The sequence below is a fragment of the Oceanobacillus sp. FSL K6-2867 genome (genome assembly GCF_037963145.1).
Classification (GTDB): Bacteria; Bacillota; Bacilli; order Bacillales; family Amphibacillaceae; genus Oceanobacillus.
This window is the reverse complement of record NZ_CP150144.1, coordinates 4,092,770-4,323,455: the sequence shown is the minus strand read 5'-3', so window position 1 is coordinate 4,323,455 and position 230,686 is coordinate 4,092,770. Positions and strand designations below refer to the sequence as shown.

At 36.1% G+C, this 230,686-nt stretch carries 246 protein-coding genes, 1 other RNA gene, 2 pseudogenes and 1 riboswitch (1 of these 250 only partly in view); of the genes and pseudogenes, 44 read left to right on the top strand and 205 right to left on the bottom strand.

Annotation, left to right across the window (positions count from 1 at the left end):
- Positions 1-264: 264 nt before the first annotated feature.
- On the bottom strand, positions 265-963 hold the full coding sequence (locus NSQ77_RS21025; RefSeq protein ID WP_339228051.1) for a Crp/Fnr family transcriptional regulator: 699 nt from the start codon (positions 961-963) through the stop codon (positions 265-267).
- 87 nt (positions 964-1,050) lie between these two features.
- On the opposite strand from NSQ77_RS21025, the gene NSQ77_RS21020 reads away from it, so the two are divergent.
- Complete coding sequence (locus tag NSQ77_RS21020; protein WP_339228049.1) at positions 1,051-1,845, top strand: HAD-IIB family hydrolase; 795 nt, start codon at positions 1,051-1,053, stop codon at positions 1,843-1,845.
- A gap of 58 nt (positions 1,846-1,903) precedes the next feature.
- Here NSQ77_RS21020 and blaI read toward each other — a convergent pair whose 3' ends face one another.
- Both blaI and NSQ77_RS21010 read right to left on the bottom strand, forming a co-directional pair.
- The gene (gene blaI / locus NSQ77_RS21015; RefSeq protein WP_339228048.1) at positions 1,904-2,284 is read right to left on the bottom strand and encodes a penicillinase repressor BlaI; all 381 of its coding nucleotides are present in this window, start codon (positions 2,282-2,284) and stop codon (positions 1,904-1,906) included.
- Positions 2,285-2,349: 65 nt separating this feature from the next.
- Positions 2,350-4,119 carry a BlaR1 family beta-lactam sensor/signal transducer gene (locus tag NSQ77_RS21010; protein ID WP_339228047.1) on the bottom strand — a complete coding sequence of 590 codons (1,770 nt, stop codon included), beginning with the start codon at positions 4,117-4,119 and terminating at the stop codon, positions 2,350-2,352.
- 295 nt (positions 4,120-4,414) lie between these two features.
- Here NSQ77_RS21010 and bla point away from each other — a divergent pair, with 295 nt between their 5' ends.
- The 3 genes from bla to NSQ77_RS20995 all read left to right on the top strand — a co-directional run bounded on the left by bla (position 4,415) and on the right by NSQ77_RS20995 (position 8,740).
- Positions 4,415-5,350, top strand: coding sequence for a class A beta-lactamase (bla, locus tag NSQ77_RS21005; protein WP_339228046.1), 936 nt, complete (start codon positions 4,415-4,417; stop codon positions 5,348-5,350).
- Positions 5,351-5,387: 37 nt separating this feature from the next.
- On the top strand, positions 5,388-7,409 hold the full coding sequence (locus tag NSQ77_RS21000) for a penicillin-binding transpeptidase domain-containing protein (protein WP_339228045.1): 2,022 nt from the start codon (positions 5,388-5,390) through the stop codon (positions 7,407-7,409).
- A gap of 482 nt (positions 7,410-7,891) precedes the next feature.
- Positions 7,892-8,740 carry a penicillin-binding transpeptidase domain-containing protein gene (locus NSQ77_RS20995; protein WP_339228044.1) on the top strand — a complete coding sequence of 283 codons (849 nt, stop codon included), beginning with the start codon at positions 7,892-7,894 and terminating at the stop codon, positions 8,738-8,740.
- Between the two features lie 73 nt (positions 8,741-8,813).
- On the opposite strand, the gene NSQ77_RS20990 is transcribed toward NSQ77_RS20995, so the two are convergent.
- The 3 genes from NSQ77_RS20990 to NSQ77_RS20980 form a co-directional block, all read right to left on the bottom strand.
- Positions 8,814-9,686, bottom strand: a complete 873-nt coding sequence (locus NSQ77_RS20990; RefSeq protein ID WP_339228043.1) for a DUF3307 domain-containing protein — start codon at positions 9,684-9,686, stop codon at positions 8,814-8,816.
- Positions 9,686-10,459 carry a hypothetical protein gene (locus NSQ77_RS20985; RefSeq protein ID WP_339228042.1) on the bottom strand — a complete coding sequence of 258 codons (774 nt, stop codon included), beginning with the start codon at positions 10,457-10,459 and terminating at the stop codon, positions 9,686-9,688. The genes NSQ77_RS20990 and NSQ77_RS20985 overlap by 1 nt, the downstream gene beginning before the upstream one ends.
- A 1,008-nt stretch (positions 10,460-11,467) precedes the next feature.
- Positions 11,468-12,205, bottom strand: coding sequence for an FCD domain-containing protein (locus tag NSQ77_RS20980; protein ID WP_339228041.1), 738 nt, complete (start codon positions 12,203-12,205; stop codon positions 11,468-11,470).
- A 437-nt stretch (positions 12,206-12,642) separates the two neighbouring features.
- Here NSQ77_RS20980 and NSQ77_RS20975 point away from each other — a divergent pair, with 437 nt between their 5' ends.
- The 6 genes from NSQ77_RS20975 to NSQ77_RS20950 all read left to right on the top strand — a co-directional run bounded on the left by NSQ77_RS20975 (position 12,643) and on the right by NSQ77_RS20950 (position 19,643).
- A complete protein-coding gene (locus NSQ77_RS20975) occupies positions 12,643-13,794 on the top strand; it encodes a M20/M25/M40 family metallo-hydrolase (protein WP_339228040.1) in 1,152 nt (383 codons plus the stop codon).
- Positions 13,795-13,960: 166 nt separating this feature from the next.
- A complete protein-coding gene (locus NSQ77_RS20970; RefSeq protein ID WP_339228039.1) occupies positions 13,961-14,812 on the top strand; it encodes a polysaccharide deacetylase in 852 nt (283 codons plus the stop codon).
- Between the two features lie 116 nt (positions 14,813-14,928).
- A complete protein-coding gene (locus NSQ77_RS20965) occupies positions 14,929-15,828 on the top strand; it encodes a carbon-nitrogen hydrolase family protein (RefSeq protein ID WP_339228038.1) in 900 nt (299 codons plus the stop codon).
- 273 nt (positions 15,829-16,101) lie between these two features.
- Entirely contained in the window at positions 16,102-17,385 is a 1,284-nt protein-coding gene (locus tag NSQ77_RS20960; protein WP_339228037.1) for an ArgE/DapE family deacylase, read from the top strand.
- 175 nt (positions 17,386-17,560) lie between these two features.
- Positions 17,561-18,844, top strand: coding sequence for an MFS transporter (locus NSQ77_RS20955; protein WP_339228036.1), 1,284 nt, complete (start codon positions 17,561-17,563; stop codon positions 18,842-18,844).
- Between the two features lie 76 nt (positions 18,845-18,920).
- Entirely contained in the window at positions 18,921-19,643 is a 723-nt protein-coding gene (locus NSQ77_RS20950) for a glucose 1-dehydrogenase (protein ID WP_339228035.1), read from the top strand.
- Between the two features lie 233 nt (positions 19,644-19,876).
- Here the strand turns inward: NSQ77_RS20950 and NSQ77_RS20945 are convergent, their stop codons facing one another.
- The 3 genes from NSQ77_RS20945 to NSQ77_RS20935 all read right to left on the bottom strand — a co-directional run bounded on the left by NSQ77_RS20945 (position 19,877) and on the right by NSQ77_RS20935 (position 22,754).
- Positions 19,877-21,046 (bottom strand): MFS transporter, encoded by a 1,170-nt coding sequence (locus NSQ77_RS20945; protein ID WP_339228034.1) that lies wholly within the window; start codon positions 21,044-21,046, stop codon positions 19,877-19,879.
- 62 nt (positions 21,047-21,108) lie between these two features.
- Positions 21,109-21,663, bottom strand: coding sequence for a TetR/AcrR family transcriptional regulator (locus tag NSQ77_RS20940; protein ID WP_339228033.1), 555 nt, complete (start codon positions 21,661-21,663; stop codon positions 21,109-21,111).
- Positions 21,664-21,899: 236 nt separating this feature from the next.
- Entirely contained in the window at positions 21,900-22,754 is an 855-nt protein-coding gene (locus tag NSQ77_RS20935) for a LysR family transcriptional regulator (protein ID WP_339228032.1), read from the bottom strand.
- A 259-nt stretch (positions 22,755-23,013) separates the two neighbouring features.
- On the opposite strand from NSQ77_RS20935, the gene NSQ77_RS20930 reads away from it, so the two are divergent.
- Positions 23,014-23,661 (top strand): DsbA family oxidoreductase, encoded by a 648-nt coding sequence (locus NSQ77_RS20930; protein WP_339228031.1) that lies wholly within the window; start codon positions 23,014-23,016, stop codon positions 23,659-23,661.
- A gap of 48 nt (positions 23,662-23,709) precedes the next feature.
- On the top strand, positions 23,710-24,840 hold the full coding sequence (locus NSQ77_RS20925; RefSeq protein ID WP_339228030.1) for an NADH:flavin oxidoreductase: 1,131 nt from the start codon (positions 23,710-23,712) through the stop codon (positions 24,838-24,840).
- Between the two features lie 1,025 nt (positions 24,841-25,865).
- Here the strand turns inward: NSQ77_RS20925 and NSQ77_RS20920 are convergent.
- Positions 25,866-26,930, bottom strand: a complete 1,065-nt coding sequence (locus NSQ77_RS20920) for a citrate/2-methylcitrate synthase (RefSeq protein WP_339228029.1) — start codon at positions 26,928-26,930, stop codon at positions 25,866-25,868.
- Positions 26,931-27,026: 96 nt separating this feature from the next.
- Here NSQ77_RS20920 and NSQ77_RS20915 point away from each other — a divergent pair, with 96 nt between their 5' ends.
- Positions 27,027-27,914 carry a LysR family transcriptional regulator gene (locus tag NSQ77_RS20915; protein ID WP_339228028.1) on the top strand — a complete coding sequence of 296 codons (888 nt, stop codon included), beginning with the start codon at positions 27,027-27,029 and terminating at the stop codon, positions 27,912-27,914.
- A gap of 62 nt (positions 27,915-27,976) precedes the next feature.
- Here NSQ77_RS20915 and NSQ77_RS20910 read toward each other — a convergent pair whose 3' ends face one another.
- Together NSQ77_RS20910 and NSQ77_RS20905 are read right to left on the bottom strand one after the other, a co-directional pair.
- Positions 27,977-29,503 (bottom strand): FAD-dependent oxidoreductase, encoded by a 1,527-nt coding sequence (locus NSQ77_RS20910; RefSeq protein WP_339228027.1) that lies wholly within the window; start codon positions 29,501-29,503, stop codon positions 27,977-27,979.
- Between the two features lie 156 nt (positions 29,504-29,659).
- Entirely contained in the window at positions 29,660-29,899 is a 240-nt protein-coding gene (locus tag NSQ77_RS20905; protein WP_339228026.1) for a ferredoxin family protein, read from the bottom strand.
- Positions 29,900-30,041: 142 nt separating this feature from the next.
- Between NSQ77_RS20905 and NSQ77_RS20900 the strand changes: the two genes are divergently transcribed.
- Positions 30,042-31,232: a M14 family metallopeptidase gene (locus NSQ77_RS20900; protein WP_339228025.1), complete on the top strand. Its 1,191-nt coding sequence runs from the start codon at positions 30,042-30,044 to the stop codon at positions 31,230-31,232.
- Here NSQ77_RS20900 and NSQ77_RS20895 read toward each other — a convergent pair.
- From NSQ77_RS20895 to NSQ77_RS20840, 12 genes are all read right to left on the bottom strand, one after another.
- On the bottom strand, positions 31,227-31,787 hold the full coding sequence (locus tag NSQ77_RS20895; RefSeq protein WP_339228024.1) for a histidine phosphatase family protein: 561 nt from the start codon (positions 31,785-31,787) through the stop codon (positions 31,227-31,229). The two genes, NSQ77_RS20900 and NSQ77_RS20895, sit on opposite strands and share 6 nt — an antisense overlap.
- Positions 31,788-31,961: 174 nt before the next feature.
- Positions 31,962-32,171 (bottom strand): DUF6501 family protein, encoded by a 210-nt coding sequence (locus NSQ77_RS20890; RefSeq protein ID WP_339228023.1) that lies wholly within the window; start codon positions 32,169-32,171, stop codon positions 31,962-31,964.
- Between the two features lie 40 nt (positions 32,172-32,211).
- Positions 32,212-33,171, bottom strand: coding sequence for a peptide-methionine (S)-S-oxide reductase MsrA (msrA, locus tag NSQ77_RS20885; RefSeq protein WP_339228022.1), 960 nt, complete (start codon positions 33,169-33,171; stop codon positions 32,212-32,214).
- A 147-nt stretch (positions 33,172-33,318) separates the two neighbouring features.
- Positions 33,319-33,735, bottom strand: a complete 417-nt coding sequence (gene vrrA, locus NSQ77_RS20880; RefSeq protein ID WP_339228021.1) for a VrrA/YqfQ family protein — start codon at positions 33,733-33,735, stop codon at positions 33,319-33,321.
- 299 nt (positions 33,736-34,034) lie between these two features.
- The gene (locus NSQ77_RS20875) at positions 34,035-34,250 is read right to left on the bottom strand and encodes a YozE family protein (protein ID WP_339228020.1); all 216 of its coding nucleotides are present in this window, start codon (positions 34,248-34,250) and stop codon (positions 34,035-34,037) included.
- A gap of 11 nt (positions 34,251-34,261) precedes the next feature.
- Positions 34,262-35,029, bottom strand: a complete 768-nt coding sequence (gene tatC / locus NSQ77_RS20870; RefSeq protein ID WP_339228019.1) for a twin-arginine translocase subunit TatC — start codon at positions 35,027-35,029, stop codon at positions 34,262-34,264.
- A gap of 74 nt (positions 35,030-35,103) precedes the next feature.
- The gene (tatA, locus tag NSQ77_RS20865) at positions 35,104-35,286 is read right to left on the bottom strand and encodes a twin-arginine translocase TatA/TatE family subunit (RefSeq protein WP_339228018.1); all 183 of its coding nucleotides are present in this window, start codon (positions 35,284-35,286) and stop codon (positions 35,104-35,106) included.
- A gap of 18 nt (positions 35,287-35,304) precedes the next feature.
- A complete protein-coding gene (tatA, locus tag NSQ77_RS20860; protein WP_339228017.1) occupies positions 35,305-35,517 on the bottom strand; it encodes a twin-arginine translocase TatA/TatE family subunit in 213 nt (70 codons plus the stop codon).
- A gap of 108 nt (positions 35,518-35,625) precedes the next feature.
- Entirely contained in the window at positions 35,626-36,114 is a 489-nt protein-coding gene (locus NSQ77_RS20855) for a dihydrofolate reductase (protein ID WP_339228016.1), read from the bottom strand.
- 17 nt (positions 36,115-36,131) lie between these two features.
- Positions 36,132-37,088: a thymidylate synthase gene (locus NSQ77_RS20850; RefSeq protein ID WP_339228015.1), complete on the bottom strand. Its 957-nt coding sequence runs from the start codon at positions 37,086-37,088 to the stop codon at positions 36,132-36,134.
- Between the two features lie 134 nt (positions 37,089-37,222).
- Positions 37,223-37,813 carry an HD domain-containing protein gene (locus NSQ77_RS20845; RefSeq protein ID WP_339228014.1) on the bottom strand — a complete coding sequence of 197 codons (591 nt, stop codon included), beginning with the start codon at positions 37,811-37,813 and terminating at the stop codon, positions 37,223-37,225.
- Positions 37,813-39,483 (bottom strand): formate--tetrahydrofolate ligase, encoded by a 1,671-nt coding sequence (locus NSQ77_RS20840; RefSeq protein ID WP_339228013.1) that lies wholly within the window; start codon positions 39,481-39,483, stop codon positions 37,813-37,815. The genes NSQ77_RS20845 and NSQ77_RS20840 overlap by 1 nt, the downstream gene beginning before the upstream one ends.
- A gap of 320 nt (positions 39,484-39,803) precedes the next feature.
- Between NSQ77_RS20840 and NSQ77_RS20835 the strand changes: the two genes are divergently transcribed.
- The 4 genes from NSQ77_RS20835 to NSQ77_RS20820 all read left to right on the top strand — a co-directional run bounded on the left by NSQ77_RS20835 (position 39,804) and on the right by NSQ77_RS20820 (position 42,653).
- On the top strand, positions 39,804-40,004 hold the full coding sequence (locus NSQ77_RS20835) for a cold-shock protein (protein ID WP_095309061.1): 201 nt from the start codon (positions 39,804-39,806) through the stop codon (positions 40,002-40,004).
- Positions 40,005-40,291: 287 nt separating this feature from the next.
- Positions 40,292-40,429 carry a cytochrome c oxidase subunit 2A gene (locus NSQ77_RS20830; protein WP_339228012.1) on the top strand — a complete coding sequence of 46 codons (138 nt, stop codon included), beginning with the start codon at positions 40,292-40,294 and terminating at the stop codon, positions 40,427-40,429.
- A gap of 29 nt (positions 40,430-40,458) precedes the next feature.
- Positions 40,459-40,962 (top strand): cytochrome B5, encoded by a 504-nt coding sequence (locus tag NSQ77_RS20825; protein ID WP_339228010.1) that lies wholly within the window; start codon positions 40,459-40,461, stop codon positions 40,960-40,962.
- Positions 40,962-42,653, top strand: a complete 1,692-nt coding sequence (locus NSQ77_RS20820) for a b(o/a)3-type cytochrome-c oxidase subunit 1 (protein WP_339228009.1) — start codon at positions 40,962-40,964, stop codon at positions 42,651-42,653. Before NSQ77_RS20825 ends, NSQ77_RS20820 begins: the two co-directional genes overlap by 1 nt.
- A 54-nt stretch (positions 42,654-42,707) precedes the next feature.
- Here the strand turns inward: NSQ77_RS20820 and NSQ77_RS20815 are convergent, their stop codons facing one another.
- The 6 genes from NSQ77_RS20815 to NSQ77_RS20790 all read right to left on the bottom strand — a co-directional run bounded on the left by NSQ77_RS20815 (position 42,708) and on the right by NSQ77_RS20790 (position 46,030).
- The gene (locus NSQ77_RS20815) at positions 42,708-43,832 is read right to left on the bottom strand and encodes a class I SAM-dependent RNA methyltransferase (RefSeq protein ID WP_339228007.1); all 1,125 of its coding nucleotides are present in this window, start codon (positions 43,830-43,832) and stop codon (positions 42,708-42,710) included.
- A gap of 122 nt (positions 43,833-43,954) precedes the next feature.
- Positions 43,955-44,326, bottom strand: an RNA gene (rnpB, locus tag NSQ77_RS20810) — RNase P RNA component class B.
- A gap of 92 nt (positions 44,327-44,418) precedes the next feature.
- A complete protein-coding gene (gene gpsB, locus NSQ77_RS20805) occupies positions 44,419-44,727 on the bottom strand; it encodes a cell division regulator GpsB (protein WP_339228005.1) in 309 nt (102 codons plus the stop codon).
- Positions 44,728-44,924: 197 nt separating this feature from the next.
- Positions 44,925-45,326 carry a cytidine deaminase gene (locus NSQ77_RS20800; protein ID WP_339228004.1) on the bottom strand — a complete coding sequence of 134 codons (402 nt, stop codon included), beginning with the start codon at positions 45,324-45,326 and terminating at the stop codon, positions 44,925-44,927.
- A gap of 75 nt (positions 45,327-45,401) precedes the next feature.
- Positions 45,402-45,752 (bottom strand): DUF1798 family protein, encoded by a 351-nt coding sequence (locus NSQ77_RS20795; protein ID WP_339228003.1) that lies wholly within the window; start codon positions 45,750-45,752, stop codon positions 45,402-45,404.
- An 80-nt stretch (positions 45,753-45,832) separates the two neighbouring features.
- Positions 45,833-46,030: a hypothetical protein gene (locus NSQ77_RS20790; RefSeq protein ID WP_339228002.1), complete on the bottom strand. Its 198-nt coding sequence runs from the start codon at positions 46,028-46,030 to the stop codon at positions 45,833-45,835.
- Between the two features lie 658 nt (positions 46,031-46,688).
- On the opposite strand from NSQ77_RS20790, the gene recU reads away from it, so the two are divergent.
- On the top strand, positions 46,689-47,273 hold the full coding sequence (recU, locus tag NSQ77_RS20785) for a Holliday junction resolvase RecU (RefSeq protein WP_339228001.1): 585 nt from the start codon (positions 46,689-46,691) through the stop codon (positions 47,271-47,273).
- Positions 47,274-47,291: 18 nt separating this feature from the next.
- Positions 47,292-50,072, top strand: a complete 2,781-nt coding sequence (locus tag NSQ77_RS20780) for a PBP1A family penicillin-binding protein (protein WP_339228000.1) — start codon at positions 47,292-47,294, stop codon at positions 50,070-50,072.
- A 97-nt stretch (positions 50,073-50,169) separates the two neighbouring features.
- Here the strand turns inward: NSQ77_RS20780 and nth are convergent, their stop codons facing one another.
- The 10 genes from nth to NSQ77_RS20730 form a co-directional block, all read right to left on the bottom strand.
- On the bottom strand, positions 50,170-50,823 hold the full coding sequence (gene nth / locus NSQ77_RS20775) for an endonuclease III (protein ID WP_339227999.1): 654 nt from the start codon (positions 50,821-50,823) through the stop codon (positions 50,170-50,172).
- 4 nt (positions 50,824-50,827) lie between these two features.
- The gene (locus NSQ77_RS20770) at positions 50,828-51,508 is read right to left on the bottom strand and encodes a DnaD domain-containing protein (protein ID WP_339227998.1); all 681 of its coding nucleotides are present in this window, start codon (positions 51,506-51,508) and stop codon (positions 50,828-50,830) included.
- Positions 51,509-51,772: 264 nt separating this feature from the next.
- Positions 51,773-53,065, bottom strand: a complete 1,293-nt coding sequence (asnS, locus tag NSQ77_RS20765; protein ID WP_339227997.1) for an asparagine--tRNA ligase — start codon at positions 53,063-53,065, stop codon at positions 51,773-51,775.
- Between the two features lie 57 nt (positions 53,066-53,122).
- Entirely contained in the window at positions 53,123-53,632 is a 510-nt protein-coding gene (locus tag NSQ77_RS20760) for a DUF5590 domain-containing protein (protein WP_339227996.1), read from the bottom strand.
- 351 nt (positions 53,633-53,983) lie between these two features.
- Positions 53,984-56,788 (bottom strand): ATP-dependent DNA helicase DinG, encoded by a 2,805-nt coding sequence (gene dinG, locus NSQ77_RS20755; protein WP_339227995.1) that lies wholly within the window; start codon positions 56,786-56,788, stop codon positions 53,984-53,986.
- 240 nt (positions 56,789-57,028) lie between these two features.
- Positions 57,029-58,021: a biotin--[acetyl-CoA-carboxylase] ligase gene (locus tag NSQ77_RS20750; protein WP_339227994.1), complete on the bottom strand. Its 993-nt coding sequence runs from the start codon at positions 58,019-58,021 to the stop codon at positions 57,029-57,031.
- Positions 57,988-59,196: a CCA tRNA nucleotidyltransferase gene (locus NSQ77_RS20745; RefSeq protein WP_339227993.1), complete on the bottom strand. Its 1,209-nt coding sequence runs from the start codon at positions 59,194-59,196 to the stop codon at positions 57,988-57,990. The genes NSQ77_RS20750 and NSQ77_RS20745 overlap by 34 nt, the downstream gene beginning before the upstream one ends.
- Positions 59,189-60,331 (bottom strand): N-acetyl-alpha-D-glucosaminyl L-malate synthase BshA, encoded by a 1,143-nt coding sequence (gene bshA / locus NSQ77_RS20740; protein ID WP_339227992.1) that lies wholly within the window; start codon positions 60,329-60,331, stop codon positions 59,189-59,191. The genes NSQ77_RS20745 and bshA overlap by 8 nt, the downstream gene beginning before the upstream one ends.
- 143 nt (positions 60,332-60,474) lie before the next feature.
- Positions 60,475-61,269: a 4-hydroxy-tetrahydrodipicolinate reductase gene (dapB, locus tag NSQ77_RS20735; protein WP_339227990.1), complete on the bottom strand. Its 795-nt coding sequence runs from the start codon at positions 61,267-61,269 to the stop codon at positions 60,475-60,477.
- Positions 61,270-61,284: 15 nt separating this feature from the next.
- Entirely contained in the window at positions 61,285-61,632 is a 348-nt protein-coding gene (locus NSQ77_RS20730) for a nucleotide pyrophosphohydrolase (protein WP_339231117.1), read from the bottom strand.
- 164 nt (positions 61,633-61,796) lie between these two features.
- On the opposite strand from NSQ77_RS20730, the gene NSQ77_RS20725 reads away from it, so the two are divergent.
- Positions 61,797-62,669, top strand: coding sequence for a YitT family protein (locus tag NSQ77_RS20725; protein ID WP_339227989.1), 873 nt, complete (start codon positions 61,797-61,799; stop codon positions 62,667-62,669).
- A gap of 67 nt (positions 62,670-62,736) precedes the next feature.
- Here the strand turns inward: NSQ77_RS20725 and NSQ77_RS20720 are convergent, their stop codons facing one another.
- The 37 genes and pseudogenes from NSQ77_RS20720 to prsW all read right to left on the bottom strand — a co-directional run bounded on the left by NSQ77_RS20720 (position 62,737) and on the right by prsW (position 95,008).
- On the bottom strand, positions 62,737-63,417 hold the full coding sequence (locus tag NSQ77_RS20720; protein WP_339227988.1) for a zinc metallopeptidase: 681 nt from the start codon (positions 63,415-63,417) through the stop codon (positions 62,737-62,739).
- A 63-nt stretch (positions 63,418-63,480) separates the two neighbouring features.
- Positions 63,481-63,753, bottom strand: a complete 273-nt coding sequence (locus NSQ77_RS20715) for a sporulation protein YpjB (RefSeq protein ID WP_339227987.1) — start codon at positions 63,751-63,753, stop codon at positions 63,481-63,483.
- 69 nt (positions 63,754-63,822) lie between these two features.
- Positions 63,823-64,395, bottom strand: coding sequence for a DUF1405 domain-containing protein (locus NSQ77_RS20710; RefSeq protein WP_339227986.1), 573 nt, complete (start codon positions 64,393-64,395; stop codon positions 63,823-63,825).
- A 77-nt stretch (positions 64,396-64,472) separates the two neighbouring features.
- A complete protein-coding gene (locus NSQ77_RS20705) occupies positions 64,473-65,246 on the bottom strand; it encodes a c-type cytochrome (RefSeq protein WP_339227985.1) in 774 nt (257 codons plus the stop codon).
- A gap of 15 nt (positions 65,247-65,261) precedes the next feature.
- The gene (locus NSQ77_RS20700) at positions 65,262-65,936 is read right to left on the bottom strand and encodes a cytochrome b6 (protein WP_095309001.1); all 675 of its coding nucleotides are present in this window, start codon (positions 65,934-65,936) and stop codon (positions 65,262-65,264) included.
- A 6-nt stretch (positions 65,937-65,942) separates the two neighbouring features.
- Positions 65,943-66,455: a ubiquinol-cytochrome c reductase iron-sulfur subunit gene (locus NSQ77_RS20695; RefSeq protein WP_339227984.1), complete on the bottom strand. Its 513-nt coding sequence runs from the start codon at positions 66,453-66,455 to the stop codon at positions 65,943-65,945.
- Between the two features lie 193 nt (positions 66,456-66,648).
- Positions 66,649-67,110 carry a YpiF family protein gene (locus NSQ77_RS20690; protein WP_339227983.1) on the bottom strand — a complete coding sequence of 154 codons (462 nt, stop codon included), beginning with the start codon at positions 67,108-67,110 and terminating at the stop codon, positions 66,649-66,651.
- 75 nt (positions 67,111-67,185) lie between these two features.
- Entirely contained in the window at positions 67,186-67,740 is a 555-nt protein-coding gene (locus tag NSQ77_RS20685) for a ReoY family proteolytic degradation factor (protein WP_339227982.1), read from the bottom strand.
- Positions 67,741-67,807: 67 nt separating this feature from the next.
- Positions 67,808-69,073, bottom strand: coding sequence for a tetratricopeptide repeat protein (locus tag NSQ77_RS20680; RefSeq protein ID WP_339227981.1), 1,266 nt, complete (start codon positions 69,071-69,073; stop codon positions 67,808-67,810).
- Positions 69,074-69,279: 206 nt separating this feature from the next.
- Positions 69,280-70,566: a 3-phosphoshikimate 1-carboxyvinyltransferase gene (aroA, locus tag NSQ77_RS20675; protein WP_339227980.1), complete on the bottom strand. Its 1,287-nt coding sequence runs from the start codon at positions 70,564-70,566 to the stop codon at positions 69,280-69,282.
- 30 nt (positions 70,567-70,596) lie between these two features.
- Positions 70,597-71,697: a prephenate dehydrogenase gene (locus NSQ77_RS20670; RefSeq protein ID WP_339227979.1), complete on the bottom strand. Its 1,101-nt coding sequence runs from the start codon at positions 71,695-71,697 to the stop codon at positions 70,597-70,599.
- A 9-nt stretch (positions 71,698-71,706) separates the two neighbouring features.
- The gene (gene hisC, locus NSQ77_RS20665; RefSeq protein WP_339227978.1) at positions 71,707-72,807 is read right to left on the bottom strand and encodes a histidinol-phosphate transaminase; all 1,101 of its coding nucleotides are present in this window, start codon (positions 72,805-72,807) and stop codon (positions 71,707-71,709) included.
- Entirely contained in the window at positions 72,807-73,181 is a 375-nt protein-coding gene (aroH, locus tag NSQ77_RS20660) for a chorismate mutase (RefSeq protein WP_339227977.1), read from the bottom strand. Before aroH ends, hisC begins: the two co-directional genes overlap by 1 nt.
- Entirely contained in the window at positions 73,174-74,250 is a 1,077-nt protein-coding gene (gene aroB, locus NSQ77_RS20655; RefSeq protein WP_339227976.1) for a 3-dehydroquinate synthase, read from the bottom strand. The genes aroH and aroB overlap by 8 nt, the downstream gene beginning before the upstream one ends.
- Positions 74,250-75,419: a chorismate synthase gene (gene aroC, locus NSQ77_RS20650; RefSeq protein ID WP_339227975.1), complete on the bottom strand. Its 1,170-nt coding sequence runs from the start codon at positions 75,417-75,419 to the stop codon at positions 74,250-74,252. Before aroC ends, aroB begins: the two co-directional genes overlap by 1 nt.
- Positions 75,420-75,578: 159 nt before the next feature.
- Positions 75,579-76,382 (bottom strand): protein-glutamate O-methyltransferase CheR, encoded by an 804-nt coding sequence (locus NSQ77_RS20645; RefSeq protein ID WP_339231114.1) that lies wholly within the window; start codon positions 76,380-76,382, stop codon positions 75,579-75,581.
- 67 nt (positions 76,383-76,449) lie between these two features.
- The gene (ndk, locus tag NSQ77_RS20640) at positions 76,450-76,896 is read right to left on the bottom strand and encodes a nucleoside-diphosphate kinase (protein ID WP_339227974.1); all 447 of its coding nucleotides are present in this window, start codon (positions 76,894-76,896) and stop codon (positions 76,450-76,452) included.
- 74 nt (positions 76,897-76,970) lie between these two features.
- Positions 76,971-77,942 carry a heptaprenyl diphosphate synthase component II gene (gene hepT, locus NSQ77_RS20635; RefSeq protein ID WP_339227973.1) on the bottom strand — a complete coding sequence of 324 codons (972 nt, stop codon included), beginning with the start codon at positions 77,940-77,942 and terminating at the stop codon, positions 76,971-76,973.
- A gap of 78 nt (positions 77,943-78,020) precedes the next feature.
- Positions 78,021-78,728 (bottom strand): demethylmenaquinone methyltransferase, encoded by a 708-nt coding sequence (gene menG / locus NSQ77_RS20630; RefSeq protein ID WP_339227972.1) that lies wholly within the window; start codon positions 78,726-78,728, stop codon positions 78,021-78,023.
- Positions 78,729-78,731: 3 nt separating this feature from the next.
- Positions 78,732-79,538, bottom strand: a complete 807-nt coding sequence (locus NSQ77_RS20625; protein WP_339227970.1) for a heptaprenyl diphosphate synthase component 1 — start codon at positions 79,536-79,538, stop codon at positions 78,732-78,734.
- Positions 79,539-79,647: 109 nt separating this feature from the next.
- Positions 79,648-79,872: a trp RNA-binding attenuation protein MtrB gene (gene mtrB / locus NSQ77_RS20620; protein ID WP_339227969.1), complete on the bottom strand. Its 225-nt coding sequence runs from the start codon at positions 79,870-79,872 to the stop codon at positions 79,648-79,650.
- Positions 79,873-80,090: 218 nt separating this feature from the next.
- The gene (locus NSQ77_RS20615; protein ID WP_010650679.1) at positions 80,091-80,363 is read right to left on the bottom strand and encodes an HU family DNA-binding protein; all 273 of its coding nucleotides are present in this window, start codon (positions 80,361-80,363) and stop codon (positions 80,091-80,093) included.
- Between the two features lie 907 nt (positions 80,364-81,270).
- Entirely contained in the window at positions 81,271-82,749 is a 1,479-nt protein-coding gene (gene spoIVA, locus NSQ77_RS20610; protein WP_339227968.1) for a stage IV sporulation protein A, read from the bottom strand.
- 246 nt (positions 82,750-82,995) lie between these two features.
- On the bottom strand, positions 82,996-83,724 hold the full coding sequence (locus NSQ77_RS20605) for a hypothetical protein (protein WP_339227967.1): 729 nt from the start codon (positions 83,722-83,724) through the stop codon (positions 82,996-82,998).
- Between the two features lie 20 nt (positions 83,725-83,744).
- Positions 83,745-83,942 carry a DUF2768 domain-containing protein gene (locus NSQ77_RS20600; RefSeq protein ID WP_339227966.1) on the bottom strand — a complete coding sequence of 66 codons (198 nt, stop codon included), beginning with the start codon at positions 83,940-83,942 and terminating at the stop codon, positions 83,745-83,747.
- A 230-nt stretch (positions 83,943-84,172) separates the two neighbouring features.
- A complete protein-coding gene (locus NSQ77_RS20595) occupies positions 84,173-84,433 on the bottom strand; it encodes a stage VI sporulation protein F (protein ID WP_339227965.1) in 261 nt (86 codons plus the stop codon).
- A gap of 62 nt (positions 84,434-84,495) precedes the next feature.
- Positions 84,496-85,530, bottom strand: coding sequence for an NAD(P)H-dependent glycerol-3-phosphate dehydrogenase (locus NSQ77_RS20590; RefSeq protein WP_339227964.1), 1,035 nt, complete (start codon positions 85,528-85,530; stop codon positions 84,496-84,498).
- Between the two features lie 113 nt (positions 85,531-85,643).
- Positions 85,644-86,954 (bottom strand): ribosome biogenesis GTPase Der, encoded by a 1,311-nt coding sequence (gene der, locus NSQ77_RS20585; protein ID WP_339227963.1) that lies wholly within the window; start codon positions 86,952-86,954, stop codon positions 85,644-85,646.
- 151 nt (positions 86,955-87,105) lie between these two features.
- Entirely contained in the window at positions 87,106-87,291 is a 186-nt protein-coding gene (locus NSQ77_RS20580) for a hypothetical protein (protein WP_339227962.1), read from the bottom strand.
- Positions 87,288-88,184, bottom strand: coding sequence for a YIEGIA family protein (locus tag NSQ77_RS20575; RefSeq protein WP_339227960.1), 897 nt, complete (start codon positions 88,182-88,184; stop codon positions 87,288-87,290). The genes NSQ77_RS20580 and NSQ77_RS20575 overlap by 4 nt, the downstream gene beginning before the upstream one ends.
- Positions 88,185-88,586: 402 nt before the next feature.
- Complete coding sequence (gene rpsA, locus NSQ77_RS20570) at positions 88,587-89,720, bottom strand: 30S ribosomal protein S1 (RefSeq protein WP_339227959.1); 1,134 nt, start codon at positions 89,718-89,720, stop codon at positions 88,587-88,589.
- Positions 89,721-89,833: 113 nt separating this feature from the next.
- Positions 89,834-90,393 (bottom strand): annotated as a pseudogene (locus NSQ77_RS20565) (lysophospholipid acyltransferase family protein).
- Positions 90,394-90,423: 30 nt separating this feature from the next.
- A complete protein-coding gene (gene cmk, locus NSQ77_RS20560; RefSeq protein WP_339227958.1) occupies positions 90,424-91,095 on the bottom strand; it encodes a (d)CMP kinase in 672 nt (223 codons plus the stop codon).
- Between the two features lie 204 nt (positions 91,096-91,299).
- On the bottom strand, positions 91,300-91,953 hold the full coding sequence (locus NSQ77_RS20555; RefSeq protein ID WP_339227957.1) for a flagellar brake domain-containing protein: 654 nt from the start codon (positions 91,951-91,953) through the stop codon (positions 91,300-91,302).
- A gap of 98 nt (positions 91,954-92,051) precedes the next feature.
- Complete coding sequence (gene ypeB, locus NSQ77_RS20550) at positions 92,052-93,395, bottom strand: germination protein YpeB (protein ID WP_339227956.1); 1,344 nt, start codon at positions 93,393-93,395, stop codon at positions 92,052-92,054.
- A 14-nt stretch (positions 93,396-93,409) separates the two neighbouring features.
- Positions 93,410-94,216 (bottom strand): spore cortex-lytic enzyme, encoded by an 807-nt coding sequence (gene sleB, locus NSQ77_RS20545; RefSeq protein ID WP_339227955.1) that lies wholly within the window; start codon positions 94,214-94,216, stop codon positions 93,410-93,412.
- 111 nt (positions 94,217-94,327) lie between these two features.
- Entirely contained in the window at positions 94,328-95,008 is a 681-nt protein-coding gene (gene prsW / locus NSQ77_RS20540; protein ID WP_339227954.1) for a glutamic-type intramembrane protease PrsW, read from the bottom strand.
- Positions 95,009-95,097: 89 nt separating this feature from the next.
- On the opposite strand from prsW, the gene NSQ77_RS20535 reads away from it, so the two are divergent.
- Positions 95,098-96,066 (top strand): asparaginase, encoded by a 969-nt coding sequence (locus tag NSQ77_RS20535; RefSeq protein ID WP_339227953.1) that lies wholly within the window; start codon positions 95,098-95,100, stop codon positions 96,064-96,066.
- A gap of 102 nt (positions 96,067-96,168) precedes the next feature.
- On the opposite strand, the gene NSQ77_RS20530 is transcribed toward NSQ77_RS20535, so the two are convergent.
- From NSQ77_RS20530 to NSQ77_RS20495, 8 genes are all read right to left on the bottom strand, one after another.
- Entirely contained in the window at positions 96,169-97,143 is a 975-nt protein-coding gene (locus NSQ77_RS20530; RefSeq protein WP_339227952.1) for a YpdA family putative bacillithiol disulfide reductase, read from the bottom strand.
- A gap of 166 nt (positions 97,144-97,309) precedes the next feature.
- A complete protein-coding gene (locus NSQ77_RS20525; RefSeq protein WP_339227951.1) occupies positions 97,310-98,590 on the bottom strand; it encodes a Glu/Leu/Phe/Val dehydrogenase in 1,281 nt (426 codons plus the stop codon).
- Positions 98,591-98,707: 117 nt separating this feature from the next.
- Positions 98,708-99,637 (bottom strand): D-alanine--D-alanine ligase, encoded by a 930-nt coding sequence (locus NSQ77_RS20520; RefSeq protein ID WP_339227950.1) that lies wholly within the window; start codon positions 99,635-99,637, stop codon positions 98,708-98,710.
- Positions 99,638-99,683: 46 nt separating this feature from the next.
- Complete coding sequence (locus tag NSQ77_RS20515) at positions 99,684-100,262, bottom strand: genetic competence negative regulator (protein WP_339227949.1); 579 nt, start codon at positions 100,260-100,262, stop codon at positions 99,684-99,686.
- 303 nt (positions 100,263-100,565) lie between these two features.
- Positions 100,566-100,886: a hypothetical protein gene (locus tag NSQ77_RS20510; RefSeq protein ID WP_339227948.1), complete on the bottom strand. Its 321-nt coding sequence runs from the start codon at positions 100,884-100,886 to the stop codon at positions 100,566-100,568.
- 11 nt (positions 100,887-100,897) lie between these two features.
- Positions 100,898-101,464 carry a CPBP family intramembrane glutamic endopeptidase gene (locus NSQ77_RS20505; RefSeq protein WP_339227947.1) on the bottom strand — a complete coding sequence of 189 codons (567 nt, stop codon included), beginning with the start codon at positions 101,462-101,464 and terminating at the stop codon, positions 100,898-100,900.
- Entirely contained in the window at positions 101,451-103,001 is a 1,551-nt protein-coding gene (locus NSQ77_RS20500; RefSeq protein WP_339227946.1) for an ATP-dependent DNA helicase RecQ, read from the bottom strand. Before NSQ77_RS20500 ends, NSQ77_RS20505 begins: the two co-directional genes overlap by 14 nt.
- Positions 103,002-103,015: 14 nt before the next feature.
- Positions 103,016-104,092 carry a helix-turn-helix domain-containing protein gene (locus NSQ77_RS20495; protein ID WP_339227945.1) on the bottom strand — a complete coding sequence of 359 codons (1,077 nt, stop codon included), beginning with the start codon at positions 104,090-104,092 and terminating at the stop codon, positions 103,016-103,018.
- Between the two features lie 106 nt (positions 104,093-104,198).
- On the opposite strand from NSQ77_RS20495, the gene NSQ77_RS20490 reads away from it, so the two are divergent.
- Positions 104,199-104,450 (top strand): ferredoxin, encoded by a 252-nt coding sequence (locus NSQ77_RS20490; protein ID WP_339227944.1) that lies wholly within the window; start codon positions 104,199-104,201, stop codon positions 104,448-104,450.
- Positions 104,451-104,567: 117 nt separating this feature from the next.
- Here NSQ77_RS20490 and NSQ77_RS20485 read toward each other — a convergent pair whose 3' ends face one another.
- The 15 genes from NSQ77_RS20485 to NSQ77_RS20415 form a co-directional block, all read right to left on the bottom strand.
- Positions 104,568-105,761, bottom strand: a complete 1,194-nt coding sequence (locus tag NSQ77_RS20485; protein ID WP_339227943.1) for a hypothetical protein — start codon at positions 105,759-105,761, stop codon at positions 104,568-104,570.
- Positions 105,751-106,293 carry an RNA polymerase sigma factor SigX gene (locus tag NSQ77_RS20480; RefSeq protein WP_339227942.1) on the bottom strand — a complete coding sequence of 181 codons (543 nt, stop codon included), beginning with the start codon at positions 106,291-106,293 and terminating at the stop codon, positions 105,751-105,753. The genes NSQ77_RS20485 and NSQ77_RS20480 overlap by 11 nt, the downstream gene beginning before the upstream one ends.
- 92 nt (positions 106,294-106,385) lie before the next feature.
- Positions 106,386-106,901, bottom strand: coding sequence for an ECF transporter S component (locus tag NSQ77_RS20475; RefSeq protein ID WP_339227941.1), 516 nt, complete (start codon positions 106,899-106,901; stop codon positions 106,386-106,388).
- Between the two features lie 4 nt (positions 106,902-106,905).
- Entirely contained in the window at positions 106,906-107,340 is a 435-nt protein-coding gene (locus tag NSQ77_RS20470) for a DUF4430 domain-containing protein (protein WP_339227940.1), read from the bottom strand.
- Between the two features lie 150 nt (positions 107,341-107,490).
- A riboswitch (cobalamin riboswitch) is annotated at positions 107,491-107,680 on the bottom strand.
- Positions 107,681-107,753: 73 nt separating this feature from the next.
- Complete coding sequence (locus NSQ77_RS20465) at positions 107,754-109,520, bottom strand: ATP-binding protein (RefSeq protein WP_339227939.1); 1,767 nt, start codon at positions 109,518-109,520, stop codon at positions 107,754-107,756.
- Positions 109,520-110,236 (bottom strand): response regulator transcription factor, encoded by a 717-nt coding sequence (locus NSQ77_RS20460; protein WP_339227938.1) that lies wholly within the window; start codon positions 110,234-110,236, stop codon positions 109,520-109,522. Before NSQ77_RS20460 ends, NSQ77_RS20465 begins: the two co-directional genes overlap by 1 nt.
- Positions 110,237-110,340: 104 nt before the next feature.
- Positions 110,341-111,531 (bottom strand): c-type cytochrome biogenesis protein CcsB, encoded by a 1,191-nt coding sequence (ccsB, locus tag NSQ77_RS20455; RefSeq protein WP_339227937.1) that lies wholly within the window; start codon positions 111,529-111,531, stop codon positions 110,341-110,343.
- A 57-nt stretch (positions 111,532-111,588) separates the two neighbouring features.
- On the bottom strand, positions 111,589-113,226 hold the full coding sequence (locus tag NSQ77_RS20450) for a cytochrome c biogenesis protein ResB (RefSeq protein ID WP_339227936.1): 1,638 nt from the start codon (positions 113,224-113,226) through the stop codon (positions 111,589-111,591).
- 186 nt (positions 113,227-113,412) lie between these two features.
- Entirely contained in the window at positions 113,413-113,991 is a 579-nt protein-coding gene (resA, locus tag NSQ77_RS20445; RefSeq protein WP_339227934.1) for a thiol-disulfide oxidoreductase ResA, read from the bottom strand.
- A 52-nt stretch (positions 113,992-114,043) separates the two neighbouring features.
- Positions 114,044-114,787 carry a pseudouridine synthase gene (locus NSQ77_RS20440; protein WP_339227932.1) on the bottom strand — a complete coding sequence of 248 codons (744 nt, stop codon included), beginning with the start codon at positions 114,785-114,787 and terminating at the stop codon, positions 114,044-114,046.
- Positions 114,788-114,858: 71 nt separating this feature from the next.
- Complete coding sequence (locus tag NSQ77_RS20435; protein WP_339227931.1) at positions 114,859-115,389, bottom strand: spore maturation protein; 531 nt, start codon at positions 115,387-115,389, stop codon at positions 114,859-114,861.
- A 1-nt stretch (position 115,390) separates the two neighbouring features.
- The gene (locus tag NSQ77_RS20430) at positions 115,391-115,975 is read right to left on the bottom strand and encodes a nucleoside recognition domain-containing protein (RefSeq protein WP_339227930.1); all 585 of its coding nucleotides are present in this window, start codon (positions 115,973-115,975) and stop codon (positions 115,391-115,393) included.
- A gap of 1 nt (position 115,976) precedes the next feature.
- Complete coding sequence (locus NSQ77_RS20425; RefSeq protein ID WP_339227929.1) at positions 115,977-117,077, bottom strand: D-alanyl-D-alanine carboxypeptidase family protein; 1,101 nt, start codon at positions 117,075-117,077, stop codon at positions 115,977-115,979.
- A gap of 165 nt (positions 117,078-117,242) precedes the next feature.
- Positions 117,243-117,842, bottom strand: a complete 600-nt coding sequence (scpB, locus tag NSQ77_RS20420) for an SMC-Scp complex subunit ScpB (RefSeq protein ID WP_339227928.1) — start codon at positions 117,840-117,842, stop codon at positions 117,243-117,245.
- A gap of 3 nt (positions 117,843-117,845) precedes the next feature.
- On the bottom strand, positions 117,846-118,592 hold the full coding sequence (locus tag NSQ77_RS20415; protein ID WP_339227927.1) for a segregation/condensation protein A: 747 nt from the start codon (positions 118,590-118,592) through the stop codon (positions 117,846-117,848).
- A 285-nt stretch (positions 118,593-118,877) separates the two neighbouring features.
- On the opposite strand from NSQ77_RS20415, the gene NSQ77_RS20410 reads away from it, so the two are divergent.
- Complete coding sequence (locus tag NSQ77_RS20410; RefSeq protein WP_339227926.1) at positions 118,878-118,970, top strand: YjcZ family sporulation protein; 93 nt, start codon at positions 118,878-118,880, stop codon at positions 118,968-118,970.
- Between the two features lie 294 nt (positions 118,971-119,264).
- Here the strand turns inward: NSQ77_RS20410 and NSQ77_RS20405 are convergent, their stop codons facing one another.
- From NSQ77_RS20405 to NSQ77_RS20310, 20 genes are all read right to left on the bottom strand, one after another.
- Positions 119,265-119,648: a GNAT family N-acetyltransferase gene (locus NSQ77_RS20405; RefSeq protein ID WP_339227925.1), complete on the bottom strand. Its 384-nt coding sequence runs from the start codon at positions 119,646-119,648 to the stop codon at positions 119,265-119,267.
- Between the two features lie 188 nt (positions 119,649-119,836).
- Entirely contained in the window at positions 119,837-120,286 is a 450-nt protein-coding gene (locus NSQ77_RS20400; RefSeq protein ID WP_339227924.1) for a site-2 protease family protein, read from the bottom strand.
- A gap of 33 nt (positions 120,287-120,319) precedes the next feature.
- Positions 120,320-120,757, bottom strand: a complete 438-nt coding sequence (locus tag NSQ77_RS20395; protein ID WP_339227922.1) for a peptidylprolyl isomerase — start codon at positions 120,755-120,757, stop codon at positions 120,320-120,322.
- An 83-nt stretch (positions 120,758-120,840) separates the two neighbouring features.
- Positions 120,841-122,148 (bottom strand): diaminopimelate decarboxylase, encoded by a 1,308-nt coding sequence (lysA, locus tag NSQ77_RS20390; protein ID WP_339227921.1) that lies wholly within the window; start codon positions 122,146-122,148, stop codon positions 120,841-120,843.
- A 97-nt stretch (positions 122,149-122,245) separates the two neighbouring features.
- Positions 122,246-123,709, bottom strand: coding sequence for a spore germination protein (locus tag NSQ77_RS20385; protein ID WP_339231112.1), 1,464 nt, complete (start codon positions 123,707-123,709; stop codon positions 122,246-122,248).
- A gap of 30 nt (positions 123,710-123,739) precedes the next feature.
- Positions 123,740-124,168, bottom strand: coding sequence for a stage V sporulation protein AB (locus tag NSQ77_RS20380; RefSeq protein ID WP_339227920.1), 429 nt, complete (start codon positions 124,166-124,168; stop codon positions 123,740-123,742).
- Entirely contained in the window at positions 124,146-124,763 is a 618-nt protein-coding gene (locus NSQ77_RS20375; protein WP_339227919.1) for a stage V sporulation protein AA, read from the bottom strand. The genes NSQ77_RS20380 and NSQ77_RS20375 overlap by 23 nt, the downstream gene beginning before the upstream one ends.
- Before the next feature lie 538 nt (positions 124,764-125,301).
- Positions 125,302-126,060 (bottom strand): RNA polymerase sporulation sigma factor SigF, encoded by a 759-nt coding sequence (gene sigF / locus NSQ77_RS20370; RefSeq protein WP_339227918.1) that lies wholly within the window; start codon positions 126,058-126,060, stop codon positions 125,302-125,304.
- Between the two features lie 10 nt (positions 126,061-126,070).
- Positions 126,071-126,511, bottom strand: coding sequence for an anti-sigma F factor (gene spoIIAB, locus NSQ77_RS20365; protein WP_339227917.1), 441 nt, complete (start codon positions 126,509-126,511; stop codon positions 126,071-126,073).
- Positions 126,508-126,861 carry an anti-sigma F factor antagonist gene (gene spoIIAA / locus NSQ77_RS20360; RefSeq protein ID WP_339227916.1) on the bottom strand — a complete coding sequence of 118 codons (354 nt, stop codon included), beginning with the start codon at positions 126,859-126,861 and terminating at the stop codon, positions 126,508-126,510. The genes spoIIAB and spoIIAA overlap by 4 nt, the downstream gene beginning before the upstream one ends.
- Positions 126,862-126,966: 105 nt before the next feature.
- Entirely contained in the window at positions 126,967-128,151 is a 1,185-nt protein-coding gene (locus NSQ77_RS20355; protein WP_339227915.1) for a D-alanyl-D-alanine carboxypeptidase family protein, read from the bottom strand.
- 218 nt (positions 128,152-128,369) lie between these two features.
- Positions 128,370-129,674: a pyrimidine-nucleoside phosphorylase gene (locus NSQ77_RS20350; protein WP_339227914.1), complete on the bottom strand. Its 1,305-nt coding sequence runs from the start codon at positions 129,672-129,674 to the stop codon at positions 128,370-128,372.
- A gap of 35 nt (positions 129,675-129,709) precedes the next feature.
- Positions 129,710-130,531, bottom strand: a complete 822-nt coding sequence (locus NSQ77_RS20345; RefSeq protein ID WP_339227913.1) for a purine-nucleoside phosphorylase — start codon at positions 130,529-130,531, stop codon at positions 129,710-129,712.
- 15 nt (positions 130,532-130,546) lie between these two features.
- A complete protein-coding gene (deoB, locus tag NSQ77_RS20340; protein WP_339227912.1) occupies positions 130,547-131,725 on the bottom strand; it encodes a phosphopentomutase in 1,179 nt (392 codons plus the stop codon).
- A gap of 96 nt (positions 131,726-131,821) precedes the next feature.
- Positions 131,822-132,718, bottom strand: a complete 897-nt coding sequence (xerD, locus tag NSQ77_RS20335; RefSeq protein ID WP_339227911.1) for a site-specific tyrosine recombinase XerD — start codon at positions 132,716-132,718, stop codon at positions 131,822-131,824.
- 5 nt (positions 132,719-132,723) lie between these two features.
- Positions 132,724-132,930 carry a YqzK family protein gene (locus NSQ77_RS20330; RefSeq protein ID WP_339227910.1) on the bottom strand — a complete coding sequence of 69 codons (207 nt, stop codon included), beginning with the start codon at positions 132,928-132,930 and terminating at the stop codon, positions 132,724-132,726.
- A 700-nt stretch (positions 132,931-133,630) separates the two neighbouring features.
- Positions 133,631-134,086, bottom strand: a complete 456-nt coding sequence (locus NSQ77_RS20325; protein WP_339227909.1) for a Fur family transcriptional regulator — start codon at positions 134,084-134,086, stop codon at positions 133,631-133,633.
- A 104-nt stretch (positions 134,087-134,190) separates the two neighbouring features.
- Positions 134,191-134,829, bottom strand: coding sequence for a stage II sporulation protein M (spoIIM, locus tag NSQ77_RS20320; protein WP_339227908.1), 639 nt, complete (start codon positions 134,827-134,829; stop codon positions 134,191-134,193).
- 163 nt (positions 134,830-134,992) lie between these two features.
- A complete protein-coding gene (locus NSQ77_RS20315) occupies positions 134,993-136,159 on the bottom strand; it encodes an endonuclease Q family protein (RefSeq protein WP_339227907.1) in 1,167 nt (388 codons plus the stop codon).
- 2 nt (positions 136,160-136,161) lie between these two features.
- The gene (locus NSQ77_RS20310) at positions 136,162-136,707 is read right to left on the bottom strand and encodes an NUDIX hydrolase (RefSeq protein ID WP_339227906.1); all 546 of its coding nucleotides are present in this window, start codon (positions 136,705-136,707) and stop codon (positions 136,162-136,164) included.
- A gap of 139 nt (positions 136,708-136,846) precedes the next feature.
- On the opposite strand from NSQ77_RS20310, the gene NSQ77_RS20305 reads away from it, so the two are divergent.
- Positions 136,847-137,767: an aldo/keto reductase gene (locus tag NSQ77_RS20305; RefSeq protein ID WP_339227905.1), complete on the top strand. Its 921-nt coding sequence runs from the start codon at positions 136,847-136,849 to the stop codon at positions 137,765-137,767.
- A 77-nt stretch (positions 137,768-137,844) separates the two neighbouring features.
- Here NSQ77_RS20305 and NSQ77_RS20300 read toward each other — a convergent pair whose 3' ends face one another.
- Positions 137,845-138,168 carry an iron-sulfur cluster biosynthesis family protein gene (locus NSQ77_RS20300; RefSeq protein WP_339227904.1) on the bottom strand — a complete coding sequence of 108 codons (324 nt, stop codon included), beginning with the start codon at positions 138,166-138,168 and terminating at the stop codon, positions 137,845-137,847.
- A 36-nt stretch (positions 138,169-138,204) separates the two neighbouring features.
- The gene (locus NSQ77_RS20295; RefSeq protein WP_339227903.1) at positions 138,205-139,002 is read right to left on the bottom strand and encodes an SDR family oxidoreductase; all 798 of its coding nucleotides are present in this window, start codon (positions 139,000-139,002) and stop codon (positions 138,205-138,207) included.
- A 193-nt stretch (positions 139,003-139,195) separates the two neighbouring features.
- On the opposite strand from NSQ77_RS20295, the gene NSQ77_RS20290 reads away from it, so the two are divergent.
- The 3 genes from NSQ77_RS20290 to NSQ77_RS20280 are packed head-to-tail and all read left to right on the top strand — an operon-like array spanning position 139,196 to position 142,263.
- Positions 139,196-139,921: a glycerophosphodiester phosphodiesterase gene (locus NSQ77_RS20290; protein ID WP_339227902.1), complete on the top strand. Its 726-nt coding sequence runs from the start codon at positions 139,196-139,198 to the stop codon at positions 139,919-139,921.
- A 31-nt stretch (positions 139,922-139,952) separates the two neighbouring features.
- Positions 139,953-140,879: a ribonuclease Z gene (gene rnz / locus NSQ77_RS20285; protein WP_339227900.1), complete on the top strand. Its 927-nt coding sequence runs from the start codon at positions 139,953-139,955 to the stop codon at positions 140,877-140,879.
- A 13-nt stretch (positions 140,880-140,892) separates the two neighbouring features.
- Positions 140,893-142,263: an aldehyde dehydrogenase gene (locus NSQ77_RS20280; protein ID WP_339227899.1), complete on the top strand. Its 1,371-nt coding sequence runs from the start codon at positions 140,893-140,895 to the stop codon at positions 142,261-142,263.
- 37 nt (positions 142,264-142,300) lie between these two features.
- Here the strand turns inward: NSQ77_RS20280 and NSQ77_RS20275 are convergent, their stop codons facing one another.
- Both NSQ77_RS20275 and NSQ77_RS20270 read right to left on the bottom strand, forming a co-directional pair.
- On the bottom strand, positions 142,301-143,554 hold the full coding sequence (locus tag NSQ77_RS20275; protein ID WP_339227898.1) for a DNA polymerase IV: 1,254 nt from the start codon (positions 143,552-143,554) through the stop codon (positions 142,301-142,303).
- A gap of 92 nt (positions 143,555-143,646) precedes the next feature.
- A complete protein-coding gene (locus NSQ77_RS20270; RefSeq protein ID WP_339227897.1) occupies positions 143,647-144,774 on the bottom strand; it encodes a M20/M25/M40 family metallo-hydrolase in 1,128 nt (375 codons plus the stop codon).
- A gap of 169 nt (positions 144,775-144,943) precedes the next feature.
- On the opposite strand from NSQ77_RS20270, the gene prli42 reads away from it, so the two are divergent.
- Positions 144,944-145,081, top strand: a complete 138-nt coding sequence (prli42, locus tag NSQ77_RS20265; protein ID WP_339227896.1) for a stressosome-associated protein Prli42 — start codon at positions 144,944-144,946, stop codon at positions 145,079-145,081.
- 122 nt (positions 145,082-145,203) lie between these two features.
- Here the strand turns inward: prli42 and NSQ77_RS20260 are convergent, their stop codons facing one another.
- From NSQ77_RS20260 to NSQ77_RS20150, 23 genes are all read right to left on the bottom strand, one after another.
- Positions 145,204-145,914, bottom strand: coding sequence for a hypothetical protein (locus NSQ77_RS20260; RefSeq protein ID WP_339227895.1), 711 nt, complete (start codon positions 145,912-145,914; stop codon positions 145,204-145,206).
- Between the two features lie 180 nt (positions 145,915-146,094).
- Positions 146,095-147,213, bottom strand: coding sequence for a putative lipid II flippase FtsW (ftsW, locus tag NSQ77_RS20255; protein WP_339227894.1), 1,119 nt, complete (start codon positions 147,211-147,213; stop codon positions 146,095-146,097).
- Positions 147,214-147,265: 52 nt separating this feature from the next.
- Positions 147,266-147,904, bottom strand: coding sequence for a helix-turn-helix domain-containing protein (locus NSQ77_RS20250; protein ID WP_339227892.1), 639 nt, complete (start codon positions 147,902-147,904; stop codon positions 147,266-147,268).
- A gap of 175 nt (positions 147,905-148,079) precedes the next feature.
- Positions 148,080-149,003, bottom strand: a complete 924-nt coding sequence (gene cysK, locus NSQ77_RS20245) for a cysteine synthase A (RefSeq protein ID WP_339227890.1) — start codon at positions 149,001-149,003, stop codon at positions 148,080-148,082.
- Between the two features lie 19 nt (positions 149,004-149,022).
- Positions 149,023-149,442 (bottom strand): PH domain-containing protein, encoded by a 420-nt coding sequence (locus NSQ77_RS20240; RefSeq protein WP_339227889.1) that lies wholly within the window; start codon positions 149,440-149,442, stop codon positions 149,023-149,025.
- Positions 149,443-149,812: 370 nt separating this feature from the next.
- The gene (locus tag NSQ77_RS20235) at positions 149,813-150,676 is read right to left on the bottom strand and encodes a 5'-3' exonuclease H3TH domain-containing protein (protein WP_339227888.1); all 864 of its coding nucleotides are present in this window, start codon (positions 150,674-150,676) and stop codon (positions 149,813-149,815) included.
- A 15-nt stretch (positions 150,677-150,691) separates the two neighbouring features.
- Positions 150,692-154,312, bottom strand: coding sequence for a dynamin family protein (locus tag NSQ77_RS20230; protein ID WP_339227887.1), 3,621 nt, complete (start codon positions 154,310-154,312; stop codon positions 150,692-150,694).
- 253 nt (positions 154,313-154,565) lie between these two features.
- Positions 154,566-156,095 (bottom strand): acyl-CoA carboxylase subunit beta, encoded by a 1,530-nt coding sequence (locus NSQ77_RS20225; protein ID WP_339227886.1) that lies wholly within the window; start codon positions 156,093-156,095, stop codon positions 154,566-154,568.
- Positions 156,096-156,110: 15 nt separating this feature from the next.
- Entirely contained in the window at positions 156,111-156,893 is a 783-nt protein-coding gene (locus tag NSQ77_RS20220) for an enoyl-CoA hydratase (RefSeq protein ID WP_339227885.1), read from the bottom strand.
- Positions 156,894-157,139: 246 nt separating this feature from the next.
- Positions 157,140-157,352, bottom strand: coding sequence for an acetyl-CoA carboxylase biotin carboxyl carrier protein subunit (locus NSQ77_RS20215; protein WP_339227884.1), 213 nt, complete (start codon positions 157,350-157,352; stop codon positions 157,140-157,142).
- A 22-nt stretch (positions 157,353-157,374) separates the two neighbouring features.
- Positions 157,375-158,715 (bottom strand): acetyl-CoA carboxylase biotin carboxylase subunit, encoded by a 1,341-nt coding sequence (locus tag NSQ77_RS20210; RefSeq protein WP_339227883.1) that lies wholly within the window; start codon positions 158,713-158,715, stop codon positions 157,375-157,377.
- A gap of 10 nt (positions 158,716-158,725) precedes the next feature.
- Positions 158,726-160,360 carry an AMP-binding protein gene (locus NSQ77_RS20205; protein WP_339227881.1) on the bottom strand — a complete coding sequence of 545 codons (1,635 nt, stop codon included), beginning with the start codon at positions 160,358-160,360 and terminating at the stop codon, positions 158,726-158,728.
- A gap of 24 nt (positions 160,361-160,384) precedes the next feature.
- Positions 160,385-161,527 (bottom strand): acyl-CoA dehydrogenase family protein, encoded by a 1,143-nt coding sequence (locus tag NSQ77_RS20200; protein ID WP_339227880.1) that lies wholly within the window; start codon positions 161,525-161,527, stop codon positions 160,385-160,387.
- A gap of 44 nt (positions 161,528-161,571) precedes the next feature.
- Positions 161,572-162,198 (bottom strand): TetR/AcrR family transcriptional regulator, encoded by a 627-nt coding sequence (locus NSQ77_RS20195; protein ID WP_339231109.1) that lies wholly within the window; start codon positions 162,196-162,198, stop codon positions 161,572-161,574.
- A 722-nt stretch (positions 162,199-162,920) separates the two neighbouring features.
- Entirely contained in the window at positions 162,921-164,690 is a 1,770-nt protein-coding gene (locus NSQ77_RS20190; protein WP_339227879.1) for a hydantoinase B/oxoprolinase family protein, read from the bottom strand.
- Positions 164,683-166,827 carry a hydantoinase/oxoprolinase family protein gene (locus tag NSQ77_RS20185; protein ID WP_339227878.1) on the bottom strand — a complete coding sequence of 715 codons (2,145 nt, stop codon included), beginning with the start codon at positions 166,825-166,827 and terminating at the stop codon, positions 164,683-164,685. Before NSQ77_RS20185 ends, NSQ77_RS20190 begins: the two co-directional genes overlap by 8 nt.
- Before the next feature lie 68 nt (positions 166,828-166,895).
- Positions 166,896-167,639, bottom strand: coding sequence for an isochorismatase family protein (locus tag NSQ77_RS20180; protein ID WP_339227877.1), 744 nt, complete (start codon positions 167,637-167,639; stop codon positions 166,896-166,898).
- Between the two features lie 230 nt (positions 167,640-167,869).
- The gene (locus NSQ77_RS20175) at positions 167,870-169,282 is read right to left on the bottom strand and encodes a sigma 54-interacting transcriptional regulator (RefSeq protein ID WP_339227876.1); all 1,413 of its coding nucleotides are present in this window, start codon (positions 169,280-169,282) and stop codon (positions 167,870-167,872) included.
- A 248-nt stretch (positions 169,283-169,530) separates the two neighbouring features.
- Positions 169,531-171,984, bottom strand: coding sequence for a DNA topoisomerase IV subunit A (gene parC, locus NSQ77_RS20170; protein WP_339227875.1), 2,454 nt, complete (start codon positions 171,982-171,984; stop codon positions 169,531-169,533).
- Between the two features lie 168 nt (positions 171,985-172,152).
- Positions 172,153-174,108 (bottom strand): DNA topoisomerase IV subunit B, encoded by a 1,956-nt coding sequence (gene parE, locus NSQ77_RS20165; protein ID WP_339227874.1) that lies wholly within the window; start codon positions 174,106-174,108, stop codon positions 172,153-172,155.
- Between the two features lie 865 nt (positions 174,109-174,973).
- Positions 174,974-175,393, bottom strand: coding sequence for a CoA-binding protein (locus NSQ77_RS20160; protein ID WP_339227873.1), 420 nt, complete (start codon positions 175,391-175,393; stop codon positions 174,974-174,976).
- A gap of 13 nt (positions 175,394-175,406) precedes the next feature.
- Positions 175,407-176,933 (bottom strand): ABC transporter permease/substrate-binding protein, encoded by a 1,527-nt coding sequence (locus tag NSQ77_RS20155; RefSeq protein WP_339227872.1) that lies wholly within the window; start codon positions 176,931-176,933, stop codon positions 175,407-175,409.
- On the bottom strand, positions 176,926-177,996 hold the full coding sequence (locus tag NSQ77_RS20150) for an ABC transporter ATP-binding protein (protein ID WP_339227871.1): 1,071 nt from the start codon (positions 177,994-177,996) through the stop codon (positions 176,926-176,928). The genes NSQ77_RS20155 and NSQ77_RS20150 overlap by 8 nt, the downstream gene beginning before the upstream one ends.
- A gap of 202 nt (positions 177,997-178,198) precedes the next feature.
- On the opposite strand from NSQ77_RS20150, the gene plsY reads away from it, so the two are divergent.
- The 4 genes from plsY to NSQ77_RS20130 all read left to right on the top strand — a co-directional run bounded on the left by plsY (position 178,199) and on the right by NSQ77_RS20130 (position 180,363).
- Positions 178,199-178,780, top strand: coding sequence for a glycerol-3-phosphate 1-O-acyltransferase PlsY (gene plsY, locus NSQ77_RS20145; RefSeq protein ID WP_339227870.1), 582 nt, complete (start codon positions 178,199-178,201; stop codon positions 178,778-178,780).
- A gap of 91 nt (positions 178,781-178,871) precedes the next feature.
- Complete coding sequence (folE2, locus tag NSQ77_RS20140; RefSeq protein ID WP_339227869.1) at positions 178,872-179,807, top strand: GTP cyclohydrolase FolE2; 936 nt, start codon at positions 178,872-178,874, stop codon at positions 179,805-179,807.
- A gap of 6 nt (positions 179,808-179,813) precedes the next feature.
- Positions 179,814-180,047: a membrane protein insertion efficiency factor YidD gene (yidD, locus tag NSQ77_RS20135; RefSeq protein WP_339227868.1), complete on the top strand. Its 234-nt coding sequence runs from the start codon at positions 179,814-179,816 to the stop codon at positions 180,045-180,047.
- A gap of 28 nt (positions 180,048-180,075) precedes the next feature.
- Positions 180,076-180,363 carry a HesB/YadR/YfhF family protein gene (locus NSQ77_RS20130; RefSeq protein ID WP_339227867.1) on the top strand — a complete coding sequence of 96 codons (288 nt, stop codon included), beginning with the start codon at positions 180,076-180,078 and terminating at the stop codon, positions 180,361-180,363.
- 91 nt (positions 180,364-180,454) lie between these two features.
- Here the strand turns inward: NSQ77_RS20130 and NSQ77_RS20125 are convergent, their stop codons facing one another.
- The 7 genes from NSQ77_RS20125 to NSQ77_RS20095 all read right to left on the bottom strand — a co-directional run bounded on the left by NSQ77_RS20125 (position 180,455) and on the right by NSQ77_RS20095 (position 187,160).
- Positions 180,455-180,754 carry a hypothetical protein gene (locus NSQ77_RS20125; RefSeq protein WP_339227866.1) on the bottom strand — a complete coding sequence of 100 codons (300 nt, stop codon included), beginning with the start codon at positions 180,752-180,754 and terminating at the stop codon, positions 180,455-180,457.
- Positions 180,754-181,179 (bottom strand): thioesterase family protein, encoded by a 426-nt coding sequence (locus tag NSQ77_RS20120; protein ID WP_339227865.1) that lies wholly within the window; start codon positions 181,177-181,179, stop codon positions 180,754-180,756. Before NSQ77_RS20120 ends, NSQ77_RS20125 begins: the two co-directional genes overlap by 1 nt.
- 126 nt (positions 181,180-181,305) lie before the next feature.
- Positions 181,306-181,530, bottom strand: coding sequence for a small acid-soluble spore protein Tlp (gene tlp, locus NSQ77_RS20115; RefSeq protein WP_339227864.1), 225 nt, complete (start codon positions 181,528-181,530; stop codon positions 181,306-181,308).
- Between the two features lie 101 nt (positions 181,531-181,631).
- Positions 181,632-181,802 carry an FbpB family small basic protein gene (locus NSQ77_RS20110; protein ID WP_339227863.1) on the bottom strand — a complete coding sequence of 57 codons (171 nt, stop codon included), beginning with the start codon at positions 181,800-181,802 and terminating at the stop codon, positions 181,632-181,634.
- Positions 181,803-181,851: 49 nt separating this feature from the next.
- Positions 181,852-182,454: a TlpA disulfide reductase family protein gene (locus NSQ77_RS20105; RefSeq protein ID WP_339227862.1), complete on the bottom strand. Its 603-nt coding sequence runs from the start codon at positions 182,452-182,454 to the stop codon at positions 181,852-181,854.
- A gap of 634 nt (positions 182,455-183,088) precedes the next feature.
- The gene (gene acnA, locus NSQ77_RS20100) at positions 183,089-185,800 is read right to left on the bottom strand and encodes an aconitate hydratase AcnA (RefSeq protein WP_339227861.1); all 2,712 of its coding nucleotides are present in this window, start codon (positions 185,798-185,800) and stop codon (positions 183,089-183,091) included.
- Between the two features lie 253 nt (positions 185,801-186,053).
- On the bottom strand, positions 186,054-187,160 hold the full coding sequence (locus NSQ77_RS20095; protein ID WP_339227860.1) for an ATP-binding protein: 1,107 nt from the start codon (positions 187,158-187,160) through the stop codon (positions 186,054-186,056).
- Positions 187,161-187,397: 237 nt separating this feature from the next.
- Between NSQ77_RS20095 and NSQ77_RS20090 the strand changes: the two genes are divergently transcribed.
- A complete protein-coding gene (locus NSQ77_RS20090) occupies positions 187,398-187,856 on the top strand; it encodes a DUF2621 family protein (protein ID WP_339227859.1) in 459 nt (152 codons plus the stop codon).
- Positions 187,857-187,899: 43 nt separating this feature from the next.
- Here the strand turns inward: NSQ77_RS20090 and NSQ77_RS20085 are convergent, their stop codons facing one another.
- The 8 genes and pseudogenes from NSQ77_RS20085 to NSQ77_RS20050 form a co-directional block, all read right to left on the bottom strand.
- Entirely contained in the window at positions 187,900-188,373 is a 474-nt protein-coding gene (locus NSQ77_RS20085; protein ID WP_339227857.1) for a cytochrome c biogenesis protein CcdC, read from the bottom strand.
- A gap of 156 nt (positions 188,374-188,529) precedes the next feature.
- Entirely contained in the window at positions 188,530-189,234 is a 705-nt protein-coding gene (locus NSQ77_RS20080) for a cytochrome c biogenesis protein CcdA (protein ID WP_339227855.1), read from the bottom strand.
- Positions 189,235-189,537: 303 nt separating this feature from the next.
- Positions 189,538-189,618: pseudogene (locus tag NSQ77_RS20075) on the bottom strand (YneF family protein); the annotation flags it as partial.
- 133 nt (positions 189,619-189,751) lie between these two features.
- Complete coding sequence (locus NSQ77_RS20070) at positions 189,752-190,408, bottom strand: hypothetical protein (protein ID WP_339227854.1); 657 nt, start codon at positions 190,406-190,408, stop codon at positions 189,752-189,754.
- Between the two features lie 11 nt (positions 190,409-190,419).
- Positions 190,420-191,106, bottom strand: coding sequence for an HIRAN domain-containing protein (locus NSQ77_RS20065; protein WP_339227853.1), 687 nt, complete (start codon positions 191,104-191,106; stop codon positions 190,420-190,422).
- A 102-nt stretch (positions 191,107-191,208) separates the two neighbouring features.
- Positions 191,209-191,844, bottom strand: a complete 636-nt coding sequence (locus tag NSQ77_RS20060) for a replication-relaxation family protein (protein WP_339227852.1) — start codon at positions 191,842-191,844, stop codon at positions 191,209-191,211.
- Entirely contained in the window at positions 191,786-192,943 is a 1,158-nt protein-coding gene (locus tag NSQ77_RS20055; RefSeq protein WP_339227851.1) for an FtsK/SpoIIIE domain-containing protein, read from the bottom strand. Before NSQ77_RS20055 ends, NSQ77_RS20060 begins: the two co-directional genes overlap by 59 nt.
- A 185-nt stretch (positions 192,944-193,128) precedes the next feature.
- A complete protein-coding gene (locus tag NSQ77_RS20050; RefSeq protein ID WP_339227850.1) occupies positions 193,129-193,293 on the bottom strand; it encodes a hypothetical protein in 165 nt (54 codons plus the stop codon).
- Between the two features lie 134 nt (positions 193,294-193,427).
- On the opposite strand from NSQ77_RS20050, the gene NSQ77_RS20045 reads away from it, so the two are divergent.
- The 4 genes from NSQ77_RS20045 to NSQ77_RS20030 all read left to right on the top strand — a co-directional run bounded on the left by NSQ77_RS20045 (position 193,428) and on the right by NSQ77_RS20030 (position 194,807).
- Complete coding sequence (locus NSQ77_RS20045; RefSeq protein ID WP_339227849.1) at positions 193,428-193,640, top strand: helix-turn-helix transcriptional regulator; 213 nt, start codon at positions 193,428-193,430, stop codon at positions 193,638-193,640.
- 80 nt (positions 193,641-193,720) lie between these two features.
- A complete protein-coding gene (locus NSQ77_RS20040; RefSeq protein ID WP_339227848.1) occupies positions 193,721-194,044 on the top strand; it encodes a hypothetical protein in 324 nt (107 codons plus the stop codon).
- 51 nt (positions 194,045-194,095) lie between these two features.
- The gene (locus NSQ77_RS20035) at positions 194,096-194,515 is read left to right on the top strand and encodes a DUF559 domain-containing protein (protein WP_339227847.1); all 420 of its coding nucleotides are present in this window, start codon (positions 194,096-194,098) and stop codon (positions 194,513-194,515) included.
- Between the two features lie 70 nt (positions 194,516-194,585).
- Positions 194,586-194,807 (top strand): hypothetical protein, encoded by a 222-nt coding sequence (locus NSQ77_RS20030; RefSeq protein ID WP_339227846.1) that lies wholly within the window; start codon positions 194,586-194,588, stop codon positions 194,805-194,807.
- 55 nt (positions 194,808-194,862) lie between these two features.
- Here the strand turns inward: NSQ77_RS20030 and NSQ77_RS20025 are convergent, their stop codons facing one another.
- The 20 genes from NSQ77_RS20025 to NSQ77_RS19930 all read right to left on the bottom strand — a co-directional run bounded on the left by NSQ77_RS20025 (position 194,863) and on the right by NSQ77_RS19930 (position 210,175).
- Positions 194,863-197,757, bottom strand: coding sequence for a hypothetical protein (locus NSQ77_RS20025; RefSeq protein ID WP_339227845.1), 2,895 nt, complete (start codon positions 197,755-197,757; stop codon positions 194,863-194,865).
- Between the two features lie 94 nt (positions 197,758-197,851).
- On the bottom strand, positions 197,852-198,148 hold the full coding sequence (locus NSQ77_RS20020; RefSeq protein WP_339227844.1) for a hypothetical protein: 297 nt from the start codon (positions 198,146-198,148) through the stop codon (positions 197,852-197,854).
- 47 nt (positions 198,149-198,195) lie between these two features.
- Positions 198,196-198,567: a hypothetical protein gene (locus NSQ77_RS20015; RefSeq protein WP_339227843.1), complete on the bottom strand. Its 372-nt coding sequence runs from the start codon at positions 198,565-198,567 to the stop codon at positions 198,196-198,198.
- Between the two features lie 34 nt (positions 198,568-198,601).
- Positions 198,602-199,108, bottom strand: a complete 507-nt coding sequence (locus NSQ77_RS20010; RefSeq protein ID WP_339227842.1) for a hypothetical protein — start codon at positions 199,106-199,108, stop codon at positions 198,602-198,604.
- 23 nt (positions 199,109-199,131) lie between these two features.
- A complete protein-coding gene (locus NSQ77_RS20005; RefSeq protein ID WP_339227841.1) occupies positions 199,132-199,518 on the bottom strand; it encodes a minor capsid protein in 387 nt (128 codons plus the stop codon).
- Complete coding sequence (locus NSQ77_RS20000) at positions 199,511-200,020, bottom strand: hypothetical protein (protein ID WP_339227840.1); 510 nt, start codon at positions 200,018-200,020, stop codon at positions 199,511-199,513. The genes NSQ77_RS20005 and NSQ77_RS20000 overlap by 8 nt, the downstream gene beginning before the upstream one ends.
- A complete protein-coding gene (locus NSQ77_RS19995; RefSeq protein ID WP_339227839.1) occupies positions 200,013-200,387 on the bottom strand; it encodes an HK97 gp10 family phage protein in 375 nt (124 codons plus the stop codon). Before NSQ77_RS19995 ends, NSQ77_RS20000 begins: the two co-directional genes overlap by 8 nt.
- Positions 200,387-200,698 (bottom strand): hypothetical protein, encoded by a 312-nt coding sequence (locus NSQ77_RS19990; RefSeq protein WP_339227838.1) that lies wholly within the window; start codon positions 200,696-200,698, stop codon positions 200,387-200,389. The genes NSQ77_RS19995 and NSQ77_RS19990 overlap by 1 nt, the downstream gene beginning before the upstream one ends.
- A complete protein-coding gene (locus NSQ77_RS19985; RefSeq protein ID WP_339227837.1) occupies positions 200,695-201,051 on the bottom strand; it encodes a hypothetical protein in 357 nt (118 codons plus the stop codon). Before NSQ77_RS19985 ends, NSQ77_RS19990 begins: the two co-directional genes overlap by 4 nt.
- The gene (locus tag NSQ77_RS19980) at positions 201,035-201,220 is read right to left on the bottom strand and encodes a hypothetical protein (protein WP_339227836.1); all 186 of its coding nucleotides are present in this window, start codon (positions 201,218-201,220) and stop codon (positions 201,035-201,037) included. The genes NSQ77_RS19985 and NSQ77_RS19980 overlap by 17 nt, the downstream gene beginning before the upstream one ends.
- Positions 201,221-201,288: 68 nt before the next feature.
- Entirely contained in the window at positions 201,289-202,152 is an 864-nt protein-coding gene (locus NSQ77_RS19975; protein WP_339227834.1) for a phage major capsid protein, read from the bottom strand.
- A 77-nt stretch (positions 202,153-202,229) separates the two neighbouring features.
- Complete coding sequence (locus NSQ77_RS19970) at positions 202,230-202,784, bottom strand: hypothetical protein (RefSeq protein ID WP_339227833.1); 555 nt, start codon at positions 202,782-202,784, stop codon at positions 202,230-202,232.
- Between the two features lie 104 nt (positions 202,785-202,888).
- Positions 202,889-203,806 carry a phage minor capsid protein gene (locus tag NSQ77_RS19965; protein ID WP_339227832.1) on the bottom strand — a complete coding sequence of 306 codons (918 nt, stop codon included), beginning with the start codon at positions 203,804-203,806 and terminating at the stop codon, positions 202,889-202,891.
- The gene (locus NSQ77_RS19960; RefSeq protein WP_339227831.1) at positions 203,793-205,196 is read right to left on the bottom strand and encodes a phage portal protein; all 1,404 of its coding nucleotides are present in this window, start codon (positions 205,194-205,196) and stop codon (positions 203,793-203,795) included. The genes NSQ77_RS19965 and NSQ77_RS19960 overlap by 14 nt, the downstream gene beginning before the upstream one ends.
- Positions 205,197-205,212: 16 nt before the next feature.
- A complete protein-coding gene (terL, locus tag NSQ77_RS19955; RefSeq protein WP_339227830.1) occupies positions 205,213-206,814 on the bottom strand; it encodes a phage terminase large subunit in 1,602 nt (533 codons plus the stop codon).
- Between the two features lie 391 nt (positions 206,815-207,205).
- On the bottom strand, positions 207,206-207,772 hold the full coding sequence (locus NSQ77_RS19950; protein WP_339227829.1) for a site-specific integrase: 567 nt from the start codon (positions 207,770-207,772) through the stop codon (positions 207,206-207,208).
- A 333-nt stretch (positions 207,773-208,105) separates the two neighbouring features.
- Positions 208,106-208,537 carry a phBC6A51 family helix-turn-helix protein gene (locus tag NSQ77_RS19945; RefSeq protein WP_339227828.1) on the bottom strand — a complete coding sequence of 144 codons (432 nt, stop codon included), beginning with the start codon at positions 208,535-208,537 and terminating at the stop codon, positions 208,106-208,108.
- A gap of 121 nt (positions 208,538-208,658) precedes the next feature.
- The gene (locus tag NSQ77_RS19940; RefSeq protein ID WP_339227827.1) at positions 208,659-209,420 is read right to left on the bottom strand and encodes a hypothetical protein; all 762 of its coding nucleotides are present in this window, start codon (positions 209,418-209,420) and stop codon (positions 208,659-208,661) included.
- Positions 209,421-209,617: 197 nt separating this feature from the next.
- Positions 209,618-209,848, bottom strand: coding sequence for a hypothetical protein (locus tag NSQ77_RS19935; protein WP_339227826.1), 231 nt, complete (start codon positions 209,846-209,848; stop codon positions 209,618-209,620).
- 105 nt (positions 209,849-209,953) lie between these two features.
- The gene (locus tag NSQ77_RS19930) at positions 209,954-210,175 is read right to left on the bottom strand and encodes a hypothetical protein (protein WP_339227825.1); all 222 of its coding nucleotides are present in this window, start codon (positions 210,173-210,175) and stop codon (positions 209,954-209,956) included.
- A gap of 176 nt (positions 210,176-210,351) precedes the next feature.
- Between NSQ77_RS19930 and NSQ77_RS19925 the strand changes: the two genes are divergently transcribed.
- Complete coding sequence (locus NSQ77_RS19925; RefSeq protein WP_339227824.1) at positions 210,352-211,026, top strand: hypothetical protein; 675 nt, start codon at positions 210,352-210,354, stop codon at positions 211,024-211,026.
- A gap of 89 nt (positions 211,027-211,115) precedes the next feature.
- Here the strand turns inward: NSQ77_RS19925 and NSQ77_RS19920 are convergent, their stop codons facing one another.
- The 12 genes from NSQ77_RS19920 to NSQ77_RS19865 form a co-directional block, all read right to left on the bottom strand.
- A complete protein-coding gene (locus tag NSQ77_RS19920; protein WP_339227823.1) occupies positions 211,116-212,375 on the bottom strand; it encodes a hypothetical protein in 1,260 nt (419 codons plus the stop codon).
- A 5-nt stretch (positions 212,376-212,380) separates the two neighbouring features.
- On the bottom strand, positions 212,381-212,797 hold the full coding sequence (locus NSQ77_RS19915; protein ID WP_339227822.1) for a hypothetical protein: 417 nt from the start codon (positions 212,795-212,797) through the stop codon (positions 212,381-212,383).
- Positions 212,798-213,036: 239 nt separating this feature from the next.
- Positions 213,037-213,342 carry a hypothetical protein gene (locus NSQ77_RS19910; protein ID WP_339227821.1) on the bottom strand — a complete coding sequence of 102 codons (306 nt, stop codon included), beginning with the start codon at positions 213,340-213,342 and terminating at the stop codon, positions 213,037-213,039.
- Positions 213,343-213,965: 623 nt separating this feature from the next.
- Positions 213,966-214,979 (bottom strand): hypothetical protein, encoded by a 1,014-nt coding sequence (locus NSQ77_RS19905; protein WP_339227820.1) that lies wholly within the window; start codon positions 214,977-214,979, stop codon positions 213,966-213,968.
- 62 nt (positions 214,980-215,041) lie between these two features.
- Entirely contained in the window at positions 215,042-215,209 is a 168-nt protein-coding gene (locus tag NSQ77_RS19900; RefSeq protein WP_339227819.1) for a hypothetical protein, read from the bottom strand.
- 820 nt (positions 215,210-216,029) lie between these two features.
- Positions 216,030-216,551, bottom strand: coding sequence for a hypothetical protein (locus NSQ77_RS19895; RefSeq protein WP_339227818.1), 522 nt, complete (start codon positions 216,549-216,551; stop codon positions 216,030-216,032).
- Between the two features lie 156 nt (positions 216,552-216,707).
- On the bottom strand, positions 216,708-216,839 hold the full coding sequence (locus NSQ77_RS19890; protein WP_339227817.1) for a hypothetical protein: 132 nt from the start codon (positions 216,837-216,839) through the stop codon (positions 216,708-216,710).
- A gap of 54 nt (positions 216,840-216,893) precedes the next feature.
- On the bottom strand, positions 216,894-217,073 hold the full coding sequence (locus NSQ77_RS19885; RefSeq protein WP_339227816.1) for a hypothetical protein: 180 nt from the start codon (positions 217,071-217,073) through the stop codon (positions 216,894-216,896).
- A gap of 179 nt (positions 217,074-217,252) precedes the next feature.
- On the bottom strand, positions 217,253-217,420 hold the full coding sequence (locus NSQ77_RS19880) for a hypothetical protein (protein ID WP_339227815.1): 168 nt from the start codon (positions 217,418-217,420) through the stop codon (positions 217,253-217,255).
- A 2-nt stretch (positions 217,421-217,422) separates the two neighbouring features.
- Positions 217,423-218,340, bottom strand: coding sequence for a tyrosine-type recombinase/integrase (locus NSQ77_RS19875; protein ID WP_339227814.1), 918 nt, complete (start codon positions 218,338-218,340; stop codon positions 217,423-217,425).
- Positions 218,341-218,579: 239 nt separating this feature from the next.
- On the bottom strand, positions 218,580-218,801 hold the full coding sequence (locus NSQ77_RS19870) for a YneF family protein (protein WP_339227813.1): 222 nt from the start codon (positions 218,799-218,801) through the stop codon (positions 218,580-218,582).
- Positions 218,802-219,246: 445 nt separating this feature from the next.
- On the bottom strand, positions 219,247-219,522 hold the full coding sequence (locus NSQ77_RS19865; protein ID WP_339227812.1) for a YrhK family protein: 276 nt from the start codon (positions 219,520-219,522) through the stop codon (positions 219,247-219,249).
- 112 nt (positions 219,523-219,634) lie between these two features.
- On the opposite strand from NSQ77_RS19865, the gene NSQ77_RS19860 reads away from it, so the two are divergent.
- Positions 219,635-219,817 carry a YjzC family protein gene (locus NSQ77_RS19860; protein WP_339227811.1) on the top strand — a complete coding sequence of 61 codons (183 nt, stop codon included), beginning with the start codon at positions 219,635-219,637 and terminating at the stop codon, positions 219,815-219,817.
- Between the two features lie 116 nt (positions 219,818-219,933).
- On the opposite strand, the gene sirA is transcribed toward NSQ77_RS19860, so the two are convergent.
- From sirA to NSQ77_RS19840, 4 genes are all read right to left on the bottom strand, one after another.
- Positions 219,934-220,389: a sporulation inhibitor of replication protein SirA gene (gene sirA / locus NSQ77_RS19855; protein ID WP_339231106.1), complete on the bottom strand. Its 456-nt coding sequence runs from the start codon at positions 220,387-220,389 to the stop codon at positions 219,934-219,936.
- Between the two features lie 241 nt (positions 220,390-220,630).
- Complete coding sequence (gene tkt / locus NSQ77_RS19850; RefSeq protein ID WP_339227810.1) at positions 220,631-222,634, bottom strand: transketolase; 2,004 nt, start codon at positions 222,632-222,634, stop codon at positions 220,631-220,633.
- 210 nt (positions 222,635-222,844) lie between these two features.
- Positions 222,845-223,078, bottom strand: a complete 234-nt coding sequence (locus tag NSQ77_RS19845; protein ID WP_339227809.1) for a DUF896 domain-containing protein — start codon at positions 223,076-223,078, stop codon at positions 222,845-222,847.
- Positions 223,079-223,174: 96 nt separating this feature from the next.
- Positions 223,175-223,813, bottom strand: a complete 639-nt coding sequence (locus tag NSQ77_RS19840; RefSeq protein ID WP_339227808.1) for a recombinase family protein — start codon at positions 223,811-223,813, stop codon at positions 223,175-223,177.
- A 281-nt stretch (positions 223,814-224,094) separates the two neighbouring features.
- Here NSQ77_RS19840 and lexA point away from each other — a divergent pair, with 281 nt between their 5' ends.
- Positions 224,095-224,718 (top strand): transcriptional repressor LexA, encoded by a 624-nt coding sequence (lexA, locus tag NSQ77_RS19835; RefSeq protein WP_339227807.1) that lies wholly within the window; start codon positions 224,095-224,097, stop codon positions 224,716-224,718.
- A gap of 910 nt (positions 224,719-225,628) precedes the next feature.
- Here the strand turns inward: lexA and NSQ77_RS19830 are convergent.
- From NSQ77_RS19830 to NSQ77_RS19820, 3 genes are all read right to left on the bottom strand, one after another.
- On the bottom strand, positions 225,629-226,090 hold the full coding sequence (locus tag NSQ77_RS19830) for a hypothetical protein (RefSeq protein WP_339227806.1): 462 nt from the start codon (positions 226,088-226,090) through the stop codon (positions 225,629-225,631).
- A gap of 262 nt (positions 226,091-226,352) precedes the next feature.
- A complete protein-coding gene (locus NSQ77_RS19825) occupies positions 226,353-226,706 on the bottom strand; it encodes a VOC family protein (RefSeq protein ID WP_339227805.1) in 354 nt (117 codons plus the stop codon).
- A gap of 152 nt (positions 226,707-226,858) precedes the next feature.
- On the bottom strand, positions 226,859-227,005 hold the full coding sequence (locus NSQ77_RS19820; RefSeq protein ID WP_339227804.1) for a hypothetical protein: 147 nt from the start codon (positions 227,003-227,005) through the stop codon (positions 226,859-226,861).
- Positions 227,006-227,183: 178 nt separating this feature from the next.
- Between NSQ77_RS19820 and NSQ77_RS19815 the strand changes: the two genes are divergently transcribed.
- Positions 227,184-227,600, top strand: coding sequence for a DUF1259 domain-containing protein (locus NSQ77_RS19815; protein ID WP_339227803.1), 417 nt, complete (start codon positions 227,184-227,186; stop codon positions 227,598-227,600).
- 256 nt (positions 227,601-227,856) lie between these two features.
- Positions 227,857-228,000 carry a hypothetical protein gene (locus NSQ77_RS19810; protein ID WP_339227802.1) on the top strand — a complete coding sequence of 48 codons (144 nt, stop codon included), beginning with the start codon at positions 227,857-227,859 and terminating at the stop codon, positions 227,998-228,000.
- A 361-nt stretch (positions 228,001-228,361) separates the two neighbouring features.
- Here the strand turns inward: NSQ77_RS19810 and NSQ77_RS19805 are convergent, their stop codons facing one another.
- From NSQ77_RS19805 to NSQ77_RS19795, 3 genes are all read right to left on the bottom strand, one after another.
- Positions 228,362-228,721 carry an IS3 family transposase gene (locus NSQ77_RS19805; RefSeq protein ID WP_339227801.1) on the bottom strand — a complete coding sequence of 120 codons (360 nt, stop codon included), beginning with the start codon at positions 228,719-228,721 and terminating at the stop codon, positions 228,362-228,364.
- 214 nt (positions 228,722-228,935) lie between these two features.
- Positions 228,936-229,223 carry an IS3 family transposase gene (locus tag NSQ77_RS19800; RefSeq protein ID WP_339227800.1) on the bottom strand — a complete coding sequence of 96 codons (288 nt, stop codon included), beginning with the start codon at positions 229,221-229,223 and terminating at the stop codon, positions 228,936-228,938.
- Positions 229,187-229,750, bottom strand: a complete 564-nt coding sequence (locus NSQ77_RS19795) for a transposase (protein ID WP_339227799.1) — start codon at positions 229,748-229,750, stop codon at positions 229,187-229,189. Before NSQ77_RS19795 ends, NSQ77_RS19800 begins: the two co-directional genes overlap by 37 nt.
- Before the next feature lie 150 nt (positions 229,751-229,900).
- Here NSQ77_RS19795 and NSQ77_RS19790 point away from each other — a divergent pair, with 150 nt between their 5' ends.
- Positions 229,901-230,194, top strand: a complete 294-nt coding sequence (locus tag NSQ77_RS19790) for a hypothetical protein (protein ID WP_339227798.1) — start codon at positions 229,901-229,903, stop codon at positions 230,192-230,194.
- Positions 230,195-230,657: 463 nt separating this feature from the next.
- On the opposite strand, the gene NSQ77_RS19785 is transcribed toward NSQ77_RS19790, so the two are convergent.
- A protein-coding gene (locus NSQ77_RS19785; RefSeq protein WP_339227797.1) for a LysM peptidoglycan-binding domain-containing protein crosses the window boundary here: on the bottom strand, positions 230,658-230,686 show its 3' end. 97 nt of this gene lie beyond the right edge of the window; the window shows 29 of its 126 coding nt (coding positions 98-126); its start codon lies beyond the right edge, outside the window; its stop codon occupies positions 230,658-230,660.

The following is a 230,686-nucleotide window of genomic DNA, read 5'->3' as shown; positions in this document are numbered from 1 at the left end:
TCAAGGCTAACTATGAATGGCTGCATAATAATACAGCCTGAATAAATAACAGAAGCGAAGATTATCGAGTTAACACCGTATGTTATATATGAATATATATAACAAGACTTAGATGAAGTTTCAAGCCACTGATGCTATGCAAGCTATTTATTATGTACCATATGAGACCCGGGAGATTAAACCTTATAAACGTATAAATAGTATAGCTGAAAAATAGAATAAAATAGAGACACGAAGTTTAATAAAAATGGATACTCTCGTTGTCTATTTATACCGAATTCCATTCGATGCTTTTTCTAATCTTTCCCAATTTAAAATGCGTATCGAATTATTGTTTTTTTCAATAATACCCTGTTGCGTTAAAGAAAGAATTATCCGGTTGAGATGACGATAGGTTGTCCCTAGCAAATTTGCGATTTCTTTAATGTTTGAAGTCTGTAACTCGATTCCGAATTGGTTATCCTTATCAGGAGACAGGGTGGACAGAAGATAACTCGCAAATTTATTTTCTACAGATGCTAATAAATTTACACGAGAAGCTGTTGTGCATGTTTGAAGTTTGAAACTAACATGTTCTAAAAGTGTATGTAAAAGTTTTGGATTCTCCATTTCATATCGTTTAATGTATGTAAATGGAATTCCGATCAATAGACACTCAGTTACTGCTTGGACCTGTGATTGAACAGGTTCAACTCGGATTAATTCAATATCACCAATAATTGAAAGCGGGTGAACAAAACGTAACAATAATGATTTTCCAGTTGCAATACTGGATGTTATTCTCGCTTTACCGTGTACTAAAAACAGCAATGATTGCATTTCGGCACCTTCTAAAAGAATGATCTCTTTCGATGCAAATTGCTGTAATGTAAATGGGACATCTTTATTTTGCTGAAACATTTCTCCTATATAATATTCCGATAAATATTTTTTCAATAACGTTTCATCTTGAATATATTTCATAAAAAAACTCCCTTTAGGACATATGTCCTTTTCATTATAAAGGAAAATGGTAGTATGGACAATATAGGAAGGGAGGAGCGGTGCAGAATGAAATTTGTATTTGATTTAGACGGGACAATTTGCTTTAAAGGACAGCCAGTATCCCAGAAATTACTCAGGTCATTAGAGAATTTAACAGCAAGAGAACACGAAGTCATTTTTGCTTCTGCCAGGCCAATACGGGATTTATTGCCTGTCTTACATGAACGTTTACATCCATATACAATGATTGGTGGGAATGGATCGATAATTGCGGTAAATGGGAAAATCATTTCAACCATGAGTTTTCGTAAAGAAACATTAGCGGAAATTGTTCCGTTATTAGAAATGTTTCATATTTCTTATTTAATCGATAGTGAATGGGATTATGCTTATACAGGACCAGCCGATCATCCTATATTAAATAATCTCGATCCACTTAAGCTAGCCGACAATATCGAACTGCATAAGTTAACAACCGTTATTAAGATTCTGATACTTACATCCAGTAATATGGACGAAGTATTACAGCGATTAAATAAGATGGATATAGTAATTCATACGCATGGTGAAGAGGGAATTTTAGATATCAGCCCACAAGGGGTAGATAAATGGAGCGGGTTACAAAAGCTAGGGATAAAAAAGGGTGAGTATATTGCATTTGGCAATGATGCAAACGATATTACGATGTTCCAGCATGCCAATTATTCCATCATGATAGGCGAAAATACGCAACTTAAACCATTTGCGACAGAACAATTACTTTTAAATGAAAATATTGAAACTACTCTCGTGAATAAATTGAATGAGTTAGGCAGCCTTGATACATTATATGACTTGCGGACTTTACAAGAAATCAAGTAAGTTTTTTAGTGACTTCATTCTGCGAAGGGAAGTCATCACAGAATGAAGTTTTTCAACATTATTTTTTCTGGTTTTTATTTAGAATCGTACGTAATTCTTTAATGTCCTCTTCAGACAAAGAATCTTCTTCCATAAACTGTACGAGCATTGATTTAACCGTTCCTCCATAAATCCGCTTAATAAAGGATTGTGCCTCAGCACGCTGGCATTCTTCCTGAGAGTATAAAGGATAAAAAGTATAGCTCTTTTGATTTTTATTAATACCTACCACTTCTTTTTGAGCAAGACGGTCGAGAAGCGTGCGTACAGTTTTCGGCTTCCAGTCCGTTTTTTCCTGCAAAGAGGATATCACTTCATTAGCTGTTTGCGGAGCTCTTTCCCAAAGAACGTTCATGACTTCCCATTCCGCTTCTGAGATATTTGGTATATGTTTAGACACTGTCTACTGACCTCCCGATTATATTCATTGAAAGTATTTCGCCTGAAGGCATTTTTATTTGGTACTTAATAGATTCCTTTATCGTTTAAAATAGATGATGTAATGTCTGCAGCTTTACTTCCAGACGCATCCGTATCATTTTGTATATTCGTAGCAAAGAAGTAGATATTTTCTTCATTTTCTACATAACCAATAAACCAGCCGTTAATATTTTTGTTATTCACCGTACCGGTACCGGTTTTCCCGGATAAATAGAAATTGTCTAATTCCTCTATTCGCAGCGCATCTTTTACAGCTTGCACATTCTTCTCCTTAAAACCAAATTCATTGAAGTAAAATGCTTTTAATAATTGTACCTGTTCAACTGGAGATATTTTTAAGGAAGACTCAATCCAAAACTGCTCTTTACCACCAGAAACATCGTTATTACCATAATGGATTTCTTTTAAATTTTCTTGGATTTCATCAAGTAACATTGTTTTATCTAATTCATTAAAATACCAATTTACTGAGTTTGACATGGCTGTAGATAAATTTTGATCCTTATTCCAAGAATCAAAAGGGTAATCCTCGCCATCCCATTTGATGGTAGAATTTTCAGTTGTTATGGCATTTGTCTCCAAACCAAACAGTGCACTATAAATTTTGTAAGTGGAATTTGGAGGAAATCTTAATGTACTTTGCTTTTCATTATAAATACTGTATTTATCAGCCTGTGCATCATATAATACAAAACTTCCTTCATAATCCGCAAAATACGCACTAAGATCCTCGTAAGTTACATGCTCATGATTAAATTGATATTGATCATCGCTGCTTGTCATAGCGGAAACAAATGGCAGCTGACAAGACAAGATTATTCCAACCATTAGAAAAATGAGTACACTTTTTAGTTTCAGCAGTTTAGACTCTTTCGTAAATGCAGCAATTTTGATGATACGCTTTTTAATTTGCTTCTTTGATCCATTCAAATTATTTGCCAAAGCTAGATTTTTTAAGTGTGAAGTTTTCTCGGCAAAATTTAAAATTGTATTTCCGTAATTTACGGAATAGTCTTCACCCATTGAATTTAACACAGCAATATCACATGCAATCTCGCGATCCAATCTCATTTCTTTAAAAGCAAACCATACTAGTGGATGGTACCAATATAAGATTTGGAAAAATATAACGAAATAATTGGTCAAGACATCTTTGTTTTTAAAATGATTTAATTCGTGCAGCAAAATGTATTTTATATCTTCCGTAGAGAGCCATTTATCTAAATCGGCTGGTAATACAATATAGGACTTAAACAAACCAAAAGCCATCGGAGATTTGATTAATGAAGATTCTCTGAGAGAAAAAGGCTTAGATATATTTAAATGCTGCTTACATTGTTCAAATAGCGTTAGAAGTTCTTTATTTTTAATCGACTGTGTTGTGTTTTTAATAGTCTTTAGCTTATACCAGGATTTTATGGTTAAGATGCCCATGAATAGTATTCCTGCAATCCATAAACAAGTGAAGATTACGTTCAAGAAATCAGGGCTTGAGCGATTGACGGATACAGAAAAATCCTTCATCCAGTTTCCACTTTGAATTTCCGCTTCTCCAAGATCAGTACCGTGATTAGTAGCATTACCTTGAATGGAATCCAGCGAAATAAAATGACTATCAAAAGTAATGAGATTTTGCGGTAAAAATGGAATAGCTAACGCGAATAATAACAAAAACCATAGATTATAATGCCATTTTGCTGATAACTGTTTTTGGAAAACCTTTTTAATCAGCATAATTACTGAAATTGTAAAGGTAGATAGGATAAAACTTATTACTAAATTAGTATAAAACATAGCTTTTGACCTCAATTCTGGCGTATGCCAGTAAGTTATCAAGCATTAGGGACTAAACATATAAGGTAGTTTAACACTCAGCTAAGAAGGAGATTCCCCAGAATGACTTTATCAACGATTCAGCGCACTCCCTCCAAGTTAATATTACAAATGTAATATTATGATTCTAACATTTCAAATTTGCTTTATCAATGTAAAAAAATGGATTAAAAAATTAATTGACAACAGGTAGACTACAAATGTAGTATTGTATTACACTTGTAGTCTACAGGTTGAATTTTTAGGAGGGTTTATTTTGAAGAAGAGATTCAGTATGGTTTTCAGCATGGGGAAGAGCAAATTCATGCTAGCAACTTGTTTAATGGCAATGGTTGCACTGATTGGATGTGCAAAAGAAACGGATTCAAGCGAGTCAATGTCTCAATCCAATAACGAAGAAACCAATCAGACAACAGACAATGATTTCGCCCAATTAGAAAAGGAGTTTGATGCGAAGCTCGGTGTTTACGCGCTTGACACTGGTTCAGAAAAAATTATTGATTATCAAGCCAATGAACGGTTTGCCTATACATCTACATTTAAACCATTAGCTGCTGGAGCGGTGCTAAAGCAGAACTCCTTGGAGGAATTAAACGAAACGGTTACTTATACGGAAGATGACTTGGTAACATATTCACCAATCACAGAGAAACATGTTGATACTGGTATGAACTTATTGGAAATAAGTGAAGCGGCTATTCGTTACAGCGATAATACTGCTGGTAATTTATTATTTAATGAATTAGGTGGTCCTGATGGTCTTGAGAAAGCAATGAGGGAAATAGGGGATAACGTCATAAATTCGGATCGGACAGAGACAGATTTAAACGAAGCAAAACCAGGAGATGTTCATGATACAAGTACTCCTAAGGCACTTGCTACTAGCCTGCAAGCTTTCGCACTTGATGATCAGTTACTATCTGAGTCTAAGCAAGATATGCTACTGGAATGGCTCAAAACGAATACTACGGGTGATACTTTAATCCGTGCTGGGGTTCCTGAAGATTGGACAGTTGGTGATAAAAGCGGCGCAGGAGGATATGGAACTCGAAATGATATTGGGATTGTATGGCCTCCTGATCGAGAACCCATTGTTATTGCAATTCTTTCAAACCGTGACACAGAAGACGCAGAATATAATGATGATTTGATTAAGCAAGCAACTGAAATTACAATAAATGCACTTAAATAACCTTTTTAACAAAGAGTTATGGAAGGAGTTGAAAGGGTTGAAACGTTTATGGAAGGGATTGACGATGATTTTTGCAATCATCGTCTTTATGACAGGCTGTTCCAATGAGGATACATCGGAAGATATTTTTAATGCCTATCTTGCTAACTGGCAGGAAATGAATTTTGAAGCAATGTATCAAAGTCTTTCTAAGGAAGCAAAAGCAGAAATCAGCCAGAAGGAGTTTGTGAAAAGGTATGAAAATATTTATGAAGGAATGGAAACGAAAAAGTTGCAAGTTGATGCAAAAATCGATTCAAACAGCAAAAAAAAGCAACAAGACAAAGGCTTTGTTAGCTATGAATATAAGGTGAAAATGGAAACATTCGTTGGCCCTATTGAATTTACACATCAAGCGACTTTAACTAAAGAAAAAGGGGACTCCAATCAAGAATGGTTTGTTGATTGGAATCCATCTCTTATTTTTCCTTCACTTGAAGACGGCGATAAAGTGGGAGTTCAAACGTTGAAAGCTGCTAGAGGGGAAATTCGCGATCGTAATGGCAGCGGCCTGGCTATCAATGACCATGCTGATGTGATCGGTATTGTCCCTAGTAAACTTGGTGATGAACCTAAAACATCCAAGACCAAAATAGCAGAGCTGCTAGGGATGTCGATTGATGAGATTGAGCACAAACTAGAGGCAAAATGGGTTGATCCTGATATATTTGTGCCACTAGCTACGCTGCCGATGGGAGAAACAAATCTGGATGCATTTTTAGAAATTCCTGGAGTAAAAACACAAGAAAAAACAGTTCGCACGTATCCTTTTGGAGCATCAGCAGCCCACGTAACAGGATATGTTCGAGAAATTACCGGAGATCAACTTAGTGAATTAAAACAAGAAGGATATGCTTCAGGGGACGTTGTTGGGAATACTGGATTGGAAAAAGATTTTGAAGATAGATTGAGAGGACAAGATGGAGGACATATCTATATCAAGCGTTCGGATGGAAGTTTTAAAGAAAAACTTGCGAAAGCAGAGCCAATTCCTGGGGAAAATATTGAATTAACAATTGATGCAGCCCTTCAGTTTGAAATTTTTGAACAGTTGAAGGAAGACGCAGGCGCCGCTGTAGGACTGGATCCTCAAACAGGGGCAATACTATCCTTAGTCAGCACCCCTTCATTTGATCCGAACGCTTTTGTTAGAGGATTATCAGATGAACAATGGAAGCAATGGAGCGAGGATCCCAACAAGCCATTTCTGAATCGTTTTACGAATCGATATTCTCCTGGATCTGTCTTTAAGACGACTACAGCAGCAGTTGGGTTAAAAACTGGGGTTACAAATCAGGAAGAAGTTCGAAAAATTGAAGGAAAACAGTGGAAGAAGGATGATTCATGGGGTGACTATTATGTTACTCGTGTACACGATAAAAAGTTAGTAAATTTACGTGATGCATTTGTTTATTCCGACAATATTTACTTTGCTCAAGAAGCACTTGAGATGGGAGTAGATACATTTTCAAATGAAGTGTATAAATTTGGCTTTGATGAAAAGCTGCCAATTCCATTTCCAATTACGCCGTCAATCCTTTCCAATAATGGAATTGATCGTGAAGTGCAGCTTGCAGATTCTGCATATGGCCAAGGGGAAATCATGATAAGCCCTCTTCATCTTGCTTTAACCTATACACCTTATTTAAACCAAGGTGACTTATTATATCCACACCTGTTGGAGAGTGAAGAACGCACTGTTTGGAAGAAGAGTCTGATTGATGCCGATATAGCTGAATTTATTAAGAAAAGTCTAATTCAAGTAGTAGAAGATCCAAATGGAACAGGACATCGCGCAAGTATTCCTGGTATGACGATTGGTGGTAAATCTGGTACAGCAGAAATTAAAGCAAGCAAAAACGATGATAGCGGGTCAGAGAATGGATGGTTCGTCGGTTTTACAACAGAGGAATCTCCGTTATTGCTGACAATGATGATTGAGGATGTTAAAGGACGGGGTGGCAGCGGTTATGTGATTCCGAAAGTAAAACATATCTTTGAAACGGTACAAAACGATTAGAAATGAATAACAAATGAACGGAGTTGTTTTGAAAGATAGGGGACGAATATGAAAAAAAGAAGAGAGCTATGCTTTCTATTCGAGCAAATCTTATTTTTCTGGTTATATTTATTTTATTTAAGGAAGAAAGGAACAAATCGAATATACGATAAATAAAAGTGGCGATATAATCGATACAGATAGTGTGGTAGAAGGACAACGGGGGAAAGATTTAGTACTGACTATTGATGTAAGCCTGCAAGAAAAAGTTGATGAAATTATAAGAGGTGAGTTGGAGAAATTATAAAAAAGTATCCTTATGAAAATCGTCATCTTCAAGATGCATTAGCTGTAGTTATAAACCCTAAAACTGGGGAATTACTGGCTGTATCAGGTCAGCATTATAATCGAAAAAAAGTGTATTTCTTAATGTACCACATCATGCAATCTATGACCAGCATATACCTGGGTCAGCTATTAAGGGGGCCACAGTTCTAGCAGGTTTGCACGCTGGTGTTATTGAACCAGGAGAAGCGCTATACGATACCCCGATGAAAATAAAAGGAACGCCAGAAAAAAGCTCGCATACAAATAGCAGCATGGGCTGGCTAAATGATTTGGACGCTTTAAAAAGGTCATCCAATGTGTATATGTTCTATATTGCATTGCGGATGGGCGGCGAATATAACTATAAATACAATCACTCTGTTTCATTTAATAGAGAAGCATTTCAGGAAATGCGGAATTATTTTAATCAATTTGGTCTAGGAGTGTCAACAGGAATTGAGTTTCCATATGAAGGTACAGGATATAAAGGAACAGATCCAGTAGCAGGAAACTTATTGGATTTTACAATTGGTCAATATGATACCTATACAACGATGCAATTAGCACAATATGTTTCTGCAATTGCAAATGATGGCTATCGAGTAAAGCCACATTTTCTAAAAGAAATCCATAATCCATTAGCTTTTGAAGAAAGACTTGGCCCAGTCTTTGAAACTACAACTACAGAGGTAATCAATCGCGTTGAAATGAATGATGATTATATTGCACGTGTTCAAGAGGGCTTTCGACAAGTATATCAAGAGCATGGAGGCACAGCATACAGTGAATTTGGAGGAAAGAAATATAATCCGGCTGGAAAAACAGGAACAGCTGAAAATTCAGTTGATGGTGATTACACAGAAAATCTAACGTTTGTTGGTTATGCACCATTTGACAATCCAGAAATCGCATTTGCAATCGTCGTACCACATACAGGGAAAGGGGAACATGTAAACATTAAAATTGGTGAGCGGATAATGGATGCGTATTTTGAGATAGAGCAGAGCAATAAGGTAAACGATTGAACTGAAAATATTAAACAAAGGGCTATCATAAACATTAAATTTATGATAGCCCTTTGAGTCTGATCCTGGTCATTTACATAATAATTCCCTGTACAACAAGACCGAGCACTAATCCTAGAAAGATAGAAGATAGTGTACCTAATAAGAAATATTCTGCCCAGTTTCGATCGTCTAATTGTTTGAATCGTGCAATCGACTTGGCAGCGATAATAAAAGCAATAGACGGATATGCACCGATAACTGTTAATGTAATAACAAGCAATCTTTCTATGTAGCCGATGAGTCTTCCACGCGACCGAAGTGGGGAGGAGTATGTAAAGTAATGATATTCCTCTGTAAAGCTATTTTCTGTCATAGGTCGATTATTTTCTTTTACAGCATTCATTTGATTTTTCAATGTCAGTTCACCTTCAAAGTTTGCAAGTTCTGATGGTAATGAACCGATGATATATTTGACGATATGGCCACAAACACTTGTTGCCAAAATATAAATGATGATAATAAATAATGCTGTGTTGATCAGGCTTAAACTATCTTTCCCATTCAAGTCTAAAAGACTCACCGTCATTTCTGTAGTCTTCATATGAAAGAAAAGAATACAGGCTATGATTATCATTATGACATGCAACGCTTGATCTAAAAGAAAGTATCCTAGTTTTTTCATATTATCTGTTACACTTTTTTGCATGGAGTCTATTAATCTTATTTTTAATAAATCAATCAAAAGATGCGTGATAATAATAAATAAGAAAGGCAGAATAAAATAGTTGAACATATGTTGAAACGTATAGTGATAACCCCATATAATGACAAGTACGATTCCGGTAGTCAATATATGGTGAAGTATATGTTTTTTTAAATGGTTTATTTTATTTTTCGCCATTTGATCCGATTGCAGCCAAAAGTCAGCAATCAAATGTGAGAGAAGCAGCAATAGTACAGTCATTATAAACTCCTTTCTTTTGGAAAGTAATCGTTTAAATGGTTTATTACATTGTTTTGTATGGAGGTTTGCAGTTTATCCGTTAATCGATGCTCATCCCGCGTACTTAATGAATTCAGCACCTGAACTAAGTCATAAAAAGTATGCAAAATGACTTTTGTTTTACCCTGTTTCATATGATGGGAGATAGTAGCGGTTGTTCTTTCAAGATATTTGCTTACTTTATTTTGTTGACCAAGTATTAAATATAAAGAACATACATGAGATTGTATATCTGTTTGCTCGTTCAATTGCACTTGCTTAAGGGTTAAACTCGTATTTATTAACGTTTCAAACTGTTTGCTAAAAACGGTGAAGTCTTGTTTATCTGATAGACGAGGTAATGCAAAGCGAAATAACAATCTGTTCTCTTGCTTTTTCAAATAATCATTGGCATTTCTCGCTTGTTTCATTAATGGATGAATCCATGTTTCTATGTTTATTGTGCTTAAATTCTCTTGAATTTTACCAAAAGATAAACCGAAATAAGGCTTATGATCGGTAAACTTCCATATACGGCTTATATAGAAAGCAAGTGTATATGCCGTTGCATAGCCACGACTTACAACCACCAATTCATCACCAGCACGGTGACTAACCTTTGTCATACCAACATTTTGTGTCCACTCAGCAATGCTATTTTTTAATTGCTTTAAATAATTACTTAATTCATTCCCAATATTCTCTTTAGACGAATTACTTACGTCCATAATAAAAATAGAGACTTCATTTGACATATATAAACAGCTCCTTTCTCATCCAAAGTACTAGGAAGTTCGATTATATAATCGAATATAACAAATGTTAGATGAAATAGTCAAACTTTATAGAAGTTAGATGTTTTATACTGATACAAAGAGAAAATATTCGCTTCCTTTTAGTTGTACAAGCACTCGTTTAACAGGATGATAAATCTATATGATTTTCAAAGAGAAATCTTTATCCAAAATCAAGTCACTTTAAGGAGTCAATAATCAAGTTAGTAGTTAACCATTTTTAAATTTTCCATAGTTGGGTAATTGAGTTTAATATAATATGTGCCCTTTTTTAAAGATAAAGAATTTGAACTCCAAAGAAATATTGGAATTCTTTCGAAACATTGAGTTTAGTAGATCAAACGATTATCAATTATATGATAAAATTATCAATTAAACTAGTTTAGTGAAAAAATCTTCGGGTTTATATCCTATGTTATTAATAGTTATTTTAAATAAAGAGGCGTTAAAACGGAGTTCTTCCGCGTCAAGAAGCTCACTTCACCAGGCAGAGTATCATTAATTACAAAAGTAGGTATCAATTTGGCCGGAAAAGCTATGCAATTTTAGAACTCCTAATTGCCAAATTAGTGGAGTAAAAAATATGACCATCAGCCACTCCCAAAAGAAATACTGATACAATTATAAAAACGAAATGAAGAGCTATTCGGATATTGAATATATAAATAAATAGATCCCTTCTTTAATTGTGTAGAGAGATCTATTTATTGTTATCCACGGCGTTAGCTATTAATTCGAAAAATTTTAGGGCAGCATACTTTAAACCTGGCTATGTATTAATTTGGAAGAGATTACGACGTTAACTATATTCTGAAGTGGTTGAATAAGAAAAGTCACTTTTTGTTTTAAATTACAATAAACGGAAGAAGGGTGAATGGTATTATTTGCTTTTCAGTAAATCCGATATATCAGGTATCTATATAAAAACTCGACCGACTTATTGGAGCTGGCCTATACACCCACAAAATATTAGTATTTATGATAATCAATCATATTTACTAATATTTTTCGACAGGACTCAAAGTCCCCGTCCTTAATCGCATTGTAAATACCCCAATGCTGTATAATGCTAGTTTTGCTTTCGCGAAAAATAAGATTCTCAATTCTTTTACGCCCAACAGTCAGCATAAATTCACGTATAGCCTCTTTAGCTGTTGAGAATGCATATATAAGTAAATCATTATGAGACATACTGCATATATGACTATGAAGATCCAGGTCACAATCAGTTAACTTATCTAAATGGGTAACAGCTTCAGCAGATCCTGCAGGTGAATTGATATAATTGACGATGTGCTTCTCAAATTGCCCACAATATTCGCCAAGTATTTCAATTTCTTCGGGTGTAGCACGTTGAATAGCTAGTCGTGCACACTCTACTTCTACTACCGTTCGAAATTCTGTAATATCATCTAACAACTTTGGAGTCATATAGAACTCTGAAATTTCCCTCATATGCTTATCAAAATCAAATGAGCGCACATAAGATCCGTCTCCTACCTTAGTTTCCAAAATTCCAATCATATTAAGCTTTTGAAGAGCCATGCGAACGGTAAAACGATTTACACCGAAATAATCAGCTAGCTCACTTTCAGAAGGTATTTTCTCGTTTAGTGTCCAAGTGCTGTCCAAGATGAATTTTTTCATTTCCTCACATACTAAGTCAACAGTAGAAACCTTTTTAATTTTTGAAGAAGTATTTTTCATAATAAACATCCATTCTGCTACCGCCAAGAGCGGCATAATAGTTTTGATAGCATATGTTGATACATTGACCTTTGTAATAAAAACTACAGAATTCAGCAGTTTAATAGATATAAAATTTTATAAGTCAGTATAACTAGAAGGGTAAATAGCATCTCTCAGGCACGAAAAAATATTGTTTCAAAACTGAATGCAATTACCGCTATCTCTATAATGCTATAACACAACTACCATATATATTAAAGGGACAGAAATAATTGTCAAGCTGAATTAAGCAAATAACTTATAAGAATGCCGATTACAATAATTCAGATATTTTACTATCTTTACTATCTTTACTATCTTTACTATTGACAGTTATTATTTTTCAATGATATTATTCACCTAGTGAACAGGTGAATTAGTAAAAGAGTGAATAATAAATGTAAGGGATGAGGAATATGGATAAAATTATTGATATTGCAAAGAATGGAGCGGATCGATATCAAGAATCTCAGTTATCAATGTTAGAAGAACTATGTAATATTGACAGTGGAAGTAAAAATATTAAAGGGAACAAAAAGGTTGTCAAGATTATTGAAAACGCTTTAAGTGAAATGGGCGCAGAGGTTACACAAGTAGAATCACCAGGATATGGAATACATATCATAGCACGGATTAAACCTGAACATATAGAAGGAAAAGTTATACTTGCAGCTCATCTTGATACCGTTTTCAAAGAAGGAGATGCCTTTGCTCATCCTTTCCGTATAGAGAATGAGTATGCATATGGACTCGGAGCGGCTGATTGCAAAGGAGGGGTGGTTACGATTCTTTATGCAATTAGGATTTTAAAGGAAGCAAACCTTCTTCCTAATAAAGAGTTGGTGATCATTCTTAATTGTGATGAAGAAATTGGATCACCTACCAGTCAAGAACTATTTAAATCTGAGGCGATGGATGCGGAAGCAGTACTCTCCTTTGAACCTGGACGCAAGAAAAATGGTATATTAACCAATCGATATGGTGTTGTTGAGGGAACAATCAAAATAAATGGAGAAAGCGCCCATGCTTGTATGGACGGCGAGCCAGGAGCAAACGCAGTTTTAGAATTGGCTAATCTTATTCTGAAATTGGATCAAAAGGAAAATGAAAATCTAGGTATTCATTACAACGTCGCTCCTATCAGTGGAGGAGTGGGACCAAGTGTTGTTGCTGATTATGCAGAAGCAAATTTTTGGGTTACAGTAGCATCCGAAGAAGCATATGAACAGGTCAAGAAAGATATGGAAAATCTATCAGGTGAGGGGATTGTTAATGGATGTGAAATCTCAACAGCTATTGACCTTAAGTTTCCTCCTATGGAAAGAAGCGAGTCTAATGTAGAACTTTATCATAAGATTTGTAAGGCTGCTTCCCTTATTGGAATGGATTTACCGGAAGAAATGTCGAAATCACCGGCTGATTGTAATTTTTATTCGGCACTTGAGGTACCGACAGTTGATGGACTCGGTCCTTATATGTATAACATTCACACGGTTAATGAACATATACTCGTTTCGTCTTTGCGTGAAAGAACAAAGCTTGTTTCGCTAATACTCGCACAATTATAGGATAGTATGGGAGGTTTCAACTGATTGCTTTATAGATAAGCATTGAAATTATGATTTAAAAGGAAACATTTTTGATGATTTTGTTTCTATCTTTGTTATTGGGATTAAAATAGATAAACCAGCTGTAAGTAAAAGAAACAGCTATATTAAATAGGAGGTTACATTTATGCAGAGAAGAGGGAAAATTCAGTTACCAGAAGGAAAAAAGGTGGCAGTAAATATAGGTTGTGATTTCGATGCTCAGTCGATTTGGGATGGTTCATTTAATCTAACATCTCCAGCTTATATGGCTAGAGGTGAGTTTGGTGCAGAGGTAGGAGCTCCCAGGTTACTTAAACTATTCGAAAAATATAATATAAAAACAACGTGGTTTATTCCTGGGCATACTGCGGATACATTTCCGGATATTTGTAAAGAGGTTATCGCTGCTGGTCACGAAGTAGGTTGTCATGGGTATGTCCACGAAAATCCAACGAATGCTACTTACGAGGAGGAGACAAGGGTAATGAAGATGTCGCTCGAAGCCCTAAATAGGGTCGGAGCCCAAAAGCCTGTTTCTTATCGCTCGCCATATTGGGATTTCAGTCCGAATACCCTTACAATTCTCGAGGAAAATGGATTTCTATATGATAGTAGTTTGATGGGAAATGACTTCCATCCATATTATCCGAGACCTGTTACACCGCATTCTGATCGTGCTAACGAATTTGGCCCAGCATCGAACATTCTGGAGCTTCCAGTTACATGGTATTTGGATGATTTCCCGCAAGTTGAATATATTACGGGTGGTCAGGAAGGAATGCGTCCGACCGCTGATATCCTTGATCGTTGGATTTCTATTTTTGATTATGCATCCACAGAAGAGGATGGAGCTTGTTATATGTTGACAACGCATCCACAAACAATTGGTCGGCCTCATATGATTCAAATGTTAGAAAAATTAATTCAGCATATGGAAGCGAATGGTGCATGGTTTGCAACTGCTGCAGAAATAGGTGCGAATTTTATTGCAGATTAGATCAATTTATATTTAGTTAGTATGTTCATTTAAAGTTATTAGGGTTGCGGGAAAGCGTCATTAATATATCCGCAGCCTTTTAATAAAGATTATTTTATACTATAGGAGGAATAAAAATGAGAGAAGTTAAAATAAGCGCTTGTCAATTTCGTGTGGAAAAAGTATCTTCATTTGAAGCATTTCAAAAACAGGTCGAAGCATTAATCGAACAAGTTCCTCCTGACTCGGATTATGTTGTTTTTCCTGAACTTTTTACGGTTGGTTTGTTGGCAAGTTTTCCAAATGCAGATCAATTGACTGCGGATGATTTGGTGAAAATCGATGAATATACACCACAATATATAGAGCTTTTTAGCCGTATTGCAAAAAATAGAAAACAGATTATAATTGCAGGCTCGCATTTAGAACGCCGAGAAGATAAATACTTCAATATTGCTTATATCTTTGACGAAGATGGCTCTTATGTTGAGCACAAAAAAACACATATTTTCCCTGCAGAAGCAAATTGGCAAACATCAGAAGGAGACAATCTCGAAGTTTATTCGATAGGTCCAGCAAAAATTGGCTTAGCGGTTTGCTATGAATCAGAAATCCCTGAGATCTCAAGGATACTAAGTAAAAATGGTGCTGAAATTATTTTCAGTCCTTCCTATACATTTACCGAGGCGGGATTCTGGCGTGTGCGTCATTGTGCGCAAGCACGGGCTATTGAAAACCAGGTCTATTTTGTTCACTGTCCAACAGTGGGTGAACCCGGAGATCCATTACCTAATGGTTACGGGCATTCATCCATACTAAGTCCTTGCGATTCTGCTTGGCCAGCAAATGGCGTCATAGCCGAAGCAGAGACGAATAAGGAAATGGTAATTACAGGTACAGTGGAAATCGACGAGCTTTATGAGAATCGAAAGACAGGTGCAGCAACAACCTTCTTTGACCGAACTCGTCGTGAGGACGTTTATACGAAATATGAGCCTTATAAGTCTATGAATAATACGACCATAACATCATCATAACATTGCAGGCGTTTAACAAGTATTGCGGTCTCGACCCTGCAATTCTGGAGCTATAGGTAATGATAGAATCGCAGTTCATTTGACAGGGAACCACTTTCAGACATAAAGGTTATGGAATTCCTATTCTCTGGTCAACAATTATAGAATTACCTATCTTAGCTCCTCTAATAATTTTAAATTAATTTGTTGTAGATGAGGTTGAGAAAGAAAAGGCAGAAAGAATAGTTCAGTATATGTTACCTATAGCAATTATAATTTATGGAGGGATACGAAATGACAAATAACAATAAAAAAGTTCTTGAGCAAAAGGAAAACGAGCTTAGTAAAGCGATTGATTCCCGAAAGGAAGAATTATTTGACTTGCTTGCATCCTTAATTCAATTTCGTACTCCAAATCCTCCCGGCGCAAACGAGATTGAAGCACAAGACTGGGTGGAAAAGCAGCTTCGGGAGTTAGATTGTGAGATCGATAGATGGGATGCGCTTCCAGGACGCCCGAATGTAGTTGGAAAACTTAAAGGCAAGGGGGATGGGCCGACCGTATCTCTTAACAGCCACATTGACGTTTGCGAAGATAAGCTGCTGGAAGCTTGGAGTAATGATCCCTATGATCCCGTAATAAAGAATGGACGTATGTATGGTCGTGGCTCTTCCGATATGAAGAGTGCGATGGCATCCTTCTTGTTCTCACTGAAACTGCTCAAGGAGCATGGTATCCAGCTCAACGGTAATGTCGAGGTGCATAGCGTCATCGGTGAGGAAGCTGGGGAGCCGGGTACGCGCAGTGCAATTGAACGTGGATACGGCGGTGATTTTTCTATCGTCGGCGAATCCTCTAAGGCAGAGAACATTGTCGCAAGTATAGGAGTAATGACCGCCAAAATTACTATCGAGTCTCCTGAGACGCTGCATCTTGTGGCAAGAAAAAGCACCATTAATGCCGGTGGCGGGAAAAGTGGAGGTAACTGCGTTGAAAAGATGTCGCAGCGTATTATTCCTGCGCTGACTGATTTAGAGCGTCAATGGGCGGTCTTTAAGACTCATGAACTGGTACCGCCTGGAGCATGCAATATCAATGTGTTCCGGATGGAAGGTGGATCCAATTCCTTCATCCTGCCCAATCGTTGTGACGCATACATTACTGTGACGTATCTTCCTAACGAGAAAAAGGCTAATGTTATTCGTGAGATTGAGGAACATATTCAGCGTTCTGCTTCCGTGGATGCATGGTTACGTGAGAATCCCCCCAAAGTCGAATGGGGGCCGGCAGAATTTCCTGTTGAATTTGCTCCTTGTGATGTTGATGTGGATTCTGAGCCTGTTCATATCCTGCGTGAATCCATTGAAACAACGGGCAGAAAAGCAATCTTAGGTGGAAGAGGTGCCATTACAGACGCTGGTTGGTACTATACTTCTGGAATTTCATCTGTAGTCTATGGACCAGGCAATATTGATCAGGCGCATAGCGTCGATGAATGGGTTTCTCTGAAAGACCTTACCACTCATTGTAAGGCAACGACTCGGTTTCTTCTGCATTACTGTGGGTTGGCAGATTAGGAATAAGAAAGTAATTAACCTGACTTTTGATACGGAAGACCTATCGATTTCATTCTACTACTTTCTCTGGTTTATATGAGCAGCGGCGGGTTTGGTGCTGATGTTTTTAAAGTTATAAATAAAACAACAATCTAACACAAAAGTACCCAAATTAGAAGAAAGGGTGAATATATAAATGAAAACCAATAAAAGATGGATGATGATGATATTTGTGTTTTTTGCAACGGTCATTAACTATGTCGACAGGACAGTATTAGGTTTAGCAGGCCCTGCTATCATGGAGGATATAGGGATAACTAATGTACAATTTGGTGTTTTAGCGTCTGCTTTCTTTTGGTCCTACAGTCTAGGGAATATCCCTGGTGGATTAATAGCAGATAAAATAGGCACTAAAATTACCTATTTTGGTTCCCTTATCGTATGGTCTTTAGCCACAGTTCTTACAGGTCTTTCCCGCACTTTTGGATTTATGATAGGTTCAAGAGTGCTTATGGGGCTAGGGGAATCCCCTGCATTTCCAGCTAATACCCGTATCATTTCGGAATGGATGCCTTCATCTGAAAGAGGAAAAGCCAACTCTATGATGACTTCAGCAATGGCTGTAGGGATGGGGTTTTTGAGTGTTGGTATTGCTTGGATTATTACGACATATGGATGGCGTAATGCATTTATTATTTGTGGTGCTCTTGGAATATTAATGGCTGTTATATGGGCTGTATTTTTTAAAGAAAAGCCTGAAGATCATAAAGGTGTTAATAAGGAAGAACTGGATTTTATTCGTGCTGGACAACCAAAACAAGGTAAAATTTCGACAGACTTTCGTTGGTATCATGCATTGAAATATAAAGAAATCTGGGTTTTATGTTTTGGCCTGTTCACAACGAATTATTTAATGTATATGATGCTGACCTGGTTACCTACCTACTTGGTGAGTGTAAGAAATATGATTTTATTAAATGCCGGCTTTTCTTCAATAGCACCTTATTTAGCTATGTTTTTCGGGGCTATTTTGGGTGGTGCTTTTTCTGATTTTCTAATCAACCGAAAAGGATATGCGCCGTTAAAAGCTCGTAAATACACGTTGACTTTAGCAATGCTGATGATGGCTGTATTTATCATCCCGGCACCCTACATCACCAGTAATGTTGTAGCTTTGGCATTGATGTCTTGCGCAATGTTTGCTATTGGTACCTTGGGAGCTAATGTTTGGGCTGCTGTTGCCGATATTACACCAAAAAGCGCGGTTGCTGGTGTCGCTGGCTTTCAAAACTTTGTTGGTCAATTTGCTGGTATTCTTGCCCCAATAGTAACCGGAGTTTTAGTTCAAATGACAAACAGCTACAATATCGCTTTTGTTATAAGTGGGATATTTGGAGTAATAGCCGCTATATTGTATATGGCTGTCATAAAGGAATTTACACTTACAGAATCCGACACCAAGATTGCTGTAAACTCTTGATTCTACATGGGATACATGGGAAATTAATTGCCCCTTTAGAGATTAACAAATTCATTTAGTAATGGAGGAACAAATAATGAGTAGATTATCTGGGAAAGTAGTCGTTATAACAGGAGCAGCTAGCGGTATGGGAGAAGCACATGCAAGGCTATTTGTAAAAGAAGGAGCGAAACTTGTATTAACTGATATTAATGAAGAGAAGGGTCAAGAAGTGGCAGAAGAACTTGGTGAAAATGCACTCTTTGTTAAACATAATGTAGCTAATAAAGATGATTGGGAAGTTGTGGTTAATAAAGCGGAGAATAAATTTGGACCAATAACTGGACTTGTAAATAATGCTGGGATAGTTGGACCGCTTAAACCGTTGGAGGAATTGACGGATGAAGAATTTTACAATGTCATTGGCGTTAACCAATATAGTGTTTTTAAGGGTATGCAATCGATAGTGAAGTCTATGAAAAAAACGAAGGGTGGATCCATAGTAAATATCTCTTCAACTTCTGGTTTAGTTGGAACTGCAAATGATATTTCTTATAGTGCAACAAAGTTTGCAGTAACTGGAATGACTAAGACTGCTGCACTTGAGTTTGCTGACTATAATATACGAGTTAATTCCGTTCATCCCGGTGTAATAAGTACAAATATACAATTATTTGATTCTGTTATAAAAGCCACTCCATTGGGGCGAATCGCAGAACCTGAAGAAGTTTCAAATCTAGTCTTATATTTAATTTCGGATGAATCAACGTTCTCAACCGGATCAGAATTTGTTGTAGATGGTGGATTTACTGCCCAATAATTTATAATTTTTTTATCCCCTCATCATTCATTTATTGAGGGGATTTTATTGTTGTAAAAAAGTTTCAAATCAAATCTTTTCTATGGTTGCTTTATCTTGAAATGAAAATAGATAGGTTGATCATTATCAGCACAGCCTATCTTGACTGTGAGCAGGGTTTTTCACCTCCAATGAACCATCATATCCTCGCGTTAGCACACATTTTCAAGATAATCTTTATAAGGTGTGTAGTTCTAATAATTTTCTTGTTTCAATTTAATCTCTTTTTTATCTTTTTCTGGGCTTACAAAGGTAGCCACCATACCAAATAATCCAAAAAATATAAAAGATGCAACATATCCCCAAGTTCCAATAAACCATCCAGCAAGCATTGAACCCATTACTTGCCCCAGAGCCAGAAGTAAAAATGGAACGCCAATACCTAATGATGCATTTTTAATAAATACACGAATCCCCCAAACAAGGAGAACCCCACTTATAAATATATATGAGCAACCAAAAATTCCAGCAGATAAGTAAGACAAGAACCAATTTTCAGAGGCAATAGATAGAATGATCGAAGCTGAAGCAACCGACATACTCCCTAATTTATAAGCGAAAGAGAGTCCTCTTTTTTCAATTAGGGAACCGGAAAATCCACCCAGCACTCCAAATAAACCTATGATGACCCAAAATCCAGAAAGCTGCCAATCATTATAATTCCCGGACAGCTCGATAAAAGATCTGGAAAATGTCCAAAAGGCTGCGGTAGAAATCCCCAGGAAAAGAGACGCTAAGATCAAAGATAAGGCACCGTTTATTCCACGTATAGTGAAATCTCCTTTTTCAAACCTAATATTTTTAGTTTTAATTCCTCCTACTTTAGGGATAGCTCGGATATTCCACAACAATACCAAGAGTGCAAAAATAGCATAGAGTAAATACGAGAGTCTCCAGTTCGACGTTAATAAAATCGCCCCTAATCCAGTAAGGACTATGCCAAGACTTGTTCCTGAATTAATCCATGTATTCGCTTTTCCTTGCATATCCCCTTTAATCCAAAGTGATATTGCTGCGCCAAAAGGGGGAGATGCCAGTCCTGTACTTCCTCCAGCAAATAACACCCCTAATGCCAGCAGCCATCCATTTGGGGTTACAGACATCAACAGTAATCCAGTAAAAGCTGACACACCAGCTAGAATAATCATTTTTCTTGGTCCTTTTTTTGTAGTAATTACAATGGATAAAATGATAGTGAAACAATAGGCTAAATAAAATAAAGAAGATATTATCCCCGACATAAATTCAGACATTTCAAGCGATTCATTTATCTCAGGGAGAAGCAATCCAAAACTAAACCTTGCCAATCCATAAGTGACAGCAATCATAGCTACTCCAGGTAAAACCAGCCTCGAAAAATTCATTGTATGCATCCTAACTTTTATAAATTAAATAGAACGATCTTTTTATTTTATAAATAAAAAAATTACGATGTGTTTTGGACAAGTGTCTTCGCCATCGCAATAGAATATTCCGTTGCTTTCTCTGCACCAATTAATGTCGTCAAGGAAGTAGTGCCTTCAAGCAGTAATGTAAGTTGGTTAGCTAAATCTCTTTCGTTATCTTTACCTTTTCTCTGAGCCAATTGCTGAAGATATTTAAGCAATCTCATTTTGTATCCTCTTGCAATGGTTTCAATTTCATTATCTGTTCCTGCATAATCTTCCATTGCCCTTAAAAACATATCACCTTTGCAGGATTGTTCCTCTAGCCAGCAGCCGTGAGCTTTAACAGCAAGAATAAAGGGGGAATCAGAATCCTTTTCTACATGTGCATCTAAATACGACCAGTAACGTTCTTCACGCCGTCTAAGTACTTCTTCTACCAATTTGTCCTCAGAAAGAAAATGATTATAAAGTGTCATCGTTGCTACATTCGCTTCACTGATAATTTGCTTTAGCCCTACACCACGGAAACCATGCTCATAAAATAAACTTTCAGCTACTTCAAGTAATGTATCTTTTTTTATAGATTGACTCATATTATTCACTTCTTTCCTTTAGATAGAACGACCTTTCTAATGCCAGCTTATCAACCGCCTGAACTAATCGTCAACTTTTTTAATCTGAACAAAATACCGTTTAATTACAGATACTCTACGTCCATCAGTTCCTATTAGCAATATAACGTTTGGCCGCAAACAGCAGGTGGAGAAGTGGGCGGCAATTATCAATTTTCATGCGCCTTTTGCTCACGAGATAATCATTTTTAGAAACATCAGACCCAATTTTCAGCATGGCTTCTTGTCAAAGAGATCATCATCCTCATGGATGGAGAAAGCCATTTATCTTTGTGATACGCAAGAAATGTAGAAATAGTTGGATGTTCTGGTGGCACTTCTTCTCCTTTTAATTTACTGCTTTCTAATTCTTCCTTGACTGAAAAGTAAGGTACCATGGAAATTCCTAAACCGCTCCTGACACATTGCTTTATCGCTTCAATACTTTGAAAGTCTAAACTTTCCTTAACATCCATTTGCTTAAACTTTATATACTCCTCAAATACCGATTTATAGCTACATAATCGTTCCGTGTAAAGGACTGTTTCATTGTTTACCTTCTCCTCTGGCGGACGAATCAACACCATTCTTTCTTTTTTCAATTTTTCACAATGAATCTCAGGCTGTGACCAAGCATCTTTTTCTAAAACTAATGCTAAATCGATGTCGCCATTTTGCAGATTTGATACAACATTGTACGTATCGATCGATCGGAGGGAGAGATTAACTTTCGGGTAAGATTTCTTATACTCCAGAAGAATAGGCGGAACACGATCGATTGTCAGTGATTCCGATATACCAATGATAAGATCACCTGTTGGTTCATCATCTGTATTTAACGCTTGCGAATATAATTCAATAATTTTTATAGCAGATGGAAGAAATTGCTCCCCATAATGGGTTAATACGACTTTTCTTCCTAGTCGATCAAATAAAGGCTTTCCAATCTCTTCTTCTAATTCTTTAATGTGAGTGGTAACGGAAGATTGGGCATAGCCTAGATGTTCCGCAGCCTTTTTAAATCCCCCTTTTTCTACAATCGTCTTAAGTGTTATAAGATGACGAAGCTCCATATATATTTACACTCCTTCGTGCAATACTAGTAAATTTATCGTTCGTTTGTATTCATCTTAATGAATTGAAAAGCGGAATGCAATACGCTCATTCTAGAAGGTATGTAAAAATATCCATGAAAAAAAAGCTCTTCAGTTCATTTTTATTGAATCGACAGTTCGGAAACATCTATTTTACAAAACTAAAACATATAGTTACAATAAAATCGTAATGAAATTCCCCTTGCAGGAAAATATAGCATATAGGAGGTTCCTAGCCATGACGATAAAGGTAAAGGTTTATTCTGATTATATATGTCCGTTTTGTTTTCTAGCGGAAAAACCATTGGAAGAAGCGATACAAGGAAAAGATATAGAAGTGGAATGGATGCCGTTTGAATTGCGTCCATATCCAAATGAACAATTCAAACCAGAAGGAGACTATTTACAGAGTACATGGAAACAGTCTGTTTATCCAATGGCTGAACGTATGGGAATTGACATTGTTCTTCCAAGCGTATCACCTCAGCCTCATACGCACTTAGCGTTTGAAGGTTATCAATATGCCAGGGAACAAGGCAAAGGCAATGCATACAATAACCGGATGTTTCGAGCTTTTTTCCAGGAAGAACAAGACATCGGAAACATTGATGTACTAACCAAATTAGCTGGTGAAATAGGATTGGATGAACAGGAATATCGCGAGGCTGTAACCACTAGAAAATACAAACAAGCACATCAGGAAGCACTAAAACATGCTTATGAGGAAGCGAACATTACGGCCGTACCTACCTTTGAAATTGGAGGTACAACGATCAGAGGAATGCGTTCCAAAGAGGATTTTGAACAAATAATCAATGAAGAGTTGAATAAACAAAAGCCTGATATATCAATGGAAGGCATGGTTTGCGGGATTGATGGCTGTTAATTAATAAAATAAAAAATTATATATATAGATACGGAAGGTGTTTTCATAATGGCAAATAAAGATGTACTATTTGAACCGGTAACTTTAGGCAATATAAAATTAGACAATCGGGTGGGACTTTCCCCAATGACACGAACAAGCGCTACACCACAAGGAGTAGCGACTGACCTAATGGTTGATTATTATGCGAAATTTGCTCGAGGAGGATTTGGTTTAATTATAACCGAGGGAATTTATCCAGATAATACGTTTAGTCAAGGATATTTTGATCAACCTGGAATCATAGACGACGAACAAATAAAAGCATGGGAGAAGGTTACAGATGCTGTTCATCAAGAGGGTGGAAAAATATTTGCTCAATTGATGCACGCAGGCGCTTTATCCCAAGGGAACCGATTTGTAAATGATGCATTAGCACCATCCGCTGTTCAGCCAAAAGGACAGCAAATGGAAATTTATGGAGGGAAAGGAACGTTCAAATTACCGAAAGAAGCAACCAAAGAGGATATTGCAGAAGTAATTGAAGGATTTGCTAAGGCAGCGAAAAATGCAAAAGAAGCTGGTTTTGACGGAATTGAAATTCATGGTGCCAATGGATATATCCTTGATCAGTTTTTGACAGATTATACAAATAAAAGAACGGATGAATATGGAGGCTCTGCAGAAAATCGAGTTCGTTTATTGGTGGAAGTTTCAAAATCTGTGCGTGAAGCAGTCGGTAAAGAGTATCCAGTCTGTATTAGAATTTCTCAAGGTAAAATAAATGACTTTTATCATAAGTGGGTCAACAAAGAAAAAGATGCTGAAATTATTTTTGGGCAGTTAGGACAAGCAGGACTAGATTTTATTCATGTAACAGAATATGAAGCATGGCAGCCTGCATTCCCTGAAAATGAAGGTACAAACGCAACAGATCCAGCTTCTGATGGGGGGCCAACTCTTGCTGCGTTAGCCAAAAAGTATAGCAAATTACCTGTTATCGCAAACGGAAGCCTACATGATTCAGAAAAAGCAAAAGAGATGATAGAAAAAGGTGAAGCAGATATTATCACTTTAGGTCGGGGAGCACTTGCTAACCATGATTGGGTAAATAAAGTGAAAAATGGAGAACAAACAGATGAATTTGTAGCGGAAAAAGTATTAAGTCCAAACGCCAAAATTAAAGAATTTGAAGTGTAAGTATAAAAAAGCTGGTTTCTATGCTATATATTATGAATGAAGTATAGGTTGGTTGGCGTTTAATATTTCTCTTAATATGTATTGCACCTCAAAAGTTAAGGTCAAAACTTTTGAGGTGTTTTTCTAGCAAAATAAATGCTCAGAAGCACGGCATAAAGTCAGATGTACAGATTAAAAGATAAAGAAGCTATAAGAGAGATTTAGTGGAAGGGTTAAAGAGGGAAAGAAATAAGGAAAATTATTCTGTTAAGATTAAGCTTAATCTTAAGTATTAAGCTCTATAAAAGAAGAGATTCTTCAGAACGCGGGACAAGTTTACTTTGCGCTTACAATCCTTCCACTTGAACAGTGAAGAGCACAAGAAGGATTACAAATGAAAAGAAATGGCAAAATCATAAATTAGAAAACGGAAATGAGATTCTTCGCCTTGAAGAGAGATAATTATCTTTGTTTTCTTGCAGCATCAGTCTTTCGATGTTATGGCGTAAATGGCGCAATGAAAAGAAGAAGGGAGAGTTGCTTTTTAGCAATGAATTTTATGTAATATTTTTCCCCGAGTTAGTGATATCAGCTAAAACGTCTTATAATATGCCGTTACTCAAGCATACAATACTTGAACAAAGATTTTAGACAGGGATCTTATTTTTGTTTCCCAATTTGATTTTGAATAAGACAAGACACGTATGTTGTAATAATTTCACTCGATTTTTATAGCTGGCAATTAATATTTTTTAAACTAAGTACGGAAAGGAAAGTTATGAACGAAGGGGGATTTACGAGAACATAAACAATCCAAATAATTAAGTAACGTGCTGAAGATATATTCACAAAAATAGTTGAACATAAGAGGTCATGAAAATCCTAATAATTATTTAAATTAATCCTAGTTTACATAATATATATTATAGGAAGTTAATTACGGAGCAGTTATTTTTGTCTCATAATATAAGTATACTCGTGATATTGAGACAAAATAAAAAATTACACTATAAAAATTTAATAATTATAGTGTAATTTTTTATTTTTTATTTTCCTACGTATGTTGCATTTGGTCTAAAAATCACATTGTTATTTTTCTGTTCAATTGCATGTGCACACCAACCGACAATTCGACTTGAACTAAAAATCGCTGTAAATAACTCTGGATCTAATTCAAGTGATTTCATTATTGCTGCAGCGTAATATTCTACATTTGTATATAATTTATGATCTGGTTTTACTTCTTGTAATATATCAATCGTTACTTTCTCTGTTTCAACGGCTAGTTCAATCCATTCTGGTGACGTTTTCAGTTTGTAAATAATTTGTTTTAATGCCTCGGCACGTGGATCTACAGTCTTGTAAACCCTGTGACCAAATCCCATAATTCTTTCTTTGTTTTTTAATTTATTGTGAATCACTTCACTTATTCGGTCTTTTGTAGAAATTTCCTCCAATAAATCAATTACTCCAGATGGTGCTCCACCATGTAATGGACCTTTCATTGTTCCAATGGCACTTGTAATTGCTGAAACGAGATCACTTTCTGTAGAAATTGTTACTCTAGCTGTAAACGTGGATGCATTTAATCCATGCTCCATTGTCATGATCAAATATGCTTCAAGTATTCTTGCATTAGCAGTATTTGTCTCACCTGTTAACATATAAATGAAATTCTCTACATGGTTTAATCTTGGATTTGGTTCAATTACATTTAAATTTTTCATCATTCGGTAACGATTCGCGATAATTGTTGGGATAACAGCGATTAATTTTATAGCTGTATTTTCCGCATCGCCTTTTGTTGAAATCGCTGAAATGGTTGTTCGTAACACATCCATTATCGATTGCTCCATAGGAATGTTAGATAGTATATTCCTCATATAAGGAGGCAATTCTCTATGATCACGCAATTCTGTCTGGAACAGCTGCAATTCATCTGTAGTTGGAAAATCTCCATAGAACAAGTAATATGCTATTTCCTCATAGGAATAATTTTCTGCAAGTTCTTGGATTGGAGTTCCTCGATACGTTAGAACTCCATTTGCTCCATCAATATTGCTTAAATTTGTTTCTACAGCTGTAATTCCTTTTAGACCTGGATAATACACGTAACCCTCCCCTTTCTCATTTAATTATAATTGAATCAAATCATTATTAAAATTTTAATTTTTTTAGTATAATAATAAATAATTTTTATTAATGAGGTGATTACAATCGACCAACGAACACTGCAAACGTTTCTAATGGCTGCAGAAGTTGAAAATTTTAGAGTAGTTGCCGAGAAATTATACATGACTCAGCCTGCAATCACGTCGAAAATGAAATTATTAGAGAAAGAACTTGGTGAGAAACTATTTGTAAAACACGGCAGAAATGTCCAACTAACCGAATTTGGCAGATTTTTTTATCAGGAAGCTCAAGTAATTCTGTCTCAGATGAATAAGAGCATGGAAGCTATTAATCGATATAAGCAAGGATATCAGCGAACAATTCGTATTGCTATTTCCCCCATGTTTACAGAAACTATCTTACCGAGCATATTACGAACGTATATTGATAATAATCCGTATGTAGAAGTATCGATACAAGTTGTTGAATCAATTGAAATTTCTTCATTAATAGAAACTGGAGAGGTTGATATAGGACTCTCCTGCATTCCTGGATTATCAAACGTTCAATCAATCAAATTTCATGAAGAACCTGTTAGCCTTGTATGCAACCATGATGGATATGATTTGGAGATTGGGCCTGTAATCGATGCGAAGGAATTATTGGAAAATCATATTTTATTTACGGATAATCATCCAAGTTATTGGAAGGATTTAAAAGAACAGCTCAAACAGTGCATCCCTGCATTACGGATGATGAAGGTAAATCAAACACATGCTACAAAACGTTTTGTTATGGAAGGTATTGGTATTAGTTTTTTACCGAAGTCAATAATTAAACGTGAATTAATGGAAGGAAGAATTTTGGAAGTTCCAATCGATTTTATAAATGTTCCTTTGTCCAGTATGTATATTATTTGCAAGCATGGACTGCCAATAGAAAAAGAATTTGTTCATTTTATTACAAATTACCATTATAGTTAGAAACAAACATAGTTAGAAACAAATGAAAAACATGCTAATACTAAGCATGTTTTTCATTTGTTTTAATTTTCAATTCGTTTTAAAGGCTTTTTAGCCGGGCCGTCTAAAACCTCGCCTTTATAAGAAAAACGTGATCCATGGCAAGGGCAATCCCATGAGCGTTCGCCAGAATTCCATTCTACTTCACAGCCTAAATGTGTACAAGTTGTATCCACCATATGGAGTTTGCTATTCTCATCCTTATAAACACCAACACGATTACCGTCAATCCTGGTAACTGTTGCATCATCAGGCTTAAGATCTTTAACCGTATCCTCAGTAAATTCCAGCTTTCCTTTCAGCAAATGCTTTGCTACATCGGCATTTACTTGCATAAATTTCTTCACAGCGGGATCTGCTTGAAACCTTGATGGTTTAAATAGGTCTGTATATGGATTTTCTTTACGCAAGACGGTATCTGACAGTATCTTAGCTGCAATCGTACCATTCGTCATTCCCCATTTGCGAAATCCTGTAGCAACAAGTACTGCATTCTCATCTTTCAGAGTTGGTCCGATATACGGCACTTTATCCAAGGTCGTTAAGTCTTGTGCTGACCATCTATAATCAATTTTATCAAGCTGAAAATGTACGTTTGCAAATTTTTGCAATGCTTCATAATGGCTAAACGTAGATTTTCCTTGACCTGTTTTATGATTTTCTCCCCCAATGAGCAAAAATTCCTGATCATCATGAAGTTTTACAGATCTAATGGATCTTGTTGGAGATTCTGCGTTAATATACATACCTCCTGGAAATTTATTTGGCGACTTTCCTGCAATGAGGTATGATCTTTCAGAGTACATGCGGGTGAAATAAAAGCTTTCCCGGTCATAGAAAGGAAAATGAGAAGCAACTATAACATATCGGCAAGTAACTCGATGTCCATCCCTTGTTATAACGCTAGGGTGCTTATTATATTCAATATCTACAGCTGTTGTATTTTCATAAACATTTGCAGATTCCTGCAAGCTCTCTTCTACTAATGCTTTTAAATAGTTTAATGGATGGAATTGTGCTTGTGCCTGCATAACGAGAGCAGCTTTTACTGGAATATTAAGTGGTATTGTATTCATTAATTTACTGCTTATTTTTATTTTGTCATAAGCACTCTTTTCTTTTTCCAATTTTTCCAAATACGTGTTGTCGTTTGTGTACAGATAAGCATCCTCTGTAAGAAGACTGCATTCTATCCCTTTCTTCCTGACTACCTCTTCAATAAACTGTTTTGCTTCTTCAGCTGCGTGATAATAAAGGGAAGCTTTTTCCAAGCCAAAATGTTGAATTAATTCATCATAAATCAGACCATGCTGTGCTGTTATTTTTGCAGTAGTATGGCCAGTAGTCCCATTTAAAATTGATCCTGCGTCAAGTAATGCAACTTTAAGATTCTGTTTTGATAGTAAATATGCTGCAGTTATTCCTGTGATACCTCCTCCAATAATGGCTACATCTGTTTTAATGGATTCATTTAATTTTGGAAATGTCGGTAATGCTAAATTTTCACGCCATATAGGTTCGGGAAATTGTGGTAATGATGGTTTAACCAATCTGCCTCTCTCCTATCTGTTTAGATAGCTTCATTATTACCAATCCAGCGAAATTTATGTGCGCTATTATCCAACATTGTATATAAGCAGCTCGATTATTATAGTATTATAATTAAAAAAGCCGCCTACCTTAATAGTAAGCGGCTTTTTGCTCTATTATCTGCCTTCAAAAAATGAGCGGTTTAATGCAATATATGGAGTTTCCTCTTCAGGAACTTCGTCTTCGATAAAAATTGCTTCTACCGGACAAACGGCCTCGCATGCTCCGCAATCGATGCAAATATCAGGGTCAATGTAAAACATATCTTCGCCTTCTTCTATACAATCAACAGGACATACTTCAACACACTCTCCTGCTTTTTCCGTTTTGCATGGTGATGTAATAACAAAAGCCAAATCAAATCTCCTCCTTCGTACCCAATGATGAAATATTACATGTATTTAACTATTATAACGCATTATCTTAAAAAAATAAAAGATTCATCATTCTTTTCATGCAACATATGATGTAATATTCATAATGGAAAGGAGAAAAGTAATGGAAATTACTGTACGTTCAGGTGATTCGCTTTGGTACTACAGCCAATTATTTAATCTTCCGATAATCTTAATCGAAACGTCTAATCCTGGAATAAATGCCTTACAACTTCAGGTTGAGCAAGAAATTAAAATACCTGGCTATACACGAGAAAATTATACAATTAAAGCAAATGATACATTTTGGTCACTAGCAATTGAGAATAACATACCGTTAGATATGATAGAATTATTAAACCCGCTGATTAGTCATTCACAGCTACAGGTTGGCCAATCTATTTATATGCCCCATAGAGTAACGGAATTTGTAATTGACGATATAACAAATTACACGTATGAAAAAATGGTAGCCGACATAAATGAACTACTTTCCATTTACCCATTTATTATGCAAAGAACCATCGGCAACTCCGTAATGGGAAAAAATATTACGGAACTGCAAATTGGTGCTGGTCCAACTGAAGTTAACCTAAATGGGTCGTTTCATGCAAATGAATGGATTACTACTCCAATTATCATGCGATTTGTTAATGAATATGCTTTGTCGCTTACAAATGGGCTTCCCATTAGAGAGTTTGCAACATTACCAATGTATCAAGCAAAACAGCTATCAGTTGTGCCAATGGTAAACCCAGATGGAGTAAATATCGTAATTAACGGTGCGTCTGCAGCCGGAGATTTTAGTGAATCCGTTTTAGCAATTAATCAGCAAAATGAAGATTTTTCAGGTTGGAAAGCAAATATTAATGGGGTAGATTTAAATAATCAATTTCCTGCTTTATGGGAAATTGAGGCAGAAAGAAAACCAACAACTCCACAGCCTAGGGATTTTCCGGGAACAGCTCCATTAACAGAACCAGAAGCAATTGCAATGGCAAATTTAGCTGAGGATAGGAACTTTATAAGAATGAATGCTTTTCATACACAGGGCAAAGTTATTTTTTGGGGATTTGAAGGATTGGAGCCACCCGAATCAGCAGAAATTGTGGATGAATATGAAAGAGTCAGTGGCTATACACCCATTCAATATGTTGATAGCTATGCCGGCTACAAAGATTGGTTTATTCAAGAGTTTCGCAGGCCAGGCTTTACAGTAGAGCTTGGAGAAGGTGTCAATCCATTGCCAATCGAACAATTTCAGGAAATTTATGAAGATAGCTTAGGAATAATGCTCGCAAATTTATATTTATAATTCATTCAGCTTCCAAACGCAGTCCAGCTTACTGTTAGAACCATCAAGCTGTAACAAATAGATATCTGGATTTCTTAATTCTTTCCATTGATTGAAGCCAAAGCGTTCGTCAAACTGATGAAAAACATGTGATAATAAATTACCATGACTGACAATAATTGCATGTTTAATAGAAGGATCTTTAAAAAGAGGCTTTAAAACACCATTACATCGATGTAATAGATTTCTAGCAGACTCCCCACCTGGCAATGCAAAATCTTCATTCAAAAATGATTGTTCCAGCCCGTCCATCCAATCTTCAACAGGTTCATCGCTTAGAATACGTTCTTTTAAACGTTCATCAATCTCAATCGTTGAACCAGTTAATTCTGCAAATGGCTTAATACTTTCAATAGCTCTTAAATAAGGACTGGTAAGAATAAGATCAAACGTGATCGGCAGCTCATTAAAATATACGGCCAGCTCTCTTGCTTGTTTAATTCCTTCATTAGTTAATGGAGAATCTTTATGTTGACCGTGAGCGGAACAATGCCTAACAAAATAAATTTTTTTCATGTTTGATCAATCCTCCTGAGTTCGTATGGTTCACTATTAATTCTTCCATGCTTGGCAAGGTTGCAAATAAGTAGATAAATTATAGCATCAAATGGTGAAATAGAAAACAATATATTCTAAAATTTAATGAAAATATAATGAACAAAAAAATAACAGGAAGACACCTGTTATTTTTTAATTCTTTACCCCTATAAAATAATCCTTTTTAAAGCCTGCCATCCGATTACTGTTATCAATGATAAAGTAAAATTCATCCGTTTCATTTTTTACGTCATAAATTTTCCCTGGTGTAAGCTTATGATGCACAATAAATTTTTTAGCATCCGCATGAACACACTCAATTTGTTTCATTGTTTCTCTATTTTCCCAATTTAAATGAATCATAATCAATTCCCGCTTTCTAGTTTACATAATATTTTTATGGTTAATCAAAAAGATATAAATATTCTCCATAGCCTTTATCAGCCATTTCTTCTTTCGGAATAAAATGCATTGCAGCAGAATTCATACAATAACGTAATCCCCCTGCTTCCGTTGGGCCATCCTCAAATACATGTCCTAAATGAGAATCTGAACTGTTACTCCTGATCTCCGTGCGAATCATTCCATGTGTATTATCTATCTTTTCTTTTAATTGATACGCATCGATCGGCTTTGTAAAGCTTGGCCAGCCACAGCCAGCATCATATTGATCCAGTGAGGAAAAAAGAGGTTTTCCAGAAACAAGATCAACATAAATGCCTTCCTTGTTATTAGCCCAGTATTCATTTTGAAAAGGGCGTTCAGTCCCATTCTCCTGTGTAACATGGTACTGGATTGGCGTTAATTTTTTCTTTAACTCTGTTTTATCGTACTTCTCCTGCCAATTATCTTTGATAAAATCTTCTCTGCCTGATCCCTTTTTATATAACCGGTAATGGAATGATTGTTTTTTGTAATAATCCTGATGACTATCCTCTGCACGGTAGAAAGGTTTAGCAGGAAGAATTTGCGTAGCAATCGGTTTAGTGAATTTTCCACTTGCTTCTAATTTTTGCTTTGATTTCTCTGCAATCTGCTTTTGTGATTCGTTATGATAGAAGATTGCTGTTTGATAGGACTCTCCCCTATCATTAAATTGACCTCCTGCATCAGTTGGATCGATTTGCTGCCAGAATGTGTTTACTAGCTCCTCATAGGGCATATAATCTGGATTAAAGGTTATTTGTACTGCTTCTACATGACCTGTAGTATTCGTGCACACCTGTTCATATGTTGGGTTTTCAACACGTCCTCCGGTATAACCAGAAATTACGCTTTCGATCCCAGGACGTTGATCGAAAGGTTCTACCATACACCAGAAACATCCACCTGCAAATGTAGCTAACTCTAAATTTGTAGACATGTAAATTCCTCCACTATATTTATTCGCTATTATTAAACCCTTGTCTGTTCGATTGAGAAATCTATTTTGTCAGATTATCCGAATGGAATAGCCTATCTTTATTTTTCCTTTTTTATGGAGAAAAATCAAGTGGAGCGACTTAAAATCTTATATGAATAGTTTGGGTTTTGGAACATCATTTGCAGAAGAACGTCTGGCAGTCGTTTTTGTCACCTTTTTTGGTGAAACGGTTGGTTCATTTTCAGTTGGCTTAGTCTTAAGATTGGATGTCTCTTCAGCATTTTCCTTGCTATCGCTTGCTTCTAATTCCTTAAAAACCTTTATCATTCGATACATTGCTGGAAGATTTTTTATCATCGGTCCATATTCCTGTACAATCGGGGCACTTGTCTGAACCATGTTTAAAACCTGCTGCACCCCGTCCAGCGTCTTTGAAATACCGTTCATAACTCCATTTCCTTGAATATTACTTGGTTTCATTTGGCTAGGATGAATACTGCGTGGTAATGATCTTTGCATGAATGGCCGATTAAACTGTCTTTGTTGTCTTGATGGAAGTAACATAGGCTTTCCCCTTTCAACATAAAATCCTCTGTGATTAGTTTACGTATAGCAACCATAACATGTGTAGGCAATATATCTTCTCGCATAATATTTCCTGGGAAACCGCATGAATTAACAAAAATCACTATTATTTATTACACTAATTACAAAAAACATGTCATAAATTGCAAGATATTCACGCATCTTATCCATTCCTGCAGCATATTTTTAATAATTGATCAAACGTTTGTTTAATTTTTAAAAGGAAAAAGCCCTAGAAATTTTCTAGGGACTGCCAAAAAAGAAATATATTAATTTAACTAGTGATCAGATTGATATATCTCCCACAATTCATCAAAGACTTTTACCGCATCTGAAAAGGGGCTGTTCCATTCTAAATAATCACTAACCTCATTATAATCTGTTGCTTGTTTAGGAAAATTATGATCTTTAAAAGCCCAGTCTGCAAGCCTTGATTTATTGTCTGGTTTTGTTTTTCCACGATAGGTCAATAAGAAATGATAAAAAGAACGCATTCAATCCCCCATTACGAAATATTGTTTTCTTGCATATATGCTTCATGTTTTCGTAGCTTCTTTCGATAAACGATTCTGGACATATAAATACTGATTTCATATAAAATGATTAATGGGACAGCCACAACAAGTTGTAAAACGAAATCTGGTGGTGTAATTAATACACCAATTATAATTAAAATAAAATAGGCATATTTTCTGTTTTTAGATAGAAAATCAGGAGTAAGGATACCTAGAGTCGTTAAGAACATTGTAATCAGCGGTAATTCAAATAGCATCGCAAATGGCAGTGTAACGCGCAATAAAAATTTGAAATACCGATCGACCGTAAACATGACATTAAACATACCATCATTTAATGAAAGTAAAAACGGCATAATCAGTTTAACAAATACAATATAACCAAATACTAATCCGCCAATAAAAAGTAAAAATAAAGCTGGAATATAAGATAAAGAAGCTTTGCGCTCATATGGTGTTAATCCAGGCTTTATAAATGCCCAAATTTCATAGGAAAGAACTGGAATCGTTGCAACGATTGCAACAAGTCCTGCCATCGAAAAATATATCCAGACAATTTCAGTCGGACTAATTACAGTTAATTCTAAATCTATATCTTTTCGAAAAAAAGAATAAATATCTTCTACAAATATAAACCCAACAATAAAAAAAATAATGAAGAAAACAGCCGTTATTATGAGCCTATTTCTTAATTCGGATAAGTGACCAACTAAATTCATATCCTTATCATCATTTAATTGCCGCGGATCTTCTGTCATTAAAATCACTCCCTGCCATGTATAGCACAAAAGAAGATGTAAGGAATAGTCCCTACACCTCCATTACCAATCTATTAACTGTTTTTATCTTGGTTTTTATTTTCTTTATCACTTACAATGCCCTGTGTAGCATTCTTAAATTCACGTAGAGAGTTTCCAAACGCCCTGCCGATTTCAGGTAATTTAGACGGTCCAAACACGATTAATGCAACAATAAGGATTAGAATTAAACCAGGAATTCCAATGTTACCTAACATTTTGCATCACCTCGAAATTTATTTAGTTTCTTTGCTATCGTCATATACAATTGCCTTTACTTCATTTATTTCCCCTTTCGCATCTTCTGTCAGATGGCGAGTAGAGTTTTTAAATTCACGTAGCGTCTGCCCAGCAGCTTTGCCAATTTCTGGGAGTTTCTTAGGACCGAATACAATCAATGCAAGTAAAACAATCAATATTAACCCAGGCACCCCGATATTTGCTAACATGTGTACACCTTCTCTATGCTAAAATTTAAATTTTATAATCAGCTGATTTTGGAATACAGCAAATTCTATCTATATCTTACATCTTTATCCATTATTAAACAAGCTCTTCTATTTTCTATCGTACTGCAGGAAATAATAGTCATAAGAATTTGTTTCGTTTCTCTCACCTTTAACTTTCGATGTTAATTCCCATTCATCGTCCGAAAATTTTGGGAAAAATGTATCTCCTTCAAAATCTTCATCAATCCAAGTTATATACATTCGATCCGCTAGATCAATTACTTGGTTAAAAATATTGCCGCCGCCAATAATGAAATACTCTTTATCTGGATTATCCGTATTCCATTCAACTACTTTCTGTAACTGGTCAATTACCTTAACATGGTTCGGGAAATTATTTTTTGATTTCGTTAATACGACATTCTCACGATTGGGTAACGCTCCCCCCATCGAATCGTATGTTTTTCTTCCCATAATAATAGTATTACCAGTTGTCTTTTCTTTAAAAAAGCGTAAATCCTTAGGAAGATGCCAAGGCAATTCATTGTTAAGTCCAATAACATGATTGCGATCCATTGCGAGTAATAATGATATCATATCTGTCCCTCCACTGCTTAAACTGCGATTGGTGCTTTAATACTTGGATGTGGATTGTAATCCACAATCTCAAAATCTGTAAGTTCAAAATCAAAAATAGACGATTTTTCCTGATTAATTTTTAAACGGGGCAATTCACGCACATTACGCTTAAGCTGTGTTTGAACTTGTTCAACATGGTTTGAATAGATATGTGTGTCCCCTAGTGTGTGTACAAATTCGCCAACATCTAAGTCACATTCATGTGCAATTAAATGTGTCAATAATGCATAGCTTGCTATATTAAATGGAACGCCAAGGAATACATCAGCACTGCGCTGATACAACTGGCAAGAAAGCTTGCCATCTGCCACATAAAATTGGAATAATGTGTGACAAGGTGGTAATGCCATTTCCGGAAGATCCTCTGGATTCCACGCTGACACAATATGTCTTCTGGAATTAGGATTATGACGTATCGATTCAATGACCTCTTTGAGCTGGTCAATCGTTTCATTACGAGATGTTTTCCATTTCCGCCATTGTTTCCCATAAACAGAGCCAAGATCTCCAAATTCCTTAGCGAAATCATCGTCCTGGCAGATCCTTTCCTTAAATAAATTCATCTGTTCCTGGTAAATCTGATTAAAACCTTCATCCTGCTGGCTGCGGATTCCGAAATTTGTCATATCCGGACCTTTGTACTTTTCACTTTTAATCCATTTTTCAAACGCCCATTCATTCCAGATATTATTATTGTTTTCCAGTAAATATCGTATATTCGTATCTCCTTTTATAAACCAAAGAAGTTCACTGGCTACAAGTCGAAATGGTACTCTTTTAGTTGTTAACAGTGGAAACCCCTGACTTAAGTCAAAACGCATTTGATGGCCGAATACAGAATATGTTCCTGTATTTGTACGGTCTCCTTTTTTAATGCCGTTATTAAGGATATGCTGACACAAATCTAAATAGGCTTGTTCATTTTTTAGCATATTTATCACTCCTAAACTCTCTATGCTGCTATTATTTTTATTATCCAGTAATTCATTGTATCTTCTTTCAAGTCATATTACTAGAAATATATTGTGCCACAAATTTGTGCATATCTAAAGTCAAATTAATACACTTACCATTCTTCGTAAAATTGTTTCAGAAATGATTCCATAAATCGGTGGCGCTCTATTGCCAGCTCCTTAGCTGATTTTGTATGCATGAAGTCTTTTAGCTTTAGAAGCTTATCATCAAAATGCTGAATGGATGTCGCCTTTTTTGTTGGATGATACATTAGTTGCTGATTGGCACCACCATAAGCAAATGTTCTAGCAATACCGATAGCACCTATCGCGTCTAATCGGTCAGCATCTTGGACAATCCTTCCTTCTAATGTATCTGGAACAACAACTCCTTTACTGTAGGAGACCCCGGAAATAATGTGATTAATAGTATTTATGTCGGTTTCCTTTAATAAAATCGAGGCTAGAAAAGCATTTGTTCTCTTTATAGAATCTTTAGGATTTTGAAACAGCTTTTCATCTCCAACATCATGCAACCATGCAGCCGCTTCACATAAAAACTCATTGGCCTGCTCTACTTCAGCAATCATTTTAGCGATCCGGGCAACTCGCTCCATATGATAATAGTCGTGGCCTGTTTCATCATCGCGAAACAATGTATATACATAATCCCTAATATGTTTGAGTTGTTCTTCTTTTTGCATTATGATAACCCTTTGATTTTCCCGTTCACATCTAAATCCATGTGTAATGCAGCAGGAGTTTTAGGAAGCCCTGGCATTGTCATTACATCACCAGTTAATACAACTATAAAACCAGCCCCTATTGAAGCTTTTAATTCACGTATAGAAATTGTAAAGCCGCTAGGTCGACCTAGTAATGCTGGGTCATCAGATAAGGAATATTGTGTTTTCGCCATACAGACCGGCAGATTGCCCCATCCCTGCTGTTCAAAGAAAATAATTTGTTTCTTTGCCTTAGATGATAATTCTATGTCATCTGCACCATAGATAGCTTGGGCTATTTTTCTTATTTTCATTTCTAACATTTCATTAGATTCGTAAGTTCGTGTGAAGTGAACTTCAGAGGTCATTGTTTTCTTCATAACTTCCTTTGCTAATTCAAAACCTCCAGCTCCACCTTTGGCCCAAACATCTGCGAGTGCTACATCTATTTTTCTGGAATGGCACCAAGACTCGATAAAGTGCGTTTCAGCCGCTGTATCAGTTGGGAATTTATTAATGGCAACTACATATGGAAGTCCGAATTGTTCAATGGTATCAATATGTTTATTTAAGTTTTCTATCCCTTTTTCCAGTGCATCAATGTTTTCGGTATTTAAATCTTTCTTTGATACGCCTCCATGCATTTTTAGCGCTCTGACAGTAGCAACAATAACAACTGCATCTGGATGAAAATTACCGGCTTGTGTTTTTATATTAAGGAATTTTTCAGCACCTAAATCTGCTCCAAAACCAGCTTCTGTAATAACATAATCCCCTAATTTTGCAGCCGTTTTTGTAGCAATTATGCTATTGCAGCCATGTGCAATATTTGCAAAAGGACCTCCGTGGATGACAGCTGGTGTATTTTCAATTGTTTGTACAAGATTTGGCTTGAATGCATCCTTTAAAAGTAATGTTAAGGATCCTTCTGCTTCAAGATCCTTCACTGTAACTGGATAATCATCATATGTATAACCAATGACTATTTTTGAAAGACGTGATTTCAAATCTTCAATGCTATCTGCAAGACATAAAATAGCCATAATTTCTGAAGCTGCCGTTATGGTATAGCCCTCCTCCCTTGGTATCCCCTGAGAGGAGCCTCCCAGGCCGACAATTACTTGTCTTAGCGCACGATCATTCATATCAACTACCCGTCTCCACTCCACTTTCCTTGGATCAATTTGTAATTTGTTATCGCGGTGAATATGATTATCAATTACTGCAGATAACAAGTTATTAGCACTAGTAATTGCATGGATATCACCAGTAAAATGAAGATTAATTTCTTCCATGGGAAGTACTTGAGAATAACCGCCTCCAGCAGCTCCTCCTTTCAACCCCATAACAGGGCCAAGTGATGGCTCTCGTAAAGCAATAACAGTTTTCTCGCCTAATTGATTTAACGCTTGACCTAATCCAACTGTAACGGTGGACTTCCCTTCTCCAGCGGGAGTTGGATTAATGGATGTTACGAGAATTATTTTTCCGTTTGGCTTGTCTTTCCACTTTTCTAATAATTTATCGGAAAGCTTTGCTTTGGTATATCCATAAGGTTCGTAATCATCTGCAGATAAATTGATTGATTCAGCAATTTCTGTAATCGGTTTTAATGTTGCTTGTTGAGCAATTTCTATATCTGTTTTCATATATTGATCCTCCTATTCGCTATTCACTCCTCTAGTTTAACCTTTTCTATTGTTTTTTTCATTAACAAACGATTAATGGATAAATGTAAAGATTTAATAAATGCAGAATTTAAGAGTTAATTTCTTGACGAGTGGTTACAAATAGGCTATATTAGGGGCAAGCAAAGAAGATGTACGGAATCATTGACGAAAAGGCAGCTTCTATAGAAGTGGATGCAATATGATCCTACACTTCTATAGAAGCTGCCTTTTTTAATATATTCTGAGTCTATACTTTGTATTAACACGCATTTCACGTGGGATTTTTAGGAGGAATAGAAATGGAAAACGGAGTAGTAAAATGGTTTAATGCTGAAAAAGGCTATGGTTTTATCCAATTGGAAGAAGGAAATGATGTATTCGTCCATTATTCAGCAATCCAAGAAGAAGGCTTCAAATCATTAGAAGAAGGACAAGAAGTTACTTTTGAAATTGTTGAAGGTGAACGTGGTCCACAAGCAGCAAATGTTGTAAAAAAATAAACAAAACACATAGAAGTAAAGCAGTGATCAATAATTGATCACTGTTTTTTTATTTCCTAAAACGCAAAAGTCATACAGTAGACCTGTTTATTGTCAAGATAAATAGGTATTTGTTCATAGTTATTTCACAAATTTTTTATACTTAAAAGTTTGTAAAGTCCTAATGTATATCGATACAAGCGTAATTGAACAAACTGTGAATCGTTGCCGTTTTCGCTAATTTCTATTTCTACTTTGTGTATGATGGAAATAGGAGTAAACGATAACAGGATGGGAGGATAAAATAGATGAAACAAAGTGGCAAAACCAGCACGAATCATGAGAAAGGGCCGGATTTAAAAGGAACATTAATATCGGTTGGAGTCTTAGGTTTAATTATTATTATTAGTTGGGCTGTCGTATTTGCAATTTTCCTATCGAGATAAGAAAGGTGATTAAAAAGGAGTGAGAAAAAATGCATTTTCACAAGTTCGAAAAAATATGGCTTACATTTGGTATTGGAGCATTAATACTATTTTTGATTATTCTCGGTTACGGCGCTTTTTATCTTGGTACCCATCCTCAAAGCCATGGTGTAACAGTTGATCCTCAAAATGTAGAGGCCCATGAAGCATTTAAACCGGAAAATTTAGGGCTTACAAAGGTAGACGATGACCGATATATCGTTAATGTTATCGCGAGTGCATTTCATTATGATTTTGGTGTCGATAAAGAAGGAAATGCTATAAATCAGATTGACATTCCCAAGGGAGCGACTGTTCTATTTCAAGTGGTAACCACAGATGTTATTCATGGTTTTAATATTGCTGGTACAAACGTAAATATGATGGTCGAGCCAGGTTATATAAGCAGTATGGAGGTTGAGATGAACCAAGCCGGTGAATTTACAGTACTGTGTAATGAGTATTGTGGTATTGGTCACCATATGATGTATACAACCGTGGAGGTGTTTGAATAATGGCGCTTCAAAATATAGTATTGCCTAATGGAAATTCAAGACAGCTTCTTGCAATACCAAAACAAGAAGCAAAACTTTATATGTCTTTTATGTATGTAGCTTTTATATCTTTATTTATTGGTGGATTAATGGGCTTATTACAAGTATTAGTAAGGTCAGGAAATTTCACACTTCCATTTGGCATTGGTTACTATCAAATTCTGACTGTACATGGTGTTATCCTTGCACTTGTACTAACAACATTTTTTATTATCGGATTTCAGTTTGCTTTAATGAGTAAAACGGTTGGTATGTCTGTTAGACAACGTAAAGTATCATGGCTTTCCTTCTGGATTATGACCGCTGGTACTATAATTACAGCTATAACGATATTGTTAGGTAAAGCGAGTGTGCTTTATACCTTTTATGCACCATTAAAGGCTCATCCTGCTTTTTATATCGGTTTAGCTTTAGTCATTGTTGGTACTTGGGTCGCTGCGTTTGTAAATTGGCGACAACTCTATTTATGGAAGAAAAAAAATCCAGATGAAAAATCACCATTATTAGCATTTATGGTAACCATTAATATGATTATGTGGTTTATCGCTTCACTAGGTGTTGCATCTGCGGTACTGGTTCAATTTATACCTTGGTCTCTTGGTTATGCGGAAACGATTAATGTTCTTGTTAGTCGAACACTGTTCTGGTATTTCGGTCACCCGTTAGTTTACTTTTGGCTATTGCCTGCTTATATGGCATGGTACGCGATAATCCCTCAAATTATTGGAGGTAAGCTTTTTAGTGATTCATTAGCAAGATTATCGTTTGTATTGTTTCTATTCTTTTCCATTCCTGTTGGGTTTCATCATCAGCTAACAGAACCAGGAATTGATCCAACCTGGAAATTTATTCAAGTAGTTTTAACCTTTATGGTTATTATTCCTAGTTTAATGACGGCATTCTCATTATTTGCTGTATTTGAAATCACGGGGAGACGTAAAGGTTTTAGTGGATTATTCGGCTGGTTTAAACATTTACCATGGAAGGATGTTCGGTTTTTTGCTCCATTTGTAGGTATGCTGGCATTTATTCCAGGAGGTGCAGGTGGAATTATAAACGCATCCCACCAAATGAACTCAGTTGTTCATAACACTATTTGGGTAACAGGACATTTTCATCTTACTGTAGCAACAACTGTCATTCTAACATTTTTCGGAATTACGTATTGGCTTATCCCCCATTTAACAGGCAGAAAGCTTACAAAATCTGTTAACAATTTAGGTATTATTCAAACAATAGTTTGGGGGGGCGGGATGATAATAATGTCAGGTTCAATGCATATTCAAGGTCTGTTAGGTGGTCCTAGACGCTCTGCATTTTCCGATTATGGCGGTACAGAACAGGCAGCGTCATGGGGTGCATATCAAATGGCACAAGCAATCGGAGGCACCATTCTTTTTGTCGGGATTATTCTCATGGTATATATCTTTATCAAGCTAACCTTTTTTTCACCTAAGGGTGAAGAAGAATTCCCGGTTGCTGAGGAGGAAGAACATGCCGAGCCGACACCGAAATGGATGGAAAACTGGAAGCTTTGGATCGCGATTACGATTGCTTTAATTTTATTCGCTTACACTATTCCATTTATAGATATTATCCAAAATTCACCGCCTGGATCAGTGCCGTTCGATTGGCCGATTGGCAATTCTTAAAAATAAATGGAAGGATCAGCAATATTGACTGAACCTTCCATTTATTTTTATGTTTTATTTTTCACCAAAATATTGGTAGTAATTCGTTTGTATAAAACCGTTGAATAACTTTCTTTTTTTTGTTGCCTGTACACCGTAATATTTTTCAAAAGCTTCAAAAGCAGTAATGATATATACACTCCAAGACGGATGATTTTTCATTACATTCCCTAAATCTCGATACATCTCTCCTACATGATCTTGATCCCCAATACGCTGACCATATGGTGGATTGCTAACAATATATCCATTTTCCTGGCGTAATGTTAAATCACTCACTTGCATCTGCTTCCAAGTAATCAAATCACCTAGCCCTGCTTCAATTGCATTATCGTTCGCAATTTGAATCATTTTATGATCGATATCAGATCCCGTAATCATTAGCTCCTGATCATAGTTTGCTTTATCTTCTGCTTCTTCAAAGGCATCATCCCACAGCTTTCTCCTGACAAGTGTCCAATCCTCTGAAGCAAATTCCCTATTAAATCCAGGTGCAATATTTTGTCCAATTAATGCTGCCTCAATTGCAATTGTTCCCGAACCACAGAATGGGTCGATTATAGGGTATTCCGGTTTCCAATTTGTCAGCATAATCAGTGCAGCGGCTAAAGTTTCTTTTAATGGCGCTTCACCTTGTCCGACACGATATCCCCGTTTATGAAGCCCCGTACCTGATGTATCAATTGTCAGTGTTGCAATATCCTTTAATAACGCCACTTCTGTTTTATAAAGTGCTCCTGTTTCAGGCATCTTGGCAGCCAGACCGTATTTCAGTTTTAATCTTTCAGCAATGGCTTTTTTTACAATTGCTTGACAGTCAGATACACTGAATAAGGTTGATTTAACAGATTTGCCAGAGACCGGAAATTGTCCGTCCTCCGCGATATAATATTCCCATGGCAATGCCTTTGTTGCTTCAAAGAGTTCATCAAATGTTGTTGCCTTGAATTGACCAACAATTAATTTAATCCGATCTGCACTGCGAAGCCATAAATTACAGCGCGGTATAGCTGAAAGTGGTGCTTCAAATATAACTTTGCCGTTTTCAACTGTTACTTCATATCCTAATTGTTTTACTTCATGTGCAACTACTGATTCTAAACCCATTGCCGCGGTAGCAATTAATGTTACTTTTTGCATCCAACTATTCCCTTCAATTTTAAGTTAGTACTAGTTTACCATAGAACATAAAAATTAAAAAAACCTTTCCTGTACCGTTGTCGGCAAAGAAAGGTTTCGATTCGTATTCAGACCATTAAATGCTCGATAAGCCATGTTCTGTACCATTGTACTGCAAACGGTGGTCAACCTCGTACTCCGGCTGTAATCATCTATCTACAAGTTTAGACTTGTCCCTTTTTCGGTTGAATTCCCTACTAAAGGATGCCCCTACCATTATTTGGGTTGCTCACTCGTGGGGTTTACCTCGTTCCACCTGAAATGTTTCCATCCAGCTACGTCACTGTGGCACTTTCAAGAATAATTCCATATCACCTTTGACTTAGGAATGTCTTCTGCCGTTAGCAATTAGCTACCTTGACTTATGAATTCATCAAGCACGAACACTACAGACATCTCAGTCTGTGTGAGCATGGACTTTCCTCTGCATTTACACGCAGCGATTACATGAGCATTTAATTACCGTACTTATAACCATAACATATTAGCAAATATTTTTCAACTACTGAATCACATTATCAAACACATTGTTAATCACGATAACAAGTTATTCACTTGACTCAACGAATTTTTTTCCGAAAACTGCTTTTTCTAAATTGGACAGACGCTTTAATACGTCATAATTCACTTGACTAGTAGGTTGTGGCGTTCTTGATCTTGTTTGTTCTGTAGAATTTTTTCTCAACTTTTCGTTTTCGGCTTGCAATCGATCAATTTCCTGTTTAAATAAATCATAATCTTGTATGATAATATCTAAAAATTCATCAACCTCTTCTTGATTATATCCTCGCATTGCTGTTTTAAAATCCTTTTCCAAAATATCTTTTCCACTAAGCTGAACTCGATTTATACTCATTTCATCACCTCATGATCTTCATCTATACTATTTTTAATAGAATTATTCAGGTTCAATTATAAATGTATGAATCAAAAGAAGCATTATTACCAAATTATACTTTTATTATACCATAAAAAAGGAAACTGAATATCAGTCTCCTTTATTTTACGTAAATAAGGAAAAAGTAACTACCTATAAAGGGGAGATATTACTCTTTAGTTTTTCAATAAGTCTTCTGTTTCAAATGAAAAAGGCAGTAATTCTTCCATTGTAAATGATTTTATTTCCTTTTTTAGATTAGTTAAATGGATAGGCATTGACTTCTCAAAGAACTCGCTCATTACTTGGCGACAGGACCCGCAAGGTGGCACAGGTCTTTCGGTATCTGCTGCCACAGCTAGCTCTTGAAACTCTGTTTCCCCTTCTGAGATAGCTTTAAATATTGCGACTCGCTCTGCACAGCATGCAACAGGGTATGCTGCGTTTTCAATGTTACAACCAGTATATACTTTGCCTGATTTCGTGAGCAGCGCCGCTCCTACTGGAAATTTAGAATACGGAACATATGCTCTTTCTCTTATTTTGATTGCATCTTCAATTAGTTTATTCACTGACATTTCACTCATCCTTTAGCTATAGTGCAAGTTATTATAGGAGAAATTAGAATAATTGTAAAGTTATTTCTAAGGAAATTATGATATATCTTCCAACAACAAATCAAACACATACAAAATGGATGTATATAATTCCATATATCGTTTCCTGCGCACATCAATATAGTAGCTATGCATTAATAAAAGCTCCATATTTTCCCTTGTTGATGCTACTTGATGAGGGTGCACCTTTGCTTCTCTATTTTTAACTACTTTTAAAGCTGTAGTTTCCCATTCGTCCAATAAAGTATAAATTGGCAACGTTTCTTCTCTGACTTTCAAAAAAAACGTCTTATCTCTACTGTTTTCTGGGGGAGCATTTTGCTCAAATTTAATTTTCAACAGGTTAAGGTGACTTTTCAGACTTTCTGTTTGTTTTTTTAATTCCATAATGCATTTCCGCCTTTAATTTGTTTATAACTGTATACCCTACTTTATCATTTTTATATCTAGAAGGCACCTATTTCGTATTAGGCTCTCATTTTTTCAATGGACGATTTTGTAAAATCAATCTGATGAATTTCATTTTGAAAATGCAACCATACTTCACGGTCTACATGAACTTTCAGTTTTTGATCGATAAAAAGCAACTGATCCTCCATTTGCTGTAATGTATGATGTGCCTCGCTTTTGCTAATGCCTGTTTGCGCTTTTAAAGGATAAGTCATATTATCACCCTTATATTTTTATTTGTTATAAGCTATATTCCCCATTAATCATCTACTCCCCTTCCTCTTCGACAAAACTAGAAGCAATCTTACAAAACTAGTGAAAAGGGTTATTTTTTCACTGAAATGAGACAGACTAGAAACAAAGGGGGTGATATCGTTGAAACAAGCTAAGAACGCACGTAAAAATGCAGCTGGTCGTGAAGAAAAATCGTTGAAAACTGGTGACAAAAAATTAAATGGTCCAAACCGCCCATCTACTTAAATAAATAACTATTTAATAGGAAAGGATTTGTGTTAATAAATTACACAAATCCTTTTACATGATTACCATTACCTAATATTATTAGGATAACTTTGTTACTACTCCCTGTAATCTATGTTTACAGTACAATTACATTTCTGTTTAACAACCGTTATAAACTTGAATCAATTGTGAAATTATGTACAATAAAGTATGGGAAGGTGTCAAATGAACAATCGTTAAATTGTCAATAAAGTGAGCAGTTTTAATGTGTTATATCATGGTATAATAAAGTACTAACTACAAAAACTTTTGTGTTCTATACAATTAGAATACATTATTCTTTGTGGTTTAAAGTTATCATTTACCTCTTTTTCTGATATTATACTTTCATATGCTGGGAGGGAATATCTTTTGAACTATCCAAATGGGCAAAAAAAAATGATGCCAGTCAGGATAAAACAAAATAAAAATACATTTAGCAACCGAGGGATGTCCTTGGAAGAGGATATTAATATTACGAATAAATTTTATCTTGATACGGGTAAAGCAGTCATTCATAAAAAACCGACACCTGTCCAAATTGTAAATGTAAATTATCCAAAACGAAGTGCAGCTGTAATCACAGAGGCATATTTTAAGCAAGCTTCTACTACAGATTATAATGGTATTTATCGAGGTAAATATATCGACTTTGAAGCAAAGGAAACGAAAAATAAAACGCTTTTTCCTTTAGCGAACATACATGAACATCAAATCGAACATATGAAAGCAATTATTAATCAAGGCGGAATTTGTTTTATTATTATTCGGTTTGCGACCTATGATGAAGCATATTTTTTAGAGGCAAAGAAACTTTTCCAGTTTTGGAACGACAAATTAAATAATGGGAAGAAATCCATTTCATATGAGAAAATTCAACAGGAAAGCTATTCAATCCCATTTCACTTTCAAAAGCGTATTGATTATTTATCCATTATAGATAAGCTTTATTTTTAGAGACGGAGGTATAGAACGATGGCAGAAAACAGCCAGAGTCGATCAGCAAGAAGAAAACAAAAGAAAACAAAAAAGAAACCCATTTGGAAGAAAATAGTATTCTCCATTCTACTGATATTTTTAATACTCGGAGTCAGTGGTGCAGGTTTAGCTGCATACTGGATTGCAACAGCTCCAGATTTGGACCCAGCAAAATTAGAGGATACCTTCTCTTCTACTGTTTATGACAAGTATGGAGAAGAATTCGCAAGTCTAAGCGGAGATGAAAAAAGAACAAAAATATCGTATGAGGATTTACCCCAAGAATTAATAGATGCGGTTACCGCTACGGAGGATGCAAGGTTCTTTGAACACTCGGGTATTGATTTACGAAGACTTGGTGGAGCAGTATTAGCGAATATTTCCGACGGATTTGGCTCCCAAGGTGCTAGTACCATTACACATCAGGTTGTTGAGAAATCATTCTTGCCACCTGACAAGAAAATAAGTTTAAAGGTACAGGAACAGTGGCTGGCATTACAGTTGGAAAGACAATATTCTAAAGAAGAAATTTTAGAGTTCTACCTAAATAAAGTCTTTTACGGTAATCGAGCATATGGCGTAGCGCAAGCAGCTAAAAATTATTTCGGCAAAACAGATTTACATGACTTAACCTTGCCTGAAATAGCAATACTTGCAGGGTTGCCACAGCGCCCAACTGCATATAATCCTTTTGAGAATCCGGAATTAACGGAAAAGCGAATGAATACGGTGCTGACATTAATGGTTAGACATGGGAAAATTACACAAGAAGAAGCCGATGAAGCCAGAAACGTAGACATCCCTTCCCTGCTTGTTGAATCTCGCCCAGATCCAACACCGTATGAAGCATTCCTTCAACAGGTTGATAAAGAGGTTAGAGAGAAAGTCGGCGATGCAGACATCTATTCAGATGGCTTGAAGGTTTATACAACTATTGATCCAAAAGCACAGGAATACGTAGAATTTTTACTTAATGACAGTGAAGAAAATCCAATTACCTATTCTGACGACAATATGCAAGCGGCTATGGCTGTATTGGATACAAAAAGCGGTGCGATTCAAGCGATTGGCGGAAGCAGAAATAACGAGGGTGGATGGAATTACGCCATTCGCGGAGGGAGTCAGCTTGGTTCAACAGCCAAACCGATAATGTCTTTTGGTCCGGCAATTGAATACAATAAGCTCTCCACCTATCACCAGGTTAATGATGATGCACCGTATGAAATACCAGGATCTTCTCCGGTCCGAAACTGGAATCGAAGCCATGCAGGTTGGATAACAATGCGGCACGCCCTGAACCAATCCTTAAATGTGCCGACTTTGAAAATATTAGATGAAGTTGGAGTAGACAAGGCGCAAGGATTTGCTGAAGGCCTGGGAATCAAGTTCCATAATGACCAAATGGCTGTTCGCGATGCTATAGGCGGGACTGAAACAAATGTTACACCACTTCAATTAGCTGGAGCATACCATGCATTTGGGAATCAAGGAATTTATACAGAGCCATATGCTGTAACAAGCGTTGAATTTCCAGACGGAAGAGTAGTTGATTTAACACCGGAATCAAATGCAGCAATGTCAGATTATACCGCGTACATGGTTACAGATATGTTAAAATCAGCTGTTACGAGTGGTACTGGTACAGCAGCAAGTGTACCTGGTGTACCTGTAGCTGGTAAAACTGGTACGACAAATGAAAATCGGGATTCTTGGTTTGCTGGTTACAGTACGAATTATACAATTGCAGCATGGACTGGCGGTTATACAGAAGATGGAAAACGAACATCGTTAACTGATACAAAAATTGCACAAGCATTGTTTAAAAACGCCATGCAGAAAATATCTGAAGGAATTGAAACACCTGATTTTGAAAAACCAGATTCTGTGGTAGAGGTCACGGTAGAGAAAGGTTCGAACCCACCTGCATTGCCAAGTGACTATACACCAAGCTCAGATAAAATTACCGAGCTATTTGTTAAAGGGACAGAACCAAAACAAACATCAGAGAAATTTGACCAATTAGATCCAGTTTCTGGATTAAATGCAGCCTATGATGAGGAATCGAACTCCATTCAAATTGAGTGGAATTATAATTCTGATGAGGACATTAGCTTTGAAGTAAGTGCAAGTGTAGACGGCGGTCAAATGCAAAAACTATCCTCTACGGAAGATATGTCAATGGAAATTAGTGAAGTGGAACCAGGGGCTGTTTATGAAATACAGGTTGTTGCTATTAGCGGATCCATGAAAAGTGATCCAAGTACCACTTCTGTAACAGTTTCAGGTGAAGATGAGGAAGAAAATGAAGAGGAAGATATTCCAGCGGTTAGCGGCTTAACGGCAGAATATATTGCCGCATCTTCTATCATTGATGTAAATTGGAATTATGATGGACCAGATGCATCCTTTGAAGTATCTGTAAATGGCCAAACACAAACTGTTCAATCAAATGGTATTGAAATCAGTGGTGCAGCACCAGGCGAAACCTATACAATTAATGTTACCCCAATTGGGGCTAATAATTCCCGTGGTGATTCTCAAAGTACTACTGTTGAAGTACCTGCGAATGAAGAAGCTAATGAAAATCCAGAAGAAAACGAAGGCGGTGAACCTGAAGAGGAAGAAACCGAAGAAGAGACTGAACTAGATGAAGATCAAGGAGAAGACCAAGGTCAAGAACAAGAGCAAGAAGAAGGAGAAAACCAGGGCGATGACCAAGGACAAGGTCAAGGAGAAGACCAAGGACAAGGTCAAGGTCAAGAAGAAGCCGAAGAGTAATAACGATGACGAGAAAAAGAGGTAAACTAATAAAGTTTACCTCTTTTTTGCTTTATTTAAAGCAATTTGTTCATTTGGATGGACTTTTTTCTATAATTTATATCATCGTCTTTTTCATGCGTTTTTGACCTTCTCTGCAAAGCTCAAGTAATGGACATTCCGGGCAATTGGGATTTCTGGCTTTACAGTGGTATCTTCCGAAGAAAATCATGCGATGATGTGTTACACTCCATTCATCACGTGGCACCTTACGCATTAGTGTTTCTTCTACTTGAATCACAGAGTCCTTCCATCTGCAAATGCCTAATCTTTTGGAAACACGCTCTACATGTGTATCTACAGCAATTGCCGGCTCATTAAATGCAATGGAAGCAACTACATTTGCCGTTTTCCTCCCTACACCCGCTAGCTTTACTAATTCATCTTTTGTGCGCGGTACTTCACCATTATATTCTTCAATCAAAACCTGACAAAGTTTTTTAATATTTTTGGCCTTGGTTCGATACAGACCAATTGACTTTATATCTTGTTCAAGCTCTTCCAATGTGACATTAACATAATCCTCGGGTTTTTTATACTTTTTAAAAAGGTCTGCTGTTACTTTATTTACAAGTTTATCAGTGCATTGTGCGGACAATAAAACGGCAATAACAAGTTCAAATGGGTTGGAGTGAATAAGCTCCCCTTCTGCATTTGGGAACATCTCCTCCATTACATCGAGGCAATATCTTATTTGTTTTTTTGTTAACATTGTCTCAATCTTCCTCCTCTAGCCAATTGTAATAGAATGATGTATCACGCTTTGGAATATTTTCTTGATTGGAAGTTGTTTGGGTTGTATGAAATTTTTTGCTCGCGTTACGGGCTTGATCAACAGAATGAATCCCCTTCTTTTTCCATTCGCGAAGTATCCTGTCGATGTACTTGAAATTAAGCTTACCCATTAAAACTGATTCACGTAAACCAGCTTTGATTAAGGCTGGCGCTATTTCATCTTCATCAATCCACGCATTAATTGTTTCTATCTCAAACGGAGATAATGGTCTGCCGAATTCTTGTTCAAATACCACAAATATTGTGCCAATCGTTTGCTCTTCATGTTTTTCCTCTTGTAAAAATAATTTTTCCCATAGTGGGTCTAGTGAATAAGCTTCACTCAACTGTTTCATTTCATTTTCTTTTTTTTCAATACCAAGAACATTTTTTTGAACTAATTTTCGCAATAGGTTTGCACATTCTTGTTCATCCATTGTTACATTTAGTGAAAGCTCATATGGAGTAGGAAAATCATTTCTGTTTTGAAGAAAACGGAGTAATTGAAGAACTAACATTACTTCCTTTTCATTTAATCCTAACTGCTTATATTTAGAGAGCAATTCAATTGGTATTTGTAATTGGTTGAGTAAAATCTGTTGAAAGGAAAATTTATTTGCCATGTTTGTTTGCACCTCTCTTCCAGTATAGCATGAAAGATATATTCTAACATAAAGTGAAACTTCATCCATCAGGAATCCTCACTGAATGTTAGCATAAACATCCCAAAAGGCCATGAATAGATTCAGATTTTTGTGGCTGTTTATCTCATATTTCACTTTCAAAAATGACGATTAAAGGATGGCTTATATTTATAACAGCACGTCAGTGCATACGAAATTAAAATCCCTTGCTTGTAATTCGCAAGGGATTTTAAGATTAGCTTATTAAGGATATAATCGATTAAGCAATCTTGGGAATGGTATCGTTTCTCTTACATGCTCCACCCCAGACAACCAAGCAACCGTTCGTTCAAGCCCTAAACCAAATCCGGAATGTGGCACACTTCCGTACTTGCATAATTCTAAGTACCACTCATATGCTGGGCCTGTCAGTCCATGCTCTTCATACTTTTCTTGCATTAATGCTAAGTCATCAATACGCTGTGAACCACCAATGATTTCACCGTAGCCTTCTGGAGCGATTAAGTCTGCACAAAGCACCACATCCGAGCGTTCTGGATGAGGTTTCATATAAAATGCTTTAATTTCTGCTGGATAGTTCGTAATGAACACAGGCTTATCAAAGCTTTCAGCAATTGCTGTTTCATGCGGAGCTCCAAAGTCTTCTCCCCACTCGATATCATCAAACCCTTTTTCTTTTAACAATTCAATTGCTTCATCATACGTAATTCGCGGGAATGGCGCTTTAATATTTTCAAGTTTGGTTGTATCTCGTTCAAGAACTTCAAGTTCAAGCTTACAGTTTTTCAGTACGGATTGAGCGATATAGCTGACGTAATTTTCTTGAATGACTAAGCTTTCTTCATGATCGACAAAAGCCATTTCTGGTTCAATCATCCAGAACTCGATTAGATGTCTTCGTGTTTTTGATTTTTCTGCACGGAAAGTTGGTCCGAATGAAAATACTTTACCAAATGCCATTGCTGCTGCTTCCATATACAGTTGTCCACTTTGTGACAAGTATGCTTCCTCATCGAAATATTTCGTGTGGAATAATTCAGTTGTTCCCTCTGCTGAAGACCCTGTAAGAATTGGTGGATCAATTTTTACAAAATCATTTTCATTGAAGAATTGATATGTTGAGCGAATAATTTCATTACGTATTTTCATAACAGCATGTTGTTTCTTTGAACGTAACCATAAGTGACGATGATCCATCAAGAACTCCGTTCCGTGTTCTTTAGGTGTAATTGGATAGTCAACTGCTTCCTGAATTATTTTAATATTACTAACTTGTAGCTCGTAGCCGATAGGAGATCTTGTATCTTCAACAATTTTACCGGTAATATATATACTTGTTTCCTGGGTAAGGCTTTTTGCGAGTTGAAACGTTTCTTCAGATACGTCATTTTTTACGACGACACCTTGAATAAATCCTGTTCCGTCACGTAATTGCAAAAAGGCAATTTTCCCGCTGGATCGTTTATTTGTAAGCCATGCACCAATTGTTACTTCTTGGTCTTTATGCTTGGCAACTTGTGAAATAGTTGTTTTCATATTTATATTTCCTCCAAATACTTTAGTTTAAATGATTTTCATATTGCTCGAATTGCACTAATTAAACATTCTTTGAAAGCGATACGTGTGAACAGAAGAACCATCATAAATGGATTTATAATCCAGTACATAATCATTATTCATGTCATTATAGGCAATTTCCCATAGTGCTTCGTTTTCTTCTAATGCAGGTGTAACTTTGATAAGCTTGCAGTTATTGCATTCTGATTCCCATCTGCTGACGATTTCTTCCTCTGTCAATATTTCAGATTTGTCAATTGTTGTCAAGCTTTTTTCTTTTCCTTCAAGTGGGTAAAAAATAAGCTTTTCTTCACCCTCACCATTTTTTCCAAATAAAACATGGTAAGCCTTCGAACCGTTATATTGTTCAATTTTATCAATTTCTGTAATGGATGTCTGACTAAGTATTTGTTTACTTGTTTCATCGAATCCTGCAGTTTTGCTATTATATAAATTATTATAAAGCACGATACCGTAAATACCTAATGCGATAAGAATTATAAGTATGGGCAATGAGGTCCATAGAAGCCATTTCGATTTGTTCATTTTCATCATCCAGTAATTACCCTATCCATTACGTGGTTTGCAACTGCATTTTCCGAACAATCAGCAATAGCATCCAATAAACTTACTGTATATTGATTCATCAACATTCCTCCAACAATTGTGTATCTTTTTTATCAATTTTTACTATACATAGCTCAAGTAAGAATGTAAACAATAATAGCAACGTCGAATTATAAAGCACAACTACAATAATCCAGTAGTCACAGTTTCTTGCTTTAATTTGTTAATTTGACAAAAAACCTAACCCATATCACATCTTAGCTGACTACTGATGCAAAAAACATCAGTAGTTTTTTTTGCCAGTAATTTATAAATGGGATTTGCTTAATTTTAAAACCATTCTTCTGCCTTTTGAAGCAATTTTTGGGTGGAATCAAACAAGATTGGCACATCTGGTATTGAGTCTGTGAAATATTTGCCATAACGTGTTTTAATAATACGTGCATCGCAAATAAAAACAATTCCCCTGTCACTCGAAGAACGAATAAGTCTGCCAAACCCTTGTTTAAATTTAATAACAGCATTTGGCAATGATAAATCCATAAATGGATTTTTACCATTTTCTTTTATCAGATTTGATTTTGCTTCAAAAACTGGATGGTTTGGTGGCTGGAATGGGAGTCTGACAATCATCAGACTAGACAAATCATCACCTGGAATATCAACGCCCTCCCAAAATGAACTTGTTCCAAGCAAAATAGCATGATCAAACGTCTGAAAATTTTTCTTTAGCCTTGACCTGCTGCCACTTGTTATACCTTGACCAATTAAAACATATTTACCTGTATCAATTGTTTCTTTTAAAAGTGTATAGGATTTCCTCAGCATATCGTAGGATGTAAATAAGACAAGCATTCTTCCCTCAGTGATTTCAGCCAGTGATAAAATTGCTTCACATGTAGCGTAAATAAAATCATCCATGTTTCCATATTTAATATCCGGAAAATCATTCGGAACAAGTAACTGAACTTGATTTTTATACGAAAATGGGGACTCTATTTTTTTGGTTATTAATCGATCTGGAATTAACCCCAGTCTTTTTTGAATATAATCAAATGAGCTTTTCATTGTCAATGTAGCGCTTGTCATGATAACGCTTTTCTTGCTTTGGAAAAAATCATTTGCCAGTAATTTCGAAACTTCTGCTGGTTCTCTATATAAATAAACTGCATTTTTCGTTCCTTTAGTATCGATTTCAATCCATTTAACATATGGTACGTTTCCCTCAATATAGAAAAATTGTTCCATTCGATCAATAAAATCCTGAAGTGTAGTTGTAATCCCATCTAATTCTTCTTTATCATATTTATCGATTAAGTCATTTTTCGTTAAATGCTGTTCCATAAGTGCAAGTATGTGAATAAGATCTCTCATAAAGAATGTTAATCTTGTTACCATCTCCAGTATGCCATCCCATGTTTTCCCTGCTTCTTTTTCTTCATCCAACCGATACTGAAGCCTGCCGATATCACTTAACGATTTACTGATTTTATGTTGAGACATAACGAATTGATACAAGCTATGAAACAAATCATCAATTTCGTATTTAGCCTGCTCAAATAAGCGATCCCATTTTTCCAAAGGCACGTCCGCATCTGTTAAGGAAAAGTTAGTTACAAACTTGCTCAACAATTTGCCATCATGTATGCGACCAATATGGTTAAAGATGAATTGCATATTGATATAGTCAAGCTTCATGCCATAATGATGTGCTGCGGTCTCCTCAAAATGATGTGCTTCATCAATAATTACCTTTTCGTAAGCTGGCAGAAATTGATAATCATTAAACATATCTGTACATAGTAATGCATGATTTGTTATTACAATGTCGGCTTTTTGCGCCTTTCTACGCGCTTTCTGATAATAAGACTTGGAGAACCATGGCGAGAATGGATCGACCATTCCTTCAGCATCCGTGGATATTTTATGATAGAAAAAATATCCGCTGAAAGGAAGCTGTATTTCGTCAATATCTCCAGTATCTGTTTCGGTTAACCAAATCAGCAGCATTGCTTTTGTTAGAGCAATATCATAGTTGTCGTTTGAACTATCATTTAACTCATAGGCAAATTTTTCTAAGCTAATATAGTGACTCTTCCCTTTTAGAAGTGCCACTTTAAAGGGAAAAGTTGTTAGCTTCCTTAATGCGGGAATTTCCTCTTCCAGCAATTGACTTTGCAATTGAGTAGTATATGTACTAATAATTAACCTTTGATCTGATTTTACCGCTTCATAAACAGCAGGTATTAAGTATGCTAATGACTTACCTGTTCCGGTTTCAGCTTCAATCAATGCATGAGAGTTCGATTGAAAGGAGTCATAGATTAATTCAGACATTTCACGCTGGCCTGTTCTTTTTTCATAACTCTTCATTTGCTTCTCCATGGAACCATTTGCCTCATAGATTGCATCAAGATATTCGCCATAAGATTGTTTCAAAAAAGGAGGTGTGGCCGATTTCGTTTCTGTTGCCTCTTTAAATGCCAACCCCTGATAAACCGTTATTTCACTTGGTGAAGCAGCTGCAAATGCTAGTTCATCCGATTGATTTGTCAAAATTTCATGGAGGTCTGAAATAAATAGTCTCTCCAATTTCAGCAATTGGGCAATTGTTTCATACGGCAAACTATTTAATTTGTCCATTAGTTTTAAAAATAACTTAGCTGTTACATATGCATCAGATAATGCACGATGCGGATCATCATGATGAATATCCAAATATTCCGCTAACTGGCCTAGTTTATAACTAGGTGCCTGTGGAAATAATATCCGTGAGAGCTCTACGGTATCTAAAACTGGATTTACTAACCTATCTCTGCCATTTGCAGCAAGTTCTGTATTCAAAAAACCAAGATCAAATTTCACATTATGGGCGATTAAATAACTATCTTTAAATATCTCAACAATTTTATCAGCTTTTTCATTAAATAACGGTGCATCTTCTACATCTTGATCAGAAATTCCGGTTAAATTTGAAATAAATGGTGGAATTGGTATCTTTGGATTAAATAAGGTTGTACGGGTATCCGTTATTTTATTATTTTCAATAACTACGATACCAACTTCAATTATTTTATCACTTTTCAATGGAGAATGTCCCGTTGTTTCCAGGTCAACTACTACAAATTTATTCACCTGATCCACCTTACTTTCTAAGTCCGGTTTATCTAAATGTTATTTTTTGCATTTGATTTCTACAGACCTTTTGATTAGTAATAGTAAAACTCTTATCCATTTGTACGATAAGAGTTAGTTAACATTGTGAAAAGCCTACGTAATCCTGCTTCGGAATAACGTGTCCCATAATAATGATAGCAGGAATTCTACCTACGTCAACTCCGAACATGTTGGCCATATGGAGGTTTCGGCATTTGTTTATTCATCAAACCACTCAATTTCGGCAGAATATAGTGAAATTGATTTTCCTTGCTTCGATTCCGTGCAAAGTGCACCATCATCAGAAATCCCAAGAAATGGCGCTCTCCAAATATCTTTAAACGTTTTGATTACAATATCTTTCCCCATTTTAAAGCCGTAGCTTTCCCATTTCTTTTTAATTGGCAAAAATCCTTGTTCAATATAATTATCGAATGATTTTTCAAAAGCAACTAACAGCTCCTGTATAATGTTTTTAATAGAAAATTCGTTGTCAGTTTCAATTCGTAGTGAAGTGGCTTTGGATTGAATATCCTGATGCAAATCATCTTTCGTTTGATTTACGTTTAAACCGATTCCAATCAAAATATATTGTATTTGATCTTGTTCAGCCTGCATTTCCGTTAAAATTCCTGCTGTCTTTTTTTCGTTGATTAGAATATCATTGGGCCATTTGATTGATGGATTAATGGAATCATATTGGTCCAGTACCTCCGCTAAAACAGTAGCAGTTAAAAGCGTCAGCTGTGCTGCGTGAGTAGGAGGTATTTTTGGTCTTAGAATGAGACTTAGCCACATTCCTTTCCCCTTCGCCGAATGCCAGTCCCGGTTCATTCTTCCTCTTCCGCCTGTTTGTTCATCCGCAACAATTATCGTACCATGTGGTGCACCATCCCGAGCAGATTGATGCCCAATTGCTTGTGTAGAATCAACTGAAGGATGATGTATAATTGTCTTTCCTATCCACTCTGTTTCAAGTCCCCATTTTAATGTATTGCTGCTTATTTTATCAGGAAATTTAGTTATACGATAACCAATTCTTGGTTTAGCTTCTATTTGGTAACCGTCTTTTTCTAGTTCTTTCATTTGCTTCCAAACAGCATTTCTAGAAATGCCGATTGCTTCAGATAGAGCCTGTCCAGAAATATAGGCATCTCCATTTTCTGCTAGAAGCTGAATCAATCGATCCCGGGTGGATTCCATTTTATCCATTCCTTTATCTCTTTTTTATTATTACTTAATTCACCGCATACAACTTTAAATTCAATACAGTTAAGATGTTCTTGCAGCCAGCGGCCTCTCTTCTTCTCGGGGAACATACCCATTAAATCATATCCATTAATTATTAGTTCTTCCTTTGAACGAATGGAAAGCTGCTGTTCAATTGCTTTCATCTCCTTCAAACTTACGGTTGTATGTAATAAATTTTCGCTAATTCGTATGAACCCCTCATAAAAAGCAGGTGTTAATTGATAAACTAGCCATCGATCCAAACCATGCTTTTTGAAATAGGAATAAGCCTTCACTAATCGCAAAGCCTCTTGTTTTGTTCTGTTCGAGCATTTCCATTCTTTGATCCACTGAATAACCTCTATATCTGGATTAACAAGGTGGAATAGCGCAATAACTTCGGCAAAGGATTGTAATGGTCTTATCGATGCTGATAATGCTGACAGCATATGAGGGTAGTCGCAAAATACTGGTAAATATCTTTCGATTTGTAAATTCTTCACATAGGTTAATGCTCTGTTAACATCTTTCCCCGCAAAAAGCTTTGTAAACTCATTTGCAACACGTTCAATTGCTAGTGTCTCAATTTCACTGCTTACATCCTTCATTTCTTGAAAAGTTATCGAATCAATCGTAAATCCAAGCTGACTCGAAAAACGAATTGCACGTATAATCCGAAGTGGATCTTCTGTAAATCGCTCATAACCATTTCCTACCGTGCGAATAATACGCTCCTTAATATCGTTGATTCCCTCAAATAAATCAATGATATTTCCATTTAAATCCATCGCCAGTGCATTAATGGTGAAGTCTCTTCGTTCTAAATCTTTGTCAATGCTATCAATGAATTGAACGGAATCAGGATGCCGTTTATCGGAATAATCCCCATCAATACGGAATGTTGTTACTTCAAAGGAATCATTGTTATGGCGAACAATTACAGTTCCATGCTCGATTCCAACAGGAATAACCTTTGGAAAAATTTCTTGTACAAATACAGGGGAGGCCGAAGTTGCAATATCAATATCGCCAATCGGACGTTTCAATAAATAATCGCGCACACAGCCACCCACAAAGTAGGCTTTGTGATGATGATTTTCAATATGTTCGAGTATTGGCTTAGCTTGTAAAAATATTTCTGGAAGCAAGTTAATCACCGTTTTCTAAATTGGTTTTTAATACCGTATCATAAAGCTGCTGATACTGATTTACAATTTTTGCTGATGCAAACTTTTCATTCGCCTGAATTAAAGCGTTATTGGAAAGACGATGCATTAACTGATCATTGGATAGCACTTCAATCGCATAATTTGCCGCTGCATCAATATCGCCAAGTTCAACGGTATAACCTGTTCTATCATGCTCAATCACTTCAGGAATCCCGCCTATGTTCGTACCAATACACGGAACACCACATAACATCGCTTCAAGCAGAACAAGTCCAAAGCTTTCCTTTTCAGATAATAAAAGCATTAAGTCGGCAATGGATAATAATTCGCTTATGTTTGTTTGTTTTCCTAAAAAGCGAACATGCTCTTTTAAACCAAGAGAATCAACCAGCTGCACCATATCTCCATATTCCGGTCCGTCCCCGACAAGAATTAACGTACTTTTTATTTCATCTCGAATCTGCTGAAACGCATAGATAATATCTTGTACGCGTTTTACTTTACGGAAATTCGAGATATGGATGAGCACTTTCTCATCATTAGAAATACCGTATTGCTGCCTTAACACAGGTACATGTTGTCTATAATAATCCTCTTCATTTACAAAATTATAAATTGTCGTTATTTCCTTGTTTACGTCAAGCATTTGAGTTGTTTGCTTAACAAGACTTTTAGAAACAGCGGTCACAGCATCCGATTTTTCAATTCCATGTTTAATCACTTTTTTGAAGGTTTGATCGATACCGAGGACAGTAATATCCGTTCCATGGAGGGTTGTCACGATTTTTACATCATGATCTGCAATATCTCTAGCCATGATTGCGCAAATGGCATGTGGCATTGCATAGTGAACATGAAGAATATCAAGCTTTTGCTGGTCGATAACTTCAGCCATTTTTGCTGCAAGTGCTAAATCATATGGTGGGTATTGAAAAACCGGATAATGATTTAATTCCACTTCATGATAAAAGATTTTTGGGTGGATTTTTGTAAGCCGAAACGGAATGCTTGATGTAATAAAATGAATTTCATTACCTTGTTCAGCAAGCAGTTTACCAAGTTCTGTTGCAATTACTCCTGATCCGCCTACACTTGGATAGCATGTAATCCCTATTTTTTTCACATTTATCCTTCTTTCTATACCTGTACTTTTTTCTTATTTTACAATTAAAGAACAAAGGCACTCACCTATTTCAGGCTAATGCCTCTGTTTGTATATGGATAATGCAGTAAGAACCTTAACAACTGTAAAAACCTGGGTTTTGTTTACAGGATATTTTCCAATCCGTAAGCGAGCTCTTTCATGTCCATAACATGATTAACAGATAGTTTAATACCATCCATAAATGATTCTCGGTTTAAAGAGTCATGTTTGATGGATAGTGTCTGACCGGAACTCCCAAAAATCACTTCTTGGTGTGCAACAAGACCCGGCAAACGAACACTATGAACATGCATACCATCCATTTCAGCACCACGAGCCCCTCTTAGTGTTTCTTCTTCATGTGGATGCCCCTGCTTTTTATATTCTCTAGATTCCATGATTAATTCGGCTGTTTTCTTCGCAGTCCCAGAAGGTGCGTCCAATTTTCGGTCATGATGTTTTTCAATAATTTCAACATCGGAAAAATATTTAGCTGCTATTTGGGAAAATTTCATCATCAATACTGCACCAACAGCAAAATTGGGTGCAATAATGCAGCCTAATTTTTTGGATTCAGCAAGTTCGGAAAGCTCACTTAATTGCTCGTCTGTAAATCCAGTCGTTCCTACCACAGGGCGGATATTATTTTCCAATGCCGACTTCGTATGATCGTAACCAACCTCAGGAACAGTTAGATCAATAAAAACATCTGCTTTTACTGCTTCAAAACATTCCTTTGCATTTTCGTAAATCGGTACATCTAATGCTGGTAAATCAGCGATATCCTTAAGTGCTTTCCCTCCATTTTTTCGATCAATGCAAGCTACTAATTTAAAGTCTTCTTCCTCACTTACCATTTTCACTGCTTCTTGGCCCATTCTGCCTCTTGGTCCAGCTAAAATTATATTTATTGTCATCAAATTCTCTCTCCTTTAGTTCTGTTTGTCTTTTCGGGACCAACGATCTTTATCCCTTGTTTCAATTTTGCTTAGCGCCGTGTAGAATGATTTAGAAAGGTCGATATCAAGTGAATTTGCAAAACAGGCAAGAACAAATAAGATATCCCCAAGCTCTTCTTCAACTGTATATGCTTTCTCTGAAGACTTCTTAGGTTTTTCACCATAATAATGGTTTACTTCCCTTGCAAGCTCGCCGACTTCTTCTGTTAATCTTGCCATTTGTGACAATGGTGAAAAGTATCCTTCGTTGAATTGAGAAATATAAGCATCAACCCGTTGTTGTATTTCTTTTGTGTTATATGTAGGTGTATCGATGTTAATTCCCTTCTTCCTTTTTGTTCTTCTTTTATGTTAGCTAAAAGCTACTCATTTGACAAATTTTTTATTTGGGAAAATTAAATTGTTGTTAAATATTAAATTGACTATAATAAGAATAGGTTTAAAAGATGGATGAATGGGATATCTTTAACTGGAGGTTATATTAGATGCTAAAGGGATTGAAGATTAAAAATATATTTTTTATTTTATTAGGATCGGCCATTTTTTCATTCGGTATTGTACACTTTAATATGCAGAATAACCTTGGTGAAGGTGGATTTACTGGAATTACATTATTATTTTATTTTTTATGGGAATGGGATCCTGCAATCACAAATATTATATTAAATGTTCCTTTGTTTTTTATTGGCTGGAGATTCTTAGGTAAAAACACATTTATTTATACTATATTGGGAACCGTTGCCGTATCGGTTTTCCTTAGAATTTTTCAGACATATCAGTTCCATGTGGCATTAAAAAATGATATGACGCTGGTTGCATTATTTGCAGGCGTATTCATCGGTGTCGGTCTGGGAATTATATTCCGTTTTGGGGGTACGACGGGCGGGGTTGATATTATTGCTAGACTTGTGAACAAATACGCAGGTTGGAGTATGGGCCGAACCATGTTCTTATTCGACTTCGTCGTTATCACCACTTCTGTGTTTGTTATTTTGGATCTAGTAGAGGGTATGTATACGCTGGTCGCTGTATATGTTGGAGCCCGAGTCATTGATTTCCTGCAAGAAGGTGCATATTCAGCTAAAGGGGCAACAATCATTTCAAGTAAAAGTAATGAAATTGCCGAAAAAATCCTATCTTCCATGGATCGTGGGGTAACGGTATTAGACGGACGCGGCAGTTTTTCGGGTGAAAAACGTGATGTTCTATACTGTGTTGTAGCGCGAAATGAAATTGTCAAATTAAAGGCCATTATAAACGAAATCGATCCACACGCTTTTGTGGCTGTGACCACCGTTCATGATGTACTTGGCGAAGGATTTACACTTGATGAAAATAAGAATCCAATCCAAGACTAAATAGACAAAAAGAGGATGGCAATTATGCCATCCTCTTTTACGATCTATTTTACAAAATACCACTTTACTATTCCCTGTTAGCAAGATAAATCAATATGAACCTCACGAGTTCTGCAACAGCTACAAGTGCTGCTGCCACATATGTTAATGCTGCTGCGTTAAGAACTTTCTTCGTCTCACGTTCTTCATTATTTCGAATAACACCGGAAGAAACCAATTGTCCCATCGCGCGGTTGGATGCATCAAACTCTACTGGAAGTGTAACAAGCTGGAATAATACTGCTGCGGACATAAAAATGATACCAAATAGTAGTAAATCCATCATATTTAATAACATCCCGCCCAGAATCAGGAAAAGTGAAATATTAGAACCAAAATTTGCTACCGGCACTAATGCGCTTCTAAACTTCAAAAATGCATACTCCTGCTGATCTTGAATAGCATGTCCTACTTCATGGGCTGCTACTGCAGAGGAAGCCATGGAGCGTCCATCGTAGATTCCTTCAGAAAGTTTAATTACTTTGTTCCGGGGATCATAGTGGTCAGTAAGTGTTCCTTTTGTTCGTCCGATTTGAACATCGTATAGTCCATTATCATCTAGAATTTTGCGGGCAACTTCAGCACCCGTCATTGCAGATGATGTTGGCTGTTTTGAATACTTTTTGTATGTGCTTTTTACCCTTGATTGTGCCCATAATGGTACGATCATTAGTATGGCAAGGTAAATTAAGTAACTTCCAAAACCCATTTGCATTCCTCCATTAGAAGTTTAAATTGTACTCTAAGGTCAATTTTAGTCAAATTTAAGAAATTAGTCAACTAATTTATCCTTATTGCGAGCTTCTTTTGCTTTTACTTCTGCTCGATATTTTCTCCAGCTTACATAGGATAATGTAAGCGTTATACATCCGCCTATAATAATAGCTGCCCAAATTAATGGGGTGATACCCGACTGTTTTTCTACGATATGTTCATTATTCCCCACACTTGCTTCAATCCATGCAACTCCGAAATAAATGTTTAGCCCTATCCCTATGAGTACCGCAGCTGTGATCCGAACAATCAGTTTTAATCTGTTTACCATAGAGATCACCTCATAATTTTAGTATTACTTGAAGTGTATGAGAAAAGACCCCGGTATATAACAGTTAACTTACAATGGTTTTTTTTGAATTGTCAGCCAATAAGCGATGCCAATACATAGTATACTTAACCAGAAGGTAAAATAACCAATTTCATTCATATACTTTGTCAGCGTAGAATACATTGGCATCATTTCGAATACATAGTCAATAATATCATTATGTAATGTCCAAATCGCAGCAACTGCGAGATGCTTTAATTTGATTTTATAAAATGGAGCATATAATAGTCCTTGAATTGCCATTCCCGCATGAGATGCCATTAACATATAGCCTTGCCAGCTTAACGATCCTTCAATGATTAATGTAAGAAGATTCATCACAACTGCCCAGGTACCATACTTAAGCAATGTGACGATAGCAATTGCTTCTACATATGGAATATTTCTGCCAAAAAGAAAGAATAACAAAAATATAGTGAAAAACAGGCTTGCGGTTGGACTATCTGGCACGAAGATGAGAAAAATACCTGGAGTTATGGTGAGTTGAGCCTTATACCAATAATAGCCATAAAGGGTGCCGAGAAAATTAACGAGAAAAAGACAAAAAATAAATCGCTTGTCCAGTAAAATATATTTAATCATGCTCCATATCCTTTCATCATACTGATGTAAAAACACCTTCACCAATGTAAATGGTAAAGGTGTTTATTAATTAGCATTTATTCAGCTGACTCATTTACACTAATGATAAAGTCTGCTAATTGCTCTAACTCTTCATCTGTTCCTTGGAATTGATCTGGCGGCATAGCTCCGATTCCATCTACAGCAATTGTAGCTATTTCCTCAGCACTAAGTTCAATACCTACTAGGGATGGACCTGCGCCACCTTCTAATTCTGCACCATGGCATGCTAAACAACTGTTTTCATAAGCTGCGTACCCTGGATGACTTTCATCAATTGTAACTTCGGCTTCTGGAACTGGTTTGTTCGCTTCTGCACGACCTTCCCAATCAACATGTGCTGCTGAAGTATAGGTTAACCAAATAACTGCAGTTAATCCCAGTAGCATCATGCCTACTGCAACAGGACGTTGATGGGGTCTGCGCCCAGGTCCGTTATCTAAGAATGGCGCAAGTAATAATGCACCAAATGCAAGACCGGGAAGAACTAATATCCCCATAATAATATATGGTCCGGCTGCAAATTTATATTTCAATAGTTCATAAAGGAATAAAAAGTACCAATCTGGAAGAGGTATATATGCCGCATCAGTTGGATCGGCCATCCCCTCTAATGGTGATGGATGAGCCAATGTTAAACATAAAAATCCAACTAAAAATACTGCACCAACCAGCCATTCTTTTAATAAAAAGTTGGGCCAAAATGCTTCTGTTCTTCCAGGATACTCAGAATAATCTTTCGGTATATTAGGTTTTCTTTCAGCCGAGATTCTGGAATCTCCGACAAACTTCATACCTTTACCCTTATGCATCACTTACCCTCCTTTTTATAGTGGTCCGGATATACCTTGTCTACGAATTAAAATAAAGTGAATTGCTAATAGCGCAAATAATGCTCCTGGCAGGAAGAATACATGGATTGCAAAGAATCTTGTTAATGTTTGTGCACCAACAATGGTTGCATCCCCAGCCAGTAAAGTTTTTAATTCTTGTCCAATAAATGGAACTTGCTCTGCTATTTCAAGTCCAACTTGTGTTGCGAAATATGCTTTATTATCCCAAGGCAATAAGTAACCAGTAAAACCTAAGCCGAGCATAACAAAGAAAATTAATACACCGACCATCCAGTTAAGTTCACGGGGTTTTTTATATGCGCCTTGGAAGAATACACGTAAGGTATGTAATAATAGCATGACAATTACAACACTGGCACCCCAATGGTGCATACCCCTTACAATCTGTCCATGAGCTACTTCAGTTTGCAGATAATAAACAGACTTCCATGCATTTTCAATATCTGGAACATAGTACATTGTTAAAAACATTCCAGAAAGAATTTGAATTACCACAACAAAAAATGTTAAACCACCAAAACAATATACAAAAGCTGAAAAATGATGAGCGGGGTTAACATGTTCTGGCACTTCATGATCTGCGATGTCACGCCATATTGGCGTAATATCAATGCGATCATCAATCCAATCATATATCTTCTGTAACATTCGTCATTACGCCTCCCCTCTTGGTTTTGGTTCGCCTAGGAATAGCATTCCATCTTTTACTTCCTGCTCATATTCGTCTAGAGGAGCTAATGGAGGTGTACCTGGAACATTGGTACCATCCTTGTAATAGCGTCCATCATGACACGGGCAGTAATACTCATTTGGATGCTGATCACTGCCTTCCCACGAAACAACACAACCTAAATGTTTACATACTGGGGAAAAAGCTACAATTTCATCATTTTCATTTCGATAAACCCATGCAGAACGATTTACTTCAGATTCATACCAGCCATCTACTTGGTCAATCGTCCAATCAATACGCTGTGGTTCTGAAGTAATATCGTCGACTGCCAAACCTACGTTAGCCAAGTCGCCTGCAGAGGAACCCTTTAATACTGGATCAATGGCCATCCTTATTGGAGAAATAAGTAGCCCTGCTGCCATAAATCCGCCTACCCCTGTAAGTGTGTAATTTAAAAACTGTCTTCGGGATACTTGCTGTTTTTCATCACTCATGATTTTCCCCCCTCTTTACATTAATCACGGACAATATCAATTTAATCAGATTACTAGGACACTACCATGATAGCGCAATCTTTTTATTCGGTCAATATAAAACAATATTCACAAGCAAAAGTTGACATATTATCGAGAATTTCTTAATTACTGAGACACTAAGCGCTTTCGTTTTTGCTCTTCTGTTTATCTATTATTGCCAGTATGCACGAATTAACTCTACCATTTGACCAACTTGTTCCCGGACGGTCTTTTGCATTTCCTTTGAATTCAGCTCTCCTGTCTGTACAGCTGGCAGCCATAACAGGGTACTCTCAAGCTCCTGCTCATATTTCTTCCAGCTTGGGTCAAATGTTAACATAAAGACATGCTTAAAAGGCTGCTCTTTCATTTCTGCCGACCACATATTCATGCGTGCTATTTCAGTTTGTCGGTCAGCTGACTTTAAATATGAATAAATTGGGGCTAATAATATTCTTCCTGTTAGTTCTTTTTCTAATTCATGTGAAAGAAGGGTTATCATTTCAGCCTGAATTGCTGCTTTTTCCGCTTCTACATCACTTGCAATTCCAAATGGAATCAAAGGAACAATTACTGTATCTATGTATTCTTTACTTTGAAAATATGTTTGAAGATCTGCTTTTCTCCATTTCACTGTTTGTCATCCTTTCTGTATTTGTTTGCTTGTTCTACTCATAAATCTTATCTTATATAGACAAAAAAAATCAACCTAAAGCTTAGGTTGATTTTTTAAATCAGATAATTTCTTTGTAAGCAATAAGAACCTTTCCCGATCCTTCGTCTGCAAAGCATGATCAATTTCAGAAAGTATTTTTTCTTTTTTATACTGATGCAGTGAATAAGTTAATAGCTGATTAGCAACATCCTTATCCTGATTTGTAATGTAGTAATCAACTGGTATAAATGGATTTTCTTCTAATACAGAAGCATAGTAAGAATTCTGATTGGAGTTCTTAAAATTCAGCTGTATATATAAAGATTCATCCTGATTAAGCCGAATATCATGAAAAGATTTTTCTGCATCTGTGGTTACAATGTGATCCTTGTAAAAGCGAAACGCTACTTCATCAGAGCAGTGACTTGTCATTAAAATTCCTCTTGAACAATACTTCACATCCCTGACAAAATGCACATTTGCTAATAAATCACTATGATTGATTAAATAATTCAGGATCCAGACGCTTTCTCGTTTTTTGAGGCGGTAATGATTTAAAAACCATTGAATAAAACTTTTTTTATCTTTGGCAGTGACAGGCGTTATCATCCGTTTTACCCCCCTTTAACGTTTTAAAAACAAGGTTCTTTTTGTGGGTACCTTAGCTGCTAAACTACTACTCTGACTCATATGTTTGTTTTAATCGTGCTAAGTATGCTTCAACTTCCTCGTCTAACGGCTGTAATCGAATATAGGATTCAAAAACAGGTATTGCTTCATTGATTTTCCCGTCTTCCGTAAGAAAATAACCAAACTCCTTCAGGAAGTCGCTATCTTGATTTAAGTTATTATATGCATCACGGTAGCTTTTTAATGCATTATCAAACGATTCAATTTCATTAAATGCACGTGCTAATTCCCAATCATAAAGCGGGTCTTCCGCACCTGATTTCTGGACCTCTGTAATAAGGTCTGTAATATTTATATGTGCTTCGGACTTTTTAAATAACTCAATTAAAAACAGGATTGCTTCTTTGTAATCTGGATCTAATGCAATTGCTTCACGGATATATTTCTCACTCTCATCATCCTGTCCTAGCTGGTGTGCAATAGAACCTGTTAGGAAGTATAATTCTTTATTGTATTCATCCATTTCAAGCCCTTTTTTGGCAGTCTTATAAGCATCCTCCAGTAGCCCTTCCTTTTCATAGACCATCGCAAGCTGGTAATAAGCTGTATGATAATACTCATCCATTTCAATTACATGTTCCCAAGCATTGATCGCAATATCATTTCGATCTGCTTGATATGCTGTAATGCCATATTTAAATAGCTTATCAGCATTTTCATTGCCATCCTCTTTAAAATAGGTTAATGATTTCTCATATTCCCCAGCGGCAGCATAGGATTCAGCAAGTCTGTCATCTAATGAAATATGACCAACCTCCTCTCGCTTCGACTTAACCCTTTCATAATAAGTAATTGCCTTCAGATACTCTCCTATCGAGAAATATAATTCCCCAAGCGCAAAGTCGATGACAATCTCTCCTGGTGCGAGTTGTTTTGCTGCTAATAGCTTTTGCTCAGAAACCTCAAATAAACCTTGTGCTTGATATAAATCAGCTAATTGGATTAGCGCTTGTATATATGCTGGATCTTCCTTTTCTATTTCATTTAGGAGCGTTATTGCTGGTTCATCTTCCTCGAGCTCAATGAAAATGTCTGCAAGCGAAGTTTTTAAATCGCTTTCATCAGGATATAGATTCAATAAATCTTCTAAAATATGCCTTGCTTCTTGCAAATGCCCCAATTGTTTATAGAGCTCTGCAATCGTATATTTTTCATCGTCATTTGCTTTAGATACGTAATCCTCTAATAATTGGATCGCTCTTTCAGCTTGATTATTTTCAATTAATTGTACTGCTTCCATAATGGTGTCCATAATGACATCCTCTCTTCGAAAAACTTACATAAATATAAACTATTGTAGCATAATGCAATAAATAATTAGTTCAATTATACAATAAAAGCGAAGATGACTGAACAGAAATGCACATATATGTGATTGTTTTCTATAAATAGCTGTCCATTGTCAGTATGAAGAATTTTCGATGAAACGAAAAGAGCCTGCCACAGCAGACTCTTTAATTATGATATGGATTCTAAATCTTTGAAGAAATTTGGGTATGAAATGGCAATGCAGCTAGTATCATCGATTGTCACTTCACTATCTGCTATGAGGCTGGCAACTGCTCCCATCATTGCGATTCGATGATCATTATAGGAGGCTATATAGCCTCCATTTAATGGCGTTTTCCCCTTTATGATTAATCCATCGTCAGTTGCAGTAATGTCAGCACCCAGTGTTGTTAATACGTCTACAATTGCTTTGATTCGATCTGTTTCTTTTACTCTTAATTCCTCTGCATTTTTAATTACCGTTGTTCCTTCTGCCTGAGTTGCCAAAAGTGCTATCACTGGAATTTCATCGATTAATCGAGGAATAATCTCTCCCTCGATTGTGATACCTTTTAATGGTCCGTGAGCAACCCGGACATTTCCAAACGCCTCTCCACTTGTCGAGTGTTCAGCTACAATTTGAATTCTTGCACCCATTTTATTTAATACTTCAATGATACCGGTTCTGCTCGGATTTAATCCCATGTTTTTCAGTAAAACGTCACTGCCTGGAACGATTGCAGAAGCCACAAGGAAAAATGCAGCGGATGAAATGTCTCCTGGAACATGTACGTCCGTTCCCGTTAATTCCTGCTTGTTTGTAACGGTAATTGTGTTTCCATTTGTTGTTAAATCTGCTCCAAAGGCTTTAAGCATATTCTCTGTATGATTTCGAGTTGGAATCGGTTCCGTTACCTTTGTTTCTCCTTCAGCAAATAATCCGGCAAGAAGTATCGCCGATTTAACTTGAGCACTCTTAACTGGCAAGGTATAATGCATCCCTTTAATAGCTGTGCCTCTAACTGCTATAGGAAGCAGGTTTCCATTTAGTCTGCCATCAATTATTGCCCCCATCTGTCTCAGTGGGTTCACTACTCTGTCCATTGGCCGCTTGGAAAGTGAATCGTCCCCATAAATTGTTGTAAAAAAAGGAAGTCCCGCAAGGATTCCAAGCATTAACCTTGTTGTTGTTCCTGAATTACCGAAATCTAAAGGGCGGATTGGTTCTGCTAAACTTTTTGCACCCTTGCTTCTAATAATTAATGTTGTATCATGGACATCGATAGAAACACCCATCTCTCGAAAAGCCTCTACTGTTCTCATGCAGTCTTCTCCATCAAGGAAATGGGTAATTTTAGTTATTCCACTTGCTAATGATCCAAAAATTACTGCCCGATGAGAAATTGATTTATCTCCCGGAACAAGAATTTCTCCAGAAAGCGGATTATTCAGTGGCTGTAACGTACATTCGCTCACGATCATTTCACGTCCTTTGTTATATTTAAATTAATATTGAACCATTGTTTCATAACCTTTATTCCCTAATAAGGTGGAACTTGCTAATTGAGCATTCTTTGAACTAAAGCTCAATCTTAAATGACCTGTAATATCCTCACGAACTTCAAGAATTTCTATGTTTTTAATACTAATTTTCTCATGAGCAAGTATCTGTACAACTGAAGCAAGTGCACCAGGCTGATCCCTGATATCAACATATAAGTCATAAAAGGCAGGGATTGCGCCTTTTTTTGATTCTGCCAGGCCATCCCGATATAGCTTAGCTTTATTGAGATATGTAATCATTTCCTCTTTTTGATCATGGTCCAGAAGCTGTTTTAAATTTTTCATTTCTTCAATCCACTCTTGAAGTAATACGGACATTTTATCCCGATTATGATAAAAAATATCCTGCCATAGCTCTGGGTTACTTGATGCAATTCTCGTAATATCGCGAAAACCTCCTGCTGCAAGCTTAGGTAGGAAAGCATGTGTATTTTCCCATTTTTTTGCTTGATGGACAAGTGATGAAGCGATTAAGTGGGGAAAGTGTGAAACAACCCCAGTCATTTCATCATGTTCATTGGGCTTCAAAACAACAAATTTACTTTTTGTATGTTCTAAGATGCTCTTCAAAGATTCGATCTCATTGTGTTGATTTCCGTTCGTAGGTGAAAGCACATAAATCGCATTTTCAAATAAATGTGACTTTGCGGCTTGCACACCCCTTTTATGTGAGCCAGCCATTGGATGACCGCCTATGAATGTTACATTCTTATTGTTTAATGAACTCGCTGTTTTTAATATTGCTCCTTTTACAGATGCTGTATCAGAAATGATCACCTTGTGATTAAAGGTAACCGTTTTGAGTAGATTTACCAATGCGATTGTTTCCGAAATCGGAGCTGCCAGTATAATAAAATCTGATCGTTGTGCTGCTTCTATAAAATTAGTACTTGCTTCGTGAATGATACCATTTAAACAAGCAAACTTAAGCGAAGATTCATTAAGGTCATACCCGATTACATGATTATCACTTGATTGTGCCATTCCTTTTGCTAGAGAACCTCCAATTAAACCAATACCTGCTACTAATATCGTCTTTTGCATCTTATCACCTTACTTTACTATTGCTTCGTTATGGAACGCTAACAAAACGCGCTTCAGCTCGTTCATATCTTCATCCGTTCCTAATGATATTCTAATCGTATTCGGAATTCCAAGTAATTCTCCGGGCCTTACAATAAAACCACGCTCTAATAAATACTGAAATACTTCTGTACCGCTTATTGGTGTTTCTGCTAGGATAAAGTTTGTTTCTGTGTGAAAGTACTTCCAGCCGATTTGATCGAGAAATTTTTTAAAAGATTCCTTCACAGCTTTATTTTTATTATAACTATCTGCTATAAACGTTTGATCAGATAAAGCAATGAGTGCAGCTTGCTGAGCAATAGAGGTTGTATTAAAAGGACCTCTTACGACATTCAGTTTCTCAATAATTGCTTCGTCGGCTATTCCATAGCCGATTCGCAGCCCAGCTAAGCCATAGGCTTTAGAAAATGTGCGCATTACAATTAAATTATTATGGCTGTTTAAGTAGGAAAGCACATCTATATTAGCTTCTGGTTCAACATATTCAAAATAAGCCTCATCGAAAGCTATCAGAACATGTTTCGGGCAATTATTTAAGAAAGCTTTAAATGATTCTTTTGGAATTACGGTTCCCATAGGATTGTTTGGTGAACAAAGCCAAACAATCCTCGTATTTTCATCAATTGCATCAAGCATTTTGTTTAAGTCATGATAACCGTCAGCATCTACTGGAACTTCATTAACCTCTGCCCCTTCAATAAGGGAATAGTGTTTATATTGACCAAAGGTCGGTGTTGCAGCAACAACATTCGATCCTGGAACAAGGTATGTTCTGCACAGCATTTGAATGATTTCTTCTGTCCCGCTTCCAAATACTAATTGTGATTCTTCCACTTCAAGCTTGCTTGCTAATGCGGACCGCAAATCAGCTGTATAGCCATCTGGATATACATTGAATTCGGGTAAACCTTGTAAAAGGACCTGTTTCACTTGAGCAGAATAACCATACGGGTTTTCATTAGACGCAAGTTTTACAATTCGATCCAATCCGAATTCTTCCTGGATTTCTTTCGTTTGCTTTCCCTGCTTATATGGAGTCAACTGACTTAAGATTTGCTTTGCTTCCATTATTTATTTTCCTCCTTTACAAGGTCAGGACGTAATCTTACAGCTTCATGATGGAAAACATGCTGGATTTTATTTTGGTCTTCTGACGTATTTACAACCATCATTACTCGAATGCATTTTGGAAGACTATTGGGTACATCTATTTCTTGCATGCACATAACTGGAACAAATGTCCAACCTGGAATCTTCCTTAAAGATTTTGCAGGAAATCCTGCATTTAAATCCTTTGTTACAGAGATGAAAACGTGAGAAATATCAGTAGGGTGAACATTGTTTTTCTCTACCATTTCCTCAATTAATATTCTTGTGTTTTCGACCATTTGATTTTCTTCATTTTGTAAAACAGTTGTTGCCCCTCTTAATCCCCTAGTCATTTTCCATCAACCTTCTCTCAAACGATATTAAATAATTCTCAATCGCAGTATCCTCTAATTCTTTTGTAACAGGTTTAGCTACTGCTTCTAAAAGTACCATTTGAATTCTGCTTTTTAATGCTTTTTTATCAGACTTCATTTTGTTTATTAATGCTAATTTGTCTAAATCCGTTACATTAATCGGATATTTATTCTTTGTAAACCATTGAACAAGCTCATTAAATGGTAATTTTATTGAATATAATTCTTCACTCACATGAATAGCAAACAACAGTCCAATAGCAACAGCTTCCCCGTGAGTCAGTTTCCCATACCCAAGTTCGGCTTCCAATGCATGACCTAATGTATGACCAAGGTTTAAATATTTGCGTACCCCCGACTCCCGTTCATCTGCTTCAACAATAGTAGCTTTTATTTTTATGCCTTGCTGCAGATGCGCTTGGAGCCCACCGTTCGGTACATTATAAATATCCACCATTAACAATGTATTGAAAAAATTCTCATTAGAAATCAGCGCTTCCTTAATGAGTTCAGCATAACCTGACCGTATTTCACGATCACTTAATGAATGCAGTGTCTCTACATCGTAAATAACTGCTTCCGGTGGATAAAAGCTGCCAATCAAATTTTTTCCAAGCTCATGATTAATTGCTACTTTCCCACCTACACTACTGTCATGCGCAAGAATCGTTGTCGGCATTTGAATATAATCAATTCCACGCATGTAGGTAGCGGCAACGAAACCGGCAAGATCTCCAACAACACCCCCGCCAAGTGCAATGATTAGTGATTCACGATCCAGACCAAATTCTATCGCTTCTGTTTGTAATTGATAAAAGGCTTGCAGGTTTTTTGACTTTTCTCCAGCTGGGACGATAGACTGGAAAACCTGGTCGTTAGGCAGGTTTTCCAGAATTTCATTTAAATAAAGTGCTGCAACATGATCATCTGTAACAAGCATAATTGAAGAATATTCTTTATTCAGAAATTGCTTTATTTGTAATCGTAATGATTCACCAATAGAAATCTTATAGGTATTTGTGCTTGATTGGACTAAAATTTCCTCCATTAAAAGCACCTTATTTCTTCACGGTAATCATCAATCGCTTTTTTCAATGCAGAGAATTTATCGCTTGGGAATTGCTCTGTAATTGCTTTAGCTATTTCAAACGCTACAACGTGCTCCATTACAACAGAGGCAGCAGGAACTGCGCATGCATCCGAACGTTCAACTGTGGCTTTAAATGGCTCCTTTGTTTCAATGTCTACGCTCTGCAATGGTCGCTTCATCAATGTAGGGATCGGCTTCATAACTCCTTTTACGACAATCGGCATTCCTGTTGTCATGCCTCCTTCAAAGCCCCCAAGTCGATTCGACGTACGGTAATAGCCTTTGTCCTCATCCCAAGCGATCTCATCATGAACATCACTGCCGAACATTTCAGCTGCTTTAAAACCAATACCAAATTCGACACCCTTAAATGCATTGATACTGATTACACTTCCAGCGATTTTACTATCAAGCTTGCGATCATAATGAACATAAGAACCGATACCTGCAGGCATTCCTTCTACATAAACTTCGCAGACTCCGCCAATGGAATCCCCTTCTTTTTTTGCTTTATCAATTTCATCCATCATTTGCTGTTCAACATTTTTATCTAATACCATCACAGGTGACTCCTGCGATATTTTGATACGCTCTTCAATTGTTAAAGTGTCATTTTCTTCAGCACGAATACCTGCAATTTCTTTCACATAACCGCACACTTCAATTCCAAGCTGTTTTAACAATGTTTTTGCAACAGCTCCCGCAGCCACACGTGCAGCAGTTTCTCTTGCTGAAGATCTTTCCAAGACATTTCGCATATCACGATGTCCATATTTTAGAGCACCGTTTAAGTCAGCATGTCCAGGTCTTGGTTTTGTTACAACACGTCTAAGCTTGGTATCCTCCTCAATAGGGTCTTCTCCCATAATATCTGTCCAATGCTTAAAATCATCATTATGTATAACGAGTGAAATTGGAGACCCTAACGTATACCCATGTCGGATACCACCAGTTATTTCAACAAGGTCTTTCTCAATTTGCATTCGTTTTCCTCTTCCATGTCCTCCTTGACGGCGTAACAATGACTCATTAATGTCCTCTTTTAATAATGGCATTTGAGCAGGAAGCCCTTCAATTATTGTTGTAAGCTGCTTCCCGTGTGATTCTCCAGATGTTAAGTAGCGCAATGAACATTCTCCTTTACTATGATTTACCATTTATTTTTGAATTAAAATGGATAACGGATAAATCCAAAGTTTTTCTAACTACTATACCATAACTCTATTTATTTATGTTGCATTTTTTCGAAAAAAATAATTTTAGAGTCGATAATGTCTGATTACCAACTAATATAGTGGCGTTTTTACTGGTGATTCATTAATCTTTTGATAAAAAAACGTTTCTGCAAGATTAAAATCATATTTAGCAGGATTAAAAATTTGCTCAGTACTCCCAACGAATAATACACCATTCGTTTTTAAGGCATTACTGAAATTTTTATAAATATTTTCCTTTGCTGAATCTGTAAAATAAATTAAAACATTTCTACATACGATAAGATCAATATTTGCAGGATAACGATCAGCTAATAGATTATGTCTTTTGAAAGTAAGCATTTGTTTAAGAGAATCATTAATTTTATAAAGACTGCCCGTCATTTCAAAATACTTCTTTTTATAGTTTGCTGGAAGTTCCTTCAATGCTTGTTCCATATAAATTCCTTGTTTTGCTTTTGCCAATACATTGTTATCAATGTCTGTCGCCAATATTTGAACAGGGACAGTCGGAAAGTGTTCCTTCATCAAAATAGCTAAGCTGTAAGGTTCTTCACCTGTTGAACAAGCAGCACTCCAAATGGATAAGCGATTCCTGTCCTTCAGTAACAATGGCAGGATTGTATCTTTTAAAACCTCCCATCTTTTTGCATTGCGGTAAAATTCAGACACGTTAATCGTTAATCGATCCGTAAATTCATTTAACATATCCTTATCCTTGTTAAATGCTTCAAAATAGGAGACATAGCTAGAAAAACCTCTTTTATCTCGCAGTGTTGTAATCCTTCTTTTCATCTGTGTTTCTTTATATAACTGCAAGTCAATTCCTAACCTTGTTTTTACCTTCTGAATGAACTCAATATAATCATCTTTCATCATTCTTAGCCTCTTTCACCTATAATTGTAAAAAAACCTCCGTTTAAAAACGGAGGTTTATTCTTAATTAGTAGATCCATGCACTATCTTGTTTATCATAAGAGACAATTTCATTTTCATCAAAGAATAGTGAAATTTCTCTTTCAGCACTTTCTGGTGAGTCAGAACCATGGATAATATTCTTTCCGACTGTAACACCAAAATCTCCGCGAATTGTACTTGGAGCAGCCTCTTGCGGGTTTGTTTTACCCATCATTTGACGTGCATTCGCAATAACGTTTTCGCCTTCCCAAACCATTGCAAAAACTGGTCCCGAAGTGATAAACTCAACAAGCTCACCAAAGAATGGTCTCTCTTTATGCTCACCATAATGCTTTTCTGCAAGCTCATTTGATACTACCATTAGCTTTGCACCAGCAAGTTTAAAGCCTTTCGTTTCAAATCGTTTTACAATTTCTCCAATTAAATTACGTTGTACCCCATCTGGTTTTACCATTAAAAATGTTTTTTCCATTATTTCACCTCATTTATGTATAAAAAAAGTAACCTCTAAAATTCTAACAAATTTTAGTAAAAATAACAATATAATTATGATCGTCGTTTACCAATGTATTTCGCAATGTCCTGTAAGGTTTGTTTTGCTCTTGAAGCTGGTAGCGAATCCAAAGATTTTAAAGCTTTGTGGAGATAAAGATCACTCGTTTCGTATGCCAGCTTAATTGCTTGGGTCTTTTTCAATTCCGAAATAATAAGTTGCATATCTATGTCATTAACTGTGTTTGGGTTTTTGAAAATTTCCTTCAGCAGTTTATTAAAGCTTTGATTCTTCATTGCATATAAAACAGGCAACGTTATATTCCCTTGCAGCAGATCATTTCCAGCAGGCTTTCCGAGCTCTTTTGCAGATGATGTAAAATCAAGTATATCATCGATAATTTGATAAGACATTCCGATATAGTATCCATATCTATACAATTTTCCAGCATCGCGTTCAGATAAGCCACTTGCAATCGCACCAAGCTTACAGCTTGTCGCAATCAGCAATGCAGTTTTACGTTTAATCCTTCTTAAGTAATCTCGAAGTGTTTGATCCCATTTAAATTTATCTTTTATTTGCTCTATCTCTCCAACACTAACCTCAACAAGTGTCTTCGAAAGCAATTGGTGAATTTGTGCATCTTTAATAGATGTTACAAGTTCTAATGCCCTTGCCAATATGTAATCACCTGTGTACATTGCTACTCGATTGCCATACACAGATTTAATTGTCGGTTTCCCCCTTCGAAGCTCTGCTTCATCTATTACATCATCATGGACAAGTGTTGCCATATGAATTAACTCAAGGGAGACTGCAACCTTTTGAATGCGCTCTGCATCATAATTTCCAATTTGTCCTGCAAGCAATACAAATACTGGCCGAATTCGTTTACCTCCAGCATCCAAAAGTGCAACGGAAGCATTACGTAAAACAGGATGTTCTGCCTGTATGCTTTTATGCAATGCGGATTCGATTCGATCTAAATCTTTTTTTAAAAAACTATACATTTTTGGAAGTCTCATATTATGTCACCTTATTTATAACCTTGAAAATAAAAGTATATTTGCGGGTTGAATTTAATGTTTTACTGCTCAGTACCACTATTCCTTGAAGCCCATATGCATTGCCGCAACCCCGCCTGTATAGCTTTTCATCTCAACACGAGAGAAACCAGCATCCAGAAACATCTGTTTTAATACCGTTTTTCCAGGGAAATCCTTCGCAGATTCCTGAAGCCAGGAGTATTCTTTATAGCTCTTCGCAAATAGCTTGCCGAATATAGGCATGATAAAACGAAAGTACAAGTAATAGCCCTGTCTGAAACCAATGAGCGTAGGTTGTGATGTCTCTAGACATACAACTTTTCCATCAGGCTTTACAACCCTGTACATCTCTTTTAAAACTGTCATATAATCTGGCACATTTCTTAACCCGAATCCAATTGTAACATAGTTAAATGTATTATCTTCAAATGGCAATTCCATTGCATTGCCATGGATAAGCTCCAATTGATCGAGATTTAAATCTTCTTTTTTCTTTTCAGCAATGGAAAGCATATTCTTACTAAAGTCAAGGCCAATTACATTACCGTCTTCTCCGACAGCTTCTGCGAGTGAAATAGACCAATCTCCCGTACCGCAGCATACATCCAATGCCTTAGACCCCTTCTCAACCTTCATCCGTTTCATTACATCCTTACGCCATGCAACATGTCGTTGAAAAGAAATAATCGAATTCATTGAGTCATATTTCGTATATATTTTTTCAAAGACGTGATGGACACGCTCTTCTTTACTTTGTTCTTGCATAAGTCAACCTTCTTCCACAATCGAGGATTGATATAAGCTCATGTTTTCTAGTTTTTTTCTAAATAGCTTCTGAAACGCTGCGAATTTATCAGGTAGCTGGGTGAGAGCTTTACCAACTTTATCTATTTGTTGTTCGATTAACGAATCGATTGAAACTAAACGCGCAGTATAAGTCTTTTCAATGTTCATTTCTTTCCATTGTACGAGTGTAGATATTCTATCATTAGCAGCACCAATTTTTTCGAAAAGTAATCTCTCTGTTAGCAACCATTCAGTTATAACTTGATTCAATTCGTTTCCATAAAGATATTGCGCAACTCGTACAAGTAGAATGGAATCAATTTGTTTTATTACATCCATAAACACTTCAAACGATTCGATTTCTTTGTAATAGAGTTTCATTTTGCATTCATTAATGTTCTTAATCGCAATTGCAAGTGTATGTATCAGTTCAACATCTTCTATCTCAGACAAAAGATAATAGTATAATCCACTGTAATAATCTCCTGCTAAAACATTAAGCTGTTTGCTAAGCTTCTCTTCTTTACTTTCATTTTCCTTATTGCCGACAGGCACTAAATCATGTGTATCAAGTGCAATCTGCACCATCATCGTTGTTATGATATACCTCTCTGTTTGAATGTCTGTTAAAGAATCACAGTTAAATACTAATTCAGCTAAAATTTGCAGTTTTCCTTCATGAATTATGGGCTTTTGTATATGTCTTTTTAGATATTCATTATGGATTTTATCTTCTAGAAGATTTCTTATTTGTTGAATTTCTGTCGTTGAAGTGTACAAAGATATCACCTTAGCCCTTTCATCCTTCGAGTGCTTTCGTTATTATAGCATATATTGTCGGTTATAAAAACGAAAGAATACAGATGGAGGTTAAAAAGTGATCAAAATCATTTAAACCTTATCGATTGTCAAGTTCACCGTGACTCGTTTGAATAATTGCCTTACCTCTAACCTTTACGGCTGAAGTGTGCTCGGTAAATTGTGCAATCATAACTTCACCTTCATCCAATTTTTCGGTGTGGTGAAATTTCGTGTCATTGCCACGGGTCAAGCCGATTACATTTACTCCATCTTCTAAAGCCTTGATAACAAAAAAATCCGATTTTACCGAAGTATTATTCATCGTTATCTACTGCTCCTTTTTATATTTACTATGTCCTATTATATTATGAAAGTCAATTAATTTTCGCTGCTTTTAGAAAACTTGGCGTTCGCCAAGCTTTTGGACGAAATCTATAGTTGCACTTATGCAGATATGAAAGTTTTATACTTTCATATCCGCCAAAATAATAGAAAAAGGGTACGTATGATTACGCACCCTTTTTCCACGCCCTATGTAGCTTATTTTACACTGTCCTTAAGGGCTTTTCCTGGTTTGAAAGCAGGAACTTTACTTGCCGGAATTTCAATTTCTTCTCCAGTTTGCGGATTACGTCCTTTACGTGCTGAACGCTCGCGTACTTCAAAGTTACCAAAACCGATTAACTGTACTTTTTCACCATTTTTAAGTGAATCCATGACAGATTCGAAAACTGCGTCTACAGCTTTTGTAGCATCTTTTTTAGAAAGCTCACTTTTTTCAGCAACTGCATTCACTAAGTCTGTTTTGTTCATGACATTCACCTCCTCCCAAAATGTATAGTTCGACATGGGAACAAAATAAATCCATTTCTTATGAATCCATTCTGCCCACTTGTTTGCCTATTTATACGCAAATGTCATTCAGTTCATTTGATGACAAGGCTTATATTAACTGAGTTTGCAATAAAATTCAACAATAAGTAACGATTTTATTGATATTTATTTGTAAAAAAGCCAAAAATGTCCTTTGAATGACAAAAAACCAACCATTTTTTGGAAAAATCTTAAAACCCATGCGTACCATGACTTTCAGCTGGTTTAATATACATATACGACATTGACCGTAAATTTCCTTCCGTCCATAAAAAATTTTTAATAAGTATTAGCACATCAAAAAGAAAAAAACGTATTTCTATGAAAAGGTATTTTGTCCGCGCGGTGGGTTGAAAATCGGATATCGGAATTAATAGAAACTTCAACTTAATGTGTAATTATAGGTTGACATTAATCCCGTTTCGAAAACACACTGCGTCTTTCACGGGTGATTCTGTGCTCCATGAACGATCGTTCTGCGAAGTCTCAATCTGGCAATGTATTCCGTAGAAGTCTGTATGTGCTTTCCCCGCTGAGTAGTGGCTTACTATCTATTATTAATAATTGATGGAAACTGTAATGGTATTCTCACTGGTCATTGGCTTTGAAGATGGAAGCAGTCGTTTCGCTACAATAATTAACTCCATTAAATTTTATACATTATTCTATATACGGAAAGCATCCGCCCGGAACGGCCCGGACGGTCAGGTTTATTCATGCCTTCAAATTTCAAATCTAATGCACAGCCATAATATTATTTTATCCCTCTCCAGGTTTGAAGTATCCGATTATTTCCTTAAATAGAATTTTATTTCAGACAAAACAAAAAGCAGCTTATAATCAGCTGCTATAAAATAATTGCTATTAGTCCTCCGGATCCTTCGTTAATGATTCTTTCTAGTGTATCTTTTAGTTTATATCTGGCATTCTCAGGCATTAGTGAGATTTTAGCTTGGATTCCTTCACGAACAATGGAGCTAAGTGATCGGCCGAAAATATCAGATTCCCAGATGGATAATGGATCCTCCTCGAAATCCTGCATTAAGTAACGAACAAGCTCCTCGCTCTGCTTTTCTGTACCAATAATTGGAGCAAACTCAGATTCCACTTCAACCTTGATCATATGGATAGATGGTGCAACTGCTTTTAAACGGACACCAAACCTGGATCCTTGGCGAATGATTTCTGGCTCATCAAGTAACATATCCTCTAAAGTAGGCGCAGCTATACCGTAGCCGGTTTGCTTTACCATTTGTAATGCTCCAGAGATATGATCATATTCTCTTTTTGCATGTGCAAAGTCTTGCATTAATTCTAGAAGATGATCTTTTCCACGAATTTCTTCTCCTACAATTTCCTTTAAAATTTGATCATATAATTGATCTGGTGCATGTAAATCAATCTCAGCAACCCCTTCTCCCATTTCCATTCCTGCAAGGTTTGCTTTGTCAATATACTCAAACTCAGAAAAATTACCGACAATATGATCAACATCCCGCAATCTTCTGATATCTTTTACGGTTGTTTGAATTGCATCTTGGTAGTTCTCCCTTAACCAATGGTTTTCTTTTAATACCATCACCCAGCTCGGAAGATTTACATTTACTTCGAGAACAGGGAATTCGTATAAAGCTTCACGGAGAACATTGTAAACATCATGCTCTGTCATTGATTCGATGCTCATGGAAAGTACTGGTATATCGTATTTTTCTGCTAACTCTTGACGTAGTAATTCTGTTTCCTGACTTGATGGACGAACAGAATTGACTACCATAATAAATGGCTTTCCAACTTCTTTTAATTCATCAACGACTCTGGCCTCTGCATCTTCATAATCATTGCGGGGTATTTCTCCAATGGTTCCATCTGTAGTCACAACAACGCCAATCGTTGAATGCTCTTGAATTACTTTTCGTGTACCGATTTCTGCTGCATCATGAAACGGAATCGGGTCTTCATACCATGGAGTGTTAATCATCCTTGGTCCATTTTCATCTTCAAACCCTTTCGCTCCTTCAACTGCATAACCGACACAATCTACAAGGCGAACATTTACGTCCAATCCCTCATCCACGGTTAGCTGAACTGCTTGATTCGGAATAAACTTTGGCTCTGTCGTCATTATGGTACGTCCAGCTGCACTCTGGGGCAATTCGTCATGTGCCCTAGCTCGCTCACTCTCATCCTCAATATTCGGCAGAACAACTAATTCCATGAACTTTTTAATGAATGTCGATTTCCCTGTACGGACTGCACCAACGATTCCTAGATAAATATCTCCATTTGTCCGTTTGGAAATATCTTTAAAAATATCGATTTTTTCCAAAAGATCCCCTCCCGATCTCCGTACTTTAATATGGACCACCCGTAATATATTGACATTATGAGTCTATGATGTTGTCCTATTAAAATATGACTTGTTTCATTCTATTTCATAAATTTACTTACCTTTAAGCAATTTATTCAGGCAAAATAAATGCTATAAAATAAAATTCCCTTGCAACAATATATGTCGCAAGGGAATTTATATGTTATATTTATCAAAAGTTTAACGGTCATTTCTAAATTGAGGTTACTCCTCGTCCATCATAAAAACCGGTTCGTTATCTTTTAGTGTGTAAGGAAGGGAATATGCTGGTACAAAAGGAGTATGATCCGCTAAAATAGAACGGATATCATCACCATCTTTATAATCGTGATCATATTCATTTAAGGCATTATTTAAATCGATACTGTAATCAACATAAAGATTGCCATCCACATCCATAATGATAGGTAAATTTTCTTGAGAGTACGGACTGACTACCGTCGGAGGTTTACTCAAACCTAATTTTTTATAATCGACTGTATAAAGACCGTTTATAATCTTATCTCCATATGCTGGATAGATATGTTCACTTCGAAAAATATCTAATTGAACATTCACACTCCGAATTGCCTCGGTTATACGTAGGTCGATTAATTTAACCCTAGGATTATCTTCTGGTGTAATTAATGTATACTGATAAACACCTCCCTGTTCATAGGCGTTTCCAGGCGCTTCAGATAAATTTCCATTTTCCTTTAATAAACTGAAGTCAACCAAATATTTTTCAAAAATCGGTGTGTCGCTTGCCTTTGTTCGTATTGGTACCAGTCCTTGTTTCTCTTCACGGTAGTTGTCAACAGCATTTTGTACGGTATTCAATTGTTCTTCATATGGGATTTGGTTTTGTGCTTTTTCACTTTGCGGATACAAACAGCCACTTAATAGCAATGCAAGTGACAGAATTCCGATAATTTTATAGTATGTATGCTTCATTGCTATAGCCTCCTTACCAGCTACCTAGTCGGACCACTTAAAACGACATAAAGAATGATTAATCCACCTGAAATTAATGAAAGGTACGCCAAAAAGGATACTATTCCAGCCAGCCACCCTTTCAATTTATTTCTACTGAGTACAATTAAGCCAATTGCCAGAATTAATAAAAACATTCCAACAAAAGAAATGTACATCATAAGCATCGATAATGACATTTTTGATCACCCCTAGAATCTCTATTTTCCTTTGCACAACGTATTATAACATATGCGTCACGCCAGCACGTATCAAATAATATTTTAACAAATAAATACCCGAAATGAAGGGGGCTTCTCCATCCCGGGCTGACTAAATAATATCCTCAGCAACTCTATCCATGAATGCTTGTGCGATTTATCTTATGCAAGGATATAGCTTATCGTATCCGCATGTTACCTATGATTCGTTATTTTTTAAATAAATGGTTCAACGATTGCATGTCCCCTGGCATTTTATTATTAACAATTGCTTGAACAATTTTATCTTCTTTTTCTTTTGTCATAGGTTTATCTGCCATTTTAGCTAAATGCCTTACTAAACCTCTAACTGTTCTTTCATCCGAAAAATTTGCATTTTTCACAGAATCAGCTACCTTTAATACATCTTCTGGATTAATGTTGGAATTTTTCTGAATCTTATCGAACATTCCTTTTTGAAAATTATTCACGAATTCTCCTCCTTGCTGTAATCATTCAACATAGTATATGCAAGGAGGTTAATAACGTGTTATTACGAATAACGTTCATTTAACAATATTGAAATATCATCCATTTCATTTCGTTTATCTCTGCTCATCAGTTCATCAACTACTGCTTTTGGTGTTTTATCTTCAAATAATATTTGATATATCCCCGAAGTAATTGGCATTTCCACTTGCTGCTCTTTTGCAAATTGATATGCTGCTTTCACAGTCCTTACACCTTCTACAACCATTCCCATCTGCTCAAGAACGTCATCAAGCTTATTTCCTTTACCTAATAAATTCCCAGCCCGCCAATTGCGGCTATGAACGCTTGTGCAAGTTACAATTAGGTCACCGACACCCGGCAAACCCAAAAAGCTGAGTGGATTCGCACCAAGCGATGTTCCCAACCGAGCGATTTCAGCAAGTCCTCTTGTCATTAACGCAGCCTTCGCGTTATCGCCGTAGCCGAGCCCGTCTGAAATCCCTGCTCCTAATGCGATTATATTCTTTAATGCCCCACCCAGTTCAATACCAAGTATATCTGAACTTGTATAAACTCGAAATGTATCGCTACTGAATAAATCTTGTGCGATTTTTGCGTTGTCCATGTTAACAGCAGATACTGTAACAGATGTAGGGTGTCTTAATGCAACCTCTTCAGCATGACTCGGTCCTGATAAAACAACAATTTCCTCATAATCATAGGTTGACAATTCTTCACTGATCATTTCGGATACCCTTTTTAACGTTACTGGTTCAATTCCTTTGGACGCATGAATAATGGTGGGTTTCTCTGTTAAAATTCCGTTTAAATTCTGGCATACTTCACGAATCGCCTTCGTTGGCACGACAACAATAATGGCACTTACCCCCGAAACAGCTTTTTTTAAATCATAAAAAGCTGTTATCCGATCTGATAAAATGCCCTGTAAATATTTTTCGTTTTTATGTGTACGATTAATGGTTTCTGCTTGTTCCTTGCGATGTGACCATAGATGGACATCGTGCCCATTATCAGCCAGTACAATACTTAACGCAGTACCCCAGCTTCCTGCTCCTAATACTGCAACATTTGCCATAAGTCTGATCTCCTTTTTAAAAAAACCCCCGGTAGGAATATTCTCCTCATTGAACCACCCCGGGTTTGGGGCTCAGTTCATATGTCATTAACCGGACGTTTCGGCTTTGTTTACTACTGTCGTCTTCTTGCAAATAGTTTAATTGGTGTACCGGTAAAACCGAATGCATCCCGGATTTTATTTTCTAGGAAACGTTCATATGAAAAATGCATTAATTCCGGATCATTTACAAAAATGACAAAACTTGGTGGTTTAACAGCTACTTGTGTTGCATAGAGCACCTTTAACCTTCTCCCTTTTACGGTAGGAGTTGGATTCATAGCGAGTGCGTCCATAATAACATCATTGAGCACGTTTGTAGGAATACGTTTTGCATGGCTTTCACTTGCAAGTTTAATGGCAGGTATTAACGTATGCAGCCTTTTCTTCGTTTTTGCAGATAAGAATACGATTGGAGCATAATCCAAATATTGAAAATGTGCTCGTACATTTGCTTCAAACTCTTTCATTGCCTTTTCATCTGATTCAACAGTATCCCATTTATTTACAACAATAACGATACCTCGACCAGCATCGTGCGCATATCCGGCAATACGCTTATCTTGTTCTCTAATGCCTGTCTCCGCATCAATCAATATCAGGACAACATCTGATCGTTCGATTGCTCTTAATGCTCGCAAAACACTATATTTCTCTGTTGTTTCGTATACTTTTCCTCGTTTTCGCATTCCTGCAGTATCAATAATTACGAAATCTTGATCATCTTTATGAAGATGTGTATCAATGGCATCTCTTGTCGTTCCTTCTATTTCACTTACAATAACCCGTTCCTCATTCAAAAGCGCGTTTACCAATGAAGATTTACCAACATTCGGCCTACCGATTAAACTGAAATAGATTGTATCTTCATTCGTATCATCTTCTGAAACCTCTGGAAAATGACTAACAACCTCATCGAGTAAATCTCCTAGCCCAAGACCGTGTGAACCAGATACTGGAAACGGTTGTCCGAATCCGAGTGAATAGTATTCGTAAATTGTATCCCGCATTTCTGGGTTATCGATTTTATTAACAGCTAATACAACTGGTTTGCTCGATTTGAATAATAGCTTGGCAACTTCTTCATCTGCTCCCGTTATACCTTCTTTACCATTGATAAGAAAAATAATAACATCAGCTTCATCAATAGCAACTTCGGCTTGTTGACGCATTTGAACAAGTAAAGGCTCGTCACCAATTTCAATTCCACCAGTGTCAATTAAATTAAATTCCTGATTCAGCCATTCGGCAGAAGCGTATATACGGTCACGGGTTACACCCGGTATATCTTCAACGATTGATATTCTTTCTCCAACCAGTCTATTAAAGATGGTTGATTTTCCCACATTGGGTCTTCCAACAATTGCAACTACAGATTTCCTCAAAAAGGAACATCCTCTCTCTTTATGTCTATTTTCCTTAATCACGCTTAACGAACTTCAATCCCTGCACATTTATACTTAAAGGAAGTCAGCCCACGGAATGAAGTTTCACTTTATACATTCTAGCAAAAGAAGGAAATATTAACAATAAGTATTAATGTTTCACAATAATAAAGAGCTCTTCGCTTAGTGCATGCGCAATTCCGTCTAATATTGCTTCAAGATTGGCTGCTATTAGTTCTAATTCTTGTTTTGTTTCACATAAAAAAATGGGGGCACCACCAGCTATTTTTTCTTTTTTAGTTGTAATCACAGCTAAAATAGCTTTTTCAATATTCATTTCTTGTGCGCTCCTTTTTTATAAGCATTTGTTTCTGAAGGCATTCGAACCGCATTTTCTAATACCGGTACAGAACCAATTACTTTTTTAGCTACGGCTACATCTCGAATTTGCGGTAGAATAAAAACCCCTAAACGGCCATCATCTAGGTCGCGTTTAATTAACGGTGTAAGTGCAGGCGTCCCCGAGTCTCGAAAAACACCTAACGCAACTGATACATCGTGAATAATAGCCTGGCGTTGTCCAAGATTGCCAATTGTAGAAATCGCATTCATATTTTTGGGTGTAACGACAAATCCCATGCCATATTTCATAATCTCCTTTTTCCGCTCAGGCAGTCCAATATTCATAATATAAATATTATCTACATAAAGTCCCGCTCCATCAAACGAAATTTCTGCTTGATCTATTTTCACAATGTCTTCAAGAACTGAACCACTCATTAATATATGCCCCAATACAAAACAAACAATAGCAACGATAATGGCAATAAAGACATTCCATAGAATATAGCTTAGACTTGTTAGAAATCCTGTAAACATAACTAGATAATTTCTGCTTTCAAAGGAGATTGCAATTCCTTCAATATATGTCTTCCCTCTAGTGACAAGTTCAAAGCTATCCATTTCAGTCAATGTATTTCTTTCCATATTACGCACGTCTCTAAATTGCGTTGCAGCAACCGTCAATAGTGTTACAGCAGTAAATTCTTTTTCCAATAAAGCAGGTACAGCCAATGCTCCAAGTGATGCAGAAATAAATCCTAATGACAGATGAATGATTTTACCGTGCAGATAGGTAGGGTATTGCCTGTAGTCTGTTCGTAACAATAAAATTCTTGCTAATGTACCAGTAACAACCCCAAAAAGAATTGGAAATATATATTCACTCATCTTATCACCTCCAAATTTCTGTAATCAAGCTTATTTGTAGTATGTCTAAAAATGAATGAAATAGTAGTGGTTGTTAAAAGTTATACTGTAACTTGATTCAGATAGATATATAGAGGAGTTTTTTGGTGAGAATTAAACCTTTCAACTAAAAAAAGAGACAAGGGCAAAAGTGTTTTGATTTGGAAAAAAGAACGATCGGCTCTGGAAGTGCACTTCTCGCGCATCCAGAGACCGATGATAATCCACCTTATGCTATCGGTGTCTCACCTCTGCCTTTCTTCCCGTAGGAGTTACACGTATATTCCTACGGGAAGTTTGTGCATTGTTCGTTTTAGCCTTAAACACTATAGTGATGTCCCAGTCTCTTTAATTAAACAAGTGTATGAACAGCGGAAATTCGTATTACTTTTTAAATTTATCCAATTGATCACCAATAAAGTCACCAAGTTGGAACCCTGTTTGTTCATCATCTTTTTCGTATTGCTGATATTCTTTTTGCTCTTGTTCCTGTTCTAATTCTTTAATACTTAAGGATATACGTTCTTCAGCTTCATTCACATCAAGTACTTTTACTTTTACTTGTTGCCCAACTTCGAGTACTTCTTGTGGTGTACCAATATGGCGGTTAGCAATTTGCGAAATATGAACTAACCCCTCTACCCCAGGCAGAATTTCAACAAAAGCACCAAAGTTCACTAAACGTTTCACCGTTCCTTCAATAGTTGAGCCTGCAGTAACACGTTTTTCAATATCTGACCACGGCCCTGGAAGTGTGTTTTTATGCGATAGTGAAATACGTTCATTATCCCGGTCCACAGATAGTATTTCGACTTGAATTTTATCTCCCTCTGAAACTACATCAGATGCTTTAGCAACATGCTCATGTGCTAATTGAGAGATGTGAACTAAACCATCAACACCACCAATATCAACAAAAGCACCGAAGCTAGTAATTCGCTGTACAGTTCCTTCCAGAACCTGCCCTTCCTTGAGGGATTGCAATAATTCATTCTTTCTCGCGTTTGCTTCTGCTTCAACTACTGCACGATGAGAAAGGATAATACGGTTCTGCTCACGATCTAAATCCGCAATTTTAACTGTTAACGGCTTGTCCTTATAATCTGAGAAATCTTCCACAAAATGCGTTTCTACTAACGAAGCTGGAATAAATCCTCGCAGTCCGACATCAACAACAAGTCCGCCTTTAACTACTTCTTTCACGACTGTTTCGAATATCTCATCATTTTCATATTTTTGCTCTAAATCTTCCCAAGCTGCTTCGGCGTCCACTGCTTTTTTTGATAAAATAACTTCATCATCTTCTAACTTTTTTACTTTAAGCGTAACTGTATCGCCTTCATTTACAACTTCAGATGTACTTTCAACATGTAAGCTTGAAAGCTCACCGATTGGCAAAATACCTTCCGTTTTATAGCCAATATCCACAAGAACTTGTTTTTCTTCCAATTTTACTACAGTTCCTGTAACTGTATCTCCTACATTTAGTTGCTTTAATTCTTTGCTTTCTTCACTCATATCCATAGCCCTCCTAGACAGTCCAATATTCCAATCAACTGGAAATAGTAAAAAATGATTAAAACTATTCTTTCTATAACTTCTAATAATTACAATTATTTGTCAAGTAAAGTTTACTCATTTTGATATTTTTCTTTTAAAGCGATAATTTCCTGCATGATGGCATCAGCTGTTTCCTTTGCCGATGTTTTAGATTCTCTGTAATAATCTATATCCATCGGTTTGCCATAAATAACTTTTACGCTTCCGAAATGGTTTATATGGTTCGATAATCAAGCATGATACAATTTCTGCTTTTGAACACAATGCAAAGAAACCAACATAAGCTAGGTTTTTCCCTATTTTTGCTCCTAGTACCTTCAGGAAACAGTCCAAAATCTTAGGCCTCTCCGCAATGCAATTTCTATCTGCAGCCCCCTTTTCCCGGAAAAACATTGATTCTTACTAATAGATTCCCTAAAAAGCGTCGTTCAAACAATTCTTCCTTCGCCAAAAATGAATATTTATCGGCGATGTAATTCCTACAATGAGCGGACCCAGGTTAGAAATGTGGTTGGAGCATATAATTTACAATTCCTCTATTAGGTATGTTATCTTTTCCAATCACTTTAAAACGAAATAATGGATAGAAAATCAGTGAAACAACACGACGGGCGAATGTATATAAACACATCACAAATCACCTCCGTTTTGTTCCCTCTTTTCACAGCTGTGATACTGCTTTTAAAATTTCGTCTGCTACTTCGCTAATGCTTAGGGATGTTGTATCGACTTCGATAGCATCTTTTGCTTTAATTAATGGGGAAGCTTCACGATTTGTATCAATTCGATCTCTCTCCTCGATTTCTTTCTTTAAATCTTCCATATTAGATGCAATGCCCTTCTTGATATTTTCCTCATATCTTCGTTTTGCTCTCTCTTCAACAGATGCAATAAGGAAAATTTTCACTTCTGCATCTGGTAGCACATGTGTACCTATGTCTCTTCCATCCATGACTACGCCTCGATCTTTAGCCATCTCTTGTTGTCTTCGTACCATTTCTTTTCGTACTGAAGCGTGCTTGGCAACATGAGATACTTTCGTCGTAACGTTTTGAAATCTTATTTCATTAGTTACATCTTTTCCATCAATTAAGACAATTTGCCCAGCCTCGGATTGTTTTAATTCAATAGCTGTTTGCATTAAGACCTCTAAAATAGCTTTATCATTTTCTAGATTTATTTCTCGGCTGATGGCTTTTAATGTTAAAGCACGATACATAGCACCAGTATCAATATAAATATAAGATAATTTTTCAGCGATGATTTTAGCTACGGTGCTTTTTCCGGCAGCTGCAGGACCATCAATCGCAATTGCAATATTTTTCTTTGGCATTGTTGATATTCATTCCTCTCATCAAGTAAAACTTCATTATCTGCTATCATTAGCATGCTATTTCATGTATATTATGTACTTTTTAAAAGGCAAAAAAGCAGATAACAAATTAAAAACTTGGCGATTGCCAAGTTTTCCATACTTATTTTATCATAACATAACTACGCTTTTGCACCAATAAAATACGTTAAAGCAGTTAACTTGCTATATCAATTCTTTCTTCTTCGCTTCCCGTTGTTTATCAAAGCAAAATCGTATAATCTGCTGACGGTTTGCCTTTGATATGGTAATAAATTTCAATGATACAAGATTAATTCGTTTATTAGCTTCCCTGTTTAAAACAACTTCCGTTTTGGTATCTATATAATGAAATTGATTATCATTCATTTGTAAAACAAACCAAGCTTCAACTATTGTTCCGATTTCCAGCGAAATATGTTTAGGCGCAAGAATTGCAAGTCCTCCCGCACTAACATCAGAAGTTACTGTGACAAAAGGCGTAAATTGGTTATTAAAACTATGTATAGCAATATCTACAGCTGTTTCGACTCTAACATATTCCCTTCGTTGTATACGCTCGATTTTTTCTGGTAAAGGGATTCTAATAGCAAGAGCAGGAATGTTTAATTTAACCTTAGCAACAATTTCAGATGTAAATTGATAGACAACGTTATCCTTCCCAACAAATGTAACCTTAAAAAGCTTTTTTCGCGGCAGTATTTTTGTTTTTTTCGTCTTTTCGTCGATTGGATAATCGATGATTAAATATTTATCGTTTTTTTCAATTATTTTGCAATAACAGATATGATTTCTTCCTGATTCTTCCAGTTCCAAATTAAGTACCGTTCCTATTTCCAAAACAAATCACCTCACCTTATTTTCAAATTGCATTTATAATGCTATATACCTATATTATTGCAGAATCATACAAAAAGGGAAAGGCTTTTTGCCTATCCCTAAAAATTAACTGCAAAATTAATTTCAGTACCGTCTAATTTTTCTACTTTTTCCTCTCTGCCATTCATTGCATTAATAAAAATACGGTAAGTATCGTTGTCCAATACACCTAAGAATTCATAGGTTAAAACTTCCTCATCAACATCATTGTCGATAACAGCTAAAAATTCTTCTTGAATATCAACATTCGGATTAACCATTTCTTTTGCTTCATCCATAGATAATGCTGGTTCAGGTATATCGCGTTCAGTGTGGTTCATATAGTAGTTGCGAGCTGTTAATCCAATAACTTCTCCATCATCTAATGCTACTTTTACTTCGACTGCATCGGAATATACCCGGACATCATTTTGATTATATACAAAGGAATACACACCAACATTATCGTATTCACTGCTTTCCAAAAGCATCATACTGTCCATATCATGTTTTTTCAAATATTCCTGTGCCTTCTCTGAACCTTCATTAAGACTGATTTTATTTTCAGCAACTGGTCTTGTGATTAAAACCGTTAATGGATGACCGCCTTGCTTCGCCAAATCCATATAACCACTTTCATCTCCATTTTGATAAGAGATGCTGTATATCGGAATGTCGGAACCCTCGCCGGTTTCTGATAACGTCAGTTTATCTTTATTTTTTACATTTAAAATTTCTGATCCTTTCTTTAATGCCTCTTGCTCTCCAATTTCTTTTCCATTTAAATGTTTGTACTGATGTTCCTCTGAAGATGTTCCAAGAATAGCTGAATCCGCGTAGCCCTCGGAATAGCCTTCAACAGATTTCTCGACAGTTGTGAAACCATCAATAATCGTGTTATCCATCGGTTCATCTTCATTTGCCAGAGCAAGTTGTACATCCATCCAGCGTAAATTATTCTCTAAAGCCATATGTTGAACATCTCTTAATTCGTCCTTAATATCACCTGACTGACTGTACAGCTTTTTTAAAGTCTTCGTTTCTTCTTCTGTCAGTGGTGAATCATCCAAATCTCTCACAGCAGTCCTGTACGTAAAATCACCAATATTGGAGAGAAATTCCTCCGTTTTGTTGAAAGGCAGCAAACCTAATGGAAGCTGACCAACATCGGATAAAGCTTCAGATGTTAATCTCCAAATTTCCACAAACTGTGGTGACAGCCTCTCTGTTGAATTCATCGCTAAAGTTGTTCCAATTTGATCATGCAACAAGTCCATATGATACGTTAAATCATGGAATGACCGTTGATACGTGTTTTCTGCTTGGATTAGAACGGAGTTTTTCTCTTGATGCTCCATATAGCCCCAGAAAGCTGTTCCCGCAATTCCTAAAGCGAGTAAACCAATCAATATCCACCGAAACATTTTCTCACACCTTTCTAATTACAGAATATATGTTTACCAATTTTCTTGATTTGAGGTCTTGACCATATCCAACCTGATGTCGCGGTATCCGGATTAAAATAATAAGTTGCATTTCCCGATGGATCCCACCCATTTATTGCGTCCACTACAGCCTGTCTAGCGGTTTCGTTTGGTGTTAGCCAAATCTGGCCATCTGCAACTGCCGTAAAGGCTCTAGGTTCAAAAATAACACCTGACACAGTATTTGGGAAAGTCGCACTTTCTACTCTGTTCAGAATGACAGCAGCTACTGCAACTTGCCCTTCATATGGCTCTCCCCGTGCTTCGCCATATACAGCATTAGCCATTAACTGGATATCATTTTGTGAATATCCTTGAGGCACATTAACTGCGGTTACATTTGATCCAGCTTGGCCACCTTGATTTTGTTGCTGTCCACCACCATTACCGCCACCATAATGCGTAAAATCCTTTCCTTGGTTAAGATTTTCTTTTACATATCCTTCATCATAGTTACTAGCCTGGACAAGTTTATCTTTCGTTGACTGACCAGCTAACCCATCCACTTCCATACCAAACTCATATTGAAAATTACGAAGAGCCCAATACGTCCCCCAGCCAAAAACACCATCAATTTTTCCATTATAAAAACCAAGGTATTGCAATCGGGATTGTAATTCAATAACGTCATCCCCTACAGCACCATGCTGAATAACCTGTGAACTAAAAGCATTTACAGTTTTTGTAGTTGAATCTGGCTGCAGTCCAATTAGTGATATAATCATAATCATAAGTAAAAAGACTGCTTTTCGATTGACCATACTTTTTCCTCCCGTTAATTCTATTGGATTGCAATACCTATTTTTTGAGTAATCACCCTTTTTATTCATCATTATCCATCTAAATAAAATACCTCCTGTAAATCTGTGGATTTACAGGAGGTATTTTTCTTTATTATTGTGTTCCATTTGCAGTGGTGTATTATTCGCTATTTTCATACGATGCAATGCCAAAATCCATAGAACGATCATAAATGGAATTAAGAAGTACATCCAATAACTGACCAAGCTCGTTAATATATAATTATAGATTCCATGCAACGTAAACGGTATGAAAAATGCAAACCCTAAATTTAAATTCTGTTTATGTCCATTCATTTTTGCCTTGCCGAAGTAATAACCCATAATAATACCAAATAGTGCATGGGATGATACTGGGAAAAATGCCCGTAAAAATGCATACTCAATCCCATTTGTTAATAAATAGAGAATATTCTCGACCGAAGCAAACCCCATACTAGTCGAAACAGCATAAACTATTCCGTCATAGTGGTCATCAAATTCAGGATGATGATAAATAGCAAACATAAAAATAAACCATTTAAAGAATTCCTCAAATAATGCAATTTGAATAAAAGATTCAATGATTCGATTGCCATTTATCCCTTCAGCTGTAAATGCGTATTGGATAAACATAATTGGAAACACCAATAAAGCCCCTAAAATAAACAAACGAATAATCAAAGGGATTGGTTCCGTTATACGGTCTTTTAAATAAATAAATGACATTAGTGCAACAATTGGTGCAATTCCAGCTGATAAAATTGCAATCATTATCGTTTACCTCTTTCCAAGTACATTACTTTTATCGTATCATTAAGTCGTGTAAATGAAAATAGAAATTAAAGAACAGGTGATTTTTTATGAAAAATATACTTATTATTCATACTGGTGGAACGATTTCCATGCTGGAAGATAAAGAGACTGGGGAAGTAAATACAACTGGGATCCATCCATTAAGTGCATTAGTTGATCAATTGGGAAATTACGCAACTATTGATGAAAAAATTGTTTTTGAGCTGCCGTCTCCTCAAATTACACCGGTCCATATGCTGGAATTGGCAAAAAAAATTAATGAATTTATTCCAAATTATGATGGGATTGTTGTAACACACGGTACAGACACATTAGAGGAGACAGCTTATTTTCTAGATGTGGTTTTGGAGATTAATAAGCCCGTTATCCTAACTGGTGCGATGCGTTCAAGCAACGAAATCGGTTCTGATGCATTATACAATTTAATTAGCTCTATTCGCGTTGCTACAGATGATAATGCAGCAGGCCAAGGCGTATTAGTTGTAATGAACGACGAGATTCATGCTGCTAAAAACGTTACAAAAACGTCGACAAGCAACGTAGCAACCTTTCAAAGTCCGCAATTTGGACCGATTGGTTTAATTACAAAGGATTCTATCCTATTTCATCGCAGTATCCAGATTCGCCAGGCTCAGCCTGTTCAAAGCATAACCAAAAATGTATTTCTACTTAAAGCCATTGCTGGCATGGATGAACAATTTTTACATGCGATTCAGCAAGCTAAGCCTGACGGTATTGTAATTGAAGGTCTGGGGCAAGGAAATTTACCAAAGGATACAATGAAACCAATACAACAATTGATTGAAGATAATATTCCGGTAATACTCGTATCCAGATGCTACCAAGGTGTTGTCCAGCCAACTTATGGCTATGATGGCGGAGGCAAACAGCTGAAACAGTTAGGAGTCATTTTTGCTCGTGGACTATCTGGTCCAAAAGCGCGAATTCGCTTATTAATTGAATTGGAAAAAACAAACAATTACAGCAAACTAAAAGAACTATTTGAAACTTTATAAACCATCAGTTTAGTGAAATGCACGGTTTCGCGCCTTCTGAATATTTTTTTCGATCTACTGTATATAAATGATTAACTAAAAATAAAGGATAGCGAAATATTGCTATCCTTCAATAATTGATCTCGCAATTTCCTGTCCATGAAATCGCCCATTTTCAATAAAGATTTCATTGTTGTTAAATCCGGCAGCAACAACACCTGCCACATATATTCCTTTTATATTTGTTTCGTAAGTTGCTGGATCGTAATTTGGCTTACCATTCGAATGGTTGACTTCTACTCCACTTGCCTTTAGGAACGATATATCAGGCCGGTAACCGGTCATGGCAAATACAAAATCATTTTTTATTATTTTTGCTTCTCCAGCAGCCTCAAAATAAACTGCATCATCGGTTATTTTTGTAACCTGTGAATGAAAGACCATTCCTACAATTCCTTTTTTAACTAAAGAATCAAACTCAGGAAGAATCCAAGGCTTAATGCTTCTTGAATACTCACTGCCACGATAGAGTACCGTTACTCTAGCTCCGGCTTTATGCAGTTCCAACGTCGCATCAACAGCAGAGTTTTTACCTCCGATAACTACGACGTCTTTGTTGTAGAACGGATGGGCCTCCTTAAAATAATGCATTACTTTTTTCAATTTTTCTCCAGGAATTTTAAGGTAATTAGGCTGATCGTAATATCCAGTTGCAATAATTACTTTTTCTGCTTGATATGTAGCTGTCTGTCCATCAAACTTTTCTGTACTCACATAGAATATATCGTTTTCCTTTTTTACATCAATTACGTTTTCATATGTATGCATACGGAGCTGCTTTCTGTGAGCAACTTCTCGGTAATAGGCCAATGCTTGGTTTCGAACAGGTTTTTGCATTTCTGTTATAAATGGCATATCACCAATTTCTAACTTTTCACTAGAACTAAAAAAGGTTTGATGTGTTGGAAAATTGTAGATTGTGTTTACTACATTCCCTCTTTCAATAATTAAAGGATTAATCCCGTGCTCTTGCAATTCAATGGCACATGACATACCACACGGACCTCCACCAATAATAATTACTTTTTCCATTTGCATTATAAGGCACTTCCTTTGATTAAAATTACATATATATCCGGCGGGATTATTTGGAATAATAAATTAGAATATATTTCAATGTTAAAATAAAAAACTCTTATCCAATAAGAGTTTTTTATTTACATATGGATTATCAATTGATAAACACGAAGCTAAAAAGCTTGCATTAAACCCAACCTCGGAATCTTGATGCTTCAGCCATTTTTCGTACTCCTACCATATATGCTGCTAAACGCATATCCACACGTCTTGTTTCAGCTGTGTTATATATAGAATTAAAAGATCTAATCATAATTTCATGAAGCTTTTTATCAATTTCTTCTTCAGACCAATAATAACCTTGGTTATTTTGCACCCACTCAAAATATGACACGGTAACCCCTCCAGCAGATGCTAATACATCAGGAACTAAAAGAATTCCACGTTCTGTCAAAATTTTAGTAGCTTCCATTGTTGTCGGGCCATTAGCAGCCTCTACAACAATGCTTGCCTTAATATTATGTGCATTGTCTTGTGTGATTTGATTTTCTACAGCCGCGGGAACAATAATATCACAATCCAGCTCAAACAATTCTTTATTTGAAATGGTATTGTTAAATAGCTTGGTTACGGTTCCAAAACTATCTCTTCGATCGAGCAGATAATCAATATCTAGTCCATCCGGATCATGAAGCGCACCGTAAGCATCAGAGATACCAACAACTTTTGCGCCTGCATCATGCAAAAACTTCGATAAGAAGCTGCCAGCATTTCCAAACCCTTGAACAACTACTCTTGCTCCTTTTAACTCAATACCTTTTTTCTTCGCTGCTTCATTTAAAACAATCGTAACACCTTTTGCTGTAGCAGATTCTCTACCGTGGGAACCACCTAGAACAATTGGTTTTCCCGTAATAAAGCCGGGACTATTGAATTCATCTATTTTACTATATTCATCCATCATCCAAGCCATAATTTGAGAATTTGTAAATACGTCTGGGGCGGGGATGTCTTTAGTTGGTCCAACTATTTGACTAACCGCACGGACATAACCACGACTTAATGCTTCTAATTCGCGAAAAGACATTTCACGTGGATCACAAATAATTCCGCCTTTTGCCCCTCCATATGGAAGATCAACTATACCCGCTTTTAAACTCATCCAAATAGAGAGAGCCTTTACTTCTGATTCCGTCACATCTGGGTGAAAACGGATTCCCCCTTTTGTCGGACCTACTGCATCATTGTGTTGTGCACGATATCCGGTAAATACTCTAACCGATCCATCATCCATACGTACTGGAATGCGAACCGTCATCATACGCAGAGGTTCTTTGAGCAACTCATAAACCTCTTCCGGGTAACCTAATTTTTCTAATGCAGTTTTTACAACAGTTCGTGTTGAACTTAATACATCTGTATTTTCTTGGTTTTCTTTGATAGAATCTGCTGCTTTTTCGGCTACCATGAACTTACCTCCTACAATATATATAAAAGTTTTGTATAGCCCACTCAGAGTTTAGTATACACTTTCAATTTAAATATGCAATAAAAATAGGTTCCATTTTTGAAATTGTTTAAGCTATTATTGCCCCGTCGTTAGTTCTACAAATTTCTCAATCATTTCATGGTATTTGATGCCAATCGATTTCGCTGCATCGGGAAACAAACTGGTTGGTGTCATACCTGGTAATGTATTTACTTCCAGTATCATAGGAACGTTATCTTGATTTAAGATAAAATCGACTCTTGAATATGTTTCACAGCCTAGTGATTGATGAGCAAGAACTGCGTATTTTTTAATCTTATCCGCTATTTTTTCATCTATTGCTGCTGGAACAATGTGCTCACTTCCACCTGGTGCATATTTTGATTCATAATCATAGAAAGCATTTTTCGGAATAATCTCGATGATTGGCAAAGCGAATTCTTTTCCCTCGGGACCCATAACGGCCACGGTCAGTTCTCTGCCAGAAATGAACTCCTCTACTAAAATGGTGTCATCACTTTCATGAGCGTTCGTAATTGCTTCCTTAATTTGATCAGTTTCTCTAACAATTGTCAGCCCAAGGGTGGAGCCTTCTTTATTTGGTTTAATAACAAATGGCGGTGTGAAGGTTGTTTTTATTTGGTTCGCAATTTGTTCAACTTGATCCGGATTAGAAAGCCTATAAACTTCACTTTTAGCTTGTGGAATATAGTTCATATTAAAAATTTGCTTCGCCTTTGCTTTATCCATCGCTAAGGCAGAAGCAAGAACACCTGACCCAACGTAAGGTATATCAAGCATATCCAATAATCCTTGAATTCTTCCGTCTTCCCCATATTTCCCATGGAGTCCAATAAACACTAAATCTACATCTAATTCAATAATCTCCTGTAATTGATTCGGATTAAAATCAATGCCAATAACTTTATGTCCGTTTTTTTCTAAGGCTGCTATAATTCCTTTTCCTGATGAGAGCGAAACTTCGCGCTCCCCTGAAATACCGCCATATAATACTGCTATCTTCATTTTTCTGCACTCCCCTTGACATCCAATATTACTCTACATTGCTGTGTTAATAAAATATCTTGATGATTTTTTTGATTGCTTGTGAATCGAAAATAATTTTGCCATATTCATGCAACCGATAGGATGTCACAATACTTGGGTTTGAATACTCCGACATAATCCCTATAATATCCTCTTTATTTACTTCGGATAAGTCATCTTCATCTAAAATCATATAATAACGTTCATCCATATGGTATACTTTACCACCTACAATCCTTAATGGTGATAAGTAGGATGCAACCTGGATAACCGATTCAAATTCCTCAAAAGAAAAAATTAGTTCCTTGCTTTCGTCAAGTGTAACTTTCATTTCTATGAAATCATCATCCCAATACATATCTTCCTCTTGTTGTGTGACAAATATATGCATTCCCTGTGCCTGCATTAGATGAACCTGTACGAGTAATATCCCTTCGAGTTCAATACCTAATTCTGAACTTGCTTCATACATCATATCACTGAAAAGGCTGCGGACGCTCGATGCATCATGCCAGAGGTCATCTTTAGTAAAACCTCGCTCAATCAAATCATCAAACGTTAAAAAAATCGTAAATTGGTCATTTGATAAACGTTCAATACGCATACTGCATCCCCCTCATTTAGGCGCTTTTAATTGGTTTTCTAATTTCATTATAACAACGAATTATAATGGAAAACACTTCATATATTATATGCAACTTCACCATTTGTTGAACAGCACAGCACAAATTCTTAAATCTATTTAAAAGAACATACTTTTGACGAAAAAGTTCTAATGTTCTAGTACTATTCTTGTTAACATTACTTTTACTTATAGTATGATTCGATTTTTGCAAGATGATAACTTTTTCCGCGAACTCTAAGGGAGATGACGTGCCTTGTATACACAAGCTTTAATCATTCGATGTTAGGACAGTCCCTCTATTAGTAACCAAAGTTCATTCCCCCATATGTAGTATGCACTAGCCAGTCCAAGAATTAAAACGAAAATCACTATCAACAATCGAATAAGCGGACCGCTTAATTTAAGACTTGTTCGATTATCCTTTGAATGGATTTCCTTCCTTGGCGGGAGATTTAAAATATCGATGTCTCGCTTTGCTTCACTTTCCTGCACAGAATTTTTATTTTCCAATTGTTCCTCAGTGGACCGTTCTTTTTCAATTTCTTGAAATAAACTACGTAGTTCATCTGCTTGATCCTTTGGTTCTTCTGATTTTACATTCAATGTAAAGCACCTCACTTTATAAAGCGAATCACTAAACCTAATAAAAAATCTACAATAAAATGGGTAGTAATTGTTACAAGTAAATTACCAGTGATCTCGAATAAATATCCCATTAAGAAGCTAATTCCAACAACCGAAATAAATAAAACTGGTTTTTTTAAATAACGAAGATGTACAAGAGCAAAAATTGTACTAGCAACAAAATAACCAAATACTGTTTGTATTACTCCCCGAAATAATAACTCTTCTGAGATAGCTACGGTTAGTGCTACTATAAATATAAAAGAAATCGATTGTTTTTGAAATATTCTTTCATTTATACCGCCATCATCTAAATACTTTCTTGGAACAGTCCAAATTAGAATAATATCAATTACAACAATAACTAAAGCGGGAACAGCTCCATATATCAAAACTTCATGAAAATTCCAGTTAAAGTAAAGTAACCAATCAAAAAAACTTTCGAAAAAAAAGAGGCTTAGTATAATACTAACGAATACAAAAATACCTTGTGATAGAAAAAGCTGTTTCTTTAACTCTGCATCTGATAGTTGATTAATTATTTCAGTTTGTTTCATGAACTTCTCCAACTAACAGTAAATTTTTAAGACGTCTTCTCCAGTCTGCATGTTTTATTTTTGTACTGTTTGTGTTTTCTGGTTCCCATTCAGCCCATGAAAATCCACAATTACTGCAGCATTGATACATCGATTTTGGATAGGTTTCCTGAAAAGATTTATAGAGATCCCTTCGCAGGCAGTCTTTACTTTGTACCCAGCTTAGTACCTCTTGAAGTTTTTCTTCTTTATACTGCATCCTCATTCTAATCACTTGCTCAATCGAATGATAGGCTGACTTCCAATTATTTTCTTGATAGATAATATAATTATTGTTTATCATACCATGTTTTTCTAACTGATACTTAAAAAATTTCCAATGAATTTCATTTAACTGTAATTGTTCTTCGATTTGTTGATCTATCGGAATCTTCCCTGAGGTTTGGCTGATTGAATATAAGTAATGGAACACATTTTGCAAATCATTTTCATCCGGCAGTTCATGTTGTATTATATGATTTGGAATGATAGCATCTCTACGAGAAAATAGCAATACACCTACACTGGATTTACCATCTCTCCCAGCTCTACCAACCTCTTGAATATAAGCTTCAAGCTGTAATGGGATATGGAAGTGAATAATTAAACGAATATTACTCTTATTAATCCCCATTCCAAATGCACTCGTACAGCATATAATGTCCAATTGATCATTCATAAACTGCTGTTGAATACTGACACGATCTACCTGATCCATGCCACCATGATAAAAAGCAACCTCCCGATTTGCAAGTCGCTGCGATAGAATACTTGCAGTGCTTTCCGCCGCTGCACGACTAGTAAAATAAATCAAAGATGGAACGTGATACGTATTAAACATGGATATAAGTCTGTCAATCTTTTCTTCGTCATTTGCGACCTCTTCCAGAATAAATGCTATATTTTCTCTGTCCATTGGATAAATTCGCTTTATCATTTCCGGTTTACACAGCACCTTCATAATATCAGCTTGAACTTCTGGTGTTGCTGTAGCACTTAACGCAAGCACAGTAGGGTTATTCAGCTCTTTAATCGTTGCGGCAAGTTTTAAATAATCCGGCCTGAATTCATGCCCCCACTGGGAAATACAATGTGCTTCATCGATCACAAACAAGCGCACACATACTTGCTTCAGTTTTTTTATAAGTTCTCGCTGTTGTAATAGCTCAGGAGACACATAGATCAATTTATAACTGGCAAGGTTTTGATAGACATTTCTTCTTTCTCCAGGAGTCATAAAGCTATTAAGGGCAACAACTTCCTTAAAGTTAGCCGCCTTCAGCTGTTTTACCTGATCAATCATTAAAGAGATTAAGGGAGAAACGACTATTGTTAAACCATCTTGGATTCTGGCTGGCAATTGGTAACAGATTGACTTACCAGATCCTGTGGGCAAAATCCCGAGCACATCATGGCCTGCTAGTACATCCTGGATAATTTCCTTTTGGCCAATTCGGAATGTACCATAATGGAAATACGTTTGGAGTGCTTCCTCTAGGCCAAGCATGTATTGTTGCATCTTATCACCCTATTTCAATAGAATCTGCTTGATTCTGTATTTCTGTTCTTTTTTGCCGCCAAAACAAGTCGTATCTCAAAGTAGCTAATGTCATCCTGTACAGTCTTCTTAATATCTTTCAATTTAAACGTTTGTTTCTGATTGATTGCGTCGATAATTTGTTGCTGCCTCTCTTTTGTTATGTAATGATCTAAAGTAAATAAAGGGTCATATAAAGCAATTTCTACAATATGATCATGGATTGTATTGATTTTCAAATTTCTCATAAGTGCTATTTGATCGAGCGTATACTTCTTTTGCAACAAATAATAAGTTTGATTAGCCGACTTCGTAATTGGAATTTCCTCTGTTAAGCCACCTAATAAAAAAGAAAAAACAGGATATTTCTCTCGTTCATTTTCGATTGTTTGAATTATCTTATGGATAATGCCCGTCAGTAAAAGTTGCACATCCATAATCGGGAGTTTATATAATGCCGCTAGTTGGCTCGAACTTTTACCGTATGCTTTATAGCCTGTTAAACGATCAACAAATAAATCGGCATAGCTATTTGGGAATACATCTAACAACTGATGCAGCTCTTGATAAATCGCCTGCAGAGCATGCGTCTCATTTGTTTTTAATTTCCTGTAAATTTGTTTAACCCATTTTTCAACGGATGGCTGATCAGTTATCGGAATAAAATGATAAAACTTCATTTTTGTATTGGTTAATGTTTGGATAAGCAACAGTAATCGTAATTGAAACATATCTGCTGTTTCTTTGTATCGCATTCCCTTAAAATACTCGAATGGATATTGCTGCTTGGTCTCATCCAGAAATTGTAATGCCTTTTCTGTTATTCGTAAAGTCTTCGTTTCACCTTCCAACTCATATAAATATCCTTCTTCCAACAAGGAAGACACTTTTTGATTGAATAAGTTCCTCTTTAAATGTCGATAAATACCGTAAAACGGATCTAGTTGATAGCTATGTGCATCTTGAATAGTTTGAATCGATTTATTTCCATTTAATAAATGAAATACGCTTGATGCAGATCTTTCACCATTAAGCTGGGAAAAACATTGTAATAAAATACTCTCAAAAAACAAGAAAGACAACTCCCTTTTTTAAAATGCATACAGCTAGACTATTGAAATGGATGGAATTCAGCTTTAAAATAGAATGAAGGCTTTTGTATTAGGAGGTAAATGTAGAATGAAGTACACCATTGTAGACAAGGAAACATGTATAGCCTGTGGCGCTTGTGGTGCGGCTGCTCCCAGGATTTTCAGCTATGATGATGAAGGGCTTTCTTACGTTCTCGTCGATGAAAATACAGGTACTTCTGTTATCCCTGAAAGCTGTGAGGAAGAGTTAATCGATGCATATGAAGGATGTCCAACTGATTCCATTAAAATCGCAAAAAAACCGTTTCATGGTAATCCATTAAAATATATTGAAGCATAAGTTTAAGATTATCCTAGCAATGCTTCTGGATTGGTCACTTGTTGATACTAGTATACATGGAAAAAGTGTTTTTGAAAAATATATTTTCAAAAACACTTTTTTAATTTTATCGTTTATTTATCGCCTTAAATCAACAGGATTGGCTGCCTTAGGAACCCTTATAGGATCGGAAAAATTATATTTACTAACTTGCTGCAATGGTGAATTCTGAAATTGTACTTTTTCAAATCCATAGCTTTTTGCAGTCATTAATATGGCTTCTACCATTGTTAAAACATCCTGTTTATCAGTGAATACTTGCTCATCAACGAATGTCAGCTCTAAAAGATTGCCACTAGATTGAACTTCCAATTGGATTTCGTTTGGAATAGTTTGCTTAATATTAAAATCAGGATCATTTTGACTCATTTCACTAATTGCCTCTTCAATTGATAGGTCATTTGAAGCTGGCACTGCAATCAAAAATTCCTTATTGTAAAGTTTGTAGACCACCTTATCTGGATGCAAATTCATTTCTTCTACAAACCCTATTGGTCCTAAGTCAACCCCACCTTTAAAAATGGCTTTTTCAATACCTAGTGGTGTAAACATCATTTCAAGCATCTGTTCAAACACATATGCATTTGCTGAACCTTCTCCAATTGAAAATTCATCTCCAAGCTCAATAAACACCTCTCTATCTTCCCTATTTAGTTCAAATGAAGCTCCTTCAAGTAAATAGCCAGCCGTATTCCACGTATCTTCTTGAATAAGTGCTGCCAATTGGTTATAGTATGCAGCAACATCTACAGACCCCTCTGCAACAAAAGTAACCGGTATAATGTATTGATTATTCGCATCTGCGACGGCACCATATATAAGTGTTCCACCCTCATCAGCAGAAATAACATGGCTTTGAGCTGGGGTTTGATCCATCGCCATCCGAATCTCAGTGGATTCGTCTAAAGATTCTTCCTGGTTATCGTCAGCTATATCTCCAGAATTGGCTTCTTGCTCATCATTGCTCTCCATCTTTCCCGACTCTTCCGTACTATACGTATCAGCTGCGTTATGATTAATGGCATTGTCTGCCTGTTGATTGGAGGTGTTATAGAGTATAAATGGAATTATTGCTAAAAGTACAGTTACCAACACGGTTGCTAAAACAGGAACTGCTTTTATCTGTCTTTTCCTTTTTGGTTTCACTTTCTGACTATCTTTCATTTCCGAAGAGATGCGAGTGTATAATTCCGATTTATCTGTTTTATCCTTGATTACAGGAAGCTGTTTTATGTCAGCGATTATTTTCTCAAGTTCCTTATTAGTTCTCACTAGCATCTCCTCCTTTCTTGTTGCCTTCAACCATCGCTTTTTTTAATGCCTTTAATGCACGATGCTGAGTCGTTTTCACCTTACTAACGGTAAAATTAAGTATTTCAGCAGTTTCTTGTATGGAAAAGGATTGCAAATAACGAAGTATTATTACATTCCTTTGGTCCAGTGTACAATGGTTTAAGTATGTATACACTTGTTTGATTTGATCGTTTTCTTCGGCGACTTCTTCTGGAAGCTTGCTTAAATCAGGTATTAAACAACCCTTATCATTCCAATTAAAGAACTCATATATTCGATCTCTTTTCCTTTTTAATGAACGGAAATAATCATACGTAACGTGTCGTGCAATTGAAAAAAGCCATGTTTTCTCACTGCTTTCACCCTTGAAATTATCATATGATTTTAACACTTTTATATAAACCTCTTGAACCAAGTCTTCTGTCGTCTCTCTGTCTTTCACCATATAGAAAATGTATTGGAAAAGGTCTTGATGGTAGGTATCATAAAATTTATCGAAAACGGCCTTCATAAAGACCCTCCCGTTCAATTATATAGTCGTTATAAATCTAAAAAGGTTTCAACTAAACTATAATGGATATGAAGAAAAAATACCAACTGAAATCAGTCGGTATTTTTTATGTCAAACCTATTATATGCATATTCTTTAAATAAAAAGGAGATAATCGGATACAGAAGCACTATAAAAATTGCGTTGCCAATTGCATGACTTGTGTCAAAAGGAAGTCCCGCAATATAATATGGCCAAAACTTACCTGTAACCTGGTATGTGGTTAACGATATAATGAAGCCATAAAAATATCCACTAAATATTGCAAAAAGGACAATAATAACAAATGGTACACGTTTTAGCATTTTACTTAATAGTCCACTTATTAACCCAATTATTCCCCAGGAGACGGTTTGCCAAATTGTCCATAAGCCCATACCCAAGAGCATATTTGAAAGAAATGTAGTTAAAATTGCTAATAATAGAGCGGACATTGGACCAAGTATAATACCACAAATAATAATTAACGCTGTGACAGGCTGTACGTTCGGAATAAATTGAAAGATATATCTTCCGCCAACAGCCAAAGCCGCTAGTAGTGCAAGAATTGTAAGTCTATATGTGCTCATTTAGTTATTCCCAGGATTGTAAATCAAAAACAACAACATCTCCAGGAGATAACTCATATTCACCAGCACCAACTGTTGCCATTTCATCGTTTACGAAGAACATCCATGCAGTTTTCTCTTCATCACTAGCTGCAACCCGTTCTATACTTGTAATAAACTGACCGTCATGCTCAGTTTCGATGTAGAAATTCTCTTCCATGACATCCATCAGAATATCGCCTTGTTCAATCTCGATCTCTTCTTCAGCTACATATTCTTCCCCTTCATTGATAGAAACAGTAATACGTACCGAATCTTCTGCAACTTCTTCAGACTGTGATGAATTATTTGTGCTTACTGACGTGTTTTGGTTTGTATTGTCGTCTGATGAACAACCAAACAGCAATCCAATTGTCATGAGAGTGACCGTAAACTGGAAAATCCATTTTTTCAATTTCATTCCTCCTCCATTTTATTTGTAACTGGAAATGTTTATGAACTAAAAAAATCCAGCTCCTCCTATGAGCCGGATTTGTAGACAAACAAATAATTATAGACAAAAAGCTATATGTATTCGAATGTCTCAATCACCATACCTCGGGAGCATTGAGAGATGCAAATTGAATTTGGCAGGTCTACTGACTGATGATTCAAACCTACTTTAAGCCCTTCCCGTAAATAATTACAGTGGCATTGCTTATTTCGTATCAATTACAGTTGCGAGGACAGTACCAGATTCTCACTGGTTTCCCTATTCTAAGAAAAAGAAGGAAACTTTCACCTTTGCATTTTCTATGAATATCCAAATTCAATATATATGTTTTATCCCAGTTCAAAAATTATCATAGCATATCACATTAGAATAGAAAAGCTCTAGTGATTGTGTTTATTTTGCGGAAGTCTAAAGCTGAAAGCAGTACCCTGATTTAGCTTACTTTTAGCAAGAATCACACCATGGTGCGCATCAATGAGATGTTTCACGATAGATAGCCCTAATCCTGTACCTTTTTTCTCTTTATTACGAACTCGTGATTTATCTGCTTTATAAAAGCGTTCAAAAACAAATGGTAAATCTTCTTCCGGAATCCCGCTGCCACTATCTTCAATTTCCACATATAGTTCATTTTCACGATTGGCTATTGTTACTTGGACTTTACCGCCTTCTGAAGTATGACGCAGCGCATTATCGATAAGATTTGTAAAAACCTGTTCAATTCGATCTGGATCAAATATTGCTTCTGGAACATCGATGGCCAATAATAGAGATAACTCAATACCGTTATCAGCAGCTAAACTCTTGAATTTATTAACAACCCGCTTTGCATATGATTCTACTTCTATTGTCTCTAAATTTAACTGTATTTGCCCAGCTTCCATTCTCGCTAGATCAAGAAGTTCATTTACAAGTCGGCCCATGCGCAATGATTCCTCATGGATTATTTGGGCAAGTTCATTTTTAGCTTCTTTAGTATCTGCAATATCGTCTACAATTGCCTCACTATATCCTTGGAGCATTGATATTGGTGTACGCAACTCGTGCGAAACATTTGCGATAAAATCTTTACGCAGCTTATCTAACCTTCTTTCATCTGTCATATCACGAATTACCGCCACCGCACCCCTAATATAGGATTGATCATATAATGGTGTCATTAACATAACGTAACTTCTGCCCTGCAGGCTAATTTCCCGAAGCACAGCCTGTTCACTTTCAAAAACTTCTTGAAGTGCTTCATTAAGTTCACTGGGAAGTTTGCGGTTTTGGTCATCTGTAATATCATTCTCGAAGTACCAGTTTTCCATATATTTTTTGGCTGGTGGATTAATAACAAGAATATCACCATTTCGGTTTATCGTTACGACACCATCTGCCATTGAACTAACAATACTTGATAATTGTTCTTTTTCTTGTCTTAGTGCATTAATATGGAATTTCAGCTGTCTTCCCATGCGATTGAATTCTGTTGCAAGCTCGCCAATTTCATCATGTGTCAAAACAGGAACCTTAGTATTGAATTCGCCTCTGGTAAGGTTATATGCCGCTTCCCGCATTTTTATCAGTGGAGAAGTAATTCTTGTCGATAAAAAGACAGCAAAGAATGTAGTCAGCATAATTGCAATCCCTGCACTAAGAAGAATCAACTTTGAAGTTTGTGCTTTTGTTTGGTAAATTGCATCCAACGATTGGTAAACAAAGATTGCTCCGCCCGATTCAATTGGTGATCCCACAATCATAATTTCATTATCCTCATCAGGCAGAAAAATTTGTTTCTTTATTTCCCGGCGATTATAAAGAACTTGTCTAAATTCTTCGCTTTCTTGAATCCAATGCTCTTCAGCTTGCATTAAATCTTCATCACTGCTAGTGGAAGTCCATAGATCGTCCTGCTCGTATACAATTACAATTCGGCTAGATGGATCCTTTAATAGCTCAGTCATTTCCTCAATAAATTCTCTATCCTCATCTCTTTCAACGAGAGTAGAAATTTTTGTCGCCGTTTGCAGCATATCATCTTCCGCTTCAAGTATATGGAAATTTTCAAAGAACTCCATTAGAAAAAATGACAAAACGAATAAAACAAATGCAACCAGCAGCAGAATGGTTAATGAGAGTTTTCCAACTACACTACGCCAAAACATTATACATCATCAACTTCAAATTTATAGCCAACACCCCAAACAGTTACAATCATTTTAGCTGCCGGCTTGGATACACTGCTTAATTTTTCCCGTAGTCTTTTCACATGTGTATCTACTGTACGTAAATCACCAAAGAATTCATATTGCCATACTTCTTTCAAAAGATGTTCCCGATTAAATACTTTATCCGGTGATTTCGCTAAAAAGCATAGTAATTCGTATTCTTTCGGTGTCAAGCTTACTTCTTCTCCGTCTGCCGTAACACGATGTGCATCATGGTCAATCGTAATATGTGGAAATACTAAGATATTTTTTGAAGCAGTATCAGCTTCCTGAAAAGATGCTGCAGTCACTCTTCGCAATAATGCCTTTACACGTAAAACAGCTTCTCTTGGGCTAAACGGCTTTACAATATAATCATCTGCTCCAACTTCAAAACCTTGTACGCGATTGGCTTCTTCTCCTTTAGCCGTCAGCATAATAACAGGAGTATCCTTTTCTTTTCTCAGTTCTTGACATGTTTCGATACCATCCATTTCAGGCATCATAATATCTAATACAATGACATTATAATCATTGTTTAAAGCCTTTTCTAAAGCATCTTTTCCATTTTCGGCTTCTTCCACAACATAATCTTCGCGTTCCAAGTACATGCGAATTAGTCTGCGAATTCTTTCCTCGTCATCAACAACTAATATCTTTACATTTTCATCCATAAATAACTTCCCCCTATGTTCTACACTGTATATAAGTATAAACCAAACCTAATGAAAAGTATAAAAAAACGAGGTATCCCATGATACCTCGTTACAGTTAACAATCAAGCATAGGAATGCAGACCTGCTAATACGAGATTAACAACGATAAGGTTAAACATAATAATTGCAAAACCACCTACTGCTAACCAAGCGGATCTCTCCCCATGCCAGCCTCTCGATAAACGCAGATGTAGAAAGGCTGCATAGAAAAACCATGTAACAAGTGCCCAAACCTCTTTTGGATCCCAGCCCCAGAATCTTCCCCATGCAATTTGGGCCCAGATAGCTGCGAAGATGAGACCTCCTAATGTGAATACAGGAAATCCAATAGCAACGGAACGATACATAATCTCGTCTAATAGGTCCGGTTTTACATTTTTTAAAAGTGGCTGCAGCTTTGCTCCAACGCGTTTACGGATAATTAAACGTACAAGGCCATATATGATTGTCCCTGTAATAAATGACCATATGACAGTATTGAATTTTCTGCCAGCGTCCGCGCCTTGCATCCATGTTGGCGTTTCGAACCACGGTTCCAGGACATCCTCAGTTAGTAATGTCCCTTCATTCGGACCGGCAATAGCTGGTAAATGATAATCTGTTGTAGTCACAGTACCGGCTTCCGTATATTCAAATTCAGCATGATAGTCCATAATATTAAATGAAGTTGTGATAACAATAAAACCAATAAACAGGAACATGACATACATTACAATTTCAAGCCATAGGCTCCCCTTATTTAAGCTTGATTGATCAATCTGTCTGATAAGATACATGATACCTGCAGCAAAACTAATGAATAAAATTCCCTGTCCTAAAGCTACAGTAGTTACATGAATATACAACCAATGACTTTGCAAGGATGGCACCAATGGCGAGATATCTGTTGGAAACATGCTTGCATATGCAATGATTATCATCGCAATTGGCAGTGCAAATAACCCAAGGAAGCTTAGCCTGTAATAAAAATAAAGAATGATAAAAGCTAGCACCATTGACATTCCAAGAAATGTCATAAACTCGAACATATTGCTGACCGGGGCATGGCCACTTGCAATCCACCTTGTTATCAGATAAATCAGCTGCGCAATAAAACCGACAATTGTTATCGTGATACCAATTGTTCCAGATTTTGTTTTTTGTCTTCTTTCCGATTTGTTCTGTCTAATCGTCGCCCCAAAGAATAGCGTAGCAACCAAATATAAAATGAATGCTGTATAAAGCATCGTGCTACTTAGACCAAGTAAGTCCATTTAAATTCCTCCTCATCCTAAAAAACGGTTGCTGCGAGCTGTCAGCTCGCAGCATAATTATTCCTCTAATTCCTGCTGGTCGCGGGCCATTGTAAATGATGTATTTTCAATTGATTTTTCAATTTCCTTCTTAATACCAAACCAGTTTTTATTTGTATGTGCAGCCAATAAAATGCCATTTTCATTTGGATGAATCCAGATTCTGCGGTGCTGCCAATACATTCCCTGAATAACTCCAATCATGAATATTGCTGCCCCTAGAATAAAGAACGGCAAGGTAAAATCAACTCGCAAGGTCAACCCACTGGCATCGTGTAATTCAAAATCCTCAATTCCTAACTTATATTCATTTTCTCCTGTTGCGTCAATATTCTTTCCGATACCGAGAAAACTTATTTCAGGAGTATCACTATCAGGAGGATATACAAGCATCACGAAAGCAGGATTTCTTGGAAAATTCGTTTGTGATGCTGGAACACCATTATCCAGAATATAATCTGGATAATATTGATCTACTTGTATACGGAATCCGTTGTCCAATTCATATGTAGACTCAGGGTTCGTTAGATCAACAGTAAATGAACCTAATGAGGTTTCATCCGGATCATTTGTTTCATGAACTTTAAAAGTCATATTTGAAAACTCATTTACTTGATAGCCTTGTTGGTACAATGTATACTTGTCAAATTTAGCTGGTTTATTCATCTGGATGGATTGTTCCAAAATTGGCTCCAGTTCCGGTTCAGCGCCTGGTACTGAAGCATTTTTTGCTTGATAAATTACAATATCTGTTTGAAAATTACTTGGTACTTCCCCTTCTTTTTGAATTGCCTCGGCAAATCGTTCATCATTTTCATCATGTACTTCCATGGTAAATTCTTTGTTTTTGATATAGTACTCCCCTTTAGTGCCAGGTAGTACGATTTGTTGTCCTTCTCGAACCCAAACAAATTCTTCCGTATGCATCAGCGGAGTTGTCCGTAAAATCGCTGCCAATAGAATAATGATCAGTCCAATATGGTTAACATATGGACCCCATCTTGAAAATCTGCCCTTTTCAGCTAGGATATGACCGTTTTCATCGGTAATTTTATAGCGTTGTTTTTTTAAACTTTCTTTAACCTTTTTGATATCCTCGTCAGTAACATGGAATGACTCACCATATAAGCGCTGTCTATTTAAAAATGATTCATGACGTTTCGCCTTCTGCCTTTTCAATGCTTTATATAATGGTACAAATCGGTCAAGACTGCAAATAACAAGCGATATACCAATAAGAGCAATTAAAAGCATGTACCACCATGAACTATATAAATTATGAAAGCCTAATTGATAATAAATTAAACCTAAAATGCCATAACGATCTTCATAAAATATCGCTGGATCACGTGATACTGCATCTGCCGGTATGTATATTTCTTGCGGAAAAATTGTGCCGATCATTGTAGCGACAAGCGTTATTACAATTAGCCAAACACCAACTTTTACAGAAGAAAAGAAACTCCATATTTTATCAATTATGGATTTATTGTACGTTTGTGAGCGGCGGGCTGTTCCGTCATAGCGCATATTCAGCAACTTTTTTCCTTCATTGCCATCTATGTGCTGGTTGCCTTCAATTGGCTTTCCGCAAGCTTCACATAAAACCGTACCTTCTGGATTAACGTGCCCACACTCACATTTGATTTTATTCATTTAAATCCCTCACAATTGCTTTAAAGTAGAGTTCAAAAGAATGATAAAAAGGACCGAGAAGTTCGAGGTGGCATAGCTTTGAGTAGCGGAACGTATGCAATTAATACGTGAGCAACGCAAAAGTAAGCCAACGATGAAATTCGATGTGTCATCTTTACCGGACTTTTTGAACAACCTTTTTCATGTTCAATTTGTTTGCGGTTGTATTTCTTGTAAATATCCTTCGAGACTTTCTAAGCTAAGTGCTCCACTAACGACTTCCTCGATTTCTCCTTCAGGATTGATAAAAAAAGTGCTCGGTAATGGTACGACTTTATATAAATCTCTCACTTCACTCGTTTTATCATGAAGAATTGGAAATGTTAAACCATAATCATCAATAAAACGATCAACTACAAGTTCTGTCCCATCCAAACTAACTGCAACAATTTCAATTCCTTTTTCTTTGTATTCAGGATAAAGCTCTTGCATATATGGCATTTCCTCTTTACATGGTTTACACCAAGTTGCCCAGAAATTAAGCATGACACCTTTTCCTTTAAGCTCACTAAGCTGAACGGATTCTGCCTCATGGTTCTCACTAATTTGCTGAAGTTTAAAGTCTGGCGCCTTATCTCCAACTTTATAACCGCCGCTATCCTCTTGTAAATTGGATACGAGCGCAAATACCACCGCTGCTACTAAGACACCAAGAATCGCTGTTCTAAAAATGAACCGGTTTCTTTTTTTCTTTTGTTTATTACTTTTTATCTGATCCAAACTCAAAATTATCACTCCCACACCGTATTATATCATTGATGTAAAGTACGAAATTTGACTATTCTTTAACAATTTTGGAAGCTTGATTTCTGATTTGTTTTATTTCTTTCGGTGTCAATGGACGATAATCTCCTGGCTGCAATCCATCCAATGTAAGCATACCATATTTTTCTCTTTTTAATTTCATCACAGGGTAGCCTAACTGCTCCATCATTCTTCTAATATGACGATTTTTCCCTTCATGCAAGGTTAATTCAAGCACCATTGTGTTTTTTTTCTTATCCGTAGATAAAATCGTATAGTTCACTGCTTTTAAAATATCATCATCTGCTTTAATCCCTTTTCTTAGCTTACCAAGTTCTTTTTTATCAGGAATCCCTTTAATTTTAGCGACGTAGACCTTGTCTATTTCATGCTTCGGATGCATTAAAAGGTTAGCAAATTCCCCATCATTTGTTAATAGCAGGATGCCTGACGTATCGTAGTCCAATCTGCCAATTGGAAAAACTCTTTCTGTCACTTCCTCCATTAAATCAATTACAACTTTCCTATTTTTGTCATCCTTCAAGCTGGAAATAACTCCTCTTGGTTTGTATAGCATGTAGTATACATGGGATTCTTTTTCCAGCGGAACACCGTTCACTTCAACTTCGTCATCACTTGTAACTTTTGTGCCAAGCTCTGTTACAGTCTGTCCATTTACACGGACTTTCCCATCTATAATAAGCTGTTCTGCTTTTCTTCTAGAGGTTATACCGCTTTGCGCAATTACTTTTTGTAGTCGTTCACTTTGATTTGCCATTTTATCACCATACTTCTACTTTATTTTCTACATAATAATAGCGTTAATGGTACCATTAACGCTAGTTTTAGTTACCCGAATACTATTTTAACAATAATGATGGTTGAAAGTATAGCAATTAGGTCTGCCAGCAGTCCGACTTTCAATGCATAACGCATCTTCTTTATTCCAACCGCTCCAAAATAGACAGTTAATATGTAGAGTGTTGTATCTGTACTTCCTTGCATTGTTGATGCTAACCGCCCAATAAACGAGTCAGGACCATGTGTTGCGATCAATTCGGTTGTCATGCCCAATGCAGCTGTGCCAGAGATTGGTCGTACTAACGCAAGTGGCATAATATCAGCTGGTATGCCGACCAGTTGCAGCAGTGGGGTAATGCTGTTAATCAATGCTTCCAATGCTCCTGAACTGCGAAGTATTGCAATCGCTACAATCATACCTACCAAAAAAGGAAGCAAAGAAAATGCCATTTTGACACCTTCCTTACCTCCTTCTACAAATAATTCGTATGCTGGAACTCTTTTGATTACTGCAACGGATAATACGATGAGTAAAAAGGTTGGAATAAGCCAGGTGCTTACAAGCGTGATGATCTCCATATCATTTCCTCCATGTACTTTTATAGTGGTAAAAACGATCAATTAAAATAGCGCTGGTAACCGCAATTCCACTCGCAATAATTGTAGTTCCAACAATTTCAGTTGGCGAAACAGAATTATATTGCATACGAATTGCAATTACAGTTGTTGGGACTAGTGTCAAACCAGAGGTGTTTAATGCAAGAAAGGTAATCATTGAACGCGACGCAGTTTCTGAGCCGCTTATTCTTTTCATTTCCTCCATTGCCTTAATTCCAAGTGGTGTGGCAGCATTTCCTAAACCAAATAGATTAGCTGTAATATTCGATACAATATAGCCGATTGCCGGGTGATCTTTTGGTATATCTGGAAACAGCTTCACGATAACCGGCCGGAATACCCTGGCAATCCCTTTTAGGATTCCAGCGTTTTCTGCAATTTTCATAATACCCAGCCAAAAAACAAGAATGCTGATAAGACTAATGGCTAGTGTTACTGCCTCACTTGCACTTTCAAAGATTGCTTTATTAACTTCATCCATTGTCCCATTAAACATTGCGAAAACAATTCCTACAATTGCCATACATGCCCAAATTATATTGATCATTTTACTTCAGTCCAATTATTTGTAACAAAATTGACGTAAAAGACTGTTTGAAATTATGATTGTTCGGCTCCAAACGATTTTGAAAAATATGTGTTTCCATCAGCTGCTCATCATCCAAGTAAAAAACGGTTTTCCCAATAATGTTCTCATTCGTCGTTAAATAATCTGAAAGCAGAAACGTATTCGAAGTCAGTACATCTATTTCTTCAACAGATAAAGGATAGAATATCTCCTCCTCTACAAAACCGTTCACCGTTAAATTTGTTTCATTCAACCTGTACTTTATTGGTCCTTCGTCTGAAAGTGGCTCCATCTGATAATTTTCATACCCCCATTCAAACATCGAGATATGATCGTTCCAATCATCTGGTGCATCAAGCGTCACCGCAATTAACTTCATACCGTCTTTTTCAGCAGTGGTTACTAAGGTTCTACCGGTTTGCTTCGTATAACCTGTTTTCCCCCCAGTACAGTATTCATAAAATTGTGTGAGCAGTCGATTTTTATTTTTCCAGCTATACGATCTGCTTTCAGCCATATAAGTCTCCGTACCGCTTATTTCCTGAAATATTTTGTTTTCCATTGCATAGCGCGTAAGTATTGCCATATCGTATGCTGTGGAGTAATGGGTTTCTGAATCAAGACCGTGAGGGTTATCGAAATGTGTATTTGTCATCCCTAACCATTTTGCTTTTTCATTCATCATATAAACAAATCCTTCTTCACTTCCTCCTACATGTTCCGCAATCGTAACAGCTGCGTCGTTCCCTGAGCGGAGCATAAGTCCATATACGAGATCTTCCAGCTTCATATCCTCACCTTGCTCCAAATAAATAGATGATCCCTCGGTGTAGATTGCACTTCTCGAAGCTGTAGCCATCTCATCCATTTTTCCGGATTCAATTGCGATAATTGCAGTCATGATTTTCGTAATACTTGCTATGGAAGCTTCTTCATGTGCTTTTTTTTCATAAAGTACCCTTCCAGTACTTTGTTCTATTAGGATTGCGTTATTTGCAGAAACAACAGGTGCGGCTTGTCCGGTGATAGGAAAAACAAGTTGTATTACTATGAAAATAAGGATGAATATTAGAAATCGCATCTATTAATGCCTCCTTAAAAAACTTCGCCAACTGTAAGTGAATGGCTCAATTGCATATGCAAATAAGAGTTTGTCCTTACATTTTATGCACAGGACACGTTGTTATGCCAGTTGATTAAAGAACACAAAAAAATCCTTACATGCTAACATGCAAGGATATCATTTTTATTCATTAAAGTTATTTTCGATTTCGTCACTAAATCGTTCAAAAAATAAATCAGCCTCGTTATTATCCGTATTATCGTCTTCGGTAGGCTCAGGCAGTGGTGGCAGCTCGCCAAGTGATGTTAATCCAAAATAAGTAAGAAAATCTTTGCTAGTCCCAAATAGAACTGGTCTTCCCACACTATCTTTACGGCCAACCTCCTCAACTAACGATCTTGACAATAGTGTTTGAACCGGCCGATCGCTTTTAACACCTCTGATTTCATCAATTTCAGTTCTCGTTATTGGCTGCTGGTAAGCGATTATTGCCAATGTTTCTAAAGCAGCTTGTGACATTCTGCTCGATTGTGGCAATTCGAGTAATTTTTTGAAATAATTACTATGCTCCGGCTTTGTTGTTAAATGAAGCACTTCATGCGATTTCATGATCATTAAACCACGATCTTTGCGTTCATAATCATATGTCAGCTCTTCAATAATATGTTTCACTGCTGATTCTGACACTTCAAGAACTTTACATATTTGTTTAATCGTAATGCCCTCATCACCGCTTGCAAAAAGCAGTCCTTCAACAACGGCTTTTATTTCTTCGATTTCCACAATCTATTCCTCCAAATAATATATATACAATTTATCGAAATGCTTTGTTTGTTTGCAGTATACTTCCTTCCCTTTCATAAGCTCTAAAATTGCAATGAACGTAACTACCACATGAGCTCTTGATGGATATGGAAATAATTGATCAAATTCTATTCCGCTATCTTTTGTTGACTTTACTTTAGCCAATACATCTTTCATTCGTTGCTCGATCGGTATGTCCATGCGTTGTACTGTAGTATCTAATGGTTTATTCCACTTCTTTCGTTCAAACATTTTACCTAAAGCACCTAGCATATCATAAATAGAGACATCCCCTTGCACGACCGGCTGTTTTTCAAATTCTAATTCATCGAAAGCAGTTGGCGGTCTTGTAAATATTTGATTTGCTTCAATCTCCTTTTCTTTCAGTCGCTCAGCAGCTTCTTTATACTTCCGGTATTCAATCAGTCGCTGCATTAGTTCTTCTCTCGGATCTTCTGCATATTCCTCGATTTCATTATCTTCAATGATTTCTTGTTTCGGTAATAGCATTTGACTTTTAATCGCTACTAAAGTAGAAGCCATGACTAGATATTCACTTGCAATATTTAATTCAAGCTGTTGCATGGTATGTATATACTCCATGTACTGTTTCGTAATTTGCGCCATGGGAATGTCGTATATATCAATTTCATACTGATTGATTAAATGCAGCAATAAATCAAGCGGACCTTCAAATGCATCTAATTTCACCTCGTATGCTTGATTCAAAGTAGTTCATTCCTTTCCTTTACAAACTAAGTCTCCCGACCTAATTAAATCCATCTGAAACGTTCCAGTATTTCTTTATTATAATAAAAAACATGAAACTTTAATTTCTTATGAGGCACGCTAAAAGTACGTGTAGCGTATATTTCAATCTTCTTTCAATGCAAAGTTATTTACAGTTTGGCATATGCGCCCATACAACACTCTTTTTCTCAACATAAGCTATTAGCGTAAGATAAATGTTACCACAAAACATTTCTGGAAAGAAGAAAAAGGAGGAAGTTCGTTATGAGTCAAAGTTATGGTGGATATGGTGGAGGCTTTGCGTTAATTGTAGTATTGTTCATTCTCTTGATTATTGTCGGTTGTGCTTGGTTCTAAATAGATAGCCGAAAAATTATATAGCATGTAAAGCACTATGATTTCGAAGGCTACTAATACGGTACGGTTATCATAAATTAGAACAGAGCCGAAGCTTTGCTAAGTGTTCATGTAAGATAAAACTTTGTAGCTTAAAAGAAAAACCAGCCCTTTTAAAAAGGGGGCTGGTTTTTCTTAATGGTTGCGGTCGCCGTGTTTCCTTTATCTCATACGTAAGAATGTTCAAGCCTTCGAACTATTCCATAGTACGGAGCGCAGTTCGTACACCGCTAATCGGTCATTTCTTCTTTGTGCTTAGCTATCAGAAGCATCTGCACTGTCTTTTGTTGAAGTACATTTATTATAAAAATCTTGTATTTCATCCGTCGTACTAACAGCATATTTGTTCTGATAGATACGATTGACTTCATTGACCATTTTTTGCCCAATTCCAGCATTTCGATGTGATGGATTGACTGAAACATGCTGTACGATTGCATCTATACCATTTTCAATCCTAACTCCAATCGCTCCTAAAACATCATCTTCCTCTTTCCATAAGTGAAGATGCCAGTCATTATTGGATTCATATTCTTTAATGGTCTGTTGCAATTTCTTAACGTCTTTTTTCTCTTCTGGCATAAAAGACAGTAAACCCATTGCAATCTTTTCATGATTTTTCTTATAACGAATTAACATATTTACCCCTCATTAATAAAACCTTTGATCTTAAAAAATGATCTATGAACATGGAAAACTGTTTTAGAGACTTACTTATATTATATTTATGGCATTATTAAACGTGTTTGTCAAATATACATACTAAAAAAAGTTTCCACTTTCAAGCTTTGACAATTTTCACATCATACATACGATTGCAGGACAGATTATTCTCTGCAGATTAATCTTAAAATTGCAAATCCATCTGTTTGCTTTCCTTTGATTTTGAAAGGAATCATATTTACAACAGCCATCCATACATTAAACCAAAATAGTAACTGTAAAAGGCTATTTGGATTCACTTCATAAATAATATAGATAATCGTCGCAGCCACTCCATTAAACATAGGGCCAAAAAATGTAATCCAAATAATTTCTGATTTTTTATAGGGTATTTCCCGCTCGCTTTCAGTAACTCCACCTATAAAATATATAGAACGCAACGTTAGTTCAAGGTTGTTCATTGCGATTGTCCAATGTCCTTTACCTATTCCCAGATTTAATTTAATTCGATCCGCTTTTGCCAACTTTGCGCCGCATGCATGACCAAGCTCATGAATGAGTGTGCAAATTGGTGCAATAATTAAGATAAGACATGCAAATAAATAAAGACTCATGGAAGTTTCCTGGATAATAATGCGCTATATATGTTATTCGCTTATTACTCGAACTTCTTTCATCACATCACCATTTTGCATGGATTTGGCATGTTCGATTCCTGATGTTACTTGTCCAAATACAGTATGTACACCATTCAAATGTGGTTGTGGCTCATGAACAATAAAAAATTGACTGCTCCCTGTATCTTTGCCTGCATGTGCCATTGATAAGGATCCTTCTACATGTGTATGTGGGTTTCCTTCTGTTTCACATTTGATTGTATAACCAGCTGATCCTGTTCCATTTCCTATCGGGCAACCGCCTTGGCTTACAAAGCCCGGAATTACACGGTGAAACGTAAGACCGTCATAGAAATTATCATTTGCAAGCTTTTCAAAGTTAGCAACTGTTTTAGGTGCTTCGTTTGGATAAAGTTCAAATTCAATTTTATTTCCATTTTCTAATAAAAAATATCCTTTTTTAGACATATAATAACATCTCCTCATTGATTTAGTAAAATCCAAAACTATTTTATCATTAATTGGTTGAATTGGAAAGAATAGCTGTCTTCTCACTCATAGGACAAATCATTTTTAACGACATCCTCATATGTTTCCCGTTTTACGACCAATTTATCAACACCATTTTCAACAAATACAACTGCCGCATTCGGGAATCGGTTGTAATGACTTGCCATAGAATAACTGTAAGCTCCAGTAGAAAACACGGCCAGAATATCACCAGGTTCTACATTTGGTACTGGTAAATCCCAAATTAACATATCGCCCGATTCACAGGCTTTACCAGCGATGGAAACCTTTTTAGTTGTTTTTTCATTCGGCTTATTGGCGATAACGGCTTCATATTTTGCTTGATATAATGCAGGCCTGATATTATCTGTCATTCCTCCATCTACGGAAACATATTCACGTACCCCGGGAATATGTTTCGCTGCTCCAAGGGTGTAAAGTGTAATCCCTGCATTACCAACAATAGATCTGCCTGGTTCTATCCAAATTTCTGGTGTTGGAATATTTAGACTTTCTGAATGCTTCTGAACAGCTTGTACCATTACTTTAACATATTCATGGTGGCCTAATGGTTGATCATCTTTGGTATAGCGAATCCCATAGCCGCCTCCTAGATTAAGTACTTCTGGTATATAATTATATTCCACATTCCATTTATTCAGTTCATTAAATAGGATATCTACGGCCACTTGAAACCCTTCAGTTTCAAAGATTTGTGAGCCAATGTGACAATGGAGCCCTTTCAGTTGAATTGATTTGTGGTTGTATAGTTGTTTAAAAGCTAGTTCTGCTTGACCGTTTTGAAGGTTAAATCCAAATTTTGAGTCCTCATTGCCTGTCATGATATACTCGTGTGTTTTAAGTTCTACCCCTGGTGTTACCCGCATAAGCACATCCATTGTTTTATTTTGGTAATTTAGTTGTTCCTCCAGGAGCTTAATATCGTGGAAGTTATCAATAACTATGCAACCGATGTTATGTTCAATTGCCATTGCTATTTCTTCGGCGCTTTTATTGTTTCCATGCATATGGATTCTTTCTGTTGGAAATCCCGCTTGTAAAGCTGTATATAGTTCTCCCTCAGAAATAACATCTAAACATAAATCTTCTTGCTTGGCTACTTGCAGCATAGCAATAGAAGAAAAGGCTTTACTGGCATATGCAACTTTTGCCTGTACATTTAATTCCTTAAATGTATTTACAAAGCTTCTTGCATTTTCGCGAATCATGGACACATCGTAAACATAAAGTGGTGTACCATATTTTTCAGCAAGTGTAATCGTATCTACTCCACCAATTTCAAGATGCCCGTTTTCATTTGTTTGAAACGGATGATGATTAATTATCATAATATGTAGTCCTCCACTTTTAATGTAAGAAATAATAGGAATACTTTATCATATTGAAACATAAAAGCGCAAGTAACAAAAAGAACTAAACATAATGTTAGTTCTTTTTGTGAGATCGTCTGTAATTATTCTTTGGATGAACAATACTTGGTCGGGTGTACATATCTGGGACAGGTTTTCTTAAGAGAATATGACTCATTGCTTTTGCGTTAAATGGCAATAATGGCCATAGGTATGGTGTTCGCAGCGATTTAATATTTGCCAGAAATAATATATGTGCTAAAACTCCAATCACAAATCCTGGCATGCCGAAACAGCCAACAAGTATAACGAGAAGCAGATTCATTATTTTATTCGCAACACTTAGCTCATAGCTTGGAGTAACATATGCACCAATTGCACTGACAGAAACGTAAAGAATGACTTCTGGACTGAATAAACCAACGTCAATAGCGATTTGACCGATTAATACTGCAGCAATTAATCCCATAGCAGTTGATAATGGCGTCGGTGTATGAATTGCTGCCATTCGGAGAAATTCTATCCCAATGTATGCAAGTACAATTTGTATAGTTACTGGTATGTTTCCCTGTTCATTTGGACCAATAAAGGATAGTTCCTTTGGCAGCAGGCTTGGATCAAGTGCAAATAACAGCCAAACTGGCAATAAATACATGGAAGCAAACACAGCTAAAAATCGAATAAATCGGATAAACGTGCCAATTGAAGGTGCTTGCCTATACTCTTCTGCATGCTGCAAGTGATGAAAAAAAGTAGTAGGAAGGATGATTGCACTCGGGGACGTATCAACGAAGATAATTACATGTCCCTCCAGTAAATGACTTGCAGCTACGTCAGGTCTTTCTGTATATCGGACAAGTGGAAATACATTCCAATTTTGTCCAATAATAAATTCCTCGATTGTTTTTTCCGCCATTGTTATACCATCAATATCAATCGCATCTATCTTTTCTCTCACCAAAGCAATCAAATCATCATCTGCAATGTCTTGTAAGTAAGTAATGCAAACATCTGTCTTCGAGCGCTCTCCAACTTTTAGCATTTTATTGCGAAGACGTTCGTCACGCAGTCTTCTTCTTGTAAGCGCAGTATTTTCAATAATGTTTTCAGTAAATCCATCCCTTGATCCTCGAATGACCTTCTCCGTATCAGGTTCTTCTGGACTTCTTCCAGGATAATTTCTGACATCAACAACAAATGCAAATTGTTCTCCATCAATAAAGATGGTAATTAAACCTGAAAGAATCTGATCTGCAGCTTCATCCATCGTTTTTACAGGGTTAACCTGTTGATGTACAATTCGGTTTTCAATAATTTCAGGGAGCTTTTTGTAATTTGTTTCCACATCATTAATATCGACCAGCTGTTCCATCATTTCCTGTATAACAGATGTATCACATAAGCCGGTAACGTAATAAATTTGGATTTTTCGTTTCAGGATAATTAACTCTCGATACCCTACATCGAAGGATTGGCCCATTCCCAGCCGATCTTCCATGTAGGCTTTATTCTCTTCAATTTTTGGTGATATTTTTTTCATAGAAGTTTTATTTTTCAACTAATTCACCTCTTATTTAACAAAATAGGTCCATTGGAATAATGATCCGAATATTTTTCCAAATACAATTGCCATCAAAAGTATTAATAAATAATGATCCAATCGGACTCTGCGTGATAGAATTGGAAAAACATTCAATACCTCTGTTAATGCTGCGGCAAGCATTCCATTGAAAATCCCGTGAAAAAGCCCCCAAAGCAGTAATACTAAAACTGGCTGATTCAAACTTAAATCTGCAAATGAAAAATAGGTCCCTGCCATAAGCCCTAAAATGACACTCGCACTATATACCTTTATTAGCTTATCTGTTTTACTTAACTGAATTAACCTAGGAATAATCCCAAGCACGGTTATAAATGCCACAAAGCCAGCCCCAACAGCAAGACCTCCACTAAAGCCAATGAGTATTTGCAGAAGGTTAACGAAAAGGTTCAGTATCATTTAGTTTGTTTTCATGATGATTTAAGTAATTATTAAGGTCTTGCTGGTAATTATATATTTCGACTTCAAGCGGGCTAGGCTCTTCATTAAACCTGCGATTAAACCAATGATTGAAAAATAATAATGTCCCAATCCCTAAACCAAAAGAGTATGGGATTTGTATCCATAATGGATATTCATTTTCTTCACCAGTCAGAAGAAAATGGAGGTGCTGCTGAACTTCCTGCATACTGACATCATAGTGGAAGTTCATAATTGTCATCGCTGTACCGATGAAAAGCAGCAGCCATACAAAGGATGCAATCCATATGTTTAAGGGCTTTTTTCGTGGATTTATTCGTACAATTGTCTGTTCCGGTCCAGAAACTTGGATTTCTAATCCTTCATATTCATTTATTAAATGATCAATGATTAAAAAGCTATCGATGATAACAATGTTCTTATCCTTTTTAGTAAGCCGATATATCGGTGTATTTTCCAGTTTGTACTTCTGGATATTTGCAGCGGATATAAAAGCGATATCCTTAAGCAGAAGCTGCTTAAGCGTGTTTAATTCAACTGTTTTTTTCATTCTAAGATAAATAACCTCTGCCAATGGAATAACTTCCTTTCCATTTAAGCTATTGCTGTTTCGCTTAGTATTTCTCAGTTGTGAGAAATTTATCATACAAATGTGCGAAAACCTTTTTCAATTTGACTTTTTCACTTAAGTTTTATGATTTACTTGCGAATTAATTTCGCGTTTGAAAGAAACTCCGAACCAGTGTCAATTATGGATTAAGCGTATACCGCTCCGGAAACACACTCTGCTAATTTTGCTTTGCTACCTTCCACAGTAGTAACATAAACAAAGTTTTCATTCTAACCAGTTCGGGTGAGCGTAGGTCGGTGCCTCCTTGAAAATAGGATGTAGATGCTGACGAAGCATTCCTTGTCCTGTGGGAACAGCACGGGTCTGAAGACTCGCAGGAAGTGGTTTTCTTCCGGAAAGGCTGAAGCCGTGCCCATGGAAAGCATCCGCCCGAAGCGATTCCGAACGGCGGGACGTACTCATACCTTAGCAGTTAGTTCGAATTCTATATTAAAACTGCACAAAAAAACATCACAATTGTGATGTTTTAATAAGGCGCTGATTAGGATGAATCCATATTTTTTTTCATATCTTCAAGTATCTTTTTTTCCAGCCTGGATACTTGAACTTGTGAAATTCCGAGTCGTTCTGCTACTTCCGTTTGTGTCTGGTCCTTATAATAACGTAAGTAAACAATTAACCGTTCCCGTTCACTTAAGTTCTGAATTGCTTCTTGTAAGGTAAGCTTATCAAACCATTTGGTGTCCTGGTCAGCTATTTGATCCAATAGTGTAATCGGGTCACCATCATTTTCAAAAACAGTTTCGTGTATGGAATGTGGTGATTTTGCAGCTTCCTGTGCATGAACAACTTCTTCCGCTGAAATCTCAAGTGCCTCAGCAATTTCCTTCACTGTCGGAGATCTTCCTAATTGCTTCGTTAATTCGTCCTTCTTTCGACGAATCTTATTTCCTGTCTCCTTCAGTGAACGACTTACCTTTACACTTCCATCATCTCTAATAAACCGCTGAATTTCACCGATAATCATTGGAACTGCGTATGTGGAAAAGCGTACATCATATGATAAATCAAATTTATCAATCGCCTTGATTAGACCAATACTGCCAATCTGAAACAAATCATCCGGATCATAGCCTCTATTAATAAATCGCTGGACAACCGACCAAACAAGGCGAATATTTCTTTCTACAAGAAGATCACGGGCTTCTTTATCACCTTGCTGACTCTTTAAAATATATTCTTTCACTTTCTCATCTGACAGCTGTTCCTTTTGGCGGGTGTTTTTAACATTTACATTCATGGCAGCACCCTCAGTTATAGACTGTTTTGGTCTTTGATAGCTGCTTTGTCATATATACTGCAGTTCCCCCATTAGGGTTTGAAATGACCTCAACAGAATCCATAAAGTTTTCCATGATTGTAAAACCCATCCCCGATCTTTCCATTTCTGGTTTGGATGTATATAACGGTTCTAATGCCTCTGTAACATTCGGAATTCCGATCCCATGATCTTTAATCGTTAATTCAATTTCCTCATCATTTAATTTACAGCTAATATAAACTTTATGATGCGCTTCTCCATTATAACCATGAATAATCGCATTTGTTACTGCTTCCGAAACGACAGTTTTAATCTCTGTCAGTTCATCCATAGTCGGATCAAGCTGAGCTATAAAAGCTGCGACAGTCACTCTAGCAAAAGCTTCATTTTCACTGACACTCGAGAATTCCAGATTCATTTCATTTTTCATGAAGCCACCCCCAGTGTTGCTAATGCAAATTCTTCATTCTCCTCAAGTCTGACAATTTTAAACAGGCCTGACATTTCAAATAGTCGTTTCACTGGTGGGGAAATCGAACATACAACCATCTCTCCACCTAATTGAATAACCTCTTTATATCGTCCAAGGACAACCCCAAGCCCAGAACTATCCATAAACGTTACTTCTTCCAGGTTTAGTATGATATGTTTAACTGGATTTTCATATAACATATCTTTCCATTTATCACGTAACAATTCTGCTTCATGATGATCCAATTCACCTGATAGTCTCACAATTAAGACGTCACCCTTCACATCAAATATTGATTGAAGCCCCATACCTATTCCTCCTTATAAGAACTGTATTGATTCTATTTCTTTATTGGGAGGTCTAATTCCTGCTACCTGACAAAAGAAGTGTCCATTCATGTAAATTAGATGAAATTAGCGAGCTTTCACCATTTCCTGCACCGTTCGCTTTAATAAATTAAAATACGATGTTCTCTCAATATCTTCTTCAACAGTTAAAGGGATTTCATATAAAACCTTTTCATTGTCCTTTACGTATAATTTACCTACTTCATCCCCTCTTTTCACTGGTAAATTCCATGTTTCCTGCAGTTCCACCTCTGTATGGATATCCTTTTCCGCTTCACCTTTCTTGTGCAGTGTACTGATTGATTGTTTTGTTACAATATCAACATTCTTTTGTTTAGACTTCAATAGACGTACATCGGTAATCTTTTCATCTTTTTCAAAAAGCTTATTTGTCTCAAATTGATTGAATGCATAATCAAGGAGACCCGAGACCATTGTGTTTCTTTCCTTTGGAGATTCAGCACCCATTACAACAGCAATAACACGCATTTCATCTCTTTCAGCGGTTGCGGTTAAACAATATTTCGCTTCACTTGTATAGCCAGTTTTTAACCCATCCACATCTGGATAAAAACGAACAAGCTTATTTGTATTTACTAGCCAAAATTCATTATCTTGACCTTTTCTTAAATAGTCTTCATAAACAGACGTATAATCTGTTATGGATTCATACTTTAAAAGTTCATTTGCAATAACTGCCATATCATAGGATGTGCTGTAATGATTTTCTGCGGGCAAGCCTGTGGTATTCTGGAAATTTGTATTTTCAAGTTTTAATTCCTTTGCACGTTCATTCATTTTTTTCACAAATGCCTCTTCGCTTCCAGCGATCCGCTCAGCTAAAGCAACACTAGCATCATTACCAGAAGCAATTGCTACCCCTTTTAATAAATCATCAACAGACATTTCTTCTCCTGCCTCTAAAAAGATTTGAGATCCCCCCATGGAAGCAGCACGTTCACTCACGCGAATCATTTCATCTTTTTTTAAGTTTTCTTCATCTAACGCTTCCATAATGAGCAGCAGTGTCATTATTTTAGTCATACTTGCTGGCGGTAACTTTTCATGCGCATTTTTATCGAAAAGTATTTCGCCGGTATCCTGTTCCAGTAAAATAGCTGATTTTGCATTTGGAGCAAGGCCTGGTCCATTATTATCCTTCTCCGAGTTTCCTTCTTCTGCAAATGCAGAAACAGGCATAACAAACGCAATTACCATCATAATTGTAATGAGTCTCAAAACCTTATTCATCATCTTTTACCTCCAGCAATCAATATAAAAGCGTGTTCAAAAAGAAAAAATGAAATTGGCAGTTTTATTTATCTTCCAATTTAGCAACAACGAAAGGTCGTTTTTTCTAGACTTTTTGAACATCCTCTATAATATAAGGATTGCCGAATACCGTTTTTTTCATACGCCCAAAATAATAAAAAAGAAAAAGCACATAAACGTGTGCTTTTTCTAGTTTTTTATTCTGTTATTGTTTGATAGATTAACTTCGGTGTCTCAATGTGCTCCGTGGTTATCGTTATATTTTCATATAGCTTTTCCATGACTTGCTCTACATTTTCCTGATTGGAGTGAATTGTCAGTAAGGATTCCCCTTCTGTAACAGGATCTCCTATTTTCTTATGGAGCACAATACCAACACTTAAATCAATCTGAGATTCTTTTGTAGCTCTCCCGGCTCCAAGCATCATTGCAGCAGTACCTATTTCATCAGCAACAATTGCTGCTACCTTTCCGGCACTTTTAGCGGGTAAATCGATTTTGAATTTCGCTTGCGGAAGTAACTCCGGATTATCTGCCACTTCTGCGTTTCCGCCCTGTGATTCTAAAAATTGCTTGAATTTCTCAAACGCTTTTCCATTTGCTAAAGCTTCCTGCAATAACTGGCGCGCTTCATCAATGTTTTTTGCCTTTTCTGCGAGCACGACCATTTGACTTCCTAATGTGAGACATAACTCCGTCAGGTCTTCAGGACCTTTTCCTTGAAGTGTTTCAATTGCTTCTTTTACTTCAAGTGCATTCCCGATTGCGTATCCTAACGGCTGACTCATATCGGAAATAACAGCCATTGTATTTCTCGATACCTTATTACCAATAGAAACCATTGCATGCGCCAGCTCTTTTGCATCATTAAGATCTTTCATAAATGCTCCAGCGCCAGTTTTAACATCTAATACTATGCCATCAGCACCAGAAGCAATTTTTTTACTCATAATTGAACTGGCGATTAATGGAATTGAATTTACAGTTGCTGTAACGTCTCTCAGACTATATAATTTTTTGTCAGCTGGGGTTAAATTCCCTGACTGACCAATAACTGCAACTTTATTTTTATTGACAAGGTCGATAAATGCCTCATTTGTTATTTCAACATGAAATCCTGGGATGGCCTCTAGTTTATCAATTGTTCCCCCAGTATGACCAAGACCTCTTCCGCTCATCTTAGCTAAAGGTACACCAAGTGAAGCAACTAAGGGTGCAAGTATTAAAGTTGTTGTGTCACCAACTCCGCCAGTAGAATGCTTATCTACTTTTATTCCTTCAATCGCAGATAAATCAATTTGGTCACCGGACTCTACCATTGCCATCGTTAAGCTTGCACGTTCCTCTTCTGTCATATCCTGAAAATAAATTGCCATTAATAAGGCGCTAACTTGATAATCAGGAATTTTATCGTTTGTATACCCATCAATAAAAAATACTATCTCTTCTTTAGTTAATTCCTTGCCATTTCGTTTTTTTTCAATGATGTCATACATTCTCATTTATAATCACCTTTTTTATTATTTTGGTTCATACACTAAGCTGGTAATGAACTTACGATTTTTTTAACGAATTGCAGGAAGTTTGTTTTCACTTTTTCCGTAGTCTGAATTACTTCATCATGTGTTAATGGCTGATCCAGAATACCTGCAGCCATGTTTGAAATACAAGAAATACCAAGAACTCGGATACCTGCATGTCTGCTTACCATAACCTCTGGTACAGTAGACATTCCTACAGCATCTCCACCGATTGTTCTCAGCATTCTCACCTCTGCAGGTGTTTCGTATGCCGGCCCAGTATTTCCAACATACACTCCTTTTTGCACTGAGATACCTAGTGAAGCTGCACAGCTTTCTGCATGCTTTATAAATTCACGATCATAGCTCTGCGACATATCAGGAAAACGAACACCTAATTCCCCATCATTTTTTCCAATTAGTGGATTATCTCCCATGTTATTAATATGGTCAGTAATTAACATGAGGTCGCCAGGATTAAATTCCTCATTTATTCCCCCAGCAGCATTTGTTACGATAATGGAATCGATCCCTAAATCTTTCATTACGCGAACCGGAAAAGTTACTTGGTTCATGGAATAGCCTTCATAATAATGAAAGCGACCTTGCATTGCGATTACTTGTTTGCCTTCTAATATTCCTACCACAAGTTGTCCTTTATGTCCGGATACAGTTGATTCCGGAAAATGCGGGATGTCTTTATAGGCTATAACTGTAGGGTTTTCAATCTCTTCGCCAAGAACTCCTAAACCAGATCCAAGAATTAAGCCAATTTCTGGTGTATCCTCCAATTTACTTTTTATAAAGTTGCTCGCTTCTTTAATGGCTACATGATTCATTTTATTAGTTCCCCTCTATTTAATTTCATTTAAAAAGCTTTTTCCATGATTCGGCATGGGTATATTAAAATTATCAGCAATTGTTGCACCGATATCTGCAAAGGTTTCTTTAATTGGTAATTCTTTTCCTTCTGCAATTGCTTTGTGATGCACAAGCAATGGTACATATTCTCTCGTATGGTCTGTACCATGATGTGTAGGATCATTCCCATGGTCTGCAGTTATAATTAATAGATCATCCTCCTGCAATTTTTCCAAAACCTCAGGCAATCTTGCATCAAATGCTTCCAATGCTTGTCCATAACCTTCTGGATCTCTTCTGTGACCATATTTCGCATCAAAATCAACTAAATTCAGGAAGCTAATTCCTGTAAAGTCTTGATCTATCGATGAAATTAACTTTGTCATTCCATCATCATTATCCACTGTTCGAACTGCTTCAGTTACACCTTCTCCATCATAGATGTCTGAAATTTTTCCTAATGCAATGACATCCAATTGATTATCCTTCAGTTCATTCATTACTGTTCTGCCAAATGGCTTCAATGCATAGTCATGTCGGTTTGATGTCCGCTCAAAGGCACCAGGTTTACCAATAAATGGGCGTGCAATAACTCGACCAACCATATATTTTTCATCTAGTGTTAACTCGCGTGCGATTTCACAAATTCGGTATTGTTCTTCGATTGGAACGACTTCCTCATGTGCAGCGATTTGCAGTACAGAATCTGCAGAAGTATAAACAATCAATGCACCTGTTTTCATATGTTCTTCTCCAAGCTCATCCAATATTGCAGTACCTGAAGCCGGCTTATTTCCAATAATTTTCCTTCCTGATTTTTTCTCCAGCTCATTTAATAACTCATCTGGAAAACCGTCAGGGAACGTACGAAATGGCTTGCTAATTTGCAGACCCATAATTTCCCAATGTCCAGTCATCGTATCTTTTCCATTAGAAGCTTCCTGCATTTTTGTATAATGTGCTTTTGGATTATCAGTTTTTCCAATTCCTTTTATTTCCTTGATATTACTTAAACCTAATTGGCCCATATGAGGCATTTTCAATCCATCCATATGTTCTGCAATATGCCCTAGTGTATCAGCGCCAACATCATTGAATTTTGCTGCATCTGGCGCCTCTCCAATTCCTACAGAATCCAAAACAATTAAAAATACACGTTTAAATTGATTCATTTCTATCAAACCTCCTGTTACTATATTCCCGCATCTCTATAAATGTATGTTTTATTTAATGATGTAGGATGTCAGACCACCGTTTGTAAGTAGATATCATGCTCTTGGATGGTATGCCTTATACATATCTTTCAATCGTGCTTTTGTGACATGGGTATAAATTTGAGTTGTTGAAATATCAGCATGTCCAAGCATTTCCTGAACCGCACGTAAGTCTGCACCATTTTCTAATAAATGAGTTGCAAAGGAATGTCTTAGGGTATGCGGTGTTAAAGTTTTATTGATACCTACATCTCTGGCTAATCCTTTTAAAATTTTCCAAAAGCCTTGCCGCGATAATGGTCTTCCATGTTGATTAACAAACAATGCGGATGCAGATTCAGATTTATTTTTTACAAGTTTTCCTCTTCCAAGGTCTAAATATTGTTCCAAAGCATTTCTAGCTGCATCTCCTAAAGGAACAATTCTTTCCTTTGATCCTTTTCCAAAGCATTGAACAAATCCCATTGTTAAATGTAAATCGCCAACCTTCAATGAAATTAGTTCTGATACACGAAGCCCTGTTGCATAAAGCAATTCAAGCATTGCTTTATTACGAATTGCAAGCGGAGAATTTGTTTGAATATCAAGTAATTTTTCTACATCTGCTTGAGAAAGTATGTCTGGAAGCTTTCTTTCTTTTTTCGGTGTTTCAATATGTAAACTAGGGTCATGTGTCACAACTTGTTCGCGAATTAAAAATTGATGAAAACTGCGAATCGATGAGACATGTCTGGTAATAGTAGCTGTCGACTTGCCACTGTCTTTAAGCTTGTACAGAAAACCTGTAATGTCATTCCGGGAAACTTGATCCCAAGATTGTTTCTTAGCAGCCTTTTCGATATGTTCCATATAATGCTTTAGATCACGTCCATAAGAACCAAGTGTATTATCTGATAAGCCACGCTCGATACGCAGAAAGTGTATAAAATCCTCTAATGGATATTTCAGCATACATTCTACTCCCCCTGTTGAAAAAATAATTGAAAACGTTCCAATAACTTTGTTTGTGAATAAGACACCTTAACAGCTGGTCCCTCGGGTGGATCATAACGATGAATTTCCTCGTACTCGCGATGCATAATTTGCAAGCCAACATAAAATAAAACGGTGCACATCATAAAAATCAGAAACACTTTTATCGTATCACGTATCAATCTGTTCACCTAGCATTACTCCCCAAAATAGTTGTTTTATTTAAAGATATGCTAGGTTAGAATCACAATATACTATTCAAATGTAACCTTTTTCAAGCAATTTGTAAATTATAACAAAACAAACTTGAGCTAATTTCAAAGGCTAAATAAGAGATATGTTACTTAATAAATCAAGAGTTGAAAGAAATTCCGAACTAATGATTATTTGCTTAATCGGAGCAATAGTTGCCGTCCGGGATCGCTCCGGGCGGATGCGCACCTTAGGGAACGTCCTCAGCCACTCCGGAAGAAAACCATTTCCTATGAGGCTTCATACACGTACTATTCCCACAGGACAAGGAATGCTTCGTCAGCATTTATATCCTATTTTCGAAGAGTCACCAGCCCTACGCTCACCCGGACTGGTTAGAATAAAATCTTGTTTCTATTTTTAACCGTGTCATTTATAGTGAACCAATACTAGCGCAGGAAATATACGTAGACTCCTGCGGTAGGAAGGGCATCGGTGAGACTACGCAGTGCGGTAGCACAAGGAAGCTCACCAGACACCCTAAGGTGCGCGAAGTATATTTCCGGAGCGAGTATACGCACAAACTTCATACGTTAGTTAGAAGTTTATATTTATTACAATAAGCTGAATCATTTTTCTCAAGCTTAAGTTACTATTGCAATAATAAAAACCTTTCTCCGTTTGGAAAAAGGTTTCTACTTATGTTGCCTTGACTGCTGCTTTCTGACATTGTTTGCATATTCCATGAAAGGTTAACCGATGATCCTTTACTTGAAATCCCCAGTCGTTTAATACAATTTTTTCAACATCTTCTAATAAATCATTTTCAATTTCTTCAACAGATCCACATTCAATACATACAAGATGATGATGCGAGTGTTTCGCGCCCTCTTTTCGTAAGTCGTAACGTGACACACCATCTCCAAAATTAATTTTATCAACAATTTTCAATTCAGAGAGTAGCTCCAATGTCCGGTAAACTGTTGCCAGACCAATTTCAGGAGACTTTTCCTTTACTAGCAGATATACATCTTCCGCACTCAGATGGTCTTCTTCCCGCTCCAATAAGACACGAACCGTTGCCTCTCTTTGTGGAGTCAGCTTGTAGCTCTGTGCATGCAGCTGCTTTTTTATTTGTTCTATTCGATGTTCCACGGCAGTTCGCCTCCTCATTTCCCATCTTTATTATATGCACCTTTGAATTCTATGTCAAAGTATATTCTCACCTTTTAATAATAATAATTATAATATAATATTTATTATTGGTAAAGCGATTTAATTAACTCTTGCATTGCTTGGTTGGATACATATGCTTCAACTAAGGCTGCAGCGAGTGAAACCACAAGCAGCATTACAAAAATCATACTATACCTTGCTAACGGCTGCAGCAATAATTGATGATTCTTACGAGAGAATAACCTATTTAACAATGTTAATGAGAATATCATCGAAATGGAACCGGCTATAATATAAATTGGTATTACTAAAATGTTCTGTGGTGCAATTGATAAGGAAGCTAATAATAGACCTTGTAATCCTAGCTGGTTAACAATAAAGCCTACTGAGAATCCAATTACCAAGCCTTTAACAAAAATGAGCACCCAAACAATTGGCAGTCCTATTACAGATAAGCCTAGTATACATATAAGTAATAGATATTTAGCCTGGTACGTAAAACTTTGCCACAATATATCAGTTTTACTAATGGATGCACCTTCAGTTATTTGTCCGAAAAAACGTTCCAGGTAAAAAAACAAGTCCTGCTTTTGTATGAAACCCATACTGTTGACAATTACTGCTCCAAAAATAATTCCAGTTAAAAATAAAATAATCATAAAAAGATAGATAGTCGCATGGTTTTTTATATGTTCCCAGACAATAAAGCTGTTTTTATACATCGTAATCCTCCTACTAGACTTAGTCTTTAAATAGCTGTTCAAGTTGATGAAAATGACTGAGGATTTGATCTGCCATTTTCACCGGACTTTTGAACAACTTCTATAGTTAAAAACTATGAGGATTCCGAGATAAAAATACCAACTATCCTAGATTTAAAAAGAATTAGGAGGGGCCTATACTTCCGTACTTTCCTCCCCCACCTGCTTTTATAGGCAATTTACCTTCACGCATTTGTATAATAGAATTCGCTAGCTTCTCTGGAATAACTTCTATTAAATTTTTATAAGCTGCGTGATGGATAACTTCCATTTCAGTCCCAAACATATCTAAAAGCTTCTGGAACGTTTTGGGTCCAAGCGTTGGCAAGTATTCTAGCGGAACTTGATACAAATAATCAGGCCGTTCAGTTGTTTGCTTTTCCGTGTCTTTTAGCTCTTCTATACGGTCAGAAACACCTTTAATTATTTTTGTTGAGCCACAATTTGGACATTCCTTAATTTCCGTTGAAAGTTGCTCAAAACAGTTGCTGCAAACTGTTGTATGATATTTCCCCAATAATGGGTTCATCCCAAAGTTACGTTTAATTTGTCTGCCTTCCACCCGATGCAACGCCCAATTCAATTCCTTAAAAGTTGGCTCTTCCATTACTACTTCCTGATATTCCCTAGCAATTTTCGGAAGTGAATGAGCATCTGAATTCGTTAAAAATGTGTATCGATGAAGCTCGGATAATTGGTCTGCCATTTGAGTATCGGAGCTTAGACCTAATTCAATTCCATCAATTAAATCAGGATCCAGCACTTCTTCCAAAGAGCGGCGTACACCTTTTCCATACAAACTTTTAAATGGTGTAAATACATGAGCAGGGATAAACAATCCACCCAACTCTTTCACTTTATATTGAAGCTCCTTCGCTGTTCCATAATACCGCTGGGAGCTTAAAGTTATGTTTTTCATTCGGGTTGACAGCCACTTAGAAAAATCCTCCATACTGGACAGCGTCGGTAAAAATACAAGCACATGAATAGGGCCAAGACAATTTTCATCGTAAACTTCAATTTCTGAACCTAGAATAAGAGTTACCTGTTCAAAGCGAATACCGCCTTCTGATAATTCGCTAGCATCTCCCTTTTCAATTAATGCTTTTATTTCCTCCTGTACTGAAGGAGCATGACAATCAATTACCCCGATCATATCAATTCCTTTATTTCTACTCGACTCCATTAAAATATTCGTTAAAGTTAAGCTTTTTGCGCCTGTTATTTTTACAGGCTTTCCGTATTTGTCACGACCGATATGAATGTGCATATCAGCAAAGTAAACATTCAATCCTATAGCCTCCCTAAGGCGTGTAAATAAAGTATCGCATAATTTGTTTTTGCATCGTGGATGCGTTCTTCTATTACATACTCTTTCGCTTCATCCAGAGTTAATTCAAGTACCTCAACAAACTCATCATCATCACCATTTGGCGGATTATCCATTTTCACTAACTGATCTGTAACATAGATATGAACTATCTCGTCAGCAAATCCAGGTGATGTATAGAATGAAGTTACAAATGAAAGGTCATTTGTAGTATACCCAGTCTCTTCCTCTAATTCACGCACTGCGGCAGCAAGCGGATTTTCATTTGAATCCAGTTTGCCAGCAGGAATTTCAATTAGCGATTTCTCAAGTGGTTTTCGATATTGTTCAACAAAAATGATTTTATTATCCTTTGTGATTGGAATAACTGCTACCGCACCTGGATGTCTGACTAGTTCTCTTTTAGCCGTTTTACCGTTCGGTAATGTTACATCATCCACTTGCAAATTAATTATCTTGCCATTAAATATTTTTTCACTTTTTATTGTTTTTTCTTCAAATTTCTTCATCATTTATCACCCTTATCAACATTCTCTCCTTATTGTAGCATACGATGTTTCAATAACCGGTATAAAAAGTTTGTTTTCTATCCTTTCTCTCCTTACAATTAAAATTAAATACCTCATAAATAGAAACGGAGTGGAGATAATGAAGAAAAACAGATTGGGAAAATCCGATATTATGATTTCAGAGCTAACATTAGGCTGTATGTCACTTGGAACGGACATAAATAAAGCGAAGAAAATCATTGATGCCGCAATTGATCATGGAATTAATCATCTAGACACTGCGGATTTATATGATTTCGGTAAAAATGAAGAAATTATTGGTGAAGCTATTAAAAATAAAAGGGAGCAAATTGTCCTCACAACAAAGGTCGGAAACCATTTTGATAAGGAGAAGAAAACATGGTTTTGGGACCCGTCCAAAGGATATATTGAACAAGCTGTTAAAAATAGTTTAAAACGTCTGCAAACAGATTATATTGATTTTTATATGCTGCACGGCGGAACAATTGAAGATCCGATTCATGAGACAATTGATGCTTTCGAAGAATTAAAACAAGCGGGTTACATACGTGCTTATGGAATCTCCTCCATACGTCCAAATGTAATTCGTGAATATATTGAGCATTCGTCTATTGATGGTGTAATGACACAATACAGCCTGCTCGATCGCAGGCCAGAGGAGACGACATTAGATCTTCTTCACGCTAACGGAATTAGCGTACTGGCACGCGGTCCATTAGCAAAAGGAATGCTAAGCAATGACGCCGAAAGGGTTATTAGAAGAAAAGGAGACGAAGGATATCTTGATTATTCCTACACAGAATTATGCGCTGTCCATCAAGGTATCTCCCAATTACAGCAGCACAAATCTTCTCGAAATACTCTCGCATTAAATTATGCGCTGAAGCACCCTGCAATAGCAACAGCAGTCTTTGGAGCAAGCTCGATTGAACAGTTAAAGGAAAACGTAGCATACAATAACACACAGCAATTAACAAATGAGGAATATGACCAATTAAAGCAAATTACAAAAGCTAATATGTACACAAATCATCGATAACAGCTTAAAGCAACTTTAAAAAAGAGCGAAAGCCATTCTTCTGATTGCTTTCGCTCCATTACAATTTATGATACTACCTATCTTTGTATCACTTGCTGAGTAGTAATAAACGGATTTAGGATACCTTCAGGACTAGAAAGCCGGAAAACACCATTTCGAATATCCAGTTTCATGTCATTCGAAAAGAAAACAGCTTGTCTGCTATCAATGAAAGTTGCGAGTGTTGTATTCCCCGTAAGTTCTTCGTAATAATCCTGCCTTTCGGTAACCAATTTAATCGTAGGCAGCCCATTCACACCACATCCACACCCATCTGTGTCATACCATAAAACAAGGCTGCTATCATTTGTTTTAATATCCTTTAGTTCCTGTTCAGCCTCAGGTGTAATCGTTAATTTCATCCTTAAACATCCCTTTTCATATAATAATCATGCCATTTACTTTTTATTAAAAGACCTGTGCAAGAGCTTCTCCATCAGGCCAGGAAATAATCGGTAAAAAACACTCCCGGCTTCCATCCAGAAAGGCATATTAATTTCCCTTTTTTTCGTAAATAAATATCGAATAATTGTATGAGCTACCCGTTGAGGATCAAGCATATACCGATCCACACTTTGCTTGTAGCTTCCGCTCGGATCAGCCGAATTGAAAAAGTTTGTACGTACAGGACCGAGATTAACAGCTGTTACGAAAATTCCCTTGCCAGCCATTTCTTGACGCAATGTATTGGTTAAACCAATAACAGCGTGTTTGGATGCACCATAGGCACCGGATTTTGGCGTGGAAATCTTTCCAGCTTGCGAAGCAATATTTATAATATGTCCTTGTCTATATTGATTGAAGTGAGGAATTAATAACTGGGTGATTCGAATCAACGAAAAAACATTTAACTGGAACATTTCATGTAAATCTAACCATTTCATATCTTCCACAGCATCAAAGACACCCATTCCTGCATTATTAATCAAGCCATGTATTTGCTTATGCTCATCTAAAATGGTTTGGATAGTGATGTCTATATCATCTTTATCCTGTAAATCAACTTTATATATATAACTTTCTGCTTGCAACTCCAATTTCAAGTCCATCTGAATTGCCATTAGTTTATCTTCAGAGCGTGCTAGCATAATTGGAATACCGCCATTTTCTGCTATCTTCCTGCATAACTGTTCACCAATACCGCTTGATGCTCCTGTAATAATAATTTTTCTGGGGTTAAGTGCCTTTTCAATCATATTATATCGTTCCAATCTATTAAATGAAATTCAACACCATGTAAGTTAAATAGAGTCATAACTTTTTATTAATCCTAATTCTAACGCCCTTCAATAGATACTTCAATCCTAACGCATATTAGTAAGGCAGTCTTTGCTTGTGTAAATTGACTTTTAACGTAAAATCTAACACAATTATAAAGAGGTGAAATGTATGACAATGATCATCGCGCATCGCGGAGCTAGTAAAGTTGCTCCTGAAAATACAATGCCAGCATTCGAGCTAGCGCTTCGTATGAAAGCTGAAGCAATTGAAACCGACGTACAGTTGACTAAAGATAACATCCCAGTTCTAATTCATGATGAGCATGTAAAACGCACAACAAACAGTCATGGTTACATAAAAGATTATCATCTTGCAGAATTAAAAAAGCTTGATGCGGGCTCATGGTTTTCAAAAAATTTTGGAGGAGCAACGATATTAACACTGGAGGAATTTCTGCAATGGATGGTTAATACGCCTCTACACTTACATCTTGAACTGAAAAATAATAAAATAGATTATATGCACTTAGAACCAATTGTGTATGAGTTGCTTAGTCAGTATAAAGTTGCAGATCGAACGACCATCTCAACGTTCAATCCAGATAGCGTACAGCGTTTTAGCCAATTAAGCTCAACGATTGAAATTGCATTACTCACATCACGTAAAATCAATAATCTGCCACGCTATGCAAAAGAATTAGGTGCAAAAGCCGTTCATATTAAATATCGGTTGTTAAATAAAAAATTGATTCAACAATGCCAGCATGAGAACATGAGAGTTCGTGTCTATACGGTTAATCAATTCTCATCAATGATGCGCTGCTTTCGGATAGGCTGTGATGGTATATTTACTGATGTTCCTAACAAAGCAATACTATATCGAAATTTGACATAGCACCTAATGGAATGATAAATGGAGGTTTACTATGGAATTAATATTTCTTGGTACAGGCGCCGGTGTTCCCTCTAAAGAGCGCAATGTATCAGCAATAGCGTTATCGCTGTTACAGGAGCTGAACAGCATTTGGCTGTTTGACTGCGGCGAAGCTACACAGCATCAAATTTTACGTACCAGCATAAAACCAAGAAAAATAGATAAAATTTTTATTACCCACCTGCACGGAGACCATATTTATGGTCTTCCTGGTCTTTTAAGCAGTCGCTCCTTTCAGGCTGGAGAAGAATTATTAACTGTATACGGTCCAAAAGGAATTGCAGAATATATTCATACAAGCTTGGATATAAGTGGAACACATCTCAATTACCCATTAAAAGTTGTGGAAATTAATGAAGGCATGATTGTAGAAGATGATACATTCACTGTCCAAGCGGAATTGCTTGATCATGGAATACCAAGTTATGGATTCCGAATTACAGAAAAAGATAAAACTGGAGAATTGCTAGTTGATAAACTACTAGATATTGGGATTAAACCGGGACCAATTTATAGTCAAATTAAAAGCAATACAATGATACAATTAGAAGACGGCCAAAAACTATATCAAAAAGACTTTATAGGTCCAAACAAAAAAGGCCGGGTAATTTGTATACTTGGCGATACCAGAAGCCAAGAGGATTATAGTGAGTTCGTTAAAGGAGCTGATTTACTAATACACGAGGCAACCTTTACGAGCGAAAAAGCCGAGCTGGCACGAAACTATTTTCACTCCACGAATACGGAAGCCGCATTACTTGCTGCTCGAAGTGGTGTAAAACAGTTGCTGTTAACCCATATCTCATCACGTTATCAAACAGAAGATGATCAAAAAATCATTGCAGAGGCTCGTGAAATTTTTCCTGAGACTTATCTAGCCAAAGATTTTTTCCGGTTTCATATAGCAACCAAAAACTAGAGGAGCGTTTTTTATGGATTACATCGAAACAATTGTAAATAATCAACGAGCTTTTTTTCTAAACGGGAATACGGTGGATTATACATTTCGTAAAGATAGATTAGAAAAGCTAAGAGAAATGCTAAAAAAGAACGAGAACAAAATCTATATGGCATTGAAAAAGGACTTAAACAAATCAAAACACGAAACATTAACAACAGAACTTGGATTTCTTTATTCTGAAATTGATGTCGCTATTAAAAATCTTAGGTACTGGATGGCTGCCGAGAAAGTCCCATCCCCTATTACACATAAAGGGTCAAAAAGCTATATTATGAAAGAACCTTTTGGGGTAGTGTTAGTCATATCTCCTTGGAATTATCCGCTGCAGTTAGCACTAGCCCCAGTTATAGGTGCAATCGCTGCCGGAAATTGCGTGATTATAAAGCCATCAGAGTACGCAAAAGCAACGTCCATGCTTTTAGCCGATATGGTTGAAAGTGCTTTCGATAGTTCTTATTTAACGGTTATTGAAGGTGACCAGGAGATAAGCACAGAATTATTAAAACAGCGTTTTGATTCGATTTTCTTTACTGGTAGTTCAGAGGTAGGTAAAATCGTCATGCGTGCAGCAAGTGAGCATTTAACACCTGTTACGCTTGAGCTTGGTGGTAAAAGTCCAGCAATCGTTGATGAAGATGCAAATATAAACCTAGCAGCAAAACGCATTGTATGGGGAAAATTTACTAATGCGGGACAAACCTGCGTTGCACCTGATTACGTATATGTTCATGAATCGGCTAAATTCAAGCTGCTTAAAGCAATGAAGAAGCATGTGAAGGCGTTTTACGGGAAAGACCCACTTCGGAATAGTGATTACACAAAAATTATCAATGAAAAGCATTTTAATCGCCTGGAAGCATTTCTGACAGAGGGCACTGTCTTGCATGGTGGTAATTCAGATCGAGAGTCACTCATGATTGAACCTACGATATTGGACAAAATCACATGGGAAGACTCCGTTATGAAATCAGAAATTTTCGGACCGATTTTGCCAGTGCTCACATTTACAAATATCGAAGATACACTTTATAAAATTAAAAAAATGGAAAAACCGCTTGCCCTTTACTATTTTGGTGATAATGAAAAGATGCAACAGCAAGTTATGGAGTATGTTTCCTTCGGTGGTGGATCCATAAATGATACATTATATCACTTAGCAAATCCTCACCTTCCATTTGGAGGGGTTGGTAATAGCGGCATGGGGTCTTATCATGGGAAACACAGCTTTGATACCTTCTCCCATAAAAAGGGCATCCTAAAACAAACAACAAAATTCGATTTACCCTTCCGTTATCCTGGAAGCAAGCTAGCGGAAACGGTAGTGAAGAATATGATAAAATAGCATGCAAAATCCCGTACCAAATTATAGGCTACGGGATTTATTTTTTATAGTCATCAAGAAAGTCTTTTTGAAAACTTGTTCTCGGCTCTGCATTATCTTTCTTTTCGTTAGTTTCCCATTGCTTAAAAGGGTTTTTTCCATATTTTTCTGCCAAATCATCTATTACACTGTATAGCTTTTCCTTTTTTGCTACGTTCTCATAAGTAAATAAATCGAGCTGCTGGCCAAGCTGTTGTTTTTCTTCTACATCCTGAACTGTAATTCCTAACAAGCGTATTGGTTCCTGATTCCAATGCTGTTCAAATAATTCATTTGCAATAAATAAAATATCAGCCTTCTGATCAATGTACGTTTGCAGTTTTCTGCTCCTTGTAATGGTTTTTCGGTCATGATAGCGAATTGTAATCTGCACACTTTTTCCAGCCGCATTTTTTCGTTTCATTCTTCTCTCCACATTATCTGCCAGCAGAAGCATTAAGCTGTTTATCTCACTCCAATCCGTCGTGTCATACGGCAAGGTCTGTGAGCTTCCGATACTTTTAAATTCGTAGATTGCATCAGGGTCAACAGGTCTTAGATCAATACCATTTGCTCTGTTTTTCAATCGTTCTCCATTAATCCCAAGCAACTGCTTCAGCTCATAGACATTCTTTTTGGCTAAGTCACCAATTGTTTCAACATGAATCGTATTCAATTTTTGCGCTGTTTTTTCTCCAATACCATACATCTCTCCAACTGGTAATGGCCACATCGTCTGGGACAGTTCTCTTTTTCTCAATACTGTTATTCCCAGTGGTTTTTTCATGTCTGATGCCATTTTAGCCAGAAATTTATTTGGCCCGATTCCAATACTGCAAGGTATATCTAATTCATTTAGTATTCGCTGCTGGAGATTTTGTGCAATTTCGATTGGGGTTCCAAGGGCTGCCGTCTCTGTCACATCCATATACCCCTCATCAATCGAAACGGGTTGAACATAAGGAGTAATTTCAGCAAGCATTTTAAAAATTTCCTTAGAAGCAAGCCGATAACGATCAAAATTAGGCTTCATAATAATAAGCTCTGGACAAAGCTTTCTAGCTTGCCAAATTGTCATCGTTGTTTTTACGCCTTTTGCCCTTGCTTCGTAGCTGCTTGTCACAATAATCCCCTTACGCTCCTCAGGGTTTCCAGCAATTGCTAATGGCTTTCCTTTTAAATTTGGGTTATAAGCCATTTCAACTGATGCATAGAAGCAATTCATATCAATATGAAAAATGACCCTTCCTTTTTTTTGTTCAGAAATTGCCATTGTTTTTCCATCCTTTGTTAGCATTCTTACTCTATTATATCACAAAAAGAAAGACCTCCTATGTGTTGACGGCACACAGGAGGTTGGCTGTTTTAGCTATAAGGTGCCTCTTTTATAATTGCGGTAACGAGTTCAGTTACTTTGACAAGATCAGCCACAGCAATGCGTTCATTTGTGGTATGTATCCCTTCATAACCTACTGCCAAGTTTACTGTCGGGATACCAAAGCCTGCGATTACATTCGCGTCACTGCCTCCACCGCTTTTCAGCAGCTTGCTTTCACGACCAATTGATTCAGCAGCTTTTCGAGCTACTTCTACTACTTGATCTCCAGCCTGTTGACTGAATCCAGGATACATTACTTTAATTGTTACATCTGCAGAACCGCCATATTCTGCTGCTGTACTTTCAAAGGCTTCTTTCATTTTTGCTACTTGCGCATCCATTTTTTCAGGTACAAGCGATCTTGCTTCTGCGAGGATTTCAACATGGTCAACAACGATATTCGTTTGTTTTCCACCTTCAAAACGACCGATATTGGCTGTTGTTTCTTCATCAATTCGTCCGAGCGGCATCTTGGATATAGCTTTTGCAGCTAGTGTTATTGCTGATATACCTTTTTCAGGTTCTAAACCAGCATGTGCTGTTTTACCTTTAATAACAGCAAATACTTTGGCTTGTGTTGGTGCAGCTACAACGATATCACCAACATCGCCATCACTATCAAGCGCATAACCGTATTTAGCATGAATACGAGAGCTATCTAATTCTTTTGCTCCGACTAATCCGGATTCCTCCCCAACCGTTATGACAAACTGGATATCTCCATGCTCAATGTTATTTTCTTTTATAACGCGGATGGCTTCCAGCATGGCTGCAAGTCCTGCTTTATCATCCGCTCCTAAAATAGTCGTTCCATCAGAGGTAATATAGCCATCCTTAATGGATGGTTGTATTCCTCTTCCAGGCACAACAGTATCCATATGGGATGTAAAATAGATGGTATCAGCGCCTTCTGCATTTCCTTTCAATGTGCAAATTAAATTCCCCGCACCATGGCCGGTTTTATCTTTGCTTTCATCTTCGTATACTTCTACACCAAGTTTTGCAAATTTATCTTTTAATACTTCAGCAATTTCCGTTTCAAATTTCGTCTCGGAATCAATTTTTACAAGCTCGATAAATTCTTCTACTAATCTTTCTTGATTTACGTTTGTCATTTGTAGTCCTCCTGTCCTAATATATAGGCTACTATAATTTAATCATTTTTTACAGTAAGAGATTCCATTGCTTTCGACTTGAGCCACCCATTTCTTTTTATGACTTGTCCATATTAGGTTTTCACGTTAAAATATCTGTAGAAATGTGTTTTTAGAAGGAGGTACCCTAATGGCTGCAAATACAAATTACAAATCTGCCCCAAGAAAAAAATCAAAACGTGAACGAAGAAATAAAATTATTATTTATATCATGATTATTTTAATGCTAGTGTCGACATTCACTGCTGGATTGGCTTTTATCATTTAATTATTAACCAGAGTTCTTAAAAAATTCTCTCATAAGTCTTCCCTATCAAGTTATTTATGCAAATAGGAAATTCTTCTGCCTTCCCAGTCTCTATAACAGGCCGGACTTTTTCCGGCCTGTTTTTATGACCTTGCATGGTTAAAGGGATACATTTGAAGTTCCTTTGCTTGTTCATAATGATCCGTGATTATTTCATCAAGAATCTGCTCCACATCTTTATTTTCTATTTCAATGTCCAATTGTTCTGCCGATTGAATTACCTGAGCCTCATAAATCTCCTTTTTAATTTGCTGCACATCTTTTCCTTCTGTCATAATACCTAATTCTTCAGCCCGTTTTGTCAGTGCAGCATTTTTAACTTCCGTTTCTATTGCTTCAAAATCTTTTCCTTGCACTGAAACACCTAGCTCAATAGCTTTTTGTTTCATAATAATTTCATACACTTCCTGCGCTATTGCATCCGGAGTTTTCCCATCTGTTTCAATATCAAGCTCCACTGCTTTTTTTATAACTCTTTCATGATGAATTTCCTCCGTTAATTCATCCTTGGATTTTCCCTCTAATTCGATATTTAATTCCTTAGCCGCTCGAACAAGCATTGACTCATATACCTCACTGGCTAGTGTTTGTTCGTCCTTACCTTTTATATCAATACCTAATTCCTTAGCATGCATCTTCAACATCGCTCTGCTTCTGAAGAAAGTATTATTAACTTCCTGTGCTTCGCTTTCTGAATTCCAAATCATGTTGTCATGGCACGTAGCGGAAATGGTTGGGATTTGCCAAACCAATGCTGCTGTAAATGCTGCTGTGAACAAGAATCTTTTCATCATATTCTATAAACATCCTCTCAAAAAGTAAAATAGATTTCTGCCATTTGATAGCATGCCCAGCAGGATTTGAAAAATGAGTATGTTTTTATAAAACCGGACAGTTCTTTAGACTGTTATAACAAAAAAGCTTTATCGCTGGAAGGTAAAACCAGAGCGATAAAGCAAAATGACGTTACGATATTAACCGGTATTATTAGTCAATGTAGATATGTTAACCAGTATCCCGACAGAAATCATTGTAAACAGCAAAGATGACCCACCATAGCTAATGAGCGGCAAGGTGATGCCGGTAATGGGGAGCATACCAGAAACCGCCCCTAAATTAAATACGGCTTGAATCATAATTTGAAACGTAATACCGATTGCCAAAAGCTTTGGGAACATATCAGTACAGTTTTTAGCAATTCGTATTCCCCGAATCATGATAAACAGATAGGAACCAATTACAATAAAGAGACCTATTATCCCAATCTCCTCCAATATAATGGACATAATGAAATCGGTATGCGCTTCAGGCAGGTAACCTAGCTTCTGGACACTATTGCCAAGCCCAGCTCCCCATATACCTCCAGTACCAATAGCAATATAAGAATTCACCAATTGGTAGCCTGAACCTAAATGATTTTCGAATGGATTTAAAAAGGAAGTAATGCGTTCAAAACGGTAAGCCGATGTAAAAGCAAAATAAATAATCCCAATTAGTCCAATACTGCTTAATATAAACAAATGTATTCTTCTTACACCAGAGCAGACAACAATTATTCCGCATACAAATAAAATTAATGCAGCTGAACCTAAATCAGGTTGTTTTAATATTAATAAAAACATAACCCCCAAAATTAAAAGCGGAGGCAAGACACCTTTTTTAAACTCATTAATATAGGCTTGCTTCTTTGAATAAAAGTAAGCAAAGTAAATAATCATAAATAATTTGATTGGCTCTGTAGGCTGAAAAACAAAACCTCCAAGCTGGATCCACCTTTGTGAATTATTGCGTTCTACACCAATTCCAGGTATTAAAATAATGATTAATAATAAAATAGAAATGAATATGAAAACCGGGCTTAACTTACCATAGAGCTGACAAGGTATAGCTGCTGCCACAGCAAAAAAGAACAGCCCAATCAGCAGCCATTGAATCTGTCTTGTAAAAAAATAATTGGCATCCCCATAATGGATATAAGATATTGGGTAACTAGCACTATACACCATGATTACACCAAATCCAGCCAATATTAATATGCTTATTAACAATGAATAGTCCATTTTTTTGAACTTATTCCAAATAAAACTCGTCATGATTAACACCATATCTTTCAAATATTCAGTTGAATGTACTCGCCCTTGTCTTTTACTTCAATAAGAGCATCGTATATTTAACAATAAGTACATCATCGAGTAAGCCGACAGCAAACATATAATCCGGGATCATATCCAGCGTTAAAATAAAATAAATCAAAGCTCCACCCAAAAGTGTAATCTCTGTTTTTGTACCCTTTTGAACACGAAACCGATGATACATGTCTTCCAATTGTTGAACAAACGAATTTGCAGAGCCAGCTTTTTTTAGTTTTTCTTTAAAGCCAGTAATAATCATTTTTCGTCCTTCATCAGTGTGACTATATTCTTGATGCACTTTTAATTCCCGCTCAATATTTTCCATCGTCAGTTTTTCTACTTCTATCTGATACGCAGCTAGTAATTTTTTTGTATAATTCAGTTCAATCTGAACACCAGTACGATTTTTTTCTTCGGTTGTTTCCGCACCATAACCTGCAGCTTCAATTAAATCGACTACCGGAACCTCAAGGTTTTTGGCAAAGCTTTCTAAATGATTTAAGTTTGCTTTTCTTTTCCCGTTAATAATTCGTGATATTGTCGCTGTGTCAATTTCCGTCAGCTTACTTAAATGACGCATTGAGATTGATTTTTCTTGCAGCAATTCCTTTATTCGCATACCTAATTTATTATCTGCACTTATTTCGTCCATTCTCTCATCCTCTCTGTTAATAAATAATAACCTGTATTTGAGGACACACATTATGTTGTACTATACCTTCATGTTGACAAAAAGTCAACATGAAGGTCAACGGAATTTAAAGCATAATAATAGACCCTTGAATTGTCAAGGGCCTTTAACAAAGTAATATTATTAGCAATGAAAATTAAGCTTCATCAAAAAGATTCATACTTAAATAACGTTCGCCTGTATCAGGCGCAATACAAACTACACGTTTTCCTTCACCTAATTTTTTGGCCACTTCTATTGCAGCATAAACTGCAGCAGCACCAGAAGGTCCAATAAAAATTCCCTCTTCCTGAGACAACCTTCGTAACAAACCAATCGCTTCTTCATCACGGATTTGAATGATTTCGTCATAGACACTTGTATTCAATATTTCTGGTATAAACCCAGGACTGGTTCCGACTAATTTATGCTTGCCCGGATTTCCACCTGAGAGCACTGGTGACCCTTTTGGTTCCACAACTGCAATATGAATCCCAGGAATTTTATTCTTTAATGTTTCACCTGTTCCCGTCACTGTCCCGCCAGTTCCAGCTGTACAGACAAATGCATCCAGGTTCCCTCCTGTTTGTTCCATAATTTCCAGTGCAGTCGTGGTTCGATGAATATCGGAATTGGCAGTGTTTTCAAATTGCTGCGGTATAAAGCTTCCAGGGATCTCCGCTTGAATTTCTAATGCTTTTTTAATGGATCCTGGCATCTTCTCTTCACTTGGAGTTAAAACAACCTCTGCACCATAAGCTTTTAAAATATTCCTTCTTTCCATTGTGCTGTTATCAGGCATAACGAGTATAGCTTTATACCCTTTAGCAGCTGCAGTCATCGCAAGGCCGATCCCGGTATTTCCGCTCGTCGGCTCAATAATCGTGTCTCCGGGCTTAATAAGCCCCTTTTCCTCGGCAACCTTAATCATATTAGCTGCCGCGCGATCTTTCACACTTTTGCTTGGATTAAACATTTCAAGCTTAATATAAATATCTGCAGCTCCCTCCGGAACCAGCTTATTGAGTTTTACTAGTGGCGTATTACCAATTAATTCTGTGACATCATTGACTACTTGCATAATCAACCTCTACTTTCCATTATGAATTATTTTTAAGCAATCTTGTATCAAGTGAAATATCTGGATTCATATAAGTAAGAATTTCTAAAAAACGATCTTGGTTTTCTGGAGAAATCGAAAATATATCATACTTTCCACATCTAATTTGAATACGATCCATCGATAAAGCAGGTGCTGTTAAAGGTGCCTTCGATTTAATAATAACTTTAATCTCATTTATCTTTATCGTTTGGCGAATTGGACCATAGTGAATTTTAATTTTTTCGTCCTCTATTTTATAACCGGTCTTAAACCAAAACCATAAAAGAAATAACCCTAAAAGCAGCATGATAAAAGCAGACATCAGCTGTGCCTTTATTAATGGTGTCATAAACCCGAGCAAGGCAATTCCCCAGATCACAATTGTTAACCATTTATCCCTTTTGGATGGGAAATACATTCCATTTCCTCCTGCACTAAGTAATACTTAAATAATTAATTGTTTTGTAATTTTAATTATAGACATTTTTTTCAGCCATTACCATTAATTAAATCTGATAAAAATCTAATAAATCTTTCATGATCTCTCTTCATCAAAAGTAGTTCTTTATAAGAAACAAAAGCGACAACGGTTACCTTTCTTAATAAAGAACGATATTGGTATGAATCCCTATAAAGCTTTTCATATCATAGTTCAACTCATCTTTCCCAAAGGAATAAATACCCCATTATTATTTATTATATACCCTATACCCGTACAAGAGAAATGTGGGTGGACAGAAAAAATCCTCTGCATATTTGCATACAGAGGATTGATTCGAAATAAAGCTTTATATTAAATTTGCTAAATTTTTAAATTCCAGTTCCTCAAATTTCATTGATACTCTATCTTTATCATATTTCCATAACGCCGTATCCAATGGGCAGCTAATTGGAACATCGCATTTAATCCGAGCTAATGATCTTGATAAGTGAAGCATGTCCAAGTTGTTATTAATCTTTGTTTGAACCCCTTTTGGGAGCTCATCTATATTATCCAGCAAATTATCAATTGTTTCATATTCCTGCAAGAGCTTTAATGCTGTTTTTTCACCAATGCCTTTAACACCTGGATAATTATCAGCAGTGTCACCCATCAGGCCTTTTAAATCAATAATTTGCTCCGGAGAAATTCCTTTTTTATCATAAAAATTATGATAATCGAACACCTCATAGTTTCCTTGCCCTTTTTTCATAATTGCAACACGAACGCCTTCATCAACAAGCTGCAGTATATCCTGGTCACCAGTAAGAATTATTACTTCGTCTGTTTTGCTATAAATGCGGGCAAGTGTTCCAATACAATCATCTGCTTCAAAGTTTGTTAACCCAATGTTTGGCATATCAAATGCTTCCACAACTTCTTTTACTAAGTCGAATTGCGGAATGAGTTCTTCTGGTGGTGCATCGCGGTTTGCTTTATAGCCTTCATAAAGCTCTGTACGAAAAGTCTTGCTTCCCATATCCCAGCAGCATATTACATGTGATGGTTTAAATGTATCGACAGCATCTAAAAAATACCGCATAAATTGATAAATACCGTTTGTGGGAATTCCTTTACTTGTCCGCATGAAATTTCCTCTAAAAGATGTCGCGAAAAAGCCACGGAACAAAAGAGCCATCCCATCAACCAATAATACGTTGTTTTTATTCATAATTTTACACTTCCTCTAATGCTTTATAATCGAATTTAACTGTTTCTGCTTTTCTAGTAGATTTGGCATTTCCGCTGTTGATTGAAGCATTTTTAAATAGTTATCCACTTGCAAGTGGATATTTTGTTCAGCATGCACACGAATAGTTTGTATTAGGCTCTCCAATTGCTTTTGATAAGAACTTTCCATAAATGAATGATTTGTATCTATATATTGTTGTGCACAAGGTTTTATTATAACATACATTTGTTCCTTCATAAATTCTTTTTCATTTTTTTCAAAGAATGCCTTTGTGCCTTTATACTTAGAAAATACAGGATTAAAATGGGATAAATCAATATTTGTTAATCCTTTTTCAAAGGATGGTGTTTTAATTTCCATTTTCTGCATATCTGGAAGTTCAAATAATGAATCGATTTTCAAACTTTTATCTGCTAATGTTTGGTGTACTTCGTTTAATTGCTCGTGTATATAAGACTCTATTCGAAGTGAGACAGCTTGTAGCTCTTGAAGAAGCTCAAACGCGATATATTCGAGAAGATTTTCAAGGCCTTTTCTTAGCTGATTTTGTGCTTTTTTCCCTGATTCAGTAATGGTTGTCGGATTATACATTTCTTTGAACATATCATGAAAGCGGATCGATAATCTTTCTAAAACATAAAACAATTGTTTATTAATTTTTTGAGCAATTTGATCTTTATATACCGAAAAATTGTATGAATTGATTTCGGAAATAAGCCTCTTTTCCTTAGTTTTTATCTCATTTATCCTAATTTCTTTCTCTTGCCGGTCCATGTTTAAGGATTGAATATAATTGTTGAGCGTATGGCTCGTTCGCTCTATATTGCGAATTGCAGATTCAATTGTAAGTGTTGCTAGGTCATGATAAATAAACTGGTAAAAATCTGCCTCCAGCTGCTGCATTTGTTTATTGAGCGATTTTTTTACTGTTTTTTGCTCCAATGACATTTTGCTTGAAACCGGGTAAAGCCTTGGAAGTCGGATACCTAATTGTAATAATTGTTCCTGCACGTAATCAGTTACAAGTTTTAGTTCTGCTTCGTCTGCAGCTAAATCTGCCGCATTAACAATAAAAAACATTTTGTCCAGCTGAAATGCTTCTTTTACTCTTCCCAATTGCATCAGAAAATCTTTATCTGCGCGTGATAAAGCATGGTTATAATAGGTTACATAAAGAATTGCGTCTGCATGCTTAATATATTCAAAGGCAACGTTCGTATGTCGCGCGTTAATCGAATCGGCTCCAGGTGTATCAACAAGTGTAATCCCTTCTCTTGTAAGGGCACAATCATAATACAGGTTAATGGATTCGATATAACACGCTTTTGTCTCGTCTGTTACGTAGCTGGCAAATTGTTCAAGATTAATCGTGATTGTTTTCCCGATGACATCTCGGTGTTCTCCGTAACCTATCAGCATGGCATGCAAATATGCTTGATACATCTTGTTTAATTGATCACTCTTATCAAGTTCATTTGCTTTTACCCATTCAATTAGTTCATGGAATCCCGACACTTTTGGGGACAGCTTCTTTGTAATCATTTGTAAGTCATTTGCTAATACTGCTTGATTTTTTAATGTAACAACAACCGTACCATGCGGGTATTTTTCATTAACTGGACAGATCCGGTTCACTGTAGCAGTTGTTGGGTTGGGTGAGACCGGCAAAACCTTCTCACCCATCAGCGCATTTGCAAATGATGATTTACCAGCACTAAATGCCCCGAACAGGGCTATCGTGTAGGAACGATTTTTCAGCCGATCTGCTTTTTCCATTAATTCTGTCTTTAGGGATTCAAATCCTGGCAACTTATGAATCAGTTTTATCGTTGATTCAATACTCTCAACGACATCCTCCAACTTCATTTTCTTTGCAGAACCATTATTCTCAAAGTCCTTTGTGCTAGGCTTCTTGTTTTCCTTCATGAAGACCGTTCTTTTATCTACTTCTACTCTAATAGGCTTTGGCTTTCTATCTAATGCTTGCTTCACTAAATCCCATGCAGATGCTTCAGCTTTTGGTTCATTATATTGCTTCTCTAACTGTACGTATGCAGCTTGCCATTCTGATTCTAGCTGCTTTATTGATTCATTCACATTCTGTTGTTGTTTTAAATGAGCAAGCCTTTGCTCATAGATACCCTTTTCTTCCTCATTTTTTTCAACAATTAATGACTGAATTACATGCAACAGCTTTCTGGCAAGCTGTTTGTAACTATTTTTAATATTTGCTGATACATCATTCGTATAATTTAATACATAATCCCCATTCACTTTTGCACCTGGCTTCATTAATTGCAGTAAATGGTCAAGCTCGTATGTAACCACCAACCCATTAATATCACTTTGAAGGGATGTATCATTTACTGCATATTTTTTCAGTAATGCAAGCAGTTTATCGCGAAACTTCCATTGAATAGACTTTTGCATATTTTCTTTTAACGGAGCAAGAAATTGTTCTGCTCGCGCAATTTTTTCCAGTTCCGTTTTCTTTTTCGACGCAAATAGGCCGATTTTAAAATCAGATTGCTGGGATTCTAAAAATAACTGTGCTTTATCCCTAAGATGTGCTGGCATTAAATAGGCATTATTTAATGTTTGTTGCAGTTCTTCCAAGAATTCTTGCTCAAATATCATCGGTTCATTCTCAAGATACAGTAATTTTTCTTCTGTTGCAGCAAGGTCATCTAAATATGAATTATCAGATTGTACTGCCTCACCAGCTGTTATTTCATTGATTAATGATTCATACTTTGCTGCAAGGAATGAACGGTGCTCATCCATTACTTGCCATACAGATTGCTGAATATGGAGATATTTCGGGCGGTCAGGTCCCATCATAATAAATATTTTTTCCTTGATTTTTTCAAATTCGTTATGGTCTATACTTGGCTCTTTTAGTGAAGTATAATAGATTTCATTTGGTTTTAAGCTCCATTGATCAAACGTTTGTTTAATATTTTTGTCGAATGATATAAAACTTAGTTCCTGTTCATCATGCTTGTCAATTTGATTAATTACAACAAAATAAGGCAATTTTTTCTCTTGAATGGACTTTAAAAATTGCAAATTAACCTCTGATTGTACATGATTATAATCCATCACATAAAATAAGACATCAGCTAAATGTAAGGATGCCTCTGTCATAATTCGGTCTGCATCATCTGCAGCATCGATACCGGGCGTATCAATAAGTGCAGAGCCTGTAGGTACAATTTGTTTCCCTGTACTTATTTCAATTTTTTTAATCGTCTCTTTATCTTTCGAATATTCCTTAATCATTTCAATATCATATGGTTCTTTGTATTCAACAGGCTGCTCTGTCGTAAAAAATACTCTCGCAGCCGCATCACCCGAATTAATTTTAACAACGTTTGCACTTGTTGGTATCGGACTCTTTGGTAAAATTTCTTCCCCTAATAATGCATTTATCATTGAAGATTTCCCGGCTGAAAAGTGTCCAGCAAAACTGATAACAAGCTCTTGTTTTTTAAATTTCTCATAAATGTCAAGAATTTTAGCTGCGTTTAAATTATCCCCGTTTTGTTTCATTTGGACATACAAAGCAACTAGCTGTTCTGCATTTAACGACTCTTTTCTATCTTTTACGATCACGGTATTCATGTCCCCTTCTTACTCATCCCAATTTAAAGTCTATTATACGAAATTAGTCATTGAATTGCCACCAATTATAAAAGCGATTTCACAAATAAGGGCATTATTTTTTTCAAAAAGAAGTTCATTATTTAATTTACATAATATTATTATGGTAATCCAAATAAAATTCAATCCATAGTTAAAAACCTAGAAACATACATAATCATGTTTCTAGGCTTTATTTGTCATCAAAAGCTTTACTACACCTTGTTTATACAGGATATACACCATGCTTTCTTTCGGTGAACACAACATTTTTAGCTGCATAAATAGAGAAACGCTTCACTAGCTCCTGCCTTAATGTATTTGGGTCGATGACGTCATCGATTACCATTTCAGATGCAAGGCGATAAACATCAATATTTTCTTTGTATTCATCCTGTTTTTGTTTAATAAATGCAGCGCGATCCTCTTCCGGTAATTGGGCAATTTTATTAGCTTCGACAGCATTTACTGCTGCTTCTGGTCCCATTACTGCAATTTGTGCATTCGGAAATGCTAAACAGCAATCCGGGTCAAACGCTGGACCTGACATTGCATAAAGGCCTGCACCATATGCCTTTCGAACAATGACTGATATTTTGGGTACTGTTACCTCGCTCATCGCTGAAAGCATTTTGGCACCATGCCGAATAATACCTTGCCTTTCTACCTTTGTTCCTATCATAAACCCTGGTACATCTGTTAAGAATAGTAGTGGGATATTAAAGGCATCACATAGCTGGATAAATTTTGCTGCTTTATCAGCAGAATCTGTAAATAAAACTCCGCCTTTTACGCGTGGCTGGTTTGCGATAATGCCTACAGAACTTCCGTCAATCCGTGCAAGTCCAGTAATTAATTCAGCAGCAAAATTCTTTTTAATTTCACAGAAACTGCCATCATCAATAATTCGATCGATTAAATCATACATATTAAACGGGGCATTTTGATTTTCCGGAATAATATCAGTGATTGTTTTTTCAAATGCTTGAACAGGTTTGGCATCCATTTTATTCGGCATCGACCTGAAATTTGCAGGAAAATAACTTAAATAGTTCTGTGCATATTGGATTGCCTCTTCCTCTGTCTTCACTAATACATCCCCAACACCTGAAACTGAACAATGCATTGCTGCACCACCCATTTCCTCCAATGTTACCTTCTCTCCGATTACTTTTTCTGCCATTCTTGGAGAACCTAAATACATGGAGGCATTCCCGTCAACCATGATAACGATGTCGCAGAACGCTGGTATATATGCTCCTCCTGCTGCTGATGGTCCAAATAGCAAACATACTTGCGGTACTCTTCCCGATAATTTAATTTGATTATGAAAAATTCGCCCTGCGCCGCGCCTGCCAGGAAACATTTCGATTTGATCGGTAATTCTGGCACCAGCTGAATCCACCAAATAAACCATTGGCAGTTCAAGCTTCATTGCTGTTTCTTGTATCCGCAGTATTTTCTCAACCGTTCGCTTCCCCCAGGAACCAGCCTTTACTGTCGAATCATTCGCCATCACACAAACATCCTGATTGTTAACTTTTCCAATGCCTGTAACTACCCCATCAGATGGTAAATCATCTTCCATGCAATTAGCGAAGAATGCATCTTCAATATTCATGCCATTATCAAATAAAAGCTCTAACCGTTTTCGTACAAAAAGCTTTCCTTTTTCTTCATTGCTTTTATGGTACTTGTCTTTTCCACCTTTTTCTATCCTCTGCATTCTTTCCTGCAATTCTTCTAAATAAGACATGTAACATCCCCCTCGCTAAATACCTTTGTATATCGGTTTTCTTTTTTCCTTGAAGGCTTGAAGACCTTCCAGTCTGTCTGCTGTCGGAATAGTTTCCGCATAGCATGCACGCTCTATGTCTACCCCCTGTTTTATATCTGTTTGTGCTCCTTTATTGATAGCTATTTTAGCCTGTTTCAAAGCAATTGGACCGTTTGAGGCAATCGTTTTCGCCATGACCAATGCTTCTGTTAATAGGTCTGCTTGTTTAGCTGTTTGTTCAACCAAGCCTATGGTGATGGCTTCTGAAGCTTCGATTGGTTTCGCAGTAAAAATCAGACGCTTAGCATGTCCTGATCTGACAAGACGTGGCAGTCGCTGTGTGCCACCTGCACCTGGAATTATGGCTAGAGATGTTTCAGTTAAGCCCAGTTTTATATCTTTTGCAGCAATCCGGATATCACAAGAGAGAGCTAATTCCAACCCGCCACCATAGGCAGCACCATTCATCGCCGCAATTACAGGCATATTCATTGCCTCAATTGCGTTTGCGGTCTCTCCTATGTAACGAACCGCCTTAATTACTTCTTCTTCTGACATTCCCTTCCGCTCTTTTAAATCTGCCCCCGCGCAAAAAGCTTTCTCGCCTGCACCGGTAATAACCGTACAGTATATCGATTTATTTTGATTAATTTCATTTACTGCTTCGTTTAACTCATCCAATAATGCCTTTGATAGTGCATTTGCAGCTTCTGGTCGATTGAGCGTTAGGACAGCTACATGCCTATCATGTATATTGATTGTAATTAAAGCCATCATGTCCTCCTTCAGAATAAGCAGTCGCCTTTTTATTCTATTACGAGCATTCTATAACAGATTCAATCTATCTAATATCCTGCACACATCCAGTGAAGGCTGTTGAGCCATCTTGTTATCGCACTTATGTGTCGAACCTCTGCTTTTCTTCCAACAGTCATCTACTTATTTTCCTGAGCTAAATCTATATAGCGTTCGTTTTTGAAATTTTAGCGCTACTGTAATATCCCGGAACTATGGGATTAGAATCTATTCAATGACGGCTAAAATATCATCATCATTTACAAAATCGCCCTCTGCTACTTTTAATTCCTTTACTATCCCAGAGCTTTCCGCGGTAACTGGAATTTCCATTTTCATCGATTCAAGTATTACAATATCTTGACCTTCCTCTACTTGATCTCCTACACCCACTACAATTTTCCATACACTCCCTGCCATACTTGCTTTTACTTCTTCCATATAAATTCCTCCTCAAATACTTCTATTTTCGATAAAAATCTTCAATAAAACCAGTCGTTGTATTTCCTTTTATAAATTGTTCATGCTCTACAATCTTTTGTAACATAGAAATATTAGTTTTAATACCTTCGATTTTATAATTAGACAAAGCTTCCTTTAATAATGCGATTGCTTCTTCACGATTATTCCCTTTTACAATTAACTTTCCAATCATCGGATCATAAAACGGAGTTACATCATAATTGGCAGTCACAGCTACTTCATTGCGTATATTCGGTCCTTCAGGTAATTCAAACTGAGAAATATGACCTGGGGAAGGAAAGAATGTAACTGGATCCTCTGCATAAATTCTTGCCTCAATCGCATGACCATCTATTTGTAAATCTGTTTGTTTAATTGTCATTTTCTTACCAGCTGCAATGTGCAGCTGCTCTTCAACAATATCAATTCCAGTAATTTCTTCAGTAACGGGGTGTTCAACTTGAATTCTCGTGTTCATTTCTAGGAAATAAAAATTTTCTGATTCATCTACTAAAAATTCAATCGTCCCTGCATTGGTGTACTCAAGTGCCTTGACAGCTTTAACTGCAGCTTCGCCCATACGCTGTCTAGTGGATTCTGAAATAAACTGTGATGGCGCTTCTTCGATAACTTTCTGATTTCGACGCTGTATCGAACATTCACGTTCATATAGATGAATAGCATTTCCATGATGATCTGCTAAAATTTGTATTTCAATATGACGGGCATTTTCAATTTTCTTTTCCATAAACATGGATCCATCACCGAAAAACATTTTTGCACGCTTTGAATTTCCTTCAAAAGCTTTGGACAGCTCCTCGTCAGACCAGACAACCTGCATACCAATCCCGCCACCCCCAGCTGAGGCTTTGAGCATAATTGGATAACCAATTTGCTGTACAATCTTTACTGCATCCTCTTTTGTCGCAGTCGCTTCATCAGTTCCAGGTACCACGGGAATGCCGATTCGCTTCATTGCATTTCTTGCCGCTATTTTACTTCCCATCTGTTTCATGACGCTTCCCGTCGGTCCAATGAATATCAATCCTTCTTCCAAACAGCGATTTGCAAATGTTTCACTCTCACTAAGAAAACCATATCCAGGATGAATCGCATCTACATTTGCTTCTTTAGCAATATCAATTATCCGTTCAACATTTAAATAACTCTCATTTACACGCGGAGGGCCAACCAAAAATTTCAGATCTGCTAGTGATACATACGGAGATTTCTGATCTGCTTCTGAAAAAATGGCTGCTGTCTGAATTCCTAATTTCTTACATGTCCGAATAATTCGTGCTGCAATTTCTCCTCGATTTGCAATAAGTACTTTTTTAATCATTTGCTCCCCCCTAAGACTGAAGTTGCTGAACCGCAAGCTCTCTTAATTTAAACTTCTGGATTTTCCCGCTAGCTGTCATCGGAAATGCATCCACAAATCTGATATAGTTGGGAATTTTGTACCTCGAAATTTTTCCATGACAATAATCCTTTATTTCTTCACTTGTTGTCTGTTTATTTTCTTTTAAAATAATCCAGGCCATGACCTGTTCCCCGAATTTTTCATCAGGTACTCCAATCACTTGTACGTCTAGAACATCGGGATGCTGATATAAAAATTCTTCAATCTCCCTCGGGTAAATATTTTCTCCACCGCGTATAATCATATCCTTCATTCTTCCAGTTATTTCAATATAGCCATTTTCATGCAATACCGCTAAATCACCGGTATGGAGCCAGCCTTCCACATCAATTGCTTCCTTCGTTGCCTCGTGGTTATTATAATAGCCTTTCATCACAAGGTACCCTCGAGTTAACAGCTCTCCTGGCAAACCGACTTCTTGCTCGGTATTTGTTCCTGGTATGACAATTTTTACTTCCACATTTGGGTGTGGTTTTCCCACCGTATTTACTTTCAATTCTATTGGATCATCTGTTTTTGTTTGTGATATTACTGGTGATGATTCCGTTTGCCCATAGGCAATCGTAATTTCCTTTGCACCCATTTTATTCATCACATTCGACATTACCTCAACAGGACACGTAGAGCCTGCCATAATACCTGTTCTCAAATAGGACAGATCAAATTCATGAAAACGAGGATGATTTAATTCTGCGATGAACATTGTAGGAACGCCATGGAGTCCTGTACATTTTTCATCTGATACAGCTTGCAATACTTTCTCCGCGTGAAATTGCTCCAGTATGACCATCGTTGTCCCTTTGGATACCGCAGCAAGTATGCCTAATACACAGCCAAAACAGTGGAAAAATGGCACTGGAATACATAGTCGATCATTTGGAGTAAGTTTCATACAATCAGCAATTTGATTTCCGTTATTGACAATGTTTCGATGTGTTAACATAACCCCTTTTGGAAATCCAGTAGTCCCTGAGGTATATTGCATGTTAATGACATCATCTTCGGTCAGCGATTGTTTCCGTTGCTCTAAATGAGCATTGCTGCTATCATTACCTTTTGCAATGACTTCCTTCCACGTATAGGCATAATTATATTCCGCATTACTAATTACAATGATATTTTTTAAGTTTGGTAATGTTTCTAACCGTAGTTTTCCTTTTTCCTGACCATCCAGATCGGGGCAAATTTGTTTTAAAATATCCACATAGGATGTTCCTTTAAAGCTTTCGGCCATAATTAAGGTTGTTGCTTCAGACTGCTTTAATAAATATGCTAATTCATTCGCTTGATAATTTGTATTTACCGTTACAAGTACAGCGCCCATTTTGCCGGTTGCAAATTGCGATGTGATCCATTCTGGTTTATTATCAGCCCATATTGCAACATTTTCTCCTTTTTGAATATCGATGGCCATTAATCCTTTTGCGGCTTGGTTGACCATTTCATTAAATTCCGAGTATGTTTTTCGTAATTTTAATTCTGGATAAACAATTGCTTCATGATTCGGATATAAATCCACTTGTTTTTCAAGCAGCTCACCAATAGTCAAGCTTAATAATGACATGAATTCTCCCCTTCCTAACATGGACTAGCAACCTAGTTCTCTAGCAATAACCAGTCGTTGAATCTCAGACGTTCCTTCCCCAATTTCTAATAGTTTTGCGTCACGTAAATAACGTTCTACCTCATATTCACGCATATAGCCATACCCGCCATGTATTTGAATCGCTTGATTTGCTGAGCGAAATGCCGTTTCACTAGCAAACAGCTTGGCATATGCCGCTTCCTTTCCAAAAGGCTTCCCTTGATCCTTTAACCATGCAGCTTTATGCACCATATTTCTGGCAAGCTCAACTTCCATTGCCATATCAGCGAGCTTAAATTGAATCGCTTGAAATTGAGAAATTGATTTACCGAACTGCTTCCGCTCTTTTGCATACGCTAGAGCTTTATCGAGCGAGGCCTGTGCTATTCCGAGTCCAAGTGCTGCAATTGAAATCCTTCCCCCGTCTAATGTATAGAGAAATTGATTAAAACCTTTGTGTTCTTCCCCCAATACATTTGATCTTGGCACACGAACATTTTCAAGTACAATTTCAGCTGTATCTGAGCCGCGAACACCCATCTTATCGTAATTGCTCGTTATCGTAACACCTTTTGTATCCGCAGGAACAATGATAGAAGAGATCATGCTTCTACCTTGTTCATTTTTGCCTGTGACAGCGGTTACAATAATAATTTTGGAAAAGCTTGCATTCGTAATAAAGCATTTTTCTCCATTAATAATATAATCATCACCATCAATTAGCGCAGTCGTCTTCGTTCCACCTGCATCTGATCCAGCGTTGGGTTCGGTCAATCCAAATGAACCGAGTGCTTCTCCTGCAGCGAGTGGCTTTAAATAAGTTTGTTTTTGTTCGTCATTTCCAAAATAATGAAGTGGGCTTGCTCCGAGAGAGACTGCAGCAGCATAACTTAACCCAGTACTTCCACACACACGACCAATCTCTTCAACCGCAAGCGCATAAGAAATTGTATCACCGCCAGCCCCACCGAATTCTTCTGGAAATGGAATCCCCAGTAAACCAAGCTCCCCCATTTGGTCAAAAATATCGCTTGGAAATTCCGCCTTCGTGTCAATTTCAATTGCTCTTGGTCGAATGATTTCTTCAGCAAAATCCCGAACCATTTTTTTAATCATCACTTGTTCTTTTGTTAATTCGAAATTCATATTATTCCCCCTTAACTATATTAAGACCGACTAGTTGGTCTGTTTTAGTCTTTATGAATTCCCTTTTCAAAGAAAGGTAAGTCTATCCATGTTTCTTCTAACCTATCATTTGAAATCATTTCTCCTTGAAGGACCGCATGCAAAATTAAATCTACAAAGATGTCCCCAATTTCATCAATTGTGTTTGTACCTGATTGCCGGTACCACTTATAAATCCAATTAACCATACCTAAGATTGCCATTGTGGTGATCTCCGCTGATAATTCTGCTCGAAACTCACCAGCCTTTTTTCCCTCTTTAATTGTTCGCATAACAATTTGTTTGAATTGATCCCTTTTACTTTTCACTGACTTTTGGTACTTCGGCTTCAAATACGTACTCTCTTGATAAAAAACAGAAATATGAGCCTTATACAAATCGAAAACGTTTACAAATTCCTTGATAATTGCTTTTAATTTTTTTGTTGGGGAATGATGTGTTTCATACGCAATAATTCCTTTTTCTAATACATGGGTTATAAATGTGTCGTGAATTTCAAATAATAATTCATCTTTAGAAGTGAAATGATGATAAAATCCACCTTTTGACGTACCAACATCTTCAACAATCTGATTTACACTAACCCCATGAAAGCCGTATTGTTCAAATAACATTAAAGACGACTGGATAATTTTCTTTCGTAATTCCGTTTATAAGCCCTCCTTATTGAATTTATTTTTACTTTATCATACGAATCTGAATTTAGAAAGTGTTTTCTAAAATGAAACTAACTTGCTATGTATAACACAACATAGGGACAATACAAATCAAGAATAAATAATCTACTTTAAATATAAGGTAATTAAAATAGGGATACCACTAAACTAGGTACCCCTATTTATTTTATGTCAATTGTTTTAACTGTTGTAAATTGTTATTGTTGTAAACTCTGCTATCTATATCTATTAAGTACTCAACTATCATGCCAACCTTTAAAAAGCTCTATTAAAGGGAAATGCTTTTAAATTTTTAATTAATTGTTGCTTAAATGCAACACGAAGGTTAACAGTTATTCCATTGCATATTGACAATGCTTCCGTTTACAACACAACTAGGTTAAATCGCAATATTGCAACATTTTTGTTTATTTAATCTCAATATCATATTTTTTAGCGCTTTAGAAATTGTAAAATGATTTATAGTCTTCGCCCAAATAGAAATAACTGTCGAGGGGTCTCGACAGTCTAATTTATCGTCTAATCTTGGTAACGTTTATTAAGCTTCAATGTAAAACTTTTTAACCATATTATTTAGCGGCGTTTTAACTTACAATCTTTTAGCATAAGTCTCTTGTTTTCATAATTTTTTAGTACAATTATATGATCATTCAAATGGCAAGTCTATTAATTTTTTTCTATGATGTAAATAGTGGTAGTTGCCCTCTTCGCCGGCGCATATTAGCCCTGCTCTTTTCAGTTAATTCCATATTCAACTCTCCTGCTTCAATTACTACTCCATAATCATGTAATGCCGTCTCAACGGATACAATTTCATCTAGGACATCTTCATACACTTGTTTCGCACTCCGTTCCAATGGATCTCCATACCCACCAGATGATGGGACCATAATTTTTACCGATTCACCTGCGTTAAAACGTTTTCCATTTAATTTAGAAGGAAGCTCCTCCGGATTGGTATCTGGGTTTTTAATTAATGAAGCTTCTGTACCTGGCAAACCACCGTTATAGCCCCATGGTTTTACAGTATGCTTATCCCCCTCCATTGACATGAATCCATCGGTTAGGAATCTGTTCCAGCGGATAATCCCCAGTCCACCACGAGTTTTACCGGCACCTCCGGTATCTTCCCTCAATTCATATTGCTCACAAATCATTGGTGTATGCATATCAAGATCTTCAATTGGATTGTTTCTAGTGTTCCAGGAAGCATAGTCCATCGCATCCATTCCGTCTTTTTCCGGACGTCCACCATAAGATCCTTCATTAACCTCAATGTACACCCAGTAATTATGATCCTTGTCCAAACCAGAATAAGATGCAAACTGAATATTGGCAGATCCACCGGCGCAGGTTTTTTCCGGTATTACCTGGGTTAAAGCTTTAATAATTAGGTCGGCTGCAGTATTTACTTGGTTCGCTCTGCTAAAGGTGGCAGCAGGTCTAATTGGATTAAAGATACTTCCCTTCCTTGCTGTAACTTTGATCGGACGAAATACGCCATGATTGGCTGGTATAAATTCCTCATGGGTGTAGGTATCAAGGAATATCGACCGTAGCACACTGTACACACTTACACATAATGCACCGGAATAGGCTGCATTAAAAGCAGAAGCAACTTGGTCAGCTGATTTGGAGACATCTACCTCTAGCTCATCTCCCTTTTTAATAACTTTTACATGCACTCTTAATTTTCCATTTAAGTTGATACCATCATCATCAAGCCATGATTCAGCTTCATATTCTCCATCAGGTATTTTGGCAATTTCTTTACGCATCATTCTTTCGGAGTAATTCATCAACTCCTCACCCGCAGCTAGTACAGTATCTTTTCCATATTTATCTAGGAGTTCAATATATCTTTTTGCCCCCAATCTGCATGCTGCAACTTGAGCCTCCAAGTCACCGATTACCTGTGACGATGTTCGTACTTTTTGCCGGACTACTTCAAACAGCGTTTCATTCGGCTTACCTTTGTCATATAGCTTAACACCGTTTAATACTAATCCCTCCGCGTAAACATCAGGTGCATCAACAATTAGGCCTGGCTGCGCTCCTCCAATGTCAAGGTGATGAGCAGTAGTTCCTGCGTAGCCTATTAACTCACCTTCATAGAATATTGGCTGTGTAAGCGATACATCGGGCGAATGAGATGCCCCAGCATATGGATCGTTATTCCAAATAATATCTTCTGGATGCTGATTGTCCCCTAGTATTTCTTGAAAACCTTTAATATAACCTGGTAGACAACCTAATTGCATCGGAGTTGAATCAGATTCAGCAAGCGTTTCACCAAAACGTGTAAATATCCCGGCACCTAAATCCTCCGACTCCCGAATAAGCGAAGAGTATGCCATCCGCTGCATAACATGAGACATTTCTTTGGCAATTGTATCCAATGCCCCTCCAATTACTTGCACGGTTACTGGATCAATTTTTTTACTCATCACCCATCACCACCTTCGAAAATTGAATATCTTTATTATTTGACATACTCTCCATTGGTGTAGCTAATAACGTTCCATATGGGGAAACCACAATCTGCCAATCTGGCGGAACAAGAGTTGTCGAATCACGTTGTATAATCGAAGCAGGTCCTGTAATCCGATCGTTAGCCAATAATTCTTCCCGCTGGTAACGTGGTGTTGTCAGTCCTTTAATTTCTCCATCCATCTCAAAATAGGTATTCCGTTCATACATAAGCGCTTCTTTTGGATTGATGCGATTCTTTCGTTCTAATTCTGGTAATTCCAGGTTTGGTGTTTTCCCAGTTGCAACAACATCCAAGGAAATTAATTCTACCGTATTTTCTGGAAAATGGTGACCATATTCTTGTTGATGGATGGAATGAAAATTTGATACAATTTCATGAACGCTTTGTTTCGTTAATTTTCCTTCTGGAACTGGTACCCGTAATTCGAATCCCTGGCCAATATAGCGACACTCAGCAATTCGTTCAAATTCAATATCACGTTTACTAATACCATCATTAATTAATTGAGATGCTGCTTGCTCCTCCAGCACTTTGAGCTGTTGAAATAAATCAAAAGCAAGACTATCTGTAATCGTTTTCAAAATTTGGATATAAGAAGCATTAAAATGATATTTCAGATCACTAACTAGTAAACCTGCAGATGCAGTGATTCCAGGGTAATTTGGAACAATAACAAGCTTTGATTCAACTGTTTTCGCTAAATCAATGGAATGAAGCGGCCCAGCACCACCTGCAGCTAATAAAGCAAAATCCCTTGGATCAATCCCTTTACGGACAGAATTTTCTCGAATAGAAAGAGCCATATTATTATTGATGATTTCTAAAATCCCTAAGGCTGCTTCCTCCACTGTCATGTCTAATTTGTCAGCGATATTCTTTTTAATAGCCTCATAGCTTTTTTTCGGATGTAGTGAGATGTCTCCACCTAAAAATTGTTCTGGATCCAGTCTGCCCAAAACTACATTTGCGTCGGTAACACATGGATTTTCCCCACCTTGTCCATAGCATGCAGGTCCTGGTGTGGAACCAGCACTTTTCGGTCCTACCCGAAATGCGCCACCTGCATCAACGTAGGCAATTGAACCACCACCTGCGCCAATCGTATCTACTTCTAGCATAGGAGTAACAACCGGATAAGTATTTACCTCACAATCCCTCGGATTTACTACTCGTGGAGTGTTTTTAGGGATGATAGAAATATCAGCAGAGGTTCCACCGATATCCACACTAATCACATCTTTGATCCCATCTAATAGCCCCCACCATGCTGCTGCAAGTACGCCTCCAGCTGGTCCAGATTTCAATAAATTCATGGGTCTAGTCGTAGCACTTTGGACAGATGCCATTCCACCGGAAGACTGCATAACATGGAGCTTGCCCTTGACACCTGCTTCTTCAAGCGATGACACCAGATTATCAAGGTACTGGTTGACTTTAGGTGCTACAAAAGCATTCATTGCTGTTGTACTAAAACGTTCATATTCACGAATTCTGGGGGCAACCTCACTGGATGTGAAACACTGGATTTCTGGCCAAAATTCTTTTACAATTTCTTTTGCCCTTTTCTCATGAACATCGTTTAGAAACGAAAAGAGAAATGCAACAATAATAACGTCAACATTTTCATCTTTTAACTTTAAGACTGCATCACGAACTTCCTCCTCATTCATCGGAGTGCGGACCCGACCATCAGGTGCTTGGAGTTTTTCTGTAATTGGAAGACGGTGCCTACGTTTGACCAGTGGATTATCTTGCCACGGCAAGCTCTGTTGGATGGAAAAATTTTCGACTTTTTTATGACGAGCGATATGAAGGATATCCCGATAGTTTCTTGTTGTCAGCATCCCAACCTTTGCACCATTCCCCTCAATCGTAATATTGGTTGCAACTGTTGTTCCGTGTAAAATGTACTCAACATTATGAACATCGACATTACTCATTTCGCATAGTTCTTTAATTCCTCTAATAACACCAACAGATTGATCATAGGTTGTGCTCGGTACCTTGTGTACGTTAACTTTATTAGCAGCATCATCTACCAATATTAAATCTGTAAATGTACCACCAACATCGACTCCAATACGAACCATAGACATTCCCCTTTCTTAATTAAAAAGATTATTTCATCAGGATACCTTTAAAATTAGGTATCCCTTATTTAAGTCATCTGTTTTAGTTGCTGCGATTTGTTACTATTGTATACGTTGTCATCTATCCCATTTAAGTAATCTACTACTTCATTTACTGGCAGGACGTCTGCGAACTTGGCATCCATATCGAATAGATTCCATTCCACAACTCCTGGTACTCGATCCCCTATTGTTCCTTCAGGTACGATTGTTTTAAACCCATATCCAGTAGAGTCCATAACGGTATGCCGAACACAAGCAGAAGCTGTAGCTCCCATAACGATTAGCGTATCTACTCCAAGCTTATTTAATGTTTGAGCTAAATGTGTTCCAAAGAAGTTACTCGCAAATTTTTTATGAATAACAGGTTCTTCCGATCTTGGCTTAAGCTTTGGATCTATATCCATCCACTCAGAGTCTATATCCAATGTGTGCAATGGAATCTTCTCATCCCATCTTGGCAAGTCCCATTGCTCCTTTCCTACAAAACCTGTAGTCGTATGAAATATGGGAACACCTGATTCCCTTGCTGCTTCTAAAACTTTTAAGGTATTAGCACATATTTCATCATTGTTATTACAAGTAAATGGGTGTCCATCACTCATCCAAGCTTTTGCCATATCTACCGTCGTTATAGCTGGAGCTTTACCAAAACCCATTCTTCTCTGAAATCCCCTTTCCTTATAAATTTTCCTCGCCTCTGCAAATGCCTTCTCTAATAAATCCTGATCAAACGCATAATTGCCCTGATTGTCTTTGAAGTTTTCACTCATCTTGTAAATCCTCCTTCATATTTAAAAAGTTTTTGGTTCTGCTTTTTTACTGCAATTATCGTGCCAACTTTTAAAATGGCAATATGATAGGATTATGAAAATTTAAATTATATTTCACTGTTGCAAAATTGCAACAGTGGGGCACTCAGAAATTGGTAATAGCAAGTACAATAACGCTTTCATTTAAGCAACATTATTTTTTGTTTTGCAATATTGCAACATATTATGTTTTAAATCTCAATATTATATTTTTTTACCTTTCTAGAAAGTGTAGATGGATTTATTCCTAGCGTCTTTGCAGTCTGTCTTAAAGAATTGTGCTTGTTTAAAGCAGATTCCAAAATACTTTTTTCGTAAACTTCCATAAGGTATTCTAATTTTCCTTTTTCTTCAGAATGTAAAAAGTCATCCATAAGTACGTGTTCATTAAGTATTTTATCTGGTAGCTGTTCAAAACCTATTTCTTCTCTGTCATTCATAATAAACATATATTCCACTATATTTTGAAGTTCTCTTACATTTCCTGGCCAGGAATATTTAACAAGTGCATCTTCTGCTTTTTTTGACATGATGACATTTTTATTATATTTACCGTTTAGATTTTTTATAAAGTAATTTATCATTTCTGTTATATCCTCTAATCTCTTTCTAAGTGGAGGTATGGTGATTGGGAACACATTCAATCTAAAATATAGATCTTCTCTAAAATCGCCATTTTCAATCTCTTCCAATAGGTTCCTATTGGTTGAAGCTATAATTCTTACATCTAACTTAATAGGCTTAGTGCCACCAACTCGATACACCTCCTGCTCCTGAATAACCCTTAATAGCTTAGATTGAACAGGCATCGTAAGTTCTCCAATCTCATCCAAGAGTATAGTCCCGGTATTGGCCAGCTCAAACATCCCGGCTTTACCTGAATTCGATGCACCAGTAAAGGATCCTGGCATATAGCCGAAGAGCTCTGATTCAAATAAATCTTTAGGTATGGCTGCACAGTTTACTCGTATAAAAGGCTTGTCCTTCCTATTGCTATTCTGATAAATGAAATTAGCCAGAACCTCTTTTCCAGTTCCAGATTCCCCAGTGATAAGTATCGTACTGTCAAATTTAGCTGCAGTAGAAGCTAGCTTTAAGGTCTCGTTCATAGTTTCACTTTTATAGATAAGTCCTTTGGCAGAGAAATGTACCTTTCTCAATAGCTCCAATTCTTGAGAGTATCTTTGCTTAATCAAGTTAACTTTTTCCAGTTCCTTTTTTAGATTTATTAAATCCTCAATATTTCTCGTATTACATATCACTCCTATCATTTCTTTTTCTGAATTATATATTGGAGCGGCTGTTGTAAGTGCGGTTCTACCAGATATGTATCTATGGATTAGGGATATGGACTGCTTTGTTTCTAACACTTTTAAAGATGCCGATTCATTAAAAGCATTTTCCTGTAAAAGTGTTTTTAAATTCTTTCCAAGAATTTCTAATCGCTTAAGACCAGATATTTCCTCATAAGCTGGATTTATATAGAGCGTATTTCCATCTATATCAGCTATAAATACACCATCTGAGGAAAATTCTAAGCCCCCAAATAGATAGTCTGATCTTTGATCCAATAAATCTTTTATAACTTCATTCGAATTCCTCAACGTATGCCCCTCCTAAAAGTAAAATAACGATAAAGGTATAATTTCTTTGTATTTCCAGTCATAAGCCATTTTTCGTAAATCTTGCCGACTATTAAAAGGTTTTAAAAAAAATTCTCACACAGCTTGTAAATTACTATTACTGTATCATAATAATCTGAATATATGAAGTATTACTACACTTAGAGCTAACCAGATATCACTTATAAAACAGCACAAAAATAGAGGCAGTATAAAACTGCCTCTTTCCTTTAATTTTCTATTTCATCAAATGGCTTTAGATAAACCGCTTCTTTCCACACTGCAGTTACTTCACCTTCGTTATCCGAATCAATTACAAAGGATCCATTGCTTGATCGATCGCTTACAGATAATTCGAGCGGGAATAAGTTATGCAAATTACCATTGCTTGTTTCAAAGCAAATTGTATCATTATCATTAATTGCAAAAAATCCTCTTACTCGATGCGGCTTACTTTTTAGCTCTCTTAACATGGCTAAACCACGCTTTGCACGTGTTGACTTTTCAAATTCTTTCAATCTCATTCGCTTGCAAGCCCCACGCTGTGTAATGATAACAATCGAAGGATTCGTTAAATCATTAAATACCTGTCCATTAATAATGAATTCATCATCTTTAAGCATCATTGCTTTAACTCCGGTAGCTCTTTGTCCAACTACTGAAATTTCGGATTCATGGTACCATAACCCATAACCTTTATTTGAAACAAGAAACACATCCATATTTCCATCCGTTTGGCAAACATTCACGACTTCATCATCGTTTTTCAGATTTAATGCGATAAGTGCCTTTGATTTGCGTTGTGCATCATATAGATTGAATTCGCTTCGCTTTACCATGCCGTTTCTTGTAAAGAACAGCAAATAGTTCATCGCATTTTTAAAGTCACGGACCGGAATACATTGAATGAGACGTTCATCTTTATCGAGCTGGGCAATGTTTGATACATGCTGACCAGTATCTTTCCAGCGAATATCTGGGAGCTCGTGAACTGGAATAACCAGATACTTTCCTTTATTCGTAAAGAGGAGCACTTTATCAGTCGTATTTACTTCTAGTAAACTAATCGGATAATCATGTTCCTTTAAGGCCATATCTTCACCATTTGAAGCACTGTATGACCGCAAACTTGTCCGTTTAATATATCCATCTTTTGTCACCGAAACGAGTACATCTTCACTCGCAACCGTTACCTCAATGTTGATTTTAAGCTCTTCAATTTCTGCTTCAATCAACGTACGACGCTCTTCAGAGAATGTCTTCTTAATTTGTTTCAAGTCTTTTTTGATTGTTTGAAGTAATTTCTTTTCACTGCTAAGAATAGCTTCTAACTGTTCAATTCTCTTTTGCAATTCAGCTGCTTCATTCTGGAGCTGTGTAATATCCGTGTTTGTAAGTCTATATAATTGCAGCGTTACAATTGCCTCTGCTTGCGCTTCTGTAAAACCGTAAGCATCCATGATTTGTTTCTTCGCATCGGATTTATCTTTTGAGGCACGGATTGTTGCAATTAATTCGTCTAAAATAGAGATTGCCTTTATTAAGCCCTCTACGATATGGGCGCGATCTTTTGCCTTTTTTAAATCAAATTTTGTTTGTCTTGTAACTACGTCCTTCTGATGTTCAATATATGCATCAAGCATTTGAGGCAATGACAATAGTTTTGGTGTTTTATCCTGGATTGCAACCATATTAAAGTGATAGGTCACTTGCAAATCGGTATTTTTATAAAAATAGTTCAAAATGCCTTCACTATCTGCATCTCTTTTCAGCTCAATAACGACACGCAATCCAGTACGATCCGTCTCATCCCTTACTTCTGCTATGCCTTCTACTTTTCGATCAATACGCAGCTCGTCCATCTTCTTGACCATACTGGCTTTATTAACCTCGTATGGTATGTCAGTAATGACAATTTGTTCTCGATTACCACGCACAGATTCGATCTCTGCTCTCCCACGAACAATAATTTTACCGCGACCAGTTTCATATGCTTTTCGGATACCATCAATACCTTGAATAATTCCTCCAGTTGGGAAATCAGGTCCCTTCATTACTTTCATCAATTCCTGAACAGATATTTCTGGTTTGTCCATTTTCATAATAACAGCATCAATTACCTCTGCTAAGTTATGTGGTGGGATATCCGTAGCATAACCTGCAGAGATGCCTGTCGAGCCATTTACGAGCAGATTGGGAAATTTCGCTGGTAAAACAACTGGTTCAGAGCTTGTTTCATCAAAGTTTGGAATGAATTCTACGGTTTCTTTGTCAATATCTCGCAATAGCTCAGAAGAGATACTGGATAATCTAGCTTCGGTATAACGCATCGCTGCTGGAGGATCGCCATCAATACTTCCGTTATTCCCATGCATTTCAATTAAAACATTTCTAACCTTCCAGTCCTGACTTAAACGAACCATTGCTTCGTAGACTGAAGAATCACCATGCGGATGATAATTACCAATAACGACACCTACCGTTTTGGCCGATTTTCGGAAATGCTTATCATGTGTATTCTTCTCTTCATGCATCGCATAAAGTATTCTTCGCTGCACTGGCTTTAACCCATCCCTTGCATCGGGTAAAGCCCGGTCTTGAATAATATATTTACTGTATCGTCCAAATCTGTCACCAATTACTTCTTCTAATGGAAGGTCTAAAAACTTTTCTGTTTGTGACAAATCAATCCCCCCTTACTTGTTTCCTTCTATATTCTTGTTTTGGGATCGTTTTATAAAGTGAAACTATATTCAGTGGTTGTTTCCCTTCCCCCACTTCCAAGTTTTTTACTTTTCTACGCTTAGCAGAGGAAGGTGTTAAACCCGTAAATACATGATAAATCCGATAAATTAATGCTCGGAATGTATCTTTTCATTTTCTAAAATATTGGTTTCCTCTTCCAAACCAAATTTAACATGTCCCTCTATCCATTTCCTTCTCGGCTCTACTTTATCCCCCATTAAGGTTGTTACACGACGCTCTGCTCTCGCAATATCTTCAATTGTTACCCGAATCAACGTTCGTGTTTCTGGATTCATTGTCGTTTCCCAAAGCTGGTCAGCGTTCATTTCACCAAGACCTTTATAACGTTGAATCGTGTATCCGTTTTTAAACGTTTTAACAGCCTTTTTCATTTCAGCCTCATCCCAAGCATAAACGATTTTTTCATTTTTGCCTTTACCCTTTGAGATTTTAAATAAAGGCGGTAGTGCGATAAATACTTTTCCCGCCTCTACAAGAGAACGCATATAACGATAAAAGAACGTTAGTAAAAGTACTTGAATATGGGCACCATCTGTATCTGCATCCGTCATAATAATGATTTTATCGTATTGTACATCTTCTAAGTCGAAGTCCCCTCCAACCCCTGCCCCAATAGTATGGATAATCGTGGAAATCTCTTCATTCTTAAACACGTCTTGCAGCTTAGCTTTTTCCGTATTAATTACTTTTCCGCGTAGAGGTAAGACAGCCTGAAATTTTCTATCCCTGCCTTGTTTAGCAGAACCACCAGCTGAATCACCTTCAACGAGGTAAAGTTCATTTCTTTGTGGATTTTTCGATTGAGCAGGGGTAAGCTTTCCGCTAAGTATCGTATCTTTTCTTTTCCGTTTTTTCCCTGACCTTGCATCTTCACGGGCTTTTCGAGCTGCTTCACGAGCTTCCTTCGCTTTAATTGCTTTCTTAACGAGCATGCCAGATACATCTGGATTCTCTTCTAAAAAGTAGTTTAGATTTTCAGATACGACTGCGTCAACAACAGATCGGGCTTCTACAGTTCCTAATTTATCTTTCGTCTGCCCTTCAAATTGGAGCTTGTCTTCAGGTACTCGAACAGAAATAATCGCAGTAAGTCCTTCACGTATATCTGTACCTTCCAGATTCTTATCCTTCTCTTTTAATAAACCAATTCTTTTTGCATACTCATTGAATGTTCTCGTAATGGCACTTCTTGCCCCTGATTCATGTGTTCCTCCGTCTCTTGTACGAACATGGTTAACGAATGAAAGCATACTCTCTGCATAACCATCATTAAATTGGAATGCAAACTCGACCTCCAGCCCATGCTGTTCTCCTTCAAAAGAAACAACTGGGTGTAATGTATCTTTCTCTTCATTTACATAATCAACAAATGAAACGATACCGTCTGGAAACTCATATAGTTCCTTTTCATCATTTCGTTCGTCAATAAGTTCTATTTTTAATCCTTTTAGTAAAAATGCAGATTCACGAAGACGTTCAGAAATAGTTTCAAAATCATAATCCGTCGTCGTGAAAATCGTCGGATCCGGCTTAAAATGAATAGTAGTTCCTTTTTTCCTTGTCGCACCTCTTTTTTCAAGTGAGCTTACTGGTTTTCCGCCATCTTCAAAACGCTGGAAATATATAAACCCGTCTCGATGTATCGTTACGTCCAACCATTCCGATAATGCGTTTACTACAGAAGATCCTACTCCGTGTAGACCACCACTCGTTTTATAACCGCCTTGTCCAAATTTACCACCTGCATGTAGCACTGTAAAAATTACCTCAGTTGTCGGTTTGCCTGTGCTGTGCATTCCTGTTGGTATACCACGTCCACTATCATGGACAGAAATACTATTATCTTTATGTATCGTTACTTTTATTTCATTTCCGTAGCCTGCTAAAGCTTCATCAACGGCATTATCCACAATCTCAAAAACAAGATGATGCAGTCCACGGCTATCTGTACTTCCTATATACATTCCAGGTCGTTTTCTAACAGCGTCCAGACCTTCAAGAACTTGGATGGAATCATCCGAATATTGGAATTCATTGTTCAATCAATCCACTACTCCTTTCAAAAACAAAAACAATCTACTTTCTTTATAATAGAACAATTGTTCGTGATTGTAAATTAATCATTTTTCTGTAAGACACCTTCTATTCAATCATCATATCGCAGAATATGCTAATAAGTATACTACAATTGCCATTTTAATGCATAAAACAGTCTAAAAACGTTCTTTACGAGCTATATACTCCCTTCGTATATTTACATAGTGTGAAATTATAAACATACTACATCGGGAGAAAAATTTAACTTTCCACTTTCTTACTTGCTTTGTTTTTTAGCTTAAATCGCATTTGAAAGTAACTCCGAACCAGTGTCAATTATGGATTAAGCGTATACCCGCTCCGGAAATACACTTCGCGCACCTTAGGAGGCTCACCGATACCCTTCCTCCCGCAGGAGTCTACGTATATTTCCTGCGCTAGTATTGGTTCACTATAAATAACATGGTCTAAAAAATAGAAACAATACTGTATTCTAACCAGTCCGGGTGAGCGGAGGGCGGTGACTCCTCGAAAATAAAAACCAATTTTCTTCGTGCGATGTAAATGCTGACGAAGCATTCCTTGTTCTGTGGGAACAGCACGTGTCTGAAGACTCACAGGAAGTGGTTTTCTTCCGGAGAGGCTGAAGCCGTGCCCACGGAAAGCATCCGCCCGAAGCGATCCCGGACGGCGGGGCTTACTCAAACCTTGGCAATTAGTTCGAAGTTTATATTTATTCTATAAAGACAACACGTTTAACTTTAAAATTACTTTGAATTTATTTATGGTTACAAGGCAATGTTTAATTGCCAATAAAAAGGATGACATAAGTTCGTCATCCTTTTCAAGCATTTTTTTAATTTTTGATCATTATTTTTTAACCAGCACGGCATGAACAACCTTAATGCAGAGATCCATAATTACGGTAAAATCTCTTTCTTTCAGGTAATGATAGGCATCTTCATTGACAATTCCTTGCTGAGCCCAGAAGATACGGCAGTCGGTTTCAGCTGCTTCTTTTGCAATTTCAGGTAAATACTCTGGTCTTCTAAAAATGTTTATAATATCAATTTTGTCTGGAATAGCCGTTAGGGTAGGATAAGCTTTCTCACCAAGCACTTCATCCACTGTCGGATTAACAGGAATAATTCGATAGCCTACCTCCTGCATAATTTTTGCGATTTGGTAAGCTGTTTTATCTTGATTATTAGATAGACCAACTACTGCTATTGTTTTTGCTGATTCTAAAATCTCTTTTAACTCATCATTTGTAGGATTTTCCCAAGCCATCTGAACACCCCCCTTAATTTGTTATCAAACCTTCACGCAGTAAATAATCTCTTGCAACTCTTTCTGGTGATTCATCTTCATAATCCACTTGATAATTCATTTCTCGCATTTCACTATCCGTTATTTTACCACCTAGCTGGTTTAAAATATCCCGAAGCTCTGGGTGTTCCTCTAATGTGTCCTCACGTAATAAAGGGGCACCCTGATATGGCGGGAATAGATCCTCTGGATCGGATAATGTTACTAAATCTAATTCTACCATATAACTATCTGTAGCATAAGCATCTATGATGTCAACCTCGCCATTTGACAACGCAGATTCTCTTATACCTGGTTCCATTGTTTTTACGTCTGCAATTTGAAGATTATATAAATCTTGCATCCCTACATATCCATCATAGCGATCATTAAACTCCAATGTAAAACCGGCCGTAATTTCATTCTCGATTTGTTTTAAATCACCTATTTCTTCAAGATCGTATCTTTCCGCCAATTCTTTTGTCGTTGCTACGGTGTACGTATTATTATATTCCATTGGCATCAGCATTTCCATGCCAAATTCCTCTTTCATTCCTTGTTTTGCCTGCTCATATACTTCCTTAGCATCAGTGCTTACCGCTTGGCCTTCTAAGTGTGTTACGATAGCAGTTCCAGTAAATTCTGGAAATATATCGATGCTTCCCTCTTGCAATGCACTAAAAACAAATGCAGTTTTACCTAGATTTGGCTCCAGTCCTACTTCGAGATCTGTCTCTTCTTCAATTAACAATTTATACATATTCATTAGTATAGCTGGTTCAGATCCCAATTTTCCACCAATAACAAGATCAGCCTGTTTTGTCCCATTAAAAATAAGTGGTGCTACAACAATAAGAACAACGAGTACAAGCATGGCAATAAATGATTTTAAGCCTGCTTTTTTTGAAAAACGCTCAAAAATGCGTAATATCATATCTAAAACAATTGCAAGTAATGCTGCAGGTATCGCTCCTAGTAATATTAGATGAATATCTGCTCCACGATCTAGTCCTAGTAAAATAATTTCACCTAATCCACCCGCACCAATTAAAGCAGCAATTGTAGTTGTACCAACGATCAATACCATGGACGTTCGAATCCCAGCCATAATTACTGGCATGGCAATTGGCAGTTCAATTTTGGTTAAGCGCCGAAATGAATTCATTCCCATTCCCGTAGCAGCTTCTTTTAAAGCAGGGTTTACTTCTTTAATGCCGGTATATGTATTTCTTAAAATAGGTAATAAAGCATAAAGAATCAAAGCGATAATTGCAGGTGTCGTTCCGATTCCAAAGAACGGAATAAGAAAGGCGAGAACAGCAAGACTCGGGATTGTTTGTAAAACAGCTGAAACACCAATTACTGGCTCCGCCGCTTTCGGATACCTTGTCAATAGCAATCCTAGCGGAACAGCGATAACGATCGCTATAATTAGCGAAATCAGCGAAATCTGCAAATGTTCTATAATCGTCTGCCAAAGCATATCTTGTCGTTGCTCGAAAACAGCAATAAAATTACTCATAATGGGACACCCCATTTTCTATATCCGTTTTGCTTTTCAGGAATGCTACAATTTGTGGATATGTTAAAATACCGGTAACCTCTTGCTTATCCAAAACAGGAAATAGTGCCTGATCACTTTCCTCAAGCAGCTCAACAGCTTCAAACAAAGGCATATGATGTTGAATTGTCTTCCCATGGAACACACTGCCATTTTGAACCATATCTACATAATCACTGTGTTCATCAACAACAATATATGTTCCCTGGCTTGGAAAAGTCTGTGATTCATAAATAGACTTCGTTATAATTGCATCCATCTGATGATTCGCTATACTACCAACTTCGGTCTGCCATGGTGATTTTTTATTTCCAAGAAAATCTTTAACAAAATCATTGGCAGGATTCATAATTAATTGCTCCGCTTGATCAACCTGGACCATCCTTCCATCCCTCATTAGACAAATTCGATCCCCTAGCTTAAGTGCTTCATCCATATCATGAGTTACAAATACAATTGTTTTCTTAATTTCCTTCTGCAATTTCTGAATATCATTCTGCAGCTGTTCTCTGCTGATCGGGTCAAGTGCACTAAATGGTTCGTCCATTAATATAATATCCGGATCGGCAGCGAGTGCACGAATGACACCAATCCGTTGTTGTTGTCCTCCAGAAAGTTCTCCGGGCATACGATTTTGAAATGTAGATGGATCCAAACCAACCATATCGAGGAGGTCATGGCTTCGTTTTACAATTTCTTGCTTTTTCCATTTCTTCATTTCAGGGACAACTGCAATATTTTCAGCAATTGACATATGGGGAAATAATGCAATTTGTTGAAGAACATACCCAATATTCCATCTTAATTCATGTATATTATAATCTGTGATAGCTTTTCCATTTATGTATATCGATCCTGATGTTGGATCAATGAGTCGATTAATCATTTTCATTGTAGTGGTTTTTCCGCATCCACTAGGTCCGATTAATGTCAGTAGCTCTCCCTCTTTAATTTCTAACGAAAAATCTTTAATCGCCTCCGTTCCATCCGGATAGATTTTATGTACATTTTTAAATTCGATCATGGCTTTGCTCCTTATTATTTAAAGTCTACCTTAAGGGTAATACCCTCTTTTCCTTTTTATAAACATTTTAATTTATGAGCAATTATCATATAATAGTTCATATTTTAGGTTCTTTATCTTTACCGTTCATGCTAAAATAAACGATAGTACCTCACACTTAAAATTTAAAACATTTAATTTAACAATGAAAGTAGGAAAAATTATGGAATATATCGTATTTGCTATTATCGCATATTTATTAGGTTCCATACCATCAGCACTGCTTGTTGGTAAAATTGGTTATAAAATAGATATTCGGGAGCATGGAAGCGGTAACCTCGGAGCTACCAATACATTTCGTGTCCTAGGTATAAAAGCTGGGATTATTGTAACCTTAGCAGATATTTTAAAAGGAACAGCAGCGACACTAGTACCACTGCTCTTTGACGTGGAGATTTATCAACTAGCAATCGGTATTTTTGCAGTTATTGGACATATGTACCCTTTGTTTGCACGGTTTAAAGGCGGAAAAGCTGTTGCAACTTCTGGGGGCATCATTTTAGGTTTATACCCATTACTGTTTCTAATTATGATTTTAACCTTTATCACATCTTTATACCTAACGAAGTATGTTTCATTATCATCGATGGTAACTGGCGTAATTAGTGTGTTTGTATCTATTTTCTTTAAGGATGTTGGTTTGATAATTGTTGTGGGATTACTAACAGCATTTGTTATTTATCGACATATAGAAAATATCAAAAGAATTCGGAATGGAACGGAACCAAAAATTAAATGGATGTAACATCTTTTATTCATTGCAATCCTATAAATTGAATAATAAATATGCATTCAGTATACTTATCAATATGAGAACTTGAAAGGGGACTATCACCTTGCAACAAACTAAAATAATCCCGCAAAAACAATTACCGACGAAAGAACAACGTCATAAAATATTTGGTTCTGTCCAACCAGCAGAGAAAACAAAACCGGTCGAGAAAAGTAAAATGGCAGACATGCAAAACACAAAGAAAGACTTTTTGTTTAACCTGAATGAAGTTGGGATTTCAAATGTAAAATATCCAATTACAATTGAAAGTAATATGAACCCTGGCTTTCAAACAAGTATAGGAACATTCAAATTTTCATCCAGTCTAGCTAATACTAGTAAAGGCACGAACATGAGCAGATTTATGGAACAGTTAAATCATTACCACGAGCAAGGGTTCAATATCACATTATCTAATTTAAAACTATTTGCAAAAGAATTGGCAGAACGTCTTGAGCAAAAGGATGCGACCATTGAAGTTGACTTCCCTTGGTTTTACGAACGAAAAGGACCAAGTTCCAATCTTGCCGGACTCAATCATGCAAATGCTTCAATTCGCGTTACATACAACCAGGCAAATGAAACATCAGTGAATGTAGGTTTATCGGCTATGATTACAACATTATGCCCATGCTCAAAAGAGATTAGTGAGTATAGCGCGCATAATCAGCGTGGTGAAGTGGCTATAGACATCACCCTTGTAGATGATTTTGATGAAAACAAAATAGATTGGAAGGAAGCTCTATTACAAGCAGCGGAAAGTAATGCAAGTGCAAAAATTCATCCTGTTCTTAAGCGGCCAGATGAGAAGGTGGTAACAGAGCAAGCATATGAAAATCCCCGATTTGTTGAGGATATGGTGCGTTTGGTTGCAGCTGATCTATATGAAATGCCTTTTGTAACAAAATTTAATGTATCCTGCAGAAATGAAGAATCTATTCATTTACACGATGCTATTGCTTCGATAACCTTTGATAAGCAAAACGTTGAAATTGAGTAACAAGCGATGAAATATCTATTTATCGGGCTCATAAAATTTTACAGAGCTGCGATTAGTCCCTTTACTCCTTCAACTTGTAGATTCTACCCTACATGTTCTGAATATGGACTTGAAGCATTTAAGCGTTTTGGTGCAATCAAAGGGGCGTATTTAACGATAAAAAGAATTAGCAAATGTCATCCATTTCACCCTGGTGGCGTTGACTATGTACCGGAGAAAAAGGACAAGCAAAACAAATAGTATATACTAACAAAGGGAGTTGTCTTTATTGAATCTAAAAATCAGCAAGGAAGCCGCAAAATGGTATAAAGAAGAATTGGATATTGAAGACAAAGCTCAATTGCGTTTTTTCGTTCGATATGGAGGAGTCGGTGGTAAGATTCCAGGATTTTCTCTTGGTCTCAAATTAGATAAACCCCAAGCAATTTATGCATCCACAGAAGTAGATAATATTACATTTTTTATAGAGGATGCGGATGCATGGTATTTTGAAAATAGTGATTTAGAAGTTAGTCTAGATGATAAACGTAACGAACCGATTATGGAGTATGTTTAATTCATAATTAAAAAGGCGATGTTTAACGTAGACCAGCGTTGAACATCGCCTTAAATTTTATTTTAACTTAAAAATTATGTAACCAGCCGGGTCATAATTTAAATCGATCAATTTGTTCCCATTGATTTTCTCTTTGCAATATTTCACGTTGGCGCTCACCAAACAAATCAAAATGTGGGTATATATCATCCTGATGAATCCAATCCTTTTGAAGTCCGTAATTTTTCCCCCAAGCTATCAGCTTGTCCAAATCATTACACCCTACTTTTGTCACCGTATTACAGCCAGGAAAACGTTCATCAATCCAATAATGTGTTAGAAAATCAATGTTGCCATTTGTCACATTTTCCTTCCAAGCAAGTAATTCACTTCTTTTAATTCCAAATGCCATTATTTTTCACCCTTAATTTGCTCCGAATAAGCTTGGTGCCATTCTGGAAATGCCCTTCTTAAAGACATTGGCCGAAATGTATCCTTCTTCACAACTGCATGCTTTGTATACCCACATACAGCAATGTCACCGGCAGAATCAAGAATATGATAACCATATACTGTTCGAAGTCCATCATATTCTTCCAACCATGTTTCTACATATGCATCCTCACCATATCGTATAGGTTTCTTAAATGTAATTTGCGCGTCGAGTACTGGGGACACGGCGTTATCCTTTTCCATTGCTGCGTAGCTAAGACCGAGTGCCTCAATATATTTGGTTCTACCTATTTCAAACCAAACTAAATAATTCGCGTGGTAGACAACCCCCATTTGATCTGTCTCTTGATACCTTACTTCTAATGGTGTACGTACTTTCTTCATTTTATTTCACTTCCTCTTAATTTTGTCACTTTCTTAATCGTATCACAAAACATAGAAAAAGTGATTGGTGATGATTTAAAAATAAAACAGCCTCAAACACTGATAGTCTGAGGCTGCATTATCCCATTATTGCTGGGATTCATCCTTTATTTCTTCACGGAAACCTTCAATTGCTTCTTCTCTGCGCTTATTCTTCGCAATAATTTGTTCCTTCTCTTCACCAGAACTGAATTGCATTGTTTCATGTGCCTCTTCTACATTCTCAATCGTATCTTGCACCATGTTTTGCAGTTTTTCTACATTATCACTGCGATCATCAGGTTTTGGCTGATGATTATGTTTATCTGTCATGCTGATTCTCCTTTCTTAAATAGATAGGCTTATTCTTTCAATAAAGCAAGATCCTATACACAAAAATGCTACTTCCTTTCCCTTATGGAAGTAGCACTTTTTTAATTTTCATTTACTCTTTTTACAGTTTGATGCATTCTCATGTCCAAATTATCCTCAATTTGCTCCATAAGTTTTCTGTCTTCTAAAATCTGTTTTCGATTTTCCGCAACAAGTTCATCGAAACGCTGCTTCTTTTTAAGTGAAATGGTAATCCACCCCTTTTTATACACGTTCTACTAGGAAGTATTACCATTTCTACAAATTTTATAATTAGTTAAATTAATTTAACGTATCAATCATCTCTGTCATATAATCATATTCCAAAGGTCCAGCTACGCGTGGCTGTTGAACAACCCCATCGGTTCCTATAAAATAAGTTGTAGGAACAACAAAAACACCATACTCTTTTGCAATATCTCCATCGCGATCAAGCGGTATTGGATATGTAAATCCAAACTCATCAATAAAATCATGGACAGCTTTTTCACTTGTATCTTTATCAGTTAAGTTAACAGCAACTACAATAACTTCGTCTTGATTCTCCTCATAATATTGCTGCATTCCAGGCATTTCTTCTCGGCATGGAGGACACCACGTCGCCCAAAAATTCAATATTACCTTTTTCCCTCGCAACTCCGATAATTTAAAACGATCTCCATCTAATGTTTCGAGTTCAAAATCTGGTGCCAGCTTACCTTGCTCTATACCAACACTTTCCACAGGAGCGATAGCACCGCCTTTAACATTTGTATCACCCGTAACATCATATAGATACTTCTCAGTTTCATTCGATTTACTTTCATTTCGGTGATCAATAAGATTACCAATAACGATACCAATTAACACTAACAGCATCGTCAGCCCAAATATTTTCTTAAACAAGTTGCTTATCCCCCTCTATTACACCCATAGTTAAACAAGACACACTCCTCAATCGTATGTATTTATTAATGTTTTGTAAAGGTAATTAGGTTATTGTTCTTAAAAAATTCATGAATGATAAGCATTTGAAAGAAACAGCTTAATCTGTGGAATAATCGCCGTCCGGGATCGATCCTCCGGGCGGATGCTTTCCGTGGGCACGGCTTCAGCCTCTCCGGAAGAAAACCACTTCCTGCGAGTCTTCAGACACGTGCTGTCCCCACAGGACAAGGAATGCTTCGTCAGCATTTACATCGCACGAATTATTTTCGGGGAGTCACCACCCTTCACTCACCCGGACTGGTTAGAACGACATTTTATTTTGATAAACCATGTTAATATTAGCCAGTGAACCAGTACTAACGGTGGAAACACACGAAGACTCCCGCGGGAAACGTGGTCAGATTGAGACTTCACAGAACGATAGTTCAAGAAGACGCACGGGTCACCCTAAGGTGCGCATAGTGTGTTTCCGAAGCGGGTATACGCACAATCTCTCAATGCACATTAGTTCGAAGTCTATATTTTATTTGAAATAAAAAATTGCTCTGCCATAGTTAGCAGAGCAATTTTTGATAGTTAATATTTTGATAAGTTATGCTTTTACTTTATCACGTAATACCATTTGTAAAATACCGCCATGACGATAATAGTCAATTTCAACATCACTATCAAAGCGTGCAACGGCATTAAATTCTGTTACTTTGCCAGTTTCATCTGTTGCAGTAACTTTCACTAAGTCATGCGGGCGAACATTTTCATCTATTACTACGTTAAATGTTTCTTTACCTGTTAAGCCAAGTTTTGCGGCATTTTTTCCTTTTTCAAACTGTAATGGCAGCACACCCATCATTACGAGGTTTGAACGGTGAATTCGCTCAAAGCTTTCAGCGATAACTGTTTTAATTCCTAGTAAGTTTGTTCCTTTTGCTGCCCAGTCACGGGAAGATCCCATTCCGTAATCCTTACCACCCATAACAACAAGTCCAGTTCCATCTTGCTGATATTTCATTGCAGCATCATAAATTGGCATTACTTCTCCTGTTGGCCAGTAAGTTGTATAACCGCCTTCTGTGCCTGGAGCTAGTAAGTTACGGATACGGATATTCGCAAAAGTACCACGCATCATAATTTCATGGTTTCCACGACGAGAACCATAGGAGTTAAAGTTTCTAGGTGATACACCTTTTTCTTGTAAATACTTACCTGCAGGCATATCTTTAGCAATTGCTCCTGCTGGTGAGATATGGTCAGTTGTTACAGAATCGCCAAACAAGCCGATTGCACGTAAATCTGATAATGGCTCAACCGTACCAGCATCTTTCGCTAAACCTTCAAAGAATGGCGGGTTTTGGATATAGGTTGATTCATTGTCCCACTCAAATAATGGCTCATCTGTTGTGTTAATTTCATTCCATTTTTCATTAGAAGAGAACACATCTTCATATTCTTTTCGGAAAATTTCAGGTGTAACAACACTTTGAACCTCATCTTTAATTTCCTGCATTGTTGGCCAAATATCATTCATGTATACTAGATTTCCGTCTTTATCTTTGCCAAGTGGCTCTTTTGTTAGATCAATATCCACTGTTCCAGCCAATGCATATGCAACTACTAATGGCGGAGAAGCTAAATAGTTAGCTTTAACTAATGGATGGATACGTCCTTCAAAGTTACGGTTACCAGATAAGACAGAAGAAGCAACTAAATCACTATCTATAATAGCTTTTTCAATTTCTTCACGTAATGGACCAGAGTTTCCGATACAAGTCGTACATCCATAACCAACAAGGTTAAAGCCTAATTGATCCAAATACGTTTGCAACCCGGCATCCTCTAAATAACGAGTAACGACTTTAGAGCCTGGAGCCAGTGAGGTTTTTACATATTCCGGCACTTTTAGCCCTTTTTCGACAGCTTTTTTCGCCACTAATCCAGCCCCGAGCATAACATATGGATTCGATGTATTCGTACAAGATGTAATAGCTGCGATTGCAAGCGCTCCAGTATTCATTGTAGAAGTAGCTCCATTTGGATGCTGTACAATAACTTCTTTATCGAACTCGGATTTACTTAAGCCAAAACCTTGGTTTCCTTCAGGGGCAGTAATTGCTTTATTAAATTCCTTTTTCATATTCGATAAGGAAATTAAATCCTGCGGGCGTTTCGGCCCTGATAGATTTGGTTCTAATTCGGAAAGATTAATTTCAACTACTTTTGTATATTCTGGATCTGCTTGATCCGGTGTATACCAGAGATTATTTTCTTTACAGTATGTTTCAACTAAACTAATTTGTTCTTCACTGCGTCCTGTCAAGCGGAGGTAATTTAATGATTCTTCATCAACTGGGAAGAAACCGCAAGTTGCACCGTATTCTGGTGCCATATTAGAAATAGTTGCACGATCTGCAAGCGGCATATCTTGTAATCCCGGTCCAAAGTATTCTACGAATTTCCCTACCACATTTTGTTCGCGAAGCACCTGTGTTACTTTAAGCGCTAAGTCAGTAGCCGTTGTTCCATTTGGAAAGCTTCCTGTAAATTTAACCCCAATAACTTCTGGTGCCGGGAAATAAGATGGCTGTCCAAGCATTCCTGCCTCAGCTTCAATACCACCAACGCCCCAACCAAGAACACCTAAACCATTGATCATCGTTGTATGGGAGTCTGTACCTACCAATGTATCTGGAAATGCATCGAATTCACCGGCATCATTTTTTATACCGTGAACAACATTTGCAATATACTCTAAGTTAACTTGGTGAACGATACCTGTTGCAGGCGGAACAGCACGATAGTTATCAAATGCTTTTTGTGCCCAATTTAAAAATTCATAACGCTCTGCATTACGCTCGAATTCTAAGTCCATATTTGCTTGCAGTGCATTTGCAGTTCCATATTGATCAACTTGTACAGAGTGGTCAATTACTAAGTCAACTGGAACCTCTGGGTTGATTTTGTCTGGCTCCCCGCCAAGGTCAACCATTGCTTTGCGTAGGGAAGCAAGATCAACAACTGCAGGCACCCCAGTGAAATCTTGCAAAATAACACGAGATGGCTTAAAAGGGACATCGAACCCTTCTCCATCCTTCGTTCCCCATTTTGCAAGTGCTTCAACATGTTCATTTTTAATTTGATGACCGTCATGCTGACGTAATAAAGATTCTAATAGTACACGGATTGAAAACGGCAAACGCCCCACTTTACCGATTCCGGCTTCTTCCAAACTTTTTAGACGATAGTAATTATACGTCTTTCCTTTGGATTCAAATTTGTTTTTAGCATTAAACACATTTTGGTTCGTCATTTTGTTACCCCTTTCATTCACTGCTTTTGTTCCTCACCTTGATGCAATTACAAGGTGTGACAAAATTCCTACGGTTTCAAAAAACTCACAAGTTTAATAATAAATTAGACCTTACATACTTATAATATAGGAATCTACCAGATAAAACAAATAATTGTTCTAATCTGGGCTATACCAATAAATTATGTAAACTGATAACTTTTTCTTATATAAAGATATGTGAAATTCCGTTGTAAGTTATCATTGAAATTAATCACTCATTTGCATCCGTGAAAATCAGCTGAAATGTACTTCCTTTCGTCGGATTTTGCTTTATTTCCAAATGAGCATGATGCGCCTCAAGAATTTGCTTTGTAATTAGCAATCCCAACCCTGTACCACTTTGCTTCGTCGTAAAAAACGGCTCTCCAAGTTTGTGAAGAATATCCGTTGCAATGCCGCACCCCTCGTCTTTGACTGAAATAATAATTTTACCATCAACTTGTTCCGTTGAAAGTATAATTTTTCCTGAGGCATCCATTGCCTCGATTGCATTCTTCACTAAGTTAATTAAAACCTGTTTAATTTGGGAACGGTCACAGATAATTTCCTCTTCTACTGGACGCTCAATTAGAATTTCGATATTATTTTGAGATGCTTGCGGAAGTAATAAGGTGGCAATGTCTTCTAGCATGCTTCTAACTGGTTCAAGTTTCTTATTATCCGTTAACGGCTTCGATATGTATAATAGCTCTGATGTAATAGCTTCGATTTTTTCAATCTCATCGATCATAATTGAAAAATATTCCTCTTTTCGATCAACCCCTGCCTGCATTAACTGTAAAAACCCTTTTAGAGAAGTTAATGGGTTCCGAATTTCATGAGCGATTCCTGCAGCTAATTGGCCTGCAACCGTCATTTTTTCAGATCGAACCATCATTTCTTCCGTTTCTTTTTTGTGTGTAATATCCTTTAAATAAACGAGATAATGAATCGGCCTCATACCACCATCTGTCCAACCCTCAACAACACATTCCAATAAAACACGGTTCCCATCGTTATTAAGAACGTTCAGAACGAAATTTTTCCTGTCATTTTTTTGAGCATTTATTTGTTCACGGATGTAAAATACTACATTATCAGGAATTTTTTCTGTCCAAACTGTCCCCAGCAGATCATGCACCCTATAGCTTAGGATCGTCTCGACTGCTTTTGTTGCATAAACAATTTTTCCATTTTCATCGATTAATAAAAAGGCATCACTACTATTTTCTTCAATCCAATTTTGTACGGATAGGGGTAATGCAGCAACTCCACTGGTAGCTCCTGTGCTTTTAAAAAACGCTGATATATTCTCTCCATTGTTATTATTAATTTCCATAACTGCTCCCCTTTCTATTAAATCACATCTTTATAATATAGATATGATAATAACTTTTAGAGTATGATACTTGTTTATCTTTTTTACTCCCATTATAATAGATAGAAATAGATACCATTTGAATGATTAATCAATGTCATTTTACTACAAGTATAGCAAAAAATAAATTAATTATTACAATTGTAGCTAATATTCGTAACTATTACGTTTCGCACATTAAAAAGTTAGGTGAATTGCATGTCAGTAATTATAGTAATATGGGGGTTTTTCTTAATAACTTTAATGGCAATTGGCGGATTTTTTATGTTCCGGAAATTTTTAAAGCGATTGCCAAAAGATGACGGAAAATCAATCATGGATTGGGAAGAATATTATATGGAAAAAACACGGCATATGTGGAAGGATGAAGAAAAACAATTACTTGAAGAATTAGTATCACCCGTTCCAGAACTGTTCAGAGATGTGGCAAGGCACAAAATTGCGAGTAAGATTGGCGAAATATCTTTAAAAAAGGAACTGGATTCGATTACACAATCTACATTAATCGAGGGATACATAATTGCAACACCAAAGCGCGATCATAAATTTCTAATTAAAAAATTACATCAAAAGCAAATCGATATCACTCCATACGAGCATCTGTTCGAGGCATCTATTGATAATTATGCTGTAGACTGGAAAGAAAAATATAAGTAAACTATAGCTTCTGATTGAAGTTCCACTATAAAAATAAATGCGCTTACCCATTGGGTAGCGCATTTTTTCTAAGTTGCAAAAATCGATAGAGCATGGATACTCTCCAGGTAACAATCATTCCGAATGCGAGAATAAAGAACATTCCACTTGTTTCCCCGTAAGAAATCGTACTTCCAATAATTAATTTAATAACGATTCTTACAACTAAAAGTCCAAATAAAATAAACGGAAATGCCCGTGATGGCACGAGAAAAATTTCTTGATCACGAACTTCAAATTTTGAAGATTTTATAAGTAAGACAGAAAAGATCATACCAACAAAGAAAGCTTCCATTACTTGAACCCAAGCAATATGAAAAACCGGAAAAATGAACATCAATGCTCCGGTACTCATAAATAACGGTGGCAAGATAATTTTCTTTATGGAAGCAGGCTTCTTTGCTGCATTTAATCGTACAAATATCATTCCGATAGCCATACCTGCTGCTACAATTGTACTCGCAACCACCCAAAACATGTCAATCACTCTTTCATACGAATGAATCTGTTCAGATTCACCTTAATTCGCAGTTTAATAACCACCTGAGAGTCTATTCGGCTCATAAAGGATATTAAACAAGCTTTCTTTTTTAGTTATCATTATTATAGTAATATATGCAATTAGAAAAATCCATTAAAATCCGGAAAAGCCAAACCATCCTGCTAAAAAGGCTGTAAGCTTAGTCATCCAATCAAAAAAGAGCGCAATTCCCATTAGTATCATAATCCAGCCACCAATCATCACAAAACGGCTGCTATGCTTTTTAATCCATTTTATTTTGCCAATAAACAGCGACAGCAGAATAAAAGGGATCGAGAACCCAAGAATGTAACTAATCATCATAACCATGCCAATTTGCGGATTCGTTGCAGCTAACGATAATACAATAAGCAAAATAGGTCCTACACACGGTGTCCACCCAAGTGAAAAAGCCATTCCAATAATAACAGATCCCAAAAAACCTGCCGGGCGATTTTTAAAATTGATTTTCCTGTCCTTCATAAGGAATTCAAAATTCAGAACACCTACAAGAACAAGACCGAAGAATATAATAACAATGGCTCCTATTTGTCTAATAAGATCTTGGTACATCATAAGAAACTCTGAAATAAAGGTAGTTGTAAACCCAATCATAATAAATATGCTTGAAAAACCAATGAGAAAACAAATCGTATGTATTAGTGCTTTCTTGTTCATTTTTTTATTCTCATCATTTATTTCACTTACACTCATACCCGTTATATATGAAAGAAATACCGGATAAAGCGGTAACACACAAGGTGAAATAAAAGATAGAAAGCCCGCCCCGAATGCGAGGAAAATATTTATTTCTGACATCATAATCCTCCTATCATTTCCAGTTTCTATTCTAACAGAAAACGTTATAATTTAAAGCATCTGATTTTGACAAATAGCGTACATCTCGTTGATATGTTTTTGGTTACTCAAGATAATCGTTATCTTGTCCTTTATCATATTATATTAATTTTCTGGTTTAAATTATGATGCCAAACTAAAAAAACCACTTTGCTACTTAACGGTGTAAGTGAAAAGTGGTTCCGCAAAAAACGAATCAAAAAATTTATAAGTTCAGCGAGAATAATGAATCAATATATAATGTAACCCTATGTATTAATGGGGTTACTTATCACTTTGATTGTTCATTGCACGCATCATTTGATTAATTTTCTTTTGCGATGGTTTTTGGCCCATTTGCATCAAGTCCTTGATACATAAGGGTTTACTACCTATCGAAACGCCCAATTACCTGTTGAGAAAAATATACCACAATAAGCTGATTATGTCCAACTTTATTGATAAAGTGGTTTATTTTCCTTCATTATAATAGTTTATATCATAATAACGCATTAACCCATTCAGAAAAAGCAATAAGACCATCTTTAACCATTGGATACATGGCACCAATTGATGCCAACCACAAATGTATATTTTGATTATCTCCTTGTTTTCCTTTTGAAACTTCCTGCATTACCTCAATAAATTCCTGTTGTTGTTTCTCATTCATTTTTTGAACTTCTGAACTGATATCTGGTAACTCACCATGCTTTTCTTTAAATTCCTTTACCGAGTCGGCAATAGTCTCCTCGGTTTCAGCAATAACTTCTTCACCTTCATATTGTTCGTCTGCTATGTAATATTGCTCCGGCATTTCAGCAACCTTGAGTCCAGTATCAAATGTTCGAGTGTTAACCATATTTCTAAGTGTCTCATAGGGTCTTAAAGCTTCATAAGCTCGTTGTTGTATTGAAGTAATGTTACTTATATTAGTGGAATTAAGTACCTCTATCGACTTTTGAAACTCTCTCATTTTAGTTAAATAAGGACTGATAGGGGATGTTTTAACCTTATTTAAAGTAGCCACTTTCCTTTTAATTTCTTCTTGTCTTGCTAATGCCTTCCTAAGTGGGTAATTTGGAACTGTCAATTTTCTAATTGTTCCTTGCATTTCTTTTATTCTTTTTAAAGGGTCATTATTATAGTAGTCGGTCATTCATTTCACTCCTAATACATTATCTCATTTTCAAATACTGCCTTTATAGATAATCCCCTAGTTATTTCTTTTGTTGTTACTATATCTTTATCATTGAAATCATCATAATCAATGTGCTTATATTTTCCACCAGTAAATTCCGTTTCAGTTTTTAACAGCTTATTATGAATTAGTTCATACTTTAATGCCTTATTGCTATCTCTTTTTACATACCCTACATGATACTTACTATCGTTATAATCCAACAAATAAACTTTTATTGCATCTTTATCATATTTGTTTTGTTCCTCTAAAATAAATTTAACCTTGTTGTAAATATATTGGTCTTCAAATTCACCAATATTGTCAAAATAGTCATCAATAATTTCTTTATTGGTTAATCCATCAAATGATTCTAATTCATGCTCACGTTTATACTGATTGGCAATTTTTTTTAAGATAGCCTGTATATCTTTTCCATCTTCATTTACTTTTGTAACACCTGAAACTTTAAAACTAATCTCTCTATTTACCTTAGGTTTTATTGGCTTTTCTATTCTAGTTGTTGCACTCATTTGTGTTTTAGCTACTTCAAATGCCTCACTCTTGCTTATCCCTTTTGTTTGTACCTGTTCCTTTGCGTATTCCTTATTCTTCTTGTGCCACACATAAGCGGTAATAAGAAAAATAATACCAAGAAAAATTAACAATATTTCCATTCGTACATCCCTCCCCCTTATTATACTTAATTCGACATATAAGATTAAAAATCCTGCTAATAACAATAGCACCAATTAAGGTGCTATATTTCATCAGTAATTTTATTTAATTTCATCAAATGTATAAACCTTATGATTAACACTTTTCAAGGCTTCTGATAATTTCTTTTTCCTAACATCGGTTGTTGTAAAGAAATATAGCATTGGTGTTAATTCAAAATGACCTTTTACCTGTTGCCAAAGCTCTTTATATTGATTAATCTTTTTTAAGTTATCCTGCATTGTCCTAGTATTATCGATTTCAACAATATGAGCATATCCTTGTTTAATGAACACAGCATCCGCAATGATTTTTCTCTTTGTGATTGCAGCAGGCTTATTATTAAAGTTGAAAACTATTCCAGACAACTCTTTTTGTTTCTTTTCACATTCAATGACATACTCTGTTTGCCAATTTAATGGTTTACCTAAATAGATGTAAGCATCATTACCTAATAGGGTATGTTCCATGATAGGTGTTTTTTTAATTTCTTTCGTTGAACCAATCAATTCTCTTCCTGCTTTATTGAGATATATAACCTTTTCCCTACCTCTACATACGTTTAAGTATGGCTCTAGCTGCTCAATAATACGTGCTGAATTACGATATCCGCCTAATTGATGTATCTGCCTTAGCTGTCTAATAGTTGTCATTTTCAATTTGTCTATTGTCATTAACAACTCTTCTGTTCTCTCCATTAATAGCTCCCCCAATGAAATTTTTAATCATACCATCATCAATAAATGGTGTTTGAAGAATACGTTTCTTTTCCACTTTATATATACATCTTCCTGCAATTGCAGGTAAATCCTCTGCGCCAACTTCATCTAGGATTACCCTAGAGCCAACTTGTTCTGGTACAAGAAAAGAAATTCTTGTTACAATGTTCATTTTCACTTGTGCAGGAACTGCCTGCCTAACAGGGTACTGTGTACAGAAAACTAATCTGTAACCTAATCCTCCACCTATCCTAGCTATTTCACCTAATAAATTTTGACAGTATTGAGCGTATGGTTTCGCCTCTTTACTCACCAACTCTGGCGATAGTTCCGCTCCTTCATCCACAATGATAAAGGTACGTTTTTGGATGCTTGTTTCTACAACATTTGTAATCCCATTTTCTCTATAGAACACTTCACGTTTTTTAAGTTCTGTTACAACTGATTCTAATACTTCTGATGCTTCCATTAAGTCACAAGCAACCTTCTTTACTTGCTCTAGCCCCGAATACTTATAAAACTCTAGACCTGCCTTCAAATCCAATATATACAGATTGACATTCTCAAATTGGTTCGTCACAAGAGTGTTAAATATTCCTTTTAGTAAGACTGTCTTACCAAATCTTGTCGTACCACCTATGAGCATATGGGGATATTTTTCAAAATCATGATATAGCACACCATCATGATTCTTACCTATTGGAACCTCCCATGTGTTTTCATTGAGTAAACCCATTGAATAATCCCATTTTGTAGGCAATTTGTTTTGTGCAACAACCAAGTGTAGAAGACCATTAAATTTAATATCAATGTCTTTATTCAGTCCATTTTCAAATGCTTCTTTAATTGGTTCAATTTGATTGGCTGCAATACCAAGGGGCAAAGAATATGAATATGTTTTCACTCCAATCCCTTCACTAATTCTGATTTTTTTAGGGTAAATAACGTTTTCTCCCCTTTTCACACAAATATTTTTGCTTTTGAAAATCTCCATAATCTTATTTTCATCATTCATCTTGCGTTTTGGGATTAAAGAAGCTCCAACGATTGCTAATGGAATAAATAAAATTTCAAGCAAATGAATTTCCCTCCTTAATTCAATGAATTATTCGATAAATAATGTAATGAACCATTCAATGAACCTGTCATATGCTGACCACTTCACTGACTACTTCACATGCTTATTGTGATTGGCTTAAAACTAATTTTTTGATTTCATTTGTTCCGCAACTTCTATAAATAGAACTCTTTTTATCTGACCTTTTATAAAAAGGATTTTGACAATAAGTAAAGCAAATAAAATGCTGCACCAAACTTCAGTAATTCTAATGTAACTTTGATTGCGCTTTGATTTACTTTAGAGTCTAAAGCTCCCAATGTAATCAATACTGCACCTGTCACCCCTATGAAAACGTAAGTAAAAATCATTTTCATCACCCCTTTTTATTCATTGTCTAATACAATGTATGCAAACAGGAAATAATATTGCCTGTCCTAGGAAATTATATTTCCATAAAGGGTTTTTGAATCACTTCGTTGAATTATTAAATAGGTGATTAAATGTGAAAATTAAATTGAAATCAAATATTGAGGAATTAATAACTAATAGTGGGCTTCAAAAGAAATTTATAGCCGAAAAATTAGAAGTTAGTGTAAAACAATTAAGAAATTATGAGTTGGCTAAAAGTTTAATACCTATCGATAAGGCTTTTATATTGGCAGCACTATTGTGTTGTAAGGTTGATGACCTGTATGAATGGATTGATAATGAATGAATAATTGAAAATCTTAGAAAAACCTTGATTACTTCTACTTAAACTCATATAATAGGAACAAATGTTCTTGAGGTGATAATATGGATTTGGTAAATCAATTCATCGCTACTTCACTTGCAATAAAGGTTTTTAGAAGGGATAAGGAATTATTTGCAGATTTTAAGTTTTTTGAGTTGTATCAAGCTAAATTAGATAAAATTATAGAGGTCTTAGTACAAGATTTTAATAATTTAAGGAAAGACATGTATACTGTACATCACATCGATATTAAGAAAATAAGTGGAACTAAATACAGGATACGTGGAAAAGAAAAGATTGAGGTTATAGAGTATACACCAGAACAATTAAAACAAATGACTTCTACAATCATGAATGATTACTTGCTTGGAAAGCATAAAAGTTAAAATTCCATTTTATTGGCAATACTATTGCAAAAACAAATGGAGTGTATTGCCATGATAGAAGTATTTGCATTCATTGTTCTTGCAATATTTTTATTAAGCTACTTGTATGTGTGTTTTTGGTTTAAACCAAAGCCAAAAAATGAACCCTTGTCTCCTTATGAATTAGACATTTTCAAATGCGAATCCCCCATTGAAAAAAGGGTATATAATGGACTGATTCAACATGGCTTATATGCTACACCCCAATACAGAGTTGGGAGATACAGAATTGATTTAGCGTTTCCTAGTTCGCTACTTGCGATTGAATGTGATGGGGCGCAATGGCACAGTACACCTAAACAAAAGGCGCATGATAGAAAAAGGGATAAGTATTTGAGGTCTCAAGGATGGACAGTATTAAGATTTTCGGGAAGTAGAATCCATCGAGATTTATCTGGTGTTGTTGGAAAAATAAAAGATAATTTAAATTAATATTATGTTTTAAGAATTCTTCACCCCTTAACTAACTTTTATTTCGATTGTATATATGAGGGGTGATGAAATGGAAAGGAAACTGAAAAATCATTTAGTAGGACTCGGAAAATTGAAGGACTGGAAAGCATATGAAAATTATGATGACAGCACTTATTTAGGTGGTGCTATGTCAGAAATAAGATATAGTGCGTATGCTGATACTCCAAGTAAAGGGGAATGTGACAAATTGTGTGAAGAGCATTCTGGTGAGGTTATTATTTATAAAATTAAGCCTACTAAAAAACTGTAAAAACACAAGAAGCTTCCACATTTAATTGCGATATATTTGTGGAAGCTTTTTGTAATCATTTTCCCTTCTTTTTGAGACCTGTTAATTGTTCTTTTGCTACATAATTAGCGATACGTTTCATATCTTTATCAGTCATATTACCATCGACATTAAATACAAATTCATTCTTGATAGTAATATCTTCATTATTTGTTGTATTTGTTGTGCCAGATGCATTTATATTTGGCATTGCTTTATTAACACTCATTGCACTTGCAACATTACTTGGGTTGAAGGTATCCACTAGGTTGTTTAATGCTCCAACAAAATTAAAATTCATTGTCTTGGCAATCATTGCACCAATTTTACCAAGAACAGAATCTCTAAGAGGAATTATCGCTTCGCTTCCCGCTTCACCCACTCCTTGCAATCCTGCATTTGGTGTATTAAAGATAGTTGGTTTATTGAAGATACCACCCTTAGCATTCCAACTAATTCCAATTTTTGGAACGCTGATACCTGGCGGTACTAAGTCAAATTTACCGCTTATTGAAAACTTAGGAAGTTTTGGTTTAGGAATATCAATTTTCAATTTTCCTTTGAGTCCACTAAAAAATCCTTTAATTTTGTCTATCGCTGATTTAACAATATCTCTAGCTTTATTTACTGGCGTAGAGATGGCTGTTTTAATGCCATTCCAAACACTGGTAGTAGTAGATTTAATTCCATTCCAAATGCTTGAAACAGTTGATTTGACTCCATTAAAAACACCCTTCACTCTGCTAGAAATACCAGATACAACACTTGAAATTGTAGATTTTATACCATTCCACACGCTAGATGCAACACTCTTAATTGCATTGAAAACCGATGAAACATTTGACTTTAAGTTATTGAATCGACTTTTTACAAAATTTACAATTGCACTTATAACACTACTAAAGAAGGATTTTATACCGTTCCAAATACTACTAATTGTACTCTTAACAGCATTAAAGATACTTGTTACATTCGATTTTAAATTATTAAATCGGGTTTTCACAAAATTTATAATAGCACTAATTACAGTATTAAATACTGATTTAATACTGTTCCAAACATTGCTTATAACTGATTTGACTGCATTGAAAACAGTTGTAACATTGGATTTCAAATTATTGAATCTAGTTTTCACAAAATTAACGATTGCTGTAACAACTGTACTAAAAACAGTCTTGATACCATTCCAAATTGTTGAGAAGAATGACTTAACCGAATTAAATACTGTCATTGCGATACTTTTAATTTTGTTGAAGGCTGTACTCAAAAATGAAGAAATCGCATTCCAAACTGTCGTGATTATCGTCTTATACACATTGAAAACTGTAGTGAAATAAGTTTTAATAGCGTTAAACACTGTCATTGCAATATTAACTATTCCATTCCATAATGTAGAAAGGAATGTTGAAATAGCTTGCCATACAGTCATTGCAACTGTTTTTATACCATTCCATAAAGTCATGAAAAATGTACCTAATGCTGAAAATACCGTCATAGCCGTTGTTGTTATCCAGTTCCACGCTATTTGTAGGTAAACCTTGATTGTATCCCAATTCATAATGATTATTGCAACTAATGCAATAACTGCTGTAGCAATTGCAATAAATGGATTAGCCATTAACAAAACTCTTAATGCACTAAATGCCGTACTTACCGTCTTAAATCCTGCTACAAGTGATGAAAAAGTGCTAATAAGCATTTGAACGCTTGTGACAATAGTTGTTATTACCTTAAATCCTATAAATGCTGTCAATAAACTAGCCAAAATTGGCAGGATTATATTTATATTTTGAGCCATAAATTGAAATGCTGTATTAATCGCACCCAAAACAACTGTACCAAATGGTGCTAACTGGACTGCTAAATTTGTGAAAAACATAATCATGTTTCCGATTGTTGCAATAACAAGTGGTGCATTAGTCTTTACATAGTTAATGAAGTTCTGGAAACCTTGTGATTGACCTATAGTTGAAGACCAATTAGCAAACTTTTCAGTCATACCAACTAAACCACCTTCAACAGATGTTGATAATGGTGTAAATGCAACCAACAAATTTGCAATTCCTCTAAAGACATTACCAAATATGACACCTAGATTTGTTATGGATGAAGCACCTGTTGTTCCAAGCCAGTTAAAAAATCTTTCCATGTCTGGTGTTTCAATAGATGCACCTAATTTTTCTACTAAACTACCGATGGCTGTCATTGCACCGCTAATGGAAGGTTTAAGTTTCTCCAATATTGTCTGTAGCACTCCAAGTGATTTTCCAAAAATGTCTACAACAGGTTTTTCAAACTCTTTTGTAAATCCACCCCAGAATGATTTAAAATGCTGTAAGGATGCTACTGCTTTCTTTTGTTCTGCACTTAAACCTGCCATTGCTTCTGCCTGTTTCTTTAGTGCCGCTTCTCTTTCTTCTGCTGTCGTTGCCATCGTAAGCTCTTTTTGTGCTTGGGTTAAATCGCTACTTGCTGTAAATACTTCACCAAGCACACCAACTGCAACGGCTCCAAACCCTGCAACACCTATACCTGCTGTAGCAACACTAGAGCCTAACGCCATTATCCCTGCACCTGCTGTTGCAATCATAGGAATAGCAGATGTTAGACCTGCAACAAGCCCACCTTTGATGCTTGATTTAGCCCCATTCATTGCTATTTTCATATTGTCATTCATTTTAGAAAGATTTGAGTCAATAATCTTAGTATTCTTGCTAACAGATTCTTGGACATTGTTCATTTCTCTTTGAAATGTGCTACTAAATTTTGCTAATGATGGTGCAACTTTTGAAATACTATTGGTAACCTTTTTCATGTTGCTATCAAGATTAGTTGCGAATGACTTTGTTTTGTCTTCCGCTCTTTTCATATTGCTCATGAAGTCTTTAGTCTTAGCGACCAATTTTGTGACAACTGTATATTCTTTTGCCATATAATTTTCACTCTCCTTTTTAAAAAAATCTAAAAAAAATAGAGGGAAATACCCTTTTTGGATATCTCCCTCTATTCAAATTTAATTTTTATATTTACATATATTTTTGTTGTTCTTTTGCCTTCTTGAGGGCTTCAAAGTCTGTTTTGACTTCTTTACCAACTAAAGAAGGTCTGTCTTCTTCGGTCAACTCTTTAAAGAATTTATCGATTTCTTTCTTATCTAGGTTAGGTAAAATCTGTAAATGTGCTTGTTTCAAATATTCTTGTCTTTGATGTTTTTCAATAATTTCTCTTCTTATAAAATATCTATCAAGGTAAACATTCTTCATAATATAGTCATCAGTCCACCCATATTCGGAAGCAAAGAAATGACACATTTCCTCTTCCATTTCTATGTAAATTTCTTCCTTTGTTTTTGGCTCTTCAAAGTTTTGGTTTACTGAACCTTCGCTTTGAATACCTTTCCCAAGTTTTTTACTTTACTCACGATTGCAGAAATATTGTTTAATTCGATAACTGCTGTAACAACGTCAATAAACTCTTCAAAACCTAATTCATCAACCTTTTCAATACCACTTGCTACCGATACTAACTTGAATACTTCATCTTGTGCATTTGCAATTAATGTAGGTAACTTGGTTAAAATTAATTCAGTATTTAAGTTTTCCAATTCTTCCAATGAAACAACTTCCGTTACAATAGAAGGCAACTTTTCAACCGCCAACATTAGTTCCGCAAATTTACCAATCTGAATTTTTTTAATCTCAACTTCTTGACCATTGATTTGAATATTTTTACTTGATTTCATTTAATAAAACCCCTTTTAATTTTTTATTTATCTATTAAGTTGTTGCAGGTGCTTCGCCAATACGAAAATAATTTCCACTCTCTTTTGGGCTCCCTGTTCGATGGAGTCCTGTGAATGTAATCTCATAACCTGCAACCTCTTTGCCATAAGTGCGCTCAACTGCACCTGTCGGAACTGCCTTAAAGATTGTGATATCAAAGGATTTATCTGATTCTGGTAAATCAGCAGGATGAATAATAAGTTCTTTAGCTTCTTTTCTTAAAGATTTCATTCCCACTCCATCTGTAATACTTCCGTTTGTATCCTCTTCAACGCCTGCTAAAGCCATTTTATAATGTTCATAGCTCTCTTCATCAACAACAATTGTTGCTGTAACTGTCCATCCTTCAATGATACGGTCATATGCATATGCTAAATAAAGGTCTACCTCTTGTAAAACAGGTTCTGCTGAGAATACCATTGCATCTGCTTGACGCCCAACTTTAACACCGCCAACAGTAACGTCAGCCATACCGATTGTCAATCTCATATCTTCTGCCATTTAAATCATTCCTTTTTCTAATTTCATTTTTTATATTGGAAAACTAATTCCAATGAAAATTCTCTTCTGTTTTTGCTATCTTGGTACAAATAAGTTAAATCTGTTGATGCATAACTGCTTGTAATAAAAAAATCACCCAAAGAATAATTCTCCTTAGAGTGAAATAAGTTAAATATTTTATTACCTAGCTCAATACCCTCGGCATACCCTTTTGACCTTAATTTAATTTCAATCTTCTTTTCTCTTGTAACTGAATATTTACTTGGTGGAAGTCCTCCCAAGTCAATGACAGATACAATTGTGTCTGTCATTGACTTGGGATAATGATTTCCAAATAAATTTGTTTCATTGAGTGAAAGAATATTTAATTCAATAAAATCAATCACACTATTTAATAGAATTTTACTCATTAATCACACCCACTTTTGACCAATCACCGATAAAGAAGTAGGAATTAATATCTGCCAAAAAGTTAGAAGGTTTACCAACAAATCTAATTTCAAATGTATCTGCTTCTTTTTTAAAGGTTCTTGTGAATCCATTCTCTGGTGAGATATAAGCCTCCCATATACACAAATCGAACTCTTTTGAATCTGTTCCATGTGGATGAACTACTAACCTTTTCCCTGTCATATCAACATTTGAAGCATCATCATACAACCCATTAACATGATTCTTTAAGATTGGTGAATGTAGCTTTAAGGTTTCATATGATTCATGATTTATTAATACTGTGAAGGTAACTTCATAGCTTTCAAGGATATATTTTTGAATCGTATTTCCTGCACCACCATAAACAGGTGAATAAGTTGGGATAGCTTGGAATATTGCTTCATCTGCTATTGTTGGTAGAGTTATCCCATCATATGTAACATCACATGCCCCAAAAGGGATTCTGATTTCATTAGTCATCAATAGCATCCCCTATCTTTTCTGCTAGGTAATTAACATATTTTTGGGCATTTTGTGTAGTTGGTATCTCTAAATATTTACGTCCCGTACCTTCAACTTGAGCATTATAAAATTCTTCATGTCGTCTCAAGGCATATTCTTTATCGTATCCAACTTTTGCAACAATCTTACCCCCAATTTTAGTTGCAGGGTCTACACTTCCATTCTCTCTAAGTCCACCCTCATCCAAAGGTGCAAGGTCAATTGATTCAGATAATAAATCTTCTGCAATAACATTTAGTGCTTGTTCTGCAACATCTTCAACGTCATCTGCCATTTTTGAAAACTTCTTTGCTAGTTGTGAAAAACTTATTTCATTTTTAGCCATTAGACATTCACCACCTTGAATATGGATTGCCCATATGTATCGCGCCTGTTACGTACAGAAATTGGCGTGTAATCCTTACCCTCATATCTAATCCTTCTTTTAGTCAGTGTATCAACATCAATATCAACGTCTTTTGGAAACCAAAACCGAATAGATGACACTACTTCTATACCTGCATTATTCCTTACCATTTCAAATGATTCTGTAGCTCGACACTTAACACTAAAAGGTTCGGATTCAATGACATCACCATATCTATCAGTTTGAATAATAATAATCTCACAATCTTGTTGTAATAGATGTTCTATCATTTTGCATCACCTACACGTAATTTAATGATAGATTTCAAGAATCCTCTAGCAACGGGAGAGATTAGATTATTCTTCATGGTAAAAGTGATACCATCTACTGCATAATACCCAACGCCTTCTTGCTGTAATTGATAGCGTTCTGGCGCATAATTTAGTAAATGAATAGCTTGCTCACATACAGCGTGAAAATAATTATCAGTTTCTTTTGCTCCATCACGAAAATTGAAATGGCTTTGCAGAATACTTTCTGCCGTATTTAATGCAGATTGTCGTTTCTCTTCAAATGCATCAATCCATTTTTCATTGAATAGGTGATTTTCCAGATATGTATGTGCTTTATTCGTTTCTATCATTTTCATTCACCTTCTTTTCTGTTGGTGAATCGGTTTTTGTAGATTCCTTTTTGGAAGTTGGTGAAGTTTTCTTTTTAGTAGCTTTCTTGAATCCTCTATCTTTATAAAGAACCTCAAAAGCCTTTTCAGTAACCTCAATCACTTTCCCATCATTATTTACTACTTTCAATCTCTTCACCTCCATTAAATTCATTAAAATAGGAGTGCCATAAAGACACCCCTTCATTTAATTATTTATTATGCTTGTGCCTTTGGAGTTAAAGCAGCAAATGCATCGTCTTTTGTGATAACATAAGCAACTGGAAGAATTACACGTAAAGCGCTCATATCTTTTTCAGCTAGGTTAATTCCACCTACTGTTGCTTGGTCTAGCAATTTGAAACGCATTTCACCTTGAATACCTACAACACTATGAGAGAAATCACCTGTAACAAGTTGAGTAGTAGCTTTATCTACACCAAAAGAGTATCCAATTGGTTGTGAGTAAAATTCATCTTGCTCGCCTGCAACACCTTTTGGAAGGTACATTGCATTACCATTTGAATCTTTCATTTTACGAATACGATTTTTGAAGCCAAAGTGAGTGATGAAGCCATTAACATCATAGCCACCATCTTCAACAAGTGCCATTACGTCACTTACATCTTCATAAAGTGCTTGACCTGCTGTAGCTCCTTCTGCAACTTTATTACCAGATGCATTGATAACACCCATTAAGTTTTTAGCGTATACAGTACCTGCTAATGCTTCTGCATCGAATTTTCTGTGAAACTGCTCAATGATTTGAGTCTGTAGTTCTGCCACAACATCAACAATGCTTTCTCCCAAAAATTCATTTGAGAAAGGTACGATTACTGCTAGTTTTTTAGCTTGTAACTCTACTGGACGGAATTTAGCATCATTTGCTACTCCAATCGCTTCTGCTTCGTCCGCATAAAAAGCTGTTACACCTTCTGCAACTGAAATAGTTTTCTTAGAAGTCGTCATTTCCTCCAAACGTGATAAGCTCATAACTGCACTTCCTTTAACAACGGATTGCACGATTTCTTGAGATTGCTCTTGAGGGATTAAACCTTCTGAATTTGTTCTTAAAATTGTCATTTAAATCTTCCTTTTCTTTAATTAGTTTTTTGTAAATCATGTGTAAGCGCTTTTAAATTTACCCACACGAAAAAAGCTTATTTGTTGAATCTTGATAAGCCTTTTAAAAATCCTTTGTTTGTTTTATTTTCATTTGATGTATCTGGATTAGTACCACCATTACCAAATGACTGTGGATTACCTTTATTGAATAATCCTTTGGCTGTTGCATTTTCAATCCATTTTAATTGCTCTAATTCATTGCCTTGAGGGATTAAATCACGCATATTTTCTGGTACTGTTTCAAGCTTCGCTTTTAGAATTTCTTGAAATGTGTCTTTGTACAATTGAAATTCATTTGAAATAGGCTCATGCTTTTCTTTTAATTCATTGTATAAAGTTTCAAATTCACCTTGTTTTTCTTTGGTTTCTAGTTCCACCTGTTCTTGCTGTTTTACAAGTGCATCTAATTGCTTTTTGACTTCTTTGTAGTTGTCATTTACAGTTTTAAATCTCTCGTAAGGGATTGTCTTTTCAGTATTGTTCGGGTCTGCACCTGTTCCCTTATCATCTTGATTATCTGTACCTTCACCTGTGCCACCGTTGCCTGTATCTGCATCATAAAATACTTGAAACATATCTTGTAAATTCATTCAAAAAACTCCTTCTCATTTTTAAACGTGTTTTGTCACGATTATTTTTAATACGAACTAAGCTTTTATTGTCATTCATAGTAAGTTTTGGACATAAAAAAACACTACTTTTTATTTTTGTGGTAGTGGATTTTGTTCATTTCTTTAATTGACTTGTCTAATAGATTGCTTGGCGCTTTCTTGCCTTTATCTTTTTTGAGTTCTGGCATGAAAGGTTTAAGTACATGCTTGCACGATGGATGAAAGGACATATAACCTAAATTGAAATTAGGCAATCTACTTATGCTTGGATAATCGGGATGGTTTCCAGATATGGAAAAGACCATTCTCTCAAAGTACCCACACCAACACTTGCTACCATGACTAGATACTTGCACCAAATCAAAGTTAGGGTTAGTTGGATATTGCGCTCGATACTCTAACAAGCGATTTATCAAGCCTTGGTTATATATCAATCTTGATTTAGTTCTAACTGCCATTGAAGCATACTTATCAATTTTCCATTCTCTTTTTAGAGCATCGATAAATGAAGCAACACCATTTTCCCTTAATGCATCTCTTAAATCCCTTTTAGTCCTACGCTGACTTTCACCAGAAATAACTTGCCTATTGAAGATTTCTTTTCCATTGTTTCTAATTATTTTCTTAGCTTCTTCACTCATGAATTGAGTGTTCTTTGCCATGTCCAAATACAACGAATTGGAAGCCACCTCTATAGCCTTCTTATGCATGACAACTAAACTACCACCAATGACATTAACATTTGTAAGTAACGCTGTTTCAGCATCAATATTTGATAATGCTAAGTAATAATACTCTGGAAGTACCTCATAAGACCATTTATAGGCTACCTCATCTAATCGCTGTAACTCTAATTGAATTTCACGTAATATTGACCTTGCTTGATTTTCAGACAAGCCATTATTAATCTGGTATTCTAACCTTTTTACCAAATATAGATAAACCCTTTGATATTCTTTAACCAATTCATCTGCTGCTTCATCCAAATCATTCAATGTCATCAGCATCACCATTATCTACTATGTCATTATTATTGGTATTTGCTAATGGCTCATTAAAACCCTGCATACTACCCATGAAAGTTTGATTGTTTGTTTCTGCCTGTTCATTTAGAATTTCTTCAAATTCTTCTTCAACTTCTTTAGATGTCATATGAGGATTTAATCTAGCAATTGCAGATTTCTTACTGCTCAATCCTGCATCTACTTTTAATTGCTCTGCTTGTGCATTTTCAAGTAAGTCAACAGGCATATTGATGCTTAATTCCACATTAGGAATTTCTGGTGTATATGACTTTTCACCGCTTACTACTTGTAATTGTTGAGCGATATATAATATCTTCTTTAAAGCAGGTCTCCAATACTGATAAGACCTTGTAATTTTGCATTGTGTACGCCATGATTTTAATAAGATGGCACGTCCTGAACTCTGAGAGGCGGAATCAAGACCAAACAAACTGGGTGCTAAAGGTGAAACATAATGCAATGTTTTGTAAACAATATCCTCAATAAATTTAAAGTTTGCATCTAGTTTCGCATCCCAAGTTACATAACCCATTGGAGATTTAATACTGCCTTCTCCATCTTCAAACACTTCATAAACTTTATTCCCTTTTCTGTTTAGGTTTCCATCATCATCAAACAATGAAGATGTTGCATACATTGCAGGGTCTGAATGAATATCCAATACATTACTAATTTGTGTAACCCTATGATTCAATTCATCGAATAATGGTGTAAGTCCTGTATATAGGCTATCACCCCAAAAACTAGAACCGCTTCTGGTGAAAGGGATATAAGTTAAAGGTGATTGAGTTAATCTGGTATTAACTTCTGTTGGCTCGGATATTTCTTTACCTTGTTTATCATTCGTATAATTAAATACTTGAGTAATACACCAATAATAGCCATCTTCCCTTTGTTCATAGGTTTCAGTGTGTAAATATCTTTTATTTCCTTCATTAAATGGAATTGCAATTGTTTCTGATAATAACTTTCTTTTATCTGTAGGTGAAACTGTTGGAAAATAGTAATCCACTTCAACAAAAGTGATTTTTGATTTTCCATTATCTAAAAAATTCTTAGCAAGAATTCCACCTTTATATGATTGTGATAAACTTGCTTCTGACAATTGAACATTCAATTCATTATCCTCAATAATCTCATCAATGGCTTCATCTGCCTTTTTATTGCTTTTTGTTGTAGCATTAATTGGATTACCGAATGCCAAATCAGAATACAGTTGTGAAACTTCTCTAGGTAATGCCAATGGTAGATATGGATGCTCAAATGAAGTATCTAACTTCCTAATTTGACTATAATCAGTTTCATAATTGTTATACATATCTTCATACTCTTTATACTGAATATGTCTTTTGCTTTTAAAATCCAAATGTGTTTCCTCCCTTCTATAGTCCTTGTGGCTTGCTTACTACACGCCTTTTCTTCTTACGCTTCTTTAATAATTGCCAAGCACCCTGTAAACTATCTGGTGCATCATCATGCCCTTTACCGTTATAATCCTTAATTTGAGTATTGTAAGTTGAAGAATCACGATTAAATTTAATAACACCATTCACAATATCTGGCTGAATATTAAGTATTCTTACATGCTTATTTGTTCTTGGCTTTATTGGTAATAACCGAATATGATATAACTCTTCTTTTAATAATCGCTCTTTTAAAATATCAGCCACGTTTTCTTGAAACAAAACTGATTCAAATCCAATCGTTTCAAGTGATTCATATTGCTTTGCTTTTTTAATGATTAATTCAATAAATTCATTTACTGGCATTCGTTGACTGATACCATCGACAACATATAAATAGCCAGTTTCCTTGTGCTTTGCTAATATAGTGATTGCACTGAAATCCCCTTTACCTTGTTTAGCACCTTTTCCAAGTGCAGGGTCGCAAAACATAACCAAACTACATTCATTCAAAGAAGGAAGTTTATCCCAATATTGAATATTTTGGAAAACATATTCATTTAAAGATTTCGGTTTACACATTTGGTCTTTGTAGAATGCAGACTCCCCATCATCCACTAACTTTTTCATTAAATAGTAGTAATCATATTTTTCTTCCCATAATACTTTTGCACCTTTTAACATTTCATCTTTATTATCAAGATAAAATTGATAAGCAGTATCTTCTCTATTTGTATCCTCTAATGAGGTATAAAGTTTGCGCCATTCTTCCCATAAATAAGTTTTATTAGCCCATGAAATTATAGCTTGAAAGAATAATTGCTTATATCCTGTTGTTTCTGGTGACAATAACTCTGACATTAAATCTTCTTGATGTACGGTTGTTCCAACTACACAAACACGGGTGTTTTCATCACCACTATTTAATAATGCTGATTTATATGTATCAGCCAATTTATCTCTGGCTGTTTCAGATTCTGCTACATCATCCTTAATTAAGTCATCGCATAGCACCATGTCAACACGCCTTGATTTATAACGAATCCCACGGATTGAACCGTTAATACCACGTACCATACAAGCTGTATCATTATTTAGCCATATCTCATTTGATGCCCATTTTTCACTTGATTTAAGTTTTCCAAAATCCTCTATAATAGCATCATTTGAAACTATTTCATCTTTAATCATTTGTAAAAATGGGATGCCAGTTTCTTCTGTTGCTGATACGATTAAAAGGAATTGTAATTTTTTAAAAAGCAATATATACAGAGGTGAGAGAAAACTTGATATGGTACTTTTCCCATTCCCTCTGGGGCAACCAATAACTAATCTTTTACCTTCATTCTTGATTAGGTCGTCAATAGCATCGATTAAACTTTTATGAAACTTTGACATTGGTTTATTAAAGTATTTCGGGAAATATGCCCTTGCAAAATATTCCATATCAATTTCACTTAACATTTTACGAATACCATTTTTGCCAAAGGGCTCGTATGTATTTAATATTTCTTCTATTTCTAAATTTGAAAAATGTTTCTGTAAATATTCAAGCATTAGTTTAAAATCGTTATCTGTCATGTTTCCACCTCCAATACTGAAATTTTAAAAATATGTTAGAAATTTTTAGGGTACTTTGCCCTGCCCCCAGACACCCCTCTGTATAAATGGAGGGGGGAGCTGTCCATCAAGCTAATCACAATCATTCAACAAATCCATTGAAAACATTTTCATTTCTTTCCATGACAAAGAAGACAATCACAATGCGATTGTCTTTCACATCCTCAACTAACATTCATTCGTAATTGTTAATCAAATTTATTTAATTTATTTTTCTTTTAATTTGATTTAAATTGAATTTATTTCTTCAATTCATTCAATCATTCATTCATCATGTTATTATCATGACAACATCACTACTACTCACCACATGCCATGCCACACTACCCACCATACACACAGCTACCACAAACTAAAGGTCTAATGATAACACCGCTCTATCCTTCTCATCTTGAGTGATTCCAATGTATCTTAGTGTAACACTTGGTGCTGAATGGTTGAGCATATCCTGTATGATGACTATATCTGTACCTGCCTTGTAGCTGTGGTATGCCCATGTCTTTCTTAGGCTATGACTGCCCACATCTTTAACACCTACAGCACCTGCTGCATCTTTAATTATCTTCCATGCTGCCTGCCTTTGAATAGGTTGATTAGTACCCTTTCTACTACAGAATACGTAATCACCCCTACCCCCTTTAAAATTTTCCATGTGATGTTCGGCTATCGCTTTCTTAACCTTCTTGGTTAATGGCAGCCTGTTATGCTTATTAGTTTTAGTATCCCTTAACTTAATGTAATCAACTGGTTTCCCATTCACATCAACAATATCTTCAAACTTTAATGAGAGCAAATCACTTACCCTTAATGCACTATTAATTCCTAATGTGAATAGCAATGAATCACGCTTATTACTCGATAAGTATTTTCTAATGTCATCAATCTTTTTCTTATCCCTTATAGGCTCAACAAACTCCATGTTAACCACCCCCGAATGTTACTTATTATATAGATATTATATATTATGTATCATTCATTTAGAACTTTCAGTAAAGGATTTAGCTGAAAACATCCATAAACATTGATATAACAACCTTTATAAGATGATAATGAATAAGACTTAATTTCATTGTGTCTTATTGGAACATTTTAAAATATGCTCAATCTGTATCATTCCATGACTATAACAGACGGCAAATAATAGCCTTTTAAGTAGCCCTATAATATGTGTTATAGAGTCCATTAATTTCATAAACATTTTGGCTCTGGTATTGTGCCATGATTTGGCTTAGGGATTGACTTAGATTTTCTTTTATTCAGCATCTTTAACCTCATCTGCTTCATTATTATTGTCTTCTTTATCTTGACTTTGCTTTTCTTTCCATAATGCCAATAAATCGTTTTTATTATCATCATTAGTATTGATAGTAATTTCAGTCTGTTGATTCCAGTCTGCATGTGCTAACAAATCTTGGATTGCTCGCATCCTAACCATATCATTTTTCGATTTCATGCCTAGCTTTTCTAACTCTTTTAGATATTTCCCTGCTTTATCTTTTAACTCCTGCTTTAAATAAGCATCTCTTAGTTTATTCATTTCTTCTAGTTTAGCCTTGAATTTAGGGTCTTTCATCCACTTATATATCGCACCCCTGCTTACACCTAATTCTTCTGCAATTGCAGTAACAGTATATTCACCAGAGGATATCATTTCAATTGCCTTCAACTTCTTATCTGTCAACATTTTATCACCTTTTTTAATCTTTCAAACTTTTGGGAGATGTTTACATTTGTGTAGATTCTCCTACTCATTCCATGAATAAAACCAAAACAAAAACACTACAAATTGTAGTGCTTTAACAACTTTATTTAATTTCATCCATTAATATTTCTAAATTAAAGACCTTAATTAAATCATTTCCAAATCTAGTTAATTTTGTTTCACTTGCCCTTTTCAATTTGGAATCCATAACTCCCCTATTAAACCTTGTTCTATACTTATCATCTGAATAGTATCTGTGATTCACCAAATCAGAAATTTGTTCAATCTGTTTATCTTTATCATTTCCGATTAACCATTTTGATTCTAATTTATAATCAATATGTCTGCGATAACTGGCTTCCTTATAATAAAGGTCTTTATCTGTATAACTTAACTCTTTTCTATTCTTAGATATTTCTTTACCGATACCCTGTTTAAATTTCCTTGTATATTCCAACAATCGTTTTAAATCCTCGATGCGTAATTCCCTAAGTACGTCATAGTAAGAAATTATGTAGGCTTCTTCCCTAATTTTTTCATCAACTACATATTCAAATCCATCTAATATAAATTCAACTTTCTTTTCTTGATGTTCTTCCATTAAATCGTCTAATACAAAAGGGAAAATTGTGTTTTGAAGCATCTCTTTCAATGGTTCATCCAATAAATTTACCTTGTTGCCAATCCTTATTAGTTGTTCTTCATTTTCCTTTACCCTTTTCTGTAACCTATGAAGAATAACAGCATTTCTTAGCTTTGATATGTATGGCGCAACACTTAAAACTAAATCAATTATTTCTTCTGTAGTTGAACCTTCCTCAACCCCAAGTAGACCTTTTAATGCTGTTTCTAAATCCTTCCCCATTTTATCACCCACATTAGAATAGTTTGTCTATATTTTAACATGAATTAGGGGTAGGGTATTTTTTAACACTCATAAGCCCATAGCAACATTCATGATTACACTTATAGGAAAAGGGGATAAAACCCATATTTATCATGAATGCTACTATCGACTTATGAATAATACTTTTTTCAAAATAAAAACACCCTTTCGGGTGCTCAATCATCAACATTAAAAATATTCACTAACAAATCAATCATTAATTTATTGCTTCTATTTATTTCATCTAATTGATTTCTAATCTCTAACAATTCCTCTTCTATATCTACATATTCCATAGTGGAAATGGCAGTATCACAATTTCCACATTTTATTACAATCATTTTAAACGGTCTTTCCAATTTCTCTTGTAAGAAATAATACTGCTCTTCACATTTAGGACATTTCACTCATAACACCCCTCATTAAATATTTATTCCTAATATTATTCGAGAAGGTATGTTAAAAGTCCTGAATTATCAAATTAAAGCACCCAGATAGTGGATGCCCAATTCTTAACCCTCTAAAACTTCAATTGATGAAACATGGCTTGGATTTATAAGTATGCTCTTTTTATCACCTAAATAAAGTAAAGTATTCTTCAACACTTTGGCTGTTTGCCCCATAGGTAATTTATTCTCATTGAAAAAACTACCTATGAATCTATCAAATTCAAATTCATCTAACTTATCAATTACATATTCTTTTCCACTATCCATAATAACTTTAATTTTCATTCTAAATACTCCCTCTTCAAATTTTTGCACTATACATCACAATATTCGACAAGGCGTGCCAAAAGTCCTTCTTATCTATTAATAAATTAAGAAAAAATAACTAATCTATTAAATACATTCATGCACATGATATAATTATCAAGGAAATTATATTTTAATAATGCGAGGTATCCAGAATGATTAAAAAAATCACTAATTGGCATCGTTTTTCTTTCAACATGCAATCGGAACACTTTTACAATTACATAGAAACTATGGAAGGTAGTATTGAATCACACAAAAATTCCCTTGAAAAAAGGTTTGAAGAACAGTCCAAAGATATAAAAGACCCAGCAATAAAACAGGAATTTTATGAGCACGCATTTTTGGATGACTATCATGATTTAGACAAAACATATACATTAATTTTACGTAAATCTCTGTTCATTTCACTATACTCATTTATGGAATCAGAATTAAGAAGTATTGCTAAGAATATAGAAAAACAAAACTTAACTAATAAAAAATTAGCTGATTTTAACGATAGAGGTATATATTTATATCTTGTCTATCTAGAAAAAACCAATAAAATTAATATCAATATCTCTAAAGAAAATAGAAAAAAATTTAAAGAATACAACAATCTAAGAAACTATTTTGTGCACAACGATAATAACTCAATTAATCAAAAGCAATATGATAAACTAAAAATACTACCCTATTTGGCTTTTGAAAAATTCCCTCATAAAGACTATACTAATTACCAAGTCGAAGCACTTGAAAAAGATTTTAACCCGCACTATCTGAATTTAATCTCATTATTTTTTGATGAGCTTTTTAAGGGAATTGAGGAAAGCAATATAACCTTATAACTTTTCACAGTTACCTAACAATAAGTTTAAAAACAGGGAATTATTAATAATCATAATTCCCTGCTGATATCCTGCCCTGCTTATCCCTTCTACTTCAACGATTCTAAGTAAGCCACTCTTTCTTCGACCATTTCAGCAATCTTATAAAGCAACATATTGCTCATGCTACCAGTTCTAATTTCCAGTATGCCATCTGAATCCATTTCAAATAGAATATCTTCAACGAATTGATTATCAATATGTTCCATCAACCATTTGCTCAATAATTCATTCTGCTTATGTATCCTGTCATCATCAATTTCTACAATATCTATAAAGCCCTGCAACAACTTTAATTCTTTCTCATCATAAAGTTCACGTAAACTAAGCTTTTCAACCTTCAGATACTCTTCTTCTGTTCGCATTCTGATACGCCTTTTGTTATGGTCAATTGCCTGTTGTGAATAAGGCTTGCATTCATCTGGCAACTGACTAAATGGGATAACATAATTATCATCCCTGTCACGTTGGAAATATTTGGTTGTGTTCAAGAATCTGATTTGCCCATCCGTTAAAAATTCTAGATGCTCACCACTAAACCAATCAAGAAACTGACTGCCGAAATAATCATTTTTCATATGGAAAAGGTTCATCTCATTTGGCAATTCTTCAATTAATGGAAAATCCCCCTCACCATTGTTATTGACAACATCAATGCTTTCAACAATCGGCTTCATCCAACTGATTTCACCATTACTTTCAACTTTGTAACTGTTGTTAATCTTATTCGCATATTCAATTATTGCTGTTTTAATAGCTTTATTAATATTGTCATTGAGAATTAAATGTTCCTTCGTACCTGCAACCTTAACATATTCCCAATTAAAATCTTTATCTTTTGGCTCAAACGTCATCACTTTTTCAGTTGTAGCCATCATAACTTCACTAATGAAATCATTATACTCATTATTAAATAGCCACTTATAACTATTCCATAATGCACCAATAAATCTTTTAGATTTTTGAGCTGTCGGTTCATAATGAGGATATACCCCACCTTTTTTCTTATGAAAGTAATCATTTATAAATTTCACCCTATATTGCGAACTTTCATCATCAACAATATTAACTGTCTCTGGTTCATCTTCAACAAAATTTACCTTGAAATTCTCTGGTACAATCTCAATTTCCTTTTGTATGTGATTGCCATTATCATCAATTTCAACTTCTGCCCATCTTTTACCTGTCTTTATTCTGCTAATTTGCTGTGAAGCAACTCCAAACTGTTCACCAATTTGTTTTTGAGTTAACTCACCTTGCAATATCAAGAATTTAATCTTAGCAACATCATTACTGTTTAACTTTGCCATAACAATCAACCTTTGAAAGCAGCAACAAAATTTTCAATCTTATCTTCATCAACTTCAAAGTCAATTGATACCTTAACAAATGGGTATTTCTTTTCTAATGCTGCTGCTAATTTTTCGATTGTATCAAGTTCAATTTCAATCTGTTCAACTTCTTTAAAGTATCCCTCTGTATCGAATCCCTCATCATCAACAAAAGAAGCTTCAAAGTTATTCCTTGAATCAAATTCAATTTCTCCAAATTCATCCAAAACAATCACAGTTTCAATCTCATCTGGATTCATTACAACTTTTAATCCATCCATTGTCTTTGCGTGAATATAGCACCCTTCATCAATACAGGTAAATAAATGCGCTGTTTCCAACTTATTAAAATAAAATTCATTCACATTCCCTCTAAATCCAACTAAAACTCTTCTATCCATATTAAAAATGCCCCTTTTAATCTATTTATTTATCAATCTTTTTTATAAATCAGTTATCCTTTTTAATTTTCAATGCACGAACAAAAAGAGATGAAGAAATCCCTCATCTCTGCTCATGCACATTAGGAGAAAAACATAATATAAAAACATTATGATTAGTGCTCAACTTTTTCTTTATTGTCGCAAGATGTGCTTGGCAATGGTCAATGTAGCCACCGATAACGACATATGTATAATTATTAATTATTCATGCTTGCTAAGCGTTCATTCAATTCAGCAATCTTGGTTTGAAGTTCTTTATTATCAATTGTTAACTGCACATTAACTTGTTGAAGCTGTCGTATCTCTTTTCTTAGTGCTTCAATTTCTTCTCTTTGACCTTCAATCATTTCTTTTAACTCATCAATAAATTGATATGTATCTTGAGATAATTGAGTTCTATTATGAAGCTTCAATTTTGTACCATTGTTATTTTTAGTGATAAAGTATGTTACAACGCTGCCAAAAGCACTTGCAATCACCGCTAAAATTACTGTTTCTATCATTATTTTCACATCCTATTTATTTGAGTTTATCCCTTTTTTTCTCTTGTTGGGTATAAACCCAAACAAACCAAAAAGCCCTTGACAATAATATTGTGAGGGCTGTGATTTATAACATTTTAGTTATCCTTTGAATTATTTAATTTGCTCTATTTGGCAACCGTTTTGTATGGATAAGAAAATGAATTAAAAGTGTTCGACATTGAAGTCAAGCACCGAAATAACTTGCTTATTTACCCCTTCATTATAAATAGCTTTATGGACGGCAAATGTTCGGTTTTATATTAAAACTTTTTTAAAATAAATACCCTCTCATATATTTATCGCCCTAACTATGCTAAATTTTCCGTATTTTTTATTTTAACCTTTGAATAAATATTTCTTTGTTAGTGCAACGTATTGCTCAAGATTATCTATATACAGAATCATCTAAGCCCCGACGATTTAGCTAATTTAATCCTTTCACAATCTTTCACAATTCATCATTAAAATTTTTTAAGTAAGTTATGTATTATTTCTCCTTCGTTTTTTCGTGAAAACATTTTCATTATTTTGCATGATTAATACCCTTCTACATTGAGAAGGTGATTTTTGTTTCATGTTGTTGTATTAATTGTGTGTGAAGGTTAATTAGCTTCTGCCCACTCTTTTATCCAGTCATTATCTTTATTATCGCTTGCTATGCGCTCATAATTAATCTCACCATTTAACTGTGCTAGATATCTATCTATCATTGAGTTTGATTGTTCTTTTGTACTCTTACCTGTTTCAAATCTATCTTTCGCTTTTTCTAATTTGTCTTTCGCAATACTCCTAACATTTTCATTCTTATGGTTTAACCAACCTTCAATTCTGCTTTCACAATGCTTAACAAATCGCTCTGCCATTTTATCTCCGTTTTCTGCTTGTGCTTTACGATACAGGTATTCATCATAGTCTTTGTTGTCGGCAAATTTATCTTTGTTAAACCAATTACCAACTTTGTATTCTGCAAATTCCATTTCTTTATATGTTGGTGCAACCTCTTTAACAGATTTTGTTTCTTTCTTGACTTTTTCTTCTTTAACACTTGTTAAGATTGGTTTAACTGAATAAGTGTTAATATCTTGTTTAAGCTGTCCTGTACTAACCCAACCATTATCGAAGCCACCTTCTAGCTTATAGATAATTCCTGCTTCAACTGCCTTCTTAATAGCTCTCTTTGCTGTGCTTTCACTACAATCAAGTAATTCTGCCCATTTTGTATAGGAATATCTTGCCCCATCATTCCATTTAGCAACCATTACATAAATGTAAAAACCTGTTGGATTTAATTTTTCAACCTTGTTGTAAGGTACTCCTGTATACCCTTCTTCTTTATGAGGTGCAAATGTTACAATTAACATTTTGCCTTTTTCTTCAACATTGATAAGTTGCTTTTCTTTAAGTGATTCTAATGTTCCAATCACACGCTTCTTATTTTGTTTTTTATCTTTTAGCAGTTCCACATCTTCATTTAAGAAGTTTATGCCTGTTTTTACTCTATTTTCATATGTTCTTTCTGTCCATAAGTAGCTGAATAAGTATAATTCCTCTACGTTTAATCTGTTGTTGCTGTCCACCTCTAAAAGTGAATTTGATAAATTAATATAGTTTGCCATTGTTTGATTACTCCTTATTATTTACTGATTATCCTAGCAATTTACCTTGCAATCGGTTTTAGTTAAACTTCTTGTAACGCTTCATTTAGCTCTGGTGTGATTTGGAACAACCAAAATTTATTACCTGTTTTTTCGTGAATTGCAGAAGTAATAAATCCGATGCCTTTATCATATTTCAAATACTTCATAACCTTTTTGTCGTAACAGAAAAAGAAGTTGTTACTTATCATAATTGTCTATCCCCCTTTAAATGATTAATATGTATAACCATCTAGTGGTAAAGGCTCTAAGTGTCCTTTCAACCACAATGGTTTTAAAAAGTTTTTATCCCTTCACTAGTTTATCGCCCCAGGTAGGGGGAATTTTCCGTATTTTTACCCAATGAAATTTTAGGCACAATTGAACCCTTTCTCTTATTTAGGGGTGTCAAAACACTCCCTTTTTGGCAGTAAAATAACACAGGTTATATTTAGAAGTATCAAACAGTTACCTTTTTGGGTGTTTTTTGATACAGGTGGGGTGTCAAATAAATTCTTTTTTGGGTGCTTTTTAACACAGTATAAATAGAATACAATAGTAAATAGAATAAAATATGTATATCTTATCTTTTTCGCTTACGCTCGGTAAAAGACCTTGGGGCAAGCCCCAAACCCCAATCTTTAACAAACACCTATTTCTTCCTCTTTCTTTAAATTCACCTACATTTTAGAAAATTTAAGTCATAACAAATAGACTAATCCTTTTTAACCCCTTCACTTAAATAGCTTTGAGGACGGCAAATGTTCGTGTATTTGAAAAAAGTTTTTATAAATAAAGTACCCCTCATACAGTAAACCCTTTTGAAAGCACTTATTTTGCGCTTCCTATATCCTTGGATAAAGAGATTCACCATTATTGAAAATCTCTCAGAACGGCTATAAATGCGTTATAGAGGCATCTGAATTTAATTGCTTTGTTGAGGTTTAAACCACGTAGAAAGGCTGATTTACAAAGGAAAAAGCATCCTTAAAAAAGAGATGCTTTCATTTTCCACGTTCAATAAATATGTCATTACTCATCCTTGATTACATCATGCTTTACTTCGCCATCAGTTATCCATAATATAGCTATTTTATCACCATTAAGTAACACGACATGATATCCCTCACCAAGTTCCTCTTTTATAGTCTCGGATAAATCAGTAGTTGCATCAACTGTTTCATTCCACATTTCAATGCCAATATCACCACTAGCGTACATATCTAATTCTTTGATTACCCCTTCGTTAATAGGAATAAGAGTAAACGCTTTATTCTTTTTATCAAAATCAACTTCAAATGAGCCTTCCATTCGTTTTTGAAGAGCACTTACAATTTCCTCTTCCGACATACCTTGATTTGCTTCTTCTTGTTCTTTTGCTTTTCTAGCTTCTTCCCTGTCTTTTCTAGCTTCTTCACGCTTTTCTCTTGCTTCTTGGATGTCTTCTGACGTCTTAGCTTCTGTGTTCTCTTTCGGTGCTACAGTTTCTACATTACATGCCACCAAGCTAATCGTAAAAATAGTCATACCCAACAGTAACAGCGTTTTTCTCATAAAACCATCTCCACTTTTGTTTTGTAAACATAATTACCTATGACAATATGATTATACAATAAATATATTCAGTTTTATAGGAAAATTGCCAAAAATAAAATCACCTAGAGAAACTTTCTCCTTGGTGATTTTATTTTTACTTATGACTAGGTGATATTACTTCTTGAAATCATAGGTCATTTCATCATTTTTTATAGCTTCAATCAACAATTTTCTAAAATACTCATTTAAATCTACTTTGCCTGCAAACTCTTCTCTAACAAGTATTATCTCTGTCTTTTTAGCCATTGGTTAACAACTCCTTATTAAAATGTGTCTCTTTAAGTTATAACACTCACTCTATTATGAATGGCTTTGTGATTTATATTGACGTATTAACAAATCTGCTAAGGTTTCGTATAAATCCATCCCTATCACTTTATCTTCTATAGGTTCTGGGTGTTTATAAAACACGAGTGTGCAGTTCCCATGCACTTCTTTTTTTATAATTTCTCGCTCCTCTTTATTATTAATGTCTTCCATATAAAAACCTCCTATATACTCCAGCTCGTTAGTGATTAATTATAAATATAGCTTAATTAAAAATCAAGTTATTTAATTAAATTTTAATTAAATTCAGATAAATATAACAAATAATGATATATTGTTTAACTCCTGCTATTGATAATCATCAATGGGCAGCTCGATTTTGCTAACTATCTTCAAGAATCGGGCTTAACTTTTGGATTTTGTAGCTGATATGCTAGTTTTTTTATAGTCTCATCATCGTTATTGAGCCAATATTTATCTAAAACTTGCACAACTTTAGCAACCTCATCATAAGAAGCTTCAATTTTAATGGTTTGGCTGCCGATGTTAATTTCTTTCATTGTTAGTCACGCCCTTTATTTAAATTCATTAATGGACTTGATGATGCAGCTTTTTTGCTTAATTCATCATCATGCAATGATTCTAAATAACGCTGTGTAGTTGTTACTTGAGAATGACCTAATAAGCGACTTAAACTATAGACATCAATCCCTGCCATAATGCTCTGGACTGCATAATAATGACGGAACATGTGAGGCGATACTCTTCTCCCTTTTATCCCTACACGTTCACTTGCTTCTATGACAAGATTATAAACTGCTACTGTTGACATTGCTTTCCCTTGATAGGCAAGAAAATAATTATCATTGTATTTGATTCTGTCCTTGAAATATTGCTTTTTAATCCGTTCATATCGTATTAGAATCTTTTTTAATGCAGGAGATATAAATACTATACGTTCCTTATTTCCTTTCCCAAACACCTTAATATCCGTTTCACGAACATCTTGCTCTTTTATCCCTGCAATCTCCATAGCACGTAAGCCACAATCACTCATCATAGCAATAACCGCCTTATTTCTTATCTCTAAATATTCCTTGTTGTTGAACGACTCCATCATGGCTATTACTTCTTTTGTTGTTAAACCTGTCAATAACATTTTAGGTAGTTTTGGCAATGTAACCTTGTCCATTGGGTTCTTCTGCAAATATTCTTCCTTCACGCACCAATTAAAAAATGCTTTGACCTGTTTTGCCATTGAAACAATAGATTGTGCTTTTAACCCTTTAACCTGTTTTTGACGAACATAAGACTTTAAATCATGTGAAGTAACACTTTCTAATTCAGTTATTCCTCTTTTTGTTTCAAGAAACACCTTTAACTGTTTATATTCTTGACGTTTATTAATCAATGTTTTTTTAGTAAAATTTCTCGATAAGCAATAATATTCATACTCTTTTAAAATATCCTCTATTAACATGACATATCACCACCCCTACTTAATTTTTCAAAAGATAAAATTAAGTGAAGAAAAATTAACCAAAAATTGCTTAAAAACATAAAAAAACCACTCCTTCTGCTTTATTTTTCAACAGGTAAGTGGTTTTCGAGAAAAATTAACCTAATTATTTATAAAGTGCGGTGATAGATTAACCAAAACAAAGTTTTTCTATGTAAAAGGGTTAACTAAATACTGTCAAACCCTTGATACGCTTGCTTTTACTTATCACTTTGATTGTTCATTGCACGCATCATTTGATTAATTTTCTTTTGCGATGGTTTTTGGCCCATTTGCATCATTAATGTCCGAAGCATCTGCTCATTAATAGGTGGATTCTTTTTCAAATAGCTCATCATATATTTTCTTGCAATGAAAAATCCAAGAGCAACACCAGCAATTAACGCTGCTATAGCAATTAATACGACCCAAATTGTGCTCATTTCTAGTTCTTCCTCCTTCGTGTTGTCTCTTATACAGTATATTAAATTATAGCTGTGAATACAATCGATTACGAAAAGATTGTAATAAATTAATGAAAATCGCTGGCATGACTACTTTATTGATTCATATGAGCTTGTCTTACAATACAGAATAATGGACAAAAACCTATCTATTTTGGACGGATTTTGATGCTGAATTGAAATTGCAAAATAGAAGCGGTAATTTATTATCATACATGCTTTAATGTACAATAGATTAGTGTTTGTCTCCTCCCCTTGCTTATTGTTATATTTAACCCGTAATTTCTCAAGAACATTTTTAATTCCAGATTCGTACTCTTGGCACCCCACCACTTAATTTACCATGTTTTCATTTCTCCAATTACAGGGAATACATAAGATGATATATCAAATAGTCCTTATAAAGCTATGCTTAATTATGGGATTAGTTTTTATAAATCCACATATTTCTTAGTATTTTTAACAAGGGGCGTATAGTGAGCGAGAGACTTCCTAATAAATAAGCTATACTTCCAAATAACTCAGTAGAAGAAAAGAAATTTAATATACTTCCAGTAACAAAGAAAATCCCCACTAACACATCTCCAACTAATTGAAAAAAAGTATATTTCTTTTTAAAGTAAACTTCTAAGGATTGACCATATATACTTATATCTTTTGTATAACCTCTTGTATATGTTTTTGTCTTTAGTAATCGCATCTGCTAATCCCCTCCCTATTAAGTTCACAAATAATAATACCCTTTTCACAGTAAACTACACGTAACATAGCCCTTTAAAATTCTTTACTAAATTATTAGGAGGTGGAGAATCATGGCAAACAAGCAAACTTTTAAGACAGGAGAAAAAGCACCAGAAAGCGGAACTTTTAAAGTAGACAGCTTAGTGGATGGTGGATCAACTACTCAGGACAACACTGAGATTGAAATAGAAGAAGGCGAGCAATTCCCTCCTTCTCCATCTAGTAATGAAGCTGCTAATTGGGTTAAAGCATAATATGAGAGCAATGGAAAAGCCCTTACTCAATTGTAGGGGCTTTGTTTTATAAAGCGTCAGTACTGTCAATAGTTTCCAATTATTGCAGCGTTAAAGATTTTGTAAAGTATATTAAATTATAGCCGTGAATACAATATTTGTCTCATTCTAATATGGTTATTTTGTGTAATCGGAGAGATCCACCCATAATTTGATACATTTTTCCCTTGTACAAATACAAAGGGATGACAATTGCGCAACATAGGAAATAATAACATCGCAGCTTCTTCCAGTTCTGTGCACCGGAAATACAAATGCCCATTTTCAGCATAAAGACAAATTGTAATTTCATTTTTATTTAAGTAGAGCATATGACCATCTGTTTTGATAGAAATATGCTCAAAGGCTTGAACATTTAACTGTGCTGCAATTGTCTGTAAAGGAATATGATGGGTAATATATATGTATTGTGCTTTTAAATCTTCTCTCGTTGGATTAGCCTCATATTCTTTAAAAAAGCGGTAAAGTATATCACATTTGTGAAAATAAGATCTTGCGACATCCTCTTTGATCCAATAAATAGCATACTCCATCACATCTAGTCTCCTCCCTTTTCATTCTATTATAGAGAAGTCAGATAGAGAAGAATGTCATATTAACATGCAAATAACAACTAATTTTGTCGAAAAGACAAAACAAAAGGAAATAATAATTTTTTCTGGGATATTACCTTTTCTATGATTGAAAAATTTACTAGAAAGCTTTCTTCGTAAGATACAATTTCGCATAAAATAAAGATGGTTCCATTATGGGACCATCTTTATTTGAAGTTTTTTATTTTAAAACTTCCTTAACATGTTTGATAACATTTTCAACTGTAAATCCGTACTCAGTGATTACTTTTTCTCCTTTCGCTGAAGCACCGAAACGATCAATACCAATGATTGCACCTTCGTCACCTACATAACGCTCCCAACCAAATGATGACGCCATTTCAATACCGACACGAGCTTTTACATGCGGTGGCAATACTTCATTACGATATGCTTCATCTTGCTGCTGGAAACGATCCCAAGAAGGCATGCTTACTACACTTACATCAATATCTTTTTCTAGTAATTCTTGTTGTGCTGCTACCGCTAATTGAACTTCAGATCCTGTTGCAAGCAATAATGCGTCCGGTGTTTCTTTCTTAGACTTACTAATTACATATGCACCTTTTTTAACACCTTCATAAGCGTTTTCCTTTGTGCCTTCTAGTGTTGGCAAGTCTTGTCTCGTTAATACTAGAGCAGTTGGTTGTTCTTTTGATTCTACCGCAAGTCTCCATGCTGCTTGTGTTTCATTTGCGTCAGCAGGACGAATTAAGGATAATCCTGGTATAGCACGCAATGCTGCCAAATGCTCTACAGGCTCGTGTGTAGGTCCATCTTCACCGACCGCAATGGAATCATGGGTAAATACGTACGTAACCGGTGTGTTCATAATAGAAGATAAACGAACAGCTGGACGTAAATAGTCACTAAACACGAAGAACGTACCTGCGTACACATTTAAACCACCGTGTAATGCCATTCCATTCAACGCTGCTCCCATTGCATGCTCACGAACACCAAACCAAATATTTCTCCCAGCGTAGTTTTCACGAGTATAATCATCTTCATCATTCATAGTTGTTTTATTGGATCCCGCTAGGTCAGCGCTTCCGCCGAATAAGTTAGGAACTGCTTTTGCAATTGCATTTAGAACCTTCCCGGAAGATGCCCTTGTTGCTAACGTGTCTTTACCAGGCTGGAATACTGGAAGTTCTTTCTCCCATCCAGCAGGAAGTTCTCCGTTAATAGACAGTTCAAGCTCTTTAGCTGCTTCTGGATATTTCTCTTTGTAAGCAGTAAATAATTCATTCCATTGTGATTCCTTTTCTGCACCGTCTTTTACGATTTTTTCATTAAAATCCGCATATACTTCATCTGGCACATGGAAATCCTCATGTGTCCATTTGTAATATTCTTTTGTTAGTACTACTTCATCTGCTCCTAAAGGTGCACCATGTGATGATGCAGACGCAGATTTATTTGGAGATCCATAACCAATTATTGTTTTTATCTCAATTAATGTTGGCTGGGCTGTATTGTTTTGTGCTTCTTTAATCGCATGACGAATCGCATTTAAATCGTTTCCGTCTTCAACACGAATCACCTGCCATCCATAAGCCTTAAAACGTTGCTCTGTATTATCAGAGAAGGAACGATTCAAGTCACCATCAAGTGAAATATCGTTTGAATCATATAACGCAATTAACTTGCCTAGACCTAAATGTCCTGCAAGGGATGCTGCTTCATGTGAAATACCTTCCATTAAATCGCCATCACTAACAAGTGCATACGTGTAATGGTCAACAATAGATAAATTTTCTTTATTAAACTTAGCCGCTAAATGAGCTTCAGCCATTGCCATACCAACAGACATTGCAATCCCTTGTCCAAGTGGACCAGTTGTTGCTTCGACACCATCTGTATGGTTTACTTCAGGATGTCCGGGTGTTTTTGAATCCCATTGGCGGAAATTTTTCAAATCATCAATTGTAACATTGTAGCCAGATAAGTGAAGCAAGCTGTATAATAGCATGGATCCATGTCCCGCAGAAAGTACGAACCTATCTCGGTTAAACCATTTCGAATTCTTTGGATTATGATTCATGAAGTCTGCCCACAGTGTATATGCCATTGGCGCAGCTCCCATTGGTAATCCTGGGTGACCGGAATTCGCATGCTCAATCGCATCAATCGACAAGGTACGAATTGTATTTACTGATAACTGTTCAATCTCATGTGACATAGTTTCTTGCACCTCTCGTTTCTATATTAATGGAGTATTCTACTTCATTCTATAATGAAACCGGTTTTGTAACAAGTAATTCCCTCTATTTTGTTTGCTGTCCAAACAAAATAGATTATAAATAAGTAAATAAACAGTCATACAAACAAAGAACAGATGATCACTTATCTAATTGATCAAACTGTTCTTTACGATAGGGTGCATTAACAATTAATGCATTTTATTTCTTTTTTGTAAATCTCGTACTTTTTGTGGTGTAACATCATTTCCAGCAGGGTCAATTACTGTCATTGTTTTAAATTGGTTTTTAAAAGAACTCCGTACATTATTCAAATATTCTTCTCTTAATTGCTTTTGTTCTTTTTTTTCCTTTTCCGATAACCCTTCTTCTTTAGCTTTTTTTGCTAATATATTAATACGTTCTAGTTTTTCTTTCGTTAGCATAGAACGGACCTCCCACTGTATAGTATAACAAAAAACAAAGACAAGAATAACATACCTATTCCTGTCTTTACATCGTACTCTACACGCTTCAGATATTCAAGTATTTCGAAATTCCTGATACCTGCGATGAACCGTTGCTTTTGAAACGTTATATCCCAAGCCATTTAATGTTTTTGCAATTTCGTCAAAAGTGAGGTTATTTTGACGCAGGCGGACAACTTCTTCAATAGGAAAAGATATACGATCTCTGCCTGGCGCATGATTTGAATTAGAAAGGTTTTTACTCGGGTTATACCCTTCCCGAATCGCTTTATTCATCCCGCGTTTAATCTTCATATTATGAATTTTGCGCTGATATTCCTCTACAATTCCTACAATCTGCAAAACCATTGAATCTGACTCTGTTAATTCCAATTCCCCATCGTGCATCACAGTATAGATAGGGATCTGCATTTTATTTAGCTGATGAAATAGAGCAATCTTCGTATTCCCTCTGCCAAGTCTTGTCTCATCTTGAATTAATAAACAATTGGCTTTGTTTGCAGCAAAACAATCAAGCATTTTAAATATACCTTCTCGTTCAATTTCATAGCCGCTCTCTTGTTCCTCAATACAATCAGCAACCGTAAAATTATGTTTATCTGCAAGCTTGTAAAGCTCTTGCTTCTGCCTGGCTAAAGATGTCTCTTGTGTCTTTTTATCTGTGCTGACACGGCAGTATATCAGTGCATTCAATGCGTCGTACTCCTTTATTGCAATATTTTACCCGCTAATAATGATAGAAAAGTATAAGAACCCTAATGTTAATGCAAAAGCTACTAAATAAAAAGCATCCGTTTTTGAAATTTTTTCAAACATCATTTATAGCCCCCTTTTTAAGAACTATTGTTCGGTTAACGAAAGTATACTACCGAACATATGGTCCTGTCAACATATTTTTAGAACGAACGTTTGCTTATGTATACGTAAAATGGTAAACTATCATTAATAAATCCTATGTAAGAGGTGAAAAAGAGATGACAAAACTTTCAAAAAGGCAACAAATGATTCTTGATTTTATAAAAGATGAAGTTAGTAAAAAAGGATATCCACCATCTGTACGGGAAATAGCAGCTGCTGTTGGTCTTGCCTCCAGTTCTACTGTACACGGACATCTCGAAAGAATTGAATCGAAAGGATATATTCGCCGGGACCCTACGAAACCAAGGGCGATTGAAATTATGGATCTATCAGAAGAGAGTCATATTCCAAAAGAAGAGGTTCGCTATGCACCAGTGATTGGTAAGGTTACTGCTGGAATCCCGATTACTGCCGTTGAAAACATTGAGGAATTCATTCCACTTCCGAGTACAACCGCAAGCCCTGATGATAATTTATTTATCCTGGAAATTGATGGAGAAAGTATGATAGAGGCCGGTATTCTTGATGGTGATATGGTTATTGTAAAGCAGCAAAACACGGCAGATAATAGTGATATTGTTGTGGCAATGACCGAAGATAATGAAGCAACCGTGAAACGCTTTTTTAAAGAAAAAGGTCATATTCGTCTGCAGCCAGAAAATGCAACAATGGAGCCTTTAATTTATCAAAATGTTACAATTTTAGGAAAAGTAATAGGCCTGTACCGGAACATCCATTAATTTATTGACCTTTCTTCAACAACAGCTAAAAGGTGCGAATCCCATGCATATGCATAATAGTCTAGCCCTAACACAAAAGTGTTGGGCTATTTTTTTATGAACAGCACGCACTTGCTGTAAGCAGCACGCAGAATAGTTCTATAAAAATAGAAAAAGTACCGTTCACCCCTATAATTCGCCTAATAAACGATTAGATTATAAAAACAGACGCTGTGTCCATTTGTTAGTTTGGTGATTATTTCGTGGGTACAAGCCAAACATCAAGCATTGAGCTTCATTAAATATTTAACCGCACTCACCAAATAAACACGCTTCATAATTCGTTAAATACTGCTCTCTTTCCCAAGGGTGAACAGTTGTTCTAATTCTATACTATAAAATAATTCTATTTCATACTCTTTCAAGTTCTCGATTACATTGAATTTTAGTATTTTCCACTTCGTAAATTAGAACATCTGATATTAATAGTTTTGGGGCATCACTGGGGCGTGAATTGGGGAATAATATTTTTGACTGTCTTAGCTTTGATGTCTGTCATTTTAAACGTGTTTCTTCCTATTTATATAGTACACCATCTAACATAAACCATCATAATAAGAAAGCCGTACTAAAACAAAGCGACAACGCAATCATAGCATAATTTATTAACCGCACTTATTGCGGTTTTTGTTTACATAAAAAATAACCCCTAAATGGAGTTAATCAAAATACTATGGTGCTCTTTAACAAAAGCACCATAGAGTTGAAGATAAAAAAATAGACTTTTATTAAACAATCGCGCCCTATTGTTTAAGAGTGTCTGTGTTTCACATTATATTCTTTAATACCATCTCTCAGCGTAAATGTCCTGTTCCAGGCAGCAGCTTGTATACCTTGTAAGTGGCATTTCATCGACATGGTTGATAGCTGATTACGATGAAGAGAGCTTGCCCTTGAATTGATTGAGCTTTTCAGTTGTTTCTTCAATCAGCTTTGTCACCTTATTGGTATCCGGCTTTTCTTTCTGTGCCTCGCCGATGAGCGGATACAGGCTCTCTTCAATATTTTCATAAGCATCTGGATTTTGTTCTTCTACCTTCTCTTCAATGGGCTCCCAGTTTTCTGAAAGGGATTTTCCTTTACTATTGATATTATCGGTGTCATCCGGCGAGGTTTCAGCGGTATTCTTCAATTCCTGAAGGGAAGTCAATACCTTTTCAATCCCTTTATTCAAAGAGTCTGAACTGTTTTCCTCTCCATTTTTAGGAGCTTGTTCTGATTTCTGTTCATTTTCTTCGTTTGATGATTCGCTATCGTTGCCCGATGCACAGGCGGATACTACCACGGCAGTGATTAAGAATACGGACAGCAACAATAAGTTTAATTTTTTCATCTTAACACCTCTTTTATTAGTTTGTTCCATTTTAACAACGGATAAACGTCAAGTGAAATAAATATTAATAATAGTCATAATAGGAATTTTCTATAAAGGAATCCGAAGCTTCCGAATTGGGAATATTCAATTAATTCCAGTAATCTAGCCCGATTGCCGAAAAGATGATCAGACCGAACATTTTAGCTATCCTGTCAGTTAATTGAAAGGACCGCCATATGAACGGTCTCCTTATTGTATCAATGCACCGGTTAGCTTAATATTAACATTTGCATATCATTAAAATATTTCCATCAGGATCTTTGAAATTAAAATAATGATTATGTTCGATTTGTGTAATTAAATCAACGTCTTTATTACTCATAAAATCAAATGCTTCTTCAATGTTTTTTGTATTGAAGTGGAATGCTGGGGTTTTAAATACTTTATCCTCTGAATAAATCTTGCTGTCTAACACAATCCCTGTGCCTTCCATAGGTATAACGTAAAGATGACCAAACTGAATTTCTCCATCTGTCTTTAGTCCTAAAATATCGCAGTACCAATCTCTCGCCTTCTCTATGTTGCTTACTGGGATAAATACTGTTCCGATTTGTTTTAAAATTGGATTATACATAAAAACACCCCTTTAAATGAGTCTATTAAATATTTCCATATATTTAATATAAAATCCTGCTTCTTTAGCATAAAATGAACGCCATTGTGACGATCTCATTGTTTTATTAAAGCAGCAGCTAACAAAATGATAATTTAATTATTTCATATTAACTAAGAGTGTACTTCATCTTCCTTTGTTTTATCCAAATATTCGAAGAAACCCAAATGATTTCCCCAAGGGTCTGTAAAGGATTGATACCATTTTTGACCCTCCTTAATATCTTTTACACGGAATTGAATCGCCATTTCAAAAATCAATATTATCTTCCCCCCTACCACCGTCTAACAAAATCACTACATATACCGTCAATTAATAATTGTGGGCTAATGCAGTTATAACAAAAAAGGGTATTTGTTTTAGATGAGCTGTCCATACCTATCTAACCTCTACGAATACACTATTTAATGAGAAGGAAAAAAAGATGGTGGTGTTTAAGTGTATAGAAGAGTCAAGGATAATGAAAACAAACCGAGATCAACTTGTCAAAGACTTGCAGATATTATCGGTGGTGAAGTAATACAATCGGAACCTGTTTGTGTAGTGATGCGGCTTCGTGACGATATTAGAGCATCTATCTTAGGTCGTCGCACGCGTTCTCCACTAGCCCTTCCTTTCATGTTATCCTTTGAAGATAATGGTTTAAATTTAGGAGAAACTGTTATTCTTCAAAAGGAAGTGAATCCTATGATTCATGCATTGCAAAGAAGGGGAATTATCGTAACAGCATTTCATAACCACTGGTTGTTTGAAGAACCTAGGTTAATGTACTTGCATTGGGAGAATGTTGGTATGAATCCATTCGATTTTGCAAAGAAAAGTTTTGCAGCCGCAAAAGAAGCTGGTCTATTTTAAAAATTGAGCCATTGTGACATATAATGAACACAATGGCTTTTTTCTGTCAACCCTAGCCTAGATACTTGATTCGCTAAAAATAAAGCAAATGACTGGCGAGGTTATGGAGCGATATTATACAGGTGATAAAGCAGGACCGTTTGATTGTAAAGATAGACGATGGAATGTATTAGAAAACCTTGATATATAGGAATTTAATAATCTTTTTATTATTTTGCCATATTTTAAGGTATAATATTTTTGAGGTGAGTACAATATGGATTTTAAATCTATTGCTAAAAAAGGTGCTAAGGCATGGAAAGATATGGATGCACAAAAAAAGGACAAATTAAAGCAAGAAATCAACAAGAAAGTAAAGAGCGAATCTGCTAACAAGATGATTAATAAACTATTTAAATAAACCCACAATTATTTAGGGCTAGGCGTGCGAATAAAAACTTATCATTTTGAATATCCTATAAACAAAAAGTAGGAGATAATCAATGAAAAACTTAACTCGTGACCAAGTAATAGAAAGTCTTAATTTATTATTACATGAGGGTGTTACCGATAAATTAAACGAACAAGTGAAAAATGCAGGTGAACGGTGAACATGGTTATCCAAGCTTTTTGGTAACTAGTAGCAGAGGAGAATCTGTTGAAGTGCTCCTTGATTGGAATAAAGAAGAAGATATTTTATCTTACTCAATAAATGAAGATTTCAATTCAGAATAAAAACAGCCCCCACAATTAGGTGGTTACCCCTAAAAGTTAGAGTTTTATTATGCAGCTGATTGGCTGGATTGAGTTCGGTATTCGACTGGACTCATTCCAGCCAATTTTCCTTTTGAACGTTCTTGGTTGTACCAGTAGATATACTCTTCAATTCGTCTTTTTAATTCTTCATAGCTTACTAATTCTCCCCCATAATACATTTCTTGTTTTAAAATGCCAAAGAAATTCACCATAGAAGCGTTGTCTGCGCAGGTTGCTTTACGTGACATGCTTTGGAATAATTTATTTTCTTTTAATGTCCTCACCCATTGGTTGTGCTGGTAATGCCTTCCCTGATTGGAATGAATGGTGGTACGATAGGTTGCACGATTCTTTATTATCTCTATTGCCTCTTGTAAAGGTTCCATGACAAGATCTAATGTTGGACGTTTCTTGATTTCATACGCAATAATTTCTCAATTATAAAGATCAAGAATCGGATTTAAATATAACTTCACTTCACCAAGACATTTGAATTCTGTAATGTCCGTTACTAGTTTTTGAAGAGGAATAGGTGTGTAAAAGCGGCGAGATAATCGGTTTTTAACTACTTTTCCAACCTTCCCTTTGTAGGAATTGTATTTACGGGATTTCCGCATAAATACATTTCAATCCCAATTCTCGCATAATACGATACACCTTTTTATGATTAATTTGATGTCCTAATTTCTTTAATTCTTTCGTGATACGTTTATAGCCATAGCGTTCATGAAACTTTTTAAATAGGCGTGTAATGAGTTCTTTTAATTCTGTATCCGTATCTTCTCTGCCAAAACTCTTTACATGGTAGTGGTAGGTTGCTTCAGGAATACCTATGACATAGAGAATATCTTTTAATCGAAATCCTTCTTCTTTGAGTTCGAATGCCACCTTTGCTTGTGCTTTTCGTGGAAGGCATTCGGATCCTCCCGAAAAGCTCTCAACTTTTTTAGGTACGCATTTTCTAGTCGCAATAATTCATTCTCACGTTCTAATTCTTCTTCACGTGTTAACTTCTTTTCTTCTTTTTCCTTTTGCTTACTGGTTTTCTTAGACATAGAAGGTCGCCCCTTTGGTTTTGTTTTCAGGCCTTCTATTCCTTGTTCGCGACATGCTTTCAACCAGCGCACAATTAAGGAAGGGTTGTTCAAATGAAATTGAACAGCAGTTTCTTGATAAGAAGCACCTGTCTCCAACATAAATTGTACAGCATCTAATTTAAATTGAACAGAATACTCCTTCTTCGTCTTTCTTCGTTTTAACCCTTCCATGCCCTGTACTTTATAAGACCTCACCCAATTTTTTAATGGGGTACTACTGGGCATATTATATTTTTTCGCCAACGATTTATATCCAAGATGACCATACAAATACTCGGTGACAAGCTTTATTTTAAATTCTTCATTATATTTGACCATAAAAACACCCCCGAAAATTAGATTTCTACTCTAACTTTCGGGGGGCGGTACCTTAAGTGGAGGCTTATTTTTTTATAAAAGTTCTTATTAGTAATATCTGTTACAACAATGACAGAATTTCTTCTTACAATTATTAAAGTGGTGGTGGCAATGACACCAATCATCATGCTTCTCTTTACATGGATCGAAAAAATCATGCTTCTCTTTACATGGATCAAAAAAGTCATGCTTCTTTTTACATGGATTAAAAAAGTCATGCTTCTTTTTACATGGATTAAAAAAGTCATGCTTCTCTTTACATGGATTAAAAAAGTCATGCTTCTCTTTACATGGATCGAAACAGACATACTTCTTTTTACATGGATCGAAACAGACATGCTTCTTTTTACATGGATCAAAACAGCTCATAACTTCTACCTCCTTCATTATAAATTATGCAACTAAGAATTAAAGGGGTGGACAAAGTTAATAGTAGAAAACACATTTTTATATTTAAAAAAATTACTAATTGCTGTTAGAGAGAGAATAATAGATTAATTTACTTGAAACGTAACTTAGATCAATTGAACAAATGAAATGCAATGAAAATGTTTATTGGCAAGTTCATAAAAGACTTAACAAATTGATTGTGATAAAACTCGTAAGAAAAGTAATAAAAAAAAGATTCAAAGAGATAATTTAATTTGAGGGTATGACTTATAAAGTGTTATCCATTGAAAGATATACCCCCACAATTAAGTGGAGGCCTGTTAAGTGGAGGCCTGTTTTTCTGTACAGCTAGAAAAAAATAGGTAAACATTAATATTAAAAGATAGTATAAATTGAATTTAACAGTAAATAATACTTAATGCGAAGGCTTTAAAGCCTCCCTTTTCCCTTAAGCGCCCTTATGTATGTGAGGGCATTTTTACTTAACTCTTAGCCTTTGTCCCGGCT

Bases quoted from the DNA above. Each gene is read 5' to 3' on its own strand.
- NSQ77_RS21025 (WP_339228051.1), bottom strand. From the start codon at position 963: ATGAAATATATTCAAGATGAAACGTTATTGAAAAAATATTTATCGGAA.
- NSQ77_RS21020 (WP_339228049.1), top strand. From the start codon at position 1,051: ATGAAATTTGTATTTGATTTAGACGGGACAATTTGCTTTAAAGGACAG.
- NSQ77_RS21010 (WP_339228047.1), bottom strand. From the start codon at position 4,119: ATGTTTTATACTAATTTAGTAATAAGTTTTATCCTATCTACCTTTACA.
- NSQ77_RS20990 (WP_339228043.1), bottom strand. From the start codon at position 9,686: ATGACTGTACTATTGCTGCTTCTCTCACATTTGATTGCTGACTTTTGG.
- NSQ77_RS20985 (WP_339228042.1), bottom strand. From the start codon at position 10,459: ATGTCAAATGAAGTCTCTATTTTTATTATGGACGTAAGTAATTCGTCT.
- NSQ77_RS20980 (WP_339228041.1), bottom strand. From the start codon at position 12,205: ATGAAAAATACTTCTTCAAAAATTAAAAAGGTTTCTACTGTTGACTTA.
- NSQ77_RS20975 (WP_339228040.1), top strand. From the start codon at position 12,643: ATGGATAAAATTATTGATATTGCAAAGAATGGAGCGGATCGATATCAA.
- NSQ77_RS20970 (WP_339228039.1), top strand. From the start codon at position 13,961: ATGCAGAGAAGAGGGAAAATTCAGTTACCAGAAGGAAAAAAGGTGGCA.
- NSQ77_RS20965 (WP_339228038.1), top strand. From the start codon at position 14,929: ATGAGAGAAGTTAAAATAAGCGCTTGTCAATTTCGTGTGGAAAAAGTA.
- NSQ77_RS20960 (WP_339228037.1), top strand. From the start codon at position 16,102: ATGACAAATAACAATAAAAAAGTTCTTGAGCAAAAGGAAAACGAGCTT.
- NSQ77_RS20955 (WP_339228036.1), top strand. From the start codon at position 17,561: ATGAAAACCAATAAAAGATGGATGATGATGATATTTGTGTTTTTTGCA.
- NSQ77_RS20950 (WP_339228035.1), top strand. From the start codon at position 18,921: ATGAGTAGATTATCTGGGAAAGTAGTCGTTATAACAGGAGCAGCTAGC.
- NSQ77_RS20945 (WP_339228034.1), bottom strand. From the start codon at position 21,046: ATGAATTTTTCGAGGCTGGTTTTACCTGGAGTAGCTATGATTGCTGTC.
- NSQ77_RS20940 (WP_339228033.1), bottom strand. From the start codon at position 21,663: ATGAGTCAATCTATAAAAAAAGATACATTACTTGAAGTAGCTGAAAGT.
- NSQ77_RS20935 (WP_339228032.1), bottom strand. From the start codon at position 22,754: ATGGAGCTTCGTCATCTTATAACACTTAAGACGATTGTAGAAAAAGGG.
- NSQ77_RS20930 (WP_339228031.1), top strand. From the start codon at position 23,014: ATGACGATAAAGGTAAAGGTTTATTCTGATTATATATGTCCGTTTTGT.
- NSQ77_RS20925 (WP_339228030.1), top strand. From the start codon at position 23,710: ATGGCAAATAAAGATGTACTATTTGAACCGGTAACTTTAGGCAATATA.
- NSQ77_RS20900 (WP_339228025.1), top strand. From the start codon at position 30,042: ATGGAAATTACTGTACGTTCAGGTGATTCGCTTTGGTACTACAGCCAA.
- NSQ77_RS20895 (WP_339228024.1), bottom strand. From the start codon at position 31,787: ATGAAAAAAATTTATTTTGTTAGGCATTGTTCCGCTCACGGTCAACAT.
- NSQ77_RS20890 (WP_339228023.1), bottom strand. From the start codon at position 32,171: ATGATTCATTTAAATTGGGAAAATAGAGAAACAATGAAACAAATTGAG.
- msrA (WP_339228022.1), bottom strand. From the start codon at position 33,171: ATGTCTACAAATTTAGAGTTAGCTACATTTGCAGGTGGATGTTTCTGG.
- vrrA (WP_339228021.1), bottom strand. From the start codon at position 33,735: ATGTTACTTCCATCAAGACAACAAAGACAGTTTAATCGGCCATTCATG.
- NSQ77_RS20875 (WP_339228020.1), bottom strand. From the start codon at position 34,250: ATGCGTTCTTTTTATCATTTCTTATTGACCTATCGTGGAAAAACAAAA.
- tatC (WP_339228019.1), bottom strand. From the start codon at position 35,029: ATGACAGAAGATCCGCGGCAATTAAATGATGATAAGGATATGAATTTA.
- tatA (WP_339228018.1), bottom strand. From the start codon at position 35,286: ATGTTAGGTAACATTGGAATTCCTGGTTTAATTCTAATCCTTATTGTT.
- tatA (WP_339228017.1), bottom strand. From the start codon at position 35,517: ATGTTAGCAAATATCGGGGTGCCTGGGTTAATATTGATTGTTTTACTT.
- NSQ77_RS20855 (WP_339228016.1), bottom strand. From the start codon at position 36,114: ATGATATCATTATTACTCGCAATGGATCGCAATCATGTTATTGGACTT.
- NSQ77_RS20850 (WP_339228015.1), bottom strand. From the start codon at position 37,088: ATGCTAAAAAATGAACAAGCCTATTTAGATTTGTGTCAGCATATCCTT.
- NSQ77_RS20845 (WP_339228014.1), bottom strand. From the start codon at position 37,813: ATGCAAAAAGAAGAACAACTCAAACATATTAGGGATTATGTATATACA.
- NSQ77_RS20840 (WP_339228013.1), bottom strand. From the start codon at position 39,483: ATGAAAACAGATATAGAAATTGCTCAACAAGCAACATTAAAACCGATT.
- NSQ77_RS20835 (WP_095309061.1), top strand. From the start codon at position 39,804: ATGGAAAACGGAGTAGTAAAATGGTTTAATGCTGAAAAAGGCTATGGT.
- NSQ77_RS20830 (WP_339228012.1), top strand. From the start codon at position 40,292: ATGAAACAAAGTGGCAAAACCAGCACGAATCATGAGAAAGGGCCGGAT.
- NSQ77_RS20825 (WP_339228010.1), top strand. From the start codon at position 40,459: ATGCATTTTCACAAGTTCGAAAAAATATGGCTTACATTTGGTATTGGA.
- NSQ77_RS20820 (WP_339228009.1), top strand. From the start codon at position 40,962: ATGGCGCTTCAAAATATAGTATTGCCTAATGGAAATTCAAGACAGCTT.
- NSQ77_RS20815 (WP_339228007.1), bottom strand. From the start codon at position 43,832: ATGCAAAAAGTAACATTAATTGCTACCGCGGCAATGGGTTTAGAATCA.
- gpsB (WP_339228005.1), bottom strand. From the start codon at position 44,727: ATGAGTATAAATCGAGTTCAGCTTAGTGGAAAAGATATTTTGGAAAAG.
- NSQ77_RS20800 (WP_339228004.1), bottom strand. From the start codon at position 45,326: ATGTCAGTGAATAAACTAATTGAAGATGCAATCAAAATAAGAGAAAGA.
- NSQ77_RS20795 (WP_339228003.1), bottom strand. From the start codon at position 45,752: ATGGAATTAAAAAAACAAACAGAAAGTCTGAAAAGTCACCTTAACCTG.
- NSQ77_RS20790 (WP_339228002.1), bottom strand. From the start codon at position 46,030: ATGACTTATCCTTTAAAAGCGCAAACAGGCATTAGCAAAAGCGAGGCA.
- NSQ77_RS20780 (WP_339228000.1), top strand. From the start codon at position 47,292: ATGGCAGAAAACAGCCAGAGTCGATCAGCAAGAAGAAAACAAAAGAAA.
- nth (WP_339227999.1), bottom strand. From the start codon at position 50,823: ATGTTAACAAAAAAACAAATAAGATATTGCCTCGATGTAATGGAGGAG.
- NSQ77_RS20770 (WP_339227998.1), bottom strand. From the start codon at position 51,508: ATGGCAAATAAATTTTCCTTTCAACAGATTTTACTCAACCAATTACAA.
- asnS (WP_339227997.1), bottom strand. From the start codon at position 53,065: ATGAAAACAACTATTTCACAAGTTGCCAAGCATAAAGACCAAGAAGTA.
- NSQ77_RS20760 (WP_339227996.1), bottom strand. From the start codon at position 53,632: ATGAACAAATCGAAATGGCTTCTATGGACCTCATTGCCCATACTTATA.
- NSQ77_RS20750 (WP_339227994.1), bottom strand. From the start codon at position 58,021: ATGGATAAAATGGAATCCACCCGGGATCGATTGATTCAGCTTCTAGCA.
- dapB (WP_339227990.1), bottom strand. From the start codon at position 61,269: ATGACAATAAATATAATTTTAGCTGGACCAAGAGGCAGAATGGGCCAA.
- NSQ77_RS20725 (WP_339227989.1), top strand. From the start codon at position 61,797: ATGCTAAAGGGATTGAAGATTAAAAATATATTTTTTATTTTATTAGGA.
- NSQ77_RS20720 (WP_339227988.1), bottom strand. From the start codon at position 63,417: ATGGGTTTTGGAAGTTACTTAATTTACCTTGCCATACTAATGATCGTA.
- NSQ77_RS20715 (WP_339227987.1), bottom strand. From the start codon at position 63,753: ATGGTAAACAGATTAAAACTGATTGTTCGGATCACAGCTGCGGTACTC.
- NSQ77_RS20710 (WP_339227986.1), bottom strand. From the start codon at position 64,395: ATGATTAAATATATTTTACTGGACAAGCGATTTATTTTTTGTCTTTTT.
- NSQ77_RS20705 (WP_339227985.1), bottom strand. From the start codon at position 65,246: ATGCATAAGGGTAAAGGTATGAAGTTTGTCGGAGATTCCAGAATCTCG.
- NSQ77_RS20700 (WP_095309001.1), bottom strand. From the start codon at position 65,936: ATGTTACAGAAGATATATGATTGGATTGATGATCGCATTGATATTACG.
- NSQ77_RS20695 (WP_339227984.1), bottom strand. From the start codon at position 66,455: ATGAGTGATGAAAAACAGCAAGTATCCCGAAGACAGTTTTTAAATTAC.
- NSQ77_RS20685 (WP_339227982.1), bottom strand. From the start codon at position 67,740: ATGATAACGCCTGTCACTGCCAAAGATAAAAAAAGTTTTATTCAATGG.
- NSQ77_RS20680 (WP_339227981.1), bottom strand. From the start codon at position 69,073: ATGGACACCATTATGGAAGCAGTACAATTAATTGAAAATAATCAAGCT.
- NSQ77_RS20670 (WP_339227979.1), bottom strand. From the start codon at position 71,697: ATGCAAAAGACGATATTAGTAGCAGGTATTGGTTTAATTGGAGGTTCT.
- hisC (WP_339227978.1), bottom strand. From the start codon at position 72,807: ATGGAAGCAAAGCAAATCTTAAGTCAGTTGACTCCATATAAGCAGGGA.
- aroH (WP_339227977.1), bottom strand. From the start codon at position 73,181: ATGACTAGGGGATTAAGAGGGGCAACAACTGTTTTACAAAATGAAGAA.
- aroB (WP_339227976.1), bottom strand. From the start codon at position 74,250: ATGGAGGAAATTTTAGTCCAATCAAGCACAAATACCTATAAGATTTCT.
- NSQ77_RS20645 (WP_339231114.1), bottom strand. From the start codon at position 76,382: ATGAAAGATGATTATATTGAGTTCATTCAGAAGGTAAAAACAAGGTTA.
- ndk (WP_339227974.1), bottom strand. From the start codon at position 76,896: ATGGAAAAAACATTTTTAATGGTAAAACCAGATGGGGTACAACGTAAT.
- hepT (WP_339227973.1), bottom strand. From the start codon at position 77,942: ATGAGACTTCCAAAAATGTATAGTTTTTTAAAAAAAGATTTAGATCGA.
- menG (WP_339227972.1), bottom strand. From the start codon at position 78,728: ATGCAAGAACAAAGTAAAGAAGAGCGTGTCCATCACGTCTTTGAAAAA.
- mtrB (WP_339227969.1), bottom strand. From the start codon at position 79,872: ATGAATAATACTTCGGTAAAATCGGATTTTTTTGTTATCAAGGCTTTA.
- NSQ77_RS20615 (WP_010650679.1), bottom strand. From the start codon at position 80,363: ATGAACAAAACAGACTTAGTGAATGCAGTTGCTGAAAAAAGTGAGCTT.
- NSQ77_RS20605 (WP_339227967.1), bottom strand. From the start codon at position 83,724: ATGAAGCATACATACTATAAAATTATCGGAATTCTGTCACTTGCATTG.
- NSQ77_RS20600 (WP_339227966.1), bottom strand. From the start codon at position 83,942: ATGTCATTATCGATGCTTATGATGTACATTTCTTTTGTTGGAATGTTT.
- NSQ77_RS20590 (WP_339227964.1), bottom strand. From the start codon at position 85,530: ATGGCAAATGTTGCAGTATTAGGAGCAGGAAGCTGGGGTACTGCGTTA.
- NSQ77_RS20580 (WP_339227962.1), bottom strand. From the start codon at position 87,291: ATGAATATTGAAAAAGCTATTTTAGCTGTGATTACAACTAAAAAAGAA.
- NSQ77_RS20575 (WP_339227960.1), bottom strand. From the start codon at position 88,184: ATGAGTGAATATATATTTCCAATTCTTTTTGGGGTTGTTACTGGTACA.
- rpsA (WP_339227959.1), bottom strand. From the start codon at position 89,720: ATGAGTGAAGAAAGCAAAGAATTAAAGCAACTAAATGTAGGAGATACA.
- cmk (WP_339227958.1), bottom strand. From the start codon at position 91,095: ATGCCAAAGAAAAATATTGCAATTGCGATTGATGGTCCTGCAGCTGCC.
- ypeB (WP_339227956.1), bottom strand. From the start codon at position 93,395: ATGTTTCGGTGGATATTGATTGGTTTACTCGCTTTAGGAATTGCGGGA.
- sleB (WP_339227955.1), bottom strand. From the start codon at position 94,216: ATGGTCAATCGAAAAGCAGTCTTTTTACTTATGATTATGATTATATCA.
- prsW (WP_339227954.1), bottom strand. From the start codon at position 95,008: ATGATTGCAATTTTATCAGCTGGAATTGCACCAATTGTTGCACTAATG.
- NSQ77_RS20535 (WP_339227953.1), top strand. From the start codon at position 95,098: ATGAAAAATATACTTATTATTCATACTGGTGGAACGATTTCCATGCTG.
- NSQ77_RS20530 (WP_339227952.1), bottom strand. From the start codon at position 97,143: ATGCAAATGGAAAAAGTAATTATTATTGGTGGAGGTCCGTGTGGTATG.
- NSQ77_RS20525 (WP_339227951.1), bottom strand. From the start codon at position 98,590: ATGGTAGCCGAAAAAGCAGCAGATTCTATCAAAGAAAACCAAGAAAAT.
- NSQ77_RS20520 (WP_339227950.1), bottom strand. From the start codon at position 99,637: ATGAAGATAGCAGTATTATATGGCGGTATTTCAGGGGAGCGCGAAGTT.
- NSQ77_RS20515 (WP_339227949.1), bottom strand. From the start codon at position 100,262: ATGCGTATTGAACGTTTATCAAATGACCAATTTACGATTTTTTTAACG.
- NSQ77_RS20505 (WP_339227947.1), bottom strand. From the start codon at position 101,464: ATGAAACAAACTGAAATAATTAATCAACTATCAGATGCAGAGTTAAAG.
- NSQ77_RS20500 (WP_339227946.1), bottom strand. From the start codon at position 103,001: ATGCAACAATACATGCTTGGCCTAGAGGAAGCACTCCAAACGTATTTC.
- NSQ77_RS20490 (WP_339227944.1), top strand. From the start codon at position 104,199: ATGAAGTACACCATTGTAGACAAGGAAACATGTATAGCCTGTGGCGCT.
- NSQ77_RS20480 (WP_339227942.1), bottom strand. From the start codon at position 106,293: ATGAAGGCCGTTTTCGATAAATTTTATGATACCTACCATCAAGACCTT.
- NSQ77_RS20475 (WP_339227941.1), bottom strand. From the start codon at position 106,901: ATGAGCACATATAGACTTACAATTCTTGCACTACTAGCGGCTTTGGCT.
- NSQ77_RS20470 (WP_339227940.1), bottom strand. From the start codon at position 107,340: ATGAAATTGAAAAAATGGATTTTCCAGTTTACGGTCACTCTCATGACA.
- NSQ77_RS20465 (WP_339227939.1), bottom strand. From the start codon at position 109,520: ATGTTTTGGCGTAGTGTAGTTGGAAAACTCTCATTAACCATTCTGCTG.
- NSQ77_RS20460 (WP_339227938.1), bottom strand. From the start codon at position 110,236: ATGGATGAAAATGTAAAGATATTAGTTGTTGATGACGAGGAAAGAATT.
- ccsB (WP_339227937.1), bottom strand. From the start codon at position 111,531: ATGGACTTACTTGGTCTAAGTAGCACGATGCTTTATACAGCATTCATT.
- NSQ77_RS20450 (WP_339227936.1), bottom strand. From the start codon at position 113,226: ATGAATAAAATCAAATGTGAGTGTGGGCACGTTAATCCAGAAGGTACG.
- NSQ77_RS20440 (WP_339227932.1), bottom strand. From the start codon at position 114,787: ATGGCAAATCAAAGTGAACGACTACAAAAAGTAATTGCGCAAAGCGGT.
- NSQ77_RS20435 (WP_339227931.1), bottom strand. From the start codon at position 115,389: ATGGAGATCATCACGCTTGTAAGCACCTGGCTTATTCCAACCTTTTTA.
- NSQ77_RS20430 (WP_339227930.1), bottom strand. From the start codon at position 115,975: ATGATCAATATAATTTGGGCATGTATGGCAATTGTAGGAATTGTTTTC.
- NSQ77_RS20425 (WP_339227929.1), bottom strand. From the start codon at position 117,077: ATGCGATTTCTAATATTCATCCTTATTTTCATAGTAATACAACTTGTT.
- NSQ77_RS20410 (WP_339227926.1), top strand. From the start codon at position 118,878: ATGAGTCAAAGTTATGGTGGATATGGTGGAGGCTTTGCGTTAATTGTA.
- NSQ77_RS20405 (WP_339227925.1), bottom strand. From the start codon at position 119,648: ATGTTAATTCGTTATAAGAAAAATCATGAAAAGATTGCAATGGGTTTA.
- NSQ77_RS20400 (WP_339227924.1), bottom strand. From the start codon at position 120,286: ATGAGTCTTTATTTATTTGCATGTCTTATCTTAATTATTGCACCAATT.
- NSQ77_RS20395 (WP_339227922.1), bottom strand. From the start codon at position 120,757: ATGTCTAAAAAAGGATATTTTTTATTAGAAAATGGAAATAAAATTGAA.
- lysA (WP_339227921.1), bottom strand. From the start codon at position 122,148: ATGATAATTAATCATCATCCGTTTCAAACAAATGAAAACGGGCATCTT.
- NSQ77_RS20385 (WP_339231112.1), bottom strand. From the start codon at position 123,709: ATGAAAAAAATATCACCAAAAATTGAAGAGAATAAAGCCTACATGGAA.
- NSQ77_RS20380 (WP_339227920.1), bottom strand. From the start codon at position 124,168: ATGATACTGAACCTTTTCGTTAACCTTCTGCAAATACTCATTGGCTTT.
- sigF (WP_339227918.1), bottom strand. From the start codon at position 126,060: ATGAATGTAAATGTTAAAAACACCCGCCAAAAGGAACAGCTGTCAGAT.
- spoIIAB (WP_339227917.1), bottom strand. From the start codon at position 126,511: ATGAAAAATGAAATGAATCTGGAATTCTCGAGTGTCAGTGAAAATGAA.
- spoIIAA (WP_339227916.1), bottom strand. From the start codon at position 126,861: ATGGGGCTTCAATCAATATTTGATGTGAAGGGTGACGTCTTAATTGTG.
- NSQ77_RS20355 (WP_339227915.1), bottom strand. From the start codon at position 128,151: ATGAATAAGGTTTTGAGACTCATTACAATTATGATGGTAATTGCGTTT.
- NSQ77_RS20350 (WP_339227914.1), bottom strand. From the start codon at position 129,674: ATGAGAATGTATGACATCATTGAAAAAAAACGAAATGGCAAGGAATTA.
- NSQ77_RS20345 (WP_339227913.1), bottom strand. From the start codon at position 130,531: ATGAATCATGTAGCCATTAAAGAAGCGAGCAACTTTATAAAAAGTAAA.
- deoB (WP_339227912.1), bottom strand. From the start codon at position 131,725: ATGAATCAATTTAAACGTGTATTTTTAATTGTTTTGGATTCTGTAGGA.
- xerD (WP_339227911.1), bottom strand. From the start codon at position 132,718: ATGCTGAAATATCCATTAGAGGATTTTATACACTTTCTGCGTATCGAG.
- spoIIM (WP_339227908.1), bottom strand. From the start codon at position 134,829: ATGTATAAAAACAGCTTTATTGTCTGGGAACATATAAAAAACCATGCG.
- NSQ77_RS20310 (WP_339227906.1), bottom strand. From the start codon at position 136,707: ATGAAGAAATTTGAAGAAAAAACAATAAAAAGTGAAAAAATATTTAAT.
- NSQ77_RS20305 (WP_339227905.1), top strand. From the start codon at position 136,847: ATGAAGAAAAACAGATTGGGAAAATCCGATATTATGATTTCAGAGCTA.
- NSQ77_RS20300 (WP_339227904.1), bottom strand. From the start codon at position 138,168: ATGAAATTAACGATTACACCTGAGGCTGAACAGGAACTAAAGGATATT.
- NSQ77_RS20295 (WP_339227903.1), bottom strand. From the start codon at position 139,002: ATGATTGAAAAGGCACTTAACCCCAGAAAAATTATTATTACAGGAGCA.
- NSQ77_RS20290 (WP_339227902.1), top strand. From the start codon at position 139,196: ATGACAATGATCATCGCGCATCGCGGAGCTAGTAAAGTTGCTCCTGAA.
- rnz (WP_339227900.1), top strand. From the start codon at position 139,953: ATGGAATTAATATTTCTTGGTACAGGCGCCGGTGTTCCCTCTAAAGAG.
- NSQ77_RS20280 (WP_339227899.1), top strand. From the start codon at position 140,893: ATGGATTACATCGAAACAATTGTAAATAATCAACGAGCTTTTTTTCTA.
- NSQ77_RS20275 (WP_339227898.1), bottom strand. From the start codon at position 143,554: ATGGCAATTTCTGAACAAAAAAAAGGAAGGGTCATTTTTCATATTGAT.
- NSQ77_RS20270 (WP_339227897.1), bottom strand. From the start codon at position 144,774: ATGACAAACGTAAATCAAGAAAGATTAGTAGAAGAATTTATCGAGCTT.
- prli42 (WP_339227896.1), top strand. From the start codon at position 144,944: ATGGCTGCAAATACAAATTACAAATCTGCCCCAAGAAAAAAATCAAAA.
- NSQ77_RS20260 (WP_339227895.1), bottom strand. From the start codon at position 145,914: ATGATGAAAAGATTCTTGTTCACAGCAGCATTTACAGCAGCATTGGTT.
- ftsW (WP_339227894.1), bottom strand. From the start codon at position 147,213: ATGACGAGTTTTATTTGGAATAAGTTCAAAAAAATGGACTATTCATTG.
- NSQ77_RS20250 (WP_339227892.1), bottom strand. From the start codon at position 147,904: ATGGACGAAATAAGTGCAGATAATAAATTAGGTATGCGAATAAAGGAA.
- cysK (WP_339227890.1), bottom strand. From the start codon at position 149,003: ATGCAAGTAGTCAATGATGTCACAGAATTAATTGGTAATACGCCACTA.
- NSQ77_RS20240 (WP_339227889.1), bottom strand. From the start codon at position 149,442: ATGTATTTCCCATCCAAAAGGGATAAATGGTTAACAATTGTGATCTGG.
- NSQ77_RS20235 (WP_339227888.1), bottom strand. From the start codon at position 150,676: ATGAATAAAAACAACGTATTATTGGTTGATGGGATGGCTCTTTTGTTC.
- NSQ77_RS20225 (WP_339227886.1), bottom strand. From the start codon at position 156,095: ATGTCTTATTTAGAAGAATTGCAGGAAAGAATGCAGAGGATAGAAAAA.
- NSQ77_RS20220 (WP_339227885.1), bottom strand. From the start codon at position 156,893: ATGATGGCTTTAATTACAATCAATATACATGATAGGCATGTAGCTGTC.
- NSQ77_RS20215 (WP_339227884.1), bottom strand. From the start codon at position 157,352: ATGGAAGAAGTAAAAGCAAGTATGGCAGGGAGTGTATGGAAAATTGTA.
- NSQ77_RS20210 (WP_339227883.1), bottom strand. From the start codon at position 158,715: ATGATTAAAAAAGTACTTATTGCAAATCGAGGAGAAATTGCAGCACGA.
- NSQ77_RS20205 (WP_339227881.1), bottom strand. From the start codon at position 160,360: ATGTCATTATTAAGCTTGACTATTGGTGAGCTGCTTGAAAAACAAGTG.
- NSQ77_RS20200 (WP_339227880.1), bottom strand. From the start codon at position 161,527: ATGAATTTCGAATTAACAAAAGAACAAGTGATGATTAAAAAAATGGTT.
- NSQ77_RS20190 (WP_339227879.1), bottom strand. From the start codon at position 164,690: ATGAGTAAAAAAATTGATCCAGTAACCGTGCAAGTAATTGGAGGGGCA.
- NSQ77_RS20185 (WP_339227878.1), bottom strand. From the start codon at position 166,827: ATGGTTCGTATTGGAGTCGATGTTGGTGGTACATTTACAGATTTAATA.
- NSQ77_RS20180 (WP_339227877.1), bottom strand. From the start codon at position 167,639: ATGAGTGAAAACTTCAAAGACAATCAGGGCAATTATGCGTTTGATCAG.
- NSQ77_RS20160 (WP_339227873.1), bottom strand. From the start codon at position 175,393: ATGGCTTGGGAAAATCCTACAAATGATGAGTTAAAAGAGATTTTAGAA.
- NSQ77_RS20155 (WP_339227872.1), bottom strand. From the start codon at position 176,933: ATGAGTAATTTTATTGCTGTTTTCGAGCAACGACAAGATATGCTTTGG.
- NSQ77_RS20150 (WP_339227871.1), bottom strand. From the start codon at position 177,996: ATGATCGAATTTAAAAATGTACATAAAATCTATCCGGATGGAACGGAG.
- plsY (WP_339227870.1), top strand. From the start codon at position 178,199: ATGGAATATATCGTATTTGCTATTATCGCATATTTATTAGGTTCCATA.
- yidD (WP_339227868.1), top strand. From the start codon at position 179,814: ATGAAATATCTATTTATCGGGCTCATAAAATTTTACAGAGCTGCGATT.
- NSQ77_RS20125 (WP_339227866.1), bottom strand. From the start codon at position 180,754: ATGGCATTTGGAATTAAAAGAAGTGAATTACTTGCTTGGAAGGAAAAT.
- NSQ77_RS20120 (WP_339227865.1), bottom strand. From the start codon at position 181,179: ATGAAGAAAGTACGTACACCATTAGAAGTAAGGTATCAAGAGACAGAT.
- tlp (WP_339227864.1), bottom strand. From the start codon at position 181,530: ATGACAGATAAACATAATCATCAGCCAAAACCTGATGATCGCAGTGAT.
- acnA (WP_339227861.1), bottom strand. From the start codon at position 185,800: ATGACGAACCAAAATGTGTTTAATGCTAAAAACAAATTTGAATCCAAA.
- NSQ77_RS20095 (WP_339227860.1), bottom strand. From the start codon at position 187,160: ATGGAAATTAATAATAACAATGGAGAGAATATATCAGCGTTTTTTAAA.
- NSQ77_RS20090 (WP_339227859.1), top strand. From the start codon at position 187,398: ATGTCAGTAATTATAGTAATATGGGGGTTTTTCTTAATAACTTTAATG.
- NSQ77_RS20085 (WP_339227857.1), bottom strand. From the start codon at position 188,373: ATGTTTTGGGTGGTTGCGAGTACAATTGTAGCAGCAGGTATGGCTATC.
- NSQ77_RS20080 (WP_339227855.1), bottom strand. From the start codon at position 189,234: ATGTCAGAAATAAATATTTTCCTCGCATTCGGGGCGGGCTTTCTATCT.
- NSQ77_RS20070 (WP_339227854.1), bottom strand. From the start codon at position 190,408: ATGACCGACTACTATAATAATGACCCTTTAAAAAGAATAAAAGAAATG.
- NSQ77_RS20065 (WP_339227853.1), bottom strand. From the start codon at position 191,106: ATGGAAATATTGTTAATTTTTCTTGGTATTATTTTTCTTATTACCGCT.
- NSQ77_RS20060 (WP_339227852.1), bottom strand. From the start codon at position 191,844: ATGGAGAGAACAGAAGAGTTGTTAATGACAATAGACAAATTGAAAATG.
- NSQ77_RS20050 (WP_339227850.1), bottom strand. From the start codon at position 193,293: ATGATTTTTACTTACGTTTTCATAGGGGTGACAGGTGCAGTATTGATT.
- NSQ77_RS20040 (WP_339227848.1), top strand. From the start codon at position 193,721: ATGGATTTGGTAAATCAATTCATCGCTACTTCACTTGCAATAAAGGTT.
- NSQ77_RS20035 (WP_339227847.1), top strand. From the start codon at position 194,096: ATGATAGAAGTATTTGCATTCATTGTTCTTGCAATATTTTTATTAAGC.
- NSQ77_RS20030 (WP_339227846.1), top strand. From the start codon at position 194,586: ATGGAAAGGAAACTGAAAAATCATTTAGTAGGACTCGGAAAATTGAAG.
- NSQ77_RS20025 (WP_339227845.1), bottom strand. From the start codon at position 197,757: ATGGCAAAAGAATATACAGTTGTCACAAAATTGGTCGCTAAGACTAAA.
- NSQ77_RS20020 (WP_339227844.1), bottom strand. From the start codon at position 198,148: ATGGAAGAGGAAATGTGTCATTTCTTTGCTTCCGAATATGGGTGGACT.
- NSQ77_RS20015 (WP_339227843.1), bottom strand. From the start codon at position 198,567: ATGAAATCAAGTAAAAATATTCAAATCAATGGTCAAGAAGTTGAGATT.
- NSQ77_RS20010 (WP_339227842.1), bottom strand. From the start codon at position 199,108: ATGGCAGAAGATATGAGATTGACAATCGGTATGGCTGACGTTACTGTT.
- NSQ77_RS20005 (WP_339227841.1), bottom strand. From the start codon at position 199,518: ATGAGTAAAATTCTATTAAATAGTGTGATTGATTTTATTGAATTAAAT.
- NSQ77_RS20000 (WP_339227840.1), bottom strand. From the start codon at position 200,020: ATGACTAATGAAATCAGAATCCCTTTTGGGGCATGTGATGTTACATAT.
- NSQ77_RS19995 (WP_339227839.1), bottom strand. From the start codon at position 200,387: ATGGCTAAAAATGAAATAAGTTTTTCACAACTAGCAAAGAAGTTTTCA.
- NSQ77_RS19990 (WP_339227838.1), bottom strand. From the start codon at position 200,698: ATGATAGAACATCTATTACAACAAGATTGTGAGATTATTATTATTCAA.
- NSQ77_RS19985 (WP_339227837.1), bottom strand. From the start codon at position 201,051: ATGATAGAAACGAATAAAGCACATACATATCTGGAAAATCACCTATTC.
- NSQ77_RS19975 (WP_339227834.1), bottom strand. From the start codon at position 202,152: ATGACAATTTTAAGAACAAATTCAGAAGGTTTAATCCCTCAAGAGCAA.
- NSQ77_RS19970 (WP_339227833.1), bottom strand. From the start codon at position 202,784: ATGAATTTACAAGATATGTTTCAAGTATTTTATGATGCAGATACAGGC.
- NSQ77_RS19965 (WP_339227832.1), bottom strand. From the start codon at position 203,806: ATGACATTGAATGATTTGGATGAAGCAGCAGATGAATTGGTTAAAGAA.
- terL (WP_339227830.1), bottom strand. From the start codon at position 206,814: ATGACAGATAACGATTTTAAACTAATGCTTGAATATTTACAGAAACAT.
- NSQ77_RS19950 (WP_339227829.1), bottom strand. From the start codon at position 207,772: ATGGAGTTTGTTGAGCCTATAAGGGATAAGAAAAAGATTGATGACATT.
- NSQ77_RS19945 (WP_339227828.1), bottom strand. From the start codon at position 208,537: ATGTTGACAGATAAGAAGTTGAAGGCAATTGAAATGATATCCTCTGGT.
- NSQ77_RS19940 (WP_339227827.1), bottom strand. From the start codon at position 209,420: ATGGGGAAGGATTTAGAAACAGCATTAAAAGGTCTACTTGGGGTTGAG.
- NSQ77_RS19930 (WP_339227825.1), bottom strand. From the start codon at position 210,175: ATGAAAATTAAAGTTATTATGGATAGTGGAAAAGAATATGTAATTGAT.
- NSQ77_RS19925 (WP_339227824.1), top strand. From the start codon at position 210,352: ATGATTAAAAAAATCACTAATTGGCATCGTTTTTCTTTCAACATGCAA.
- NSQ77_RS19920 (WP_339227823.1), bottom strand. From the start codon at position 212,375: ATGGCAAAGTTAAACAGTAATGATGTTGCTAAGATTAAATTCTTGATA.
- NSQ77_RS19915 (WP_339227822.1), bottom strand. From the start codon at position 212,797: ATGGATAGAAGAGTTTTAGTTGGATTTAGAGGGAATGTGAATGAATTT.
- NSQ77_RS19910 (WP_339227821.1), bottom strand. From the start codon at position 213,342: ATGATAGAAACAGTAATTTTAGCGGTGATTGCAAGTGCTTTTGGCAGC.
- NSQ77_RS19905 (WP_339227820.1), bottom strand. From the start codon at position 214,979: ATGGCAAACTATATTAATTTATCAAATTCACTTTTAGAGGTGGACAGC.
- NSQ77_RS19900 (WP_339227819.1), bottom strand. From the start codon at position 215,209: ATGATAAGTAACAACTTCTTTTTCTGTTACGACAAAAAGGTTATGAAG.
- NSQ77_RS19895 (WP_339227818.1), bottom strand. From the start codon at position 216,551: ATGAGAAAAACGCTGTTACTGTTGGGTATGACTATTTTTACGATTAGC.
- NSQ77_RS19890 (WP_339227817.1), bottom strand. From the start codon at position 216,839: ATGGCTAAAAAGACAGAGATAATACTTGTTAGAGAAGAGTTTGCAGGC.
- NSQ77_RS19885 (WP_339227816.1), bottom strand. From the start codon at position 217,073: ATGGAAGACATTAATAATAAAGAGGAGCGAGAAATTATAAAAAAAGAA.
- NSQ77_RS19880 (WP_339227815.1), bottom strand. From the start codon at position 217,420: ATGAAAGAAATTAACATCGGCAGCCAAACCATTAAAATTGAAGCTTCT.
- NSQ77_RS19875 (WP_339227814.1), bottom strand. From the start codon at position 218,340: ATGTTAATAGAGGATATTTTAAAAGAGTATGAATATTATTGCTTATCG.
- NSQ77_RS19870 (WP_339227813.1), bottom strand. From the start codon at position 218,801: ATGAGCACAATTTGGGTCGTATTAATTGCTATAGCAGCGTTAATTGCT.
- NSQ77_RS19865 (WP_339227812.1), bottom strand. From the start codon at position 219,522: ATGCGATTACTAAAGACAAAAACATATACAAGAGGTTATACAAAAGAT.
- NSQ77_RS19860 (WP_339227811.1), top strand. From the start codon at position 219,635: ATGGCAAACAAGCAAACTTTTAAGACAGGAGAAAAAGCACCAGAAAGC.
- sirA (WP_339231106.1), bottom strand. From the start codon at position 220,389: ATGGAGTATGCTATTTATTGGATCAAAGAGGATGTCGCAAGATCTTAT.
- tkt (WP_339227810.1), bottom strand. From the start codon at position 222,634: ATGTCACATGAGATTGAACAGTTATCAGTAAATACAATTCGTACCTTG.
- NSQ77_RS19845 (WP_339227809.1), bottom strand. From the start codon at position 223,078: ATGCTAACGAAAGAAAAACTAGAACGTATTAATATATTAGCAAAAAAA.
- lexA (WP_339227807.1), top strand. From the start codon at position 224,095: ATGACAAAACTTTCAAAAAGGCAACAAATGATTCTTGATTTTATAAAA.
- NSQ77_RS19830 (WP_339227806.1), bottom strand. From the start codon at position 226,090: ATGAAAAAATTAAACTTATTGTTGCTGTCCGTATTCTTAATCACTGCC.
- NSQ77_RS19825 (WP_339227805.1), bottom strand. From the start codon at position 226,706: ATGTATAATCCAATTTTAAAACAAATCGGAACAGTATTTATCCCAGTA.
- NSQ77_RS19810 (WP_339227802.1), top strand. From the start codon at position 227,857: ATGGATTTTAAATCTATTGCTAAAAAAGGTGCTAAGGCATGGAAAGAT.
- NSQ77_RS19805 (WP_339227801.1), bottom strand. From the start codon at position 228,721: ATGGAACCTTTACAAGAGGCAATAGAGATAATAAAGAATCGTGCAACC.
- NSQ77_RS19795 (WP_339227799.1), bottom strand. From the start codon at position 229,750: ATGGTCAAATATAATGAAGAATTTAAAATAAAGCTTGTCACCGAGTAT.
- NSQ77_RS19790 (WP_339227798.1), top strand. From the start codon at position 229,901: ATGACACCAATCATCATGCTTCTCTTTACATGGATCGAAAAAATCATG.